The sequence below is a fragment of the Microbacterium sp. MF43 genome, assembly GCF_012847295.1.
In the GTDB taxonomy this organism is placed as follows: domain Bacteria; phylum Actinomycetota; class Actinomycetes; order Actinomycetales; family Microbacteriaceae; genus Microbacterium.
Map to the genome: position 1 here is coordinate 689,923 of NZ_JABBDY010000001.1, position 230,686 is coordinate 920,608.

The 230,686-nt window shown below is 71.1% G+C and carries 197 protein-coding genes and 4 tRNA genes (2 of these 201 running past the window's edge); 110 read left to right on the forward strand and 91 right to left on the reverse strand.

From position 1 onward, the window contains the following. The 3 genes from HF323_RS03105 to HF323_RS03115 form a co-directional block, all read left to right on the forward strand. On the forward strand, positions 1 to 142 hold the 3' end of the coding sequence (locus tag HF323_RS03105; RefSeq protein WP_169581074.1) for a metal-dependent transcriptional regulator. It extends 560 nt beyond the left edge of the window; 142 of the gene's 702 nt are visible here — the last part of the coding sequence; the start codon falls outside the window, past its left edge; its stop codon occupies positions 140 to 142. 256 nt (positions 143 to 398) lie between these two features. Further along, entirely contained in the window at positions 399 to 1,319 is a 921-nt protein-coding gene (locus tag HF323_RS03110) for a M23 family metallopeptidase (protein ID WP_169581075.1), read from the forward strand. A 350-nt stretch (positions 1,320 to 1,669) separates the two neighbouring features. Next, positions 1,670 to 2,167, forward strand: coding sequence for an HNH endonuclease (locus HF323_RS03115; RefSeq protein ID WP_169581076.1), 498 nt, complete (start codon positions 1,670 to 1,672; stop codon positions 2,165 to 2,167). 2 nt (positions 2,168 to 2,169) lie between these two features. On the opposite strand, the gene HF323_RS03120 is transcribed toward HF323_RS03115, so the two are convergent. Beyond that, positions 2,170 to 2,682 carry a MarR family transcriptional regulator gene (locus HF323_RS03120; protein WP_317450975.1) on the reverse strand — a complete coding sequence of 171 codons (513 nt, stop codon included), beginning with the start codon at positions 2,680 to 2,682 and terminating at the stop codon, positions 2,170 to 2,172. 40 nt (positions 2,683 to 2,722) lie between these two features. Between HF323_RS03120 and HF323_RS03125 the strand changes: the two genes are divergently transcribed. The 5 genes from HF323_RS03125 to HF323_RS03145 all read left to right on the forward strand — a co-directional run bounded on the left by HF323_RS03125 (position 2,723) and on the right by HF323_RS03145 (position 10,211). Beyond that, on the forward strand, positions 2,723 to 3,640 hold the full coding sequence (locus HF323_RS03125) for an EamA family transporter (RefSeq protein ID WP_211160187.1): 918 nt from the start codon (positions 2,723 to 2,725) through the stop codon (positions 3,638 to 3,640). Positions 3,641 to 3,754: 114 nt separating this feature from the next. After that, entirely contained in the window at positions 3,755 to 4,504 is a 750-nt protein-coding gene (locus HF323_RS03130; RefSeq protein ID WP_223169127.1) for a hypothetical protein, read from the forward strand. Position 4,505: 1 nt separating this feature from the next. Then, positions 4,506 to 6,146, forward strand: coding sequence for a DNA polymerase Y family protein (locus tag HF323_RS03135; protein WP_169581078.1), 1,641 nt, complete (start codon positions 4,506 to 4,508; stop codon positions 6,144 to 6,146). A 123-nt stretch (positions 6,147 to 6,269) separates the two neighbouring features. After that, positions 6,270 to 9,680, forward strand: coding sequence for an error-prone DNA polymerase (locus HF323_RS03140; RefSeq protein WP_169581079.1), 3,411 nt, complete (start codon positions 6,270 to 6,272; stop codon positions 9,678 to 9,680). Positions 9,681 to 9,815: 135 nt separating this feature from the next. Continuing rightward, the gene (locus HF323_RS03145; RefSeq protein ID WP_169581080.1) at positions 9,816 to 10,211 is read left to right on the forward strand and encodes a glucose-6-phosphate dehydrogenase; all 396 of its coding nucleotides are present in this window, start codon (positions 9,816 to 9,818) and stop codon (positions 10,209 to 10,211) included. A 97-nt stretch (positions 10,212 to 10,308) separates the two neighbouring features. Here HF323_RS03145 and corA read toward each other — a convergent pair whose 3' ends face one another. Then, positions 10,309 to 11,307: a magnesium/cobalt transporter CorA gene (gene corA / locus HF323_RS03150; protein WP_169581081.1), complete on the reverse strand. Its 999-nt coding sequence runs from the start codon at positions 11,305 to 11,307 to the stop codon at positions 10,309 to 10,311. A 579-nt stretch (positions 11,308 to 11,886) separates the two neighbouring features. On the opposite strand from corA, the gene HF323_RS03155 reads away from it, so the two are divergent. Next, the gene (locus HF323_RS03155) at positions 11,887 to 13,359 is read left to right on the forward strand and encodes a serine/threonine-protein kinase (RefSeq protein ID WP_223169182.1); all 1,473 of its coding nucleotides are present in this window, start codon (positions 11,887 to 11,889) and stop codon (positions 13,357 to 13,359) included. Between the two features lie 60 nt (positions 13,360 to 13,419). On the opposite strand, the gene HF323_RS03160 is transcribed toward HF323_RS03155, so the two are convergent. From HF323_RS03160 to HF323_RS03180, 5 genes are all read right to left on the reverse strand, one after another. Continuing rightward, positions 13,420 to 14,010, reverse strand: coding sequence for a fasciclin domain-containing protein (locus HF323_RS03160; protein WP_169581083.1), 591 nt, complete (start codon positions 14,008 to 14,010; stop codon positions 13,420 to 13,422). A gap of 107 nt (positions 14,011 to 14,117) precedes the next feature. Beyond that, positions 14,118 to 14,891, reverse strand: a complete 774-nt coding sequence (locus HF323_RS03165) for an anti-sigma factor (protein ID WP_169581084.1) — start codon at positions 14,889 to 14,891, stop codon at positions 14,118 to 14,120. Further along, positions 14,878 to 15,429: a sigma-70 family RNA polymerase sigma factor gene (locus HF323_RS03170; RefSeq protein WP_317450976.1), complete on the reverse strand. Its 552-nt coding sequence runs from the start codon at positions 15,427 to 15,429 to the stop codon at positions 14,878 to 14,880. Before HF323_RS03170 ends, HF323_RS03165 begins: the two co-directional genes overlap by 14 nt. A 445-nt stretch (positions 15,430 to 15,874) precedes the next feature. Beyond that, entirely contained in the window at positions 15,875 to 17,245 is a 1,371-nt protein-coding gene (locus HF323_RS03175) for a diguanylate cyclase (protein WP_169581086.1), read from the reverse strand. Further along, entirely contained in the window at positions 17,242 to 18,054 is an 813-nt protein-coding gene (locus tag HF323_RS03180) for an alpha/beta hydrolase (RefSeq protein ID WP_188241631.1), read from the reverse strand. The genes HF323_RS03175 and HF323_RS03180 overlap by 4 nt, the downstream gene beginning before the upstream one ends. A 121-nt stretch (positions 18,055 to 18,175) precedes the next feature. On the opposite strand from HF323_RS03180, the gene HF323_RS15690 reads away from it, so the two are divergent. Beyond that, the gene (locus HF323_RS15690) at positions 18,176 to 19,558 is read left to right on the forward strand and encodes a GGDEF domain-containing protein (RefSeq protein ID WP_169581087.1); all 1,383 of its coding nucleotides are present in this window, start codon (positions 18,176 to 18,178) and stop codon (positions 19,556 to 19,558) included. 42 nt (positions 19,559 to 19,600) lie between these two features. Continuing rightward, entirely contained in the window at positions 19,601 to 20,581 is a 981-nt protein-coding gene (locus HF323_RS03190; protein ID WP_169581088.1) for a phosphotransferase, read from the forward strand. Between the two features lie 88 nt (positions 20,582 to 20,669). On the opposite strand, the gene HF323_RS03195 is transcribed toward HF323_RS03190, so the two are convergent. Beyond that, a complete protein-coding gene (locus HF323_RS03195; RefSeq protein ID WP_169581358.1) occupies positions 20,670 to 20,873 on the reverse strand; it encodes a cold-shock protein in 204 nt (67 codons plus the stop codon). Positions 20,874 to 21,651: 778 nt separating this feature from the next. On the opposite strand from HF323_RS03195, the gene HF323_RS03200 reads away from it, so the two are divergent. Continuing rightward, complete coding sequence (locus HF323_RS03200) at positions 21,652 to 22,467, forward strand: hypothetical protein (protein ID WP_169581089.1); 816 nt, start codon at positions 21,652 to 21,654, stop codon at positions 22,465 to 22,467. A 66-nt stretch (positions 22,468 to 22,533) separates the two neighbouring features. Here HF323_RS03200 and HF323_RS03205 read toward each other — a convergent pair whose 3' ends face one another. Further along, entirely contained in the window at positions 22,534 to 22,698 is a 165-nt protein-coding gene (locus HF323_RS03205) for a hypothetical protein (protein ID WP_169581090.1), read from the reverse strand. 66 nt (positions 22,699 to 22,764) lie between these two features. Then, positions 22,765 to 22,839: transfer RNA gene (locus HF323_RS03210), tRNA-Arg, on the reverse strand. A 57-nt stretch (positions 22,840 to 22,896) separates the two neighbouring features. Between HF323_RS03210 and HF323_RS03215 the strand changes: the two genes are divergently transcribed. Beyond that, on the forward strand, positions 22,897 to 23,715 hold the full coding sequence (locus tag HF323_RS03215) for an endo alpha-1,4 polygalactosaminidase (protein ID WP_169581091.1): 819 nt from the start codon (positions 22,897 to 22,899) through the stop codon (positions 23,713 to 23,715). A 55-nt stretch (positions 23,716 to 23,770) separates the two neighbouring features. On the opposite strand, the gene HF323_RS03220 is transcribed toward HF323_RS03215, so the two are convergent. After that, the gene (locus HF323_RS03220; RefSeq protein ID WP_169581092.1) at positions 23,771 to 24,052 is read right to left on the reverse strand and encodes a Fe-S cluster assembly protein HesB; all 282 of its coding nucleotides are present in this window, start codon (positions 24,050 to 24,052) and stop codon (positions 23,771 to 23,773) included. Between the two features lie 152 nt (positions 24,053 to 24,204). Between HF323_RS03220 and HF323_RS03225 the strand changes: the two genes are divergently transcribed. The 3 genes from HF323_RS03225 to HF323_RS03235 all read left to right on the forward strand — a co-directional run bounded on the left by HF323_RS03225 (position 24,205) and on the right by HF323_RS03235 (position 30,271). Next, positions 24,205 to 25,752, forward strand: a complete 1,548-nt coding sequence (locus HF323_RS03225) for a Re/Si-specific NAD(P)(+) transhydrogenase subunit alpha (protein WP_169581093.1) — start codon at positions 24,205 to 24,207, stop codon at positions 25,750 to 25,752. Beyond that, the gene (gene pntB, locus HF323_RS03230; protein WP_169581094.1) at positions 25,749 to 27,164 is read left to right on the forward strand and encodes a Re/Si-specific NAD(P)(+) transhydrogenase subunit beta; all 1,416 of its coding nucleotides are present in this window, start codon (positions 25,749 to 25,751) and stop codon (positions 27,162 to 27,164) included. Before HF323_RS03225 ends, pntB begins: the two co-directional genes overlap by 4 nt. Before the next feature lie 170 nt (positions 27,165 to 27,334). Continuing rightward, positions 27,335 to 30,271: a polysaccharide lyase family 8 super-sandwich domain-containing protein gene (locus tag HF323_RS03235; protein WP_169581095.1), complete on the forward strand. Its 2,937-nt coding sequence runs from the start codon at positions 27,335 to 27,337 to the stop codon at positions 30,269 to 30,271. 21 nt (positions 30,272 to 30,292) lie between these two features. On the opposite strand, the gene HF323_RS03240 is transcribed toward HF323_RS03235, so the two are convergent. Both HF323_RS03240 and HF323_RS03245 read right to left on the reverse strand, forming a co-directional pair. After that, on the reverse strand, positions 30,293 to 30,655 hold the full coding sequence (locus tag HF323_RS03240) for an Lsr2 family protein (protein WP_169581096.1): 363 nt from the start codon (positions 30,653 to 30,655) through the stop codon (positions 30,293 to 30,295). Positions 30,656 to 30,750: 95 nt separating this feature from the next. Then, positions 30,751 to 31,623, reverse strand: a complete 873-nt coding sequence (locus HF323_RS03245; RefSeq protein WP_169581097.1) for a LuxR C-terminal-related transcriptional regulator — start codon at positions 31,621 to 31,623, stop codon at positions 30,751 to 30,753. A 141-nt stretch (positions 31,624 to 31,764) separates the two neighbouring features. Here HF323_RS03245 and HF323_RS03250 point away from each other — a divergent pair, with 141 nt between their 5' ends. Together HF323_RS03250 and HF323_RS03255 are read left to right on the forward strand one after the other, a co-directional pair. Then, positions 31,765 to 32,115 (forward strand): DUF485 domain-containing protein, encoded by a 351-nt coding sequence (locus tag HF323_RS03250; protein WP_169581098.1) that lies wholly within the window; start codon positions 31,765 to 31,767, stop codon positions 32,113 to 32,115. Beyond that, positions 32,112 to 33,725 (forward strand): sodium/solute symporter, encoded by a 1,614-nt coding sequence (locus HF323_RS03255; RefSeq protein ID WP_188241632.1) that lies wholly within the window; start codon positions 32,112 to 32,114, stop codon positions 33,723 to 33,725. The genes HF323_RS03250 and HF323_RS03255 overlap by 4 nt, the downstream gene beginning before the upstream one ends. Before the next feature lie 76 nt (positions 33,726 to 33,801). Here the strand turns inward: HF323_RS03255 and HF323_RS03260 are convergent, their stop codons facing one another. After that, positions 33,802 to 34,326, reverse strand: a complete 525-nt coding sequence (locus HF323_RS03260) for a methylated-DNA--[protein]-cysteine S-methyltransferase (RefSeq protein WP_169581099.1) — start codon at positions 34,324 to 34,326, stop codon at positions 33,802 to 33,804. A gap of 196 nt (positions 34,327 to 34,522) precedes the next feature. Here HF323_RS03260 and HF323_RS03265 point away from each other — a divergent pair, with 196 nt between their 5' ends. Both HF323_RS03265 and HF323_RS03270 read left to right on the forward strand, forming a co-directional pair. Continuing rightward, on the forward strand, positions 34,523 to 38,218 hold the full coding sequence (locus HF323_RS03265) for an AAA family ATPase (RefSeq protein ID WP_169581100.1): 3,696 nt from the start codon (positions 34,523 to 34,525) through the stop codon (positions 38,216 to 38,218). Continuing rightward, positions 38,208 to 38,399, forward strand: coding sequence for a hypothetical protein (locus HF323_RS03270; RefSeq protein WP_169581101.1), 192 nt, complete (start codon positions 38,208 to 38,210; stop codon positions 38,397 to 38,399). Before HF323_RS03265 ends, HF323_RS03270 begins: the two co-directional genes overlap by 11 nt. Positions 38,400 to 38,427: 28 nt before the next feature. On the opposite strand, the gene mscL is transcribed toward HF323_RS03270, so the two are convergent. Genes mscL through HF323_RS03285 form a run of 3 tightly spaced genes read right to left on the reverse strand, consistent with a single transcriptional unit; the run spans position 38,428 to position 39,771 of the window. Continuing rightward, positions 38,428 to 38,844: a large conductance mechanosensitive channel protein MscL gene (gene mscL / locus HF323_RS03275; protein ID WP_169581102.1), complete on the reverse strand. Its 417-nt coding sequence runs from the start codon at positions 38,842 to 38,844 to the stop codon at positions 38,428 to 38,430. 33 nt (positions 38,845 to 38,877) lie between these two features. Continuing rightward, entirely contained in the window at positions 38,878 to 39,159 is a 282-nt protein-coding gene (locus tag HF323_RS03280) for an FmdB family zinc ribbon protein (RefSeq protein WP_169581103.1), read from the reverse strand. 15 nt (positions 39,160 to 39,174) lie between these two features. Continuing rightward, on the reverse strand, positions 39,175 to 39,771 hold the full coding sequence (locus HF323_RS03285; protein WP_169581104.1) for a 5-formyltetrahydrofolate cyclo-ligase: 597 nt from the start codon (positions 39,769 to 39,771) through the stop codon (positions 39,175 to 39,177). Between the two features lie 115 nt (positions 39,772 to 39,886). On the opposite strand from HF323_RS03285, the gene galU reads away from it, so the two are divergent. The 3 genes from galU to HF323_RS03300 are packed head-to-tail and all read left to right on the forward strand — an operon-like array spanning position 39,887 to position 42,481. Next, a complete protein-coding gene (galU, locus tag HF323_RS03290) occupies positions 39,887 to 40,774 on the forward strand; it encodes a UTP--glucose-1-phosphate uridylyltransferase GalU (RefSeq protein WP_169581105.1) in 888 nt (295 codons plus the stop codon). A gap of 28 nt (positions 40,775 to 40,802) precedes the next feature. Next, positions 40,803 to 41,432, forward strand: coding sequence for a GNAT family protein (locus HF323_RS03295; protein ID WP_169581106.1), 630 nt, complete (start codon positions 40,803 to 40,805; stop codon positions 41,430 to 41,432). Positions 41,433 to 41,488: 56 nt separating this feature from the next. After that, positions 41,489 to 42,481 (forward strand): large exoprotein, encoded by a 993-nt coding sequence (locus tag HF323_RS03300; protein WP_169581107.1) that lies wholly within the window; start codon positions 41,489 to 41,491, stop codon positions 42,479 to 42,481. Positions 42,482 to 42,617: 136 nt separating this feature from the next. Here HF323_RS03300 and HF323_RS03305 read toward each other — a convergent pair whose 3' ends face one another. After that, positions 42,618 to 43,820 carry an amidohydrolase family protein gene (locus tag HF323_RS03305; RefSeq protein ID WP_169581108.1) on the reverse strand — a complete coding sequence of 401 codons (1,203 nt, stop codon included), beginning with the start codon at positions 43,818 to 43,820 and terminating at the stop codon, positions 42,618 to 42,620. A 218-nt stretch (positions 43,821 to 44,038) separates the two neighbouring features. Here HF323_RS03305 and HF323_RS03310 point away from each other — a divergent pair. After that, positions 44,039 to 44,111 (forward strand) — tRNA-Ala (locus HF323_RS03310). Positions 44,112 to 44,225: 114 nt separating this feature from the next. Here HF323_RS03310 and HF323_RS03315 read toward each other — a convergent pair. From HF323_RS03315 to hemE, 7 genes are all read right to left on the reverse strand, one after another. After that, the gene (locus HF323_RS03315; RefSeq protein WP_169581109.1) at positions 44,226 to 44,453 is read right to left on the reverse strand and encodes an RNA-binding S4 domain-containing protein; all 228 of its coding nucleotides are present in this window, start codon (positions 44,451 to 44,453) and stop codon (positions 44,226 to 44,228) included. Positions 44,454 to 44,639: 186 nt separating this feature from the next. Further along, positions 44,640 to 45,953: a glutamate-1-semialdehyde 2,1-aminomutase gene (gene hemL / locus HF323_RS03320; RefSeq protein WP_169581110.1), complete on the reverse strand. Its 1,314-nt coding sequence runs from the start codon at positions 45,951 to 45,953 to the stop codon at positions 44,640 to 44,642. Then, complete coding sequence (gene hemB / locus HF323_RS03325) at positions 45,950 to 46,966, reverse strand: porphobilinogen synthase (RefSeq protein ID WP_169581111.1); 1,017 nt, start codon at positions 46,964 to 46,966, stop codon at positions 45,950 to 45,952. The genes hemL and hemB overlap by 4 nt, the downstream gene beginning before the upstream one ends. Beyond that, positions 46,963 to 47,874: a hydroxymethylbilane synthase gene (hemC, locus tag HF323_RS03330; RefSeq protein ID WP_169581112.1), complete on the reverse strand. Its 912-nt coding sequence runs from the start codon at positions 47,872 to 47,874 to the stop codon at positions 46,963 to 46,965. Before hemC ends, hemB begins: the two co-directional genes overlap by 4 nt. Beyond that, positions 47,871 to 48,554 carry a hydrogen peroxide-dependent heme synthase gene (gene hemQ / locus HF323_RS03335; protein WP_188241633.1) on the reverse strand — a complete coding sequence of 228 codons (684 nt, stop codon included), beginning with the start codon at positions 48,552 to 48,554 and terminating at the stop codon, positions 47,871 to 47,873. The genes hemC and hemQ overlap by 4 nt, the downstream gene beginning before the upstream one ends. 139 nt (positions 48,555 to 48,693) lie before the next feature. Then, positions 48,694 to 49,893 (reverse strand): FAD-dependent oxidoreductase, encoded by a 1,200-nt coding sequence (locus HF323_RS03340; RefSeq protein ID WP_169581114.1) that lies wholly within the window; start codon positions 49,891 to 49,893, stop codon positions 48,694 to 48,696. Then, the gene (hemE, locus tag HF323_RS03345) at positions 49,886 to 50,944 is read right to left on the reverse strand and encodes a uroporphyrinogen decarboxylase (RefSeq protein ID WP_169581115.1); all 1,059 of its coding nucleotides are present in this window, start codon (positions 50,942 to 50,944) and stop codon (positions 49,886 to 49,888) included. Before hemE ends, HF323_RS03340 begins: the two co-directional genes overlap by 8 nt. A 59-nt stretch (positions 50,945 to 51,003) precedes the next feature. On the opposite strand from hemE, the gene HF323_RS03350 reads away from it, so the two are divergent. Both HF323_RS03350 and HF323_RS03355 read left to right on the forward strand, forming a co-directional pair. Beyond that, positions 51,004 to 52,254, forward strand: a complete 1,251-nt coding sequence (locus HF323_RS03350) for a glutamyl-tRNA reductase (protein WP_169581116.1) — start codon at positions 51,004 to 51,006, stop codon at positions 52,252 to 52,254. 207 nt (positions 52,255 to 52,461) lie between these two features. Further along, positions 52,462 to 53,880, forward strand: coding sequence for an HNH endonuclease signature motif containing protein (locus HF323_RS03355; RefSeq protein WP_223169129.1), 1,419 nt, complete (start codon positions 52,462 to 52,464; stop codon positions 53,878 to 53,880). A 141-nt stretch (positions 53,881 to 54,021) separates the two neighbouring features. Here HF323_RS03355 and HF323_RS03360 read toward each other — a convergent pair whose 3' ends face one another. Together HF323_RS03360 and HF323_RS03365 are read right to left on the reverse strand one after the other, a co-directional pair. Continuing rightward, the gene (locus HF323_RS03360; RefSeq protein WP_169581117.1) at positions 54,022 to 54,792 is read right to left on the reverse strand and encodes a ZIP family zinc transporter; all 771 of its coding nucleotides are present in this window, start codon (positions 54,790 to 54,792) and stop codon (positions 54,022 to 54,024) included. 71 nt (positions 54,793 to 54,863) lie between these two features. Beyond that, positions 54,864 to 55,940, reverse strand: a complete 1,077-nt coding sequence (locus tag HF323_RS03365; protein WP_169581118.1) for a Glu/Leu/Phe/Val dehydrogenase family protein — start codon at positions 55,938 to 55,940, stop codon at positions 54,864 to 54,866. A gap of 275 nt (positions 55,941 to 56,215) precedes the next feature. On the opposite strand from HF323_RS03365, the gene HF323_RS03370 reads away from it, so the two are divergent. Next, the gene (locus HF323_RS03370) at positions 56,216 to 56,692 is read left to right on the forward strand and encodes a YbaK/EbsC family protein (protein WP_169581119.1); all 477 of its coding nucleotides are present in this window, start codon (positions 56,216 to 56,218) and stop codon (positions 56,690 to 56,692) included. Between the two features lie 267 nt (positions 56,693 to 56,959). Here the strand turns inward: HF323_RS03370 and HF323_RS03375 are convergent, their stop codons facing one another. From HF323_RS03375 to HF323_RS03390, 4 genes are read right to left on the reverse strand one after another with little or no spacing between them, the layout of a single operon-like run. Further along, positions 56,960 to 58,882 (reverse strand): glycogen debranching N-terminal domain-containing protein, encoded by a 1,923-nt coding sequence (locus HF323_RS03375; RefSeq protein ID WP_169581120.1) that lies wholly within the window; start codon positions 58,880 to 58,882, stop codon positions 56,960 to 56,962. 45 nt (positions 58,883 to 58,927) lie between these two features. Next, the gene (locus tag HF323_RS03380) at positions 58,928 to 59,839 is read right to left on the reverse strand and encodes a carbohydrate ABC transporter permease (RefSeq protein WP_169581121.1); all 912 of its coding nucleotides are present in this window, start codon (positions 59,837 to 59,839) and stop codon (positions 58,928 to 58,930) included. Beyond that, positions 59,836 to 61,020 carry a sugar ABC transporter permease gene (locus tag HF323_RS03385; RefSeq protein ID WP_169581122.1) on the reverse strand — a complete coding sequence of 395 codons (1,185 nt, stop codon included), beginning with the start codon at positions 61,018 to 61,020 and terminating at the stop codon, positions 59,836 to 59,838. The genes HF323_RS03380 and HF323_RS03385 overlap by 4 nt, the downstream gene beginning before the upstream one ends. A gap of 4 nt (positions 61,021 to 61,024) precedes the next feature. After that, positions 61,025 to 62,299 carry an ABC transporter substrate-binding protein gene (locus tag HF323_RS03390; RefSeq protein WP_169581123.1) on the reverse strand — a complete coding sequence of 425 codons (1,275 nt, stop codon included), beginning with the start codon at positions 62,297 to 62,299 and terminating at the stop codon, positions 61,025 to 61,027. A 190-nt stretch (positions 62,300 to 62,489) separates the two neighbouring features. On the opposite strand from HF323_RS03390, the gene HF323_RS03395 reads away from it, so the two are divergent. Then, on the forward strand, positions 62,490 to 63,500 hold the full coding sequence (locus tag HF323_RS03395; protein WP_169581124.1) for a LacI family DNA-binding transcriptional regulator: 1,011 nt from the start codon (positions 62,490 to 62,492) through the stop codon (positions 63,498 to 63,500). Between the two features lie 15 nt (positions 63,501 to 63,515). Here the strand turns inward: HF323_RS03395 and HF323_RS03400 are convergent, their stop codons facing one another. Further along, positions 63,516 to 64,301, reverse strand: coding sequence for an IclR family transcriptional regulator (locus HF323_RS03400; protein ID WP_169581125.1), 786 nt, complete (start codon positions 64,299 to 64,301; stop codon positions 63,516 to 63,518). 61 nt (positions 64,302 to 64,362) lie between these two features. Between HF323_RS03400 and hutH the strand changes: the two genes are divergently transcribed. The 3 genes from hutH to hutI all read left to right on the forward strand — a co-directional run bounded on the left by hutH (position 64,363) and on the right by hutI (position 68,904). After that, positions 64,363 to 65,928, forward strand: coding sequence for a histidine ammonia-lyase (hutH, locus tag HF323_RS03405; protein ID WP_169581126.1), 1,566 nt, complete (start codon positions 64,363 to 64,365; stop codon positions 65,926 to 65,928). Positions 65,929 to 65,930: 2 nt separating this feature from the next. Further along, positions 65,931 to 67,610: a urocanate hydratase gene (gene hutU / locus HF323_RS03410; RefSeq protein WP_169581127.1), complete on the forward strand. Its 1,680-nt coding sequence runs from the start codon at positions 65,931 to 65,933 to the stop codon at positions 67,608 to 67,610. A gap of 118 nt (positions 67,611 to 67,728) precedes the next feature. After that, a complete protein-coding gene (gene hutI / locus HF323_RS03415; protein WP_169581128.1) occupies positions 67,729 to 68,904 on the forward strand; it encodes an imidazolonepropionase in 1,176 nt (391 codons plus the stop codon). A gap of 44 nt (positions 68,905 to 68,948) precedes the next feature. Here the strand turns inward: hutI and HF323_RS03420 are convergent, their stop codons facing one another. The 8 genes from HF323_RS03420 to HF323_RS03455 all read right to left on the reverse strand — a co-directional run bounded on the left by HF323_RS03420 (position 68,949) and on the right by HF323_RS03455 (position 75,791). Then, entirely contained in the window at positions 68,949 to 69,419 is a 471-nt protein-coding gene (locus HF323_RS03420) for a histidine phosphatase family protein (RefSeq protein WP_169581129.1), read from the reverse strand. Further along, on the reverse strand, positions 69,416 to 70,309 hold the full coding sequence (locus HF323_RS03425; RefSeq protein ID WP_169581130.1) for an agmatinase family protein: 894 nt from the start codon (positions 70,307 to 70,309) through the stop codon (positions 69,416 to 69,418). The genes HF323_RS03420 and HF323_RS03425 overlap by 4 nt, the downstream gene beginning before the upstream one ends. Before the next feature lie 51 nt (positions 70,310 to 70,360). Continuing rightward, positions 70,361 to 70,702, reverse strand: coding sequence for a gamma-glutamylcyclotransferase family protein (locus HF323_RS03430; protein WP_169581131.1), 342 nt, complete (start codon positions 70,700 to 70,702; stop codon positions 70,361 to 70,363). A 66-nt stretch (positions 70,703 to 70,768) separates the two neighbouring features. Beyond that, entirely contained in the window at positions 70,769 to 72,040 is a 1,272-nt protein-coding gene (locus HF323_RS03435) for a DUF445 domain-containing protein (RefSeq protein WP_169581132.1), read from the reverse strand. A 116-nt stretch (positions 72,041 to 72,156) separates the two neighbouring features. Continuing rightward, positions 72,157 to 73,479, reverse strand: a complete 1,323-nt coding sequence (locus HF323_RS03440; RefSeq protein ID WP_169581133.1) for a hypothetical protein — start codon at positions 73,477 to 73,479, stop codon at positions 72,157 to 72,159. 102 nt (positions 73,480 to 73,581) lie between these two features. Then, positions 73,582 to 74,754: an acyl-CoA dehydrogenase family protein gene (locus tag HF323_RS03445; RefSeq protein ID WP_169581134.1), complete on the reverse strand. Its 1,173-nt coding sequence runs from the start codon at positions 74,752 to 74,754 to the stop codon at positions 73,582 to 73,584. Beyond that, positions 74,751 to 75,518 carry an alpha/beta hydrolase gene (locus tag HF323_RS03450; protein ID WP_169581135.1) on the reverse strand — a complete coding sequence of 256 codons (768 nt, stop codon included), beginning with the start codon at positions 75,516 to 75,518 and terminating at the stop codon, positions 74,751 to 74,753. Before HF323_RS03450 ends, HF323_RS03445 begins: the two co-directional genes overlap by 4 nt. A gap of 9 nt (positions 75,519 to 75,527) precedes the next feature. Then, positions 75,528 to 75,791: a hypothetical protein gene (locus HF323_RS03455; protein WP_169581136.1), complete on the reverse strand. Its 264-nt coding sequence runs from the start codon at positions 75,789 to 75,791 to the stop codon at positions 75,528 to 75,530. Positions 75,792 to 75,969: 178 nt separating this feature from the next. Between HF323_RS03455 and HF323_RS03460 the strand changes: the two genes are divergently transcribed. Beyond that, a complete protein-coding gene (locus tag HF323_RS03460; protein WP_169581137.1) occupies positions 75,970 to 76,380 on the forward strand; it encodes a pilus assembly protein CpaE in 411 nt (136 codons plus the stop codon). A gap of 44 nt (positions 76,381 to 76,424) precedes the next feature. On the opposite strand, the gene HF323_RS03465 is transcribed toward HF323_RS03460, so the two are convergent. Beyond that, positions 76,425 to 77,630, reverse strand: a complete 1,206-nt coding sequence (locus tag HF323_RS03465; RefSeq protein ID WP_169581138.1) for an MFS transporter — start codon at positions 77,628 to 77,630, stop codon at positions 76,425 to 76,427. 413 nt (positions 77,631 to 78,043) lie between these two features. Here HF323_RS03465 and nrdH point away from each other — a divergent pair, with 413 nt between their 5' ends. Genes nrdH through nrdF form a run of 4 tightly spaced genes read left to right on the forward strand, consistent with a single transcriptional unit; the run spans position 78,044 to position 81,916 of the window. Further along, positions 78,044 to 78,277, forward strand: coding sequence for a glutaredoxin-like protein NrdH (gene nrdH / locus HF323_RS03470; RefSeq protein WP_055966648.1), 234 nt, complete (start codon positions 78,044 to 78,046; stop codon positions 78,275 to 78,277). Between the two features lie 4 nt (positions 78,278 to 78,281). After that, on the forward strand, positions 78,282 to 78,746 hold the full coding sequence (gene nrdI / locus HF323_RS03475; protein ID WP_169581139.1) for a class Ib ribonucleoside-diphosphate reductase assembly flavoprotein NrdI: 465 nt from the start codon (positions 78,282 to 78,284) through the stop codon (positions 78,744 to 78,746). Beyond that, on the forward strand, positions 78,728 to 80,884 hold the full coding sequence (gene nrdE / locus HF323_RS03480; protein WP_169581140.1) for a class 1b ribonucleoside-diphosphate reductase subunit alpha: 2,157 nt from the start codon (positions 78,728 to 78,730) through the stop codon (positions 80,882 to 80,884). The genes nrdI and nrdE overlap by 19 nt, the downstream gene beginning before the upstream one ends. Before the next feature lie 57 nt (positions 80,885 to 80,941). After that, positions 80,942 to 81,916, forward strand: coding sequence for a class 1b ribonucleoside-diphosphate reductase subunit beta (gene nrdF / locus HF323_RS03485; protein ID WP_169581141.1), 975 nt, complete (start codon positions 80,942 to 80,944; stop codon positions 81,914 to 81,916). A 142-nt stretch (positions 81,917 to 82,058) separates the two neighbouring features. Here the strand turns inward: nrdF and HF323_RS03490 are convergent, their stop codons facing one another. After that, complete coding sequence (locus tag HF323_RS03490) at positions 82,059 to 82,907, reverse strand: hypothetical protein (protein WP_223169130.1); 849 nt, start codon at positions 82,905 to 82,907, stop codon at positions 82,059 to 82,061. Positions 82,908 to 83,486: 579 nt separating this feature from the next. Here HF323_RS03490 and HF323_RS03495 point away from each other — a divergent pair. Next, positions 83,487 to 84,179 (forward strand): hypothetical protein, encoded by a 693-nt coding sequence (locus HF323_RS03495; protein ID WP_169581142.1) that lies wholly within the window; start codon positions 83,487 to 83,489, stop codon positions 84,177 to 84,179. 147 nt (positions 84,180 to 84,326) lie between these two features. After that, on the forward strand, positions 84,327 to 84,707 hold the full coding sequence (locus HF323_RS03500; RefSeq protein ID WP_169581143.1) for a hypothetical protein: 381 nt from the start codon (positions 84,327 to 84,329) through the stop codon (positions 84,705 to 84,707). A 6-nt stretch (positions 84,708 to 84,713) separates the two neighbouring features. On the opposite strand, the gene HF323_RS03505 is transcribed toward HF323_RS03500, so the two are convergent. The 3 genes from HF323_RS03505 to HF323_RS03515 form a co-directional block, all read right to left on the reverse strand. Next, the gene (locus tag HF323_RS03505) at positions 84,714 to 85,820 is read right to left on the reverse strand and encodes a class I SAM-dependent methyltransferase (RefSeq protein WP_169581144.1); all 1,107 of its coding nucleotides are present in this window, start codon (positions 85,818 to 85,820) and stop codon (positions 84,714 to 84,716) included. 36 nt (positions 85,821 to 85,856) lie between these two features. Beyond that, positions 85,857 to 86,945, reverse strand: coding sequence for a substrate-binding domain-containing protein (locus HF323_RS03510; protein ID WP_211160188.1), 1,089 nt, complete (start codon positions 86,943 to 86,945; stop codon positions 85,857 to 85,859). A 337-nt stretch (positions 86,946 to 87,282) separates the two neighbouring features. Beyond that, positions 87,283 to 87,966 carry a TetR/AcrR family transcriptional regulator C-terminal domain-containing protein gene (locus HF323_RS03515; protein WP_169581145.1) on the reverse strand — a complete coding sequence of 228 codons (684 nt, stop codon included), beginning with the start codon at positions 87,964 to 87,966 and terminating at the stop codon, positions 87,283 to 87,285. Positions 87,967 to 88,081: 115 nt separating this feature from the next. Between HF323_RS03515 and HF323_RS03520 the strand changes: the two genes are divergently transcribed. Then, the gene (locus HF323_RS03520) at positions 88,082 to 89,107 is read left to right on the forward strand and encodes an NAD(P)-dependent alcohol dehydrogenase (RefSeq protein WP_169581146.1); all 1,026 of its coding nucleotides are present in this window, start codon (positions 88,082 to 88,084) and stop codon (positions 89,105 to 89,107) included. 10 nt (positions 89,108 to 89,117) lie between these two features. On the opposite strand, the gene HF323_RS03525 is transcribed toward HF323_RS03520, so the two are convergent. Next, positions 89,118 to 92,054: an aminotransferase gene (locus tag HF323_RS03525; RefSeq protein WP_169581147.1), complete on the reverse strand. Its 2,937-nt coding sequence runs from the start codon at positions 92,052 to 92,054 to the stop codon at positions 89,118 to 89,120. A gap of 217 nt (positions 92,055 to 92,271) precedes the next feature. On the opposite strand from HF323_RS03525, the gene HF323_RS03530 reads away from it, so the two are divergent. The 3 genes from HF323_RS03530 (at position 92,272) to HF323_RS03540 (ending at position 96,671) form a co-directional block, all read left to right on the forward strand. Beyond that, the gene (locus HF323_RS03530) at positions 92,272 to 94,836 is read left to right on the forward strand and encodes an ATP-dependent Clp protease ATP-binding subunit (protein WP_169581148.1); all 2,565 of its coding nucleotides are present in this window, start codon (positions 92,272 to 92,274) and stop codon (positions 94,834 to 94,836) included. Between the two features lie 114 nt (positions 94,837 to 94,950). Next, on the forward strand, positions 94,951 to 95,829 hold the full coding sequence (locus HF323_RS03535; protein ID WP_169581149.1) for an LLM class flavin-dependent oxidoreductase: 879 nt from the start codon (positions 94,951 to 94,953) through the stop codon (positions 95,827 to 95,829). 68 nt (positions 95,830 to 95,897) lie between these two features. Continuing rightward, positions 95,898 to 96,671, forward strand: a complete 774-nt coding sequence (locus HF323_RS03540; protein WP_169581150.1) for an LLM class flavin-dependent oxidoreductase — start codon at positions 95,898 to 95,900, stop codon at positions 96,669 to 96,671. A gap of 42 nt (positions 96,672 to 96,713) precedes the next feature. Here HF323_RS03540 and HF323_RS03545 read toward each other — a convergent pair whose 3' ends face one another. After that, a complete protein-coding gene (locus HF323_RS03545; RefSeq protein ID WP_169581151.1) occupies positions 96,714 to 97,964 on the reverse strand; it encodes an endonuclease/exonuclease/phosphatase family protein in 1,251 nt (416 codons plus the stop codon). Between the two features lie 248 nt (positions 97,965 to 98,212). Here HF323_RS03545 and HF323_RS03550 point away from each other — a divergent pair, with 248 nt between their 5' ends. The 10 genes from HF323_RS03550 to HF323_RS03595 all read left to right on the forward strand — a co-directional run bounded on the left by HF323_RS03550 (position 98,213) and on the right by HF323_RS03595 (position 121,441). Beyond that, positions 98,213 to 100,894 (forward strand): FtsX-like permease family protein, encoded by a 2,682-nt coding sequence (locus HF323_RS03550; protein WP_169581152.1) that lies wholly within the window; start codon positions 98,213 to 98,215, stop codon positions 100,892 to 100,894. Continuing rightward, positions 100,891 to 103,614: an FtsX-like permease family protein gene (locus tag HF323_RS03555; protein WP_169581153.1), complete on the forward strand. Its 2,724-nt coding sequence runs from the start codon at positions 100,891 to 100,893 to the stop codon at positions 103,612 to 103,614. The genes HF323_RS03550 and HF323_RS03555 overlap by 4 nt, the downstream gene beginning before the upstream one ends. A gap of 1 nt (position 103,615) precedes the next feature. After that, positions 103,616 to 104,614, forward strand: a complete 999-nt coding sequence (locus tag HF323_RS03560) for an ABC transporter ATP-binding protein (RefSeq protein WP_169581154.1) — start codon at positions 103,616 to 103,618, stop codon at positions 104,612 to 104,614. Beyond that, positions 104,607 to 105,308, forward strand: coding sequence for an ABC transporter ATP-binding protein (locus tag HF323_RS03565; protein ID WP_169581155.1), 702 nt, complete (start codon positions 104,607 to 104,609; stop codon positions 105,306 to 105,308). Before HF323_RS03560 ends, HF323_RS03565 begins: the two co-directional genes overlap by 8 nt. 150 nt (positions 105,309 to 105,458) lie before the next feature. Continuing rightward, positions 105,459 to 110,969: an Ig-like domain-containing protein gene (locus tag HF323_RS15695; protein ID WP_317450978.1), complete on the forward strand. Its 5,511-nt coding sequence runs from the start codon at positions 105,459 to 105,461 to the stop codon at positions 110,967 to 110,969. Between the two features lie 65 nt (positions 110,970 to 111,034). Then, a complete protein-coding gene (locus HF323_RS03575) occupies positions 111,035 to 111,619 on the forward strand; it encodes a hypothetical protein (RefSeq protein WP_169581156.1) in 585 nt (194 codons plus the stop codon). A gap of 85 nt (positions 111,620 to 111,704) precedes the next feature. Beyond that, positions 111,705 to 115,151, forward strand: coding sequence for a family 43 glycosylhydrolase (locus HF323_RS03580; protein ID WP_211160189.1), 3,447 nt, complete (start codon positions 111,705 to 111,707; stop codon positions 115,149 to 115,151). 136 nt (positions 115,152 to 115,287) lie between these two features. After that, entirely contained in the window at positions 115,288 to 116,814 is a 1,527-nt protein-coding gene (locus HF323_RS03585; RefSeq protein WP_169581158.1) for an ATP-dependent DNA ligase, read from the forward strand. A gap of 138 nt (positions 116,815 to 116,952) precedes the next feature. Then, positions 116,953 to 120,669: an HYR domain-containing protein gene (locus HF323_RS03590; RefSeq protein ID WP_169581159.1), complete on the forward strand. Its 3,717-nt coding sequence runs from the start codon at positions 116,953 to 116,955 to the stop codon at positions 120,667 to 120,669. A 76-nt stretch (positions 120,670 to 120,745) separates the two neighbouring features. Continuing rightward, a complete protein-coding gene (locus HF323_RS03595; RefSeq protein ID WP_169581160.1) occupies positions 120,746 to 121,441 on the forward strand; it encodes an NAD-dependent deacylase in 696 nt (231 codons plus the stop codon). 175 nt (positions 121,442 to 121,616) lie between these two features. Here HF323_RS03595 and HF323_RS03600 read toward each other — a convergent pair whose 3' ends face one another. From HF323_RS03600 to HF323_RS03650, 11 genes are all read right to left on the reverse strand, one after another. Next, positions 121,617 to 122,888, reverse strand: coding sequence for an ABC transporter permease (locus tag HF323_RS03600; RefSeq protein WP_169581161.1), 1,272 nt, complete (start codon positions 122,886 to 122,888; stop codon positions 121,617 to 121,619). After that, a complete protein-coding gene (locus HF323_RS03605; RefSeq protein WP_169581162.1) occupies positions 122,885 to 123,694 on the reverse strand; it encodes an ATP-binding cassette domain-containing protein in 810 nt (269 codons plus the stop codon). Before HF323_RS03605 ends, HF323_RS03600 begins: the two co-directional genes overlap by 4 nt. Positions 123,695 to 123,777: 83 nt before the next feature. Then, complete coding sequence (locus tag HF323_RS03610; protein WP_223169131.1) at positions 123,778 to 124,866, reverse strand: substrate-binding domain-containing protein; 1,089 nt, start codon at positions 124,864 to 124,866, stop codon at positions 123,778 to 123,780. Positions 124,867 to 125,138: 272 nt separating this feature from the next. After that, positions 125,139 to 126,335, reverse strand: a complete 1,197-nt coding sequence (locus HF323_RS03615) for a sugar ABC transporter permease (protein ID WP_211160284.1) — start codon at positions 126,333 to 126,335, stop codon at positions 125,139 to 125,141. Positions 126,336 to 126,379: 44 nt separating this feature from the next. Beyond that, the gene (locus HF323_RS03620) at positions 126,380 to 127,339 is read right to left on the reverse strand and encodes an ATP-binding cassette domain-containing protein (protein ID WP_223169132.1); all 960 of its coding nucleotides are present in this window, start codon (positions 127,337 to 127,339) and stop codon (positions 126,380 to 126,382) included. Positions 127,340 to 127,371: 32 nt separating this feature from the next. Next, a complete protein-coding gene (locus HF323_RS03625; protein WP_169581164.1) occupies positions 127,372 to 128,463 on the reverse strand; it encodes a substrate-binding domain-containing protein in 1,092 nt (363 codons plus the stop codon). A gap of 9 nt (positions 128,464 to 128,472) precedes the next feature. Beyond that, entirely contained in the window at positions 128,473 to 129,660 is a 1,188-nt protein-coding gene (locus tag HF323_RS03630; RefSeq protein WP_317450979.1) for an ROK family transcriptional regulator, read from the reverse strand. Positions 129,661 to 129,775: 115 nt separating this feature from the next. Then, a complete protein-coding gene (locus HF323_RS03635; RefSeq protein ID WP_169581166.1) occupies positions 129,776 to 131,149 on the reverse strand; it encodes an MFS transporter in 1,374 nt (457 codons plus the stop codon). A gap of 223 nt (positions 131,150 to 131,372) precedes the next feature. Continuing rightward, positions 131,373 to 132,236, reverse strand: a complete 864-nt coding sequence (locus tag HF323_RS03640) for an NYN domain-containing protein (RefSeq protein ID WP_169581167.1) — start codon at positions 132,234 to 132,236, stop codon at positions 131,373 to 131,375. 1 nt (position 132,237) lies between these two features. Next, positions 132,238 to 133,236: a Gfo/Idh/MocA family oxidoreductase gene (locus tag HF323_RS03645; RefSeq protein ID WP_169581168.1), complete on the reverse strand. Its 999-nt coding sequence runs from the start codon at positions 133,234 to 133,236 to the stop codon at positions 132,238 to 132,240. Between the two features lie 141 nt (positions 133,237 to 133,377). Beyond that, complete coding sequence (locus HF323_RS03650) at positions 133,378 to 134,739, reverse strand: aminotransferase class V-fold PLP-dependent enzyme (protein ID WP_223169133.1); 1,362 nt, start codon at positions 134,737 to 134,739, stop codon at positions 133,378 to 133,380. Between the two features lie 82 nt (positions 134,740 to 134,821). On the opposite strand from HF323_RS03650, the gene HF323_RS03655 reads away from it, so the two are divergent. Continuing rightward, entirely contained in the window at positions 134,822 to 135,676 is an 855-nt protein-coding gene (locus HF323_RS03655; protein ID WP_169581170.1) for a sulfurtransferase, read from the forward strand. Between the two features lie 31 nt (positions 135,677 to 135,707). On the opposite strand, the gene HF323_RS03660 is transcribed toward HF323_RS03655, so the two are convergent. Together HF323_RS03660 and hrpA are read right to left on the reverse strand one after the other, a co-directional pair. Then, positions 135,708 to 136,649, reverse strand: coding sequence for an NADP-dependent oxidoreductase (locus tag HF323_RS03660; protein ID WP_169581171.1), 942 nt, complete (start codon positions 136,647 to 136,649; stop codon positions 135,708 to 135,710). 29 nt (positions 136,650 to 136,678) lie between these two features. Further along, positions 136,679 to 140,623 (reverse strand): ATP-dependent RNA helicase HrpA, encoded by a 3,945-nt coding sequence (gene hrpA / locus HF323_RS03665; protein ID WP_169581172.1) that lies wholly within the window; start codon positions 140,621 to 140,623, stop codon positions 136,679 to 136,681. Positions 140,624 to 140,703: 80 nt separating this feature from the next. On the opposite strand from hrpA, the gene HF323_RS03670 reads away from it, so the two are divergent. Together HF323_RS03670 and HF323_RS03675 are read left to right on the forward strand one after the other, a co-directional pair. Then, a complete protein-coding gene (locus HF323_RS03670; protein WP_169581173.1) occupies positions 140,704 to 141,543 on the forward strand; it encodes an aldo/keto reductase in 840 nt (279 codons plus the stop codon). Between the two features lie 7 nt (positions 141,544 to 141,550). Further along, the gene (locus tag HF323_RS03675) at positions 141,551 to 143,386 is read left to right on the forward strand and encodes a DUF255 domain-containing protein (protein WP_169581174.1); all 1,836 of its coding nucleotides are present in this window, start codon (positions 141,551 to 141,553) and stop codon (positions 143,384 to 143,386) included. A gap of 7 nt (positions 143,387 to 143,393) precedes the next feature. Here the strand turns inward: HF323_RS03675 and HF323_RS03680 are convergent, their stop codons facing one another. Beyond that, positions 143,394 to 145,013 carry a phospholipid carrier-dependent glycosyltransferase gene (locus HF323_RS03680; RefSeq protein ID WP_317450980.1) on the reverse strand — a complete coding sequence of 540 codons (1,620 nt, stop codon included), beginning with the start codon at positions 145,011 to 145,013 and terminating at the stop codon, positions 143,394 to 143,396. A gap of 83 nt (positions 145,014 to 145,096) precedes the next feature. On the opposite strand from HF323_RS03680, the gene HF323_RS03685 reads away from it, so the two are divergent. The 5 genes from HF323_RS03685 to HF323_RS03705 all read left to right on the forward strand — a co-directional run bounded on the left by HF323_RS03685 (position 145,097) and on the right by HF323_RS03705 (position 149,769). Further along, positions 145,097 to 145,627 (forward strand): MarR family transcriptional regulator, encoded by a 531-nt coding sequence (locus HF323_RS03685; RefSeq protein WP_317450981.1) that lies wholly within the window; start codon positions 145,097 to 145,099, stop codon positions 145,625 to 145,627. A gap of 9 nt (positions 145,628 to 145,636) precedes the next feature. Beyond that, the gene (gene rsmI, locus HF323_RS03690; RefSeq protein ID WP_169581176.1) at positions 145,637 to 146,455 is read left to right on the forward strand and encodes a 16S rRNA (cytidine(1402)-2'-O)-methyltransferase; all 819 of its coding nucleotides are present in this window, start codon (positions 145,637 to 145,639) and stop codon (positions 146,453 to 146,455) included. A gap of 127 nt (positions 146,456 to 146,582) precedes the next feature. Next, positions 146,583 to 148,160, forward strand: coding sequence for a methionine--tRNA ligase (gene metG / locus HF323_RS03695; RefSeq protein ID WP_169581177.1), 1,578 nt, complete (start codon positions 146,583 to 146,585; stop codon positions 148,158 to 148,160). 93 nt (positions 148,161 to 148,253) lie between these two features. After that, entirely contained in the window at positions 148,254 to 149,237 is a 984-nt protein-coding gene (locus tag HF323_RS03700; protein ID WP_169581178.1) for a TatD family hydrolase, read from the forward strand. Positions 149,238 to 149,241: 4 nt separating this feature from the next. After that, on the forward strand, positions 149,242 to 149,769 hold the full coding sequence (locus tag HF323_RS03705; protein ID WP_169581179.1) for an NUDIX domain-containing protein: 528 nt from the start codon (positions 149,242 to 149,244) through the stop codon (positions 149,767 to 149,769). A gap of 14 nt (positions 149,770 to 149,783) precedes the next feature. Here the strand turns inward: HF323_RS03705 and HF323_RS03710 are convergent, their stop codons facing one another. Beyond that, positions 149,784 to 151,088 carry an MFS transporter gene (locus tag HF323_RS03710; RefSeq protein ID WP_169581180.1) on the reverse strand — a complete coding sequence of 435 codons (1,305 nt, stop codon included), beginning with the start codon at positions 151,086 to 151,088 and terminating at the stop codon, positions 149,784 to 149,786. 52 nt (positions 151,089 to 151,140) lie between these two features. Between HF323_RS03710 and rsmA the strand changes: the two genes are divergently transcribed. Together rsmA and HF323_RS03720 are read left to right on the forward strand one after the other, a co-directional pair. Further along, positions 151,141 to 152,001 (forward strand): 16S rRNA (adenine(1518)-N(6)/adenine(1519)-N(6))-dimethyltransferase RsmA, encoded by an 861-nt coding sequence (rsmA, locus tag HF323_RS03715; protein WP_169581181.1) that lies wholly within the window; start codon positions 151,141 to 151,143, stop codon positions 151,999 to 152,001. Positions 152,002 to 152,088: 87 nt separating this feature from the next. After that, on the forward strand, positions 152,089 to 153,006 hold the full coding sequence (locus HF323_RS03720; RefSeq protein ID WP_169581182.1) for a phosphodiesterase: 918 nt from the start codon (positions 152,089 to 152,091) through the stop codon (positions 153,004 to 153,006). Here HF323_RS03720 and HF323_RS03725 read toward each other — a convergent pair. Continuing rightward, on the reverse strand, positions 152,954 to 154,585 hold the full coding sequence (locus HF323_RS03725; RefSeq protein WP_188241634.1) for a stealth conserved region 3 domain-containing protein: 1,632 nt from the start codon (positions 154,583 to 154,585) through the stop codon (positions 152,954 to 152,956). The two genes, HF323_RS03720 and HF323_RS03725, sit on opposite strands and share 53 nt — an antisense overlap. A 133-nt stretch (positions 154,586 to 154,718) precedes the next feature. On the opposite strand from HF323_RS03725, the gene HF323_RS03730 reads away from it, so the two are divergent. From HF323_RS03730 to HF323_RS03740, 3 genes are read left to right on the forward strand one after another with little or no spacing between them, the layout of a single operon-like run. Continuing rightward, positions 154,719 to 155,786 carry an aldo/keto reductase gene (locus tag HF323_RS03730; protein WP_169581183.1) on the forward strand — a complete coding sequence of 356 codons (1,068 nt, stop codon included), beginning with the start codon at positions 154,719 to 154,721 and terminating at the stop codon, positions 155,784 to 155,786. Beyond that, positions 155,783 to 156,709 (forward strand): 4-(cytidine 5'-diphospho)-2-C-methyl-D-erythritol kinase, encoded by a 927-nt coding sequence (locus tag HF323_RS03735; protein WP_169581184.1) that lies wholly within the window; start codon positions 155,783 to 155,785, stop codon positions 156,707 to 156,709. The genes HF323_RS03730 and HF323_RS03735 overlap by 4 nt, the downstream gene beginning before the upstream one ends. 40 nt (positions 156,710 to 156,749) lie before the next feature. Continuing rightward, complete coding sequence (locus HF323_RS03740; protein WP_169581185.1) at positions 156,750 to 158,090, forward strand: GNAT family N-acetyltransferase; 1,341 nt, start codon at positions 156,750 to 156,752, stop codon at positions 158,088 to 158,090. Positions 158,091 to 158,115: 25 nt separating this feature from the next. On the opposite strand, the gene HF323_RS03745 is transcribed toward HF323_RS03740, so the two are convergent. Genes HF323_RS03745 through HF323_RS03755 form a run of 3 tightly spaced genes read right to left on the reverse strand, consistent with a single transcriptional unit; the run spans position 158,116 to position 160,304 of the window. Further along, positions 158,116 to 158,274, reverse strand: coding sequence for a hypothetical protein (locus HF323_RS03745; protein WP_169581186.1), 159 nt, complete (start codon positions 158,272 to 158,274; stop codon positions 158,116 to 158,118). 60 nt (positions 158,275 to 158,334) lie between these two features. Continuing rightward, positions 158,335 to 158,625 (reverse strand): metal-sensitive transcriptional regulator, encoded by a 291-nt coding sequence (locus HF323_RS03750; protein ID WP_169581187.1) that lies wholly within the window; start codon positions 158,623 to 158,625, stop codon positions 158,335 to 158,337. Next, complete coding sequence (locus HF323_RS03755) at positions 158,622 to 160,304, reverse strand: FAD-dependent oxidoreductase (RefSeq protein ID WP_169581188.1); 1,683 nt, start codon at positions 160,302 to 160,304, stop codon at positions 158,622 to 158,624. Before HF323_RS03755 ends, HF323_RS03750 begins: the two co-directional genes overlap by 4 nt. A 124-nt stretch (positions 160,305 to 160,428) precedes the next feature. On the opposite strand from HF323_RS03755, the gene HF323_RS03760 reads away from it, so the two are divergent. Next, a complete protein-coding gene (locus HF323_RS03760; RefSeq protein WP_169581189.1) occupies positions 160,429 to 162,240 on the forward strand; it encodes an ABC-F family ATP-binding cassette domain-containing protein in 1,812 nt (603 codons plus the stop codon). A gap of 97 nt (positions 162,241 to 162,337) precedes the next feature. On the opposite strand, the gene HF323_RS03765 is transcribed toward HF323_RS03760, so the two are convergent. Continuing rightward, positions 162,338 to 162,835 (reverse strand): MarR family transcriptional regulator, encoded by a 498-nt coding sequence (locus HF323_RS03765; protein WP_169581190.1) that lies wholly within the window; start codon positions 162,833 to 162,835, stop codon positions 162,338 to 162,340. Positions 162,836 to 162,927: 92 nt separating this feature from the next. Here HF323_RS03765 and HF323_RS03770 point away from each other — a divergent pair. The 7 genes from HF323_RS03770 (at position 162,928) to HF323_RS03800 (ending at position 169,160) form a co-directional block, all read left to right on the forward strand. Continuing rightward, a tRNA-Gln gene (locus HF323_RS03770) sits at positions 162,928 to 162,999 on the forward strand. Between the two features lies 1 nt (position 163,000). Continuing rightward, complete coding sequence (glmU, locus tag HF323_RS03775) at positions 163,001 to 164,473, forward strand: bifunctional UDP-N-acetylglucosamine diphosphorylase/glucosamine-1-phosphate N-acetyltransferase GlmU (protein WP_169581191.1); 1,473 nt, start codon at positions 163,001 to 163,003, stop codon at positions 164,471 to 164,473. After that, positions 164,448 to 165,482, forward strand: coding sequence for a ribose-phosphate diphosphokinase (locus HF323_RS03780; RefSeq protein ID WP_169581192.1), 1,035 nt, complete (start codon positions 164,448 to 164,450; stop codon positions 165,480 to 165,482). The genes glmU and HF323_RS03780 overlap by 26 nt, the downstream gene beginning before the upstream one ends. A 173-nt stretch (positions 165,483 to 165,655) precedes the next feature. Beyond that, positions 165,656 to 166,135: a hypothetical protein gene (locus HF323_RS03785; RefSeq protein WP_169581193.1), complete on the forward strand. Its 480-nt coding sequence runs from the start codon at positions 165,656 to 165,658 to the stop codon at positions 166,133 to 166,135. Positions 166,136 to 166,139: 4 nt separating this feature from the next. Beyond that, complete coding sequence (locus HF323_RS03790; protein WP_169581194.1) at positions 166,140 to 167,042, forward strand: FAD:protein FMN transferase; 903 nt, start codon at positions 166,140 to 166,142, stop codon at positions 167,040 to 167,042. Further along, complete coding sequence (locus HF323_RS03795; protein ID WP_169581195.1) at positions 167,039 to 167,593, forward strand: MOSC domain-containing protein; 555 nt, start codon at positions 167,039 to 167,041, stop codon at positions 167,591 to 167,593. The genes HF323_RS03790 and HF323_RS03795 overlap by 4 nt, the downstream gene beginning before the upstream one ends. 61 nt (positions 167,594 to 167,654) lie before the next feature. Next, the gene (locus HF323_RS03800) at positions 167,655 to 169,160 is read left to right on the forward strand and encodes a flavodoxin reductase (protein ID WP_188241643.1); all 1,506 of its coding nucleotides are present in this window, start codon (positions 167,655 to 167,657) and stop codon (positions 169,158 to 169,160) included. Positions 169,161 to 169,199: 39 nt separating this feature from the next. On the opposite strand, the gene HF323_RS03805 is transcribed toward HF323_RS03800, so the two are convergent. Next, on the reverse strand, positions 169,200 to 170,735 hold the full coding sequence (locus HF323_RS03805) for an ATP-binding protein (protein WP_317450982.1): 1,536 nt from the start codon (positions 170,733 to 170,735) through the stop codon (positions 169,200 to 169,202). Further along, on the reverse strand, positions 170,732 to 171,457 hold the full coding sequence (locus HF323_RS03810) for a response regulator transcription factor (protein ID WP_169581197.1): 726 nt from the start codon (positions 171,455 to 171,457) through the stop codon (positions 170,732 to 170,734). The genes HF323_RS03805 and HF323_RS03810 overlap by 4 nt, the downstream gene beginning before the upstream one ends. 169 nt (positions 171,458 to 171,626) lie before the next feature. On the opposite strand from HF323_RS03810, the gene HF323_RS03815 reads away from it, so the two are divergent. Beyond that, entirely contained in the window at positions 171,627 to 173,087 is a 1,461-nt protein-coding gene (locus HF323_RS03815) for an ABC transporter permease (protein ID WP_169581198.1), read from the forward strand. A gap of 68 nt (positions 173,088 to 173,155) precedes the next feature. Further along, complete coding sequence (locus HF323_RS03820) at positions 173,156 to 173,881, forward strand: ABC transporter ATP-binding protein (RefSeq protein ID WP_169581199.1); 726 nt, start codon at positions 173,156 to 173,158, stop codon at positions 173,879 to 173,881. A gap of 11 nt (positions 173,882 to 173,892) precedes the next feature. Here the strand turns inward: HF323_RS03820 and HF323_RS03825 are convergent, their stop codons facing one another. Next, positions 173,893 to 174,888, reverse strand: coding sequence for an SDR family oxidoreductase (locus tag HF323_RS03825; protein ID WP_169581200.1), 996 nt, complete (start codon positions 174,886 to 174,888; stop codon positions 173,893 to 173,895). A gap of 104 nt (positions 174,889 to 174,992) precedes the next feature. Between HF323_RS03825 and HF323_RS03830 the strand changes: the two genes are divergently transcribed. Further along, a complete protein-coding gene (locus tag HF323_RS03830; protein WP_317450983.1) occupies positions 174,993 to 176,318 on the forward strand; it encodes an FAD-binding oxidoreductase in 1,326 nt (441 codons plus the stop codon). A 57-nt stretch (positions 176,319 to 176,375) separates the two neighbouring features. Here HF323_RS03830 and gndA read toward each other — a convergent pair whose 3' ends face one another. Together gndA and HF323_RS15570 are read right to left on the reverse strand one after the other, a co-directional pair. Beyond that, the gene (gndA, locus tag HF323_RS03835; RefSeq protein ID WP_317450995.1) at positions 176,376 to 177,803 is read right to left on the reverse strand and encodes an NADP-dependent phosphogluconate dehydrogenase; all 1,428 of its coding nucleotides are present in this window, start codon (positions 177,801 to 177,803) and stop codon (positions 176,376 to 176,378) included. 280 nt (positions 177,804 to 178,083) lie between these two features. Further along, a complete protein-coding gene (locus HF323_RS15570; RefSeq protein WP_262926858.1) occupies positions 178,084 to 178,206 on the reverse strand; it encodes a hypothetical protein in 123 nt (40 codons plus the stop codon). Positions 178,207 to 178,456: 250 nt separating this feature from the next. Between HF323_RS15570 and HF323_RS03840 the strand changes: the two genes are divergently transcribed. Beyond that, positions 178,457 to 179,107 carry a 50S ribosomal protein L25/general stress protein Ctc gene (locus tag HF323_RS03840; protein ID WP_169581203.1) on the forward strand — a complete coding sequence of 217 codons (651 nt, stop codon included), beginning with the start codon at positions 178,457 to 178,459 and terminating at the stop codon, positions 179,105 to 179,107. Positions 179,108 to 179,184: 77 nt separating this feature from the next. Then, complete coding sequence (gene pth, locus HF323_RS03845) at positions 179,185 to 179,769, forward strand: aminoacyl-tRNA hydrolase (RefSeq protein WP_169581204.1); 585 nt, start codon at positions 179,185 to 179,187, stop codon at positions 179,767 to 179,769. 4 nt (positions 179,770 to 179,773) lie between these two features. On the opposite strand, the gene HF323_RS03850 is transcribed toward pth, so the two are convergent. Continuing rightward, positions 179,774 to 180,526 (reverse strand): hypothetical protein, encoded by a 753-nt coding sequence (locus tag HF323_RS03850; RefSeq protein ID WP_211160190.1) that lies wholly within the window; start codon positions 180,524 to 180,526, stop codon positions 179,774 to 179,776. Between the two features lie 63 nt (positions 180,527 to 180,589). Between HF323_RS03850 and mfd the strand changes: the two genes are divergently transcribed. The 3 genes from mfd to HF323_RS03865 are packed head-to-tail and all read left to right on the forward strand — an operon-like array spanning position 180,590 to position 185,266. Beyond that, positions 180,590 to 184,204 carry a transcription-repair coupling factor gene (gene mfd, locus HF323_RS03855; protein WP_169581205.1) on the forward strand — a complete coding sequence of 1,205 codons (3,615 nt, stop codon included), beginning with the start codon at positions 180,590 to 180,592 and terminating at the stop codon, positions 184,202 to 184,204. A 52-nt stretch (positions 184,205 to 184,256) separates the two neighbouring features. After that, positions 184,257 to 184,628, forward strand: a complete 372-nt coding sequence (locus HF323_RS03860) for a VOC family protein (protein WP_169581206.1) — start codon at positions 184,257 to 184,259, stop codon at positions 184,626 to 184,628. A gap of 38 nt (positions 184,629 to 184,666) precedes the next feature. Continuing rightward, positions 184,667 to 185,266, forward strand: coding sequence for a gamma carbonic anhydrase family protein (locus HF323_RS03865; RefSeq protein WP_169581207.1), 600 nt, complete (start codon positions 184,667 to 184,669; stop codon positions 185,264 to 185,266). Between the two features lie 40 nt (positions 185,267 to 185,306). Here HF323_RS03865 and HF323_RS03870 read toward each other — a convergent pair whose 3' ends face one another. Continuing rightward, the gene (locus HF323_RS03870; RefSeq protein WP_169581208.1) at positions 185,307 to 185,477 is read right to left on the reverse strand and encodes a hypothetical protein; all 171 of its coding nucleotides are present in this window, start codon (positions 185,475 to 185,477) and stop codon (positions 185,307 to 185,309) included. Between the two features lie 49 nt (positions 185,478 to 185,526). After that, complete coding sequence (locus tag HF323_RS03875) at positions 185,527 to 188,199, reverse strand: phosphoenolpyruvate carboxylase (RefSeq protein WP_169581209.1); 2,673 nt, start codon at positions 188,197 to 188,199, stop codon at positions 185,527 to 185,529. A 150-nt stretch (positions 188,200 to 188,349) separates the two neighbouring features. On the opposite strand from HF323_RS03875, the gene nhaA reads away from it, so the two are divergent. The 3 genes from nhaA to HF323_RS03890 all read left to right on the forward strand — a co-directional run bounded on the left by nhaA (position 188,350) and on the right by HF323_RS03890 (position 191,527). Then, entirely contained in the window at positions 188,350 to 189,516 is a 1,167-nt protein-coding gene (gene nhaA, locus HF323_RS03880; RefSeq protein ID WP_169581210.1) for a Na+/H+ antiporter NhaA, read from the forward strand. Further along, positions 189,465 to 190,160: a MazG family protein gene (locus HF323_RS03885; protein WP_169581211.1), complete on the forward strand. Its 696-nt coding sequence runs from the start codon at positions 189,465 to 189,467 to the stop codon at positions 190,158 to 190,160. Before nhaA ends, HF323_RS03885 begins: the two co-directional genes overlap by 52 nt. 95 nt (positions 190,161 to 190,255) lie before the next feature. After that, positions 190,256 to 191,527 (forward strand): ATP phosphoribosyltransferase regulatory subunit, encoded by a 1,272-nt coding sequence (locus HF323_RS03890; RefSeq protein ID WP_223169192.1) that lies wholly within the window; start codon positions 190,256 to 190,258, stop codon positions 191,525 to 191,527. Here the strand turns inward: HF323_RS03890 and HF323_RS03895 are convergent. Next, positions 191,511 to 192,764, reverse strand: a complete 1,254-nt coding sequence (locus HF323_RS03895; RefSeq protein ID WP_169581213.1) for an amino acid permease — start codon at positions 192,762 to 192,764, stop codon at positions 191,511 to 191,513. The genes HF323_RS03890 and HF323_RS03895 overlap by 17 nt on opposite strands. 116 nt (positions 192,765 to 192,880) lie before the next feature. Here HF323_RS03895 and HF323_RS03900 point away from each other — a divergent pair, with 116 nt between their 5' ends. The 12 genes from HF323_RS03900 to HF323_RS03955 all read left to right on the forward strand — a co-directional run bounded on the left by HF323_RS03900 (position 192,881) and on the right by HF323_RS03955 (position 204,237). Further along, the gene (locus HF323_RS03900) at positions 192,881 to 193,549 is read left to right on the forward strand and encodes an O-methyltransferase (RefSeq protein ID WP_169581214.1); all 669 of its coding nucleotides are present in this window, start codon (positions 192,881 to 192,883) and stop codon (positions 193,547 to 193,549) included. Positions 193,550 to 193,698: 149 nt separating this feature from the next. Continuing rightward, a complete protein-coding gene (gene eno, locus HF323_RS03905) occupies positions 193,699 to 194,979 on the forward strand; it encodes a phosphopyruvate hydratase (protein WP_169581215.1) in 1,281 nt (426 codons plus the stop codon). A gap of 28 nt (positions 194,980 to 195,007) precedes the next feature. After that, complete coding sequence (locus HF323_RS03910) at positions 195,008 to 195,535, forward strand: septum formation initiator family protein (protein WP_317450984.1); 528 nt, start codon at positions 195,008 to 195,010, stop codon at positions 195,533 to 195,535. 61 nt (positions 195,536 to 195,596) lie between these two features. Beyond that, positions 195,597 to 196,115, forward strand: a complete 519-nt coding sequence (locus HF323_RS03915; protein WP_169581216.1) for a DUF501 domain-containing protein — start codon at positions 195,597 to 195,599, stop codon at positions 196,113 to 196,115. Continuing rightward, positions 196,112 to 197,431, forward strand: coding sequence for a S8 family serine peptidase (locus tag HF323_RS03920; RefSeq protein WP_223169134.1), 1,320 nt, complete (start codon positions 196,112 to 196,114; stop codon positions 197,429 to 197,431). The genes HF323_RS03915 and HF323_RS03920 overlap by 4 nt, the downstream gene beginning before the upstream one ends. Positions 197,432 to 197,464: 33 nt before the next feature. After that, positions 197,465 to 198,907: an FAD-dependent oxidoreductase gene (locus tag HF323_RS03925; protein ID WP_169581369.1), complete on the forward strand. Its 1,443-nt coding sequence runs from the start codon at positions 197,465 to 197,467 to the stop codon at positions 198,905 to 198,907. Positions 198,908 to 198,938: 31 nt separating this feature from the next. Beyond that, a tRNA-Leu gene (locus HF323_RS03930) sits at positions 198,939 to 199,012 on the forward strand. Position 199,013: 1 nt separating this feature from the next. Continuing rightward, complete coding sequence (locus HF323_RS03935) at positions 199,014 to 199,892, forward strand: serine hydrolase (RefSeq protein WP_169581218.1); 879 nt, start codon at positions 199,014 to 199,016, stop codon at positions 199,890 to 199,892. Positions 199,893 to 199,928: 36 nt separating this feature from the next. Continuing rightward, positions 199,929 to 201,158: an alanine racemase gene (locus tag HF323_RS03940; protein WP_169581219.1), complete on the forward strand. Its 1,230-nt coding sequence runs from the start codon at positions 199,929 to 199,931 to the stop codon at positions 201,156 to 201,158. Beyond that, complete coding sequence (locus HF323_RS03945; RefSeq protein WP_169581220.1) at positions 201,155 to 202,468, forward strand: D-arabinono-1,4-lactone oxidase; 1,314 nt, start codon at positions 201,155 to 201,157, stop codon at positions 202,466 to 202,468. Before HF323_RS03940 ends, HF323_RS03945 begins: the two co-directional genes overlap by 4 nt. Before the next feature lie 81 nt (positions 202,469 to 202,549). Continuing rightward, positions 202,550 to 203,119: a LemA family protein gene (locus HF323_RS03950; RefSeq protein ID WP_169581221.1), complete on the forward strand. Its 570-nt coding sequence runs from the start codon at positions 202,550 to 202,552 to the stop codon at positions 203,117 to 203,119. 23 nt (positions 203,120 to 203,142) lie between these two features. After that, a complete protein-coding gene (locus tag HF323_RS03955) occupies positions 203,143 to 204,237 on the forward strand; it encodes a crosslink repair DNA glycosylase YcaQ family protein (protein WP_169581222.1) in 1,095 nt (364 codons plus the stop codon). Here HF323_RS03955 and HF323_RS03960 read toward each other — a convergent pair whose 3' ends face one another. Both HF323_RS03960 and HF323_RS03965 read right to left on the reverse strand, forming a co-directional pair. Further along, the gene (locus HF323_RS03960) at positions 204,238 to 205,170 is read right to left on the reverse strand and encodes a hypothetical protein (protein ID WP_169581223.1); all 933 of its coding nucleotides are present in this window, start codon (positions 205,168 to 205,170) and stop codon (positions 204,238 to 204,240) included. It abuts the gene before it with no gap. 9 nt (positions 205,171 to 205,179) lie between these two features. Further along, the gene (locus HF323_RS03965) at positions 205,180 to 206,457 is read right to left on the reverse strand and encodes a crosslink repair DNA glycosylase YcaQ family protein (protein WP_169581224.1); all 1,278 of its coding nucleotides are present in this window, start codon (positions 206,455 to 206,457) and stop codon (positions 205,180 to 205,182) included. Between the two features lie 103 nt (positions 206,458 to 206,560). Here HF323_RS03965 and HF323_RS03970 point away from each other — a divergent pair, with 103 nt between their 5' ends. After that, on the forward strand, positions 206,561 to 207,751 hold the full coding sequence (locus HF323_RS03970; RefSeq protein ID WP_169581225.1) for an AI-2E family transporter: 1,191 nt from the start codon (positions 206,561 to 206,563) through the stop codon (positions 207,749 to 207,751). Next, positions 207,748 to 209,004, forward strand: coding sequence for a threonine ammonia-lyase (gene ilvA / locus HF323_RS03975; RefSeq protein ID WP_169581226.1), 1,257 nt, complete (start codon positions 207,748 to 207,750; stop codon positions 209,002 to 209,004). The genes HF323_RS03970 and ilvA overlap by 4 nt, the downstream gene beginning before the upstream one ends. 48 nt (positions 209,005 to 209,052) lie before the next feature. Here ilvA and greA read toward each other — a convergent pair whose 3' ends face one another. Continuing rightward, the gene (gene greA / locus HF323_RS03980) at positions 209,053 to 209,544 is read right to left on the reverse strand and encodes a transcription elongation factor GreA (protein WP_169581227.1); all 492 of its coding nucleotides are present in this window, start codon (positions 209,542 to 209,544) and stop codon (positions 209,053 to 209,055) included. Positions 209,545 to 209,633: 89 nt separating this feature from the next. Further along, positions 209,634 to 210,026, reverse strand: coding sequence for a DUF4307 domain-containing protein (locus tag HF323_RS03985; protein WP_169581228.1), 393 nt, complete (start codon positions 210,024 to 210,026; stop codon positions 209,634 to 209,636). Between the two features lie 103 nt (positions 210,027 to 210,129). Between HF323_RS03985 and HF323_RS03990 the strand changes: the two genes are divergently transcribed. Then, positions 210,130 to 210,447 (forward strand): hypothetical protein, encoded by a 318-nt coding sequence (locus HF323_RS03990; RefSeq protein WP_169581229.1) that lies wholly within the window; start codon positions 210,130 to 210,132, stop codon positions 210,445 to 210,447. A 43-nt stretch (positions 210,448 to 210,490) separates the two neighbouring features. On the opposite strand, the gene HF323_RS03995 is transcribed toward HF323_RS03990, so the two are convergent. Continuing rightward, complete coding sequence (locus HF323_RS03995) at positions 210,491 to 211,234, reverse strand: hemolysin III family protein (RefSeq protein WP_169581230.1); 744 nt, start codon at positions 211,232 to 211,234, stop codon at positions 210,491 to 210,493. A gap of 112 nt (positions 211,235 to 211,346) precedes the next feature. Here HF323_RS03995 and HF323_RS04000 point away from each other — a divergent pair, with 112 nt between their 5' ends. The 4 genes from HF323_RS04000 to HF323_RS04015 all read left to right on the forward strand — a co-directional run bounded on the left by HF323_RS04000 (position 211,347) and on the right by HF323_RS04015 (position 215,780). Further along, positions 211,347 to 212,132: an isoprenyl transferase gene (locus tag HF323_RS04000; protein WP_169581231.1), complete on the forward strand. Its 786-nt coding sequence runs from the start codon at positions 211,347 to 211,349 to the stop codon at positions 212,130 to 212,132. Positions 212,133 to 212,173: 41 nt separating this feature from the next. After that, positions 212,174 to 213,295: an aminotransferase class V-fold PLP-dependent enzyme gene (locus HF323_RS04005; protein WP_169581232.1), complete on the forward strand. Its 1,122-nt coding sequence runs from the start codon at positions 212,174 to 212,176 to the stop codon at positions 213,293 to 213,295. Between the two features lie 204 nt (positions 213,296 to 213,499). Further along, positions 213,500 to 214,855, forward strand: coding sequence for a PhoH family protein (locus HF323_RS04010; RefSeq protein ID WP_169581233.1), 1,356 nt, complete (start codon positions 213,500 to 213,502; stop codon positions 214,853 to 214,855). Positions 214,856 to 215,024: 169 nt separating this feature from the next. Continuing rightward, complete coding sequence (locus HF323_RS04015) at positions 215,025 to 215,780, forward strand: hypothetical protein (protein WP_169581234.1); 756 nt, start codon at positions 215,025 to 215,027, stop codon at positions 215,778 to 215,780. 76 nt (positions 215,781 to 215,856) lie between these two features. Here the strand turns inward: HF323_RS04015 and HF323_RS04020 are convergent, their stop codons facing one another. From HF323_RS04020 to xseA, 7 genes are all read right to left on the reverse strand, one after another. After that, entirely contained in the window at positions 215,857 to 216,513 is a 657-nt protein-coding gene (locus tag HF323_RS04020; RefSeq protein WP_169581235.1) for a response regulator transcription factor, read from the reverse strand. Further along, on the reverse strand, positions 216,510 to 218,003 hold the full coding sequence (locus tag HF323_RS15265; protein ID WP_317450985.1) for an ATP-binding protein: 1,494 nt from the start codon (positions 218,001 to 218,003) through the stop codon (positions 216,510 to 216,512). The genes HF323_RS04020 and HF323_RS15265 overlap by 4 nt, the downstream gene beginning before the upstream one ends. Positions 218,004 to 218,085: 82 nt before the next feature. Beyond that, the gene (locus HF323_RS04030) at positions 218,086 to 219,480 is read right to left on the reverse strand and encodes a class II fumarate hydratase (RefSeq protein ID WP_169581236.1); all 1,395 of its coding nucleotides are present in this window, start codon (positions 219,478 to 219,480) and stop codon (positions 218,086 to 218,088) included. A 31-nt stretch (positions 219,481 to 219,511) separates the two neighbouring features. Continuing rightward, positions 219,512 to 220,132 carry a carbonic anhydrase gene (locus HF323_RS04035; protein WP_169581371.1) on the reverse strand — a complete coding sequence of 207 codons (621 nt, stop codon included), beginning with the start codon at positions 220,130 to 220,132 and terminating at the stop codon, positions 219,512 to 219,514. Between the two features lie 35 nt (positions 220,133 to 220,167). Then, the gene (locus tag HF323_RS04040) at positions 220,168 to 220,803 is read right to left on the reverse strand and encodes a DUF4245 family protein (protein ID WP_169581237.1); all 636 of its coding nucleotides are present in this window, start codon (positions 220,801 to 220,803) and stop codon (positions 220,168 to 220,170) included. Continuing rightward, the gene (locus HF323_RS04045) at positions 220,803 to 221,045 is read right to left on the reverse strand and encodes an exodeoxyribonuclease VII small subunit (RefSeq protein ID WP_169581238.1); all 243 of its coding nucleotides are present in this window, start codon (positions 221,043 to 221,045) and stop codon (positions 220,803 to 220,805) included. The genes HF323_RS04040 and HF323_RS04045 overlap by 1 nt, the downstream gene beginning before the upstream one ends. A 9-nt stretch (positions 221,046 to 221,054) precedes the next feature. Beyond that, entirely contained in the window at positions 221,055 to 222,380 is a 1,326-nt protein-coding gene (gene xseA / locus HF323_RS04050) for an exodeoxyribonuclease VII large subunit (RefSeq protein WP_169581239.1), read from the reverse strand. A gap of 101 nt (positions 222,381 to 222,481) precedes the next feature. Between xseA and HF323_RS04055 the strand changes: the two genes are divergently transcribed. From HF323_RS04055 to HF323_RS04070, 4 genes are all read left to right on the forward strand, one after another. Further along, positions 222,482 to 223,522, forward strand: coding sequence for a 4-hydroxy-3-methylbut-2-enyl diphosphate reductase (locus HF323_RS04055; RefSeq protein WP_188241646.1), 1,041 nt, complete (start codon positions 222,482 to 222,484; stop codon positions 223,520 to 223,522). Beyond that, entirely contained in the window at positions 223,519 to 224,079 is a 561-nt protein-coding gene (locus tag HF323_RS04060) for a DUF6264 family protein (RefSeq protein WP_169581240.1), read from the forward strand. Before HF323_RS04055 ends, HF323_RS04060 begins: the two co-directional genes overlap by 4 nt. 99 nt (positions 224,080 to 224,178) lie before the next feature. Next, positions 224,179 to 224,685 carry a sigma-70 family RNA polymerase sigma factor gene (locus tag HF323_RS04065; RefSeq protein WP_169581241.1) on the forward strand — a complete coding sequence of 169 codons (507 nt, stop codon included), beginning with the start codon at positions 224,179 to 224,181 and terminating at the stop codon, positions 224,683 to 224,685. Beyond that, positions 224,682 to 225,407 (forward strand): zf-HC2 domain-containing protein, encoded by a 726-nt coding sequence (locus HF323_RS04070; RefSeq protein ID WP_169581242.1) that lies wholly within the window; start codon positions 224,682 to 224,684, stop codon positions 225,405 to 225,407. Before HF323_RS04065 ends, HF323_RS04070 begins: the two co-directional genes overlap by 4 nt. A gap of 84 nt (positions 225,408 to 225,491) precedes the next feature. Here HF323_RS04070 and fbaA read toward each other — a convergent pair whose 3' ends face one another. Next, entirely contained in the window at positions 225,492 to 226,523 is a 1,032-nt protein-coding gene (gene fbaA / locus HF323_RS04075; RefSeq protein WP_169581243.1) for a class II fructose-bisphosphate aldolase, read from the reverse strand. A 189-nt stretch (positions 226,524 to 226,712) separates the two neighbouring features. Here fbaA and glpX point away from each other — a divergent pair, with 189 nt between their 5' ends. After that, complete coding sequence (gene glpX, locus HF323_RS04080) at positions 226,713 to 227,702, forward strand: class II fructose-bisphosphatase (RefSeq protein ID WP_169581244.1); 990 nt, start codon at positions 226,713 to 226,715, stop codon at positions 227,700 to 227,702. 147 nt (positions 227,703 to 227,849) lie between these two features. Further along, positions 227,850 to 228,059, forward strand: a complete 210-nt coding sequence (locus HF323_RS04085) for a UDP-N-acetylmuramyl pentapeptide phosphotransferase (RefSeq protein ID WP_169581245.1) — start codon at positions 227,850 to 227,852, stop codon at positions 228,057 to 228,059. Here HF323_RS04085 and HF323_RS04090 read toward each other — a convergent pair. Next, positions 228,034 to 229,407: a DNA recombination protein RmuC gene (locus tag HF323_RS04090; RefSeq protein WP_169581246.1), complete on the reverse strand. Its 1,374-nt coding sequence runs from the start codon at positions 229,405 to 229,407 to the stop codon at positions 228,034 to 228,036. The genes HF323_RS04085 and HF323_RS04090 overlap by 26 nt on opposite strands. Positions 229,408 to 229,486: 79 nt before the next feature. Beyond that, the gene (locus HF323_RS04095; RefSeq protein WP_169581247.1) at positions 229,487 to 230,089 is read right to left on the reverse strand and encodes a 3'-5' exonuclease; all 603 of its coding nucleotides are present in this window, start codon (positions 230,087 to 230,089) and stop codon (positions 229,487 to 229,489) included. A gap of 87 nt (positions 230,090 to 230,176) precedes the next feature. Between HF323_RS04095 and HF323_RS04100 the strand changes: the two genes are divergently transcribed. Then, positions 230,177 to 230,686 carry the 5' portion of a class I SAM-dependent methyltransferase gene (locus HF323_RS04100; protein ID WP_169581248.1) on the forward strand. Its footprint extends 249 nt past the window's final position, so 510 of the gene's 759 nt are visible here — the first part of the coding sequence; it begins with the start codon at positions 230,177 to 230,179; its stop codon lies beyond the right edge, outside the window.

Here is a 230,686-nt window from a genome sequence, read left to right on the forward strand (position 1 = left end):
CGCCGGCGTCGTTCCGGGCGCGTCTGGCGATTACCGCTACAACGAGGGGTACGTCCTGGTGCAGATGGACGGCAGCGACGAGGGCCTCGAACTCCCGGTCGAGGTCGCCTCGCATATCTTCCTCGTCGACGACCGTCGCTGACCGGGTGCCGAGCAGGGCGGATGCCTCGCCCACCGCACCTACGACACACGCCCAGGCATCTGCCAGCCGCGGAGCGTGACATATTCGTTACCTTCGGGTAGCCTCGAAACGTCCAACAGGCGAGAAGCCCGCCGATCGGACCCCGCGCGGATTGCCTCCCTGGCTCGTCGTCCGCACGGTGAAGCCCGCATATCGTGCCCCGAACACCGAATGCCGACGAGCCAGCGCCCCCGGCGCCGAGGCGCCGGAGGACAGTTTGGCTGATAACAACGATTCGCTCGCGAGCGATCCCGTGACCGACGCGACGAGTCTGACCCGTCGCACGCGCGTGCGCCGCACACCGGCCGCTCGCCCGAAGGTGGCGAAGCCCGCGGTCCCGGTCGCGAAGAAGACGGCCGCCGTGGCGTCCGGATCCCAGATGACGGTCGGTGAGCGCGCCGCGAAGCAGCTCCGCAGCCTGGCGGTGCTGGGCATCGTCGGCGGTCTCGTCGGCGTCACCGCGCTCCCCGCCTTCGCCGGCGTGATCCAGCCGGGTGAGGCTCCCGTCACGCTCCAGCAGATGGCCGCCGAAGACGCGCAATCCGTCGTGGTCGCCTCCGACGCCACCGGCGCCGAACTGACGCGCGACAGCTACTCGGCCACGACCTCGGAAGAGATCCAGAAGAAGAAGGCCGCGGAAGCCGCGAAGAAGGCCGCCGCCGAGCGCGCCCGTCTCGCCGCACAGGCGTCCGCTGCGCAGACCGGGTACAACGTCGACCTGAGCATGGTCGCCCCCGGCTCCGGCGCCGTGCGCTGGCCCCTGGCCGACTTCACGCTCACCGACGGTTACGGCACGCGCGGTGGTGCGCACCGCGGCATCGACATGGTCGCCCCGGGCGGCACTCCGATCTACGCGGCGGCTGCGGGTGTCGTGAACGTGTCGTCCGAGGGCTACTACGACTACGGCGTGACGATCACGATCGACCACGTCATCAACGGCCAGAAGGTCACGACGCTCTACGCCCACCAGACCTACGGCAGCCGTCAGGTCGTCTCCGGCCAGCGTGTCGAGGTCGGCCAGCTGATCGGCCTCGTCGGCAGCACCGGCCGCTCGACGGCCAATCACCTGCATTTCGAGGTGTTCGTCAACGGGTCGAACGTCAACCCGCTGACCTGGCTGCAGGCCAACGCCGGCTGACCCCTCTTCCGCGAATCCCCTCGGAGCCCGGCTCCGAGGGGATTCGCCGTTCCCCGACACGCCACCCGCCGTTCACCGCCCCCCGCGGCCCTCATCGCTCGTGGGTGCGTTAGCCTGAACCCGACGCTGAGAGAAGCGGAGGGAGCCGATGGGCAGCATTCCTCGCATCCGAACCATGGATGCGCTCGGACGCCTCGTCCTCCGGCATTGCACGAGCGGATGCCGCGGCACTGCCGTGGCTCCAGGGCGCTGTCTGTAAGACAGCGCCTTTTTTCATGCCCCTGCGCAGATCGATCGTCGCGCAAGTCGAATAACCGAGAAGCCGTCCCGGCCATTCGAGAGGATGATCAATGCGCACTCTGGTGCTGAATGCGGGCTACGAACCGCTCGCCGTCGTGTCGTTCAAGCGGGCGCTCGTGCTCGTCATGAACGAGAAGGCCACCGTCATCGAGCACACCGATGGTGATCCGGTGTGGGGCACGAGACGTGCCTATGATCGCCCGGCGGTGATCATCCTGACCCGGTACGTGCGGGTCCCCGGAGGTCGCCGAGTGCCGGTCACCCGCCGTGGGGTGCTGCGACGCGACGCGCACCGGTGCGCCTACTGCGGCTCCTCCGCCTCGACGATCGACCACGTCCTTCCGCGTTCGCGGGGCGGTGGCGACTCGTGGGAGAACCTGGTGGCGTGCTGCCTGCGCTGCAACAACGTCAAGGGCGATCGCACTCCGCAGGAGATGAACTGGGAGCTGCGGTTCACGCCGCATCCTCCGCGCGGGGCGCAGTGGACGGTGCGCGGCACCGAGCGCACCGATCCGCGGTGGGAACCGTATCTCGCGCTCGCGGCGTGACGTCAGTGCCCCTCCAGAACGCGCAGCCACCGGATCAGGATCGGCTCGATCGCCGAGGCATCCGCTGATCCCAGCTCGTCGAGGAGCCGGTGCTCGTTCGCGAGGTGGGCGGTGAACGCGCGGTCGATGAGCTCTCGCCCGGCCGGTGTCAGCCGGACGAGGCGCCGGCGGGCATCGGATGCCTCGGCACGCCGCTCCACGAGACCACGCGCCTCGAGGCGGTCGACGCGCTTGGTGAGGCCGCCGGTGGTGACGAGCGTGTGGTCGGCGAGTTCGCCCGCCGCGTGCTCGTAGGGTTCGCCGGCGCGGCGGAGCGTCGCGAGGACGTCGAACTCGCCCTCGGTGAGGCCGAATTCCCGGTATACGGAGATGAGGCGCTCGGTGAGCTCGAGCGCCACGCGGTGCAGGCGCCCGATCACGCCTTGAGGCGACGGGTCGAGGTCGGGGCGCTCGCGCCGCCACGCCTGCTGGATCTCGGCGATGCGGTCGATCGGCTGTTCGGAGGAGGCATCCACGGGGGCCATCTTATCTTCCCGGTAAGGTAAAGTATCTTCCATGGAAGATAAAAGACTGCTGTGGATCGCCATCACGGCGATCGCGCCGATCGCGTGGGGCAGCACGTATGTCGTGACGCGCAACCTCCTGCCTCCCGAATCGCCACTGTGGGGCGGCGTGCTGCGGGCGCTGCCCGCGGGGCTGATCGTGCTGCTCGCTGCGCGCGTCCTGCCGCGTGGATCCTGGTGGTGGCGCTCGCTTCTGCTCGGCACGCTCAATGTCGGCGGTTTCTTCGTGCTCGTCTACGTCGCAGGCCAGCGCCTGCCCTCGGGCCTGGCTGCAACGCTCATGTCGACGTCGGCGGCGTGCATGCTGCTGTTCGCGTGGCTGCTGCTGCACAAGCGGCCGCGAGCGGCGGCCGTGGCCGGTGCGGCGATCGGACTGGCGGGTGTCGTGGTGATGGTGGGCGTCGACATCGGGGACGTCGACGCGTGGGGCGTCGCGGCGTCGCTCGGCGCGATGGCGGCCTCGTCGCTGGGGTTCGTGCTCACAGCCCGGTGGGGGAGCGATGTCCCGGCGCTGCCGATGACGGCATGGCAGCTGGTCGCCGGTTCGCTGGTGCTGCTCCCGGCCGCCGTCCTGGTCGAGGGTGCGCCGCCCGCGCTCGCGCCGCCGGCCGCGCTGGGCTTCGCCTACGTCACGCTCATCGCCACGGCGCTGGCGTACGCCGCCTGGTTCGCCGGTCTGCGTCACCTCGCGCCAGGCGTCGTGGGGGTGGTCGGGCTCCTCAATCCGGTGACGGGTGTCGCTCTCGGCGTGCTCGTCGCGGGAGAGGCGTTCGGGGTGCCTCAGGCGGTCGGTGTGGCGCTCGTGCTCGGCGGGATCACCCTGGGTGCGCTGCCCCCGCGCCGGCCGCGGCCGGATCGGACACCCGTGCCGGCCGGTGCGGAGGTGCGGGTGGTGCGGGCCGAGTCGTAGCGGGGCGGGTCGGGCGATGCATCGATCGCGCTGCGCGGTCGAGGTGTGTCGGAGGTACGAATTATCTTCGATCCCGGGATTGATTCATTAGAACAAAGATTCTAGGATGAGTGGATGACGGCAGTGCGTGATCGTGCCGGCGTGGCGGGAGACCTGGCCTCCCTTCGCGCACAGCTCGAGCGCGTGCAGGGCCGGCGGCTCGATGCGCCGGTGCTTCCCGTTCACCCGGCGCTCGCCGCTCTCCTGCCCGGTGGCGGGCTGCGTCCCGGCGCCGCTTACTCGCTCTCCCGTTCGACGTCGCTGCTGCTCGGACTCCTGGCGCAGCCGTCGCAGGCGGGTTCATGGTGCGGTGTCGTCGGCATGCCGCGGCTGGGTGCCGAGGCCGCCGAGCGTCTGGGGGTCGATCTGACTCGGCTCGTGCTCATCCCCGAACCCGGGCCGCGGTGGCTCGCCGTGACGGCGACGATCGCCGAGGTGCTGCCGGTGGTGGCAGTGCGTCCGGCCGGCCGCGCCCCCGATGCCGAGATCTCGCGGCTGGCGGCGCGACTGCGCGACCGAGGGGCGGTTCTGCTCGTGCAGGGCCCGTGGCCGCAAGCCGAAGCCGTGCTCGAGCTCGACGCGCCCGAGTGGAGCGGATTGGGGCGCGGTCACGGCTACCTCTCCGGCCGGGAGGTCACCATCACGGCATCGAGCCGTCGCTGGCCCCGCCCGCGGCGATCCCGCGTACTGCTTCCCGATGCCACCGGCACCATCGCGGCTGTCGGCGAGCCGGTGCCTACGCTCACCACCGTGCCGGAACCGGTCGAGCCACGCTGGGGTGCCGGCACCGCATACGCGTCCCTCGAGGCGAGGGCGGTCGGCTGACATGGCCGTGGAGTCTCCCGTCCGCAGCCTGGTGCTGTGGTTTCCCGACTGGCCCGTCACGGCGTTGCTGCAGGGCGCCGGAGCAGACGAGCTTCCTCCGCTCGATCACGTCCGGCCCGTCGCGGTGATCGAGCGCAACCTCGTCACCGCCTGCTCTGCCACCGCTCGCGCTGAGGGCGTGCGCCGAGGGCAGCGGCGTCGCGATGCTCAGGCGCGATGCCCCGGGCTCACGGTGGTCCCGGGCGACACCGCTCGAGACCACCGAGCGTTCGCCCCCGTCGTCTCGGCGATCGAGGAGCGGGCACCGGGCGTGCAGGTCGTGCGTCCTGGGCTGTGCGCTCTGCGAGCCAAAGGGCCGGCGCGCTACTACGGTGGCGAGGCCGCAGCGGCGCGCATGCTGATCGAGATGCTGAACGGGCGGGGGCTGGCCGGCGTGCGGGCCGGCATCGCCGACGGTCCTTTCACCGCCGAGCAGGCGGCGAAATCGGGGACGAGCGCGACCGACCCGGTATGCGTCGTGCCGGCCGGCGAGGCGGCAGGATTCCTCGCGCCGTTGTCGGTGGCGGTGCTCGAGGCGTCCTCGTTCGGCGCGGGAGCGGCGCCGTCAGCCTCCGACGACCTGGTCGGGCTGCTCGCCCGGCTGGGCGTGCAGACGCTCGCTGAGTTCGCGGCCATGACACCCGATCGCGTACGCGAGAGGTTCGGAGAGCGCGGCGTGCGCCTCCACGCGCTCGCGGGCGGGCAGGATTCCCGCCCGGTCGAGCCACGCGTCCCGCCACCCGAGCTCGCGCGTGAGATCGCGTTCGAGCCGCCGCTCGAGATCGCCGATCAGGTCGCGTTCGGCATGCGCGTCACCGCCGACGACTTCATCGCGGGCCTCGGAGCGATCGACCTCGTGTGCACCGAGCTGCGCGTCGAGCTCATCGGCGATCGGGGCGAGCGCAGCGAGCGGGTTTGGCTGCACCCCGGTTCCTTCGATGCCGCGGCGGTGGTCGACCGCGTGCGCTGGCAACTGTCCGAAGAGGTCGGCAAGCACGGCGGCGGAGACGAGCGAGAGGTCCTGCGCAGCGGGGTTTCGCTGGTGCGCATCTCTCCCGAGGCCGTGGACGCGGCATCCCACCACGCTCCCGCCATCTTCGGAGGCGGGCCCGAAGAGAAGGTGCACCACGCGCTGTCGCGCGTCCAGGCCATGCTCGGCCATCGAGGCGTGCTCACGCCGGAGATCGGCGGCGGGCGATGGCTCACGGAGCGGCAGGTGCTCGTGCCCTGGGGTGACCGCCATGCGACCGGATCCGACGGTCTCGCGGCGCAGCGAGCGCGCCCCTGGCCGGGCAGTCTTCCCGATCCCCTGCCGACGACGGTGTTCGCCGAACCCATACCCGTCGACGTGCGCGCGCTCGGGGGAGAGATCATCGACGTCGACGAGCGGGGCAGCGTCTCGGCGGTGCCGGCGACCTTCATCGAGAGCGGGCGGCGGCGGGCGATCGAAGCGTGGGCGGGGCCGTGGCCGGTGGTGGAGCGGGCGTGGGATCCGACGCGCTCTCGCCGCGCGCACCGATTCCAGGTCGTCGACGCCGACGGCGGCGCATGGCTGCTGGTATGCGAGGGCGACGCGTGGATGGCGGAGGCGCTCTATGACTGAGCGGCACCCCGTGCGGCGTTTCGTCTCGCTGCGCTCGCTCAACGACCGGAGAGATCCCCGGTCGTCGAGCGAGGAGCGCAGCGACGAGACGAAACGCGCCGAGCCGCCGAGGAGGGCCCGCTGATGGGCTTCAACAACCCCTCCGTGCCGTGGTCCGAGATGGAGCGGCTGCTGAGCGACCGCCGCCGCCCGACCGGTCGCCCGGTCGGAGCGGACGGCGGCGACAGCCCGGCGTGGTCGCACAAGCGCGGGCCGTACGTCGCACCGGGCATCCAGCGTCCCGCCGAGACGATCCCGTACGCCGAGCTGCACGCGCACTCGTCGTTCTCCTTTCTCGACGGCGCCTCGTCGCCAGAGGAGCTCGCCGAAGAGGCCGAGCGTCTCGGCCTGCACGCCCTCGCGATCACCGACCACGACGGCTTCTACGGCATCGTGCGCTTCGCCGAGGCGGCCGAGTCGCTCGAGCTCAAGACGGTGTTCGGCGCCGAGCTCTCGCTCCAGCTGCCGAAGCCGCAGAACGGCGAGCCCGATCCGGTCGGTGCGCACCTGCTCGTCCTCGCGCGCGGTGAAGAGGGCTACCACCGCCTCGCGGGGGCGCTCACGCACGCCCAGCTGCAGGGCGCCGAGAAGGGGCGCCCGGTCTACCGTCTCGACGAGCTCGCCGACCAGGGGCGCGATCACTGGGCCGTTCTCACCGGATGCCGCAAGGGCGCGGTGCGTCGGGCGCTGACGGAAAGAGGGACGGATGCCGCGGCTCGCGAGCTCGATCGTCTGATCGCCCTCTTCGGGTGCGACGCGGTGCATGTCGAGCTCATCGACCACGGCAACCCGCTCGACACACGCGACAATGACATCCTCGTCGGTCTCGCACGCGAGCGTCGCCTGCCACTGCTGGCCACCAACAACGTCCATTACTCCGTGCCGAAGCGGCAGCTGCTGGCCGCTGCCGTCGCGGCCGTCCGCGCCAACCGCGGCCTCGACGAGCTCGACGGCTGGCTGCCCGCACACGCCGGCGCCCACCTGCGATCGGGTGCCGAGATGGCCGAGCGGTTCGTGCGGCACCCCGACGCCGTCGCGCGCACCGTGACGCTCGCCGACGAGCTCGCCTTCCCGCTGCGACGTGCCAAGCCCGCCCTGCCGAAGCAGGAGGTGCCCGAGGGGCACACGCCGATGTCCTGGCTGCGGCATCTCGTCTGGGAGGCGGTGCCCCGCAAGTATCCCGGCCTGTCCGAGAAGGACCGCGTGCGCATCGAGAAGGAGCTCGGGGTCATCGAGATGAAGGACTTCCCCGGCTACTTCCTGATCGTGCACGGCATCGTGCAGGAGGCGCGGCGCCGAGGCATCCTGTGCCAGGGGCGCGGTTCCGCGGCCAACAGCGCGATCTGCTACCTGCTCGACATCACCGCGGTGGACGCGATCGCCTATGACCTGCCGTTCGAGCGCTTCCTGTCGAGCCTGCGTGACGAGGAGCCCGACATCGACGTCGACTTCGACTCCGATCGGCGTGAGGAGATCATCCAGTGGGTGTACGCGAGATACGGACGCGAACGGGCCGCCCAGGTGGCGAACGTCATCCAGTACCGCCCAAAGAACGCCGTGCGCGACATGGCGAAGGCGCTCGGGCATTCGCCGGGGCAGCAGGATGCCTGGTCCAAGCAGGTCGAAGGGTGGGGGGCGCATCTCGAGACCGGGCCCGGACACGACATCCCCGACCGCGTGCTCGAGTTCGCCGGAGAGCTGCTGAAGGCACCACGGCACCTCGGCATCCACTCCGGCGGCATGGTGCTCACCGACCGGCCGGTGGGAGAGGTCGTGCCGATCGAGCACGCCCGCATGGAGAACCGCACGGTCATCCAATGGGACAAGGACGACGCCGCGTGGATGGGATTGGTGAAGTTCGACCTGCTCGGGCTGGGCATGCTGGCGGCGCTGCAGTACTGCTTCGACATGATCCGCGCCTCGACGGGTGAGGACTGGGAGCTGTCGACCCTGCCCAAAGAAGAGAAGGCGGTCTACGACATGCTGTGCCGGGCCGATTCGATCGGGGTCTTCCAGGTCGAGTCGCGCGCGCAGATGGGCCTCCTGCCGCGTCTGCAGCCGCGGCGGTTCTACGACCTCGTGATCGAGATCGCCCTCATCCGTCCCGGGCCGATCCAGGGCGGGGCGGTGCATCCGTTCGTGCGGCGCAAGCTCGGCATGGAGCCGGTGACCTACGCACACCCGAAGCTCGTGCCCGTGCTCGAGCGCACGCTGGGCATCCCGGTGTTCCAGGAGCAGCTCATGCAGATGGGCATGGCGGTCGGAGGGCTCACGGGCGAGGACGCCGACCTGCTGCGGCGAGCGATGGGATCCAAGCGCGGGGTCGAGCGCATCGAGTCGCTGAAGGAGAAGCTCTACGCGGGCATGGCCGAGAACGGGCTCGTCGGCGAGGAAGCCGACGCGATCTACGCCAAGATCCAGGCGTTCGCCAATTTCGGGTTCGCCGAGTCGCACTCGCTGTCGTTCGCTCTGCTGGTCTACGCCAGCTCGTGGATCAAGCTGCACTACCCGGCGGCCTTCCTGGCCGGCCTGCTGCGCGCGCAGCCGATGGGGTTCTACTCTCCGGCATCGCTGGTGTCGGACGCGCGGCGCCATGGCGTCCATGTCCGCCGCCCCGACCTGCACCTGTCGGGTGTCGAGGCACTGCTCGAACCGGTGGCAGCGAACGAGGAGCACGGCGCTCCCGGCCCGACCGGCCTCGCCTCGTGTGCTCATCGCACGCAGCCGCCGGTGGGGCCGTTCGACATCGATGCGCCCGACGAATCCGCGGCGCACCGGCGTGACGGACGCTTCTCGGTGCGGTTGGGCCTCGCCGGAGTGAAAGGGATCGGCGCGAAGGTGGCCGAGCGCATCGTCGCCGCCCGGGAGGCCGAAGGGCCCTTCCACGACCTGCACGACCTCGTGCGCCGCACGAGCCTGACCGCCGTGCAGCTCGAGGCGCTCGCGACCGCGGGCGCCTTCGAAGGTCTGGGCATCACGCGGCGCGAGGCCATCTGGCTGGCGGGTTCCGCGGCCATGGACCGTCCGGAGTTCCTGCCCGACTCGCTCGTCGCGGTGCAGCCGCCGCTGTTCACAGACCAGACGAGTTACGAAAGGCTCGCGGCAGATCTCTGGGCGACGGGGGTTTCGACCGATGACCACCCGATGACCCACTACCGCTCCGGGCTCGACGCCCGCGGCGTGCTCACCTCATGTGAGCTGCGCAGCCACGAGACCGGCCGGCGCATCGAGGTGGCAGGACTCGTCACGCACCGGCAGCGGCCGGCGACAGCATCCGGCGTGACCTTCATCAACCTCGAGGACGAGCAGGGCCTCGTCAACATCATCTGCTCGGTGGGGGTGTGGAACCGCTACCGTCGCGTGGTGCGCGATTCGCCTGCGCTGATCGTCCGAGGCGTCCTCGAGCGATCGGCCGAGGGGGTCACGAACGTTCTCGCGGACCGGTTCGAGGATCTGCGTGTCGGCGTGCATCATCAGGCTCGCAACTTCCGCTGACCGGTGTGCCCCGCCCCCTTCCGTCACCGCCCGTTGACCGGGCGTACAGCGGGGCGGGGTAATCTCGAACGACTGCTCCGGTCGTGCGTAGACGAGGTTCACTCCTGCGGCACCGGATGCCGGAAAGGACACCTCATGTGGATCGTCGCGAGCTCGGACTGGCGCGACGGACTCCCGTTCGAGATCCCGGTGATCGTGGCCGAGGTCTCACCGGGAGAGGACACCCGCTGCTTCGTGTGCGGCGCCGACTCGACGCCGCTGCCGCGCACCGAGCTGTGGGCGGTCAAGCACCGGCATCCGAAGAATCACAGCGGCTACGTGCGGTTCTACTGCACCGAGCACCGTCCTGCGCCGCCCCGGCTCACACCGGTCGTCGATCCGCGCCGCGGTGCGGCGGCGCGCGGTGAACGCCGCGCGGCACCGCGCCGCACCACGCCCGCCGTGGAGCGACCGGCCGCGCTGTGCCCGAACTGCTTCGTCGAGGTGCCCGCGACCGGCGTATGCGGCATCTGCGGGACGACTGTCGGCTGACCCGTCCTCGCCCGCCCTGCCGGGACTGCCCCGCTGACCCTCGGCAGCGATCACCGCTGCGGACACGTGCGCTGCGACTGACGCGACCGCGGTGGCCTCAGAGCCAGCGGCGTCGCTTGAACACCACGTACAGCATGAGGCTCGTGGCCGCCATCAGGGCGATGGCCATCGGGTACCCGAGCACCCAGTCGAGCTCGGGCATGTACTCGAAGTTCATGCCGTACACGGTGCCCACGAGGGTGGGGCCGAAGAGGATCGCCGCCCAGGCGGAGATCTTCTTGACCTGCTCGTTCTGCGCCAGCGCGGTGTCTGTCTGCCGCTGCGTGACGAGAGTGGCATTGACCGTCAGGGCGTTCTCCAGGATCGCGCGGAACGCCGACGTGCGTTCGATGATGCGCAGGGCGTGATCGTGCACGTCGCGCAGGGCGCGCTGCAGCTCGATGTCGACGCGGTACTTGTCGGCACCGCGCAGCAGGCTGTCGAGCATCTCCGCGAGGGGCTGCGTCGCGCGCTGCAGGGCGAGCACCTCCCGCGAAAGCTCGTAGATGCGCTTGGAGAGCGCGGGATTCGTTCCGCCGAACAGGGCATCCTCGATCTCGTCGATGTCGTTCTCGACCCCCGCGACCACCGGGGCGTACTCGTCCACGACCTCGTCGAGGATCGCGTACAGGACGGCCTCCGGTCCGCGCGCCAGCAGTTCGGGCTGACTCTCCAGCCGCCGCCGCACGCGCGCGAGGTCGGGCGATTCCGCGTGCCGGATCGTGACGACGAAGTCCGGTCCGACGAAGACGTGCAGCTCGCCGAATTCGACCGTCTCGGTCGAATCGACATACCGGGCAGGGCGCAGCACGGTGAACAGGATGTCGCCGTACCGCTCGATCTTCGATCGCTGATGGCCTGTCAGCGCATCCTCCACGGAGAGCGGGTGCAACGAGAACTCCGACGAGACCTGCTGGATCTCCTCGGGTGTCGGGCGGACCATCCCGATCCACGCCATCCCGCCCCGGGATCGCATGTACTCGAAGGTGTCGTCGAGGCTCGCGGGGTTCTCGATGCGGCGCCCGGCGACGTACACACCGTTGTCGATGATCGGCATGACCTCATTCTCACCGGGCGACCGCGGCTGCCCGGGCGCACCGCCGACGGGTTCCCCGATGCAGATGCACCGGGTCTCGAGCGCTGGGGACACTCGAGACCCGGCTACCGTCAGCGACTCTTCGCACCCCCAAGGCCACGAACGCCGCCCGGTATTGCGGAGAGGTTGGGGACCCACTCCGCAGACAGGTGCTGGGGACACCTGCAAGGCCGACGTTAGCGCTTTCCGGGGCCGAATCCGAAGCACTTGACGCGCGGCGGGTGTTCGGGCGTGGCGCGACCGGCCCGGCCGCACCCCGTGCCGCGGCTGTCGATGACGGCCCGTTGACGGCCCGTTGACGACCCGGCGACGACCCGGCGACAGCCCGGACGGCTCAGTGACGACCCGGTGACGGCTCGCAGCGAGGGCAGGCGTGCTGCCACGGGGAGGACGATCGGTCGCCATGATGGAGACTCCGCGGGCCGGATGATAGCGCCTCCCGCCGCGATTTCAACCCCCAGTTTCCTGGGGGCTCGCGGGATAGCTTCCTACGTAGCGGCACGGCGCACCAGCCGTGCGGTTGGGGAGGACACCATCGTGATGCGCACGATCGACGAGGCGGGAACTGTCGCACTGCTCGACGGCCGCTATGAGCTCGTCGAATGCGTGGGGCAGGGCGGGATGGGCAAGGTCTATCGCGCCGTCGACACAGCCCTGGGCCGCACCGTCGCCGTCAAGCTTCTGCCCGCGTCTGCCGACGGCATGTCCGAGCCCGACCGTGCCCGCAACGAGGTGCGCGCGCTCGGATCGGTCCACCACCCCTCCCTGGTGAAGCTGCTCGACGCGAGAATCGCGCAGGGCCACCCCTCGTACCTCGTCATGGAGTACATCGACGGTCCGACCCTCTCCCGCCAGATCCGCGCCGGTGCGATGCCGCCGTCGGCCGTCGCGAAGCTCGCCGTCGACCTGGCGTCGGGTCTGCACGCCGTTCACGCCGCGGGGCTCGTGCACCGCGATGTCACTCCCGCGAACGTCCTTCTCGCGGCATCCGTTCTCCCGTCGGTCTCCTTCCACGCGAAGCTGACCGACTTCGGTGTCGCGCTGCTCACGGACAGCGTGCGCGTGACCACCCCCGGCATGGTGATCGGCACGGCGCACTATCTTGCTCCCGAGCAGGTGCGCGGCGCCGAGGCGACGCCCGCGGCCGACATCTACGCGCTCGGTCTCGTCCTGCGCGAGGCGCTCACGGGGGAGCGAGCCTACCCGCATGCGTCCGGCATCGGCGCGGTGATGGCGCGGCTCGTCGAGCCGCCGAGCATCCCCGACAGCGTCGGATCGGAGTGGGCCCACCTGCTGCGGTGCATGACCGACACCGACCCGGAGGCGCGTCCCTCCGCGCTCGAGGTCGCCGAGAAGGCCATGACGCTGCGCAGCGCGGACGCCACGGCGTTCGCTCCCGTCGGCATGACGCTTCCGCGCGAAGCGGCGGCATCGCCGTCCGGAGCGTTCGAGGCCACCGCGCCGATCGCTGCCCCGTCCGCGGCCGCTCTGCCCGAGCCGACGTCGGTCTTCGAGCTGTCGGCTGTCGCGTCGGCGCCGAGCCCGATGGCCGCGTCGCCGACACAGGGCGCGACGACCGCGGCCCCGCTGACCCGCCGCGCGCGGCGTCGCCGCCGCTCTCTCGCGTCGCGGGTGCTCGTCGGTTCTGCCGCCGCAGCGACCGTCATCGGCGTCTCGGCGGGGCTCCTCGCCGCGGCCGCCCCTCCTGCGTCGCCGGCGCCCTATGCGACGGTGCGCGAGGCCGTCGACTCGGGTGAGACGCTGCCGGCGGAGCCGGTGGCTGAAACGGATGCCTCGACCGATGTCGCCGTGGTGCCCGCGAGCACCCCCGCCGACGCACCGCAGGCTCCGGCCGACACGGCAGTGGATCAGAAGGATGCGGGGAAGTCCGGCGCCAAGGCGGAGAAGTCCGCCGCGAAGAGCACCGAGGCCGCGAGCGACAACGCCGCGCCGGAGTCGGCCGAGCCGCAGTCGCAGAACGGCAAGGGGCAGGGTAAGGGCAAGGACCGCTGAGCCCGCACATGACGATCCCGCCGGTGCGCGGGTGCGCCACCGGCGGGACCGACGGGGGTGTCACATCGCGGGAACGAGCACGCGGTCGATCGTGTGGATGACGCCGTTCGAGGCCTGGATGTTGATCGCCCACAGCACGATACGCGGGTCGCGGAGGCTCGTCGTCTCGTCACGCAGGTAGAGTCCACGCGGCTTCACGATGCCCCCGTTGGCCATCGTGAGCGAGCCGGAGGTGACCACCTTGACGGGTCCCAGCTTCTTGCCCGCCACGACGTGGTACAGCAGGATGTCGGAGATCTGGTCGAGGGAGTAGGCGGACGTGATCGTCGACAGGGCGGCCGCTTCACTGGCGGGCGCCGTTCCGGTCAGGTCGGTCACGAGGCGCAGGAAGGCGCGGTCGTTGGGAGCGAAGACCGTGTACTTCTGGCCGGTGTCGGCGAGGGCGCCGTCCAAGCCGGTCGCGAGCACGGCCTGCACGAGGATGTCGTAGTCGTACGGGTTGCTGTCGGGCGTCCCGCCACCCGATGCGGCGACAGCGACATCGACGATGGTGCCGCTGGGGGTGCCTCCTCCCGTCGCGTGAGCAGGGGTGGTCGTGAAGACCAGAGCGAGCGCGGCGACCGCGGCGACGGCGATGCGTGACTTCTTCATGGGTTCAGCTCCTTCGATGAGTGTTCGACCACCGCCCGTGGACGGCGCCGTGAAGGTATTCCGCGGGGTGGTCGATTCCGGATGCACCGGCACGTCCATCCCCGTGATCAGCTGAAGCCGAGCTCTCCGCGCACGATCGAGTCGCCCGAATGGGTCGGATCGCCGTCGAGAGGCTCCTGCGAGATGTCGACGAGGACGTAATCGCGCAGGTCCACATCGTCGGGCACCACGAACGTGCCTTCGTCGCCTTCGAGTTCGCCGAGGCTGACGATGGCGGTGGCGTCCGCCGTGATCAGCCACACCTCGCGGAAGCCGTCGCCCTCCTCCGACGCATCCAGCCGCACGGTCACCGTGCGCTCGCCGTCGGGATCCTCGGTCACGAAGGCCTGGCCCTCGGCACCCGGGTGCTCCGGGAATGCCGCGAGCGTGGCCGATGCGATCTCGATCGACTCCGGCGGGCGCAGCAGGTTCCACGCGCCGAACCCGACGAAGATCACGGCCATTCCGGCTGCGAGTGTGAGGAGAGTGCGCAGGAGCGGCCGCGGGCGGCGGCGGGACGAGGCATCCGTCTGCGTGCCTGCGGCGACCGGTGCGGTGGCGGCCGGGGTCCGGGTCGCGCTGTCCGCGGCGTCGTCCGGCGCGAGCTCTGCCACCGCTTCGCCGCCGCCGCGCACCTCGTGGAGGATGCGGTCCCACACCCGCTCGGGCGGGGCCTCGAGGTCGCCGAGGCTCACGGTCGATTTGCCGACCGCGACGGTGTGCTCCAGCTCGGCCAGGTCGAGCGTGCACACGTCGCAGGTCTCGAGGTGGTGCTCCTCGTCGGGAGCGACGGGTTCGCCGATCGCGACGAGCGCGAGGCGTTCGGGGTCAAGATGCGACATGGGGCACCTCCAATCGGCTGCGCAGGCGGGTGAGACTTCGTCGGATGTGGCTCTTCACGGTACCCAGCGGCATGTCCAGACGTTCGGAGATCTGCTGGTGCGTCAGGTCGTCGTAGAACGCGAGGCGCACCACTCGCTGCGCGTCGGGTTCGAGTCGATCGATCTCGTCGGCGAGCAGGAGGCGGTCGCCGAGGTCGAACTCGGTCGCGCGGTTCTCGTCGGGGACCGCGAAGCGCTGGAGCTGCTCCTGCAGCTCGCGCACCTTGCGGCGCGCTTCGAGGGTATCGGCGATGCGGCGGCGCGTGATGGCCACGATCCACGTCGAGAGGCGGCCCTTCGCGGGATCGTACGAGGCGCGCGACGTCCAGGCCGAGACGAAGGCCTTCTGCGTCACGTCCTCGGCATCCCCTCGATCTCCGAGGACGCGCAGCGCCAGGGTGAAGACGAGCGGGGACCAGCGCCGGTAGATCTCCTCCAGTGCGCGTTCGTCGCCCGCTCGGAAGCGGTCGATCTGCTCGCGCTCCTGCGCCTCGTCCACGCTCGCTCCTCTCCTGTCCGATGATGGCGTCGGCTCACGCGGCTGCCCGGGTCGCGGTGGTCCCCACGCTAGCGGGGCCGGGCCCGGTGCCGCGAGAGGCGGTGGTCGGGGCATCCGACGACCGCTTGGAGCGCGGGGACGGGACGACGGCCACCCGCACGGGCGGAACAGACCATCGCGCCGGTGTCGAGGTGGCCGTCGCGACCGGCGCCGCTGCGGCAGGCACAGGGCGGAACCCTGCCGGCGGCGCCGCGACTGACGGAGCGACCCTTGCAGTGCGGTCGCGACCGGTCAGCGCGTCGAGGCGTGGCGAGAGTGAGGTGCGCACGGTCGTCTCCCATCGGGCGACCCATCGCCGCCCTCGTGAAGTCCTTCCGCCGCGGGCGCCGATTTGGATGCACCCCGATCGGGCGCGTCGCGCGAGGGCTCGTCTTCCGCCGCGGCGTCAGGCCGCGGCGTCCATCGTGGCGCGGTTCTTGCCCGACCGCTTCGAGTCGTACATCGCCGCGTCGGCGCGCACGAGGAGCTGCTGAGCGCTCGGTCGTGCGTCGACGCCCGGACGGTACAGCGCGATGCCGACGCTGACCGATGCCGAGATGATGCCGTCATCGACCGCGATCGGAGCGCGGCAGATCTCCAGCACGCGTTCGGCGACGGTCGCCGCCTGGTTCGCGCCCGTGCTGGCGCAGATCGCGACGAACTCGTCGCCGCCCATTCGGCCGACGACATCGGAACCGCGCACGCTCTCGGTGAGGCGGTTCGCCAGCTCGACCAGGACCGCGTCGCCGGCGGCATGCCCGAAGGCGTCGTTGATGCTCTTGAAGTCGTCGATGTCGAGGAACAGCACCGACAGGGGCTCGTTCGTCGCGAGCGCGCCGGAGATCGCCTCGTCCAGCTGCATCTGCAGCAGCTGCCGGTTCCCCACACCGGTGAGCTGATCGTGCAGAGCGAGAAAGGCGAGCCGCCGCTGCAGGCGCACACGGGTGAGGGTCTGGGATGCCTGTCGTCCGAGGGCCTGCTGCAGGTCGATGTACTGCGCGTCGAAGTCGGTGCGACGGCCGAAGAAGCACACGAGCAGTCCGAGGCGCTGACCGTCGGCGATGAGGGGGGTGATCGTGATCGACGCGAGTCGCTCGGCCTGCATCGCGTCGGCGAGATGGGGGAACTCGTGACGCACCTCGTCCACGTCGACGATGGTGACGTCGGGGGTCGCGCGCAGTTCGGGGACAGGAGCGACCTTGCCTGCCAGGGGGTTGGTCCCGCCGGTGAGCACGAGATCGCCGTCCTCGCCGATGAGGAGCACCGCGGTCTCGCGGGCGCCGAATGCCTCGCGGGCGACTTCGGCGAACGACTGGGCGACGTCTTCGTCGGTCGCGCTCACCCCGAAGGTGCTCGACACCTCCTGGAGGATGCGCACGCGCTGCTCGGACGACTCCGCTTTGCGCCGCGCCTGCAGCAGATCGCGCTCGTAGCGCACGCGCTCGGTCGCGTTGAAGACGGCGATCCGGATGATCCCCGCTTCGGGATCGAGGACCGAGTTGATGAGCGCAGGCATGGGCTTGTCGTCGGCCATCACCAGCGTGACCGCGACCTCCTCCACGTTCCCGCGCAGGTGGAGCAGCTGCGTGTGGCGCGTGTCGAAGAAGAGGCGGCTGCCGGCATCGAGCAGCGACGCGAACGTCCTGCCGATGACATCCTCGCGCCGGTGACCGGTCCACGTCAGGAACATGTCGTTCGCCTCGAGGATGCGGCCGTCGGCGGATGCCGCGACCAGACCGCACGGCGCGTGATCGAACCAGCCGGTGTCGGACGTCATGCGAGGAACCCCCGGATCTCCCGGACGACCTCGTCGGCGGCCGACAGGATCGGCACGTGCCCGGTGGCCTCGAGCATCCGGAAGCTGCTGCCCGGGATGGCGGCGTGCACGAATGCCCCCACCTCGTCCGGCGCGATGGCGTCGGCCTGGCATTGCAGCACGAGCGTGGGCACCCTGACGAGGGGAAGGTCGGCGCGGTTGTCCGACAGGAATGTCACGCGAGCGAAGTGCCGGGCGATGTCGGGGTCGACGCTGCAGAAGCTGTCCGTCAGGCGCTGACCGAGCTCGGGGAGGTCGGGCCGTCCCATGATGACCGGGGCGAGTTCGCGCGCCCAGCCGAGGTAGTTGGCGTCGAGGGAGTCCAGGAGCGCATCGATGTCCCGCTGCTCGAAGCCCCCGTGGTATCCGGCGGCATTGGTGTAGCGGGGCGACGGTCCGACGAGCACGAGCGCGCGGAATCGCTCCGGCGCCCGGTTGGCGGCGAGGACGCCGATCATCGAGCTCACGGAGTGGCCGACGAAGACCACGTCGGACGCGTCGAGCGCTTCGAGGATCTCGATGACGTCGGTCGCATAGCCGTCGAGCGAGTCGTACTTGCCGCGGTCGTAGAACGACGCGTCCGATCTTCCCGCTCCGACGTGATCGAAGAGGATGACGCGGTGGTCGCGCGCGAACTGCGGGGCGACGAGGCCCCAGGTCTCCTGGCTGCACCCGAATCCGTGCGCCAGCATGATCGTCGGGCCGGTGAGGTCGCCGGTCACCGTCACGTTGTTGCGGCGCAGGACGTCGATCGTCTGGACGTCGGACATGGCGATCCCATCTCGGGCGGGGGAGCCCTTTACGCATCGTACGTGACGAGAACCCCATTTACTTCACTGAGTGAAATTCCGCTGCCGAATGCGGACAGGCCCTGCCGTCAGTGGATAGGGGGTGACGACGGCAGGGGGTGCGGGATATCGTTCGAGCAGCCGCCCCGACGGGCGCGCGAGGGAGGCATCGGTGAACGACGGCGGTGCGGCCGCGCTCCCGCTGGGCGCGGTGCGCGTGGGTGAGGGCGGTGCCATCACCGGCGTGAACACATGGTTCGCGGACTGGATCGGCTCGCCGGCGGACGAGTTCGTCGGCCATACGATCAGCGAGTACCTCATCCATCCCGACGAGGATCTGCTGCCCGCGATCGGGCCGGGGCCGTGGATGATGGTCAACGCGCGGAAGCGGAGCCGTGCGGCGATGGTGACCCGCGTTCACGAGCAGGGCGAGGAGGTCTTCCTGATCGCGGACGCCTCAGAGCGCTGGCGGGCGCTGGTCGAGCTGCGTCAGCAGTACTCGCTCGCCGAACGCACGCGGACGCGCCTGCAGCTCGTGATGGACTCCGCCGTCGCCTTCGCGACGGCTGCCACCGAGGAACAGCTCGCGGAGATCCTCGCGGACAGCACGGCGCGGGCGTACCGTGCGGAGCAGTCCACCGTTCTGCTCCATGAGCCCGACGGCCTGAGCATCGTCGCCGCTGGTGAGGATCCCTTCGGCGGGCGTGTGGACCCCGACACGCTGATCGGCCTCGTGAGCGCCCCTCGGCGGACCCTCAAGGTGACCGCACCGGCCCGGGCGGAGCGGTTGGCGCCGGGGCTCGGCGCCGCGATGGAGGCCGCCGGAATTCACGCGTTCATCGCCGCGCCCCTGCACCACGAGGAGATCGACTTCGGCGCGTTCGTGAGCTGGTTCCATCACGACCGGATGTTCGACGAAGAGGCCTCGCCGCTGGCCGAGGCGCTCGCGGGCCAGGCGGCCCAGGCCCTCGCGACTCTGCGACTGCAGGCTCGGCTCGCGCACGCCGCCACTCACGACGAGGTCACGGGGCTGCCCAACCGCCGTCATCTCGAGGCGGCGATGAGCCGGTTCATGGGCACCACCGGGTGCGCGGCGCTGTTCATCGATCTCGACGGCTTCAAGAGCGTGAACGATCGCCTCGGGCATCAGGCGGGGGATCGGATGCTGCGCGACGCGGGCCGTCGCCTGTTGAGCGCCGTGCGCGCCGACGATATCGTCGCGCGCTACGGCGGCGACGAGTTCGTGGTCGCGTGCGAGGTGCCCGACCCGACCGTCGCGATGGAGATCGCCGAGCGCATCCTCGAGGTGCTTCGCGGCGACCCCGCGCATCCGCTCACAGAGCAGCCGTTGAAAGCGAGCATCGGCGTCGCCCTCGCGCCACCGGGGAGCAAGCTGCTGTCGGAGCAGCTCATCCGCCGCGCCGACCTGGCGATGTACCGGGCCAAGACCGCCGGCGGCGACCGGATCGTGCTGGCCGACGCCTGACCGGCGCTTGCCCCGCGGCAGATCGTCGCCCACAGTGGACCGGTGGGCACGGTACGCGCGGAGATCGCGGCGCTTCGCACGCTGGCGCTCGCCGCGCTCCGTCGCTACCCGCTGCCCGACGGGCGGCTCACTTTCGTGACCCACGGCGAGAACACGACGTTCCGCCACGAGAGTGACGCGGGGAGGTTCCTGGTCCGGGTCCACCGGCCGCAGCGACACGGACGGAACTCCGATACGCGCGCATCCATCGAATCCGAGATCGCGTGGATGCGGGCGATCCGCGCCGACACCGATCTCGAGGTTCCCGAAGCGCTCGAGGCTCTCGACGGCGGCGTGGTCGTCGAGGCCTCCGTCGCCGGCCGCACGCGGGCGGTGTCGGTGCTGAGGTGGATGGAGGGGCGGATTCACGAGGCATCCGCTCGCCCTGTCCATCTGCGCCGGCTGGGCGGGGCGATGGCGGTGCTCCACGACCACGCTGACGGCTGGAGGCCGCCGCAGGGGTTCACGCGCATCCGCTGGGATCACGAGGCGTTCTTCGGCGATGTGATGGTGTACGGCGGCCTCAGGGCGGCGGAGTGCTGGCAGTTGCTGCCGCGGGAGCTGCGCGGCCGGTTCGACGCGGTGGGCGAGCGGATGGCCGGCATCATGACGCGCGACCAGGAGACCGGGCTCATCCACGCCGACCTGCACCTGGGGAACGCGGTCTTCGCCGACGGCCAGGTGAAGCTCATCGACTTCGACGACTGCGGCACCGGGCCGCGCCTGTACGACCTCGCCGTGGCCGTGTGGGAGCTTCGCGACGAACCGGAGTACGAAGGATGCCTCGCCGCCCTGCTCGACGGGTATCGCGAGGTCCGCGGGATCGACGCCACCCACCTCGACGACTACATCGCCCTGCGCCAGGTCGCTTTCGACCTCTGGTACACCGGCACGGCGCAGCAGAATCCACGCTTCGCCGCGAGACTCGACAAGGTCCACGCATGGTCGATCGACATTCTCGATCTCGTCGAGCGGCGGTCCTGACAGCCCGGTTGCCGGCGTCGGCATCCGCCGGGAAACGAATCGGCACCCGCCCCCGGAGGGGCGAGTGCCGATCGAGAACTGACGAGTGTCAGAGGGGGCGGATGTTCGCCGCCTGCATGCCCTTGGGGCCACGCTCAGCGTCGAATTCGACCTTCTGCTCCTCGCGGAGATCCTTGAAGCCGTCGCCGGCGATCGCGCTGAAGTGCGCGAAGAGATCAGCGGAGCCGTCGTCGGGTGCGATGAACCCGTAGCCCTTCTCCGAGTTGAACCATTTCACGGTGCCAGTGGCCATCGTGTCTTTCCTTCTGTTTTTCGGGCCGCCGGAGCGACCGGGGGTGCCGTACCGAGAACTCCGGTGCGGACGATGCAGGGGCGCGGGCCGCGTGGGCGGGGCCGAGCCGAGATGGGAGGTCTCCACCGCCGCGCGAGCGGCGAAAGAGGTGTCGTGCAGGCCGAGGTCGGCGCCCTGCGCGCTGTGCGCGTGGGAACCCTCGTGAGTTACCTCGATGAACCCGGCGAACTCGCCGAGCATGGTGGCCACGAAGACATCATCGTCGGCCTGTCGCCAGTCGAGCGAGAAGCCCGAGGTGGGGGAGTGCATGTGATCCAAGCTGTCGCCGAGAGACGGTCTCTCGTGCGTGTGAAGGGCGGGTGATCAGACACCGCCGGGTGCGGAACATCGCGAGCGTCGAAGTGCGGGGCTCTCCACGGTGAGGCCGAGAGGATGACGCGTCGTACCCGTGAACGGGCGGATGGAACTCGATTGAGTCACCCTCACGCTATCACCTCAACCTGTGCGTCGGGTCCGAGCGGTGCGAATCCGTTGCTCCGGAGCGCCGGCCCGGCCCCTGCTGCGAGCGTGCGGGTGCCGCCGTGCTCGCCCACGGCGGCACCCGTGCGAAGGATCCTAACCATGGTTGGACCAATCGGGGGAGGTGCAGGACGCAGACGGCCGGCGCAGTTCATATCGCGAACACCATGCGGTCTCGCCCTCGGTCGTCGAGCGAGCGAAGGGACGCGAAACGCGTCGCCCCCCGAACGCGCCCATCACGCGTGAGACGATGCATCGGATGGACAACAGCACCCTCGCCGAACTGCGTGCGCTTCAGGCGCGCGTGTACGGGCCCGAAGCCGACATCGCCGCAGATCCCGGAGCGCTCGAGCGTCTGGAAGAGCTGGAGGGCTTGCTCGGCGCACCGGCCGCCGCGCAGACGGCGAGCGAGACCCCTCCCGCTGTCGCCGATCCGCGTGTGGCGGTGGCGGCCGCTGCTGCACCCGTCCCGCGTGACGTACCTCTCGCGTCGGTCGCCCCTTCCAGTCCGCCTGAGCCTGTCGCGCACGAGCCGGCCCCGACCGAGAGCGCTCCGGTCGAACCGGCCCCGAGACAGCTCAGGTCGCGGTGGCTGAAGCTGTGGTGGGCCCTGTCGCTCGTGGCCGCTGCCGGCCTGGCCGCCGGTGCGACCTACGGGCTGATGCGCGTGGCCCCGATCTCGGTGTCGAACGGTGCCCCGCAGGTCGCGACGCTCGAGCCGGTCGCGTTGCCGGACATTCCCAGCGGCTGGTACGGGGTCGGCCCGAGTTCGACCGCGTGGGAGTTCTACGGCATGACGCTGTTCGAGACGAGCTTCGCGATGACCGGCACGGGTCAGGAGTGCTTCACGATCGTCCGGACCGATTCGCTTCCCGAGCCCGATGCCGATCCGAACAGCTGGTCGTACAACGGCCCGATGTACTCCGCGTGTCGCGTCGGCAGCTTCCCTGCAACTCTGGAGATGCCGGTCGATGCGAGCGCGCCCGCGGAGCTGACCGCGCAGTTCCCCAAGGGCGGCGCACTCCAATTCGTGCGCGACGGCGACCGCCTGGGAGTGTTCCACGACCGAGGGTGAGTCGCACGGTATCGATCAGGCGGACGGGAGCGCGGCGCCGAAGGCGGCCGGTTCGACCGGGGGCCGCTATTCCTTGGGACGGCGGGCGCGTTGCCGGATGAGTCCGAAGATGAGCGTGCCGACGAACAGCACGATCCCGATGAGCGCGAGCCACAACAGGCCCTCGAAAGCGAAACCCACGATCGACAGCACCACCCAGGCGACGAGCAAGATGATGAGGACTGTCCACATGCTGCTCACCGTACGCTCGTTCGCGGGCGAGGGACAGATCACGCTCCCGGCGAGGTGCGGAACCGGTGGCGCCCCTGGAGGGACTCGAACCCCCAACCGTTTCCTTAGGACGGAACTGCTCTTCCATTGAGCTACAGAGGCTGGCTCCGAAAGTCTACCCTCGCCGCGACGTGCCCTCGGAGGAGTAGCGTCGGCGTCATGGACCTTGGGAGGGGTGCGGCATCCGCCATCGTCGTGGTCGCGGCGGCGCTGGCCTTGACGGCGTGTGCGACGGGCGAGGCGGCGGTCACCCTGCCGCCTGAGGGCGCTGGCCCCGACTACCAGCTCGGCGAGTCGTATCCGCCGCCCGAGGGCGTCGGCATCGTCGTGCGCGATCGAACCTCGCCGCCGCCCGAGGATGTGTACTCGATCTGCTACATCAACGCGTTCCAGACGCAGCCCGGCGAGCTCCAGGACTGGCCGGACGAGCTGATCCTCGCCGGCGAGGACGGCGAGCCCGTCTTCGACCCCGAGTGGCCCGATGAGGCGCTGCTCGACACCTCCACCGACGACAGACGCGAGGCCATCGTCGAGATCGTCGCGCCCTGGATCCAGCAGTGCGCCGGTGCCGGGTTCGATGCCGTCGAGTTCGACAATCTCGACTCGTATGCTCGCAGCGACGGCGCGCTCACCCTCGACGGCAACATCGAACTCGCCGAGGAGCTCGTCGAGACAGCGCACGAGGCCGGCCTCGCGGCGGCACAGAAGAACGCCGCCGAAGATGCCGAGGTGCTCCACGATGAAGCCGAGTTCGACTTCGCCATCGTCGAGGAATGCGTGGCGTTCGATGAGTGCGACGCGTACGAAGAGGTCTACGACGACCGCGTCATCGCGATCGAGTACTCCGATGCGGCGGATTCGTCCTTCCAGGACGCGTGTCGCGAGGGTGGGATGCCTGAGTCCGCCGTGCTGCGCGACCGAGACCTCGGCGCGCCCGGCGACCCGGGCTATGTGTTCGAGCTGTGCCCCGACGACTGAGGGGCTGACGTGCCTCGGCCCCGGCGCCGGAGCGCCGGGGCGGGGCATCCGTCTCCTACTGCTGCAGGCCGATCGCGAAGCGCACGGAGCCGTCCTGCGCCAGCTCGGCGTCGAGCACGCGGTCGTCCAGGGCCGCGGCGGCCCCCTCGTCGAGGAATACCCGCGCGCCGTCGGTCACGACGATCGTGTCGCGCGGCTCGGGATCGGGGGCGACGCTGAGCTCGAGTCCCTGGTCGCTGCCGGTGTCTGCGATCCGCACGCCTCCATCCCCGGCCTCGGGAACTCGCGCGATGATCTGCTTGACCGCCTCTGCGGCGGTCTGGGTCATCGTCATCATGATCCTGCTCCTTCCGTAGCGGACTGGAACCGGCCACGATTCCGAGATCCGAGATCGATCTCAAGGAATGAGCGCCATTCGGAGGCGATTCCCACGTTCCGGGCCCGCTTCTGCCAGGGTGGAGGCGTCTCGCACCAGACCCAGAGGATCGCATGACCCGCATTGGCATCGTCGCCGAGAAGCCCGGAGAGAACCGGGTCTCCGCGACTCCTACGACCGTTCCCAAGCTGATCGCCCTCGGTTACGAGGTGGTGGTCGAATCCGGCGCCGGCGCCGCGTCGTCCTTTCCCGATTCCGCGTACCGGGCGGCCGGGGCATCCGTCGTCGACGGCGCCACCGCATGGGGCTCGCCCATCATCCTCAAGGTCAACGCGCCGACACCGGGCGAGATCGGCCGCCTCGCCGATGGCGCCACGGTCGTCGCGATGCTGAGCCCGGCACTTCGCCCCGACCTCGTCGAGGCGCTCGCGACCCGGGGGATCACCGCTATCGCGCTCGATGCCGTGCCGCGCATCTCGCGCGCGCAGTCGATGGACGTGCTCAGTTCGATGGCGAACATCTCGGGCTACCGCGCCGTCGTCGAGGCGGCGCATGAGTTCGGCCGCTTCTTCACGGGCCAGGTGACGGCGGCGGGCAAGGTGCCGCCGGCGAAGGTGCTCGTCGCGGGCGCCGGGGTCGCGGGTCTCGCCGCGATCGGCGCGGCGTCGAGCATGGGCGCGATCGTGCGCGCCACCGACCCTCGGCCCGAGGTCGCCGACCAGGTTGCGTCGATCGGGGGCGAGTATCTCGAGGTCGTGGTGCCTGACGAGCAGAAGCAGGTGTCGGCGGACGGCTATGCGAAGGCGACGAGCGAGGCGTACGACCGGCGTGCCGCGGAGATCTATTCGGAGCAGGCCGCCGACGTCGACATCATCATCACCACGGCGCTCATCCCGGGGCGCCCCGCTCCGCGCCTGATCACGGCAGCCGATGTCGCGAGCATGAAGCCCGGCAGCGTGATCGTCGACATGGCCGCGGCGCAGGGCGGGAATGTCGCGGGTTCGGTCGCGGGGGAGCGGGTCGTCACGGACAACGGGGTCGTCATCCTCGGCTACACGGACCTGCCCGGCCGGCTGCCTCAGCAGTCGTCCCAGCTCTTCGCGACGAACCTCGTCAACCTGCTCAAGCTCCTCACCCCCGGGAGGGACGGCGAGCTCGCGCTCGACTTCGATGACGTCGTGCAGCGCACCGTCACCGTCGTGCGCGACGGCGCGGTGACCTGGCCCCCGCCTCCCGTGCAGGTCTCGGCCGCGCCGGCGAAGGCCGAGGCATCCGCCCCCGTCGTCGCGCCCGAGAAGAGGGCGATGTCCCGCGGCGCCAAGACTGGGCTCATCGTCGCCGGCATCGCGGTGCTCTTCGCGGTGTGCGCCTTCGCGCCACCGCCGCTTCCGCAGCACTTCCTCGTGCTCACGCTCGCGATCGTCGTCGGCTTCTACGTCATCGGGCACGTCGCCCACGCCCTGCACACGCCGCTCATGAGCGTGACGAATGCGATCTCGGGAATCATCGTCGTGGGCGCCATGGTGCAGATCACCGTGCCCGATCTGACGGTGCAGATCCTGGCCGCGATCGCCGTGCTGCTGGCGAGCATCAACATCTTCGGCGGCTTCGCCGTGACGCGGCGAATGCTCGCGATGTTCCAGAAGGGTGAGCCTCGATGATCGCCGTCGCCGGCGCGGTCGCAGGCGCCGCCTACATCGTCGCCGCGCTGCTGTTCATCCTCAGCCTCGCGGGCCTCAGCAGACATGAGACCAGTCGCCGCGGCGTCACCTACGGCATCCTCGGCATGACGATCGCCCTCGCCGCCACGGTGTGGCTGGTCGCCGCCGATGCCTGGAGCGACCCGCTGGCCAGCAACGGCCTGATCTGGCTCGTCGCCGCCGTGCTGATCGGCGGCGCGATCGGCCTGTGGCGTGCGCGGATCGTGGAGATGACCGGCATGCCGGAGCTCATCGCCCTGCTGCATTCCTTCGTCGGCCTGGCGGCGGTGCTGGTCGGCTGGAACGGCGCGCTCTACGACACCGGGCTGGAGGGCGCGCTCGCCGACATCCACCATGCGGAGGTGTTCATCGGCGTCTTCATCGGCGGCGTGACCTTCACCGGGTCGATCGTGGCGTTCCTGAAGCTGTCCGCCCGCATCTCGTCGAAGCCGCTCATGCTGCCGGGCAAGAACGTCCTCAACCTGGGCGCGCTCGTCGTGTTCGTGGGTCTCACGGTCTGGTACGTCATCACTCCCGAGCTGTGGCTGCTCATCGCCGTCACCGCGCTCGCGCTCGCCCTCGGATGGCACCTCGTCGCCTCGATCGGCGGCGGAGACATGCCCGTCGTCGTCTCGATGCTCAACAGCTACTCGGGCTGGGCCGCCGCCGCTGCAGGCTTCCTGCTGAACAACGATCTCCTCATCGTCACCGGAGCGCTCGTCGGCTCGTCGGGTGCCTACCTGAGCTACATCATGTGCAGGGCCATGAACAGGTCGTTCCTCTCGGTCATCGCCGGCGGCTTCGGCATCGAGGCGCCGAGCGCGGCGGACGAGGAGTACGGCGAGCACCGTGAGGTCGACGCCGAGACCGCGGCCGACATGCTCTCGGGGGCGAGTTCCGTCGTCATCACGCCCGGCTACGGCATGGCGGTCGCGCAGGCGCAGCACGGCGTCGCCGACCTCGTGCTGAAGCTCCGTGAGCGAGGGGTGGACGTGCGCTTCGGCATCCACCCCGTCGCAGGTCGCCTGCCCGGTCACATGAACGTGCTGCTGGCCGAGGCGAAGGTGCCCTACGACATCGTGCTCGAGATGGACGAGATCAACGACGACCTCTCGCGGACCGATGTCGTGCTCGTGATCGGCGCGAACGACACCGTCAACCCCGCCGCCGCCGAAGACCCGTCGAGCCCGATCGCCGGCATGCCCGTTCTGCGCGTGTGGGAGGCGCGGAATGTCATCGTCTTCAAGCGCTCCATGGCATCCGGCTACGCGGGCGTGCAGAACCCGCTGTTCTACCGCGAGAACGCCCAGATGCTGTTCGGCGACGCCAAGGAGAGGGTCGACGACATTCTGGTTCACCTCTCACGGGTGTAGTCCACGGGTCTGACGGGTGTCGTCCCCGGCGGGCCGGCGCCGGCGCCTAGCTTCGATATCTTTCGAATTTCTGACTTGATGGATATCGTAAGAAATGGCAAAGTGACGGATGCGGGCGCGCGATGGAGCCGCCATCGTCCAGCGATCCCGCCACTCCACGGGGGTCTTCGATGATGCAGATCACGCGACGTTCACTGCTCCAAGGCGCCGGCGCCGCCGGCCTCGGCGTCGGCCTGGCCACGGTCGCGGCGCCGGCGACGCCGGCGCGCGCGCTGGTCGCCGACGAGTATGACGATCTGCGCCAGAGGTACGTTGAGCGCATCACCGTCGGTCCCGGGTTCGACCACACCATCGCACCGTTCAGCACCGAGCTGACAGCGATCGAGTCCGCCGTTCAAGGGCTCCAGGCGACGATGACCCCGGGCTCGACGACCGGGCTGTGGCCCGACATCCCCATCTCGAGCGGGACTCGCTCCGGCGCGGTCACGGCGGGGTATGGCCGCCTCTCGCAGATGGCCGTCGCGTGGGCCACGCCGCACTGCTCCTTCCATCAGGACCCGGCTCTGATCGCCGACATCATCGCCGGAATCGACTGGATGCATGCGCACGCCTTCAACTCGAGCGTCACCCAGTACGGCAACTGGTGGGACTGGCGCATCGGATCGCCCGCGACGCTGTTGAACATCCTGGCGATCGCGTACCCGCACCTGACGGCGACGCAGATCTCGGAGAACCTCGCAACGATCGACGCGCACTCGCCGGACTCCCACCTCGACACTCTGCTCGCGACGAAGCAGAGCACCGGCGCCAACCGCTCCGACCTCTCGCTCATCAGGGTTCTGCACGGAGTGGTGGGAAAGTCGTCTGCGAAGATCACGACCGGCGTGAACGGATTCTCGCCCCTGTTCGCGCCCGTGCGCAGCAACGACGGCTTCTACGAGGACGGGTCGTTCGTGCAGCACGAGAAGGTCCCGTATCTCGGAAACTACGGGCATGTGCTGATCTCGGGGTTGGCAAGTGCAATGGCATTGGTGAGCGGCTCGACGTGGCAATTCGACGACCCGAAGGTGTCCTTCATCTACGACATGTTCGAGCGCGGAGTCATCCCGTTCATGTTCAACGGTCTCGTCATGGACAATCAGTCCGGACGCCGCGTGGCGCGGGGCATCATCACCACCGACGCGCGCCCCTACGAGCAGAACGATCATCACCGCGGGCATGCCATGATCTCCGCGCTCCTGCAGCTGTCCGAGAGCGCGCCGACCGCGACGGCGGCGCGCATTCGGGCGGTCTGCAAGGGATGGCTGCAGCGCGAGTACTGGGGCCGCTACATGGAGGACCATACCCCCGGGCTCGCGAACCTCGCACGAGCGAAGGCGGTCATCGACGACTCCAGCGTCCTTCCCGAGCCGGAGCCGATCGGCAGCCGTGTCTTCGGCGCGACCGACCGAGCCGTGCACCGGCGGGCCGACTGGGCCCTGGCGATCTCGATGTGCTCATCCCGCACGACGTTCCTGACGTCGGTCAATCAGGAGAACCTCCGCGGCTGGCACGCGAACTCGGGGATGGTCTCTTGGTGGGGCAGGACATATGGGAACGGCCAGTATTCGGATGCCTTCTGGCCGACGGTCGACCCGTACCGGATGCCCGGCACCACGGTCTCGCGCAAACCCTTGGCCGACGGACAGGGCGGGTACAACCAGGCGGTCCCGAACGCCTGGGCCGGCGGGGCGACGGACGGCACGTACGCCGTTGTGGGTCAGGACACCCGGGGCCTCGCGTCGACCTTGCGGGCCAAGAAGTCCTGGTTCTGTCTCGCCGACCAGGTCGTCTGCCTCGGGGCCGGCATCGCGTCGACGGACGGGCACAAGGTCGAAACGACGATCGACAGCCGCAATCTCGGAGCCACCGGGAGCGCCGCCCTCACGGTGGACGGGGCGGTGCAGCCGGCGACGCTTCCCACCGAGACCTCGTTCGCCGCGGCGTCGTGGGCGGCGATCCAGGGCTTCGGAGGGTACGTCTTCCCCGGAGGCGGGTCGATCCGCGCACGACGCGAGGAGCGCACCGGCGCCTGGAGCGACATCAACAAGGGCGGAGTGGCTTCCACCGACCCGATCACCCGGCGCTACATCACGCTGTGGTTCGATCACGGCACGGATCCCACCGCCGGGGCCTACGCGTACATCCTGATGCCGGGCGCGTCACCGGCGACGACGGCCGCTCGTGCGGCGAGCCCCACGGTCACGATCCTCGCCAACACCGCGAGCGTGCAGGCCGTCAAGGACGCCGCGACGGGTGTCACCGCAGCCAACTTCTTCGCGGCGGGCACGGCTGGGCCGATCACCGTGTCGGCGCCGTGCTCCGTGCTCATCCGCGAGTCCGGTGGCACGCTGAGCGTGAGTGTCGCCGACCCATCGCAGAAGTCGTCCACGGTCGCGGTGACGATCGACCGTGCGGGGCTGTCGACGTTCTCGACGGCGACGTCGGCGCCCGAGATGTCGGTGACGCGGCATGATGCGAAGATCGAGCTGGTCGCCGAGGTCGGCGCCTGCCTCGGGGCATCCCGCACCATCACCTTCGGCACCGGGACCACTCTGAGCGACCGCACCCTCGTGAACGTCGCCGCGACGGCGGATGCGACGGTGCGCGACGGATCGTATGCGACGACGAACTACGGCAGCGACGCGGACCTCGTTGTGAAGAACAGCAGCGATGCGGGCTACAGCAGACGCGCCTATCTGAAGTTCGATGTGAGCGGCGTCACCGCGACCCCCCGCCGCGCGGTCCTGTGGGTCTATGGCAAGACCTCGGACTCCAACGGCAAGGAGGCTGTGCTCACCGCGAACCGCTGCTCGACGGACCAGTGGACCGAGACGGGCGTGAACTGGAGCACCAAGCCGCCCTTCTCGGGTGCCGTCGCCACCGCGCCGATCGGGGAGTACGAGAACTGGCTGGCGTTCGACGTGACGAACCTCGTGGTCTCCGACCACCCGGGGGACGGAGTCGTCACCATCGGGCTCTCGGGCACCGCAGGGGGCAACCTCGTCCAGCTCAACAGCCGCAGCAACGCCGCGAACAAGCCGTACCTGGAGGTGCTCACGGGCTGACGGGCTGCGAAGCGGGGTGCGTCAGTGCGCGGCCTCGTAGGCCTCGAGGACGGATGCCGGCACCCGCCCGCGCTCCGAGACCTTGTGGCCGTTCGCCTTCGCCCACTCGCGGATCGCCGCGTAGTCCTGCTGACCCGACCGGCGTCGCTTGACGCCCGACCCGGATGCAGAAGACCGGCCGCTGCCCGCGGCGCGCGACGAGACGCTGCGGCCGGCGTCGACGAAGGGGGCGAGCGCATCGCGCAATGCTGCCGCGTTGCCGGCACTCAGATCGATCTCGTAGGCGACGCCGTCGAGTGAGAAGAGAACGGTCTCCCCTTCTCCGACTTCAAGGACTGTTCCGTCGAGATCGTCGACGAGTTGATGCACGATTCTGCGAGCCATGAGGGCACATTACGCCGAATTCGCTTCGGCCGCGGGGTGATTTCCACGCCGGGGAAAACGAAAGGGAATTCTCGCGGCGATAACGCCGGTCGAATTCAGGGCAGCAGACCCGCGCGCCGGGCTTTCGCGACCGCGGCGTGGCGGGTCGAGGCATCCAGTTTCGCCATTGCGGATTGCAGATACGACTTGACCGTTCCCTCGCGCAGCGACAATGTCGCCGCGATCTCGGAATTCGTCGAGCCGAGTGCCGCGCACGCGAGCACGTCGATTTCGCGCGGCGAAAGTCGCACGTCCAGTTCGAGGGAGGGTTCGGTTTCGGACTGCGAAAGGGCAGCCAGGCGCTTCTCGACCCGCGCGAGCCTCTCGCGCAGCTGGGGGTCGTCGATCACTGCCGCGACGCTTCGAAGCTCCGCGTATGTCTCGCGCAGCTCCTCCCTCGCGGCAGGGGCGAGTGCGGATGCCTCGCCCGCCGGTGCCATCGACAGCCGACGCCGCACCTCCTCGCGGATCCGCAGCTCGGTCGAAAGCTCGTCGGCCACCGCGAAGGCCGGTCGCGCGACGACGTCGCCGACGGGTGATTCCGCCCACGAGCCGCAGTAGATGACGCCGCGGGCTCGCCCGGATACCAGCACCGGGACGGCGAACAGGGTGGCGATGCCCTCGCCCAGGACGGCGCGGTCATAGTCGTGCGTGATGCTGCGGGAGGAGCGGTAGTCGAGCGCGAGGCGGGGCCGCTTCTCGACCAGAGCGCGACCGCCCAGGCCGCGAGAGGCCCGGACGATGAGGCCGTCGAGACGGCGCGTGCGGGCGCCGACGATCGAGGTCACGTGGATCGCGTCGCCCTGTTCGAGCCCGCCGAAGGCGACGGGGAAGCGAGTGCGACGCGCGAGGTCGGTCACCGCGCGAGCGAGAACCTGCTCATCGCTCTCGCTGCCGGGGGTCTGCTCAGTGGTGGTCTGGCTGCCCACGCACTACCTACTTCCGGGGGTGACGGCGTCCTCGCCGATTTTCGTAGCGTCGACCCTACCACCCGGTTCGGGCGCTCGCTCCGCCGTCTCGGGATCCCCACCGGCGCAGTGATGCGCCTGTTCATGAGGCAAGGAGGCCACATGTCGGATCCTCGGATCGACACCGCCCCACCGGGCGGAATCGACTACATCGAGGTCGAGGAATCGCCCCGATTCGCAGAGCTGAAGCGCCGTCATCGGGGCTTCGTGTTCCCGATGGCGATCGCGTTCCTCGTCTGGTACTTCGCGTACGTGCTGCTCTCGTCGTTCGCGCCGGCGTTCATGGCGCAGCGCGTCTGGGGCGACATCACCGTAGGGCTGCTGTTCGGGCTCGGACAGTTCGTCACCACCTTCGCGATCACGATGACCTACGTCTGGTACGCCAACCGGAAGCTCGACCCGATCTCGTCGGAGATCCGCGATGAGCTCGAGCAGCGGGAGGTGTCGGCGTGAACGACATCATCAGCTCCATCGAAGCGGCGGTGACCACGGTCGAGAACAACCCGATCCTCAACATCTCGATCTTCGGCGCGTTCGTCGCGGTGACGCTGTTCATCGTGATCCGGGCAAGCCGAAACAACAAGACCGCGGCGGACTACTACGCCGCGGGTCGCTCCTTCACCGGTCCTCAGAACGGCTTCGCGATCTCGGGCGACTACCTCTCGGCGGCGTCGTTCCTCGGCATCTGCGGCGCGATCGCGATCAACGGCTACGACGGGTTCCTCTATTCGATCGGCTTCCTCGTCGCCTGGCTCGTCGCGTTGCTGCTCGTGGCCGAGCTCATGCGCAACACGGGCAAGTTCACCATGGCCGACGTGCTGTCTTTCCGCCTGAAGGAGCGGCCGGTGCGGATGGCGGCGGCGATCACGACGCTCGCGGTGTGCTTCTTCTATCTGCTCGCGCAGATGGCGGGCGCCGGCGGCCTCGTGTCGCTGCTGCTCGGCATCACCGAGGCTGTCGGACAGTCGATCGTCGTCGCCGTCGTCGGGATCCTCATGATCGTCTACGTGCTCGTCGGCGGCATGAAGGGCACGACCTGGGTGCAGATCGTGAAGGCGTTCCTCCTCATCGGCGGCGCGCTCGTCATGACGATCTGGGTGCTGGCGATCAACGGATTCAGCCTCAACACGCTGCTCGAGAACGCGGTGGCGGCGTCGCCGAAGGGCGAGGCGATCCTCGGACCGGGCCTGCAGTACGGAGCCAACCCTTGGGACTTCATCTCGCTGGCGATCGCGCTGGTGCTGGGCACCGCGGGTCTGCCGCACGTGCTCATGCGCTTCTACACGGTGCCGACCGCCAAGGAGGCGCGGCGCTCGGTCGTATGGGCGATCTGGCTGATCGGCCTGTTCTACCTCCTGACGCTCGTCCTCGGCTACGGTGCCGGTGCCCTCGTCGGGCCCGAGACGATCGCCGCGGCGCCCGGTGGTGTGAACTCGGCGGCACCGCTGCTCGCCCTCGCTCTCGGCGGCCCGGTCCTGCTGGGCTTCATCTCGGCGGTCGCCTTCGCGACGATCCTCGCGGTCGTCGCCGGCCTCACCATCACCGCCGCGGCATCCTTCGCGCACGACATCTACGCGAACGTCGTCAAGAAGGGCAACGTGCCGCCGGACGGCGAAGTCAAGGTCGCCCGTCGCACGGTGATCGTGATCGGCATCCTCGCGATCATCGGCGGCATCGGCGTGCAGGGCCAGAACGTGGCATTCCTCGTCGCGCTCGCCTTCGCGGTGGCCGCTTCGGCGAACCTGCCGACGATCCTGTACTCGCTGTTCTGGCGCCGGTTCACGACGCGCGGGGCGGTGTGGAGCATGTACGGCGGCCTGGCGGCCGCCGTGATCCTCATCTTCCTGTCGCCGGTGTTCTGGGGAACCGAGACCAGCGTGTTCAAGGTCGGCACCGCCATCTGGCCGCTGAACAATCCCGGCATCGTCTCGATCCCGCTCGGGTTCTTCCTCGGCTGGCTCGGATCGGTGACGTCTCGTCGTGCTGAGGACCGTGTCAAGGCCGCCGAGATGGAGGTGCGCTCACTGACCGGCTACGGAGCCGAGAAGGCCACGCACCACTGAAGCAGGTTCCCGTTCCGGGGACGCAAGTGCACGGCCCGGGCGGAACGCCGCCCGGGCCGTGCTGCGCGCGGACGGCCTACTCGCCCGCGGCGCGCTCGTGATCGACGAGCCACCGCTTCACCTCCGGGCGCCCGCCGTACTCGCCGAGGGAGCCGTCGGCCCGCACGACCCGATGCACCGGCACGACGATCGAAAACGGCGTGTTCGCGCACGCCGTCCCCACGGCTCGGGCCGCTCGGGGACTGCCGGCAGCGATCGCGACTTCCCCGTAGCCGGCGGTCTCGCCGTAGGGGATCTCGCACACCGCCTCGAGCGCGGCGCGCGTGAAGCCGCGCACGAGGCGCCAGTCCAGCGGAAGATCGAAGGCGCGACGGTCGCCCTCGAAGTACTCGTCGAGCTGCGTCGCGGCGGCGTCGGCCGAGGCATCCGACTCCGCCGGAACCGGCATCGCTCGCAGCGCGAGGCCGACCCGCTCGAGCTCGGCGCCGAGCGGGCCGTCGACCGGGTGGAGCGTCACGATCCCGGCATCGGTCGTCACGATCAGCACGTCGCCGACCGGGGAGGGGTGGACGAGGAAGCGGGACGGCTGCGGCGAGGTCATGCGACCATCCTGGCGCGGCGCTCGCGGACCGGACCGCACGGGGCCCGAAGTGGGAGACGCGGCCCTCGGCGGTCGGCTGGGGAGGAAGCGCTGGTCAATCGGCGTGTCCCAATACCGCGAAACTCGGCCTCGCTGCAAGAGGCGCACGACAACGGCGCTTAGTGTGGCTCGTGTGTGGCGAGCAGAAGGCAGCGTCGTGGCCGGCGCGAACGATGCCGTGTCCGACAGTGTCGTGACACCGGGCGATCTCGGCCTCGCCGAGCCCGGCGTCACCGTGGCGCATATCGCCGATCCGGAGCGCGAGCGACTGCGGCTGCAGTCGGGTGAGCTCGGGGGACGGTCGACGCTGCTCCACTTCACCGACAGCTACGACGACTCCATCGAGATCACCAAGGCCCACCCCGGCAGCCTGCCGCAGTTCATCACGGGCCGCTCGACGCTGCTGTCGAACCTGTTCCGCGACGAGGTGGCACTGCGCAACGCGCGGCTGGCCGCCGAACGCATCACGGCCAAGAACGTCGAGCTGCGCACCACGAGAGGACTCGAGGCCGTGCACCTGGCGGTCGGACTGGCGCAGTGGCGCATCGGGAGCCTCGACTGCAGCGCCCCGGTGCTGCTCCGTCCCCTTGCGATCCGCCGCCACCATTCCGACTTCGAGCTCAAGCTGCACGGCTCGATCTTCGTCAACCCCGAGCTCGTGCGGGCCATGCGCACGCACTTCGGCATCGAGCTCGACGGTGCCGGGCTCGCGGCGCTGGCCCACGACGGGGGCGTGTTCAAGCCGCAGCCGGTGATCGACCACCTTCGGGCGCTCACGTCGTGGATCGAGACCTACGTCGTCAAGCCGCGTCTGCTCGTCTCGAGCTTCGCCGACGTCGGCAGCGGCATGGCCCGCGACGCGGCCGACCTCGACCACCCGGTGCTCAATGCGCTCGCCGGGCACCCCGCCGACCGCGAGACCCTCACGCTGCGCCGCGAGGTGCCGCTGCCGGCGAGCCCGGACGAGCGCCCGCCGGCGTCGGACAATCTGCTCCTCGACGCGGACTCCGAGCAGGAGCGCGTGCTCGCGCGCATCGCGGCGGGGCAGTCCCTCGCCGTGCACACCCTTCCCGGCACGGGCGGCACCCAGACGGTGATCAACGCGGTCGGCGGGCTCGTGCGCGACGGCAAGCGCGTGCTCGTCGTCAGCGCCCGCAGTTCGACCCTCGACGGCATCCGTCATCGCCTCGCCGGGATCGGGCTGCCGGGCCTCGCCGTGTCGCCCCGGCATCTGCAGCGCGACCTCATCCGCGCGATCGGCCGCAACGAGAAGGCGGAGGCGCCGAAGGTCGCCGACATCGACGACGCCCTCGTGCGCCTGCGCGGGGTGCTGCGGGACTATCGCGGTGCCGTCACGGCCAAGCATCCGTCCCTCGACGTCTCGGTGCTCGAGATCCTGCGCGCCCTCGCGAACCTCAACGCGCGCGACGTGCCGCCGTCGACCGCGGCGCGCTTCGACGGCCGCACGCTCGAACGGCTCGCGCACGCGCGGGGAGAGGCGGCGGCGAAGCTCGCGACCGCTGCCCGTCTGGGCGAATTCCGGTTCGGACCCGACGACTCGCCCTGGTACGGCGTGTCGTTCGCGACGACCGAAGAGGCGCGCGCTGCGCACGCCCTCGCGGGCAAGCTGCAGCGCAGCGACGTCCCCAGCCTGCTCGAACGGGGCTACGAGCTCATCGGGCAGACCCGCATGCGCCCGTTCCAGACGATCTCGGAGCTGGGCAGTTACCTGCGCCTGCTCCAGGGCATCCGGGATTCCCTCGACCGCTTCAGCCTCACCGTGTTCGAGCGTCCGCTGGGTGAGCTCATCCAGGCGCACGCGCCGCGACGGGACGCCCCGAACATGAGCGGCCCGAACCGGCGCCGCCTGCGGCGGCTGTCGCGCGAGTACGTCCGCCCGGGCGTGCACGTGCCCGACATGTACGAGGCGCTCGTGCGCATCCAGCAGCAGCGGACCGAATGGCAGAAGTACGTCGAGGCAGGCGTCACTCCCGAGGTGCCGATCGGCCTGGCCGACGTCTACGTCGCGTGGCAGCGGGTCGACGCCGAACTGGCCGAGCTCGACGCCGTCCTCGACCGGACGGGTGCGGACCGGCTGTGCACGGTGCCCGTCGCCCAGCTCGTGCGGATCCTCGCCGGGCTGGCCGCCGATTCCGACGTCTTCGACAACCTCAAGGAGCGCGCGACGCTGCGCACCGAGCTCTCCGCCCTCGGACTGGGACAGCTGCTCGCCGAGCTCTCGGTGCGCCACGTTCCCGAGGACCGGGTCGCCGACGAGCTCGAATTCGCGTGGTGGCAGTCGGCGCTCGAGCTGCTGCTGCGCACCGACCGGGCCGTCCTCGGTGCGAACACCGCCGTCGTCGACCGACTGGAGCGGGACTTCCGCCTCGTCGACGAGGCGCATGCCGCGGCATCCGGTCCCCTTCTGGCCGCCCAGCTCGCGACGCAGTGGCGGATCGGGATCGTCGACCACGCCGACGAGGCCGACGCGCTCAAGCGCGCACTCAAGTCCGGTGCGGTCACCGCGTCCGAGTTCGTGCGCGTCGCCCCGCGGCTGGCGCGCACGCTCGCGCCGGTGTGGCTGGCGTCACCGTACGACGTGCCCGAGATCCCGGCATCGCCCGCCTTCGACGTGGTGGTGATCGCGGATGCCGCGGCTCTCTGCCTCGCTGAGGCGGCGCCTGCGTTGCGCCGGGCGCGGCAGGTCGTCGTCTTCGGCGACCCCGTGACGCAGAAGCCGACGCCGTTCCGTGTGGCGGCGGGTGTCGACGACGGGCGCGAGGCCGAGCAGCCGTTCGACACGACGAGCGTCTTCGAGCGCCTCGCCGAGCTGCTCCCCGTCGAGACCCTCACCCGCAGCTATCGCGCAGGCGGCGAGGACCTCGCCGAGCTGGTCAACGACGCGTTCTACGGGGGTGAGCTCGTCTCGCTGCCCTGGGCGGGCTCGTACCTCGGTCGCGGGAGCCTCGGCGTCGACTACGTCGAGGGCGGCACGGGCACGCCCGACCCGATCACCGGGGCGGTCGAGAGTCCCGACGCCGAGGTCGCGCGCGTCGTCACCCTCGTCGTCGAGCACGCCGTCAACCGCGGCAGCGAGTCGCTCATGGTGGTCACCGCGAGTCGCCGGCACGCCGAGCGCATCCGGGCCGCTGTCGACGCGGCCTTCGCCGGGCGCTCCGACGTCGCCGACTTCCTCTCTCGAGAGACCGCCGAGCCGTTCGCCGTGCTCACGCTCGAGGAGTCGGTCGCCGAGAGCCGCGACCGCGTGGTGTTCTCGCTCGGCTTCGGGCTCACCCGGCACGGCCGGGTCCTCAGCGACTTCGGCGACCTGTCCACGCCCGACGGGGAACGCCTGCTGACCGTGGGCATGACCCGTGCGCGCCGGTCGATGGTGATCGTGTCGTCGATCCGCCCGTCGGCCTTCGACGACGGGCGTCTCGAGCACGGCGCTGCCACCCTCATGTCGATCCTCGGCGGTATTGCCGGCAGGGCGCGCGACGCCCGGCTCGAGGATCTCGCCGACCCGCTCACGCGCGGCCTCGCGCGCGAGCTGCGGCGGCTCGGGCTGTCGGTCGACGTGCAGTACCGCGGACTCCTGCCGCTCGTCGCGCAGTACGCCGGCAAGGCCGTGGTGGTCGAGAGCGACCCCGAGACCATCGGGGAGTCGCTCCGCGAATCGCTGCGCCTGCGCCCGCAGATCCTGCGCCGCCTCGGCTGGCACTACGTGCGCGTGCACTCGTTCGACCTCTACAGCGACCCCGCCGGAGTGGCCCAGCGCATCGCGACGATGCTGGGCGTCCCGCCCGAGGCGCCGCGTGTCGACGCCGACACGCAGCCGTTCGATGTCGTCTGATGACCGTCAGCGCATCCAGCGCGTTCCCGGGTCGCGCCGCGTCAAGCTGACCCCTGCACCCGGCACCGGTGCCGAGCCCGTTGCGGGGGACGAGATTCCGGATGCCTCGGCCGAACGGGCATCCGGGTCCTCCGGCCCGAATGACGAGCGCCTCAAGCGCGACGTCCCGCCGCACTATTGACGCGAGTCGGGTCGATGCCGCGCAGCGCTCAGGCGCGCGGGCGCTCGGTGGCGAGCAGGTCGCGGATCTGAACGAGCAGCTCCTGCTCCGTGGGGAGGTCGGACGCCTCCTCCTCCGCGATGCCGGCCCGCGCCGCCGCGCGCTCCTTGAAGCGGTTCATCGGATAGACGAACACGAAGTACACCACGACGGCGACCGCGAGGAAGTTGATGATCGCGCCGAGGATCGACCCGAACGCGAAGAACACTTCGTCTCCATTGAGGTTCTCCACGGTCCAGCCGACCTTGTCGAGGCTGCTGGCGTTGAAGACCAGCGCGATGAGCGGGTTGATGAGCCCGGCGACGATCGCGTTGACGATCAGGGTGAACGCCGCGCCGATGACGACGGCGACGGCCAGGTCGATGACGTTTCCCCGCAGGATGAACTCCTTGAAGCCTTTGATCATGTGATGCTCCTCACTGTCGCCGGCTTCCGCCGGTCACGTCCCGGTCGAGGCAGGGGAAGACTTCGCCTCGGACTTCGATGATGTCGAAGATGACGAGGAGCCGCCAGCCGAGGCATCCGTCGACCCGCTCGAGCTCGACGCGCGCGAGTCGGTGCGATAGAAGCCGGAGCCGTTGAACGTCACGCCGATCGAGCCGTACTCCTTGCGCAGCGGTCCGCCGCACTCGGGGCATTCGGTGAGGGTGGGATCGGCGAAGGACTGCACGGCGTCGAAGCGGTGGCCGCACTGCTTGCAGGCATAGGCGTAGGTGGGCATGTCTCTCTCGGACGGTCAGCGCCGGACGGGCGCGAGGACAAGGGTCTGCGTGGGCGTCACGACACCGGTGACGGGCTGGTCGTGGAGGTCGCTGGGGACCTCGTCGACGATCTCGGAATCGAACACCACCGCATATACGGGAGGGCAGCCCTGCATCGAGCCGATCGTCTTGTCGTAGTAGCCGCGCCCCCAGCCGAGGCGCATGCCGTGGCGGTCGACCGCCGCGGCCGGGATCACGAGCAGGTCGACGTCGTTGACGGCGATGGGGCCGACCAGCTCGCCGACGGGCTCGGGAAGCCCGAACATCCCCTCGGCGATGTCGAGGTCGCGCGTGGCGACCGACCAGTCCAGCAGGCCGTCCGTGCGGGTGACGGGAAGCAGGACACGGATGCCCCGCTCCACCGCGCCGGCGACGAACTCCCGCGTTCCCGGCTCGGTGGTCGTCGACAGGAAGCACGACATCGACGTCACGCCGAGCTTCGCCACGAGCGCGTCGAGCTGTGCGCGGACGCCCTCGGCGGCCGCTTCGCGCGCCCGCGGGGTGATCAGCTGACGCCGTTCCCGCAGTTCGGCGCGGAGCGCTCGCTTCGCATCGGCGATCGCATCGGACATGCCTTCGATTCTAGGTGCCGCCCGGGCCGGCTCGCCGCGCGACGGCGCAGTGCTCCGCCCGGGCCGCTGTCAAGATGGCCGGTACGGGAAACATGGTGACCCTAGAATGCAGGGCATGCCCCATACCCCCATCAAGGCTGTCATTCCCGCCGCCGGTCTCGGCACGCGCTTCCTCCCCGCGACGAAGGCGATGCCCAAGGAGATGCTCCCGGTCGTCGACAAGCCGGCGATCCAGTACGTCGTCGAAGAGGCCGCGCAGGCCGGCATCGACGACATCCTCGTGATCATCGGGCGCAACAAGAATGCGATCTCGAACCACTTCGACTCGGTGCCCGAGCTCGAGGAGAAGCTGAAGGACAAGGGCGACGACGACCGCCTGCGGCGTGTGGTCGCCTCGAGCGACCTCGCCGACATCCACTTCGTGCGCCAGGGCGAGCCGAAGGGCCTCGGTCACGCGGTCCTGCGGGCCAAGGCGCACGTGGGCGACGCCTCCTTCGCCGTCATGCTCGGCGACGACCTCATCGACGAGCGCGACCCGCTGCTGACGACCATGATCGACGAGCACCGGCGCACGGGCGCCACCGTGATCGCCCTCATGGAGGTCGACCCGGCGCACATCCACATGTACGGCGCTGCTGCCGTCGAGGAGACCGGCACCGAGGGGATCGTCAAGGTCACGGGACTTGTCGAGAAGCCGAAGCGCGAGGACGCGCCGTCGAACCTCGCCGTGATCGGACGATACGTCCTCAGCCCGAACGTCTTCGAGATCCTCGAGCGCACCGAGCCGGGAAAGGGCGGCGAGATCCAGCTGACGGACGCGCTGCAGGAGCTTGCGGCCGACACCGAGGGTCCCGGCGTGTACGGCGTCGTTTTCCGGGGTCGCCGCTACGACACCGGCGATAGGCTGGACTACATCAAGGCCATCGTTCAGCTCGCCTCCGATCGCGACGACCTCGGTCCCGAGCTGCGACCCTGGCTGCAGGAGTTCGCGGCCGGCCTCTGACCCGCCGCCACCGACGGAGGGGGTCGACGTGGACCTGACGGCTCCCCGCAGGCACGGAGCGGTGTCGATCCGCCTCGTGCGCCAGCGCGACGCGCGAGTGCTGCAGAACGAGCTGCTGTCCAACCGCGACTGGCTGCGGCCCTGGGAGGCCACGAGCCCCGACGGGCCGGTCTCGTTCGACATGCGCCTCGGCGTGCGGCGCCTGCTGCAGCAATACCGCGACGGCAGCGGTGTTCCCTTCGTCATGGAGCACGACGGCGTCGTCGCCGGGCAGCTCAACGTGTGGGGGATCGCGCGCGGCTCCCTCGCCTCGGCGACGATCGGCTACTGGGTCAGCAAGCGGTTCGCCGGTCGCGGCATCACGCCGACGTCGGTGGCCCTCGCCACCGACGTGTGCTTCACCGAGCTGCGCCTGCACCGCATGGAGATCTGCATCCGTCCCGAGAACCGAGCGAGCCTGCGGGTCGTCGAGAAGCTCGGCTTCCGGTACGAGGGACTGCGTCGCCGCTACATCCACATCGACGGCGACTGGCGCGACCACTACGCCTTCGCACTCGTCCGCGAAGACGTGCCCGAGGGGGTCCTCCAGCGCTGGATAGACGGCCGGGCTCCCGCCGACGCCGCGACGGTTCCTCCCAGCGACCGGTTGCACGCTTAGAGCGACACGCGACCGGATGCCGCCGCCGGGGCATCCGCTCACTTACCGTTGTCGACATGGACGGGCAGGTGCTGGGCGGGGGCGTCATCATGCTCGTCGCCGTGCTCCTGTGGCTGGTCTATCTTCTTCCCACGTGGCACAGCCGGCGGCAGTTCGATGCCGCCGAGCGCAATGCGGTGCGGCTCAACCAGGCACTCCGGGTGCTGGCCGAGACGAGCGAGACGCCCGCCGAAGTGCGGCTCGAGCTGAATGCCCGCACCGCGATGGCGCAGCAGCGACTCGCGCGGCAGGCGCTCGCCGAGCGGGAGGCGGCGGCGCTCGTGCACGCGAAGGTGGAGCTCGAGCGCGCCCGCGCCGATCGCGCCGCCGGTGAGGCCGTCGCGCGCGTCGAGCTGGAACGCGCCCGGGGGGAACGTGCCGCTGCCGAAGCGGCCGCGCGGGCCGAGATCGAGGCTGCGCACGACGCGGCTCGCGTGCAGGTGCGCGCCGCGCGATCGACGCCGGCCGCGCGCCGGGCACGCGTGCGCCGCGGGTTCCGGCTCGTGGCTCTGGTGCTCGGGCTGGCCGGTCTCGCGCTGGCCGGCTGGGGTGCGTTCACCGTCGTGACGACGGGCGCGCAGACCTGGCTCTGGTCCGGGGTGACGGTGGTGGCGGCATCCGCCCTCGTGCTTCACCGGCTGTCTCGCGTGGCGAGTCGGGCCTCGGCGCGGGTTGCCGAGCCGGTCGTGCGCGCCGACGTCAGCCTGCAGGACGTCGAGCTCGAACAGACGACGCGGCAGTGGGCGCCGCGCGAGCTGCCTCGCCCGCTCACGGCCTCGGCGGGGTCGCGCGCGGCCGCGGTGCTCGAGGCCGAAGCGGCCCGCGAGGCGCTGCGCCAGGCGGCCCGCGAGGAGTCGATGCGCGAACGCGCCGAGGCGCAGCGTCCCCCGTCGATCGACGTCGCGCGTGCCGCCCGCGCCGCGGACTTCTCGCGCATGGGCTACGTCGACGACGCCGAGATCGAGGCCCACGTCCGCGACCTGCTCACACGCCGCGCCGCCGGAGCCTGAGCGCCCCACGTCGCGCGGCGGTGCGTCGGTCTTCACGAAGTTCGCAGAATCGCGCGAACGTCGCAGAATCCCGACGAACGGCTGCGACGGGGGCGCGATTCTGCGAGGACGCAGCTGCAGCGACGGATGCCCCGGCTCACGCCCGGTGCAGCACCCGGCCGCCTCCCAGCACGAGCTCGCGCGGAGGAGTCCGCACGAGGGCGTCCATCGCGTTCTCGGCGTCGAGGAGCATCAGGTCGGCGCGGTCACCCGCCGCGAGGCTGATGCGACCGGCGCCGGCGAACGGTCCGCCGTCGGTCGTCGCGATCTCGACGACCCGGCGAAGATCGTCGTCTCGCACCAGGCTCGACGAGCGTGCGTACTGCCACGCGATGCCGAGCAGATCGCCGGTGCCGTACGGGCTCCACAGGTCGCGGATGCCGTCGGTGCCGAACCCGAAGCGCACGCCGGCGGCGTCGAGCTCGTGGAGCGGGAGCTGGGGCAGTCGCAGCGGCGCGACGGTGGTGAGGGTGATGTCGAGCTCCGACATCGCGCGCAGCAGATCGCGACGGCGGGATGCCTCGACCTGCGCCAGCGCGAAGCCGTGAGCGATGTTCACCCGGCCGGTGAGCCCGAGGGCCTGGGTGCGGTCGATGATGAGGTCGAACTGGAACGCGCCGAGCTCCGCGGGATCGTGCAGGTGGATGTCGATCCCGGCGCCCGTCTCGTCGGCGACGGCGAAGATGGCGTCGAGCTGCCCGACCGGGTCACGGTCGATGCTCGCGGGGTCGAGTCCGCCGACATATTCGGCACCGGCCTCCGCCGCCTGGCGCAGCAGGTCGAGCACCCCGGGACGGCGCAGCACCCCGTCCTGCGGGAACGCGACGATCTCGGCCCTCAGGGCGCCGCCGTACTCGGCGACCGCCTCGCGGACCACGTCGATGCCGCGGAGCCCCACTCCGAGGTCGACGTCGACGTGCGTGCGGATCGCGGTGGTGCCGAAGCGCACGAACTCGGCCAGGACGCGCCGAGTGATGTCGAGGCCGGGGATGCCGAGCTCGTCGCGGCGCGCGCGCTCGTGCCGGATGCGTCCGTCGGTGCCGCCTTCGCCGCCGTACGACTGCCAGGGGTGTCCGATCCATGACTTGTCGACGTGGGCGTGCGCGTTGACCAGTCCGGGAAGGGCGAGAAGGCCGCGGCCGTCGATCTCGCCATGCTCGAACGGTCGGTCGCTCGCGGGCGGGGTGCCGGAGATGCGACCCTCCTCGTCGAGGACGATGTCGTGCGTGGTGAGTGAGTCCTCGTTCACGCCCAGACGGACATTGCGGACGGCGGACACTCGCTCGAGAGAGGACGGCATGCCCCTATCCTCTCCCGGCCGGGCAGTCGGCTCGGGTGGGGCGGTGCACGTGCTTCGCAGAATCGACGCCGCGTCGCAGCATCCGGCCGAGATTCTGCGAGATTCGCGCAATTCTGCGAGGTTCGTGCTGGCGAGTGGGCGGGGAGGCCGGTTCGCGGGGATGGTGGGGGACGTGCGCGGGAGCCCCCGGGGAGCGTGATAATCTAGCGGAGGTTCACGGGCCTGTGGCGCAGTTGGTAGCGCGCTTCGTTCGCAATGAAGAGGTCAGGGGTTCGAATCCCCTCAGGTCCACCGATCCACGAAGCCCCCGCGTGCCGGGGGCTTCGTGCATGTGTGCGTGATGCCTTCCGCGCGCTCGTCTGTCCGTGACCGACGTTCGCGCTCGCGGCGTCGAGCGCGTGCGCCTCACGGGCAGACGCGCACCTGGCGCCCTTCGAAGGCGATGACATCTCCGAGCTGCAGCTGGCGCCCGCGCCGGCGATCCACCTCGCCGTTCACGGTGACGTAGCCGTCGAGGATCGCCTCCTTGACGTCGCCGCCGGAGTCGAGGAGCCCGGCGAACTTCACGAACTGACCGAGCCGGATGGTGTCGCCGCCGATCGGCACGTCTTCGATCGCAGCCCGGCTCATCATCCTCGAATGCTAGCCGACCGGTCGGCGTCACCCTCCCCTCGTCGCCCGGTCAGCACTCCTCGGCGCAGATCGCCGGCCATCCGTTCCGCACGGGCACCGTGTGGCGTCCGGCCGCAGCGAAGGACAGGAACCGGTGCCGTCGCGGCCACGGGCGCGCAGTCACCCAGAGCGCGCCCTCGGGAGGGGTCAGACCGGCGTCGCCACCGCCGCCGCACGGGCCGCAGCAGGCAACGCGTCCACGATCTGCGAAACGGCGTCCTCGTCGTGGGCGGCCGAGACGAACCACGCCTCGAACACCGACGGCGGCAGCGAGACGCCCTGCTCGAGCATCGCGCGGAAGAACGGCGGGTACCGGAATGCTTCCTGCGCCTTCACGGTGGCGTAGTCGTGCGGCGCCGTGCCGGTGAACTGGATCGAGAACAGGTTGCCCGACCGCTGGACGACGTGCGTCACGCCGGCGTCGGAGAGGGCGGATGCCGCGGCATCCGCGATCCGCGACGCCGCCGCGTCGATCCGCGCGTACGCGGCCGCGTCGAGGTGCTCGAGCGTCGCGCGCCCCGCGGCGACGGCGAGCGGATTGCCGCTGAGCGTGCCCGCCTGGTACACCGGCCCGAGGGGCGCCAGCAGCTCCATGAGTGCGGTCGAGCCGCCGATCGCCGCGAGCGGCAGCCCGCCGCCGACCACCTTGCCGAACGTGATGAGGTCGGGTGCGAACGGCACCGGGTCGATGCCGTACCAGCCGGCAGGACCGACCCGGAAGCCTGTGAGCACCTCGTCGAGGATCAGCAGCGCGCCGTGCTCGTGCGCGAGGTCGGCGATCGCGGCGTTGAAGCCGTGCGCGGGCGGCACGATGCCCATATTGGCGGGAGCCGCTTCGACGATGATCGCGGCGATGTCGGCGCCTCGGGCGGCGAACACCTCGCGGAGGGCGTCGAGGTCGTTGTAGGGCACGACGAGCGTCTGCGCCGCGATCGGCGCGGGCACGCCCGCCGACCCCGGCATCGCGAGGGTCGCGACCCCGGACCCTGCTTCGGCGAGGAGACCGTCGGAGTGTCCGTGGTAGTGGCCGGCGAACTTCACGATCAGGTCGCGCCCGGTCGCGCCGCGCGCCAGGCGGATCGCGGTCATCGTGGCCTCGGTGCCCGTCGAGACGAGGCGCACGCGCTCCACCGGATGCGCACCGTCCCGGGTCACGCGAGCCTCGATCAGCTCGGCCAGCTGCGTCTCGCCGGGAGTCGATGCCCCGAAACCGAGGCCGTGGGCCGCGGCATCCTGAACCGCCTCGACCACCGCGGGGTGTGCGTGCCCCAGGATCGCGGGACCCCACGATCCCACCAGGTCGACGTACTCGCGACCCTCGACGTCGGTCACGCGCGGCCCCGACGCCGACACGAAGAAGCGCGGCGTCGTGCCGACCGACCCGAAGGCGCGCACGGGGGAGTTGACGCCGCCCGGCATCGCGCCGCGGGCGCGCTCGAATTCCTGCTCGTTCGTCGTCATCGGATCCATCCCGCAAGCTCCACGGCCCAGTACGTCAGCACGGCGTCTGCGCCAGCGCGGCGGATGCCCAGCACCGACTCCTCGATCGCGCGGCGCCGGTCGATCCAGCCGTGGGCGGCCGCGGCCTCGATCATCGCGTACTCGCCCGAGACCTGGTACGCCCAGACCGGGACGGGGCTGGATGCCGCGGCATCCGCCAGCACATCGAGGTAGCTCATGGCCGGCTTGACCATCACGATGTCGGCACCCTCAGCCACGTCGAGGTCGATCTCGAGTGCGCCCTCGCGACGGTTCGCGGGGTCGAGCTGGTAGGTGCGGCGGTCGCCCTGGAGCGAGGACTGCACGGCTTCGCGGAACGGACCGTAGAAGGCGGAGGCGTACTTCGCGGCGTAGCCGAGAAGCGGCACGCCGGCGTGGCCGGCACCGTCGAGTGCATCCCGGACCGCGGCGACCTGGCCGTCCATCATCCCGCTCAGTCCCAGCAGCTGCGATCCGGCCTCGGCCTGGGCGATGCCCATGTCGCGGTAGCGCTCGAGCGACGCATCGTTGTCGACGACCCCGTTCGCGTCGAGCACCCCGCAGTGCCCGTGGTCGGTGAACTCGTCGAGGCACAGGTCGGTCTGCACGACGAGCGCATCCCCGGCCTCCGCCACCGCGATCCGGGTGGCGACGTTGAGGATGCCGTCGGGGTCGGTCGCGCCGGAGCCCACCGCATCCTTGTGCTCGGGCACGCCGAACAGCATGATTCCGCCGATGCCGGCGGCCGCGGCATCCGTCACGGCCTTCTTGAGCGACTCGGTCGTGTGCTGCACGACTCCCGGCATCGACGAGATCGGCACCGGCGCCCCCGCACCCTCGCGCACGAACATCGGCAGGATCAGGTCGGCGGGGTGCAGGCGCGTCTCGGCGACGAGGCGCCGCAGGGCGGGCGTCGCGCGCAAACGGCGGGGGCGGACGGCGGGCCGGGGGAGGTCGAGCGGGCCGGCGGCCTCGGACGAGTCACGGGAGTTCATGGGCGTGCTCCGGTCAGGCCGGCGGCGCCGGCGTCGAGCAGCTCGCGAGCGGCGGCCTGAGCGACGTCGCGCGCGGCGTCGTCGTCGGGCCACTCGGCGGCGTGCGAGGCGGTGAGGACGGTCGCGCCGTCGAGGCTGTACACGCTGGCCGACAGCAGCAGCAGCCCGGCGTCGACGACGGCGCGCGCGCCGACGGGAGCCGAACAGCCCGCCTCGAGGAGCGCGAGGACGCCGCGCTCGGCCTCGACGGCGGCGCGCGTCTCGGCATGGTCGAGGGTGCTCACGAGGTCCTCGTCGCCACGGCGGACTTCGACCGCGAGAGCGCCCTGTCCCGGCGCCGTCGGCCATCTGTCGGCATCGAGGAGCTCGGTGATGACGTCGGCACGGCCGAGGCGGCGCAGCCCGGCGGCGGCGAGGATGACGGCGTCGAGGTCGCCCGAGGCGACGCGTCCGAGGCGCGTATCGACGTTGCCCCGGATGTCGACGACGTCGAGATCGCGGCGGCGACGGCGCAGCTGCGCCATGCGGCGCGGCGACCCCGTGCCGACGCGGGCACCGGCCGGGAGGGCGTCGAGCGTGAGGCCGTCCCGGGCGCACAGGGCGTCACGGGGGTCTTCACGAACGGGGATCGCGGCGACGACGAGACGATCGTGCGGCGCGGTCGGGAGGTCCTTCAGCGAGTGGACCACGAGATCGCAGCGGTCCTCCAGCAGCGCGTCGCGCAGGGCGCCGGTGAACAGGCCCATGCCGCCCGCGCGCGAGAGCGGCTCGTTCGAGCGGTCGCCCTCGGTCGAGATGGTGACGAGCTCGGTGTCGACCCCGGTGGCGTCGGTGAGGTCGGTGGCCACCATGCCGGTCTGCGTGAGGGCGAGCGCGCTGCCCCGCGTGCCGATGCGCAGCGTGATCACGCCAGCACCTCGGCGATCTCGTCCAGGCCGATCCGGCGGCCGGTGAAGAACGGGACCTCTTCACGGACGTGTCGGCGCGCCTCGGTCTGGCGCAGATGACGCATCAGGTCGACGAGATCGACGAGTTCGGGCGCCTCGAGGGCGAGGAGCCACTCGTAATCGCCGAGCGCGAACGAGGCCACGGTGTTGCTCAGCACCTGGCGGTACTCCGAGCCCTTGCGGCCGTGGTCGGCGAGCATCTGGCGCCGCTCGTCCTCGGGAAGGATGTACCAGTCGTACGAGCGCACGAACGGGTAGACCGTCAGCCAGGCCTCCGGGTCCTTGTCGCGCATGAAGGCCGGCAGATGGCTCGACGTGAACTCGGCGTCGCGGTGGACGCCCATCGCGTTCCACACCGGCACGAGGGAGGCGAGCGGCTCCGCCCGCCGCAGGGTGCGCAGCGCCGCCTGAAGCACCTCCGGCTCGGTGCCGTGAAGCCACACCATCAGGTCGGCGTCGGCGCGAAGGCCCGAGACGTCGTACCAGCCGCGGACGGTGATTCCGGATGCCTCGACCTCGGCGACGGCGGCCGAGAGGTCGGCCGCGGGGGCAGGGCGCTGGCGGTCTCGGCGGAACACGGCCCACAGGGTGTAGCCGAGTGCCTCGTTCTCGGACGTCGGGGCTGCCGAGTTCTCGCTCATGGCTTCCATTGTTTCATTCCCGCGGTGGGGCACCGGCCGGTGCGGCGCCGGGGTCGCTGTTCTTCGACGCGGGATCGCTCGGCAGCGGATGCGCGTCGCCTCGTCTCGGTCGATCGGCGCGCGCGAGGGTACGGCGAGGTCAGCGGGCGAGGAGGTCGGCGGCCGTGCGCTCGGCCTGGGCGACGATGCCCGCGAGGCCCGAGCCGGCCACGGTCTCCCCGACGACGACCGACCCGGAGGCCGCGGCGGCAGACGGCCGCGTCCACGTTACGTGGGCGGCGTCGATCACGACCGGCAGCTCGACGCCGAGCAGCGCCTCGGCGTCTGCTCGAGCGGTCGCGACGGGGTCCGCCGGAGCCTCGTCGTACGACAGGCGCAGGACGTGGCGTCCGTCCGCGGCCTCCCGCAGCCATTCCCATTTCGCCGTCGCGTGGGTCAGGGCGCGCGCGGCGACCGGCGCTCCGGCGGCGACGAGCAGCCCGCTGCCGCGCGGTGCCCCATCCAGCTCGGCCTGCTCCACGACGAGCGTGACGAGGTCGATGCGGCGACCGGGGGCGGCGGGCGTCGGCATGCCGGGGGCGGCGATCACCGCCGTTCCCCTGAGTGCTGCGGGGTCGTCGATGCGCACCCCGAGACGGATCTCGCCGCCGAGCCGCTCGAGGTCGTCGGCGAGGGCGGGCACGATCCGGTGGACGCCTCCCCGGATGCCGGCGACCGCCGATCCCGGGGGAGCGGCCTCTCGCAGTCGCGCGACCGCACCGCCGAGCGAGCCGGTCTCGGCGAGGGCGGCACGGAGCCCGGGGTGGGCGCGCTCGACCGGGAGGGCGTCGGGATGCATCGAGTGCACGCCGTGCACGACGGGTGCGACGAGCCGGTCGAGCATTGCGTCGCCGTAGCGCTCGCGCACGAGCGACCCGACCGAGAGGGGAATCGTGCCCATCGGCCGGGTGTCGAGTTCGCCAGCCGCGCGAGCAGCGGAGACGCTGACGACCCGCACCACGTCGTCGGCCAGCGGATCCGCCGGGATGCCGAGCAGCGCCGTCGCCGGCAGCGGCAGCGCGTCCCCCGAAGCCGGCTGCAGCCACGCGGGCCCAGGTCGGGGCTCGACGATGTCGCCGCCGAGTCCCAGTTCGCCGAGCAGGGCGACGACGACGCCGCCGCGGACCGCGAAGCTCTCGGCGCCGGCGTCGAGCGCGAGACCGCCGACCTCGTGCCGGGCGACGGTGCCGCCCAGGCGGTCGGTGGCCTCGTAGACCGTCACGGAGGCTCCGGATGCCGCGAGCCGCCGCGCGACGACGAGACCGGCGATCCCGCCCCCGACGACCGAGAAATCAGCCATGCGCGTGGACGAACTCCACGATGCGCGTCAGGACCGTCGGGTCCGTCTCGGGGGGAACGCCGTGGCCGAGGTTCACGACGTGCGCCCGCGCGGTACGACCGCGATCGAGCACCTCGCGCACGTGCGCCTCGAGCACGGGCCACGGAGCGGCGAGGAGCGCGGGGTCGATGTTCCCCTGCAGCGGCACATCGCCCCCGACGCGGCGCGAGGCTTCGTCGAGCGGGATCCGCCAGTCGACGCCCATCACGTCCACGCCGATGCCGTGCATCGCCGCGAGGAGCTCGCCCGTGCCGACGCCGAAGTGCACGAGTGGCACACCGAGCGCGCGGGCCCGCTCGAGGGCGCGCGACGAGTGCGGCGCGACGTGCCCGGTGTAGTCGGCGAGGCTCAGCGAGCCCGCCCACGAGTCGAACAGCTGCCCGGCCGAGGCGCCGGCTTCGAGCTGCGCCTCGAGGAAGGCGCCCGTGACGTCGGCGCACCAGGTCAGCAGAGCGCTCCACGTCTCGGGGTCCGAGTGCATGAGCGCCCGCGTCTTGAGCTGCTCCTTCGACGGGCCCCCCTCGACGAGATAGGACGCGAGCGTGTACGGCGCCCCGGCGAAGCCGATGAGCGGCGTCGTGCCGAGCTGTGCGACCGTCAGGCGCACCGCCTCGCGGATCGGCTCGAGCGCCGCCGGGTCGAGGGGCGGAAGGGCCGCGACCGCGGCGGCCGTACGCACCGGTTCCGCCAGAACCGGCCCCCGGCCGGGCACGATCCGCACGTCCACGCCTGCGAGCTTGACCGGGATGACGATGTCGCTGAAGAAGATGCCGGCGTCCACGCCGTGCCGGCGCACGGGCTGCAGCGTGATCTCGCTGGCGAGCTCCGGGTTCAGGCAGGCGTCGAGCATGTCGGTGCCGACGCGCAGCTCGCGGTATTCGGGGAGGGAGCGCCCCGCCTGCCGCATGAACCACACCGGGGTCGTCTCGGGGCGCTCGCCGCGGTAGGCGCGGATGAGCGGGGGAGCGACGTAGCCGTCGGCGCGGGTCGGGTGCGAATCTTCCAGGGGCACGGAGACAACCCTATGCGTCCGTTTCGACGTGCTCTCCGGGGGTGCCTTAACATGGGTGGGTGCTCCTCTGTCTCACCGCGAACCATCGGAACGCGAGTCTCGACGTCTTGGAGCGACTCTCCCAGGGTGCACCGTCTGCCACCCGCGCGCTCGTCGACGACGAGCTCTTCGTGAGCGGGGCCGTCGTCCTGGCGACCTGCAACCGCTTCGAGGCCTACCTCGACATCGATGAGCCGCTCACCGGTGGCGAGGCCGTCGCGGTCGAATCCATCGTCGAGGCGATGGCCGAGGCATCCGATCTTCCGGTCGACCTCCTCCGCTCGTCCGTCGCGGTGCACCAGGGGGCGGATGCCGCCGCCCACCTGTTCGCGGTGACCAGCGGTCTCGAGTCCGTGGTCGTCGGCGAAGACGAGATCTCGGGCCAGGTGCGCCGCGCACTCGACTCCGCCCGGGCCGAGGGCATGACCAGCAGCGAGCTGGAGCGCCTCTTCCAGAAGGCCACGCACACGAGCCGAGGCATCCGGAACCGCACCGGCCTTCGCGGCACCCATCGCTCCCTCGTGCGCTTCGCGCTCGAACTGGCGTCCTCTCGGATCGCCGACTGGTCGGCGGCCCGCGTGGTGATCGTCGGCACCGGGCGCTACGCCGCCCGCACCGTCGAGGCCGTCCGCGCGCGCGGCGCCGAGACCATCGAGGTGTTCTCGCCGTCCGGCCGGGCGAGCGCGTTCGCTGCGAAGCACGGACTCGCCCCCGTCGAGGATTTCGCCGCCGCCGCAGCCCGATCAGACGTCGTGATCACGTGCACGGCCGACGCCGTCGTCCACGCCGACGCCTTCACCGCCGGGCATCGTGTGCTCGTGATCGACTTGGGCCTTCCGCGCAACGTCGACCCCGAAGTCGGGCGTGTCGACGCCGTCGAGCTGCTCGATCTCGAGACCATTCGCCTGCACGCGCCGCTCGACGAGTTCAGCGCTCATTCCGACGCTCGCGCCATCGTCGGCGACGCCGCGACGGAGTTCGCCGCCGATCGCGCCGCAGGGCCTGCCATCACCGCGCTGCGCAGTGAGGTGCTCGCGATCGTCGAGTCCGAGATCGCCCGCGCCCGCGCGCGCGGCGCCGGCGACGAGACCGAGGCCGCCCTGCGTCACCTCGCGGGGGTGCTGCTGCACCAGCCCTCGGTGCGCATTCGCGAGCTCGCCGTCGAAGGTCGCCTCGACGAGGTGCGCGCGGCCCTCGAGACCCTGCACGGTCTCACCGTCGCCGACGCCACATCCGAGGCAGCCGTGCTGCCCTGGGCGGCTCGCGCCTGAGGTCGCTCTCGCGACGGCCCTGTGCTGTCGCGACGGGCCTGTGCTCTCGCGACGGCGGCGTCTGTCGTGATCGGTCGCCGCGTGGGCGGTTCGCGGTCGCCGTGCGGGCGCGTGACGCACGCCGCCGGGTGCTTTTAAGCTCACTATGTACGTTATCGAGATCGTGCGTACAACTCCAATGTCGTAGGTACGTTCTACATTGTGGGTATGACGATGAACGACCCCCCGGCCCGTGATGACGCGGTGTTCGCCGACGGGGTCGATCCGGCCGACTTCTTCGAGGGCCCGGACTCGGTCGATCTGGTGGTCGAGGTCGCCACGATGATGTCGGTCTTCGCTGGGCAGCGGCTGCGGCGGGTGGATGCGATGCGGCGCGAGGCCCTGGCCGATGCGGCGGCGCGCGGCTTCACTGCCGCCGATGTGGTCGAGCGCGGCGTGCGGCTGGAGTTGGCGGCGGCGCTGCTGATCACCGAGCACGTGGCCGACGCACTGCTGGCCCGCGCCGAGGCGCTGGTGCACCGGTATCCGCGGGTGCTGGAGGTGCTGGAGGGCGGGCGAACCACCGAAGCCCACGCCGACTCCTTCGTCGCCGCGATGGCTCCCGTCGAGCCGGAACTCCGGGAGCCGATCACCGAGCACGCGATCGCGCTCATGCAGACCGAGGCTCTCGGCACTTTCCGCCGTTCCCTGCGGCGGCTGATCGCGACCTCGCGGGCGCAGACGCTCGAAGAGCGGCACAGCGAGGCGCTGGCGCAGCGGCGGGTCGTCGTCGAGGAGGCCGACGACGGCATAGCCTGGCTCTCGGCGTTCCTTCCGGCAGTCGAAGCCCACGCGATCCACGGGCGGCTGACGGCCATGGCGAAGGTCATCGCCGCGGGTCCCGTCGCGCGTGTGGGCGGAGATCCGGATGCCACGGCCGCTGTCGCGGGCGCGGTTGCTGCCACGGCCACGGATGCCTCGTCCGTCGGGAGCGGGGCGACGGAAGCGTCGACGACCGCTCAGGACGCGTTCGCTCGCACGCTCGATCAGATCCGCGCCGACGTGTTCGCCGACCTCCTCATCGAGGGAGACACGCGGACTGCTCCGTCTGCCGCACGGGGCATCCGCGCGACGGTCGCGGTGACCGTTCCCGCATTGTCCTTGCTGGGCGGTGACGCTGCCGGCGACGGAGAGCCGGCACTCGTCGAGGGGATCGGTCCGATCCCGATGTCCCGCGCGCGGGAATTGTGCGGTGGAGACGGTCGCTGGATGCGGGTGCTCACGCATCCGGAGACCGGGGTCGTGCTCTCGGTGGGCCGTGATCAGTACAGTCCGCCTCCGGAACTCCGCAGACTGGTGAAGTGGCGCGCCGACCGATGTATGGCGCCCGGGTGCGGCATGCCGGCGTCACGGTGCGAGATCGATCACTCGATCGACTGGCAGCACGGAGGCACCACCTCGCTCTGGAACCTGGCGCCCCTGTGCAAGGGCCACCACATCGTCAAGCACCACAGCGGATGGATCGTTCGGCAGCTGGAGGGTGGCGCGCTCGAGTGGACCTCGCCCGCCGGTCGAAGATACGTCGTTCAGCCGCTGCGGCGGGTCCCGGTGTTCCGGCCGTCGGAGGGAGCCCCGGCGCCGTTCTGACGGGTCCGAGGCTGGGCGGGTGACCGCGAGCTCGCGTTGGCGGGTGCGACGGCGGGTGCGACGGCAGGTGCGATGGCAGGTGCGACGGCGGGTGCGACGGCGGGTGGCGATGTCAGGTGCGATGTCAGTGCCGGCGCCGCGCTACCCGGCGAGTTCGTGGAGCACGAACGCGGCCAGGAATCCGATGGTCGCCCACAGACCGGTCAGGATCTGCTGCTCGTCGAACGCCTCCGGGATCATCGTGTTGCACACCATCGCGAGAAGGCCGCCGGCCGCGATCGTCGTGATCACGGCGATCAAGCCGACGGGGGCCGACTCGAACGCGAGGAAGCCGACGACCGAGGCGACGACGGTGATCGCCGCGATGCTCGACCACAGGAGCGCGATCCGGCCGAAGCCCTCGCCCGACCGTTTGAGTTCAGCAGTCGATGCGAGGCCCTCCGGGATGTTGCTGATCGCCACCGCCGCCACGATCGGAATGCTCAGCCCTCCCACCTGAAGCACGGACAGACCCATCACGATCGACTCCGGGATGCCGTCGATGAGCGCGCCGAGGGCGATCGCCATCCCGCCGGCTCCGCCCACCACCGGCGCCGTCGCACGACGAGCGACGATATTCGGGCCGGGCTGGACGGGGCGGGGATGCCGCGGGCGGGAGACGAGCCAGTCCGCGACCGTATAAATGATCGCCCCGGCGAGGAATCCCACCGACGTCGGCACCAGCCCGCCGTCCTGAGCAGCCTCCTCGACGAGCTCGAAGGCCAGAGTCGAGATCAGCACTCCCGCACCGACAGCCATGATCGCTGCCACCACCGCTTTGGGGATGTCCACCACCCACGCGACCGCGGCACCCGCCAGCAGTGCGCCGCCGGCAATCAGACCGCTGAGAGCCGCGAGCCACACGCCATCCATGGCGTCAACATATCCTCCCGGAAACGGCGGATGCCTCGGCCACGCGGGCCGAGGCATCCGTCGTCTGAAACTCAGTGAGCCAGCGCGTGGCCGCGGTCGCCTGCGGCGAGGCGCTCGGCGGCGAGACCCTCGGCGGCCTCGAGCGGAGTGACCCCGCGCGACTCGGCCTCGTCGAAGATCGTGCGGATGGTGTCGCCGATGTGTGCGACACGCTCCATGATCTCGGTGCGCGTTCCGAGCTTCTTGGCCTCGAGGTCGAGGTAGATCACGCCGCCGGCGTTGACCACGAAATCGGGGGCGTAGAGGATGCCCCGGCCGGCCAGTCGATCGGCCCCGCTGCGCGCGGCGAGCGGGTTGTTCGCAGGCCCGCAGACAGCCTTGGCGTCCAGCGCATCGATCACGTCGTCGGTGAGCAGGCCGCCGATGCCGGCCGGCACGAAGACGTCCGCGGGCACCAGGTGCTCCTCGCCCGGCAACGCCCACTCGGCGCCCAGCTCGAGCGCAAGGTCGCGCTTGGCCGGGTTCACGTCGGTCACGGTCAGCACGGCGCCCTCGGCCGCGAGGCGCACCGCGAGGCGGCTTCCGACCTGACCGAGCCCCGAAACGGTGATGCGGCGACCGGTGAGCTCAGCCGACCCCGTCACGCGCTCGAGCGTGGCACGCAGCGACTCGTACACGCCGAGGCTCGTCGGGCCGGCGGGTTCGCCCGAGCCTCCGACCGCGTCGGGCAGCCCGACCACGTGCTCCGTGCGCTCGCTCACGACGAGCATGTCCTCGGTCGTCGAGCCGACGTCCTCCGCCGTGCGGTACAGGCCGTGCAGGGACTCGACCGCGTCACCGAGATCGAGGAACGCCGCGCGCCGGCGCTCCGCGTCGAGGACGGTGCCCTCGGGAAGCATGATGACCGACTTGCCGCCGCCGGCGTCGAGGCCGGCCGCCGCGTTCTTCAGCGTCATCGCCGCGGAGAGGCGCAGGGCGTCGCCGAGCGCGTCGCTCCAGTGCGGGTAGGTCCACAGCCGCGCACCGCCGAGAGCGGAGCCGAGCACGGAGGAGTGCAGCGCGACGGCGATGAAGAGGCCGCTGCGCCGCCCGGTGATCACCTCCACGCGCTCGTGCGTGAAATCGGGCAGGGGCAGGGTGTGCGTCATCGCGTTCTTCCTTCGGCGGGCCTTGTGGGCAGTGCGCTGGGGATGCCGCGGCGTTGCAGCATCCGACTCCATTGCACCACTGTCGCGCGATCTGTTCAACCGTGCGACGTGGCACGAAGCAGATTGAGCGCTGACGAGACCGGTTCGTCGGAATCCTGTACCAGGTTGCTCGCCGCAGACCGCCGCACCGTGCCCGGCGCGGACACCCGCCGACACCCCGAGAGCGTGCGCCGCGCGCGAGATCCTCGCCCGCGGCACCTCGTAGGCTGGGGCGCGTGACCGCGCACCTGCCCGCCCGAAGCCGCCTCGTCCACGACTCCCTGCGCTCCGCCGGCATCACCGGCGACATCGTCGTGCTCCCGGATGCCGCGTCCACCGCGGCCCTCGCCGCCGCCGCGCTCGGCATCGAGGTCGGGGCGATCGCCAACAGCCTCGTCTTCTGGTCCGACGGCGCCCCGCTGCTGGTCATGACGAGCGGCGCGCACCGCGTCGACACCACCGCCCTCGCCGAGCGCCTCGGTCGCGACAGCATCCGCCGTGCAACGCCCGAGCAGGTGCGCGAGGCGACGGGGCAGGCCATCGGGGGAGTGGCGCCCGCGGGGCATCCGGAACCGCTCGTCACCATCATCGACGAGGACCTCGCGGCCTTCGACGAGATCTGGGCGGCCGGCGGGACGCCGCACACCGTCTTCCCGCTGACCTTCGACGAGCTCGTCAGCCTCACCGGCGGCACGGTCGCGAAGGTCGACTGACCGCGCCGGGCCGGACCGGACCGCGCCGGGCCGGACCGCGCCGGGCCGGACCGCGCCGGGCCGGACCGCGCCGGAGCGCGCAGTGCCGGACCGCGCCGAGCCGGGCCGGACCGCGCCGAGCCGGGCCGGGCCGGACCGCGCAGTGCCGGACCGCGCAGTGCCGGACCGCGCCGGGCCGGGCCGGGCCGGACCGCGCAGTGCCGGACCGCGCCGGACCGCGCCGAGCCGGACCGCGCCGTGCCGGGCCGGGCCGACCGCGCTACCCGTTCACGATCCGAGGATCTCGAGGGCCACGACCGACGCCGCCGCCGACCACGCCTGCGGACGACACGCCGCAGGGTAGGGCGTCGGGATCGAGCTCTCGCTCGCCGGATCCCCGGCATGCAGCTCCGGCAGTCGGTAGGCGAACCCCTCCGCCGCCGCGAGCATGCCATCGGCGACCCGCGCGGCGTGCTCGTGCAGACCGGCACGATGCAGCCCGCGTGCGACGATCGCGGTGTCGTGCGCCCACACGCTCCCGCCGTGGTACGACAGCGGCCAGTAGCCGGCGGCGGCCGTCGACATCGTCCGGATGCCGAACCCCGACGACATCGAGTCGCCGAGCAGCAGGTCCGCGACCTCGCGCTCCTCCTCGGGGTCGAGGATCCCGGTTCCGAGCAGGTGCCCGATGTTGCTCGTCAGAGTGTCGACCCGCTGCTTGTCGCGATCCAGCGCGATCGCCGGGTAGTGACCCTCGGGGGTCGTCACCCAGTACGCCTCGCGGAAGCGCTCGCGCAGCGCCGCCGCCCACATCCGCAGCGCGGCGGGGGAGAGGTCGCCCTCGTCGGCCTCGCCGAACTCCGCGAGCAGATCCGCGCCGGAGCGAGCGGCCTCGTAGGCGTACCCCTGCACTTCGCACAGGGCGATCGGCCCGTCCGCGAGGCGGCCGTCACGCCACTGGATCGAGTCCCCGGAGTCCTTCCAGCCCTGGTTCGCGAGACCTCGCCCCGTCCGGTCGACGTAGTCGAGGAACCCGTCACCGTCGCTGTCGCCGTGCTCGATGATCCAGCGCAGCGCGCCGCGCAGCGCCGGCACGAGCGCACGCACCTCGTCGTCGGGCATCCCGGCGCGCCAGGCATCCGCCAGCAGGCACACCCAGAGGGGCGTCGAGTCCACGCTCCCGTAGTACAGCGGCGGCAGCACCAACCCCTCGCCCGGCATCTCGAGCGCCGACGAGCGCAGTTCGTGGAGGATCTTTCCCGGCTCCTGAGCGGTGTCCGGGTCGTCCTCGCTTCCCTGCAGGCCCGCCAGGACGCGGAGAGTGGATGCCGCGACCCGCGCGTCCAGCGGGAGCACCAGTCGCGCGGCCCACAGCGAATCGCGACCGAAGAGCGTGAAGAACCACGGTGCCCCCGCCGCGAAGAACTCGTCGGGGCTCTCGGCGGTCGTGAGCCGGAGCGCGTCGAGGTCGCCCAGTGCGACGTCGAGCCAGCGGTCCAATCGCGGGTGGCCTGTCGGCCGGCGCGTGCCGGTCGCCCCGTTCCACGATCCGGTCGCGCCGCGCACGACCATCGAGGTGTCCGTGAGATCGAGGGTGAAGGAGACCGAGGTCGATCCTCCGGGGGGCACCGACACGGGCCACTCGGCGACGAGGGCGCCGTCCTCGACGCGGACGCTCGCGCCCGTCGCCGTGAGCCGGAACGACGCATCGCCCGCAGCGACGGCGGCCGAGGCATCCGTCACCCTCACCTCGTGCTCGCTCGCAGAAGCCATCCCGGCCTTGACGTCGTGCAGGGAGGAGAACTCGGGCACGAGCCGCAGGGTCAGCACGGTCTCGATATCCGTCGCGAGGCGCGAGTCGATCGTCCACTCCTCGGTGAGCCGCCCGTCCGCGACGCGGCGTTCGCGCCGCAGGCGCACCTTCGGGTCGGGTGTCGGATCATCGAGTCCGCGCAGGAGTCCTCCGAACACGATGCGCGACGGACCACCGGACGCGACCGAGATCCACTCCACGTCCGAGTCCCGGCACGCGGCCGCGAGTGCCCGGATGTGCCGGAGGTCGCCGTGGTACACGCCGTCGATCGCGTTCTCGCCGAGGTCGCCCGTGCGGCCCGACCACACTTGCGTGGGCGCGCGCAGGACCAGCACGGCGTCGTTGAGAAGGGGCTGCAGCGGCTGCGTCGGCTGCGGGGCCTCGGTGGGGTCAGTCATGCGACGTCTGCTCCCGATGGCCGGCGGACATGGGCAGGGGTGAGGTCATCCCTTGACTGCTCCTTCGGAGGTGTTCATGATCTGGCGCTGGAAGATGAAGAACATCACCGCGACGGGAATGGTCATGATCGCCGCGGCGGCGAGCTTGATCGGATACTGCTGGCCCTGGCCGAGCTGGTTGGCCGCCAGCGACGCGACGCCCTTCGTCAGCGTGGTGAGCTCGGGGGACTGCGTCGACACGATGAAGTGCGTCAGCTCGTTCCACGATCCCTGGAAGGACAGGATCACGATCGTGATGAGGGCCGGCCGCGCCATCGGCAGGACGACGGACCAGAAGACGCGGAATGTGCCCGCCCCGTCGATGCGGGCCTGCTCCTCGACGGACACCGGGATGGACTCGAAGAAGTTCTTCATGATGAACACTCCCGCCGCGTCCACCAGCAGGGGGATGATCATGCCGGCGTACGAGTCGTACATGCCGAGCTGGTTGATCACGAGGAACTTCGGGATGAGCAGCACGACCCCGGGAACCGCCATGACGGCGATGACCGCGGCGAAGACGATCCCGCGGCCGCGGAAGTGCAGCCGAGCGAGCGCGTAGCCCGCGAGCGACACGAAGAACACCCTGCCCAGGGTCACGCAGATCGTCACGATCGCGGAGTTGGCGAACCACACCGGGTAGTCGCTGTTTCCGAACAGCCGCTCGTAGGCGGCGAACGTGATGGTCTGCGGGATCAGCGAGATGGGGTCGGCCGCGGCCTCCGCTTCCGTCTTGAACGACGTGGCCACCTGCACCAGGAACGGATAGATGTAGATCAGCGCCAGGATGATCAGGAGAACGTAGAGCAGGATCTGCCACACGACGCGCTTCGACAGGATGCGCTGACGCGTGGGCTTCTCACCCCGCGGCTTCTCCTGATTGAGCACGAGCGACTCGGACAGCGTCGTACCGGTCATCGTGGGCCCTCCTCATCGGTCTTGTCGGCGTGGTCCGGGACGGTGGGCACGCGGGCGGATGCCGCCACCGCCGGCGACGCGGTCGCGGGGCGCGTCGGCAGCTGGTACTGCCGGGCGCGGCGCTTGGAGACCGGGCGCTCGCGGAGCACCCAGCGCTGGAAGACGGTGAACACGACGATGATGGCGAACAGGATGAACGAGATCGCCGCGCCGATGCCCCAGTCCTGATCGAGGAACGCCGAGGTGTAGGAGAGGTACGCCGGGGTGATGGTGGTCTTGCCCGGCGTGCCCTGCGTGCCGGTGTAGATCTGCTCGTAGACCTGCCAGCAGCCGATGAGCCCGAGGGTGATCACCGTGAACAGGGTCGGCCGCAGCTGCGGCAGGGTGACCCGCCAGAAACGCTGCCAGCCGTTCGCGCCGTCCACCATCGCCGCCTCCTGGATCTCACCGCCGATGTTCTGAAGGGCCGCGATGAACAGGAGCATGAAGGTGCCGCTCGTCGTGAACACCGCCATGAAGATGAGCGCGGTCATCGCGACCGAGGGCCCGGCGAGCCACTGCCACCAGGAGAGCCCGAGGAAGTCGTTCTCGGTGAGCAGCGCCGGCCCCTCCGTGATGCCGATCGACGCGAGCGCATTGTGGATGATGCCATTGGGGTCGCTGAACCAGTTCGGTCCGTTGATGCCGATCCACGACAGGATCTCGTTGACGACGCCCGACGCTGAGAAGAGGAACAGCCACAGCACGGTGATCGCGACGGTGCTCGTCACCGACGGGAAGTAGAACGCCGTGCGGAAGAAGCCGCGGCCGCGCAGGATCGCGCGATTGACGAGGATCGCCAGGAACAGAGCGAGGGCGGTCTGCAGCGGCACCACGAGCAGCACGTACCACGCGTTGTTGCGCAGGGAGATGCCGAAGTCCCGGGTGGGCAGGCCGCCGTCGACCGTGACGGCGGCGTAGTTCTCGAGTCCGATGAAGTTCACGTCGCTGGAGAACGGGCTGCCGCGCCCGCTCCAGTCCGAGAGGCTGACCCACAGTGCCATGAGCACGGGGATCAGGAGGAACACGCCGAGGATGACGAGCACGGGACCCGTGAACAGCCATCCGGCGAGCGACTCCCCGCGCCGGAGCCCCTTGCGGGGGCTCCGGACGCGGGAAGGCGCCGTCGCGCTCGCGGTCATGGGGTCAGCCCACGACTGCTTCGGTGTTGGACTGCACCGTGTCGAGGATCTGCTGCGGGTCGCCGGTCTTCAGGCCTTCGAGCGAGGCGTTGAAGTCGGTGATGACCGCCGAGATCCCGTCGTTGGTGGGAACACCCTGGGCGTACTCCGCCCCCGCGAGGAAGGCCGCCAGCTCGGGGTTGTCGGCCGTCCACTGGTCAGCGGCGGACTGCACCGACGGCATCGGGCCGAACGCGGCCGAGAAGGCCAGCTGCTGCTCGGCGCTGGTCAGGTACTCGACCAGGTCGAGTGCGGCCTGCTGGTTCGGGCTGTCGGCGGCCATGCCCCAGCAGTTGGTGAACTGCATCGTGCCCTTCCCGCCGGGACCCTCCGGAAGCTCGGCGACGACGTACTCGACGTCGGGGTAGTCGTTCGACATCGCCCCGGTGATCCAGTTGCCCTCGATCGTCATCGCGGACTTCCCGGTGCCGAAGGCCTCGCCGCCCCAGCCCGCGCCCAGGTCGATCGTGGCGTATGCGAACGATCCGGCCTCCATCTGCTCCTGCACGTACGTGAGGGCCTCGACGTTCTCGGGGCTGTTGGCGACCGCCTCGGTGCCGTCGTCGCTCACGAGCTGGCCGCCCGCCTGCGCCATGAACGCGCCGAGACGCTGGTACTCGGCGCCGAACGCCAGGCCGGTGACGCCGTCGGTCGTGAGGGTGGCCGCGACGTCGGCGAGCTCATCCCACGTGGTCGGGATGTCGTCGTCGGTCAGGCCTGCGGCATCCCACAGTCCCTTGTTGATGATGAGCTGCAGCGTCGAGAAGTCCTTCGGGGCGCAGTAGAACTGGTCGTCGACCGTGAAGTTCTGCACCAGCGAGGGGTAGAAGTCGTCCTTGTTCTCGAGCAGGTCGCCGTAGGCGATGAGCGAGCCGTTGCCGGCGTACCCCGCCAGCGCTTCGGTCGCGAGGTAGAACAGGTCCGGCGGCGAGCCGGCCGCGAAGCCCTGCGAGAGCTGCTGGGGCAGATCGTTGGCGACCTGGACGGATGCCTCGACTCCCGACTCCTCCGACCAGGCGGCCACGGCTTCCTCGACGGCGGCGGTCTCGGCGTCGCCGGATGATCCGATGAGGATCGTCAGCGCGTCGTCGCTCGACGTCAATTCGCTCGCGTCGCCCGCAGGTCCGCCGGTGGAGCCGCCGTCGTCGTCGAAGCCCGAGCCGCATCCTGTGAGTGCCAGCGTGCCGGTCAGGAGCAGTGCTCCCGCGCCGAGCCACGTACGCGTGATGTGCCGTGTCATGAGTCTCTTCTCCTTCGATGAGCTGTGACGGGTCACTCTCGACCCATTGACCGCATCCGGATGACCGGATTTTGAACGATCAAAGTTTTCGTGCGTGAGTAACGGTAGGAACATCGGGCAGGTTCTGTCAAGGGGGTCGACGTCGCAATAGGATGGCCCGCGAACGGCGTACAGGCAGTCAGGGGGTGTGATGGCCAAGCTTCCGACCGTGGAAGACGTCGCGCTCGCCGCGGGCGTCTCCCGTCAGACGGTGTCGAACGTCATCAACACGCCGGGCATCGTGAAGGAGGCCACGCGCGAGCGCGTCCAGCGCGCGATCGCCGACCTCGGATATCGGCCGCACATGGCGGCGCGACGACTCCGCACGCAGCGCAGCTCGACGATCGGCATCCATCTCGACCCCTACGCGGGCGGGATCTCGGGCGTCGTCCTCGACCGGTTCGTGCACGCCCTGACCGAGCGCGCGAGCGAGCGAGGCATGCGCATCCAGCTCTACGCAGCGCGCAGCCCCGCCGAGGAGATCGTGCGGATGGGCGAGCTCACCGAAGGCGGGGAGATCGACGCGGTCGTGATCACGGGGACCTTCCACGGTGATCCGCGCACCCGCTGGCTGGTCGAGCGCGGCATCCCCTTCGTGGCCTTCGGCCGCCCGTGGGGAGACGACGACGTCGCGGCTCCGGCCCACCTGTGGGTCGACGTCGACGGCGCCGCCGGCACCCGCGCGGCCACCGAGCACCTGCTGGCGACGGCCGGGCCTCGGATCGCGTTCCTGGGCTGGCCGGCCGGCTCCGGCACAGGCGACGATCGCGAGCGGGGCTGGCGCGAGGCGATGGCCGCTGCCGGAGCGAGCGGGCGGCGACTGGAGTGCGAGGAGAGCGTCGCCCTCGCCCGCGCGCTCACGGCAGACCTCCTGTCACGCCCGGAGAGACCTGACGGCATCGTGTGCGCGAGCGACTCCCTCGCCATCGGGGCACACCTGGCCGCGGCGGCGGCGGGGATCCCCGACCTGCCGGTGATCGGATTCGACAACACGCCGGCCGTCGAGGCGATGGGGATCAGCAGCGTGGAGCAGCTCCCGGAAGAGGTCGCCGTCGGCGTGCTCGAGCTGCTCATGGGCGCGTCCGGACGCGTCGTCGCACCGCGCGAGACCGCGGCGGGCGAGGCTCACGTCCTGGTCGAGCCGCGCCTCGTGGTGCGCTGAGCCGACGGCCCGTCGTCAGCCCCGCCGGGTGCGGCCGATGCGGCGCTCGATCTCGGCCGCCGACGCCGTGGCCGCGCCGGCCAGCTCGCCCGGACCGCGGTCGGACTCAGCCGGCCAGGTCAGCGCGATGGCGGCGGCGGGCCAGCCGGCGTGGTCGCGGACGGCGACGCCCACCGACCGCAGGCCGAGCGTCACCTCGCCGTCCTCGGTCGCGTGGCCCCGTGCGCGGACCTCGCGCAGAACGTCGCGCAGCTCGCTCGGCCGGGACGGCCCCCGGCCCGTGCGGTCGGCGAACGCCGAGGCATCCGGATAGAGAGCCCGGACCTGCTCGCGGGGGAGAGCCGCGAGCATCGCCCGGCCCGTCGCCGTCAGGTGCGCGGGAAGGCGCACGCCCACCTCGGTGACGAGCGCGGGCCGGTGCGGAGCACGCTCCTCGACGATGTAGAGCACGTCGCGCCCGTGCATCACCGCGAGGTGGGCGCTCTCCCGCACGCGGTCGACCAGCTCGGCGAGCACCGGACGTCCGAGCCGGGCCAGCGGCTCCTGCCGGGCGTAGCCGCCGGCGAGCTCGAACGCGGCGATGCCGAGTCCCCAGCGGCGCTCCTCGGGCAGGTGGACGACGAACTGATGCTCCTGCAGGGTCGCCAGGAGGTGGTACACCGTCGACCGCGGCACGTCCAGGGCGGTGGCGATCGTGCGCGCGGGGACGGGCCCGCGCTGCCGCGTGAGGTAGGCGAGGATCCGCAGGGTCTGGTCGGCGGCGGGCACCTGGGGGCGTTCCCGTGCATCGTTGTCTGACATCCCAGACAGAGGATGTCACGAGGCGGTGCCGCGCGCCACCGCGCGGGTGTGGAATCGACCCATGACCACCGTCACCGACTCCCGCTCCGGCGTCGTCACGGTCGGCGCGGCACCCCTGCGCCCCGAGGACGTCGTCGCCGTCGCCCGCCACGACGCGGTCGTGGAGATCGCGCCCGAGGCCCTCGCCCGTGTCGCCCAGACCCGCGCCCTCGTCGAGGGACTCGCCGACGATCCCGAGCCGCACTACGGCATCTCGACGGGCTTCGGCGCCCTCGCGACGACCTTCATCGCGTCCGACCGCCGCAGGCAGCTGCAGGCGAGCCTCATCCGCAGTCACGCCGCGGGTACGGGGCCCGAGGTCGAGCGCGAGGTCGTCCGCGCCCTCCAGCTGCTCCGGCTGCAGACGCTCGCCACGGGCCACACGGGCGTCCGGCCCGTCGTGGTCGAGACCTACGCGGCGATGCTCAACGCGGGGATCACGCCCATCGTGCGCGAGTACGGCTCGCTCGGCTGCTCAGGGGATCTCGCCCCGCTGTCGCACGTCGCGCTCGCAGCGATGGGCGAGGGCCGTGTGCGCGACGCGCGCGGGGACGAGGTCGCTGCCGCCGACGCGCTCGCCGAGGCATCCATCGCCCCGCTCGTCCTGCGCGAGAAGGAGGGTCTCGCCCTCATCAACGGCACGGACGGGATGCTCGGGATGCTCCTGCTCGCCCTGACCGACCTGGCGGTGCTCTTCGACACCGCCGATGTCGCAGCCGCCATGTCGGTGGAGTCGCAGCTCGGCACCGACGCCGTCTTCGCCGCCGACCTCCAGGCGCTGCGTCCCCAGGCCGGTCAGGCGACCTCCGCCGCAAACCTGCGGAGAGTGCTCGCCGGTTCGCCCATCGTCGCCTCGCACCGCGACCCGTCGGTGTGCACACGGGTGCAGGACGCCTACTCGCTCCGCTGCACGCCCCAGGTGCACGGTGCCGCGCGCGACACCGCCGACCACGCGACCCTCGTCGCGACGCGCGAACTCGCCGCTGCCGTCGACAATCCCGTCATCACCGCCGACGGGCGCGTCGAATCCAACGGCAACTTCCACGGGGCTCCCATCGCGTACGTGCTCGACTTCCTCGCGATCGCCGTCGCCGACGTCGCCTCGATCTCGGAACGGCGCACCGATCGCGCGCTCGATCCGGCCCGCAGCCACGGACTGCCCCCCTTCCTCGCGCACGAGGTCGGGGTCGACTCGGGGCTGATGATCGCGCAGTATGCCGCCGCCGGCATCGTCTCGGAGCTCAAGCGCCTCGCCGTGCCCGCGTCGGTGGACTCCATTCCGTCGAGCGCGATGCAGGAGGACCACGCCTCGATGGGGTGGGCGGCCGCCCGAAAGCTGCGCCGCGCGATCGACGGCCTCGCCCGCGTCCTCGCGATCGAAGTGCTCACCTCGGCGCGAGCGCTCGACCTGCGCGCGCCGCTGGAGCCGTCCGACGCGACCGGCGCCGTGCGCGAGCTCGTGCGCAGCGCCGGCGTCGAGGGCCCCGGCCACGATCGATTCCTCTCGCCCGACATGGAGGCCGTGACCGAGCTGGTCGCCTCCGGCGCCGTCGCGCACGCCGCGTTCGAGAACACCACGAAGGAGTGACAATGACCACCACAGGGACGACCGCACGAAGCATCCGTGCCCCTCGCGGCGCGGAGAAGACGGCGAAGAGCTGGGGCGCCGAAGCCGCCAAGCGCATGCTCATGAACAACCTCGACCCCGAGGTCGCCGAGCACCCCGAATCCCTCGTCGTGTACGGCGGGACCGGCAAGGCCGCGCGCAGCTGGGAGGCGTTCGACGCCATCGTGCGCACCCTCGACGAGCTCGAGCCCGACGAGACCCTGCTCGTCCAGTCCGGAAAGCCCGTGGGCGTCTTCCGCACGCACGAATGGGCGCCGCGCGTGCTCATCGCCAACTCCAACCTCGTCGGCGACTGGGCGACGTGGCCCGAGTTCCGCAGGCTCGAAGAGCTCGGTCTCACGATGTACGGCCAGATGACCGCCGGATCGTGGATCTACATCGGCACGCAGGGCATCCTCCAGGGCACGTACGAGACGTTCGCGGCCGTCGCCCGGTCGCTCGGTCGCGACGACCTCACCGGCACGCTCACCCTGACCGGCGGCTGCGGCGGCATGGGCGGCGCGCAGCCCCTCGCGGTCACGCTCAACGGCGGCACGGTGCTCATCGTCGACGTCGACGAGTCGCGCCTGGCCCGGCGGGTCGAGCACGGCTACCTCGACGAGTACACGACCGACCTCGAGGCAGCCGTCGCGCGCGTCGTCGCGGCGAAGGCGGCGGGCGAGGCGCTCAGCGTCGGCGTCGTCGGCAATGCCGCAGAGGTGTTCGGCGACCTGCTGCTGCGTCACCGCGCGGGTGACATCGAGGTCGACATCGTCACCGACCAGACGAGCGCACACGACCCGCTGGCCTACCTGCCCGTGGGCATCCCGTTCGAGGACTGGCGCGCCGAGGCCGAACGCGACCCCGAAGGGTTCACCGCGCGGGCGCGGGGCAGCATGGCCAAGCACGTCGCGGCGATGGTGGGATTCCAGGATGCCGGGGCCGAGGTGTTCGACTACGGCAACTCCATCCGCGCCGAGGCTCAGCTCGGCGGGTTCGACCGCGCTTTCGCGTTCCCCGGGTTCGTGCCCGCGTACATCCGCCCGCAGTTCGCCGAGGGCCGCGGACCCTTCCGGTGGGTCGCACTCTCGGGTGATCCCGAAGACATCCGCAAGACCGACGAGGCCGTGAAGGCGCTGTTCCCCGACAACGCAGGCCTCGTGCGCTGGCTCGACAAGGCCGGCGACGCCGTGCACTTCGAGGGGCTGCCGGCCCGCATCTGCTGGCTGGGCTACAAGGAGCGTCATCTCGCGGGACGCAAGTTCAACGAGATGGTCGCCTCGGGTGAGCTCTCCGGCCCGATCGTCATCGGCCGCGACCACCTCGACTCCGGCTCGGTCGCGAGTCCGTATCGCGAGACCGAGGCGATGGCCGACGGCTCCGACGCGATCGCCGACTGGCCGTTGCTGAACGCGCTCCTCAACACCGCCTCGGGTGCGGCCTGGGTGTCGATCCACCACGGCGGCGGCGTCGGCATCGGACGGTCGATCCACGCCGGCCAGGTGACGGTCGCCGACGGCACCGCGCTCGCGGCCGAGAAGCTCGAGCGCGTGCTCACCAACGACCCCGGGACCGGCGTCATGCGGCATGTCGACGCGGGCTACGACCGCGCGAAGGAGGTCGCGCGCGAGCGGGGCCTCAACGTCCCGATGCTCGACGCGTGATCATGCCGAGAGCGGTCGTGTCCCGAACTTCGCCGCCGGGGACGCCTCCAGGCGAGACACTTCGGGACATGCAGCGGAAAGTTCGGGACATGGGCAGGGGAGACGGGGAGGGGATGCCGTGACGGCGACGCTCATCACCAACATCGGCGAGCTGACGACGAACGCCGGTGCAGGCGACGATCCCTGCGGGACGCTGCAGCGAGCCGCCGTCCTCGTCGAGGGAACCCGCATCTCGTGGGTGGGACCGGCGACGGATGCCCCGGCCTCGGTGCCCGACACCGTCGACGCGGCCGGACGAGCCGTGATCCCCGGGTTCGTCGACAGTCACACGCACCTGGTCTTCGGCGGCGACCGTGCCGACGAGTTCGAAGCGCGCATGACCGGCACCCCCTATGCCGCCGGAGGCATACGCCGCACGGTCGCGGCCACGCGGGCGGCCAGCGACGAGGAGCTGCGGGCCCGATTGGCCGGCTTCACGCGTGAGCTGCTCGTCCAGGGCACGACGACGTTCGAGGTCAAGACGGGATATGGGCTCACCGTCGCCGACGAAGCCCGGCTCGCGCGCCTCGCCGCCGAGGTCACGTCCGAGGTCACCTTCCTGGGTGCGCACATCGTGCCCGCCGAGTACGCCGATCGCCGAGACGAATACGTCGACCTCGTGATCGGGCCGATGCTCCGGGCGGTGCGGCCGCATGCCCGGTGGGTCGACGTCTTCTGCGAGCGGGGCGCGTTCACGGCCGAGGAGTCACGGCGCATCCTGACGGCGGGCGCGGCGCACGGCCTGCTGCCGCGGGTGCACGGCAACCAGCTCGGCCCCGGGGAGGGCGTGCGTCTCGCCGTCGCGATGGGCGCGGCATCCGTCGACCACTGCACCTATCTCGACGACGCCGATGTCGCCGCGCTCGCCGGCTCCGACACCGTCGCGACGCTCCTGCCGGGCGTCGAGTTCTCGACCAGGCAGCCGTACCCCGACGCACGGCGGCTGATCGACGCCGGGGTCACCGTCGCCCTCGCCAGCGACTGCAATCCCGGGTCGAGCTTCACCAGCTCCATGCCCCTCATGATCGCGCTCGCGGTGCGCGAGATGGGCATGACACCGGCCGAGGCGGTGTGGGCGGCGACCGCCGGCGGTGCGCGGGCGCTGCGGCGTGACGACGTCGGCCTGGTCGCGCCGGGAGCGCGCGCCGATCTCGTGCTCCTGGACGCCCCGACGCGCGTGCACCTCGCCTACCGGCCGGGCGTTCCGCTCGTCGCCGGCGTGTGGAAGGACGGCGCGCGGCTGAGCCCCGCCTGACGCTTCCGGCGCGCCGGCCCGGGAGCGGGGTACCCCACTCCGGGTCAGCGGGGCGTGTCGAAGGTCCAGTCGTCGGGATCGAGCGACGTCGCGACATCCCAGTCGTCGGCGTCCCACGTGAACGTGGCCACGGCGCAGGTCGTCATGTGCGCGATCCCGCCGCCGGACAGACGCCCGGCCAGCACGCTCATGCCGGGGTCGTGTGCGACCACTACGACCGATTCCTCCAGGGTGTCGGCCGCCGCCGCGAGCAGCGCGCCGGCGGGAGCGCCGTAGAGCTCCTCGCGGAGCTTGACGCGCACTCCCGTCGCGGAGCCGAACGCCTCGGCCGTCGTCCGCGCGCGCACCGCGGTGCTCGACAGGATCACGTCAGGGCGAAATCCCGTCTCGGCCAGCCGCGCCGCCATGACCGGGGCATCCCGCCGCCCCCGCTCGTTGAGCGGGCGGTCGTGGTCGTCGAGCATGGGGTCGCCCCAGTCCGACTTGGCGTGCCGCACGAGCACCAGGCGGATCATGCCTGAGCCGCCCTGCCGGCGAGCAGCTCGAGCACGCACAGGGCGGCCAGCCGCACCGTCCGCCCGTCCGGCGCGTCGGCGGTCGCATCGACCTCGACGATGTCGGCGCTGCGCACACGGGGATCCGACGCCGTCGCCCGCACGAGGGCCCGCAGCTCCCACGCGGCCAGGCCCCCCGGCACGGACGCGGGGCATCCCGGCGCCACCGAGCGGTCGCAGACGTCGACGTCGATGTCGAGATGCACGGGACCGCCGCCCGCGCCCGCGATCTCGAGCGCCTGCGCGACGACGTCGGCCGCGCCGCGGCGCCGCACCTCGTCGAGGCTGACGACGGTGATGCCGAGGTCGGCCGCCCGCTGCGCATAGGCGACGGAATTGGCGAAGTCCGCGATGCCGAGCTGGACGATCCGGCGCGGGTCCAGTCCGTCCTCGACGAGCCGTCGCACCGGCGAGCCGTTGGACACCCCGTCGCGCAGGTCGAAGTGCGCATCGACCGTGATCAGTCCCGTCGCGCCCGCCCCCTGTGCGACGGCGTAGGTCGCCGAGTTGTCGCCGCCCAGTGCGATGACCAGCCCGGTGTCGGCGGCCAGCTCGCCGACGGCGGCGCGGACGGATGCCTCGCCCTCGGGTCCGTCCGGCGACGCGACGTCACCCGCATCGGCGATCCGCAGGCTCTCGGCCAGGTCGACGGGCGGCGCACCGAGCAGCGTCGGGCTGAACCGGCGGAGCGCTTCCCGCACCGCGGCCGGAGTGGCGTGGGCTCCGGTCGGCGACAGCGACGTGCGCCAGGCGGGAACCCCGAGGAGCACGGCGTCCCACCCGCCGTCGCGGTCGTCGGGAGCGGGCCAGCCTCCGGCACGTGGCCACAGCGGATCGTGAGAGAGGGTCACGGGACCGACGCTACTCCGCGAACGGTCCCGCGCCGAGGCACCGCCCCGAACTCATGCCGACACGTACGCCCAGGCACCGCGGCCGCTCGCGAGCACCACCGGCACCCTCCGGTACAGGGCGACTTCGTACTCGTCGGAGGCGTCGAGCTCCTCCTCGGTCACCCACAGCACTCTGCCGACGACCTTGTCGAGGGCGTTGCCGGTCTCGCGCACCACCGGGTGCACCGAGAGGCCCGAGAGGTCGACGACCCGGGTGTCCTCGATCTCGGCGTAGTCGACGGTGTAGCCGGGCAGGACGTCGTCTTCGGAGACGAGCAGTCGCCCGAACGTGTCGAGCTGCACCTCGGGATGCTGGAGGGTCCCGTAGCTGAAGAGGAGCTGGTCGGCGGCCACGGGATCAGGCTAGCGCGCGCGATCGCCGGGCGCCTCTGTGCGACACCGGATCGCCGCAGGCCCGGATCAGCCCAGCAGCGCCTGCGCGATGGAGAAGATGGCGAGGCCGGCGAGCGCGCCGACGATCGTGCCGTTCAGCCGGATGTACTGCAGGTCGCGGCCGACCATGAGCTCGATCTTCTCGGTGGTCTCGGCGGGATCCCAGTGCTCGACGGTGTCGGTGATGATCGACGCGATGTCGTGGCGGTACCGGTCGACGAGGAACACGGCGGCGTCGGTGACCCACGAGTCCACGCGGGCCTGGAGCGAGGCATCCGTCGTCAACCGCTCGCCGATCTCGGCGAGCGCGACCGCTGCGCGCCGCCGCAGCCCGCTCTCGGGATCGGCGAGCGACGCGAGCAGTCCGGCCTTGGCGGTGTTCCAGGCCTCCGCGGCGAGTTCGCGCACGCGGGGGCTGTCGAACATGCTCGCCTTCGCGTCCTCGAGGCGGCCGATCGTGCCGGGGTCGCGCTGCAGGTTGTCGGCGAGGCGGTCGAGGTACCCGTCGATCGCACGCCGCGCCTGGTGATCGGGATCGGCCCGAACGGCGGCGATGAACTTCACAGCCTCGTTGTAGACGGTGTCGTCGACGAGCCGCTGCGCCATGGACGGCAGCCACGACGGCAGGCGCTGGGAGACGAGCCCGGTGAACGCCACCCGGTTCGCCTCGAGCCACGCGGCGACGGTGTCGACCGCCATGTCGACGGCGCCGTGATGCGCGCCCGATTCGACGATGCGGCCCAGCCATGCTCCGAGCGGCGGCCCCCACTCCGGGGTGATCAGGTGCTCACGGGCGAGGTCCTCGATGATGCCCTGCACTTCGTCGTCGCTGAGCGCCTGCAGCACGCCGGCGGCCATGATGGATGCCTCGGCCGCCACCCGTTCGGCGTGCGCGGGGTCGCTCAGCCATTCGCCGAGCTTGGCCGAGATCGGCGTCGCCTCGAGCTTCTGGCGCACCACGTCGCCGCGCAGGAACTCCGTCTCGACGAACTCGCCCAGCGTGCGGCCGATCTCGTCCTTGCGGTTGGGGATGATCGCCGTGTGGGGGATCGGGATGCCGAGCGGATGCCGGAACAGCGCCGTGACGGCGAACCAGTCCGCGAGCGCGCCGACCATGCCGCCCTCGGCCGCAGCCCGCACGTACGCGAGCGCCGGCACCTGCGTCTGGAACGCGAACGCGACCGCGAAGAGCACCGCCATGAAGACGAGCGCGCCGAGCGCGACCGCCTTCATGAGCCGCAGGCCCCGGCGTCGCTCCTGGTCGGCCGGGCTCAGCAGGACCGTCGGGGTGCGCGCCATTTCGTCATCCTCGCACGCGTGCGCCCGCGGTGGCGGGGGGCTTGCGGACCGCCGCCGAAGCACCCGATCGGGTCTGCGGGACGGAAGACGGCGCTCGTCCGCGCCCGCCGGATCGGCTACGACACGGTGGAGGTGACGGTCTCGCGGCGATCCCACACGCCGTCCGCGTCCAGGTCGTCCTCCTGCATCCACTGCACGAGGTAGCCGGCGTCGTCGTAGACGTACGTCGCGCGCGAGATGCTGTCGGCCACGCCGTCGCCGTCGCCGTCGTAGGTCTGCAGCGCCCGCACCAGCTGGTCTGCCGCGTCGTACGCGTACTCCCATCGCTGGGTCGAGTCGCTGTTGCCGTCGCCGTCGGCATCGTGTTCTTCGACCGTCTCGGCGAGGTTGCCCGCGGCGTCGAACAGGTTCGTCAGCACGAGGAGGCTCCGGCTCTCCTCCGCCGTGCCGATCCCGGTGATGGTCTCGGTCGTGGAGGAGAGAAGGCGGTCACCGTCCCAGACGTCGGCCTTCCGGATGGTGGTGTCGATCGTCCCGCTGCTGTCGAGGTCGATGCTCTCGAGCGAGCCGACCTGCCGTCGGTGAGAGTCGTAGGTCAGCTCCGTCGTCGATGTCGCGCCCCCCTCCTGCACGGTGGTCCAGCCGGTGAGCAGGCCGGAGTTCGCGTAGCGCCACACCATGTCGGTATCGGGCTCGTCCTGGCCGACCCCGACCGCGCTGCTCGTGAGGATCGCCCCTCGTGCGTTGAAGGTCCGGGTCACCTCCTGCCAGCTCTCGAAGGCGCCGTCCGAGTTGAGATCGTTGGTGATCCGTTCGAAGAGGGGATGCCCCCGCCGGTCGTACTCGGCGTACATCACGGTGGAGTCATCAGCCGCGCCGTCGCCGTCGAAGTCGCCGACGACGGTCGAGGTGCTGGTCGCCGGGTTCTTCGTCGCCGTGACCCGGGTGACGGTGGAGGTGTCGATCACGCCGTCCGCCTCGAAGTCCACGCTGAAAGTGGTCTGCACGAGGTCGCCGCGCTTGTCGTAGGCGAGTTGTTCCATGGTGCGATAGTCGGCGATCGGGTCGGCACCTTCGAAGCTCTCGGAGACGACCAGGGTCAGCCGCCCGTGCCTGTCGTACGTCGAGGTGTCGACCACCGTGAAGTCGATCGTGCCATCTGCGTCGGGGTCGTACTCCCAGCGCGAGGACAGCTCGTGCCCGGTGTTGTCGTAGGTGGTCGTGGACGTCACTCGCGAGTCGACCACCCCGTCCGCGTCGGCGTCGGCCTCGCGCACGTCGACGACGGTCACGCCCCGCAGATCCGGCGGATCGCCGAGTGGAGCAGCGACAGCGGCCGGCGAAGCCACCGCGCCCACGGTCACCGCGGCGGCCGCGGCGACCACCGCGGAGACCGCACGAACGATGCGCGCGGACGCGCGCCGAAGCATCGCTGACATAGACACTCGACTCCCATCGTCCCCACACGGGGGAGGTATGCCCCGACGGTCGTGCTGACCGGCTGGCCGGAGTCTAGCCTCGTGCCTCCGGCCGCAACAGGGTCAGTCCGCGACGGGTCCGAGCCACGCCGTCGCCACGGTCGAGTGCGCCGACTCCGGGTCGCTCGGATGGAACATCCCGGCGAGCACGTCGCGGTAGAGCCGGCTGAGCTCGTGGGAGGCGAAGTAGGACGACCCGCCGGCGACGAGCACCGCGTCGTCGACGATGCGCTTCGCGGCGACGACCGCGCGGTGCTTGAGTCCGGCCAGGAGCGAGAACCACCGCGCACCATGGTCGGCGAGCGCGTCGACATCACGTGCGACCGCATCGAGCTGGGCCGGCAGCGCGTCGTACGCCAGCGCCATGTCGGCGATGCGCCAGCGGATGTCGGGGTCCTGGCTGTAGGGCTTGCCGGTCTTCTTCGAGGTGCGTCGCCCGGCCGCATCGACGGCGAGATCGAGGGCGCGGCGGGCGATGCCGGTGTAGACCGACGCGAGGAGGATCTCGAAGACGCTGAAGATGCCGAACACGAGCGGATCGGCGTTCGGGCCGGGATCGAGGCGCCGGGCGACCCGATCCACCGGCGCCACCGCGCGATGGAGCTCGGTCGTACGCGACTGGGTGCCGCGCATGCCGAGCGTGTCCCAGTCGTCGCGCGTGACGATGCGACGCCCCGCCTCCTCCGAGCGCGGAACGAAGGCGTAGACCATCTTCGGACCGTCCGCCGACGTCGTGTCGAGGCCGTGCAGCCCCAGCTGCGTCCACACCGGCGCGAGCGAGGTGAAGATCTTCGTGCCGGTGAACGCGTAGCCGCCGTCGGCGAGGGGCGAGGCATCCGTCCCGCTTCCGAACAGCACGAGGTCGTTTCCCGCCTCCGAGATGCCGAACGCGAAGACCTCGCCGGCCACGGCGCCCTCCTGGACGAACCGCAGCGCATCGATGCCCCGGTCGGCCAGCACCTTGGCCACCCCCGTCCAGACGAGGTGCATGTTCACGGCCAGGGCGGTCGCCGGGGCGGCTCCCGCGAGACGCTGCTGGAGGACGGATGCCTCGGCCAGCCCCAGCCCGCCGCCGCCGAGTGCCGCCGGCGCGAGGATCGCCAGGTACCCGGCGTCGCGGAGGTCGGCGAGGTCGTCCTCGGGAAACGTGTTGTCGCGGTCGTGGGCCGCCGCCCGGGCGCGGATGCGCTCGAGCAGCTCGTCCGACAGGAACGCGGACGGGTCGAAGCCGCTCACACCCGCACCTCCAGCGCTGCGAGGAACTGCGCGATCGTGGCCTCCGGCTTGTCGCGATGCGGCGAGTGGCCCGCGCCTGCCACGACGGAGAGCGTGAGGAGCGGGTTGGCGGAGATGACGGACTCGGCGGGCTTGCCGCAGAAGATGCTGTAGACGCCGGGATCGGATCCGATCACGTGGGTGGGGACGGCGAGGGAGGCCGCGGCATCCGTCACGTCCCACACCGGGTTCTGGACGCTCGTCTGCTCGACCGCCCACCGGCTGGCCTGGCGCGCCGAGAGCGCCTTGAGCTCGATGTCGTGCTCGTGCCAGTGCGGATGCGCATCGCGCACGGCGCGCGCCGACGGGTCGGCGAACGACTGCTCCTGGCTCTCACGCACCACCTCCCGGTCGTGGTCGGTGAGCGAGATCGCGGGATCGACGAGCACGAGCCGCCGCGTCCAGCCGTGGTCGGCGGAGGCGGCGAGCGTCGACGCCGCGCCGCCCAGCGAATGGCCGACGACGAGGTCCCATGCCCCGCCGCCGGCGGGACGGGTCTCGGCCAGGTCGGCGGCGTACGCCTCGAGCGTGTAGTCGAGGGCGCGCGGCGCGGTGCCGTGGCCGCGGAGATCGAGGGCATCGGCGCGCCATCCGCCATCGGCGAGGGCGACGCCGTAGCGCCACATCAGCGGGCCGTTCGAGCCGAGTCCGTGCACGAGGAGTGCGTGGCGGTCAGCGTCTGCAGTGCCCCACGAGTGGCGGGGGAGGATCACGGGTGCAGGCATACCGCCATGCTACGGATGCCGCGTGCCCTCGGCGCTCGGCAGCGTCTGGTCGATCCGCTCGAGCACCGCCGTCCGTGCCGCCGCGAGATCCGGGTACTCTCCCACGTCGCGGCTGACGGCGTCCCGCGCGAGGTAACGGTCGGCCGCCTCGCGCTCGATCGTGCCCAGGAAGACGCCGTCGGTGCTTCCCACCCAGAAGCCGGTGTCCACCTCCGCCCACGTCGTGAAGCCGCGAAGTCCGGTCCGATCGGCGACATCGTCGATCATCGTCATGTTCTCTCAGCCCCTCGGGGTCGCGCGTCACGCGGTGTGACTGCTCCTGAATTACACCGCAGCGCCGAGGCCCGCCCGGTGGTCTTGACACGTTCGGATCCGTTGTGCAACCCGGCGGGTGACCCGGTCGGACGCCCCGTCCGGCCCGCCTCGCCCCCGCGGCGGCGAGAATGAACTCATGATCTCGACGGACCTCGCCCTCGCCCTCCGCGACGCGGGCCTGGTGTGGCATCCGCGGTCCGGGGATCGGTTCCAGCTCGACGAGCCGGAGTTCGAGGCCGACGTCTTCACGGTCAGCGACATGACGATCGAGCCGCGCGAGTACCCGACAGGGCGCATCCTCGCCTTCAACGGCACGACCGAGTGGGCGCTGGACTCCGTGGCACTCGAGGACGCCCTGTGGCTTCCGCACGAAGGGCAGCTCCGCGAGATGCTCGGGCGCTCCTTCCGGTCGCTGCGACGCCTTCCCGACACCTTCCAGGTCGAGGTCGAGGTCGAGCTCGGCGGTGGGCTTCGCGTGTTCGAGCACCCGGAGCCGGCCGACGCCTACGCGCTCGCCCTCCTCGAACTGCTGCGCCGTCTGTCCTGAGGCCGGACCCCGGCTGGTCGGATTCCGAGAGGGCTACGGCGTGATCAGGTGATCGTCTGCACCGGCTCGGTGTCGGGGATGGGGCTGGCATCGCGCCCGCGCAGGTCGGGGAAGCCGCGGACGAACGCGACGGCGACGAGGAGACCCGCCGCCGCGAAGGCGGTGGCCGCGATGTACGCGCCGGTCGGCCCGATGTCGTCGATGAGGAACCCTGCGATCGCTGAGCCCGCCGCCGCGCCGATGAGCTGCCCGGTGCCGACCCAGCCGAAGGCCTCGGCGGTGTCGCTGAACTTGACGCTCGCCGACGTCATGGCGAACAGCACGGCGAGCGCGGGGGCGATGCCGATGCCCGCGAGCACGAGCGTGCCGCCCAGCCAGAACACGTTCAGCGACACGATGGTGAGGGCCAGTCCGACGGTGACGATCGCCAGCCTGCGCGCCATCGCCCAGGGTCCGATCGGGATGTGGCCGAAGGCCAGGCCTCCTGCGAGGCTGCCGACCGAGAACAGCGCGAGGACGATGCCAGCCTCGAGTCCGCCGTGGTCGAACGTCGCGACGACTCCCGCCTCGACGGCCGCGCACGCGCCGATGAGCAGGAAGCCGACCACGGTCGCCAGCAGCACCGGGGTCTTGGCGAGCACCTTGCCGATGCTCCGGCGGCTGCGGGGGATGCGCACCCGCCCCACCTCGGGGGACAGGATGAACCACGCCCCGCCGCCGAGGAGGATGACGACGATGAGCAGGAGTGCCGGCACCGTGCCGACCTGGGTCGCCACGAGGGTGATCACGACGGGCGCGATGATCCAGATGATCTCCTGCAGCGAGGCGTCGAGCGAGAAGAGCGGTGTGAGCTGCTTCGCCGTGACCAGTTTCGGGTAGATCGTGCGGGCGGCGGACTGGATCGGCGGCGTCGAGAGGCCGCTCACGAACCCGAGCGCCATGTAGCCGGGCACCGGGAGGGTCAGCAGGGCGATGGCGGTGATCGAGAGGGCGCAGATCACGAGCGTCGCCGTGATGACGGGTCGCATGCCCCACCGGCCCATCCACCGGCTCGTGACCGGGCCGGCGATCGCCTGGCCGATGGATGCGGCCGCGAGCACGAGGCCGGCAGCTGCGTACGACCCGGTGACGAACTCGATGTGCAGCAGGATCGCCAGGCTCGTCATGCCGTTGGGGAATCGCGCGGTGAGCTGCGCGGCGATGATGCGACCGACCCCCGGAGTGCGCAGAAGATCCCGGTAGCCAGCCACCCGTCCACGTTAGCGCGGGCCTGAGACGCGTCCGACTCGCCCGCCGGCGCCGCACCCCGCAGGGCACACGCCGCACCTCGCAGACGACACGCCGCGACACGCCGAGAGGTCCCATCCACAGGCAGATCCGATGTCGGATGCCCCGCCTACCGTCGGATCTGTGGAGAGCCGTCGCCGAGGCATCCGAAAGGCGCGTGATTCAGGGTTTTTCCAGGTTCGGAATCCGTCGCCGTCCTGTGGATGAAACGGTGGAGAACCTGTGTTGTACATGGGGAGAGCGGTGGAAAATCACACTGATGTAACTACTAGCCCTTGTGGTGCTATCCAATGTCGGTACCCATATGTAGTATTGGTCTCCCGGCGGGGGGCCTGCCGGACAAACCAGCGGATGTGAGGGGAGAGACAGGGTCGACATGACGATCACCGTCTACACGAAGCCCGCGTGCGTGCAGTGCACCGCGACCTACCGAGCGCTCGATTCCAAGGGGATCGAGTACGAAATCCACGACCTTTCCGAGGACCCTTCGGCCCTCGAGCAGGTCAAGGCGCTGGGGTACCTCCAGGCGCCGGTCGTCATCACCGATGAAGACCACTGGTCGGGCTTCCGTCCCGACAAGATCGACGAGCTCGCTTCGCGGCTCGCGTGACGCCATGGCAACCGCGATCGCACAGCGAAACGCGGTTGCCGGGCGTCGGGCCGCGACTCCGCTCCTCGTCTACTTCTCGAGCGTCTCGGGCAACACCGCGCGCTTCATCGAGAAGCTCGGAGCGAGAGCGGTGCGGATCCCGCTTCACGGCGGCGAACCGCCCCTCGTGGTCGATGAGCCTTTCATCCTCGTCACCCCGACCTACGGCGGAGGCCAGGGCCGGGGGGAGGAGAAGGGCGCCGTTCCCAAGCAGGTGATCCGGTTCCTCAACGACGAGCGCAACCGGCGCCTGATTCGCGGGGTGATCTCCGCGGGCAACACCAACTTCGGCGAGCATTTCTGCATCGCCGGCGACATCATCAGCCGCAAGTGTCATGTGCCGCACTTGTACCGGCTCGAAGTATTCGGCACGCCCGAAGACGTGGATCGCGTGAGCGAGGGATTGGAACGATGGCAGACACCGCAGTGACCGAGAAGGACTTCAAGACAGAGGCGCGCTTCGAGGGCATGGACTATCACGCCCTCAACGCGATGCTCAACCTGTACGACGCCGACGGGAACATCCAGTTCGACGCCGACAAGCGCGCCGCGCGGGAGTACTTCCTGCAGCACGTCAACCAGAACACGGTGTTCTTCCACTCCCTCAAGGAGCGCCTCGACTACCTCGTCGAGAAGGAGTACTACGAGCCGACCGTGCTCGAGAAGTACTCGTTCGACTTCATCCAGAAGCTCAACGACTTCGCCTACGGCAAGAAGTTCCGGTTCGAGACGTTCCTTGGCGCGTTCAAGTACTACACGAGCTACACGCTGAAGACCTTCGACGGCAAGCGGTACCTCGAGCGCTTCGAGGACCGCGTCGTGATGACGGCCCTCGCCCTCGCCGACGGCGACGAGAAGCTCGCGACGAACCTCGTCGACGAGATCATCTCCGGCCGCTTCCAGCCGGCGACGCCGACGTTCCTCAATGCCGGAAAGGCGCAGCGCGGCGAACTCGTCTCCTGCTTCCTGCTGCGCATCGAAGACAACATGGAGTCGATCTCGCGCGGCATCAACTCGTCGCTCCAGCTCAGCAAGCGCGGCGGCGGTGTCGCGCTGCTGCTCTCGAACATCCGCGAGTCGGGCGCTCCGATCAAGCAGATCGAGAACCAGTCCTCGGGCATCATCCCTGTCATGAAGCTCCTCGAAGACAGCTTCAGCTACGCCAATCAGCTCGGTGCCCGCCAGGGGGCCGGTGCGGTGTACCTCAACGCGCACCACCCCGACATCATGCGGTTCCTCGACACCAAGCGCGAGAACGCCGACGAGAAGATCCGCATCAAGACGCTGTCGCTGGGCGTCGTGGTTCCCGACATCACGTTCGAGCTCGCCAAGAACGGCGAAGACATGTACCTGTTCTCGCCGTACGACGTCGAGAAGGTCTACGGCGTGCCGTTCGGTGACATCTCCGTCACCGAGAAGTACCGCGAGATGGTCGACGACCCGCGCATCAAGAAGACGAAGATCAACGCGCGCGAGTTCTTCCAGACCCTCGCCGAGATCCAGTTCGAGTCGGGCTACCCGTACATCATGTTCGAAGACACGGTGAACAAGGCCAACCCGATCAATGGCCGCATCAACATGTCGAACCTCTGCAGCGAGATCCTGCAGGTCAACACCCCGACCACCTACAACGAGGACCTCTCGTACAAGGAGATCGGCAAGGACATCTCCTGCAACCTGGGCTCGCTCAACATCGCCCTCGCGATGGACGGCGGCGACCTGGCGAAGACGGTGGACACCAGCATCCGTGCTCTCACCGCGGTCAGCGATCAGAGCCACATCACATCGGTGCGCTCGATCGAGGACGGCAACGACCGCTCGCACGCGATCGGCCTCGGGCAGATGAACCTGCACGGCTACCTCGCCCGCGAGCACGTGCACTACGGCTCGGAGGAGGGTGTCGACTTCACGAACATCTACTTCTACTCGGTGCTGTTCCACGCGCTGACCGCCTCGAACAAGATCGCCATCGAGCGCGGTGAGACCTTCGACGGGTTCGAGGACTCCACCTACGCGTCGGGGGAGTTCTTCGACAAGTACATCGACCAGGAGTGGGTGCCGGCGACCGAGAAGGTCGCGCAGATGTTCGCGGGCCACCACATCCCCACGCAGGACGACTGGCGCGCGCTGAAGGCCTCGATCCAGCAGCACGGCATCTACAACCAGAACCTGCAGGCGGTGCCGCCGACCGGCTCGATCTCGTACATCAACAACTCGACCTCGTCGATCCACCCGATCGCCGCGAAGATCGAGATCCGCAAGGAAGGCAAGCTCGGGCGCGTCTACTACCCGGCGGCGTTCATGACGAACGAGAACCTGGAGTACTACCAGGACGCCTACGAGATCGGCTACGAGAAGGTCATCGACACGTACGCCGCCGCGACGCAGCACGTCGACCAGGGCCTCTCGCTCACGCTGTTCTTCAAGGACACCGCGACGACGCGCGACATCAACAAGGCCCAGATCTACGCGTGGCGCAAGGGCATCAAGACGATCTACTACATCCGCCTCCGTCAGATGGCGCTCGAGGGCACGGACATGAGCGAGTGCGTCTCGTGCACGCTGTGATCCCCGGTCATTGAGCCAGCGCAACCAGGCGAAACGCGAAGAGAGAAGAACACAACCATGAGCGAGAAGCTCCAGCTCCTGGACCACGTCCAGGCCATCAACTGGAACCGCATCCAGGACGACAAGGACCTCGAGGTGTGGAACCGCGTCGTGAACAACTTCTGGCTGCCCGAGAAGGTGCCGCTGTCCAACGACATCCAGTCGTGGAACACGCTCACCCCCGAGGAGCAGACCCTCACGATGCGGGTCTTCACGGGCCTGACGCTGCTCGACACGATCCAGGGCACGGTCGGCGCCGTGTCGCTGATCCCCGACGCGCTCACGCCGCACGAGGAGGCCGTCTACACGAACATCGCGTTCATGGAGTCGGTGCACGCCAAGTCGTACTCGTCGATCTTCTCGACGCTGTGCTCGACGAAGGAGATCGACGAGGCGTTCCGCTGGTCTGTCGAGAACCCGAACCTTCAGAAGAAGGCTCAGATCGTCATGGAGTACTACCGCGGCGACGAGCCCCTCAAGCGCAAGGTCGCCTCGACCCTGCTCGAGTCGTTCCTCTTCTACTCGGGCTTCTACCTGCCGATGCACTGGTCGAGCCGTGCCAAGCTCACCAACACGGCCGACCTCATCCGCCTCATCATCCGTGACGAGGCCGTGCACGGCTACTACATCGGCTACAAGTTCCAGCGCGGACTCGAGAAGGTCGACGAGGCCACGCGCAACGACATCAAGGACTACACGTTCTCGCTGCTGTACGAGCTCTACGACAACGAGGTGCAGTACACGCAGGACCTCTACGACAGCGTCGGCCTGACCGAGGACGTCAAGAAGTTCCTGCACTACAACGCCAACAAGGCCCTCATGAACCTGGGCTACGAGGCGATGTTCCCCGCGACGGTCACGAACGTGAACCCCGCGATCCTCTCGGCGCTCTCGCCGAACGCCGACGAGAACCACGACTTCTTCTCGGGGTCGGGCTCGTCGTACGTCATCGGCAAGGCCGAGGCCACCGAAGACGAGGACTGGGACTTCTAGCAACCCCTCGATTCCGCTGTGCTGGGCGGGATCACGTCAGGACGAGGCCCCCGACCGGTCACCGCTCAGGTGATCGGTCGGGGGCCTCGGTCGCGTGCTGGAGGTCATCGGAGGCACGCAGGCGGGGTGCGGCCCGCCCTCGCTACTGGGTGGCGACGAACACCTTGTCGGCTAGCATGCCTGCGCGCACCGCGATGACGCCGTCCACCGGTGCGGGCACCTCGATGTACGTGTTGCCGGTCACCGAGGCGTCCGTGTACAGCGCGCTCATGGTGTCGATCTCATCTGGGCCGACGACGATGTTCTCCAGGCCGTCGACAGTGTTGCCGCTGGCTGTCACATACTCGACGCCGACCATGGCGGGCATCTGCCCATCAGCGTCATCACCGGTATAGGTCACGGTGTAGTTGATGCCGATGATGACCGAGCCGTCGGCGGGTGCCTCGTTGAAGTCATTCTCGGCGAGCACCGCTTCGGTCGCATCGAGGTTGACCGAGTTGATGACGACGGTCCAATCGTCCGACTCGATGGGGGCACCGAGCGGCGCGGGGTTCTCGCGGGTGCCGACCTCACCGCCAGCTTCGTCGCCGGAGCTGTCCTCCTCGACGACGGAGGACCCGTCACCGGTGCCGACCTCCACGTCCGTACCGCCGAATGCGTCGTTGAAGGACGCGGCCACGACAGCGAAGAAGACGATGACGCCGACGATGGTGCCGACGACCGACACGATGATGGCGGTGATGCCCTGCCACTTCTTCTTGCCCTTGAGGAAGAGGGAGACCAGGCCGAGGATGAAGGCGATGGGCAGCAGGATCCAGCCGACGATGAGAGCGCCGGGGACGCAGGCGAAGATGAAACCGACCGCGGCGGCGATGAGGGCGATGATGCCGAGGATGTTGCGCCCGCCCTTGTCGGCGGCTGGAGCCAGCTGCGGATAGGGCTGAGGCGCCTGGGGCTGCGGCGCGTAAGGGGGCTGCTGTGTATCTGTCATGGCTCTCTCCCGGAAGTGGTGCGGCGAACAAGAGCAGCACGGTCCGACCGACTCGTTGTGTGCCGTCCGGACGCGACGGCGCGGCACGACCGCGGACACTTCCCCCCGGAATCCCGCGCACAAAGTGCGCTCCGGTGCGACGCTACGCGGACGCGCACGCCGGAACGGGGACTTGAGCGTAGCCTGATGATTTCCTGAGTAAATGCCGAACGGATGCCGACAGGTCTGGGTCAGCGAACGGTGAGTTCGAAGCCGTGTCACGCGTACAGCTGGTAGTCGCGAAATCGCATCTGATCGCTGGTTCTCACTGATGGCCGGCTCGCTTCCGACGACTCCGGTGAGTTCCGCGGTGGCAACCTCCGCGGGCCGGTGGTGGCCGAACAGCACGTCGTCGCCCTCGGCGAGGATGTTCGAGCAGTCCGCCCTGACGACGATCGAGCCTGCACTCCGCCCCGGGCGCCCCGGATCATCCTCCCGGGGTGAGGCCGATGACGGGGGCCGGTTCCTACAGTGTGAGCGTCAGCCGCTCGATGCCGGGCCCCCACCGGCGAACTGGGGAGCGGTGGATTGGAGAGCGCCATGTCCGACGGCATCACGCCCGCGCCGACGCCCACGAGCCCGGCGGGAAGCCCTCCCGCACCGACTCCGATCACTCGCGGCACGCTCATCTGGTTCGGGCTCGCCGTCGTGGTGATCGCGTTCTTCGCGGCATTCCTCGGGTCGTGGCTCGCCCGGTCTGTCGACACGCAGCCGGCCGCCCAGGCGACCCCGGTGGCGGAGCAGACGGCCTCCGTCGAGGATTACGAGGCCGCGCTTGACGAGATCCTGCCCGCCGGTTCGGCCGTGCGGGCGGGATCCGGCGCCCCGGAAGCCGGCAAGGGCTCGGAGGGAGACCTCTACATCGACATCTCGGACGCCGACGTCTACCTCTTCGAGGACGGCGAGTGGACACTCGTCGGCAACATCCGCGAGTCCGCTGCGGCGAACCTCACCGGCGCCACGGGCGCGACGGGAGCGACGGGAGCCACCGGCGCGACCGGTTCCACAGGCGCGCAGGGCGCGCAGGGCGAGCAGGGCGCGCAGGGCGAGCAAGGCGAGCAGGGCGAACCCGGCACGCAGGTGACGCTCGGCGAGGGTGAACCGGCCGCCGGTGCGTGCACGGCGGACGACATCTACATCGACACCACTGCGCCGATGTTCTACCAGTGCTCCGGTGGGTCGTGGGTGGCGTTCGCCCCGCCGGCTCCAAACGCCCCGACGGCCGAGGACTGATCCGCCGGCTGGCCTCGTGTCAAGAGCGCCCGGACGCGCCCAGCGCCTGTCAGGGTGGACCCGACGATCACCCGCATCGAACGGAGCCCGCCCCATGACCTCTCCCTCTGGCGAAGGCGCCGCCCGCGCGACGTCGCGGAGCACTCGATGAGGGGCGTGGCGCGGTGGATCCTCGCCGCGGCCCTCGTGTTCGCCGGCGCCAGCCACCTGTTCTGGGGGCGCCGGGAGTTCCAGGCGCAGGTGCCCGACCTCGCGACGAAGGTCATGGACAAGGACGCGGTCGTGGTGGCATCCGGTGCCGTGGAGATCATGCTGGGCGCGGCTCTGGTGACCCTGCCTCGCTCGAGACGGCGCATCGGCATGATCCTCGCCGCCTTCTTCGTCGCGGTCTTCCCCGGCAACATCGAGCAGTACGCCAAGCGTCGTGACGGCTTCGGGCTCGACAGCGACGCCAAGCGCCTCGCGCGGCTGTTCTTCCAGCCTGCGCTCATCGCATGGGCGCTGTGGTCGACACGCGACGGCGAGTGAGCCCGATCAGCGCTTGATCGACGCCGTCACGGTGAACTTGGCGTTGCGGGCGACCTGACGGGTCGGCCCGACCAGCCGATCGAGTGCCGCGCGGTACTGCAGCGCCGAGTTCCACACGGCCCAGAGTTCGCCGCCCGTCCGCAGCACGCGAGCGGCGTCGGCGAAGAGCCGGGGTGCGACGCTCTCGGTGACCGCCGCGCCGATGTGGAAGGGCGGGTTGAGTGCGATGAACTCCTCGGAGGCGGCCGGCAGGGCACCCAGCATGTCGTCCCTCACCACCTCGATGCGATCACCCACGCCGTTCGCATCGGCGGTGGCGCGCGTCGACGCGACCGCGGCCGCAGACTGGTCGCACGCGTATACGCGCAGTTCCGGATGCCTCAGCGCCAGGCTCGTCGCGATGACACCCGTGCCGCACGCGAGGTCCACCGCACGGTCGAGGCGCGACAGATCGGGGAGGTGCTCCCGCAGGAATCGCGTGCCGATGTCGATCGACGGTCCCGCGAACGCTCCGCCGTACGCGCACACCGTGAGGCCGTCGTGCGTCTCGCAGCGTGCCTCGGGATCGCGGCCCGAGTGCGGACCTCGCGCGATCAGCACGCGCGATTTCTGGCGCGCATGCGACACGTCCACGCGGTCGAAGTGCTCGCGCAGCACGTCGTTCATCGTGAGCGCCATGTGCTTCACGCGTCCGCCGGCGAAGACGACGACGTCGGGGGCGGAATGCGCTGCGATGAGGCCGGCGATATCGCGCAGGGCATCGAGCGAACGGGGGAGGCGCAGGAGCACCACCCGCGCACCGCGGACGAGCGGCTCCGACAGCGGCAGCGACTCGAATGCCGAGGCGAGTCCGAACCGCTCGGCGTTCGCGGCGAGGGCGCGCTCGCCGGTGAGGGCGTCCTGGTGGACCCGGATGCCGCGTGCGCCGTCGGCCGCCGCGCCGAGCGTCAGCGCGCCGTAGCCGTCCCCGATCACGACCAGCGTTCCCGTGGGTGCGGTGCGTCGTGCGGCGGAGGATTCGTCGAGGATCAGGCGATCGGCGGCGTCGGAGGCTGCCAGATCGGGACCCTCGAGGTCCGGCCATCGCCGCAGCTCGGCGGGGGAGTAGTCCACCGTCCTACGGTAGACGGACCTGGGGTCGAATCCGCGTCATGGCCGGCTTCCCGAGGCCTCCCGCGCACCGCACGATTCGCGGATGACCAGCCGAGGAGCCAGCAGCAGGCGCCGCTCGGGTTCGTCGGAGCCGTCGAGCCGGTCGATGAGCATGTTGACCGCCGTCGCGCCGACGGCGTGCCGAGGCGGAGACACCGCCGTGAGAGGAACGTCTGCCAGGGAGGCCACCTCGTCGTCGTAGCTGACGACCGCCAGGTCTGCCGGCACCGAGATCCCGCGTGCGAGTGCCGTGCGCACGAGCGAGATCGCATTGCGGTCGTTGTGCACGAGGAGCGCGTCGACGCCCGCGGACGTGACGGTGTCGAGGTAGCGGGCCACCTGTGCGTCGACGGCATCCGTGTCGTGATCATCGCCGGCGGGCACGACGTGGACCGGGGCGGGTTCGAGACCGTGGTCCTGGATCGCCTGCTCGAAGCCTGCCAGGAGTCGCGGATGCGTCGGCGTCTGCTGGGACAGCAGACCGATCCGCCGGCGACCGAGCGAGGCGAGGTGGGCGACGGCCAGGTACGCGCCGCGCGCGTGATCCGACGCGACCTGCTCCGCTCGCGTGGCCAGCCCGGCGAGACGTTCGACGAGCACGACGGGAAGGTCGAGCTCGTTGATCCAGCGCTCGGTTTCGGGGGACGACGCAGGGTGGCTCGCCGGGCTGAGCATCACGCCGTCCACGCCGGCCTTCTGCAGCTGGGCGAGCTGGCCACGATCCTCATCGGCGTTCTCGCGCGAGAACGCGACAGCGATGCGCACCCCGCGCGCACGAGCCGCTTCCTGGGCTCCTCGGATGATGTCGGGGAAGTAGTAGGGAAGACGACTGGCGGGCACCAGCATGCCCAGTGCGTATCGCTCGCCCCCGCTCTCGTGGGGCGCCGGAGCCGGGCGGCTCCCGGCGTCGAGCGGGATGGCGCCGCCGTGCACGCGGCGCAGGAGACCCCGGCCGGCGAGTTCGCGCACGTCGTGGCGCAGCGTCACGGTCGAGACGCCGAGCTCCTGCGCCATCTCGGTGACCGAGACCGAGCCGTTGCGCTCGAGCTCACGCAGGATGAACTGGTGACGCTGTTCGACCAGCACGAAGGCTCCTCCCCGTGAACCGTCGTCCGCTCCACGTTGTTTCGGATTCTTTCAGTTACCGCCCCGAATGCTCAATCGGGCGCGCCGCTCGCGGCGAGAAGCTCACCTGACACCATTCCGATTCGTTTCATTCTTTCACTTGATTTCTTTCGACGGTGCTGGCAGAGTCAGGACATCGGCTCGGGTGCCAGAACCCCTCCCAGGATCCCCTCAGAGCACCGGCGCCGATCCCATCGGGGGTTCCCGCGGTCTCCGCGGGACGGCGCCGGCGCTCGACGGTTCGGTTAGGTTCGTCGACGCCGGCGCTCCGCTGCCGGCTCACCGATCTCCCGCTCGCTCAGCGCGCTGCGTGCCGCCGGGCGATGCCCTCGAGCAGGATGTCGAGACCGAACTCGAACTCTGTCTGGTCGTCGCACCAGCCGAGAGTCGAATCCGGATCGTCGTGCACGACGTCCTGCAGCATGGCGGCCAGATGCGGGACGAGCGCGGCCATCCGCTCGGCGTCCGCGCCGGTCGCCGATGGCGGGTCGTCGAGGGTCAGTTCCTGACTGAATCCGTACTGCCGACTGCCGAGCGCATGCATCGAGTGGTGGATGAGATCGTGTGAGAGGCCGCCGGCACGCATGAGGCCCACGTTCGCATCGATGTAGCGCGCCATGGTCGGGACCAGTGTCGATCGCGACTCCATCACGGCGGGAATCCACGGATGACGCAGCAGGACGCGCCGAGCTCCCAGGATCCGCGCGCGAAGCCGCGGCTGCCACGTGGCGGCCGACGCGTCGACGCCGAAGCCGCCGACCTCCTCTTCGATCTCGGCGAACGTGCGCTCGAGCAGGCCGTCGAGGATCGCCGCCTTGTTCGGGAAGTGGTGGTACAGCGACATCGCCTCTACGCCGAGGTCCTCAGCGAGGCGGCGCATCGTGAGGCCGTCCAATCCGACGGCATCGGCGATCTCCGTCGCGGCGGTGAGGACCCGGTCGCGGGTGAGCGACGGGCGCTCGATCGTGCTGCGCTGCGGCATCCGTCCACCTCCTCGCACTCACCGTACCGCGTCAGGTTCCCCGATCACCTCTGGACACGAGCGTGCCCGATGCGCTACCTTACACCGTAAGCCATACAGCGTAAGGGAGAACCTCATGGATCGACAGGCAGAGCGGCGCACCACCGCCGCGCACACCGTGCCCGCCTCGATGAGAGCGGCTGTCGCCGCCCGTTTCGGCGCTCCCGAGGTGGTGCAGCTGCGCGACGTGCCCACTCCGCAGCCGGGCCCGGATGAGGTGCTCGTCCGGGTGCACGCGACGACGGTCAGCATCGCCGACCACCGGCTCCGGGCAGCCGACCTGCCCCGCGGACTGGGGTTCCTGCGGATCGTGGCGCTGGGAGCCTTCCGGCCCCGCAAGCCCATCCTCGGGATGGAGGCGGCGGGCGAGGTCGTCCGCGTCGGCGCCCACGTCACGGGATTCGCCCCGGGTGACCGCGTCATGGTGATGCGAGGCGGGCGGATGGGGTGCCACGCTCAGTACGTCACGGCGCGCGCAGAGGGCGCGGTCGCCGCGATCCCCGGCTCGATGTCGTACGAGGATGCCGCCGCACTGGTGTTCGGCGGCTACACCGCGGTGTCCTTCCTCGATCGGGTCGATCTGAGTGAGGGCACCCGCGTGCTGGTCAACGGTGCGTCGGGCGCCGTCGGCACGGCCGTCGTGCAGCTCGCGTCGTCGGCCGGCGCCCATGTGACCGCGGTGACGAGCGCACGCAACGCCGACCTCGTGCGCGGGCTCGGCGCGGCGCAGGTCGTGGATTACGCGGCGGAGGACTTCGCCACGGGCGAGGACCGGTGGGACGTCATCGTCGAGTGCGTGGGCAATGCGCCGTTCTCCCGTGTCGAGCGCGTGCTCGCGCCGCGCGGAACCCTCCTGCTGGTGATCGCCGACGGTCCCTCGATGCTGCGGGAGCGGGCTCAGTCCCGCCGCTCGGGGAAGCTCGTGACGCACACCGGCTCCCTCTTCGGCACGGCGGCGATCGAGGCCGTCGCCGCCCACGCCGCCGCCGGTGACCTGCGACCCGTCGTCGACCGCACGTTCGACCTCGACGACATCGTTGCGGCGCATCGGTACGTCGACACCGGACGCAAACGCGGGGCGGTCGTGGTGAGGGTCCCCTGACGCCCGCGCCTCACCACCCCGTCGTCAGCACTCGATCGAGAGCGTCGACGAGGGCGTCCGCGCTCTCCTTCGTGAAGCACATCGGCGGCTTGATCTTCAGGATGTTCTGGTGGTCGCCCGTCGGCTGCGCGACCACCCCCAGCTCTCGCAGTCGCACGCAGATGGCCGCCGTCTCATCGGTGGCTGGCTCCCACGTATCGCGGTCGCGGACGAGCTCCGGTCCGAGATAGAAGCCCGACCCGTGCACGGCGGCGAGGATCGGATGCCTCGACCCGAGGTCCTCGAGCCGCTGCCGGAGGTACCCGCCGACGACGCGGGCGTTCTCCTGCAGCCGTTCGTCGCGGATGATGTCGAGCACCGTGAGCCCGACGATGCTCGAGACCGGACTGCCGCCGGCCGACGAGAAGAAGTACCCGCCCGCGCGGTAGCGCTCGGCGATCTCGCGGGTGGTGACGACCGCGCCGAGCGGGTGGCCGTTCCCCATCGCCTTCGCGACGGTGACGATGTCGGGGACGACGCCCTGCTGCTCGAACCCCCACAGCCACTCGCCGAGGCGGCCGTAGCCCACCTGCACCTCGTCGGCGATCGCCAGACCGCCGTGATCGCGGACGGCCCGGTACACGGCGTCGAGGTAGCCGTCGGGGAGGGCCACTCCGCCGCCGTTCCCGAAGAGGGGTTCGGCGATGAAGGCGCCGACGGGAGTGCCTGCCGCGGCCAGGCGGTCGACCTCGGCGACGGCATCGGCTGCGTAGCGGGGGGCGTCCGATCCCCGATGACGCCCCCGGAGCGGATTGGGCGCCGGCAGCGTGTGGACCCACGCCGGACGCGTCTGGAGCGCCGCGGGGTTGTCGGCGACCGACGTCGAGACGGCGTCGCTCAGGTACGTCCAGCCGTGGTAGGCCTCCTGCACCGCGAGCACGTCGGTGCGACCAGACCACGCCTGACCCAGGCGGAGCGCGAGGTCGACGGCTTCCGACCCGCTGTTGACGAGGAACACCGTGTCGAGGGGGTCGGGCAGGAGGGCGGCCAGGCGCTCCGAGAACTCCACGACCGCCGGGTAGTGGAAGCGCGAGTTGGTGTTCAGCAGCCGCCATTGCCCGGCGACCGCCTCGACGAGCCGCGGGTGGGCGTGACCGACCGACGTGACGTTGTTGAGGGTGTCGAGGTACACCCTGCCGTCCGCGTCGACGAGGTGCTCCTTCCAGCCGCGCACCATGAGCGGGGGCGCGTCGAAGTAGTGCTCCTGCACGTCGGCGAACACGGCGTCGCGCCGGGCGAGCAGGTCGCCGGCGTCGGCAACGGCGGCGGGTCCCGGATGCCCCGGCACGAGGCATCCGGGATCGGCGACAACGCTCGCCCATGCCGCTGCCAGCCGCCGTGGGGCGAAGTGCGGGGCCTCTGCGCCGCCGCGCACGACCTGGATCCAGAGGCGGTCCGCGGTCTCGCCGATGAGGTCGCCCGCGCCGACCTCATCGCCGTCGGAGAGCGCACTGCGCACGCCTTCCAGCACCAGGTCGGCGCCCTCGGCCTTCAGGCGCACGCCGTCCGGGCCGACGGCGAGCACGCCCGGCCACGGCGCCGCGACGGGCTGCGGCTCGGCGACGCGCAGTTCGAGTCCGAGGGCGACGTTGCGCGGTGCCCCCTGCGCATGCGGGCGCGAGCGGGTGAGGCGGGCCTCGCCGAACCGCATCAGGGCGGCGCGGGCGGAGCCGAGGCATCCGGCCGTGACGTCGTCTTCGGCGGATGCCGCGAGCCATCGCCCCTCGTGCAGCGCGGGGCTCGCCGGCGAGAGGTCGGCGATCGCGATGTCGGAGGCGGAGAGCCACGGCAGGAGCGCATGGCCCTCGGGGGTCGTGAACTCCCGCGGTGCGGCGCCGGCGGCGGTGGCGACCAGCGCGGAGGCGACCTCGAGCGGCACCGACGTGGCGGCATCGAAGATCGCCAGCTCGTGGTCGAGGTTGCCGGCGGCGTAGTCGTTGCCGGGATCGGTCGCGAGCACGTGGTGCGCGCTGGCCACGAGCGTCGCGGCCCGGACGACCGTGAGGGGCCACAGCGCTTCGAGCTCGGCGGCGGAGAGGCGGCGCACGCGGTGGTACGCCGCGACCGCGCGCATGGCGGCGGGCAGATCCACGCCGTCGTGGTGCAGCAGCGACGAGACGGTGATCGCGAGGTCGCCGACCGTCCACGTTCGGTTGAGGTCGCCGAGATCGATCACGCCGTCGGGGATGCGGGACACGGCGTCACCGGCGATGACGTTGTCGTCGGTGAGGTCGCCGTGCACGAACTGCGTGGGCAGGTCGGCGGCGATCCGGTCGATCACGACCCAGGCGGATGCCGCCGCATCCGTCAGCCGGGCGCGGAGCGCGTCGTCGCCGACGTACGGGAGCAGGGTGTCGAGGACGGCGGGCGCGTGGCGCAGGTCCCACTGGTGGATGCGCTCGGCGCCCGGGGCATCCAGGTCGGCGAGGGCCAGCGCGACACGAGCCGCGAGGTCTCCGAGCGCCGTGACGACGGTCGCCGGAAGGTGCCCCGACAGCGTCTCGCCCTCGAGGAACTCGAGCACGCGCGCGTGCATGACCTCGCCGGCGATCTCGAGGCGACGGGACGTCTCGGCGGCGGGCGCGCCGAGCGGAGCGACGGCGCGCGGCGCGCGGCACCCCGCCTCCCGGGCGATGAGCTCGGCAGCTGCGGACTGCGCCTCGAGTTGGGCGGCGGTCACGGAGGGGTTCGCGAGCTTCAGCAGCAGCGGGGCCGCGCCGTCGCGCTCGAGCAGGAAGTTGCGGTCCTGGTGGCTGCCGAGCGCCCGCGCCGTCGCCGCGATGCCCCAGTGCTCGAGGGCGATGGCCTCGGCGGCCGCCGTATCGATCTCGGGCGGCGCGGGCTGCACGGCGGCGCCGGTCGCGGCGGGTTGCGGGCCGGGAGGCTGGGCGCCGGGGGGCTGGGGCATGACGGGTCCTGTCGGTTCCAGTCGGGAGGACTGGGATCGAGGTTATCGGCCAGGTCAGGTCCGGGCACCCGACGGACCGTCACCCGATCGGCGGCCGCACGACGGACCGTCGGAGCCGTTCTCCGGGAATACACCCCGACCGATCCCGTTAACTTGATACGGCTGTACTCAAGTTCATAAACTTGACAGTCCTTCACTCAACTTCAGGAGAGACGGAATGCCCGAAGACTTCACCCCTTCCGCTGGTGCCGACGACGACAGCCGCTCGTTCGACGAGTTCCTCGCCCGGTACCTGGCGGGAGAGCGGGCGCGGGGCGAGCGGTCGATCGACCTCAGCCGCTTCCTCGGCGCACGCACCCAGGAACTGCTCCAGCGCGCCGGACGATTCGCCCTCGAGCGAGGTCAGCGCGAGCTCGACGCCCTCCACGTGCTGCGCGTCCTCGTCGACGAGGCGCCGGCGCGCGACGCCGTCGCCCACATCGGCGCCGACCCGCGCGCGATCCTGCGCGCCACCGACGAGCGCCTTCCCGCGGCGTCATCGCCCGCGAGCGTGGACGCGGCCGTGATCACTCCGTCCGTTCAGCGCGCGCTGTTCCAGGCCTTCCAGGTCGCCCGCTCGTCGGGCTCCACCTACGTCGACCCCGAGCATCTGTTCTTCGCGCTCGTGCTCGCCCAGGACACCCCGGCCGGCCAGGTGCTGGCGCGCGCCGGGGTGACCGCCGACGCGCTCGCGCAGGGACTTCGCGAGACGGTCGGCCCGGGCGCCGCCGGAGCGGACGAGGAGGAATCGGATGCCGCGGCATCCGACACCCTGATGCTCGACACCTACGGCACCGACCTGACCGCGCTCGCCGCCGACGGCGAGCTGGACCCGGTGATCGGTCGCGCCGACGAGATCGAGCAGACCGTCGAGATCCTCAGCCGCCGCACCAAGAACAACCCCGTGCTCGTGGGCGAGGCGGGCGTCGGCAAGACCGCGATCGTGGAGGGCCTGGCCCAGGCGATCGTCGACGGCGCGGTGCCCGAGCAGCTCCTGGGCAAGCGGGTGATCGCGCTCGACCTGCCCGCGATGCTCGCCGGCACGCGGTACCGCGGCGACTTCGAGGAGCGCCTCACCAAGACGATGGACGAGATCGCCGCCCACAAGGGAGACCTCGTGATCTTCATCGACGAGGTCCACACCGTGGTCGGCGCCGGCGGCGCCGGCGAGGGCGGCATGGACGCCGGCAACATCCTCAAGCCCCGCCTGGCGCGCGGTGACCTTCACCTCGTGGGCGCGACGACGCTCAAGGAGTACCGCGTGGTCGAGCGGGACCCGGCGCTGGAGCGCCGGTTCCAGCCGGTGCGCGTGGGGGAGCCGTCCACCGCTGACGCGGTGCTGATCCTGCAGGGCCTCAAGCCCGCGTACGAAGAGCACCACGGCATCGTCTACACCGACGACGCGATCCGCGCCGCCGTCGAGCTCAGCGACCGCTATGTCACCGAGCGCGTGCTGCCCGACAAGGCGATCGATCTCATCGACCAGGCCGGCGCGCGGCTGCGACTGCGGCTGGGGGCCAAGGTCGACGTGAGCGCGCTGCTCGAGCAGCTCGCCACGCTCGAGGCCGAGAAGAACGCGGCGGTGTCGGCGGAGCGGTACGAAGAGGCCTCGCGGGTGCGCGACCAGATCGCCGCCGTGAAGGCGCGCCTCGACGACGTCACCGCGGCCGGCGCCGCCTCGCGCGTCGACGCGGTCGTGGACGAGCCCGAGATCGCGGCGGTCATCAGCCGGGCCACCGGCATCCCCGTCAACCGCCTCACCGAGAGCGAGCGCGAGCGTCTCGCCCAGCTGGAGGACGAGCTGCACGATCGCGTGATCGGACAGGACGATGCGGTCGCCGCGGTCGCCAAGGCCGTGCGCCGCAGCCGCACCGGCATGGGCGACGCACGCCGGCCCGTCGGGTCGTTCCTCTTCCTCGGCCCCACCGGCGTGGGCAAGACCGAGCTCGCGAAGGCCCTCGCGGCGTCGCTGTTCGACGACGAGGGAGCGGTGATCCGCTTCGACATGAGCGAGTTCGGCGAGCGGCACACGGTGTCGCGCCTGGTCGGCGCCCCTCCCGGCTACGTCGGGTACGACGAGGCCGGGCAGCTGACGGAGAGGGTGCGGCGCAACCCGTACTCGATCGTGCTGTTCGACGAGATCGAGAAGGCCCACCCCGACGTCTTCAACCTGCTGCTGCAGGTGCTCGACGACGGACGCCTCACCGATGGTCAGGGGCGCACCGTCGACTTCCGCAACACCGTCGTCGTGATGACCTCGAACCTCGGCTCGGAGTTCCTCGCCTCGCGCGGCGGCGCGATCGGCTTCCTCGCCGATGGCGGCGGCGCGACCGGCTTCGGCTCGGAGAAGGACCTGCGCGACCGGGTGTTCGCCAAGCTGCGCGAGGCGATGCGGCCCGAGTTCCTCAACCGCATCGACGAGATCGTGCTGTTCCGCAAGCTCGACCAGGCGCAGTTGCGGGAGATCGTGAGCCTGCTCCTCCGGGCGACCGAGACGAGGCTGGGCACGCGCGAGATCGGTCTCGTCGTGACCGACGCCGCGATCGACTGGCTGGCCGAGCACGGGTACGAGCCCGAGTACGGCGCGCGCCCGCTGCGCCGCCTGATCCAGCGCGAAGTCGACGACCGCGTCGCCGACCTGCTCGTGACGGGTGCGCTCGTCGACGGCGGGACCGTGAGGGTGGATGCCTCGGCCGACGGGCTCTCGGTGCTCTCGGGAGCCGCGTTCGCCAGCGCCGCCTGACCCCGGAGACCCGTCCGTCGAACCGGCGCCCGCCGTCCCTGACGCGGGCGCCGGTTCGGCCGTGCGGGCGCGGCGGGGGAGCGGGATGTCGGTGCCCTCTGCCACCCTGGGCGCATGCCTTCCGCAGCGCGGCGCCTGGGCGCCATCTTCATCCCCGATCTTCCGCCGGAGCGGCTGCGCTCGTCGGTTCAGGCGGCTGAGGCCGCCGGGGTCGACGAACTGTGGCTGTGGGAGGACTGCTTCCGCGAGGCCGCGTTCTCGAGTGCCGGCGCGGCGCTGGCGTGGACGGAGCGCCTGCGGATCGGGATCGGCATCGCGCCGATGCCGCTGCGAAACGTGGCACTCACGGCCATGGAGATCGCGACCGTCGAGCGCATGTTCCCCGGCCGTCTCCTGCCGGGGGTCGGGCACGGCGTGCTCTCGTGGATGGGGCAGGTGGGCGCCCGCGTGGCCTCTCCCTTGACGCTCATGCGCGAGTACGTCCCCGCTCTGCGGGGGCTGCTGGCCGGCGAGAAGGTCTCGGCGCGGGGCCGCTACGTCCGCCTCGACGAGGTGGCGCTCGACTGGCCGCCGGCTTCCCCGCCGACGATCTACGCGGCAGGCGAGGGCCCCAAGACCCTGCGGCTGACGGGCGAGGTGGCCGACGGCACCGTGCTCACAGGCGGCACCTCGGCCGACCAGGTGGCGTCGGCGCGCGATCTCATCGCCGCGGGCCGTGACGAGGCCGGGCGTCCAGGCCATCACGCCATCGCCGTGTACGTGGCGGTCGCCTTCGGCGACGGCTCCGGGGCGCGCGCGACCGCTCAGCTCGAGCGCTGGAACCTGGCGGACCAGCCCGAGCGCATCCTCTCGGGCGACGCCGGCCGCGTCGCCCGCCGCGTCGAGGAGTACTACGACGCCGGCGCCCACGCGGTGATCCTCCAGCCCCTGCCCGACGAGACCGAGCTCGACGGATTCCTGCGCGGAGTCGCCGACGTGGCTTCGCGGATCTGACCACGCGGATCTGACACCGACGCCCGCGATCGCGGCCGCCGTCCCTTCGCGTGCGGCATGCTCGGGGGATGACCCCACCGCCCGCCGTCCTGTCGATCGGCATCGCCGCTGCGGTCGGACCCGAGACCGCGGCCGGCCTCGCACCCGCCGTGGAAGCAGCGGGGTTCCACGCGCTCTGGGTGAACGACACCCCCGGTCACGACGCGCTCGAGGTGCTCGCTGCCGTCGCGCGCGTGACGGAACGGCTCGGGCTCGCGACGGGCGTGCTTCCGGTCGATCGCCGCTCGCCGGCCGAGATCCTCGAGCGTGTCGAGGCTCTGTCGCTGCCCCCGGGGCGCCTGGTCCTGGGCATCGGCTCGGGCGCGCGGTCCGTCGGCGCGCTGGGCCTGGTGACGGATGCCGCGGCCGCCCTCCGCGCGGGAACGACCGCTCGCGTCGTCGTCGGCGCCCTCGGGCCCCGCATGCGCCGGACCGGGGTCGAGGCATCCGACGGCCTGCTGCTCAGCTGGCTCACGCCGGAACTGGCCGCGCGGCAGGCAGTCGAGGCGCACGCCGCACACCCTGGGGCGCATGTCGCCCTCTCTGTGCGCGCGGCGTCCGACCCGGCCGCGCGAGACCGGTTGACCGACGAGACGCGCCGGTACGCCGGGTACCGCGCGTACGCCGCCAACTTCGCCCGGTTGGGGATCGACGCCGACGAGACGACGCTGGGCCCAGACGGAGCGAAGGCGCGTCTCGGAGAATACCTGGACGCGGTCGACGAGGTCGTGCTGCGCGCCATCGTCGCGGAAGAGACGGTCGAGGAGTACGAGCGGTTCGTCACCGGCATCCCACGGGGATGAAGCGGTGCGGGACGACCCTCCGGCCGCCCCGCACCCCCGTCGTCATCGGCTGCTGCGCGGCACCCTCACGTCGACCCACACCGGCCGGTGGTCGCTGGTCGGGAACGGGAACACGCCCGTGAGCGCCGACAGCGGATCGGCCTGCACCGGCCAGAAGACGCCGGCGTCGACCGGCTTGAGCTTGCGCGAGAGCAGCACGTAGTCGGCGCGCAGGTTGCCCGGCGCCGTGTCGGCGAAGTCGGCGGTGTCGTACGCCGGGTCGCCCCGATGCGTCGCGTTGGCCAGTCCCTGCAGAGCCGCCGCCTCGACGGCGCCCTCCGAGGTGGGCTTCGGGTCCACGATCCAGCGGCTGTCGAGCAGCTGGTCGATGGCTGCGTCGACGGAGTCGCCGTCGAGCGGGTCGGCGTTCTGGTCGCCGAGGATCACGAACGACGACCCGGCGTTCAGTCCGCCGCGGCCGCCCTCGTCGTCGTAGATGTAGCGGCCCTGTCCGGGGGTGACGTAGTCGGCCCAGAACCGGATCTCGTCGTGGTTGCGTCGGCCGTTGCGATCCTCGACGCCGTCGAACGTCGGCGGGGTCGGGTGCGACGCGAGGATGTGGACGGTGTGCCCGCCGACCTCGACCGGGACGTCCCAGTGCGACTTGCTCGAGAGGCGGAACACCTCGAGCTCCTCGGCCGAGTACCAGTCCGCCGGAGCGGCCGTCGCGGGGTCGTCGGGCAGGAGCGCGCCCGGCATGTCCTTCCACAGGAAGTGCTGGAACGTGCGCACGTCGTCGGTGGCGATCGGATGCTTCGACAGCACGACCATGCCGTACTGGCCAGGGAACACGCCGAAGCCGAACGCGTCGTCGCCGCCGCTGACGACGCCGTTGTTGTTCAGGTCGAAGCCGCTGGGCACGCCCGTGTTGGACGGCGCGACGAACGCGTAGGGATAGTCGATCGGGGAGGCGCCGTTCTGACCGACCTCGAGGTAGTTGTCGCGGAAGAGGTCGACCGCGACACCGCCCTCGACGTAGTCGAACTCGTTCAGCAGGACGATGTCGGGAGCCGTGCGCTGGATCACCTCGGCGACCTTGCGCGCCTGGGTGTTCGCCCCCGTCGAGAGGTCGCTCACCAGCTGGCCGGCGGCGTTGCGGTTGAGCGACAGGTTGTAGGTCGCCACGCGCACCGACTCGTCCTGGTACGCCGCGTCGGGGAGCGCGTGCGCGGCGGGGGCGGTCGCGAGTGCGCCGGCGCACACGAGGCCGGCGGTGGTCAGGGCGCCGAGAGCGCCGCGGAACCTGGGGGACATGGTTCTCCTTCGAACAGGACGCCGTCTCGTGGACGGCGCAAGCGGGCGGTGCTGCCACGATCGCGTGAATCGTTGCGGCGCCCTCCACCGTAAGCGCCCGACGTGACGATCGGAAGAACGCCGGGTGACGACCGCCCGCGGCCGGAGCGCCGGTGCCGTCGCGGGCAGGCGTTCTCCACGGGGCATCCGGGGTGAAACGAGGTCCCGCAGGCCCTGAGTTAGAGTGCCAGAGTGCAAAGGACGGCCGCGTGATCGGAGGAATCCGCTTCGCGCTGGCCCGGGCCCGCGCCGCCGCTGCTCCGCTGGCCACCCTCGCGATCGTGGCCGCTCTCGCGGCACTGCTCATCGTCGGCGTGGCAGGAGTGGTGGCCTCCGCCGAGACGCGTGAGGCCCGCGCCGCGCTGGCCGCGGCGACGGGGGACCGCGCGCAGGCGGTGCTCACTCTCGACGAGTCGGTGTCGCCGGATGCCGCGGCGGCCGCTGCCTCGCGGACGCTCACCGCCCTCGGCACCGCAGAGGCACTCCTCGTCTCCGCAGAGGGCGGCGACGTCGTCCTCCGTCCCGACCTCAGCCGGATCACGGCCGTCGACGCGCTCACGCTCGCCGATGCCCTCCCGGGTGTGCGCGATGGCGTCGAAGAGGCGACCGGCGAGCGGCCGCAGCTCTCGGGCGGTCTGCAGGACACCTTCGGCGAGGTGCGCGCCGGCATCGAGGTCCGCCGCGGGCCGACTGCCGTCGCGCTCGGGCTTCTCGCCCTGCTCACCGCCGTCGTCGTCGGCGCGGTCGCCCTCGAACCCGTGCGTGCGCGAGAGACCGAGACGCGGCTGATGCGAGCCCGCGGCGCCCGGCTCCGTGACGTGATCTGGCTCTCCCTTCTGGAGGCGTTCGTCGTCGCCCTGGCCGGCGCGGCAGCCGGCGCGGCTCTGGGCGCGCTGGCGGTCGTGGCGTTCACGTCCGCTGTCGTGAGCCTCGCCGTGGGTGTGGCCGCTGTGGCCGGGGTCGCCGTCGCGGCGGCGATCGTCGCGGCGACGGGAACGGCGCGCGGGATCGACCGTGGAGGGTCGCGAGCCCGCGCGGTCGCCGACGTCGGGGCGATCGTGCTGCTCGCCGTGGTCACGGGCCTCGCGGTCTGGCAGTTCCTGCAGGCGGGCACACCGGTGGTCGCGCGCAGCGACGGCGGCGCGATCCTCGACCCGCTCGTCGCCCTCGCGCCCGCCCTCGCCCTGGGCCTGGCGGCACTCCTCGCCGTGGCCCTGGCCACCCCGCTGGCTCGCGTGATCGCCGCGGCGCTGCGACCCTCCCGCGGCGTCTCGCCCGTGACACCGCTGCGCCTGGCATCACGGCGGCCGGGGCGGCACGCTCTGTCGATCACAGTGGTCGCCTTCGCGATCGGCTCGATCACGGTGACGGCTGCCTACGCATCGAGCCTGGTGGCTCTCGGCGACGCCCCCGAGGCGCTCCGGGTCGGTGCCGACGTGAAGGTCGGCACGATCCCCGACGACGTCGAAGCCGCCGACGTCGCAGCGGCGGCGTCGCCCGAGGCGGCGATGCTCGCGCGCCCCCTGAGCGCGCAGGGCGCCGAGGGGCGCATCCCGATCCTCGCGGTCGAGTCCGCGCGGCTGGGCGAGGTCATGCTCGACGCCGAGGGCACGATCGACCCGGCGGCGATGTCCGCGGCGCTCAGACTTCCCGCCCCGCAGCGGGTGCTCCCCGGGGACACGCTCGCGATGTCGCTCCTGGCTCCCGCGGCCCCGCCGATGGAGCACAACGGCGAGGTCTTCGAGCCGGGAGTGCCGGCGTTCCAGGTGCGCGTGACGGTCGCCGGGGCATCCGGAGCGCTCGACACGTTCTTCTTTAGCAACGCCGATTTCGTCGAGGTCGAGGACGACGAAGGCAACACGTACACCGAACCTGATGTGCGTGCCGAGGAGACGGTGGTGTTCGACCTGCCTCCCGGCGACGAGTGGGCGCTCGCCGGGATCGCGGTCGCGTACCACCCGCTGAGCTACGCGCCCGGAACCGCCGAGATCACCGCGGTGACCAGCGGGGGGGAGCAGGTCGACCTCTCCGGCTTCCGCCCTGCCCCAGGCACAGCCGGAGACGTCGAGGTGTCCGAAAGCGCGCTGCTGTTCGCGCCTGAGGCCGCCGCAGGGCAGCCTTCCACCCGGGTGGTCTCTTCCGCCGTCCCCGCGACCGTGCCCGCCGTGATCACCGCGGAGCTCGCGGCGTCGATGAGCCTCGCGGTCGGCGATACCATCGCGCTCGAGCTGATCAAGCCCGAGGTCGAGGCGGACTTCGAGATCGTCGAGGTCGTGCCCGTGCTTCCGGGCACGGCGAGCGGCGAGGGCATGCTGGTCGACCTCGCAGCCCTCACGCTCGCGAGTCCCTTCGAGATCACGCCCAGTCAGGCCTGGCTGTCGACCGGCGACCCGGGAGCAGCCGCCGCTGCGGTGGCCGCGGCGTTCCCGCAGACGGCGGTGACGGTGGCCGACCCGCGGTCGGCGCAGAACGCAGCGGGGACGGCGTGGGCGTTCCTCCTCGCCGCCGCCGGCGCGGTGGTCCTCGCGATCGCCGTGCTGATCCTGCGGCGCACGCGCAGCAGAGCGGACTCGCGAGAGCTGGCGCTGCTGGCGGTCATGGGCCTCGGACGCCGCCGCGCGTCGCGTCTTCGTGCGCAGGAGGACCTCTTCGCCGTCGCGATGGGCGTGCTCGGCGGGATCGCCGCAGGCGCGGTCACCGCCTGGCTGGTCGTGGCGCCTCTCGTGCGCGCGGCGTACGGCAACGTGCCGGAGGCCTACCCCGTGCCGCTGCGGGTGGACCCGCTCACGCTGACCGCCGCGGTTCTGATCGCCGTCGCCGTGTTCTGCCTCATCGTCTCGAGCGTGCGGGCCCCCAGCCGGCTCGCCGGGCTCCTGCGGGAGGACGAATGACCAGGACTCCCGGCCTCTTCGCCCTCACCCGCCGCCGGTTCGCCACGCCGCGCAGCGCAGCCATCGTCATCGTGGCGCTGATCGCCTTCGCGGCGTTCGTGATCGCCGCCGCGCCGCGTGCACTGGTCGGAGTCGTCCGCGCCGAGGTCGCGCATCAGATCTCCGACATGCCGGCCATCTCGCGCGACCTGTCGGCCAGCCTGATCGGCCTGCCCGGCTTCGGCCCGGCGACCGACCCCGACGTCACCGCGGGCTGGGACGAGGGCGCCGGCGACGTGTTCGGGGCGCTCGGACAGCTGCTCGCCCAGAACCGCGACGACCTCGAGTCCGCACTGGAGCCGCTGGTGTCGCCCGCGCGATTCGCGGCGTTCGGCGAGCCGGTCGTCTTCGTGCCGGAGGACCTTGCGCCCGACGCGCCGTTCGGGGAGGTGCAGCTGCTCGCCGATCCCGAGCAGCAGCAGCACCTGCGGCTCGTCGAGGGGGAGTGGCCCCAGGCGTGGGACGGCACCGGAACCGTGCCGGTCGTCCTCAGCGCGGCAGCCGCCGAGACGATGCAGTGGGCCGTCGGCCAGCTCCGCGGCATCCCCGGCGCCGACGCCACGCCGACGACCAGTGGCTGGCAGCCCGGTGCGCCGGTGCTCGAGCTCGTGGGGACGGTCGAGGCGACCGATCCCGAGGACGACCGCTGGACGCATCTGCCGACATCTCTGACGGCGACCGTGTTCGACGACGGCAACCGTCGCCCGCGGGCCACCTCGGTCGCGTGGGTCGCGCCGCAGACGCGCGCCGCCCTCGGCGAATTCGATCGGCCGGGAATGGTCCTGTGGTACCCCGTCGACGGGAGCGGTGCGCTCGGCGCAGAGCCCGTCCAGCTCCTCGCCGCCCTGCGCGCGGCGACCTCGACGAGCGTTCCCGTCGACGAGGCCGGACAGGTGCGCGTGCGATTCGAGAGCGAGATCGTGGGCGTCCTGTCGACCGCACTCTCGCGGGCGAACTCGGCGAGCGCGATCCTCGCGGTCGCCGCCGTGGGTCCGCTCGCGGTCAGCGTGGCGCTCGTCGTGCTGGCGGCGGCGCTCATCATCCGCCGGCGGCGCTCCGATCTCGCACTCCTGTCGGCGCGCGGCGCGCCGCTGGCGCGACTGCGCAGGCTGCTGCTCGGAGAGGGCCTCATCCTGGGGCTTCCCGCGGCCGCGGTCGCCGCGGCCGTCGCGGTCGCGGTCACGCCGAACGACGCCGGACCGCTCCCGACCGTCGTGGCCGTCGCCGTGGGCATCGTCCCCGGCCTCGCTCTCGCGCTCACCCTCCGCCCCGCGGTGCTCGAGCGCACGCGAGCCGACCTCGACGCCCCCGTGCGCAGCAAGGCCGTCCGCCTCGTCGAAGCGGTCGTCGTCCTGCTCGCGATCGTCGCCGTCGTGCAGCTCTTCCTGCGCGGAATCGGTCCCGCGACCGAGGGGATCGACCCGCTCGTCGTCGCCGCGCCGCTACTGGCGACCGTGGCCGTGGCCCTCATCGTGGTGCGGCTGCACCCGATCCCGATCGCCGCCGCGCTGCGCGTCGCTCGCCGGGGTCGCGGGGTCGTCGGCCTCGTCGGCGCCGCGCGCACCCTGCGGGACTCCTCCGCCGGCACGACGGCCGTCCTCGCGATGCTCGTGGCGGTGGCGATCGCCGTCTTCTCGTCGCTCGTGCTGGCGACCGTCGACCGCGGCGCCGTCGTCGCGGCGCAGCGGGACGTCGGCGGAGACATCCGCCTTGCCGGTCCCTATTTCGATGCCGACATGATCGACCGGATGCGCGCCGTCGAGGGTGTCGACGACGTCGTCGGCGTGCTCCGCGGCGACTACGTCAGCGTGACGGGCCCGAACGGTCGCGAGAGCGTCCAGGTGATCGTGACCCAGACCGACCGGCTCGCCGAGGTGCAGCGGGGGATGGTCGGAGCGCTCCCACCCGGGCTGATCGCGCCCGCCTCCCAGCCGCCCCAGATCGTCGAGTCGACGGCGGTCGCGACCGACCTCGGCGAGGTGGGGGCCACGGTCGTCCAGCAGCCGGTCGAGGTCGTCGGCACGCTCGAGCGCGTCCTCGGCATCCAGGGCTCCGAGAAGTTCGTGCTCATGGACGAAGCCGACTACGCCGCGCTCACCGGCTTCGGGTTCTTCCCGCGCAACGCCATGGTCGACATCGCGGACGGAGCGGATGCCCCGGCCATCGCCGACGAGCTGGGGGAGGTGGTCGCCTCGGCGCATTCGGTGCGCATCCTCGAGGAGTCGACGGCCGAGATCCAGGCGTCGCCGGCCGTGTCGGCCCTTCGCTTCGTGCTCTTCGCGGCGCTCGGGATCGCGGTCGCGCTGTCGGTCGTCGCGCTCCTTCTCGTCGCGGGGGTGTCACGCGACGCCCGGTCACGGGTCATCGCCCTCATGCGGAGCATGGGCCTGGATCGCCGGCGTGCGCGCGGCGTCGTGGCGTGGGAGTTCGCGCCGCTCGGCATCACCGCCCTCATCGGCGGCGTCGTGCTGGGTGCCGTGCTTCCGACGCTCGTGGTGACCTCGATCGACCTTCGCCCGTTCACCGGCGGCGGCGGGCAGCCGAGCGTCGCCGTCGACCCCGTGCTCAGCGGGGCGCTCATCGCCGTGGTCGTCGTGGCTCTGGCCCTCGCCGTCGTCGGCGGCGTGGTCAGCGCGCGCACGACGTCCATGGCGACCGTGCTCCGGACCGAGGAGGACTGACATGACCGAACCCGACATCGTGTGCGAGGGCCTGGTGCGGATCTTCGCCGTCGCCGATATCGAGGTGCAGGCGCTCCAGGGGCTCGACCTGGTCGTCGAGCAGGGCGAGCTCGTGGCGCTGGTCGGGGCATCCGGCTCCGGAAAATCCACCCTGCTGTCGATCCTGTCCGCGCTCGACACGCCCACGGCGGGCTCCGCGCGCGTGGCCGGACGCGACCTGCCCTCGCTGTCGTCCCGCGACCGCGTGACCTACCGGCGCCAGGTGGTCGGGTTCGTGTGGCAGCAGACCGCCCGCAACCTCCTGCCGTACCTGTCGGCACGCGAAAACGTGCAGCTCGCCCGCGCGATCGGCGGCGACCGCCGCGATCCTGCACGCGCGGGAGAACTTCTCGAGCTCGCCGGGGTCGCCGACGTCGCCGACCGCCGGCCGGCCGAGCTCTCCGGCGGCCAGCAGCAGCGCGTCGCGATCGCCGTGGCGCTGGCGAACGATCCGCGCGTGCTCCTCGCCGACGAGCCCACGGGCGACCTCGACGAGCACGCGTCCGCCGAGGTGCTGGCGACGTTCGAGACCGTCAACCGCGAACTGGGCACGACGGCGCTCATCGTCACGCACGACGCCGCCGTGTCGGAGCACGTGCAGCGCACCGTGCAGATCCGTGACGGGCGCACCTCGACCGAAGTGCTGCGGTGGACGCACACCGACGACGAAGGGCGCGAGCACGACATGGCCGAGGAGTTCGTCGTGCTCGACAAGGTGGGGCGCCTCCAGCTGCCGACGGAGTACATGCACCAGCTGTCGCTGCACGAGCGGGTGAGGCTCAAGCTCAACCCCGACCACGTCGGCGTCTGGCCCGGCGACGGGCGTCAGACCCCCGCCGCCGCGCCCGCCCCGGAGACCACGGAACCGGCGCAGACGACGGAGACCTCGCACGCGGGGGACGGATCCGACACGCGCCGCCGCAGGCGCGCCGCGCAGGAAGGAGACGGCTCGCATGAGTGAACCCGTGCTCGAGGCATCCGGATTGTCCGTCGTCCACCGCACCCCCGCCGGTGAGGTGCACGCGCTGTCGGATGCCTCGCTGGAGCTCCATGCCGGGGAGCTGGTGGTGCTGGTGGGCCCGTCGGGTGCGGGCAAGACCACGCTCCTGCACGTTCTCGGAGGCATCCAGCCTCCGACGACGGGCCGCGTCCGGGTCGGCGACGTCGTGATCACGGATGCGCCGGAGCGCGATGTCGACGCCGTGCGCCGAGATGACATCGGCTATGTCTTCCAGTCCTTCGGCCTCATCGGCGCACTGTCGGCCGAGGAGAACGTCGAGCTCCCGCTGCGCATCCGCGGCACCGAACCCGCCGAGCGCGCGCAGCGCGTCAGCCGGCTGCTCGAACGCGTCGGCCTCGCCGACCACGCCACGCAGCGCCCGGGAGAGCTCTCGGGCGGCCAGCAGCAGCGAGTCGGCATCGCGCGTGCGCTCGCCGGATCACCGCGCATCGTGCTCGCGGACGAGCCGACCGGTCAGCTCGACTCCCACACCGCGGCGGCGATGATCGATCTCATCGCGTCGATCGCTCACGACGACGGCGTGGCGGTGCTCCTGTCGACCCATGATCCGTCGATCGTGCTCCGCGCGGACCGCGTCCTGGAGCTCCACGACGGCGTTCTGAGGCCTGCGCAGGAGCCCGCCGCCGTCTCGTAAACGGTTTCCGCCGGAGGGCGCTCGCCGAGGCATCCGACGGGACCGTTTCGAAATCTCCGAAAAGGATTGCGGGTCGTGCTTGATACCGCTAACGTCCGAATCACGTGTGACGCCGCTCGCCGACGAGCGGTGCGTGAGAGGACAGACGACGTGGACTGGACAACCACCCGAAAGCCGGCCCGAGCGGCCATAGCGGCCATCGCCGCGACGGCAGTGGTCGGCGGATGCCTGCTGGTGTCGCCGGCGGCGAACGCCGAGCCGAACGCCGACATCGGCTACCCGACCTTCACCGGAAGCCCGAACCCGGTGCCCGCCACCGGCGTGACCTATACGCCGGGAAACCAGCTGCAGGCGATCCTGGACGGCGACATCGCCGACGGTGCCGGCGTCTCACCCGAAAAGGATTTCTGGATCGACGAGATGCTGGCCCGCTACGGGACCGCCGGCAGCTTCGACGACACCAACCAGTGGCTCTTCTCTCGCGGGCGCGCCGCGTTCATGAAGACCCACACGCCCGGAACACTCGGCTTCCAGGGCCAGCTGGCGTACTGGGAGTCGATCGACAACCGCGGCGGCTACACGATCGCGACCCAGGTGAACGGCGCGAACGTGACGCTCACCGAGGACACCGCGCAGCGCAAGCAGACGCCCAGCTACTGGCGCAGCGTCCATCGCAACGCGGCGACCGGTCTGGAGATCGTGCAGACGAAGTTCATCACCGACGCCAACGTGCTCGTGACGAACCTCGAGGTCAAGGCGACCGGAGCCGCCCAGACCGTCACACTGCGAGCGGCTTCGCCCTATGCCACCGTCGCGGCCGGCCAGGAACTGACCGGCACCGTCGCGGCGCTCAACAACCTCACCACGATCTTCCCCCGCTTCTCGGGCGACGGCTTCGCCCCCGATGGCACGGCGCTGGTGCGCACCGTCGCGGTCCCCGCCGGCGGCAGCACGAGCGTCAAGCTGCAGCTCGGGCTCGTCACGAACGAGATCCCCGCCTCGCGCACCGATTACGACGCGTTCCGCGCGGCCACGCCCGCCGCCGCCTTCGCGACGCACGTGCGCGCCTACAACCAGTGGTGGGCCGACAACATCCCGTACCTCGACACGCCCGAAGACAACATCGACAAGACGCTGTTCTACCGCTGGTGGCTGATGCGGTTCAACTTCCTCGATGCCGACATCCCGGGCAACGACTACCAGTTCCCGACGTCGATGGAGGGCGTGCTCGGCTACAACAACGCCATCGTCCTGACGACGGGCATGTTCATCGACGACCTGAAGTACTTCCGCGACCCGATCTACTCCTATGGGCCGTGGGTCTCGGCGGGGGAGACCTCGAAGAGCTACAAGTTCGTCGACAACCCCGGCGACCCGGCGAACTGGTCCAACAGCTACACGCAGTACATCTCGGAGGCGGCGTGGCGCTCGTACCAGCTCCACGGCGGGCCCACGGCGATCGCCGAGAACCTCGCGGAGTACGCCGAGTACGACGTCGAGGGGCTCATCGACGCCTACGACTTCAACGACAACGGCCTCATCGAGTACAACTGGGGCGCCATGACCGGCAACGACGCCGACGCGGTGTCGTTCGACTGGCGTCCGGGCTACATGGACCGTGCCGAGAACGCCTATCTGTACTCCAACGCGCGGGCCGCCGCCGACGCCTACCGCGTCGCCGGCAACGACGCCAAGGCGGACGAGATGGACGCGTTCGCGCAGAACGTCAAGGAGCAGATCCTCGACGTGCTGTGGAACCCCGACAGCAACCTCCTCGAGCACGCGATGGCCGACAACGGCGAGCACGTGCCGTGGAAGGAGATCAACAACTACTACCCGTTCACCGTCGGACTGATGCCGAAGCCGGGCGACCCCGACTACGCCGACGACTACGTCGACGCCCTGCGCCTGTGGGCGGACGACAAGGAGTACCCGATCTTCCCCTTCTACACCGCGAACCAGGCCGACAAGGCCGAGGCCGCGGCCGAAGGCGACCCGGGCAGCAACAACTTCTCGATCATCAACTCGACGGTGACGTTCCGCATGCTCTCGCGCGTGCTGCGCGACTATCCGACCGATGCGATCGACGAGGAGTGGTACAAGAAGCTCCTCTACTGGAACGCGTGGGCGCACTACCAGAACGGCGGCGACAACCGCCTGCCCGATCAGAACGAGTTCTGGTCGGACGGCTCGGCAGACCCGCAGCGCATCGGCTACCGCTCGTGGATCCATCACACGATCCTCGGCACCACGAACTTCACGATGATCGAAGACGCGATGGGACTGCGTCCGCGCAGCGACGCGAAGATCGAGCTCGACCCCATCGACATCGACTGGGATCACTTCACGGCCAACAACATCCGATACCGCGACAAGGACCTGACGGTCACGTGGGACGCGCCGGGCGGCGAGCGCCACTACGGCGATGCGGTGCCCGAGGGGTACTCCGTCTTCCTCGACGGCGAGCTCGCGTTCACGGTGGACGGCCTGGGCAAGGTCGTCTACGACCCGGCGACCGGTGAGGTCGACGCTGCCGAGGGGCTGACCGTGACCGCGGCGAACACCGCTTCGGTGAAGGCGCCGCAGGAGGTGCGCTTCGGCAACGACGCGCGCGTCGTGGACCTGTTCGCCAAAGCGGGCGCGGATGCCTCGGACCAGAGCTCCGGCTCGCCGAACCTCGCAGCCGGCAAGGCGGCGACGGCGACGTTCTCGGCCACCGGGCGTGCTCCGGCGGCTGCGGTCAACGGCACGACGATCAACGAGCCGTTCTGGGGCACGGCCGGATCGCCGAACGCGAAGGACACGATCACGATCGACCTCGGCTCGGCCCAGACCTTCGACGACGCGCGCGTGTACTTCTACAACACGTCGTCGTCCGCGACGGTCGCCGGGTACTCCGAGCCCTCGATGTACGCCGTCGAGTATCGCTCGGGGGGCCAGTGGCACCCGGTTCCCGCACAGGCGCGGACGCCGGTGTACCCGCAGGCGAACTTCAACCACATCCAGTTCCCGGAGGTGACCGGTGACGCCCTGCGCGTGACCGTGACGCACGCCGCGGGATCGAAGACCGGCATCAAGGAGGTGCAGCTCCTCCACACCGGCGTCGAGGCGCCGGTGAGCACCAACCAGGCGCCGCTCGTCGAGGCGTGGGTCAAGCCCGGCGTCGCGATCCCCGGTCAGGCCGACCTCGTCGGCACGGCGAAGGACGACGGCCTGCCGGCCGGGACGCTCTCGTCGCAGTGGTCGGTGGTCTCCGCCCCCGCCGGTGGCCTGGCGCTGTTCGACGCGCCGACCTCGCCGTCGACGATCGCCCGGTTCACCGCGGCCGGCACGTACGTGCTGCGTCTCACGTCGACGGACGGCGAGTGGTCGAGCTCGGTCGATGTGACGGTCCAGGGCTCGGTCGCCACGCAGGGCACGAACGTCGCGCCGTCGGGAACGCCGACGGCCGAGTACACGGCCGGCTGGAACAACGTCAACGCGGTCAACGACGGTCGCGTTCTGCACTCGGGCGGTCAGCAGACCGACCTGTGGGGCACGTGGTCGGGCTCGCGGCCGGCGACGCGCTGGATCCAGTACACGTGGCAGACTCCCGTGCGCATCGACAGCACCGAAGTGGCCTTCTGGTCGGACCAGACCAACGTCAGCTCGGGAGCAGGCGTCAACGTGCCCAAGGCCTGGAAGGCGCAGTACTGGAACGGCACCGGGTGGGTCGACGTGACGGGAGCCGACCAGTACGGCGTCGCGCGCACCGCGACCAACCTGACCGCATTCGATGCCGTGACCACCACGCGCCTGCGCCTCGTGCTCAGTGCCGCCGGTCCCGGGACGGGCGCCGACCCGTACGCGGCCGTCGGCGTCAGCGAGTGGCGCGTGTTCGCCGAGGCGCCGTCGGCGATCGAGCCGATCGACGTCCGGACATCGGTGGGCGACATCCCCGAGCTTCCCGAGAAGGTCGACGCGATCTATGCCGACGGCAGCCGCTCGGCCGAGGCCGTGGCATGGGGTCCGATCACCGAGGACCAGGTCGCGTCCGAAGGCACCTTCGACGTCGTCGGCATCGTCGCGGGCTCGCCCGTACCGGCCAGGGCGTCCATCTGGGTGCGGGCCACGGCGCCGGGTCAGATCAACTCGGTGGACGCCGTGCAGGTGAAGACAGCGGCCGGAGTGGCGCCGCAGCTTCCTGCGACGGTCGGCGTGCTCTACAACGACGGCAGCCGTGAGGACCTGCCCGTGCAGTGGGAGGCGGTCGACCCGGCCGACTACGCCACGGACGGCACCTTCACCGTGGCCGGCACCGTGCAGTCGGCGATCGCGGGCACCAAGGCCGCGACGGCGACCGTGACGGTCGGCGAGGGCGGCGGCGAGGGCCCCGACACGACGGCTCCCGTCGCGACGGTGTCGTTCTCCCCGCAGGCTCCGGCCGGCGGCTGGCACACCGGCGCGGTGAACGTCACCGCCTCGGCGACCGACAACCGCGACACGTCGCCCTCGCTCGAGGTGCAGGTCGACGGCGGAGCGTGGACGGCCTACACCGCGGCGGTCTCCGTCACGGCGGACGGCGCCCATACCGTGCGGGCGCGTGCGACCGACGACGCGGGCAACGTCTCGCCCGTCGTGGAGACGACCTTCCGCATCGACACCACCGCGCCGACGCTCACCCCGGCCGCCGACGCGACCGCGCGCACCGTCAAGGCGACGGCCGCCGATGCCGGCTCCGGCGTGGACGCCCTCGAGTACCGCATCGACGACGACGAGGAGTGGATCGCATACACCGGCACGATCCTCGTCGGGCTCGAGGCGACGGTGGTGCACCTGCGGGCGACCGATGAGGCGGGCAACGTCTCGGCCGTCACGGACGTCGAGGTGCCCGAGTCGGATGGCACGCACCGCCGCAACGTGGCGCTGCTCGCCACGCCGACCGCGTCGTACACGGCGGGCTGGAACACGGTGGACGGGCTCAACGACGATGTCGCCCCGACCTCGTCCGGAGACGTCAACCCGAACGACAACGCGTTCGTGTGGGGTGCGTGGCCGCAGATCACCGACCAGTGGGTCCAGTACGAGTGGGCCGAGCCGGTGACGGTCGACGAGCTCGGCGTCTACTTCATCCAGAACCTCGACGCCGGCGGAGCCGGCATCGCGGTCCCCGAGGAGTGGACGGCGCAGTACCTCGACGAGAACGGCGAGTGGGTCGACGTCACGGCGACGTCGGAGTACGGGGTCGAGATCGACGAGTTCAACGTCGTCACCTTCGAACCCGTCACGACGACCGGCCTGCGCCTCGTCCTGGACGCACAGGGCACCACCGAGGGTCAGGGCAGCCTGGGCATCAAGGAGTGGCAGGTCTTCGAGGTGGCCGGCGCGCCCGACCCCTTCGACGTCGAGGTGGTCCTCACCAGCCGATGCGTCGCCGGAAAGGTCGTGCTCGTCGCGACCGCCGCCAACCATGGCGACGAGACCGTCAAGGTCGCGCTCACGACGGCATACGGCGCCAAGACGTTCGCCGCCGTCGCACCCGGCGCCAAGGCGTCGCAGGCCTTCACCACGCGCCTGAAGGACGTGCCGGCGGGCACGGTCGAGGCCGTGGTGACGGGGGTCGTCGACGACGAGACGGTCACGCAGGAGTACGCCGTCTCGCACGATCCCTTCGGCTGCTGATCCACGCCAGGGTGCCCGCGCCGAGCGGGCACCCCTGGCGGCATCCGAGTCCCGAGAGGAACGTCATGAACCGCACCTTCCGCACCCGCCCACCCGCCCGTCGCGCCCTGCTCGCCGCGGCGGTCGCCCTCGGCGCCCTGTCGGTCGCGCTGACGACACCCGCCGCGTACGCGGGGGTGGCGGCATCCGCGCCCGCTGTCACGGTGGCGACGGATGCCTCGGCGCAGCCCGTACTCCACGTCGGGGTGCGCCAGGCCGGGGCGGGCGACCCCATCCCGGTCACGATCGTCGGCGCGTCGGCCGGTGAGGTCTGGCAGGTCGTGCTGGCCGCCCCCCAGACGACGCTCGGAACGCTCACGATCGGTCAGGACGGCACCGGGACGACGCTCGTGTCCCTGCCCGTCGAGAGCGATCCGGGGTCCGTCGACATCGTGGCCCGCACCGACGGCGAGGAGATCTCGACCGCACTCAGCAGCACCGGAGACCGGGAGGCCGCGGCATCCGTCCCCGTCGAGTCCGCCCCCGACCGGACGGCACCGGCGCCGTCCGCTCTTCCCGTACCCGTCCTGATCGCCGGAGGCGCGGCCGCCGCAGTCGCCGTCGCCACGACCTTCGTGATCGTCGCGCGACGGCGACGTACGTCCCGCTGACCCACCACCCGCACCGCTTTCCCACCACCCACGCCCGCTTTTCCCCCGCACCGCCGTCCGCGGTGCCCGACGAATGAGAGACAGAGTGGTTTTTCGAACCAAGAGAACGGGGAGCGCGCTCGCCGTCGGAGTGGTCGCGGCGCTGATCGCGTCGCTCGCCCCGGCGTCGGCGAGCCTCGCCGCGACCGAGAACCCCATCATCGGCGACGGGTCGGTCTACTCGGCCGACCCCAGCCTGCTGGCCGACGGCGACACGCTGTACATCCACGCCGGTCGCGACGAGGCCGGCGCCACCACCAACGACTTCATCATGAACGAGTGGCAGGCGTTCTCGACCACCGACGTCGACGGCGGCGACTGGCAGCACCACCCTTCGCTCATGCGTCCCGAGACGGTGTTCGACTGGGCGACGCCCGGGCGCGCCTACGCCGGGCAGGTCGTCAAGGGCATCGACGGCCGGTTCTACTGGTACGTGCCGGTGCACGAGGCGGCCAGCACGTCATCCGACAAGTTCGGCATCGGCGTCGCCGTGTCGAACACGCCGCTCGGACCGTGGACCGATCACGCCGGCGGGCCGATCGTGTCGCAGTCGATCCTGGGCAACGACGCCCACAACATCGACCCCACCGTGCTCGTCGACGACGGCCGCGTGTGGATGTACTGGGGCAGCTTCAGCCGCCTCATGGCGATCGAGCTGCAGAGCGACATGAAGACGCGCATCGGCACGCCGAGCAGCATCACGAGCGGCGTGACCGGCTTCTTCGAGGCGGCGTGGCTGTTCAAGCGCGGTGCCACCTACTACCTCGCCTACGCGGCGAACAACGCCGGCCCGACGAGCACGTGCACGCCCGCGAACTACCACGCGTGCATCGCGTACTCGACGGCGTCCAGCCCGCTCGGCCCGTGGACCTTCCGCGGTCGCATCCTCGCCCCGGTGTCGTCGACGACGAGCCACCCCGCGATCGCGGAGTTCCAGGGCGAGTGGTACATGGCCTACCACACCGCCGATGCCGTGGGCGGCAACCACTTCCGCCGCTCGGTCGCGATCGACCACCTCGAGTGGGACGACACCCAGACGCCCGCGCGCATCGTGCCCGTCACGCCGACGCCGGTGAAGGGACCGAATCTGACGCCGCGCTCGAACGTGGCGCCGTGGGCGACCGCGTCGGCCTCGAACGAGCCGATTCCGACGCAGTACTGGATCAAGGCGCTCAACGACGAGATCATCCGCCCCAACCCGCTCCCGCCGGACATGTGGGGCAGCTGGACGGCGAACCGTCCCGCGCAGCAGTGGATCCAGTACGACTGGGACACCCCGGTCCGCGTCGACCGCGCGCGCATCAAGTTCTGGCGCGATGTCGCTCCGGGAACGGGCAACGGCGTGTCCAACCCGTCGTCGTGGGTGCTGCAGTACTGGGATGCCGGCGCGTGGAAGGACGTGCCCACGCCCAGCGGATACCCGACGAGCACCACGGCGGTGCACGAGGTGACCTTCGGCGCCGTGACCACGTCGCGCCTGCGCGCCGTCATCAACGCGTCGCCGAACGCCGCCAACCCGCCGTCGTACTCGGCCGTCGCGGTCGAGGAGTGGGAGGTCCACGCCGACCAGCCCGACGCCGTCGCCCCCGTCGAGGTGCAGACGGTCGTCGGCACGGCGCCCGAGCTCCCCGAGACCGTGGATCTCGCCTTCGGCGACGACACGCTCGCGGCGCCGGTGCGCTGGAACGCCGTCGATCCGGCGGACGTGTCGGCGGCGGGACAGTTCACCGTGCAGGGGTTCGTCGAGGGCTACGCCGCCGGCCTCGTGTCGGCGTCCGTGACGGTGCTCGGTGAGAGCCCCTGGCGCGCCGACCTCGCCCTCACCGGCACTCCCGAGGCCGAGGCGGCGGGAGCGGTCGAGGCTCTCAACGACGAGGCGATCGCGTACACCGGCGCCACCCACCCGGTGTGGTCGGCGGGCGGATCGAGCTGGGCCGGCTACGCGTGGGCCGAACCGGTCCGCGTGGACGGCGTCACCGCGCACTTCTGGACCGGTGACGGCGTCGCCGCACCCGAGTCGTGGAACGTGCAGGTGAAGGTCGACGGGCAGTGGCAGGACGTGACCGGTGCCGACGGCTTCCCGATCGCGGCCGGAGCGGGCAGCACCGCCTCATTCGACGCCGTCACGGCGAGCGGCGTGCGCGTCGCCCTCACAGCGGCGGGCTCGTCGGGTGTCGCGCTCTCCGAGCTCGAGGTGCACGGCGAGACGCTCGACGCCGAGGCTCCCACGGTCGCGCTCACCGCGGCCGGCGTCGAAGGGGCGAACGGCTGGTACCTGTCACCCGTGACGGTGCGTGCCACCGCCGAGGACGACCGCGACGTGCGCACGCGCATCGAGATCGCGGTCGACGCCGGCGCCTGGCAGGCGAGCGAGAACGTGCGCTACGCCGAGGCCTCCGTGACCGGAGACGGCACCCACGCGGTGAAGGCGCGGGCGACGGATGCCGCGGCGAACGTGTCGGACGAGGCATCCCTCTCCGTCAAGATCGACGCGACCAGGCCGACCGTGACCGGGACCCTCGACATCGCCGCGCGCACCGTGCGCGCGACCGCCGCCGATACCGGATCGGGCGCCGCGGGGATCGAGTACGCGATCGACGCGCCGACGGGCTGGCAGGCCTACGGGGGGCCGGTGGCCGTCGACGAGCAGCGGCACGTCGTGTACCTGCGGTCGAAGGACGCCGCCGGGAACGTCTCGGCGCTCGCATCGGTGTCGGTGCCGCTGTCGCCAGACGCGCCGCTCGAGGGCAACATCGCCCCGATCGCGACCGCGACCGCGTCGTACACGTCGTCGTGGAACTCGGTGACCGCCGTGAACGACGGGGCGCTCACGGGCGCATCGTGGGGCACGTGGCCGAACGTCGGCGAGCAGTGGGTGCAGCTCGAATGGGATCGCGTCGTGACCGTCGACAAGGCGGGAGTGCTGTTCTTCCGCGACTCCGCCGACACCGCGAATGCGGGCATGATCCCGCCGCGCGAGTGGAAGCTGCAGTACGTCGATCTCGCGACCGGGCAGTGGAAGGATGTCGTCGCCGCCGGCGCGTACGGCCGATCGTCGACCGCGATCAACGAGGTGACCTTCGCTCCCGTGACGACGACGAAGCTGCGCGCCGTCATGCAGGCGTGGGGCTCGGCGAGCGCGGGCGGGTCCAGCGGCATCCTCGAGTTCGAGGCGTGGGCGGCCGCCGCGGTCGCGCCGGCGGTGGACGTCGAGCTGTCCGTCGCGACCCGGTGCGTCGCCGGGAAGTCCGTGCTGACGACGACCGCGCGCAACAGCGATGAGGTGCCGGCGGTCGTGGCCGTGTCGACGCCTTACGGCGCGAAGACGCTGACCGTCGCGCCCGGCGCGTCCGCCTCAGCGGCGTTCTCGACCCGCCTGGCCGCCATGCCGGCGGGCGAGGTGACGGCCGAGGTGACCGCGACGGTCGACGGCGAGGACATCTCGCAGGACGAGTCGGCGAGCTACGCCGCCCGCACGTGCGGAGCAGGCTGACGGGTACGGCCCGCAGCTGAGACGGGCGGGGTCGTGCGGATGACGGGTCCACCGCACGACCCCGCTGTCTGTGCCTGCTGATGGCGGCACGACGCAAGCCTCCCGCGGTGTCGCCGGGCGGTGGGAGACTTCAGGGATGCTGCTCTCGTCCGTCGTGGATGCCGCCGAGACCGTCGGCGCGACCTCGTCCCGGCTCGCCAAGGTGACGGCGCTCGCCGAGCTGCTGCGGGGCCTGGCACCCGACGAGGTCGCACCGGCGATCGGGTTCCTCGTCGCGAGCCCACGGCAGGGCAGGATCGGCGTCGGCTGGCGCAGTCTCCAGGCGGTCGATACGACGCACGCGTCCGCGCCGAGCCTCACGATCGCCGAGGTCGATGCCGCGCTCGCTTCTCTCGCCACGGCGGACGGCGCGGGCTCGGTGGCGTCCCGGCGCACACAGCTCGAGGCGCTCGCCTCGCGGGCCACGCCGGGGGAGTGGGACTTCCTCGCCCGCGTGATCCTGGGTGAGCTGCGCACCGGCGCCCTCGAGGGGGTGCTCCTCGACGCGGTCGCCAAGGCAGCGGGGGCGGATGCCTCGGCCGTCCGCCGCGCGGCCATGCTGTCGGGCGACCTGGGTGAGACCGCCCTTCTCGCACTGCACGGCGCGCCGGGCGAGCTGGAAGCCGTCGGACTCGTCGTCGGACGGCCGGTGATGCCGATGCTCGCCTCCACGGCCGGCTCGACCAGCGAGGCACTCGAGAGCATCGGCGGTCTCGCCTCCGTCGAGTACAAGCTCGATGGTGCGCGCATCCAGGTGCACCGGCACGGCGATGATGTGCGCGTCTACACCCGCAACCTGGCCGACATCACCCATCGCGTTCCCGAGATCGTCGACGCGGTGCGCGAGCTTCCCGCCGACGAGGTGATCCTCGACGGTGAGACGCTGTCGCTCGACGAAGAGGGCGCTCCCCGGCCGTTCCAGGACACGATGGCCCGCTTCGGGACGGAGGGCGAGGCATCCGTTCTCCTGCGACCCTGGTTCTTCGACATCCTGCACCTCGACGGCCGCGACCTGATCGACGAGCCGCTCTCGACGCGCCTCGAGGCGCTCGACCGGGTGGCCGGACCGTCGCGCATCCCGGGTGTCGTCACCGACGACCCCGCTCGGGCCGAACAGTTCTCGCGGGAGGCGCTCGCCGCCGGCCACGAGGGGGTCATGGTGAAGGGTGTCGCGTCGGCGTACGCGGCGGGTCGCCGGGGGAAGAGCTGGCTCAAGGTGAAGCCCGTGCTGACGTTCGACCTCGTGGTGCTCGCCGTTGAATGGGGCTCGGGGCGGCGGACGGGGATGCTGTCGAATCTGCACCTCGGTGCGCTCGATCGCGACGGCGCCTTCGGCGACCCCGGCGGCTTCGTGATGGTCGGCAAGACCTTCAAGGGACTGACCGATGAGCTGCTGCGGTGGCAGACGGAGCACTTCCCGGCCATCGAGACCCATCGCTCGTCGTCCGCCGTGCACGTTCGCCCAGAGACCGTCGTCGAGATCGCCATCGACGGCGTGCAGCGGTCCACGCGCTATCCCGGGGGCGTCGCCCTGCGCTTCGCCCGCGTCAAGGGATACCGGCCCGACAAGACTCCGCACGACGCCGACACCATCGATTCCCTCCGCGCGCTGCTGAAGGGCTGAGCCGGTCCTGAGCAAGGCCTGAGCGGAGGCTGAGGTCGCAGACGTATCGCCGCCTGCAAGCGGCGTGCGACGATGTGGGCTGGGACTGGGCCCGCGTCGAGGACGACGCGCGCTCGGTGGGGAGAATGGGGATTCACCATGGCGCTTTCTCGTGCGCTCAAAAATGGGGTCGCGCTCGCTGTGGCGGCACTTCTGGTGGTCGGAGGCGGCTCTGTCGCCTTCGCGGACCAGGTCTGGATCGACGGCGACAATCTGATACCCGTCGACCAGAACGCGGCTCAGGTGGCCGCCTGTACGGACAAGCCCGTGGACTTCGCCGTGCTCGTCGGCGCGCGACGCCAGGGCAACGCGAACAACAACCAGACGAACAACGTCTTCGCCGGGAACTCCGACGTGACCCTCTCCGGGGTGGTCGCGTCCGCCGGCATGACGACGTCGTGGCCGGGAGGAGACAGCGTCATCCGGGTCGCCACGGGGTGGCAGGGTTTCGCGACAGGCACGATCAGCAGCGAGACACTCCCGCTCGCAGTGACGCTGCCGGCCAAGGCAGCGGGCGGCACCGGCAGCATCTCCCTGACCTACGCCGGCACGAACAACGCCGGTCAGCCCGTGACGGGGACGGCCTCGGTCACCGTCACCTGGACGACCAAGAAGTGCATCCTCGACTCCACCGCCCCGGCGCTCGCTCTCCCGGCGAACCAGACCGTCGAAGCGACGAGCGCCGCGGGTGCCACGGTGACCTACGCGGCAACCGCCGCAGATGAAACCGATCCGATCCCGCCGACCGTGGGCTGCACGCCGGCGTCGGGTTCGGTCTTCCCGCTCGGCACCACCCCCGTCTCGTGCTCGGCCACCGACGCCGCCGGCAATACCGCGACCGGCTCCTTCAACGTCATCGTGCGGGACACCACCGCACCCGCCGTCGGCGCGATGTCGAACGTCGCGATGGAGGCGACCGGTTCCGGCACCGTCGTGACCTGGACGAACCCGACCGCCACCGACGCGGTCGCCGGCTCACCTGCGGTCACGTGCTCGCCCGCCTCCGCCACCGCTTTCGCCGTCGGATCGACCACGGTGACGTGCTCGGCGACCGACACCGCGGGCAACACCGGGTCGTCGACCTTCTCGGTCGTGATCTCCGACACCACGCAGCCGAGCCTCGTGGTTCCGGCCGAGTTCTCCGTACAGGCGACCGGTCCGGACGGTGCCGAGGTCACCTTCGCGACGTCGGCGACCGACCTCGTCGACGGCGCCGTCCCCGTCGTGTGCGAACCCGCCTCCGGCTCCCTTCTCGCCCTCGGCGACACCACCGTCGAGTGCGCCGCGGCAGACGCCGAGGGCAACACGGCGAACGCGTCGTTCACCGTGCACGTGATCGATCAGGTCGCCCCTGTCGTCACGGTGCCCACGCCCATCGTGCTGGAGGCGACCGGCCCGAGCGGGGCGGTCGCGACGTTCGCGACATCGGCCGACGACGCCGTCAGCGGTGTGCGTGCGACGACGTGCGTGCCGGCATCCGGCTCGACGTTCGCCCTCGGCAGCACGACCGTCGAGTGCACGGCCACCGACGCCGCGGGCAACCTCGGCGCGGCGTCGTTCAGCGTGACGGTGCAGGACACGACGCTCCCCGTGCTCACGCTTCCCGCGACCACCACCGCGGAAGCGACCGGCCCCGATGGCGCCGCGGTCTCGTACACGGCGACGGCGAGCGACCTCGTGAGCGGCTCGCTCACGCCGTCGTGCGTGCTCGCGTCGGGCGCCACGTTCGGGCTCGGATCCCACCAGGTGAACTGCGAGGTCACGGACGGCGCCGGGAACACGGCGACCGGCTCCTTCGCGATCACCGTGCTCGACACCACCGGCCCGGCGATCACGGTGCCCTCGACGATCACCGAAGAGGCGACCGGGCCCGCGGGTGCCGTCGTCACCTACGACGTGACAGCCGACGACCTCGTGAGCGGCGCCGCGACCGCGGACTGCGCGCCGGCGTCCGGTGGGACCTTCCCGCTCGGGAAGACCGTCGTCGAGTGCTCGGCGACCGACGCCGAAGGCAACGAGTCGAACGCCTCCTTCGAGATCGTCGTCGTGGACACGACCGACCCGGTGGTCGACGTGCCGGACGACATCGTCGAGGAGGCCACCGGCCCGGGTGGCGCGACCGTGGACTTCACCGCCTCGGCTTCCGACACCGTGAGCGGCGCTCTGGTGCCGACGTGCGCTCCGCCGGCCGGGACCGTCTTCGGGCTGGGAACCACCGCGGTGGAATGCACCGCCGTGGACGGCGCGGCCAACGAGGGCTCGGCGTCGTTCGACGTGACGGTCCGCGACACGACCGAGCCGATCATCCACGTCCCGGCAGACAAGACGGTCGAGGCGACCGGCCCCGAGGGCGCCACCGTGACCTTCGACGCTCCGGCGACGGACATCGTCGACCAGGACATCACGACGGCATGCTCGCCCGCGTCGGGCTCGGTCTTCGCGCTCGGCTCGACGCTGGTCACGTGCTCCGGATCCGACGACTCCGGCAACGAGGGGACGGCCACGTTCCACGTCGTGGTCCAGGACACCACCACGCCCATCGTGCACGTTCCGGACACGATCGTGCGCGAGGCGACCGGGCCTTCCGGCGCCGTCGTGGGGTACGACGTGACCGCGACGGACACCGTGGACCAGGACGTCACGCCGGTGTGCTCGCCCGAGGCGGGCTCGGTCTTCGCGATCGGCACCCACGTCGTGGGCTGCACGGCCGCGGACTTCTCGGGCAACGTCGGCGAGGGCTCGTTCGAGGTCATCGTTCAGGACACGACCCCGCCCGCCCTGACCGTTCCCGGCGACCTCACCGCGGAAGCGACCGGCCCCGACGGGGCACCGGTCACCTATGCGGCGACGGCCACCGACATCGTGGCGGGTTCGGTCACCCCCGCCTGCACCCCCGCGTCGGGCAGCACGTTCGCGCTCGGCGAGACGACGGTCACGTGCGTCGCCACCGACGACGACGAGAACTCCACGACGGACACCTTCATCGTGACGGTGCAGGACACGACTGCTCCGGCGATCACCGTCCCCGTTCTCGCGCCGGTGGAGGCCACAAGCGCGGCCGGTGCGACCGTCGCCTACACGGCCACGGCGAGCGACCTGGTCGACGGGCCGGTCACGCCCGCCTGCACCCCCGCGTCGGGCAGCACCTTCGCGCTCGGCACCACCACCGTGACCTGTGTCGCGGAGGACGCGCGCGGCAACGCGGACAGCGAGACCTTCACGGTCAGCGTGATCGACACGACCAAGCCTGTCATCTCCTGGGCCGGCGGGCCGGCCGACGGCAGCTCGCACGTGTTCGGCGCGGTGCCGGCGGCGGCCACCTGCACCGCGACGGACATCGTCTCGGGCTCCGTCGCGTGCCAGGTCACCGGTCACGGCACGACGGTGGGCTCGCACACGATGACCGCGACGGCCACCGACGGCGCGGGCAACACCGCGACCGCCAGCCGGTCGTACTCGGTGTCGGCGTGGCGGCTCAGCGGGTTCTTCCAGCCGGTCGACATGGGCAGCGTGATGAACACCGTGAAGGGCGGATCGACGGTTCCTCTGAAGTTCGAGGTGTTCGCCGGCTCGACGGAGCTCACGGCGACGTCGGCGATCCTGTCGTTCGTGCAGAAGAAGGTCACGTGCGGCACGACCGTCGGAACGGACGACATCGAGTTCACGACGACCGGCGGCACGGCGCTGCGCTACGACACGACCGGCGGCCAGTACATCCAGAACTGGCAGACGCCGAAGCTGCCGGGCGCGTGCTACATCGTCACCATGACGACGCAGGACGGCTCGACGATCTCGGCGAGCTTCAAGCTGAAGTAGTCCGCATCACCGCAGGGAGGCCCGGGCCGCACACGCGGTCCGGGCCTCCGCCCTGTCGAGCGGGCACACTGGACTCATGCGGATCGTCGTCCTCACCGGAGCCGGCATCTCGGCGGAGAGCGGCGTTCCGACGTTCCGCGACGCCGACGGGCTCTGGGAGGGCCACCTCGTCGAGGACGTCGCGACCCCGGAAGGTTTCGAGCGCGACCCCGGCCTCGTGCAGCGGTTCTACGACGAGCGGCGGCGGGCCGTGGCATCCGTCGCCCCCAACGCCGCGCACCGGGCGCTCGCCCGGCTCGAAGGGGCGGTCGGAGAGGATCTGCTGGTCGTCACGCAGAACGTGGACGACCTGCACGAGCGCGCCGGGTCGAGTCGCGTCGTGCACATGCACGGCGAACTGCGGCGGGCGCTCTGCCGCGCGTGCGGCGCCCGCCCGGCGTGGGACGAGGACCTCGAACCGCGCCCGCCCTGCCCGGCGTGCGGGGAGCGGATGCTTCGCCCCGACGTCGTCTGGTTCGGCGAGATGCCCTACGAGCTCGACCGCATCGAGGCGGCCGTCATCGCGTGCGACGTCTTCGTGTCGATCGGCACGTCCGGCGCGGTGTACCCGGCGGCCGGCTACGTGGCGCTCGCGGCTGCGTTCGGCGCCCGGACGGTGGAGCTCAACCTCGAGCCCAGCGACGCTCTCGTGCCGTTCCACGACGCGCGCGTCGGGCGCGCGGGAGAGCTCGTTCCCGCGTGGGTGGAGGAGATCCTCGCGGTCGCGGGCTGAAGGCCACCCGGAGACCCCCGCTCCCGCCCGATGCGCCAGATTCAGGAAATGCGGCCGCTCACTCGGACCGCGCGAGGGTCCGTTCGGCGTGTTGCCTGCGTCCGGCCCGGCGACGCCGGGAAGCGCGAGGGGCGCCGGACGGATGCTCCGCCCGACGCCCCTCGACGACCAGCCGCTAGGTTCGCACACCGCTGCCGCGCAGGCGCGACAGGGCGTCGACGGTGGCGGCGAGGATCAGCACGCCGCCGGTGACGAGCAGGTTGACGCCGGCCGGCAGGTTGAGCAGTCCGAGGCCATTCGTGATGGTCGCGATCACGAGCGCGCCGATCGCGGCGTGCATGAGGCGTCCCTTGCCGCCGAAGAGGCTGACGCCGCCGACGACGGCCGCCGCCACGCCCGACAGGACGATGTCACGTCCGACGGTCGCATCGACGGTGCCGACGCGCGACACGCTGAGCAGCGCCGAGAACACGGCCAGGCTCGAACAGATCACGAACGCCCACCATTTGATCCAGCGCACCTTGACGCCCGAGCGACGGGCGGCCTCGGCGTTGCCGCCGATCGCGTAGATGTAGCGGCCGAACTTGGTGCGGTCGAGCACGAACGTCCCGATCCAGAGGATCACCAGCACGATCGGCACGACGTTGGGCACGCCCTGCACCGCGTTGACCGACTGGCCGCGGTCCTGGTTGAGGATGAAGACCACCGCTCCGCCGACGACGGCGATGACGGCGAGCTTGATCCACACGAGCGAGATCGCCCGGTTCGGCACGCCTGCCCGGGTGCGCCGCGAGCGATCCCAGAAGGACGTGCCCGCCGAGATGGCCAGCATGACGGCGAGCATGACCCAGCCCGCCCAGACCGGAAGATTGCCGTTCTGCAGCGCGATGAGCTCGGGCACCTCGACGCGGAACAGTCCGCCCGGTCCGATGATGACGAGCGCCAGGCCCTGCAGGCCGAGGAACAGACCCAGCGTCACGACGAACGATGGAATCCCGACCCTCGCGACGAAGAAGCCGATGAACGCGCCGATGAGGAACCCGAAGCCGAAGCCGATGAGCAGGGCGAGCGGCCACGGTACGTCGAACTGCGAGTTCAGCACCACGAACAGCGCCATGCCCACACCGCCGGTCACACCCGCCGACAGGTCGATCTCGCCCAGGAGCAGCACGAACACCAGCGCCATGCCGAGCACCACGAGGGTGGCGGCCTGGTTGAGGAGGTTGGCGAAGTTGCGCTCGGTGAGGAAGAACGGGCTCAGCGCGGTGAACAGGATGCCGAGCACGACGAGTCCGCCGATGGCGGGGAGTGCCCCCATGTCTCCACCGCGCACGCGCTGCCACCAGGCGCGCGCCTGGTCGGCCACGCCGCCCTCGACGCCGCTGCCGATCAGGTCGCTCGCAAGCGGATCGGGCGCGGCTTCCGTGCGAGTCGCATTGCTGCTCATAGCGCCCCCTCCTCGGTGCGAAGCGTGGACGTGTCGACGATGCTGACGCCGCCCAGGGTCTTGGTTCCGGTGATGTACCCCACGACGTCGTCACGGGTGGTCTCGGCCGTCGGGATCTGTGCGACCATCTGACCGAGATAGAGCACGGCGATGTCGTCGGCCACCTCGAACACGTCTGCGAGGTTGTGGCTGATGAGGATCACCGCCACACCCTGGTCGCTCAGGCGCTTGACCAGGTTGAGCACCTGCTCCGTCTGCGCGACGCCCAGGGCCGCCGTCGGCTCGTCGAGGATCACTACGCGCGCCTTCTTCAGCACCGCGCGCGCGATCGCGACGGTCTGACGCTGACCGCCCGACAGGCTCGACACCTTCTGCCGCACCGACTTGACGGTGCGCACCGAGAGGGACCGCAGCGTGTCGGACGCGTCCTTCTCCATGCGTCCCTCGTCGAACGTTCCGACCGAGGTCTCCTCGCGGCCCAGGAACATGTTCTGGACGATGTCGAGGTTGTCGCACAGGGCGAGGTCCTGGTACACCACCTCGATGCCCAGGCCCGAGGCATCCCTCGGCGTGTGCAGATCGCGATGCTCGCCGTCGATGCGGACTTCGCCCTCGTCGTAGGGCTGCACGCCCGCGAGACCCTTGATGAGCGTGGACTTGCCGGCACCGTTGTCGCCGACGAGGGCGGTCACCTTGCCGGGGTACACCTTGAGGTCGACGCCCTTGAGGACGCTGACCGGACCGAACGATTTCTTGACGCCGACCAATTCGATGATCGGCTCTGTGGCTGTGATCGTCTGAGACATACTCGCTTCCTTGCCGAGTGCCGGTAGCGCGCGAGGGCGCCGCGCCTCGACGACGCGACGCCCTCGCGGCTTTGACGGATAACTTACTCGGTGACCCCGTACTCTTCGCAGGCCGCCATGACCTCGGGGGTGCACACGTCGTCGTACGACGCGTCACCCGCGGCGATGACGTCCTTGACCTGCTCCGGCCCGACGAGGATCGGCGTGACCTGGATGTACGGCGTGCCGTCCTCCAGCTCTGCCTCGGTCTCGACCTCTTCACCGCTGAGCAGGGCGATGGCGGTCTCGACGGCCGCGGTCGCCTCGTCCTTCACCGGCTTGTAGACCGTGGCGGTCTGCCAGCCGAGGAGGATGTTCTGCAGACCCGCGACGTTGGCGTCCTGGCCCGAGACGGCGACACCCTTCAGGTTGTTGTCCTGCAGCACCTTGATGACGCCGGCGGCGTTCGTGTCATTGGCGACCCACACGCCGTCGACCTTTCCGCCGAGCGAGGTGAGGGCCTGCTCGAAGTTGGTCTGCGACTTGGCCTGGTCCCACACGCCCGGGGGCTCGGCGGCCGGGGTGATTCCGGCGGCCTCCATGACCTCGACCGCTCCGGACTTGAACATCGCGGCGTTGCCGTCGGTCGGGTCGCCGCCCATGTAGACCACGGTCGCCTCGGCCGGGTCGACGCCGGCGGCCTCGAGACCGTCGAGGACCGTCTGGCCCTGCATGCGGCCGACCTCGGTGTTGTCGAACGACACGTAGTAGTCGGCACCGGCGAAGGGGCGGTCGTATGCGATGACCGGGATGCCCTCGGCCTTGGCCTTCGTGGCTACGGCCTCGGCGGCGCCCTGGTAGTCAACGAGCAGCATCACGCCGCAGCCCTGTGCGAGCTGCTGGTCGGCGATCGTCGAGTACTTGTTGACGTCACCGAGGGCGTTCTGGATGTCGGTCTCGAAACCGGCCTCCTCCAGGCCCTCCTGCAGGTACTTCGCGTCGAAGTTCTCCCAGCGCGGCGACGAGGCCGCGTCGGGCAGGATCACACATGCACGACCGCCGGTGGCCTCGCCACCGTTGCCGCCGTCGCTCTCGCTCGGGGTGCCGCCGGTGTTGCCGGCACAGCCCGCGAGCATCACCGCTGCAGCACCCGTGAGGGCCGCGACGGCGAGGAGTGAAGACTTCTTCATCATTCGCCTTTCGTCATTGAAGTGCGCGAACCCCAGGATCGTCCCTGCTGCACTTCGCGCTTGATGAGATCATTTCCGTGATCGGTTCTTGGCGTCAAGTCTTGAACGTAACGCTTTGGCAACGCCGGGCGCACATGGAGTCCGCAACGTCGGCGCGGGGAGGGCGTGCGAAAGTTTCGGTGCACAATGGCTCCGAACTTTCCCGAAGGCGTGCAGAATGCGCAGTCCATACGCCGACGTCAGCCGTGCGTGTTTGTCGAATGAATGCAGGCGACTCAGGCTCTGCCGGTGGCGGCACGCGTCCGACGCGAGATCGAGTCGACGATCACAGCGAGCACGAGCACGGCGCCCGTGATCATGAACTGCACGGAGGAGTCGAGGTTGAGCAGGGTCAGTCCCGACGAGATGGACTGGATCACGAAGATCCCGAGCAGTGCCGAGAACGCCGTTCCGCGCCCGCCGAAGAGACTGGCGCCGCCGATCACCGCTGCCGCGATCGCATTGAGGTTCGTGTCGCCGGTCCCCGAGCTCTGGCTCGCGGACGCGAGCCGGGCGGCCGCCAGGATGCCGCCGACCGCGGCGAAGGTCGAGCACATCGCGAAGACTGACAGGTAGATGCGGTCGACCCGGATGCCCGCGCGCCGCGCCGCCTCCACCGAGCCGCCCACGGCGTAGACCGCGCGACCCCAGCGCGTGCGCGTGAGGACGAGGTTCATCACGACGATGAGCGCGAGGAAGAAGACGAACATCACGCCGACGCCCCGGTAGAGGTTCAGATACCACGTCGCGGCGAGGAGGAAGAGGAGGAGGGTCCCGCACCGCAGGCCGATCTCCAGGTTGCCCTGGCTGACCAGGTTGGCCGCTGCGCGGCGCCGTGCGCGGCGCAGCAGCACCCACGCGTACGCGCCGACCGACGCGACGACGAGTCCGTACGCCGCCCACGGTGGCAGATACATGTCCTGAGCGAACTCGACGATCCAGGAGTCGAACGGCAGGCCGATCGTGCCGGTGTCGCCGAGCACCCACAGCTGCAGTCCGAGGAACCCGAGCAGGCCCGCCAGCGTGATGACGAAGCTCGGCAGCCCGAACCGCGTGTAGAGGAACCCGTACAGCAGCCCGACGAGGCACCCGGCGGCGACGGCCGCCACGAGCGCGAGAACCAGCGGCCAGTGCAGCTGCACGAACGTCACCGCCAGCACCGCCGCCGCGAGGCCCGACACCGACCCGACGGAGAGATCGATCTCGCCGAGCAGCAGGACGAGCACGACGCCGAGGGCGATCGTGCCGATCGCGGCGGACTGCATCGTCAGGTTGCTCAGGTTCTCGCTGGAGAGGAACACCGGGTTCAGCAGCTGGAAGATCAGCCAGATGACGGCGAGGCCGACCACGATGGGCGCGGCGCCCAGGTCGCCCCCTCGGATGCGGCTGAAGAGCGCGTCGACGGCGCTGCGGACGCCGGCGACGCTCAGCAGACGCTCGTCCTCAGGTGCATCGGCGAGGACGCGCTCGTCGCGGCTCACGGGCGACCGCCCTTCGGGTCGGTCGCCGGGCGCGACCGGCCCCGCGGCATGCGGATGATCTCGGCGTCGTGCTGCTCGGCCGGCGCGTCTTCGCCGGCGGCGGCCGAGGCATCCGTCGCCCCCGCCACTGCCGACGGGGCGGGCTGGGCGGGCGAACGCGGTGCCGGGCGCTCGGCCGCCCGGCGGGACGCGCTGTTGTCGGCGGCTCCCGTGATCGCCGCGATGAGCGTCTCGCTGGTGACGTCCGCGACGTTGTACACGCCGTTGTTGCGGCCCAGCCGCAGCACGACCACCCTGTCGGCGACCGCCATCACGTCGGCCATGTTGTGACTGATCAGGATCACTCCGTGCCCGCGCTCGCGCAGGCGCTCGATGAGGTTGAGCACTTCGGCCGTCTGGGCGACGCCGAGCGCGGCGGTGGGCTCGTCGAGGATGACCACGCGGGGGTCGCCGATCAGCGACCGCGCGATCGCGACGGTCTGGCGCTGGCCGCCGGAGAGCGAAGCGACCGGCACGCGCACGGAGGGGATCTTGGCGGAGAGCTCGCGCAGGAGCGTCCAGGTGCGCTGCTCCATGTCGACCTCGTCGAGCCCCATGCCGTCGCGCAGCTCGCGGCCGAGCCACAGGTTCGCCACGACATCGAGGTTGTCGCACAGGGCGAGGTCCTGGAACACGGTCGCGATCCCGAGCTCCTGGGCATCGGCAGGGCTCGGGATCACCACGACGTCGCCGTCGAACTCGATCGTGCCCGCATCGGGCTCGTGGACGCCCGCGAGCACCTTCACCAGCGTCGACTTGCCGGCGCCGTTGTCACCGACCAGGGCCACGACCTCGCCTTCGTTGACCCAGAAGTCGACGTCGGTGAGCGCCTTGACGGCGCCGAAGTGCTTGCCGATCCCGCGCATGGTGAGCACCCGTTCGCGCGATCGCCCCGCCCGTGGCTGTGTCATCGACATCCGGTCATGCCCTCCTGCCCAAGCTCAGGACCCTACTCGATGCCCGCCGCCGCGCACGCATCGGCGTACTGGGGCGTGCAGATGTCGTCGACCGTCCAGAAGCCGTCGGCGACGACGGTCTCGACGATGTTGTCGACGGTCACGGTGACGGGCTCGAGAAGCGTGGTCGGAACGCCGTCGATCTTCATCGGGGCGGTCACCTCCTCGCCGTGCAGGAGCGCGACGGCGACCTCGGCCGCCAGTTCTGCCTGCGGCTTGATGGCCTTGTAGACCGTCATGTGCTGGTCGCCCGTGACGATCCGCTGCAGCGCCGTCAGCTCGGCATCCTGGCCCGTCACGATGGGGAAGGGGTCGACGTCCGCCGTCTTCAGCGCCGCGACCGCGCCTCCTGCCGTGCCGTCGTTGGCCGCGTAGACCCCCGCGATCTCGTCGCCGTACTGCGCGATCTGGCCGGCCACCCAGTCCTGGGCCTTGTCGGGGCTCCAGTCGGGAGTGTCGTACTCGGCGAGCACCTGCAGGCCGCTCTCGTCGATGACCGAGTGGGCACCCCGGCGGAAGAGCGCCGCGTTGCTGTCGGTGGGGGAGCCGTTCACCATGAGGATGCCGGTGCCTTCACCCGCTGCCTCGACGGCCTCGACGAACGCCGTCGCCTGCAGCACCCCGACCTTCTCGTTGTCGAACGAGATGTAGTACGCCAGGTCGCCCCCGGCGATGAGGCGGTCGTACGACACCACCGGCACGCCCTTGGCGTTGGCCGACCGGACGATGCTCACCGCCGCGTTCGCGTCCACGGGGTCGAGCACGAGCACCCCGGCTCCGGCGGCGAGTGCCGACTCGGCCTGCTGCTGCTGCTTCGCGGCATCCTGGTCGGCGTTGGCGTAGAGCACGTCGTAATCGCCCAGCTCGGCCACGCGCGCTTCGAAGAACGGCCGGTCGAACGTCTCGTACCGCGCCGTCTTCGCCTCGGGGAGGAGGAGCGCGATCGCTCCCGATCCATCGCTCACCGACGGACTCGGAGCGGGCGAGGTGCAGCCGGCGGCCGATCCGGCCACCACCACGGCGAGGACCGCGGCCGCCGCGCGCCCGAGCGCCTTCCTCAGAACCTCGCGTCCTGATCTCGACATCGCCATGGGCTACGCCGTGTGGGGGAGTGCTTGCGCGTCCACCGTCACATGGTCGAGCGCGATCGCGATCGCCCCGCGCGTCTCGGCCCATTCGCCGAAGGACGCGCCGACGATCTCGGGCAGCCCGCCCGCCGACGGGAGCGCGCTGCGCTCGAGCGAGTGCCGCATCGGCGCCATCAGGATCTCGCCCGCCTGCGCCAGGTCGCCTCCGACGACGATGAGCTCCGGGTCGAAGAGGTTGCACAGGCTCGCCGCCGCGATGCCGATGTGGCGGCCGGCGTCGGCGATCACGCGGCGGGAGCTGCCGTCGCCGGCTTCGGCGGCCTGGAGCAGATCGCCGAGCCGCTGCATCCCCTCGCTCGGCGGGAAGAGGGACAGCAGCGCCGGTCCGCCTGCGTAGGTCTCGAGACATCCGCGGTTGCTGCACCGGCAGATCGGCCCGTTCTCGTCGATCGTGACGTGCCCGATCTGTCCGGCCTTGCCGTTGACACCGCGGAACAGGTCGCCGCCGACGATCAGGCCCGCGCTGATGGTGTGGCCGACGCGGATGAACACCGACGACGACGCCTCGCGTCCGCTGCCCTCACGCGCCTCGGCGAGTCCGCCGAGATTGGCCTCGCTGTCGACGTAGACGGGACGCCCGATGCGCGCGGCCAGGCTCTCGGCGACGTCGACGCCCTCCCAGCCGCGCAGCAGGCCCGGCGTCGACACCATGCCCGTGCGCGGGTCGATCGGGGCGGGCAGGGCGAGGCCCACGGCGAGGAGGTCCGACAGCGACCCGCCGAGCGACTCCATCATGTCGCCGAGCAGCAGGCTCAGCCGGTCGAGCTCGGCATCGTGGCGGTGGTCGAGCGCCAGCGGAAGCGACGACTGCGTCACCACGGCGCGCGCCGTGTCGGCGATCGCGATGTGCAGCTGGCGTGAGCTGAAGTGCACGCCCGCGACGAGACCGAGCTGGCGCGCGAGCGAGACGAGCGTGGCGCGGCGGCCGCTGCGCGACGTGAACGAGGTGTGCAGGATGCCCGAGGCGGTGAGCTCCTTGACGATGTTCGACACCGTCGCGGGGGACAGTCCCGTGCTCCCGGCCAGCTCGACCTGCGTGAGGCGGCCGTGGCGCTTCAGGGAGTCGACGAGGCGCGCACGATTGGCCTCGCGAAGCGAGGTCTGAGAACCCGGCGGGGGGTTACGGCGTGCCACGCTCACACTGTACCGGACGAGCGATTTCCCAGATGGGGAGCGGCTTCGCGGGTGCTGGGAAAGGGCAGGGCGGATGCCGCGGCCCGGCGTCGGGTCGCAGCATCCGCCCTCATGATCACGCGGTGGCGCGGACAGTGCCGACCTGGGCCGCGAGTCGCTCCTCGTCGACCCGATCCAGGTCGTGCAGCGACGATCCCTTGGTCTCGCGCATCGAGATCACCGCGATGAGGGTGATGGCGGCGGCGATGGCGAGGTAGATCGCCACCGGGATCCACGTGCCGTACTCCCGCAGCAGTGCCGTGGCGATGATGGGTGCGAGCGAGCCGGCCACGATGGAGGTCACCTGGTAGCCGAGCGAGACGCCTGAATAGCGCATGCGCGTCGGGAACATCTCCGACATGATCGCCGGCTGCGGCGCGTACATGAACGCGTGGATGAACAGACCGAGCGAGATCGCCAGGATGATGATGCCCGGCTCGCGGGTGTCGAACATCGGGAAGGCGATGAAGCCCCACACCGCCGCGAGCACCGTGCCGATGAAGTACACCGGCTTGCGTCCGACGCGGTCGGCGAGCCCGCCGATGAGCGGGATGACGATCATGTGCACGATGTGCGCGACCACGAGCCACGACAGGATCGCGGCGGTGTCCATCTCGAGCGCCGTGCTCAGGTAGACGATCGAGAAGGTCACCACGAGGTAGTACATGATGTTCTCGGCGAAGCGGAGGCCCATCGCCGTGACGACGCCGCGCGGGTAGCGCTTGATGACCTCGAGCACGCCGTAGCGCATGTGCTCCTGCGCCTCGACCTGCTTCTGAGCTTCGATGAAGATCGGCGCGTCGGTGACGCGGGTGCGCACGTAGTAGCCGATCGCCACGATGACGACCGACAGCCAGAAGGCGACGCGCCAGCCCCACGAGAGGAACGCCTCGTCCGAGAGCGTCGTACGCAGGACGAGCAGCACGACCGTCGCGATGAGGTTGCCGATCGGCACGGCGGCCTGGGGGAACGATGCCCAGAAGCCGCGGCGGGCGTCGGGAGAGTGCTCCGCCACGAGGAGCACGCCTCCGCCCCACTCGCCGCCGACCGCGAAGCCCTGCGCGAAGCGCAGGAGGACGAGCAGGATGGGCGCCAGGTAGCCGATCTGGTCGAAGGTCGGCAGGCATCCCATCAGGAACGTGGCCACGCCGACGAGGATGATCGCGACCTGGAGCAGCTTCTTGCGGCCGTACTTGTCGCCGAAGTGGCCGAAGACGATGCCGCCCAGGGGACGCGCGACGAAGCCGACCGCGTACGTCACGAAGGCTGCGATGATCGGCGCCAGCGGATCCTCCGACGGCGGGAACATGATCAGGTTGAACACCAGGGTCGCCGCGGTGGCGTAGAGGAAGAACTCGTACCATTCCACGACCGTGCCGGCCATCGAGGCCGTGACGACCCGGCGGAGGGTCGACTGCTGCTGGGAACCGGATGCTGAGGCTGACGCCATGCGCTGATACCTCCTCGTAGAGCGCGGGGAAGCGACGGATCTGTCGCTCCGACGCACGTTACCTGACGGGGGATTCAGGTTTCAAGCCGAGGGGGTGAGAATCCCTTCACGTGCGATGAGCATCGGAGCGATCTCGCTCGAGCGCATGACCGTGCCGTCGACGCGTGCTTCGCGCGGCGCATCCCCGACGCCGGCGAGGGCCCCTCGCCGGCGCGGACACGGTTCAGCGCCGATCGGCGGCGAGCCGGATGAGCACGATGTTGCCCGACTCATCGACCTCGGCGACGGTGGGGTGCGCCTTGACGAACTCCGAGAAGCTCTTGTGCCCGAGCGCCTTCTCGGAGAACGACGGGTCGAGCCGCTTGATGAGGCTCTTCACTGCCGACGCGTGCTGCCACTCGACGTCCTCTTTGTCGCTCTCGAGGCGCAGCGCGCGGTCGAGGAGCGCTTCGGCGGGGTCGGCGGCCGCGTTCTTCGCGCGCCGCCGCGTGGGCGCCGTCTCTTTGCGGGCCTCGACCGTGGCGGCGACGCCGGGAAGCGCGTCGTACGAGTCGAACTGATCGCAGGCCGCCGCCAGCGACTTGGCGGTGGAGCCGGCCACCCCCACCCCCACGACGAAGCGGCCGAGGCGCTTGCAGCGCTGCGCGAGCGGCACGTAGTCGGAGTCGCCGGCGACGATCACCACGTGGGTCAGGTCGGGCAGGCGGAACATGTCCTCGACCGCGTCGACGGCGAGGCGGATGTCGGCGCCGTTCTTGGCGTACGCCGCCGCGGGGAAGAGCTGCACGAGGTCGACGGCACGGGCGACGAGCTGCGAGCGGTACACCGCGTTCACCGGAGACGACCAGTCGGCGTAGGCGCGGGTGAGCACGAGCGTGCCGAACGAGGCGGCGTAGTCGATGATCGCGCCGACATCGATCGTGGCCGCGGTGAGGCGGTCGGCGATCTCGGGATCCGACGGGTCGGCGATGATCTTCTGCCGATCGCGGGAGTACGAGTTCTTGCCATGGACGCGGTCGTACCAGGACATGACGATGTTGTCGAAGTCCAGGTACACCGCGACGCGCGAGTTCTGCAGGTCGGCCACCTCACTCCTCCCCGGGGTAGCGCACGCCGATGAGCTGGCGGATCTCGTCCATCGTCTCCATGATCGCCACCGTCTCGTCGATCGGCAGCAGCTCGCTGTCGGTGCGGCCCGCCGCCACGTACTGCTCGGCCGCCAGCGCCTGGAACTGCATGCCCCGGCCCTGGATGTCGGACGCGTACTTCTCGAGCACCGTGCCGTCGGCGGTCACCACGCGCAGCGACGAGGCGTTGTACCAGACGCGGTCGATGTCGATCCTCGCGTCGGTTCCGATGACGTGCGCCGTATTCGGTCCCGCCGCGCGCGAGGCGGAGAGCGAGGTCGACAGGGCGCCCGACGCGTGCGACATCACCGTGGCGATCTCGGTGTCGGCGCCGGTCTCGCCCAGACGGGCCGAGGCGGTGATCGCGAGCGGCTCGCCGAGGATGTCCCACGCGAACGAGATCGGGTAGATGCCGAGGTCGAGCAGGGCGCCGCCTCCGAGCTCGAGGGCGTTGAGCCGGTGCGCCGGGTCGGATGAGATGAGCTGGGTGTGGTCGGCCATGAGCGCCCGGATCTCCCCGAGCGTGCCGGCCTCCACGATCTCGCGGACCCGCGCCATGTGCGGCAGGTAGCGGGTCCACATGGCCTCCATCGCGAGGAGCCCGCGCTCGGCGGCGACATCGCGGACGCGCGCCGCCTCGGCGCCGGTGAGGGTGAAGGGCTTCTCGACGAGGACGTGCTTGCCGTGCTCGAGCGCCAGGACCGCCTGCTCGGCGTGGAACGGATGCGGCGTCGCGATGTAGACGATGTCGACCCCGGGGTCGGACACGAGCTGCTCGTACGACCCGTGGGGCCGCGCGACGTCGAACTCGGCGGCGAACGCCGACGCAGACTCGCTGCTGCGCGAACCGACGGCGACGATGTCGAGGCCGGCGATGCGCAGATCGCGCGCGAAGGCGCGGGCGATCCCGCCCGGACCGAGGATGCCCCAGCGCAGGCCGGGCGAGGAAGGAGGGGTCATGTCCCCGAGCGTACCGAGCGGGGCCCCGCGCCGCGCGCCCGGCAGCAGATCGGGCCCCGTTCCGAGATCGGGCTCGCGTCAGCGCGCGCCGGCCTCGGCCAACTCGGGCTCCGCGGGCGCCGTTCCGAGATCGGGCTCGCGTCAGCGCGCGCCGGCCTCGGCCAACTCGGGCTCCGCGGGCGCCGCAGGCGTCGCGACGTCGGCGAGCGCCCGGTCGAGGTCGGCGATCACGTCGGCGGAGTCTTCGAGGCCGATCGACAGCCGGATGGTCGTCGACGAGATGCCCGCCTCGGCCAGCTGGCGCGGGCTCAGGTGGCTGTGCGTCATGGACGCGGGGTGGGCCACGAGACTGCGGGCGTCGCCGATGTTGGCGACGAGCCTGACCACCCGCAGCCGCGAGATCAGGTCCTCGACGACTCGGAAGTCGGCCTCGGCGTCGCCCGTGGAACGGAGGTCGAACGCGAAGACGGAGCTCGCGCCGCGCGGCAGGTACTCTCGCGCGCGCTCGTGCCAGGGGCTCGAGGGCAGGCCGGGGTGGTGCACGCGGGCGACCGCCGGGTGGGCCTCGAGGAACTGCGCCACCTGCAGCGCGCTCGCGGAGTGCCGAGCGATCCGCAGGTCGAGCGTCTCGATGCCCTGCAGCAGCTGGAAGGCGTTGAACGCCGACAGCGACGGACCCAGATCGTGCACGTACTTCGTCTTGACGAGGGAGATGTACGGTGAGCCGGTTCGGCCGAAGCGCTCGACGAGGCTGCCGTCGGGCACGCGCGGGTAGGTCTCGGTCAGCTGCGGCCAGCGCTCCGGCTCCGCCGTGAAGTCGAAGGTGCCGAGGTCGACGATGACGCCGCCGAGCGACGTGCCGTGCCCGCCGAGGAACTTCGTGGCCGAGTGCACGGTGATGTCGGCACCGAGATCGCGCACGCGCTGCAGGTACGGCGTCGCGACGGTGCTGTCGATCACGAGCGGGACGCCGGCGCGGTGGGCGATGTCGGCCACCGCGCGCACGTCGAGCACCTGGGCGATCGGGTTGGTGATGGACTCCGCGAAGAAGGCGCGCGTCTGGGGCCGGACCGCGGCGGTCCAGGCATCCGTGTCGTCCTGATCGACGAACGTGACCTCGATGCCCCAATCGGCGAACGTGTCCTGCAGAAGATCGACGGTGCCGCCGTACAGCTGGCGGGCGGCGACGATGTGCTCGCCCTGCTTCGCCAGGGCGAGCAGCGCCAGCGCGACGGCAGCCTGGCCCGACGCGACGCCCGCGGCGGCGACCCCGCCCTCTAGCTCGGCGACGCGCTTCTCGAACACGAGCACCGTCGGGTTGGCCGCGCGGCTGTAGATGTTGCCGTCGCGGCGCAGCGCGAACAGATCGCGGGCCTCGCTCAGCGAGCGGAACTCGAAGGCGTTGGACTGGTGGATCGAGGGCACGGCGGTGTTCTCGGCGACGCCCGCATCGAACCCCGCCTGCACCTGTGCGGTCGCGAACGAGCGCGGGGCTTCAGACATGCGTCCCATTGTCGAGGCGGGATGCCTCGGCCCGCGCGCCGTGTGTCGAACTGTTGCACGCCGCGGGAGGCAGGATGGGAGGATGCCGCTCCTCGTCACGCCCGCCGATCTGGCCGGCCTCGTCCGTTCCTCCGCGCGGGTGCGGATCCTCGACGTGCGGTGGCGGCTCGACCGACCCGACGGCCGTGAGGACCACCTCGACGGTCACATCCCGGGGGCGGTCTTCGTGGACCTCGAGCGGGAGCTCGCCCGGCCCGGGCGGCCCGACGAGGGCCGGCATCCGCTCCCCGCGACCGCCGACCTGCAGGAGGCGGCCCGCCGCTGGGGTCTCGACGACGGCGACGTCGTCGTGGTCTACGACGACGGGAACTCCGTCTCGGCGGCGCGCGGCTGGTGGCTGCTGCGTGCCAGCGGGGTCGCCGACGTGCGCGTGCTCGACGGCGGACTGTCCGCGTGGGTCGAGGCGGGATTCCCGCTCGAAGGCGGCGAGGTGGTCCCCGAGCGCGGCCACGTGACGCTCACCGGACCGACCGCCGGGATCCTCTCCGCCGACGACGCGGCCGCGTGGCCCGAGAACGGGGTGCTGCTCGACGCACGCGCGCCGGAGCGGTACCGCGGTGAGGTGGAGCCGATCGACCCGGTGGCCGGGCACATCCCGGGCGCCCGCAATCTACCCGCCGAGGTCCTGCTCGACGGCAGCCGGTTCCGCGACCCGGCGGCGCTCGCCGCGGCGTTCGGCGCCGTCGGGGCGGACGGCACGGCGCCGGTCGCCGCGTACTGCGGCTCGGGGGTCACGGCGGCGCACACGGCGCTCGCCGGAGCCCTCGCGGGGATCGACGTGTCGGTGTTCCCCGGTTCGTGGAGCGCGTGGGCGAACACGCCCGGGCGCCCGATCGCGACGGGCGCCGAACCGTCCGACGTGACCGGGGTCGTGTGAGCAACGGACCCGCCGGCCGGAGCCAGTCCGGTTACGGGACGAGCGTCACCTTGCCGTCGACGCCCGCCTCGACCACGCGGTGCGCCTCGGCCGCGTCGCTCAGGGCGAAGGAGGGTCCGATCTCGACCGTGAACCGGTCTGCGGCGAGCAAGGCGAGAGCGATCGGCACCGCTTCGGCGCGCCAAGCCTGCTGCTGCGCCGTGAGGGGCTGGGGGGAACCGCCCGAGAACGCCCGGATTCCGAACGATGCGGCATCCCGCCCCCGCACCAGCGTCGCGATGCGCGTCCTGTCGGCGACGAGCTCGAGCGAGGTCTGGATCGCTTCGTCGGTGCCGGCCGCGTCGATGGCGACCGAGATGCCTCCGGGTGCGAGCGTACGCACGCGGTCGGCGAGTCCGTCGCCGTAGGCGACCGGGATCGCGCCGAGCGCGCGCACCGTCTCGGCGCGCCGGTCGGAGGTCGTGGCGATCACCGTCGCTCCCCACAGCACCGCGAGCTGGATCGCCGCCTGTCCGACGGCGCCCGAGCCGGCATGCAGGAGCAGCGTGTCGCCGGGTCCGACCGACAGCGAGCGCAGCGTCTGGTACGCCGTCCCGACCGGGACGCCGAGGGCGGCGCCCTGCGCGGCGCTCACCTGCGCGGGCCGCGCGTGCACCCGTGCGGCGTCGAGGACCACGTCGCTGGCGTAGGAGCCGTTCGCGCCGAAGAACGCCACGGCATCGCCTGGGCGGAAGCCGTCGACATCCTCGCCGACCGCCGTCACGACGCCGGCGCCGTCGGAGCCGACCCGGCGCGGCTCGACGATCTCGGGGGAGGGACGCAGGCCCGATCGCAGCTTCCACTCGATCGGGTTCACACCGGCCGCCTCGACCCGCACGGCGAGCTCGCCACGACCCGGCGCGGCGGCCGGAAGGTCGATCGCGTGCAGGACCTCGGGTCCGCCGAGCTCGGTGTAGACGATCGCAGTGGTCATGTCGGACGAAACCTCTTCCTCATCCGCCGCTATTCCCGCAGCGCATTCTGGATCCGCTGCAGCGAAACGGGCTCGGCCGTGCCGAGCTGCTGCGCGAACAGGCTGACACGGTACTCCTCGAGCAGCCAGCGGGCGCGCTCCAGTGCCGCGGGGGCGTCGGGGAGAAGCGGGATGGCGCCGCCGGCGTCGGCGAAGACCGTCGCGGCGCGCTCGAACTCGGTCATGCGCTGGCGATCGCGGCCCGGGTTGTCGGGGAGGGTGCGCACCCGCTCCAGGGCGCCGCGGAGGTAACGCGGGAGGTGGGCGAGCCGGGCCGTACCCGTGCGCGAGACGAAGTCCGGATGCACGAGTCCCGCGACCTGTCCCTTGACGTCGTTGAGGGTGCCCAGCAGCGTCAGCGAGTTCTGGTCGCGCACGGCGCGCTCGACGTCGCGGGCTCCTGTCAGGATGCGGGCGACCAGCGACACGGTCTGGAACAGCTCGTCGACGACGACGCCCGACATCGTGTCGCGGACCGTCTCGAACCCCGCACGCGTGCGCACGATGCCCCCTTCGACGGTCCGGGCGACCACGGCGTCGGCGACCGCCACGCGCGCGTCCTCGATGAGGGCCTTGGCCGACGGGTAGGGCGATGCTGCGAGGGCCAGCTTCTCCGGCGACGTGAGGTGGTCGAGCACGTACGCGGAGGGGGACGGGACCGCGAGGAGGAGCAGACGCCGCGCACCCGCCCGTGTCAGCCGGGCAGCCGCTTCCGGTGTGGCCTGGATGCGCAGCGCCACCGACGAGCCCTCGTCGACGATCGCCGGGTACCCGCGCACGACCCCGCCCGCCACCTTCGTGTCGACGACGTCGGGCAGGTCGCCGAACGACCACTCGGTCAATCCGGTGCGTTCGGTGAAGGATGAGCCGAGGGCCCCCGGACCGGGCGCCGCACTGCCTGCGGGGGCGGGGCGCCGGGCCCCCGGCTTCTCGCTGAGGGACCGGGCGACCGACGCGCGCGCCTTGCCCGAAAGCCGCTCCTGGAGTGCGGCGAGGTCGCGGTCCGAGCCGACCGCACGGCCGCGCTCGTCCACCGCGCGGAACGACACCTGCAGGTGCGGCGGCACGCGCTCCATCTCGAAGTCCGCCGCGGTGACGGGCTGGCTCGCGACGCGCTGGATACGGGCGGCGAGGGCCTCGCGCAGGCCGGTGGGCGGAAGACCCGCGTGCGATTCCGGCCCTTGGCCGGAAAGCTCGCCCGAGAAGGTCGCCGCCCAGTCGGCGGCGGGAACGACGTGCCGGCGGATCGCCTTGGGCAGCGACCGGAGCAGCGCCGTGATGAGCTCGTCGCGCATGCCGGGCACCTGCCAGTCGAACCCGTCGGAGCGAAGCTGGGCCAGCAGCGCGAGGGGGACGACGGCGGTCACGCCGTCGTCGGGCGCCCCGGGTTCGAAGCGGTAGGCCAGCGACAGGACCTGGTCGCCCTGCTGCCACCGGGCGGGGAAGTCGCGCTCGTCGCCGCGAGAGGCTTCGTCGACGAGGTCGGCCTCGGTCATGTCGAGCAGCTTGGGCGTCCGGGCGGAGGCGTCGCGCCACCACGCCTCGAACGAGCGGACGTCGAAGACGTCCCGCGGGATGCGGGCGTCGTAGAAGCGGTACACGGCCTCGTCGCCCACGAGGATGTCGCGGCGCCGTTCGCGCTCCTCGATCTTCTCGAGCCGCCGGCGCAGCTCCAGGTTGCGCCGCTCGAACGCCGTGAGCCGCTTGTCGAGGGCCGAGGCATCCCACTCGCCCTCCACCAGCGCGTGCCGCACGAACAGCTCGCGGGCGAACGGCCGGTCGAAGCGGGCCAGCTGCACGCGGCGGCGCGGGATGATCTCGACCCCGAACAGGGTGACCTTCTCGTAGGCGGATGCCGCGCCCGCCGCCTTCGACCAGTGCGGCTCGCTCAGCTGGCGCTTGGCGAGGTCGCCCGCGAGCGCCTCGGCCCAGGCCGGGTCGATCGCCGCCACGGTCCGGGCGAAGAGGCGGGAGGTCTCGACGACCTCGGCCGCCATGACGGCGCCCGGACGCTGCTTCCTGAGCCCCGATCCGGGGAAGATCGCGAACCGCGTGCCGCGCGCGCCGAGGTACTCGGCGGAGCGCCGCGGGTCGGCCCGGCCTCCCCGGTCGCCACGCTGGGCCGGCTTGGCCGTCGAACGCTCGTCGAGGATGCCGATCTGCGAGAGCAGACCCGACAGGATCGCGCGGTGGATGTCGTCCGGGTCCGCCGTCTCGCCCGTCCCCTTCGCGCGGGGTGCGCCGAGGAGCGCGCTCAGCTGACGGTGCACGTCGGCCCACTCCCGCACGCGCACGTAGTTGAGGTGCTCCTGGCGGCACAGTCGCCGGAACGCGCTGGAACCGAGCTCCGACTGCTTCTCCTGCAGGTGGTTCCACAGATTGAGGAGGCTGAGGAAGTCGCTCGACGGGTCGGCGAACCGCGCGTGGAGGCGGTCGGCTTCCTCCCTGCGCTCCTCAGGGCGCTCGCGGACGTCCTGGATCGACAGCCCGGCGACGATCGCCAGCACGTCGCGCAGGACGCCCGCCCGGCGCGCCTCGATCAGCATGCGGGCGAACCGCGGGTCGATCGGCAGGCGCGAGATCTCACGGCCGAGGTCGGTGAGAGAAGGGGATGCCTCGCCGTCGCGACCCTTCGAGGTCGCCGCACGCACCGCGCCGAGCTCGATCAGCAGGTCGAACGCGGCCTTCACGCCGCGCGAGTCCGGCGGCGTCAGGAACGGGAACGAGGAGATGTCGCCGAAACCGAGGGCGAGCATCTGAAGGATGACGGACGCGAGGCTCGTGCGCAGGATCTCGGGCTCGGTGAACTCGTCGCGGGTCTGGAAGTCCTCCTCCGAGTAGAGGCGGATGGCGACACCCGGACTCGTGCGGCCGGCGCGGCCCGATCGCTGTTGCGCAGACGCCTGCGAGATGGCCTCGATCGGCAGGCGCTGGATCTTGCTGCGGTTGCTGTACCGCGAGATGCGGGCGGTGCCGGTGTCGACGACGTAGCGGATGCCGGGCACCGTGAGGCTCGTCTCGGCGACGTTCGTCGCCAGGATGACGCGGCGGCGCACACCGGCGACGGTCGACCGCTCGAAGACCCGGTGCTGCTCGGCCGCGCTGAGGCGTCCGTACAGCGGGAGCACTTCGGTGGGTGAGGCGTCCTTGGCGTACATTCCGCGCACGGCGTCCGTCGCGTCGCGGATCTCCGCCTCGCCGGGAAGGAACACCAGCACATCGCCGGCCGGCTCGCGGTCCAGCTCGCGCAGCGCGGCGGTGATGCCGTCGACATCGTCGCCGTCGGGCTGCTCCGCCCCGTTGCCGTCGCCGGACTTCGTCGATCCGGCCGTGGGCCGGTAGCGGACCTCCACGGGATACGTGCGTCCCGAGACCTCGATGATGGGAGCAGGCGTGCCGTCGCGACCGGCGAAGTGCTTCGCGAAGCTCTCGGGGTCGATCGTGGCGCTCGTGATCACGACCTTGAGGTCGGGGCGCCTCGGCAGGATCCGCGTGAGATAGCCGATGAGGAAGTCGACGTTGAGCGACCGCTCGTGCGCCTCGTCGACGATGATCGTGTCGTAGCGGCGCAGCAGACGATCGCGATGGATCTCGTTGAGCAGGATGCCGTCGGTCATGAGCGCGACGCGCGTGTCGTCGGACACCTTGTCGGTGAAGCGCACCTTGTAGCCCACGGTGGAGCCGAGCGGCACCTGCAGCTCTTCGGCGACGCGCTCGGCGATCGTGCGCGCCGCGATGCGGCGCGGCTGCGTATGGGCGATGCGCGAGCGCCCGAGCTCGAGACAGATCTTCGGCAGCTGCGTCGTCTTGCCCGAGCCGGTCGCGCCGGCCACGATGACGACCTGATGGTCTCGGATCGCGCGGGCGATCTCCTCCCGCGCGGCGCTGACCGGCAGCTCCGGGGGATAGGCGATCACAGGCGCGGGCGCGGACATAGCCTTCGATCGTATCCCGGACCGCCGCCGATCGGCTTCTCGCGGTGCCCGGCCCCGGCCGGCGCTCCTAGGCTGGACGCATGGCAACCATCCCCACCGTGAAGCTCAACGACGGCCACGAGATCCCGCAGCTCGGCTATGGCGTGTTCAAGGTGCCCCCGGCCGACACGCAGCGCGCCGTCGGCGAGGCCCTCGAGGTCGGCTACCGCCACATCGACACCGCCGCCATCTACGGCAACGAGGCCGGCGTCGGCGCCGCGATCGCCGCGAGCGGGATCCCGCGCGACGAGCTGTTCATCACGACGAAGCTCTGGAACGACCGGCACGACGGCGACGAGCCGAACGCGGCCATCGCCGAGAGCCTCGACAAGCTCGGCATCGAGCAGGTCGACCTCTACCTCGTGCACTGGCCGACGCCCGTCCATGACAACTACGTGCACGCGTGGGCGAAGCTCGTCGAGCTCCGCGACCAGGGTCTGACCCGCAGCATCGGCGTCTCCAACCACCTGGTGCCGCACCTCGAGCGGATCGTCGCCGCGACCGGCGTCGTCCCGGCGGTCAACCAGATCGAGCTGCACCCGGCGTACCAGCAGCGCCCGATCACCGAGTGGGCGGCGGCGAACGACGTCCGCATCGAGTCGTGGGGCCCGCTCGGCCAGGGCAAGTACGACCTGTTCGGAGCCGACCCGGTCGTCGCCGCCGCGGAGGCCCACGGGAAGACCCCCGCGCAGGCGGTGCTGCGCTGGCATCTCGAGAAGGGGTTCATCGTCTTCCCGAAGTCGGTCCGCCGCGAGCGGCTCGAGGAGAACCTCGACGTGTTCGACTTCGAGCTCACCGACTCCGAGGTCGCGGCGATCGACGCCATGGAGAAGCCCGACGGGTCGGGGCGCGTCAGCGCCCACCCCGACGAAGTGAACTGAGCACGCCGTGAACCGTCGCCTCGCGGAGGCCTCGAGTCCGTATCTCCGCGCTCACGCGGGGAACCCGGTCCCGTGGTTTCCGTGGGGCGACGAGGCGTTCGCGCAGGCCCGCGCCCGGGATGTGCCGGTCATGGTCTCGATCGGCTACTCCACCTGCCACTGGTGTCACGTGATGGCGCGCGAGTCTTTCGAGGACCCGGCCACCGCCGCCGACCTCGATGCGGGCTTCGTGTCGATCAAGGTCGACCGCGAGGAGCATCCGGAGGTCGACGCGGCCTACATGGCGGCCGCGGCGGCGTTCTCTCCGCACCTCGGCTGGCCGCTCACCGTGTTCACCACGCCCGAGGGGCGCCCGTTCTACGCCGGCACCTACTTCCCGCCGCAGCCGAGGGCCGGGATGCCCGCGTTCCGGCAGGTGCTGGCGGCCGTGCGGGAGGCGTGGGAGCAGCGCCGCGACCAGATCGACGGCACGGCGAGCGCGATCGTCGAGGCGCTGGCGGATGTGCGCGCACAGGCGGCGGGCGAGGCATCCGCTCTCCCCGCCGTCGCCGAACTGGCGGCCGCCGCCGCCTCGCTGGCCCACCGGGAGGATCGGGCATTCGGCGGGTTCGGCGGGGGAGAGGCCCCGAAGTTCCCCGTGGCGACGGCGCTGCGCTTCCTGCAGCATCCGCTCGTGCGCGAGCACGCCGGCGACGCCGCGGCCGTCGCGGATCGCGCGCTCGCCGCCATGGCGGCCTCGCCCCTGCGCGACGCGGTGGAGGGCGGGTTCTTCCGCTACGCGACCCGCCGCGACTGGTCGGTGCCGCACTTCGAGCGCATGCTCACCGACAACGCGCAACTGCTCGACGTCGCGCTCGACGCGGGCGACACCGAGACCGCGGCCGGCATCGCGCGGTTCCTCCTCGACGTGCTCCAGCAGCCGTCGGGCGGATTCGGCGCGGCGCAGGACTCCGAGTCCTGGATCGACGGCGAGCGCAGCGAGGGCGGGTACTACGACAGGGATGCCTCGGCGCGCGCCGGGCTCGAGCGGCCCGCCGTCGACGGCAAGGTCGTCACCGGCTGGAACGGCCTCGCGATCGGCGCGCTCGCCCGGGCGGGCAGCCGCCTCGGCGAGCCCGCGTGGATCGAGGCCGCGCGCTGGGCCGCCGACGCCGTCCTCGAGACCAACGCGATCGGCGACGGGCGGCTGGTGCGGGCGTCGCTCGACGAGATCCCCTCGCACGCCTCGGCGACCCTCGCCGACTACGGCCAGCTCGCGGGCGGGCTCGCCGCCCTCGCCGCCGCGACGGGGGAGCCCGCCTACGCCGTCCGCGCACGCGAGCTCGTCGAGGCCTGCGTCGCCTCGGACGGCGGACTGGCGGTGCCGGGAGGCGGAGACCCCGTGCTCGCTGCGCAGGGGATCGCCGCTCCGGATGCCTCGTCGGACGGCGACGAACCGTCGGGCCCGGCGGCGCTCGCGGCAGCGGCCCTCGATCTGTGGGTGCTGGGCGCGGACGAGCGTCTGCGCGCGATCGCGGAGCGCGTCGTGGCGGCGCACGCGGCGACGGGGACGGCGCAGCCGCTCGCCCACGGCGCGCTGCTGCGGGTCGCGGCACGCCTGGTGTCGGCGCCGCGGCAGGTGGTCGTCGTCGGCGGGGGACACGACGGCCCGCTCGCCCGCGCGGCGCAGTCCATGGCCGCGGACGTCGTCACGATCGTCACACCCGATCAGGCCGGCGCGTTCGCGGCGGCGGGGTTCGGGCTGTTCCAGGACAAGGCGACGCGCGACGGGAAGCAGACGGCGTACGACTGCCGCGACTTCTCGTGCCGCCTGCCTGTCACCGATCCCGAGGCGCTGACCTGACGGGGGATCACACCCAGGTCGGCAGCCAGTTGTGCAGTCGCCAGAAGTCGTACGGCACCGGCATCGCCGAGACGACCGGATACCAGAAGGCCGACAGCAGCACGGCGACGCCGAGGAAGACCAGGACGAGGCGCTGACCGGTATGCCGCCGGTACGCGTCGGCATGGCGCGGTCCGGCGATGTCGCGCAGGGCGAACGTCAGCGCGAGCAGCAGGAACGGCAGCACGAGCACCGTATAGAACTGGAAGATCGTGCGCTCCGGGAAGAAGAGCCACGGCACGTAGGTGACGCCGATCCCGCTGAGGACCAGCCCGTGCCGCCAGTCGCGCGCGACCACGAACCGATACGCGAGGTAGAGCACCGCCGCGACCCCGGCGTACCAGACGAGCGGATTGGGGATGCTCGCGATCGCCGCGGAGCACCCGTTCACCGCGGTGCAGCCGTCGACGCCGAATCCGTCGTGGTGGTAGTACATGCCGGTCGGGCGGATGAGGAGCGGCCACTGCCACGCGGGACTGGCGTAGGTGTGCCCCGATGTGATGCCCGAGGCGGCGTTGAGCATCGTGACGTGGTCGATCCACAGGCTCTGCAGCGGCAGCGGCACCCACGCCCACACTCCGGTCGCCGGATTCGCGTCGGCCGCCTGCCGGCCGTAGCCGCCGTCCGTGACGAGCCACCCCGTCCACGAGGCCAGGTACACCGCGACGGCCACCGGCACGAGCAGCACGAAGGTGGCCACGCCCTGGCGGAGGGCGTCGGCCGGCCAGAACAGCACGCCCGCGCGCCGGCGGGCGAGGGCATCCGTCACCACCAGATAGATGCCGAGGCCGGCCAGCACCCACGCGCCCGACCACTTGACCGCCGACGCCGCCCCCAGCGCGACGCCCGCCGCCAGGACCCAGGGACGGTTCCACAGGATCGGGCCCCACGCCGGCGGTTCATCGCCGTCGTACCGCGCGGCGACCGTCAGAGCGATGCGCGCCATCGTGCGCTCCCGATCGAGCAGCACGAACAGAAAGGCCAGCAGCACGAAGAACGTCAGCGGCGTATCGAGGAGCGCGACGCGGCTCATCGAGATCGCGAGGCCGTCGACGGCCATGAGGAGGCCCGCGACGACCGCGAACGTCGTCGAGCGCGTGAGGCGCTGGGCGATGAGCATGAGGACGAGTACCGCCGCCGTGCCGAGGAGCGCCGTCGTGAGCCGCCAGCCCCAGCCGTTCTCGGGCCCGACGACCATCATGCCGAGGGCGATGATCCATTTGCCGAGCGGCGGGTGGATGACGAACGCGGGGTCGGTCGAGAAGATGTTCACGTCGCCCGCGAGGAACCGGTCGTTGGCGTCCGCGGGCCACGCCGCCTCGTAGCCGAGCTGCGACAGCGTCCAGGCGTCCTTGACGTAGTACGTCTCGTCGAACTGGTTCATCAGGTCGTGCGCGGCGGCGAGGTTCCACAGCCGGAGCACGGCGGCCAGCGCGACGACGATCGCCGGCCCGAGCCACGCGTACAGGCGCTGCGCGGCGTCATCTCGCGCGAGCCGCTCCGTGAAGCGGTCGTACAGGCTGGGACGCACCGGCGGCAGCAGCGGCTCGGCGGGCGGGTCGGCGTCCAACCGGGGGGCGTGCGTCACGGTGCCAGTGTAGGTTGCGTCGCCTGAGCGCCCCGTGCGCGCGCTCCGCCGGGACGGGCCCCGCGCTCCGTATGATTCGTCTCGTGGTGGACGGCAGCGGCTACTGGTACGGCGAGGACGCCGATTCGGCGCGTCGGCGCGCCGTCGAGCTGCTCCAGGCGTTCCGCCTCTACCGCGCGGCCGAGGTGGCGATGCGCCGGCGCACGCGCGACTCGATGGCGATGGGTGAGAACGACCTGCTCACGCTGCGCTACCTGATCAGGGCCGAGCGCGAGGGGCGCCAGGTGGCGCCGGCCGAGCTCGCCCGGTACCTCGGCGTCTCGACGGCCTCGACGACGGCGATCATCGATCGCCTCGAGCGCTCGAACCACGTGCAACGCGGGCCGCATCCGCGTGACCGCCGGATGATCGTGGTGACGCCCACGGTCCAGACCGATGACGAGGTGCGCCGCACCCTCGGTGCGATGCACACCCGCATGCTCGAGGCCGTGATCGATATGACGCCCGAACAGACGCGGGTCGTGATGGACTGCCTGGCCCGCCTGCGGGCCGCCGTCGACCTCGTCGAGCCGGCGGCGGACGACCCGGGCGAGGGCGGCGCCTCTCGCGCCTAGGCTGAAGCGGTGATCATCCTCGCGGCGACCCCGATCGGCAACCTGGGCGACGCCTCGCGCCGCCTGGTCGAGGCGCTCGAGAGCGCGACGGTGATCGCCGCCGAGGACACCCGCACCACGCAGCGCCTGCTCGCGGCGCTCGGCGTGGAGAATCGCCCGCGCCTCATCGCCCTCCACGACCACAACGAGAAGGACCGCGCCCCGGACCTGGTCGAGCTCGCCCGCGACCAGGACGTGCTCGTCCTGAGCGACGCCGGCATGCCGACGGTCAGCGACCCGGGGTACGGCCTCGTGGCGGCCGCCGCCGCCGCGGGCGTCGCGGTCACCGCGATCCCGGGGCCGAGCGCCGTCCTCACCGCCCTGGCGGTGGCGGGGCTGCCCACCGACCGCTTCACCTTCGAGGGCTTCGTGCCCCGCAAGCCCGGGGAGAGGGCGTCGGCGCTGCGGGCGCTCGCCGCCGAGCCGCGCACCATGGTGTTCTTCGAGGCGCCCACCCGCACCGCGGCGACGCTCGCCGACATGGCCGTGGCCTTCGGTGAGGATCGTCGGGCGGCGGTGTGCCGCGAGCTGACGAAGCTGCACGAGGAGGTCGCGCGCGGGACGCTCGCCGAGCTGACTTCCTGGGCCGCGGAAGGCGTGCGCGGCGAGGTCGTCGTCGTCGTCGCGGGAGCCGCCCCGCGCGGGGTCGCCTTCCCCGACGCGGTGACGCAGGTGCTCGAGCTGGTCCGGTCGGGCACCCGCTTGAAGGATGCCGCGGGCGAGGTCTCGGCGCACACCGGCCACTCCTCGCGCGAGCTCTACCAGGCGGCGCTCGCCGTTCGAGGGTAGAACCCGCGGGTGGCGGTGCCGAGGCATCCGTCGCCCGAACATGACGAACGGGCCCTCCCGGCGCCGGCGGGAGCGGCCGCCCGTCACACCGGCCGGTCACCCGATCCCGCCCGACTAGAATCCTCGGGTGACTTCCGGGCGATCCTTCTACATCACGACGCCGATCTACTATCCGAGCGACGTGCCTCACATCGGCCACGGCTACACGACCGTGGCGGTCGACACGCTCGCGCGCTGGCACCGCCAGGCCGGTGACGACACCTGGATGCTCACCGGCACCGACGAGCACGGTCAGAAGATGATGCGCGCCGCCGCTGCGAACGGCGCGACCCCCCAGGAGTGGGTCGACCGGCTCGTGGGCGAATCGTGGTTCCCGCTGCTGACGACCCTCGACGTCGCCAACGACGACTTCATCCGCACGACGCAGGAGCGTCACGAGGAGCGCGTCAAGGCGTTCGTCCAGGCGATCTACGACCGCGGCTACATCTACGCCGGCGAGTTCGAGGCGCTCTACTGCGTGGGCTGCGAGGAGTTCAAGACCGAGTCCGAGATCGTCGACGGCGAGGGGCCGTTCGAGGGTCTCAAGGTGTGTGCGATCCACTCGAAGCCGCTCGAGCTGCTGCAGGAGAAGAACTACTTCTTCAAGCTCAGCGAGTTCCAGGACCGCCTCCTCGAGCTGTACGCGTCCCAGCCCGACTTCATCCGTCCCGAGTCCGCGCGCAACGAGGTCGTCTCGTTCGTGAAGAACGGGCTCAAGGACCTCTCGATCTCGCGCTCCACGTTCGACTGGGGCATCAAGGTGCCGTGGGACGACTCCCACGTCATCTATGTATGGGTCGATGCGCTCCTCAACTACGCCACCGCGGTCGGCTACGGCGAGGACCCCGAGGAGTTCGCGCGCCGCTGGCCCGCCTACCACGTCGTCGGCAAGGACATCCTGCGCTTCCACGCCGTCATCTGGCCGGCCATGCTGATGGCGGCCGGCGTCGACGTGCCCCAGGGGGTGTTCGCGCACGGCTGGCTGCTCGTCGGCGGCGAGAAGATGTCGAAGTCGAAGCTCACCGGCATCGCCCCGACCGAGATCACCGACGTGTTCGGGTCGGACGCCTACCGCTTCTACTTCCTGTCCGCCATCGCGTTCGGGCAGGACGGCTCGTTCTCGTGGGAGGATCTGTCGGCCCGCTACCAGGCCGAGCTCGCCAACGGCTTCGGGAACCTCGCGTCGCGGACCACCGCGATGATCGAGCGGTACTTCGAGGGCATCGTGCCGCCCGCGAGCGCCTACACCGATGGCGACCTCGCGATCCAGAGGACGGTGGCGGATGCCGCCACCGCCGCCGACGCGGCGATCGAGCGGTTCCGCATCGACGAGGCGATCGCCTCGATCTGGACGATCGTGGACGCCCTCAACCTCTACATCACCGAGAACGAGCCGTGGGCGCTTGCGAAGGACGAGGCGCAGCGCGAGCGCCTGGGCACCGTGCTGTACACGGCGGCGGAGGGCCTGCGCGCGCTCGCCGTGCTGCTCTCGCCGGTGATGCCGGTGGCGACGGAGAAGCTGTGGATCGCGCTCGGCGCCGCCGAGTCGCTGGGCCGGCTGCAGGAGCAGCCGATCCGCGAGGCCGGTTCGTGGGGTGTGCTCGCACCCGGCACCTCGGTAAACGGCCTCGCGCCGCTGTTCCCGAGGGTCGAGCAGACCGTCTGACCGCCCCTTTCCCGCCCGTGTCCCGAAATTTGCCCTTCATGTCCCCGAATGCGCCGCTTGAAGGTGCCCCAGCTGAGCGAAAGTGGGACATGCATGACGGATAGGACGGAAGAGCCGGCGGGGACGGTGGGGACGGACAGGACGGAGGGGACGGTGGGGACCGACCCCAGTAGCCCGACTGCTCCCAGCAGCCAGACCGACCCCAGCAACTACGTGCGGGAGCGGCACAACGACGGCAAGCGCGATGTGCGCTGGCCGGCCGCCCCCGAGCCGCTCGCAGTCGCGGTGTACGACAACCACGCGCACCTCGAGATCGCCGACGGCGACGAGCCGCTGTCGCTCGAGGAGCAGCTCGACCGCGCCGCCGAGGTGGGCGTCGTCGGTGTCGTCCAGGCGGGCGGCGACATCGACTCCAGCCGCTGGTCGGCGTGGGCGGCGGCGTGCCACCCCCGCGTCCTCGCGGCCGTGGCGATCCACCCCAACGAGGCTCCGGCCTACGCCGCCGCGGGGCGCCTCGACGAAGCCATCGCCGTGATCGACGAGCTCGCCGCCCAGCCGCGGGTGCGCGCGATCGGCGAGACCGGGCTGGACTTCTTCCGCACCGACGAGGACGGGCTGCCGGCGCAGTTCGAGAGCTTCGAGGCCCACATCGCCCTCGCGAAGAAGCACGGCATCGCGATGCAGATCCATGATCGCGACGCGCACGATGCCGTGCTCGAGACGCTGGAGCGGGTCGGCGCCCCCGAGCGGACGGTCTTCCACTGCTTCTCGGGCGACGACGCGATGGCCCGCATCGCGGCGGAGCGCGGCTACTACCTGTCGTTCGCGGGGAACGTGACGTTCAAGAACGCCCAGAACCTCCGCGATGCGCTCGCCGTCACGCCGCGCGATCGGATCCTGGTGGAGACGGATGCCCCGTTCCTCACCCCCACGCCGCACCGCGGTCGCCCGAACGCGCCGTACCTCATCCCCGTGACGGTGCGCTACCTGGCCGACGAGCTCGGCGCCGACCTCGACGAGCTCTGCGCGCAGATCGCCGCCAACACGCTCGCGGCGTACGGCTCGTTCGAGGACTGAGCGGGTGGCCGGCGACGAGCTGTGGGACCTGACGGATGCCGAGGGCATCCCGGTCGGCCGGACGCATCGTCGCGCGGATCCCGCCTTCCCCGCCGGTCTGTTCCACGTCGTCGCATCGGTGTGCGTCGTGCGCGACGACGGTCGTGTGCTCGTCACGCAGCGCGCCGCGGGCAAGGATCACCCGCTCGCCTGGGAGTTCCCCGCAGGCAGCGCGCTCGCGGGGGAGACGAGCCGGCAGGCGGCGGCTCGCGAGCTCGCCGAGGAGGCGGGGGTGCGGGCGGATGCCGCGGCGCTCGAGCTCGTCGTCAGGATTGTGGAGCAGCAGGCGCTCTTCGACCTGTACGTCGCGCGTGCCGCCGAGGATCCGCCCCTCGCACTAGACCCCGACGAGGTCGTCGACGCGGCGTGGGTGCGGCTCGACGAGGTGTGGCGGCGCTGCGAGGACGGCCGCATGGCCCAGCCGTGGATTCGGCGGCTCGCGGTCCACGGCGAAGCCCTCGCCGAGGCCGTCGAGCGCCCGAGCCGCCCCTAGCCCCTGGCGACGCCTCAGTCGGGGAGGGGCATGCCGCCGGCGCCCGGCTCGTCCTCCTCGGAGAGGCGATCGGAGTCGCCGGCGTCGATCACCGGCTTGGCGGCGGCGATGTGGGAGATGGGGCGCCACACGAGCGCGAGCGTGATCGCCGATCCGGCGAACGCGAACCACCACGGGGCGGTGAGGCCGAACAGCTGGGCGAGCACGCCGCCGATGAACTGGCCGATGACGAGTCCGCCGAAGACGCCGACCATGTTCACCGACGCGATGCGGCCCTGCAGCTCCATCGGCACGAGCCGCTGACGCACGGTGGTGGAGATCGTGCCCCACACGAACGCGTAGAGCCCGAAGCCGAACATGATCGCGTAGGCGACGATCGCCGAGGTCGTCAGGGCGAAGCCGAGGTGCATCAGCACCTCGCACGTGAGGCACACGCGCATCAGCGTCGAGAACGACACCCGCTTCTCGAGCCAGCCGAAGCCGAAGACGGCGATGAAACCGCCGATCGCGGACGCGGTCGTGAGCGCGCCGTATCCGACCGGGCCCATGCCGAGGTGCTCGGTCGCGTACAGCACGAGCACGCCCCACGGGGCGGCCCACGTGACGTTGAACACGAGGATGATGATCACGAGCGTGCGCACCGGCGCGTTGTGGCGGAGCCACTGGAGCCCTTCGCGGATCGCGTGCGCCTTCGATCCCCGCGCGTCCTCGACCTGCTCGGGCACCGGGGTGCGCGCGATGCGCGAGATGAGCAGCACGGCCAGCGCGACGCACAGCACCTGCAGGACGAACGGCCAGAACGAGCCGACCGCGAACAGGAACGCGCCGAGCGGCGGTCCCGCGAGCTGATTGGCCACGAGGTAGCCCCCCTGCATGCGGGCGTTGCCGATCCCCAGGTCCGCCGGCTTCACGAGCATCGGCAGCAGGGTGCTGCCGGCCGAGTCGGCGAACACCTCGGCGGTGCCGTAGAGGAACGCGGTGATGAGCACCAGCCACACCGTCGCCTGCCCGGTCACGAGGAACCCGATGAGGACCAGCACGACCACGGCGCGCAGGCCGTTCGCGAGCATCACGAGCCGGCGGCGGTCGTGGTGGTCGGCGACCGCGCCGGCGAGGAGGCCGAACAGCAGCCACGGCAGGAACTGCATCATCGCGCCCGCCGCGACGAGCACGGGCGACGACGTGAGCGAGGCGATGAGCAGCGGCGCGGCGGCGAGCGCGATCCCATCGCCCAGGTTGCTCGTCCACGAGGCCGCGAGGAGCCAGCGGAAATCCCGCCCCATCCGGCGGGGTGCGATCAGGTCGCCGAGCGAAGGCATCCCGCCATCCTAAGCGGGCGGTCGGACGCGCATGACTGGGTAGGGTGAACGCATGCCCGTGTCCCTGCTCGGAGCCGCAGAGATCCGCGCGCTCGCCGCCGAACTCGACGTCACTCCGACCAAGAAGCTCGGCCAGAACTTCGTCGTCGACGCCAACACCGTCCGCAAGATCGTGCACGTCGCCGACGTCCGTCCCGGCGACCGCGTCGTCGAGGTGGGCCCCGGCCTCGGATCCCTCACGCTGGCGATCCTCGAAGCCGAGGCATCCGTCACCGCCGTGGAGATCGACCACCGCCTGGCCTCTCGGCTCCCCGAGACCGCCGCCGCACACGGCGTGGCCGCGGGCGCGCTCACCGTCGTCGATGCCGATGCGCTCCGCGTGACCGACCTGCCCGGCGACCCGACCGTGCTCGTGGCGAACCTGCCGTACAACGTGAGCGTCCCGGTGCTCCTGCACTTCCTCGAGACCTTCCCAGGACTCGAGCGCGGAGTCGTCATGGTGCAGGCCGAGGTCGGCGAGCGGCTCGCCGCACCGCCGGGAACGAAGGTCTACGGAGCGCCGAGCGTCAAGGCGGCGTGGTACGGGCCCTGGCGGCTGGCCGGGACGGTCTCTCGCCAGGTCTTCTGGCCGGTCCCGAACGTCGACAGCGTGCTCGTCGGGTTCCGCCGCGACCCCGAGCCGCGCGGCGACGACGACGAACGCCGTCGCGTGTTCGCGATCGTCGACGCCGCATTCCAGCAGCGCCGCAAGATGCTCCGCCAGGCGCTGGCCGGTGTGCTCGGAGGCACGGCGGCCGAGGCATCCGCCGTCCTCGAACGGGCCGGCGTGGCACCCACCGCGCGCGGCGAGGAGCTCTCGATCGACGACTTCGTGCGGATCGCGCGCGCAATCCGACCCCTAGCATTCCCTTAGCGTTCACCGCGTTTCGCCCGGGAGCGCAGCGCAGCGCGCGTAGCATTCCGGCAAGTCCCGTCTCGACCGCGGGGCGCGGAGACAATGATGCTGAGCGCCGAATACCCGAACGCAGACAGGATCCTGCTGCACATCAGCGACACGCACCTGCGTGCCCGCGGCTCACGCCTCTTCGACCTCGTCGACGCCTCCGACCGCCTGCGCCGCGCCCTCGCGGTGTTCGAGGCGAGCGGGGTGCGGCCGGATGCGGTCGTCTTCACGGGCGACCTCGCCGACCTCGGGGAGCCCGCCGCCTACACGGAGCTTCGCGCGCTGGTCGAGCCGTTCGCCCGACGCATCGAGGCGCGCGTGTTCTGGGTGATGGGCAACCACGACGACCGCGCGAGCTTCCGCACCGCGCTGCTGGACGAGGTCGGTCACACCGGTCCGGTCGACGGTGTCGCCGAGCTCGACGGGCTCCGCGTGATCACGCTCGACTCCACGGTTCCCGGTCGCCACCACGGCGAGCTGAGCGACGCGCAGCTCGCGTGGCTGCAGAATGTGCTGGCGACCCCGGCGCCGCTCGGCACGATCCTGGCGATGCACCACCCGCCCGTTCCGAGCGTGCTGCCGCTCGCGTCGAGCGTCGAGCTGCGCGACCAGCGTCGACTCGCCGGCGTGCTCCGCGGCACCGACGTGCGCGCGATCATCGCCGGGCACCTGCACTACTCGACATTCGCGACGTTCGCCGGAATCCCGGTCTCGGTCGCCTCATCGACCTGCTACGCGCAGGACCTCACGGTGCCCACCGGCGGCACGCGCCCGCAGGACGGCGCGCAGGCGTTCAACCTCGTGCACCTCTACGACGAGACCGTGGTGCATTCGGTCGTGCCGGTGGATGCGCCACGCGTGCTCGAGCACATCGACGCCGCCGAGGCGCAGCGTCGCCTCGCGCTCGCGGGTGTGGAGCCGTTCAGCGCCGCGCGGAAGGATGCGCCGACCGAGCCGATCGCTCTGCCGCGCTGAGCTCCTCGCGCTCCCAGGGCGCGCGCACCGGGAACATGCGCTCGAGGCTCTCGCGCACCACGCGCGTGCGCAGCATCTCGGGGACCTCGGTCTCGCCGCCGTCGTTCAGGCAGAACATGTCGACGTCGGTGCGCTCCGCGAGCCGCTCCATCCGGCGCAGCGACGCCGCCAGCGTCGTCTGCACGTACCGCGTGCGCGGCTGCCGGGTGGCGACCGCGCGGCCGGTCATGAGCGCGTAGTAGTGGTAGAGGCTGTTGGTGACGGAGATGTCGGTGGCGGAGCGGAACCGGGATGCCGCCGTCCGTGCGAAGTCGTCGGGGAACGCCTCCTCGAGCTCGGCCATGACGCTCCGCCGCAGCGGCGTCGCGCAGTGCTCGAGGTCTCGCACGATGGTGCGGCCGAATCGGTCCGCGAGGAGCGCGCGGTTCACGCGCAGGCCGTTGTCGTGCCCGCTGCGGTGCGCCGCCGGCCTTCCGGCGCCGATGCGCACCTCGCACTCGACGAACTTGGTGATTCCGCCCGGCGTGAAGAACAGCTCGGGCTCGACCATCCGGCCGAAGAACATGTCGTCGTTCGAGTAGAGGAAGTGCTCGGCGAGGCCCGGGATCCGGTGCAGCTGCGCCTCGACCGCGTGGGAGTTGTGGGTCGGCAGCACCGACGGGTCGGCGAAGAACTCCTCGCTGCGCACGATCGTCACCTTCGGGTGATCGATCAGCCACTCCGGTGCGGGGGAGTCGGTCGCGATGAAGATCCGGCGCACCCACGGGGCGTACATGTTCACGCTGCGCAGGGCGTAGCGCAGCTCGTCGACGTGGCGGTAGCGTGCGGGACCGTCGTCGCCCTCGCCGACGACGTACTCCTGCAGCCGCGCGGCCCGCTGACGCTGGAAGTCGCTCGAGGATCCGTCCACCCAGGAGAAGACCAGGTCGACGTCGCCGGCGAACTCGTGCGGCTGCAGGTCGAACATGCCGTCGATCGTCTGCCACAGTCGCCCGTGCCGCTCGACGGTGGCCCGCTCGAGGTCGGCGACGGGCGTGAGCCGGCGGGTGAGCGCGTTGTCGTGCGGTGCCTCGACGATCTCTTCGCCGAATCGCCAGAACTCCAGGCGAGCGCCGAGGGATGCCCCGTATCGCAGTCCTCCCGAACGCGCGATGCGCGGCCGGAACAGCCGCAGGGCCGACGGTGCATCGCCGGGAACGGGGGCCTCGGTCGCGCGCGTGGCCGGGCGGCCCTTCGCCTTGACGTAGAGCGGCTCATCTTCCCCGGCCGCCGCCAGCGCCGCCATCGCATCCTCGCGGCGCCGGAGGTCGACGGCCAGAGCGGGGATCGAGCGCTCGTGGCGCAGCAGCAGCACGTCGATGCCCGCCTCCTCGAGCGCTCCGGCGACGAACAGCAGATCCGAGATGCGCGCTTCTTCGGGCGTGACCGTGTCATGGACGAGGTGGAGCTGACCGGCCTCGAGCGCGATGTCGTGGCGCTGCAAGAGCGACGACCAGCTCTCCTGCGGGTTCGGTACGACCGAAAGTGCGGGCAACGGATCCTCCTTCACGGTGAGCGGCCCCGGGGGCGGGCGCGTCATCCCGGGGGTCTCACCCTAAGCACTCTCCATTACGACGACGTTTCGGCCGATGCCCTTGACATGACGCGGTGCCGTGTGCCGGAGGGTACGGCGAGGCCTGCGGCGGCGGCGTGATCGCGGCTAGCCTGGACCGGTGACCGACGAGCCCCGCAACCGCGCCCGCGGAGGAGACCTCCTCCGCCCGTACACCGCCGCCGATGACCGCTACGACCTCGCCGAGTACCGCCGGGTCGGCACCTCGGGTCTTCAGCTCCCACCCGTGTCGCTGGGCCTGTGGTGGAACTTCGGAGACAACATCCCCTTCGACAACCAGCGGGCCCTCCTGCGCCACGCGTTCGACAGCGGGATCACCCACTTCGATCTGGCCAACAACTACGGCCCGCCCTACGGGTCGGCCGAGACGAACTTCGGCCGCATGATGAGGGAGGACTTCGCGCCCTACCGCGACGAGCTCATCATCTCGTCGAAGGCGGGCTACGACATGTGGCACGGTCCGTACGGCAACGGCGGCTCGCGCAAGTACCTGATCGCCAGCGCCGAGCAGTCCCTGAAGCGCATGAGCGTCGACTACGTCGACATCTTCTACTCCCACCGCGTCGATCCCGACGTGCCGATCGAGGAGACCGTCGGGGCCCTGGACACCCTGGTGCGCCAGGGGAAGGCGCTGTACGTCGGCATCTCGTCGTACAGTGCCGAGCGCACGGCGGTCGCGGCATCCGTCGCCCGCTCCCTCGGGACTCCGCTGGTGATCCACCAGCCCGCGTACTCGATCCTCAACCGCTGGATCGAGGACGGCCTGACGGGCGTGCTGACGCAGGAGGGGATGGGGGCCATCGCGTTCACGCCGCTCGCGCAGGGGCTGCTCACCGACAAGTACCTCGCCGGTGGCGACGCCGACCGCGCACAGCAGCGCGGATCGCTGCCGAGCGGTCCGCTCAGCGATCGTGGGCTCGCGACACTCCGGGGCCTCGACGTCATCGCGAAGGAGCGCGGTCAGTCGCTCGCGCAGATGGCGATCCAGTGGGTGCTGCGCCACCCCGTGGTGGCCTCCGCGCTCATCGGCGCATCGCGTCCGTCCCAGCTGGACGAGAACCTGGCAGCGCTGCGGGGACCGGCGTTCACGACCGAGGAGATCGAGCAGATCGACGCCCTCTCGGACGGCATCGACGTCGACCTGTGGGCGGACTCGGCCACCTCGTGAGCGAGGCTTTCGTCGAAGGCCGCGTCCACGTGCGGGCGCCGGGCAAGCTGAATCTCTTCTTCGAGGTCGGCGGCGTCCAGGACGACGGCTATCACGACGTCGCGTCGGCTTACCAGGCGGTGTCGCTCTACGAGAACGTGTGGGCCACCCACTCGGACGACTTCACCGTCACCGTCTCGGGGACGGTCGACGTCGCAGGCGTGCCCGCCGACGATCGCAACCTCGCGGTGCGTGCGGCCCGGATGGTCGCCCAGCGCATCGGCCATCGCGACGGGGTGCACCTCGACATCGTCAAGAACGTCCCGGTCGCGGGGGGAATGGGGGGCGGGTCGGCGGATGCCGCGGCCGCCCTCATCGCGTGCGACGCCCTGTGGGGAGCCGACCTCGGCACCTCCGAACTCCACAAGCTCGCTGCGCGCCTGGGCGCCGACGTCCCGTTCGCCCTCATGGGCGGCACCGCGATCGGCGTCGGGCGGGGCGACCAGCTGAGCCCGGCACTGGCGAAGGGTCGTTTCGACTGGGTCGTCGTGCCCGCGGGCGTCGGACTCTCGACCCCCGAGGTCTATGCGCATCTGGATGCGCTGCGCAGCGAGAATCACCTGACCACTGCTCATGTGCCCGAGGTCGACCCGTCCGTGCTGCACGCGCTGCGCGCCGGCGACCCGGTCGCGCTCGCGACGCACACGCGCAATGACCTCCAGGCGGCGGCGCTGTCGCTGCGTCCTGCGTTGCGGGACGCGCTCGAGCTGGGTGAGAGATCCGGTGCGCTGGCGGGCATGGTGTCGGGGTCGGGGCCTACGCTGGCATTCCTCGCCGAGGATCCCGAATCGGCCCTCGAGCTGCAGGTGACGCTCTCGGCCGCCGGATTCGAGGCGTTGCACGTGCACGGCCCGGTGGCCGGCGCGCGCGTCATCGGCACGTGACCCTGATCGCACGACGACCACCACCTCAGGAGGAATCGACATGACGACGTCCGAAAGCGCGGCCCCGGAGTCCGACCGCTCGAGGTTCCGCGCCGGCCCGGTCGACGAGGCGTCGCGCGCCCGGCTGGCCGGGCAGGGGCTGGACTACCGGCGCACGAGCGTCGAGGGCGACGACTTCGCGCCCTGGCTCCAGTCGGTCGCCCGGGGGTTCCAGGACGGGGAGCGCAGCGACGAGCAGATCGCCGCCTCGCGCGAGCGCTCGGGGTACCGCCGGCTCACCGGCGTGTACGACCCCGGTGCACCGGTCTCCGACGCGCCGGTCGCGACGATCGCTTCGTGGCTGGGAGAGCTCACGGTCCCCGGCGACGCTGCCGTGCCGTCCTGCGCGATCTCGGCCGTGACGGTGGCGCCGACGCATCGGCGACGCGGGATCGCCCGCGCCATGCTCGAGGGCGAGCTGCGTGCGGCGGCCGACGCCGGCGTGCCGGTCGCGATGCTGACGGTGAGCGAGTCGCCGCTGTACGGCCGCTACGGGTTCGCGCCGGCGGCCGCCTCGGCGTCCTGGCGGATCGAGACGAAGCGCGCCGCGTGGATCGGACCTCGGCCCGAGGGGCGGGTCGATTTCATCTCCCGCGAGACGCTGCGCGGGCTCATCCCGGCGCTCCATGAGCGTGTGCGACTGCGCGCGCCGGGCGAGATCGATGTGCCGGGCGGACACTGGGACGGCTTCGCCGGCACCAGCCCGGCGGCCGAGAAGGCGGGCGAGAAGCGGGCGATCCAGTACACCGACCCCGCGGGTCGGGTGCGGGGACTCGCACTGTACTCCGTGCGCGAGAATCACGACGACTTCACGAAGGCGACGGTGCGCGTCACCTACCTCGTGGCCGACGGCGACGACGCGTACGCCGCGCTCTGGCGGTTCCTCCTCGAACTCGACCTCGTCGGGGAGGTGCACGCCGACGAGCTGTCCGTCGCCGAGCCCCTGCTGTGGATGATCGCCGACCAGCGCGCGGCCAGGATCACGGTGCGCGATCACCAGTACGTGCGCATCCTCGACGTGCCTGCGGCACTCGAGCGGCGCCGATACGACGCGGCGGGCGTCGTCGCGCTGGACGTGGCCGACGCGCTCGAGCACGCTGCGGGCCGCTATCTCCTGGAGGTGGATGCCGACGGCCGGGGCCGGGTCTCGCCGTGGGAGGGCGAGCCTCCCGCCGGGGCGGTGACGCTGTCGCTCGGGATCGCCGAGCTCTCGGCCCTGTACCTCGGGGGCGTGTCGCCGCTGACCCTCCAGGCCGCCGGCCGCCTGCGCACCTCCGATGCCGCGGCGGTCACGCGGGTGTTCTCGTGGCACATCGCACCTCGGCTCAGCATCTGGTACTGACCCGGGCGGAGCGGCTCGCAGGCGCTCATCCGAACAGCGCGGCGAACAGGCCCTTCTTGGGTTCTTGGTCGTGGCCAGGGCAGCGCTGGGCCTGGGGAACGCCCGCCAGGGCGGTCTCGACGTGCTGGCCGCAGCCGGTCCAGGTGGCCTTGCCGCAGGTACGGCATGTGATCTGCTGACACATATCGCGAATGCTCCTCGGATTCGAGTGGTCGGTGGTATTCGGTCGGGAGGGTGACGGGGGTCAGGCGAGGGAGAGGAAGAGCTTCTCGAGCTCCTCCGGGGTGAGCCCCTCCGCCTCGACGGCGGCATCCGGGTCGACGACGCACACCTGCATCGCCGACGAGATGATCGCGAATCCGGCGCGATCGAGGGCGCTGGTCACCGCAGCCAGCTGCGTGACCACGTCGCGACACGTCGCGCCGCTCTCGACCGCGTTGACGACCGCGGTGAGCTGCCCCTGTGCGCGACGGAGACGATTGAGGATCCGCTTGCGTGCGGCGGCCTGCTCCTCGGCGGTTCCTGCGGCGATCATGAGAGAGCTCCTTCTTCGATGACGATGCGGTCGGTGCCGGCCCCGTACCACTGACGGAGTGTCTGCATTCCGCCCGAGAGCGAGGCCGCGTCGAATCCGTGGTTCGCAAGGATCCGGTAGGCGATGTTGGAGCGGACTCCGGCGGCGCACAGCACCCGGATCGAGCGGCCCGCCGCCCATGCGCGCACCTCCTCGAGGCGATCGCGCAGCTCGGTGTGGGGGATGTTCAGCGCACCGGCGACGTGGCCCGCTTCGAACTCGGCGACGGTGCGCACATCGAGCACGGGAGCGTTCGTGTCGTCGTCGAGTTCGTCGGCGTACCACAGCCGGAGACGCCCGGCGAGCAGGTTCTCGGCGACCATGCCCACAAGGTTCACAGCATCCTTCGCCTGACCGTATGGCGGCGCGTAGGCGAGGTCCAGATCGATCAGGTCGGGCGCCGACAGCCCCGCCCGCATCGCCGTTGCCAGGATGTCGATGCGCTTGTCGATACCGTCGGTTCCGACAGCCTGCGCGCCGAGCAGGGAGCCGTCGTCGCCGATGTGAACGACAAGGTGCACGGGTGCCGCTCCCGGAAAATAGCCCGCGTGCTGGTTCGGGTGCAGATGCAGGGTGCGGAACCGGATGCCTGCAGCGCGGAGCGCGGCGCGGTTGGCGCCCGTCATCGCCGCGGTGAGGGATCCCACCCGGACGATCGCCGTGCCCAGCGGTGCGGGGATGGCGCGGCGTCCTCCACCGGAGCCGAAGATGTCGTCGGCGATCAGGCGCCCGGCGCGGTTCGCGGGCCCGGCGAGGGGAACCGGCCGGACGACGCCCGTCACGGCGTCGACGCTCGCGACCGCGTCGCCTGCCGCCCACACGCGCGGGGCCGACGTTCGCCCGTGGCCATCGACGAGGATCGCGCCGCGCTCGGTGCGAATCCCGGCAGCCTCGGCGAACGCGGTGTCCGGACGCACGCCGACCGAAAGCAGCACGATGTCGGCGTCGAGCCGCGTGCCGTCGGCGAGGATGACGACGTCCTGGCGGTCGCCGCGCTCGATGCGCTCGGCGGCGACTCCGTCGTGGATACGCACGCCGAGGCGCGCCAGCTCCTCGGTGATGAGGGTCGCGAGTTCGCGTTCGATCGGGGGCAGGACGTGAGGGGCGAGTTCGACCAGATCGACCTCGAGCCCCTGGTGGCGCAGCGCCTCGGCGGCCTCGAGCCCGATGAACCCTGCGCCGAGCACGACGGCGCGGCGCGCGCCGTCATCCACCGTGTCGCGCAGGACGACGGCGTCGGCGACCGTGCGCAGAGTGTGAACCCGGGGCGATTCGAGCCCGGGCAGCGCCGGTCGCACCGCGGCTGCGCCGGGTCCGAGGATGAGCGCGTCGTACGCCAGCTCGTCGAAGCCCGCTTCGGACGACACCGTGACGACCTGCCGTCCCGTATCGATCGCGACGACCTCGTGGCCGACGCGCACGTCGAGGTTGAGGGCCGCGCGGAGGGTCGCCGGAGTGTGGAGCAGCAGCGATTCGGCGTCGTCGATCTCGCCGCCCACGTGGTAGGGGAGCCCGCAGTTCGCGAACGAGACCTCCGGCCCGCGCTCCAGAACGATGATCTCGGCCGCCTCGTCATGGCGCCGCGCGCGCGCCGCAGCGCTCATTCCGGCAGCCACTCCGCCCACGACCACGATTCGCACGGCACATCTCCTCCCGATACCCCGTGGGGTATATACGTCGATGATGCGACTATACCCCGGGGGGTATCTTGCCGCAACTCGGGCGAACGCGGACGGGGTCGTCCTCGCCTAGCCTGGAGAGGACATGGCACATCTTCTGGGGGCCGAGGCCCTCCACCTGGAGTTCCCGACCAAGGTCGTCTTCGACGGCGTCTCGCTCGGTGTCGACGAGGGCGACCGCATCGGCATCGTCGGCCGCAACGGGGACGGCAAGTCGAGCCTCCTCGCGATGCTCGCCGGCCGGCTCGCGCCCGACGCAGGGCGGGTGACCGTGCGCAGCGGCGTGCGCGTCGGCGTTCTCGACCAGGCCGACACCCTCGACGACCGCCTCACGATCGCGCAGACCGTCGTCGGCGACCGGCCCGAGCACGAGTGGGCGGGCGATCCACGCGTGCGCGACGTCATCGCGGGGCTGCTCGACGGCCTCGACTGGGACGGGCCCGTCACCGGCCTTTCCGGCGGGCAGCGCCGCCGCGTCGCTCTCGCCGCGCTGCTGACGGGCGGCCACGACGTCATCTTCCTCGACGAGCCCACCAACCACCTCGACGTCGAGGCGATCGCGTGGCTCGCCGAGCACATGAAGCGCCGGTGGCCGGCGAACCAGGGCGGACTGCTCGTCGTCACGCACGACCGCTGGTTCCTCGACGAGGTGTGCACTCGCACGTGGGAGGTGCACGACCGCGTCGTCGAGCCCTTCGAGGGCGGCTATGCGGCCTACATCCTGCAGCGGGTCGAACGCGATCGCCAGGCGGCGGCGATCGAGGCGCGACGTCAGAACCTCGCTCGCAAAGAGCTGGCGTGGCTGCGACGCGGCGCGCCCGCGCGCACCTCGAAGCCGAAGTTCCGCATCGACGCCGCCAATGCGCTCATCGCGGACGTTCCCGAGATCCGGGACCGGACCGAGCTGCAGTCCCTCGCCGTCTCCCGACTCGGCAAAGACGTGGTCGACCTGCTCGACACGGCGGTGGCCTACCCGTCTCCCGACGGGCCGCGCGAGGTGCTCCATCCCTTCGAGTGGCGCATCGCCCCCGGAGAGCGCACCGGTATCCTGGGTGTCAACGGGGCGGGCAAGTCGACGCTGCTCGGGCTCGTGTCGGGCGACGTCGAGCCGACGTCGGGCCGCGTCAAGCGCGGCAAGACGGTGCGGGTCGCGACCCTTACGCAGCGACTGGACGAACTCGACGATCACCTCGACGACCCGGTGCGCGTCGTGATCGCCCGGCTGCGGACCACCTACACGTTCGGGTCGGGATCGAAGGCGCAGGAGCTCACGCCCGGTCAGCTGCTCGAACGCATGGGATTCGCCAGCGCCCAGCTGTCGACGCCGGTGAAGGATCTCTCCGGTGGCCAGAAGCGCCGGCTCCAGCTCCTGCTGATCCTGCTCGAGCAGCCGAACGTCCTGATCCTCGACGAGCCGACGAACGATCTCGACACCGACATGCTCGCGGCGATGGAGGATCTCCTGGACACCTGGCCGGGCACCCTGCTCGTGGTCTCCCACGACCGCTACTTCCTCGAACGCGTGACCGACCAGCAGTACGCCATCCTGGGCGGCCACCTTCGCCACCTCCCCGGCGGTGTGGACGAGTACCTGCGCCTGCGTGAGCGGGAGCGGTCGGCGGCGACGCCGGCGACGGATGCCGCGGCATCCGTCGCCCAGAGCTCGCCGGGCCTCTCCGGGGCCGATCTCCGTGCCGCGCAGAAGGAAGTGGCGGCCCTCGAGCGCCGGCTCGAGAAGCTCGAGGCGCAGATCGCGTCCGCCCGCACCGCGCTGGCCGATCACGACCAGGCCGACTACGTGGGGCTCGGCGCCGAGATGGCGAGGATCGGCGAGCTCGAGTCCGAGCGCGACGGCGTCGAGGAGCGCTGGTTCGACCTCACCGAGCGCATGGGCTGAGCGCAGCAGCCGGGAACTCGCAGAATCGCGCCGGCCTCGCAGGATCCGGGTGAGATTCTGCGAATCTCGCGCAGATCTGCGAAGGCGATGCGGTCGGTCAGGCGTCGAAACCGAGACTGAGCTTGCGCAGCAGGCCGGCGAGACGGTCGCGGTCGCTGCGCGACAGCGTGGACAGGAGCACGGCCTCGGCATCGACGAGCCGCGTGATCGCGGCGTCCACCCTGATCTTCCCGTCGACGGTGAGCGTGACGAGGATGCTGCGCCCGTCGTCGGGGTCGGCTTCGCGGTGCACCAGGCCCCGGCCGACGAGGCGGTCGATGCGATTGGTCATCGTGCCGCTGGACACGAGCGTCTGCTGCAGCAGCTGCTTGGGGCTCAGCTGGAACGGCTCGCCTGCGCGACGCAGCGCGGACAGCACATCCCATTCCCAGGGCTCGAGTTCGCTACGGCGGAAGGCGTCGCGGCGCGCGCGGTCGAGATGACGCGAGAGCCGGTCGACGCGCGAGAGCACGCCGAGCGGCGAGAAGTCGAGGTCGGGTCGCTGCGCCGTCCACGCTTCGACGATGCGATCGACCTCGTCGCTCTGGCCTGCCATGTCCCCATTATCGAGGTCGCGAGGGTGGTCACCGGCATACCGGGGGACGCGGTCGGCCGTGGCAGACTTGACGGCGGCCGCTCGCGCGGCGATCCGCCGTGGTGTAACGGCAGCACGACAGCCTTTGGAGCTGTGAGGCCCAGGTTCGAATCCTGGCGGCGGAGCATGACCCACCACACCGAAGACTCCCGTCTCGCCGTGATCGTGCTGGCCGCCGGCCAGGGGACCCGCATGAAGTCGACGCTGCCCAAGGTGCTGCACCGCATCGGCGGACGCCCGCTGGTCGGGCACGTGATCGACACCGCGTTGGCCCTCTCGCCGGAGCGCATCGCGGTCGTGGTCCGCCACGAGCGCGACCTCGTCGCGGGCGCCGTCGCCGATGCGGCTCCGGGGGCCGTCGTCGTCGACCAGGACGACGTACCGGGCACGGGGCGAGCCGTCGAACTGGCTCTCGACGCGCTCGAGGACTTCGACGGAGATGTGCTCGTCCTCAGCGGCGACGTTCCGCTCCTCGAGGCGGACACGCTCGCCGACCTCGTCGCCGCGCACCGCGCCGGCGCCGCGGCGGCCACCGTGCTCAGCGCGGTGCTGGACGACGCGACCGGCTACGGCCGCGTCATCCGCGACGCCGACGGAACGGTCGCGCGCATCGTCGAGCAGAAGGATGCGACGGCGGAGGAGGCATCCGTCACCGAGATCAACGCGGGCGTGTACGTCTTCCAGGCGCCCGCCCTGCGCACCCACCTGGCGCTCGTCGGCACCGCGAACGCCCAGGGCGAGAAATACCTCACCGACGTGGTCGGCCTCTTGCGCGAGGCGAGCCTCCCGGTGGCGGCGGCGAGCGCTCCGGATGCCGCGGCCGCCCTGGGCGTGAACGACCGCGTCCAGCTCTCCGAGGCCGCGCGCCTGCTCAACGCGCGCACGGTGCGGCGCTGGCAGCTCGAGGGGGCGACGATCCTCGATCCCGCCACGACGTGGATCGACGTCACGGCGAGCCTCGCGCCCGACGTGACCGTGCTTCCCAACACGCACATCCTCCGCTCGACGTCGGTCGGCGCGGGCGCGACCGTCGGTCCCGACACGAGCCTGGTCGACTGCGAGGTCGGCGAGAACGCCGTGGTCACGCGCACCGATGCGACCCTCGCCGTGATCGGCGCCGGCGCGAACGTCGGGCCGTTCGCGTACCTGCGCCCGGGCACCTACCTCGGCGACAAGGGCAAGATCGGCACGTTCGTCGAGACGAAGAACTCCACGATCGGCGAGCGCAGCAAGGTCCCGCACCTGTCGTACATCGGCGACACCACGATCGGACGCGGTGTCAACCTCGGCGCCGGGGCGATCACCGCCAACTACGACGACCTCGCCAAGCACCGCACCGAGATCGGCGACGAGGTGCACACCGGCTCGCACAACGTCTTCGTCGCGCCCGTTAGGATCGGAGACGGCGCCAAGACCGGGGCCGGAGCGGTCGTCCGCAAGGATGTCCCCGCCGGAGCTCTCGCTCTCAGCGTCGCCCCTCAGCGCAACGTCGAGGGGTGGGTCGAGAAGAACAGACCGGGAACCGGCGCCGCGGAGGTCGCGGCCAAGGCTCGGTCCGCACAGAAGGCGGACGATGGGGCGCAAGAAGAAGACCGTTGAGCTCGACCGCGAGAACGACATCGCGCCCGGACTGGTCGCCAAGACCAAGAAGCGGCTCGTCATCGCGCGGGGGAGCTCGCACCCCGGCCTCGCCCACGATGTCGCGACGCAGCTGGGCACCGAGCTCGTCCCCACCGAGTACCGCACCTTCGCCTCCGGCGAGATCCTGACGCGCTTCGAGGTCTCGATCCGCGGCTGCGACTTCTTCCTCATCCAGAGCTTCGGGCCGCCCGTGAACGAGTGGCTCATGGAGACGCTCATCATGCTGGACGCGGCCAAGCGCGCGTCGGCCAAGCGCATCACCGTCGTCGCCCCGTACTACCCGTACTCGCGGCAGGACAAGAAGGGCCGCGGTCGCGAGCCCATCAGTGCCCGGCTCGTCGCCGACCTGCTCAAGACAGCCGGTGCCGACCGGGTCATGAGCGTCGACCTGCATGCCGCGCAGATCCAGGGCTTCTTCGACGGGCCCGTCGACCACCTCTTCGCCAAGCCGGTGCTGCTGGAGTACTTCCAGAACACCCTGACCGCCGACGACCGCGAGAAGCTCACCGTCGTCTCGCCCGACACCGGTCGCGTGCGCGTGGCCGACACATGGTCCGACAGCCTGGGCGCGCCACTGGCGATCATCCACAAGCGCCGCGACCCGAATGTCGCCAACCAGGTGACGGTCAACGAGATCGTCGGCGCGGTCGACGGCCGCGTCTGCCTCCTCGTGGACGACATGATCGACACCGGCGGCACGATCGTGAAGGCGGCGGAGGCGCTCAAGGCGAACGGCGCCGTCAAGGTGATCGTCGCGGCGACCCACCCGATCTTCAGCGACCCGGCCGCCCAGCGCCTGCAGAGCGAGGCCATCGACGAGGTCGTCGTCACCGACACGATCCCCGTGCCCGAGGAGAAGCGGTTCCCGAGCCTGACCATCCTGCCGATCGCCCCGCTGCTCGCGCGCGCGATCCACGAGGTCTTCGAGGACGGCTCGGTCACGAGCATGTTCGACGGGGCCGCCTGACCGGAGTCGAGGCATCCGTCGATCGGCCTTCACCCGTCGGCGGGCGCACCCGGCCAGAGCGGCGCGGACCGGGACAGATCTGAACCATCCCGTCCACCGGATCGTGACGTCCTTCATAGGGCGCTCAAAGATCGCGCTGCCAGGATGACCGAAACGACCCCAGGAGGACCCTCATGATCCGCGCCGCCGTCGCCACCCGTCCCGTCCGCGCAGGCGCTGCAGCCGCAGCCGTCGCCGGCGTCGTCCTGCTCGCCGGATGCACCCCGGCCGCCGGTGACGCGGGAGACGACACCGCGAACGACTCCGGCTCGTCGGGCGGATCGACCTCGGGCGACGGCGGCTCGTCGGGCTCGGGGTCCTATGCGGACGGCACCTACACCGCGGACGGCTCGTACAACACTCCGGAGTCCGTCGAGACCATCACCGTCACCGTCACGCTCGAGAGCGATGTCGTCACCGCCGTCGAGGTGACGGGCGATCCGCAGAAGAGCGAGTCCGAGCAGTATCAGGGCCAGTTCATCGGCGGCATCTCCGATGTCGTCGTCGGCCAGGACATCGACGACATCTCGGTGAGCCGCGTCGCCGGCTCGTCGCTCACGAGCGGCGGCTTCAACCAGGCCATCGAGGCGATCAAGGCCGAGGCGGCCGCCTAGGCCGATGTCCGCCGTGACCGCATCCTCGCGCGGCGGGGCGTCGTGGCGCTTCGACGCCATCGGAACGCGGTGGGAGATCGCGACCGGCGCGCCGCTCGGCGAGGCTGACCGGGCGCGCGTCGTCGAGGTGATCGACCGCTTCGATGCCGAATGGTCGCGGTTCCGCGCGGACTCGGTCGTCACGCGGCTCGGACTCCGCGGCGGCGCCGTCCCCGCGCCGCCCGATGCGGCCGCGATGCTCGAGGTGTACGCGCGGCTGTCGGATGCGACGGGCGGGGCCGTCAATCCGCTCGTCGGGGCCTCTCTCGAGCGGCTCGGCTACGACGCCGCTTACTCCCTCACGGGCGGCGAGGCGCTCGCCGCGCCCGCGGACTGGGAGACGCGGCTGACGTGCCGCAGCGGCGTCCTCGCGCTCAACGGTTCCGCGGTCATCGACGTCGGCGCGATCGGCAAGGGCCGCCTCGTCGACCTCGTCGCCGCGGCGCTCACGGAGACGGCAGCCGAAGTCGTGGTCGATGCGGGAGGCGACCTCGCCGTCCGCGGCGCGCCGCAGCGCATCGGGCTGGAGCATCCATTCGATCCGCGTCGCGCGATCGGGGTGTGGGAGGTGACGGATGCCTCGCTGTGCGCCTCAGCCGTGAACCGGCGGGCCTGGGGAGACGGCTTGCACCACGTGCTGGACGCTCGCACCGGAGCCCCCGTCCGCACGATCGCCGCGACGTGGGCGGTGGCACCCGAGGCCATGCGCGCCGACGCGATCGCCACCGCGCTGTTCTTCGAGGGCGGCCCGCGCCTGGCGTTCGAGTCGGGCGTCGAATGGGTGCGCATGACCACCGACGGCCGCGTCGAATGGTCGCCGGGATGCCGCGCCGAGCTGTTCACGCAAGCCGCTAGCGTGGAATCGTGACCGAGTCCCAGACCGGACGGGTCGTCGCCGTGGCCCGCGACGACGCACACCGCTTCAGCAAGCCCACGCGCGAGAGCATCACCCTGATCGCCGGCCACGGCGTCGAGGGCGACGCGCACGCCGGAGCGACGGTGAAGCATCGCTCACGCGTCGCCCGCGATGCCACCTCGCCCAACCTGCGGCAGGTGCACCTGATGCACGAGGAGCTGTTCGCGCAGATGGCCGAGCGCGGGCACGGCATCGAGCCGGGTGCCCTCGGTGAGAACATCACGACGTCCGGGATCGATCTGCTCGCGCTGCCGCGCGGCGCGCGCCTGGCGATCGGCGACGACGCGGTGGTCGAGATCACCGGGCTGCGCAACCCGTGCTCGCAGATCAACGGCCTCTCGAAGGGACTCATGAAGGAACTCGTGTTCGTGGACGATCAGGGCGACACCGTGCGCCTGGCCGGCGTCATGTCGGTCGTGCTGGCCGGCGGCCGGGTGCGCGCGGGCGACGGCATCCGCGTCATCCTCCCTGCCGGCGTTCACGAGCCCCTGCGGGCGGTGTGACGTGCTGACCAGTCTGACCACGGTGTGGAACCGCGTCTTCGCGCTGCTCGGCCGCGTGTCGATGTACCGCGTCGTCTACGTCTCGCTCGCCGCTCTCGCCGTCATCGCGCTCGTCCTGTCGCTGTTCGACCTCGTGGGGCCCGACCCGCTCGAGCTCGTCGTCACCCTCGCCGTGCTGGCGGCGGTGTGCGTCGGGGTGGATGCCGCGGCGCAGCGCGTCCTGAACCTCCCGTGGCGCCTGGAGTCATCGCTCATCACGGCCCACATCCTGCTGTTCGTGCTCAGTCCGACGCTGGATCTCATCGGGCTCGCGGGCATCGCCGTCGCGGGGGCGGCGGCATCCGCCTCGAAGTACCTGCTGGCGTGGCGCGGGCGCCACGTCTTCAACCCCGCCGCCGTCGGCGCGACGATCCTCACGATCCTGAGCATTCCGTGGCCCGCGCTCGGCTCGTCGGCGTGGTGGGTCGGCACCCCCGCACTCGCCGCGCCGGTGATGGTGCTGGGACTCGCGGTGCTGTGGCGCACCGAGAAGATCCGTGTCGTCGCGGTGTTCCTCGTGATCGCCGTGGCGGTGTTCGTGCTCCGCTCGTCGGCGCAGCTGTCGGCGCTCGGCGCCCCCGTGGAACTGGGCGCGCTGCTCACGCAGGCGGTGTTCAGCTCCCCGTACCTGTTCCTGGGCGCGTTCATGCTGTCGGAGCCGCTGACGCTCCCGCCCCGGCGCTGGCAGCAGTTCACCGTCGCCGGGATCGTCGGCTTCCTCGCCGGCTGGCCGATCCCCGTCGGCGACATGAGCCTCGGTCAGGAGCGCGCGCTCCTCATCGGCAACGCGGTCGCCTTCGCCTTCGCGCTGCGCACGGCCGTGCGCCTCACGCTCGCGTCTCGCGCCGCGCCGACCCCCACCGTGCAGGAGCTGACGTTCCGCGTGCAGGACCGGCTGTCGTTCGTGCCCGGCCAGTACCTCGAGCTCGAGGTGCCGCACCCCCATCCCGACGCCCGCGGCACGCGCCGGGAGTTCAGCATCGCGTCGGCTCCCGAGGATCTGCCGCTGCTGCGCGTCGCCTTCAAGGACGGCACGAGCGCGAAACCCCAGAGCTCCTTCAAGAAGGCGCTCGCAGCCGTCGGCGAGGGGGAGCGCCTGGCGATCACCGGCGTGTGGGGCGACTTCGTGCTGCCCAAACGCGACGCGGCGCCGATCCTCATGGTGGCGGCGGGCATCGGAGTGACGCCGTTCGTCTCGCAGCTGCGCCACCTCCGGGCCACCGGCGAGGACCGTGACATCGTGCTCGTGTACGTCGCGTCCGACGCGTCGGAGCTCGCCTACCGCGCCGACATCGAGGCATCCGGGGTGCCCGTGCTCGTGTTCACGCGGGATCGGCCCGCCGACCTCCCGCCGCACTGGACGTGGGCGCGAGGCGTGCGTCTGGACGCCGAGGGACTCGTGCGCATCGTGCCCGACATCGCGTCCCGTCATGCGTACATCTCGGGGCCGGCGGGCCTGATCGCCGACCTCGCGCCGGCGCTCGAGCGCGCCCGGTCGATCACGACCGACGCCTTCAGCGGGTACTGACTCCCACGGGCGCGAGCCGGGGCGAGCGGATGCCTCGGCTCAGGCGCTGCCGGGATCGCGGGGGCGGGCGGGAAGGCGCACCTCGAACGTGGTGTCGCCCGGCACGCTGCGCACCGAGATCGTGCCCCCGTGGGCATCGACGATGGCGCGGGCGATCGACAGCCCGAGGCCGGTGCCGCCGGTCTGGCGCGCCCGTGAGCGGTCGCCCCGTGAGAAGCGCTCGAACAGCTCGTCGCGCAGGGCCGGGTCGATGCCGGGTCCGTCGTCATGGACGCGCAGCACTGCCGCACCGTCCTCGCGGCTCACACCGACCGTGACGGTCGTGCCTTCGGGAGTGTGGGTGCGGGCGTTGGCGAGCAGGTTGGCGATCACCTGATGCAGCCGTCCCGCGTCGCCGGCGATCTGCACCGGCTCGTCGCCGATCTCCAGCACCCATGTGTGTCCCGGACCCGCGGGGCGGGCGTCGCCGACGGCCTCGACGGCGAGACGGGTGAGATCCACGGTGCCGTACACGAGCTCCTGGCCCTCGTCGAGCCGCGCGAGCAGCAGCAGGTCCTCGACGAGGGTCGTCATGCGCAGCGACTGCGCCTGGATGCGCTCCAGCGATGCCTCGGCGGTCTCGATCGTCGCCGGCGCCTGGTTCTGCGAGAGGGCTCGCAGCGAGAGCTCCGAGTATCCGCGGATCGAGGCGAGCGGGGTGCGCAGCTCGTGGCTCGCGTCGGCGACGAACGTGCGCATGCGCTCCTCGTTTCGCTGACGCGCCGCGAGCGATTCGCCGACGTGGTCGAGGAGGGTGTTGAGCGCCTCGCCCACGCGGCCCACCTCGGTGCGCGGGTCGGCCTGGGCCGACGGCACGCGCTCGACGATCGAGACCTCGCCGCGGTCGAGCGGCAGCTTCGACACGCGTTCCGCGGTGTCGGCGACCGCGCGCAGCGGCGCGAGTCCCGCGCGGATCGTCCAGGCCGTCGCCAGGGCGAGCAGGATCAGCCCGCCGGCGGTGAGGAGGCCGATCGTCGTGAGCATGCGGGCGATGTTCGCGGCCACCTCGTCGCGCGAGATCCCTACGACGACGATGCCCTGCGGCGACGGCTGTCCCTCCACGCGGAAGGTCCCCACCTCGTCGATCGAGACCACGAGCGGCGTCTCTCCGCCGAGGCCTTCCGCGAGCTGTGAGATCTGGTCGTCGCTGAGCGCGGTGACGGAGGCGTCCTCCTCCACGACGGCGCCGGTCGGCTCGCCGAGCGGCGTCTGCACTGCGAGGAGGAATCCCGGCTGCTGCGGCTGCTCGGTGAGGATCTGCTCGGCGGTGAGCCCGGCGGCGAGCTGGCGCTGAATGGTCGCGGCCGTCCGCTCCGCCGCGTTCCTCACCTCGGTGTTGAGGCCGTCCTCGAGCACGCCACCGAGGATCGCACTGGTGGCGACGCCCACGAGAACCAGGATGAACGAGGTGATCCCGACGACCGTGATGATGAGCCTGCGCTGCAGAGTCCAGGGCCGGCCGGCGGATGCCTCGTCCGGCGCGGGGGTCGGGGCATCCGTCTCCCGCGACTCCACGGGCGCGACGGTCTCGGTCACTGCGGGGCCTTGATCATGTAGCCCACGCCGCGCACGGTGTGGATGAGGGGCTCGCGGCCCTGGTCGATCTTCTTCCGCAGATACGAGATGTACAGCTCGACGACGCTGGAGCGCCCGCCGAAGTCGTAGTTCCAGACGCGGTCCAGGATCTGCGCCTTCGACACCACGCGGCGCTGGTTGCGCATGAGATAGCGCAGCAGCTCGAACTCCGTCGCGGTGAGCTCGATCTGCTCGCCGGAGCGCTCGACCTCGTGGCTGTCCTCGTTGAGGGTCAGGTCGGCCACGCGCAGGATCGGCTCGGCGCCCGCGGCGTGGGCGGTACCGGCCCGGCGCATGAGGCCGCGCAGACGGGCGACGACCTCTTCGAGGCTGAACGGCTTGGTGACGTAGTCGTCGCCGCCCGCGGTCAGTCCGGCGATGCGGTCGCTCACGGCATCCTTCGCGGTGAGGAAGAGCACGGGCACGTCGTCGCCCGACTGCCGCAGGCGCTGCAGCACCGACATGCCGTCGAGGTCGGGCATCATGATGTCGAGCACCATGGCGTCGGGCGTGAATTCCCGTGCGGACTGGAGGGCTTCGAAGCCCGAGCCGGCGGTGCGCACCTCCCACCCCTCCATGCGCAGCGCCATCGAGAGCAGGTCGGTGAGCATCTGTTCGTCGTCGACGACGAGCACGCGCAGGGGAGAGCCGTCGGGGCGCAGCAGGGCGGGGGCGTTCGTCATGCGCCCATTCTGCTCGCCTTCCTATGCGCTTCCTATGGAGCCGCCTATGCGCTGGCTGTGAGTCGCGGGAGCCGTCCATACGGCATCCATAGCGGGCGCTGAACCCGCGCATCGGCGATCTCCCTAGCGTCGCCTCGACGGCCGGCACCTCGCCGCCGGGAGGAGACCCATGTACGGAACGTATCTGCGGCGGGAGCTGGCCGGCCGCAAGAAGCAGACGATCATCGTCGCGTCCGGGCTCGCGATCGCGATCGCCCTGGTGATGGTCGTGAACGCGCTCGCCGCCGGCGTGCGCGACGCGCAGGCCGACGCACTCCAATCGGTCTACGGCGTCGGCACCGACCTCACCGTGACGGGCGCGATGGCCGAACCCGGACAGGCGCGCGGGCAGGCGTTCGAGTTCGGCGCCGGCGGCGGCGAGACGGCGGAGGACGGCACCACCGAGCTCAGCCAGTCGCGCCTGGTCTCGGAGCCGATGCGATCGACGCTCGACGCCGAGGTGCTCGACACGGTGGCGTCGACGGACGGCGTCGCCGAGGCATCCGCCGCCCTGAGCCTCACCAACATGACCTTCTCCGGCGAGCTGCCCGAACCGCCCGCCGACGGCGGGGACTCGGGCGCCGTCGAGCAGGCACCCGCGCGGGGCGGCGGGGGGTTCGGCGGCGGGTCGTTCGACGTCGATTCGTTCAGCGTGCTGGGGATCGATCCGGCCGCGTCGTCGGTGGGCCCGCTCTCGGCCGTGAGGCTCGGCGACGGTCGCGCGCTGGGCGCCGAGGACGAGGGGGAGCGTGTGGCCGTCCTCGACGAGACGTACGCTTCGACGGCCGACCTCGCCGTGGGAGACGCCATCGACGTGGGAGGCGAGGAGTTCGAGGTCGTCGGCATCGTCGCCTCGACCTCGAGCGAGGCCGACACGGCGGCCGATGTCTACATCCCCCTCGGCGTGGCGCAGACGCTCTCGGCGGTCGGCGACGCGGTGTCGACGGTCTACGTGCGAGCAGACTCCTCCGACGCGATCGCGAGCGTGCAGGAGGGTCTCGAAGCGGCGCTCCCCGACGCGACGGTGAGCTCGCAGACCGACCTCGCTGCGAGCGTCTCCGGCTCCCTCTCGAGCGCCTCGGTGCTCATCACCGGCCTGGGCACGTGGCTGTCGCTCATCGTCCTGGCCGTCGCGCTCGCGCTGGCCGTGCTGTTCACGATCTCGGGCGTCTCACGCCGGACGCGGGAGTTCGGCACGCTCAAGGCGATCGGATGGTCCAACGGCCGCGTCGTCGGCCAGGTCGCGGGGGAGTCGGTCGTGCAGGGACTCATCGGCGGGGCCGCCGGCCTCGCGCTGGGCTTCGGCGCCATCGCGGTGATCAATCTCGTCTCGCCGACGATCTCCACGGCGCCATCCGTCGGCCCGGTCGCCGACGGCGGCCCGAGCGGCGACACCATGGTGCGTCCGCTCGGCGGTCCCGGCGCCCTCGCGCAGCAGACGGCGGAGATCGCGCTCCAGGCGCCGGTCACGCTGTGGGTCGTGCTCGTCGCCCTCGGACTCGCCCTGCTCGGAGGCCTCGTCGCCGGCGCCTGCGGCGGCTGGAGGGCCGCACGCCTGAGCCCCGCCGAAGCGCTGCGATCGGTGGGGTGAGCAATCCGATGCCCCCCGTCACCGGCGCCCCCGCACCCGTTCCCCCCACCCCGACAGGAGGTCGCACCATGACCATGATCGACACCCAGACGCACGAGGGGGCGGATGCCTCGCCCCCCGTGCTCTACCGACTCGCCGGCGTCACCCGCACCTACCGCCAGAAGGACCGTGTCGTGAAGGCGCTCGCGGGCGTCGACCTCGACATCGCGCAGGGCGACTTCGTCACGATCCAGGGACCGACCGGCGGCGGCAAGTCCACGCTGCTGCAGCTGCTCGGCGCCCTGGACCGGCCGACCGGCGGCTCGGTCCTGCTCGGGGACGTCGACCTCGCGACGGCGTCCCACGCCGAGCTCGGACGCGTGCGCGCGCGAGAGATCGGCTTCGTGTTCCAGGGATTCAACCTCATCCCGACGCTCACGGCGGCCGAGAACGTCGAGATGGCGCTGGAGCCCCTGAGTCTCACGAGAGCCGAGCGCGCGGAGAGGGTGGTCGAGGCGCTGGCGCATGTCGGGCTCGGCGACCGGGCCGACCACCTCCCTGGTGAGCTCTCGGGAGGTCAGCAGCAGCGCGTCGCGATCGCGCGCGCGATCGTGAAGCGGCCGCGCGTGCTCCTCGCCGACGAGCCGACCGGCAACCTGGACGAGTCGATGCGCGACGAGATCCTGGCGGTGCTCGAGGGGCTGTGCGCGGACGGGCCGACGCTCATCGTCGTGACGCACGACACCGCCGTCGCACGGCGGGCCCGCAGGCGCCTGCGGCTCGAGCGCGGGACCGTGCGCGACATCACGCGCTGAGGGCCGCCCGGTCAGCGCGCGCTTCGAGCGTGAGCCGCGATGCGATCGAACAGCGCATCGCGGCTCTCGTCGCCGCCCTGCAGCTCGGGGTGCGCGTCGTAGTGCGCGACGAGACGGCGCGCGCCCTCGTCGAAGGTGATCGTGGTGCGGAACTCCGGCACGAGCGCGGTGACCTTGGCGTTGTCGAAGAGCATCGAGTGCGCCTTGTCGCCGACCAGACCCGGGCCGAGGTCGGGTGCGAACGCGGCGATCGTCTCGGACGCCACGTGCACGAAGTCCGGCTCGTCCACCCCGGCAGCCGCGGCGAGCCAGCCGTAGATCTGATTCCAGGTCGGCGCGTGAGAGCCGGTGATCGTGAACGCGTCGCCGATCGCCTCCGGGTTCGCCAGCAGCCCCGCGAACGCCACGGCGAAGTCGTCGCTGTGCGTGATGGTCCACAGGCTGGTGCCGTCGCCATGGATGACGACCGGGCGGCCGGCGCGCATCCGGGTGATGTCGGTCCAGCCGCCGAGCGTCGGCATCAGCGCCTCGTCGTACGTGTGCGACGGGCGGATGATCGTCACGGGCAGTCCCCGCTCGCGGTGCGCGGCGACGAGCACGTCCTCGCACGCGATCTTGTCGCGCGAGTACTGCCAGTACGGGTTGCGCAGCGGAGTGGACTCCGTCACCGGAAGCCGCCGAGGCGGCTTCTCGTAGGCCGAGGCGGAGCTGATGAACACGTACTGGCCGGTTCGGCCCTCGAACCGGTCGAGCGCCGCCTGCACGTGCGCGGGAGTGAACGAGAGGAAGTCGGCGACGACGTCGAACTCCGCGTCGCCGACCGCGTCGCGCAGGGAGTCGGGATCGCGGACGTCGGCGACCAGCTCGCGCACGCCCTCGGGGAGGGGGCGCCGTGACGATCCGCGGTTGAGGACAGTCACCTCGTCGCCCGCCCCGACGCTGCGGTGCACGCACGCTGCGCTGATGGTCCCGGTTCCGCCGATGAAGAGCACGCGCTTGGTCGTCACTCCTCGACCCTAGCCGCGGCGAGCGGCTGACTGGCGGGAATCCGGCGCCTCGCGGCGGCGCGGCCCCTAGCGGGATGTCGGCGGCGACCGTTACCGTGGCGCGGGTGACTGACACCTCCCTCTCAGACCTCGCCCCCGGCGCCCTCGTGCGTCCGGGCGACGAAGGGTGGGACGCCGCGCGCGCGTTCCACTCCGGCATCGGCGAGCCCACCGTGATCGTCCGCGCCGCGACCGTCGACGACGTGCGGGCAGCCCTCCGCTACGCGGCCTCGGAACGCCTCGACGTGATGGTCCGCGGCGGCGGTCACAGCGCGTGGGGCGCGATCCCCGGTGGCCTCACGCTCGATCTCGCCGCACTCGACGGTGTTCGCATCGACGGTGACGTGGTCCACGTCGGCGGCGGGGCGACGTGGGGTGCGGTGGCGCGCACGCTCTCCGCACACGGCCTGGGGATCAGCTCCGGAGACACCGCGTCGGTCGGCGTCGGCGGACTCACCCTCGGCGGCGGCATCGGGTGGATGGTGCGCGCGTGGGGCCTGGCCGCAGACCAGCTGGTGGGCGCCCAGCTCGTGACGGCGCGCGGCGAGGTGCTCGAGGCGAACGAGCAGTCGCACGCCGACCTGCTGTGGGCCCTGCGCGGGGGAGGCGGCAACTTCGGCGTCGTGACCCGCTTCGACTTCCGCGCGCACCCGCTAACCGCCGTCGTCTTCGCGACCCTCGGTGTCGAGGGAGACGCCCGCCCCGTGCTCCAGACCCTGCGCGACACGATGGCCGACGCACCGCGCGACCTGACGGTGACCTACATGGACATCCCCGCGATGGATCCGAACGCCCCGGCGGGGGCCACGATCACCGCGGCGTGGATCGGAGACGACGAGGACGCCGCGCGCGCCGCGCTGGCGCCGCTCCTCGCCCTCGAGGGCATCACCGAGACCGAGCTGGGTGTGCGCGCCTATCCCGACATCCTCATGGACATGCCCGCCGCCGATCCTGACCAGCCGATGCCCGGATTCCTGGGCGGCAACACGCTCCTGCGCGAACTCGGCGACGATGCGATCGACCGCCTCGTCGCTTTCCGCGAGGCCAACGCCGCGTCGGTCCTCTTCCTCCGCTCGCTCGGCGGGGCCTACGGCGATGTGCCGCAGGAGGCGACGGCGTTCCCCGGTCGCAGCGCCACCTGGTTCGCCATGGCGGGAGCCTTCGACGTCCCCGGCCTCGTGCACGACGGGAACCGGCCGCTCATCCAGGCGGAGTGGGACGCGATCGAGGCTCTCGGCGAAGGGCTCTACGGCAACTTCACCCCGTCGACGGATCCCGGCCTCGTGAGCCGCATGTACTCGGCCGACACCATGGCGCGGCTCGCGCAGATCAAGCGGCAGTACGACCCGCTCAACCTCTTCTGCCGCAATCACAACGTCGTCCCGGCCTGAACGCACGAGGAAGGCCCCCGCCCGGTAGGGCGAGGGCCTTACGGTGTCGCGACGCGCTCAGTGCGTGTCTTCGGCCTCGATCTCGGTGCGGTCGCCCGACCACAGCGTGTGGAAGGTGCCCGGCTTGTCGATCCGCTGGTAGGTGTGGGCACCGAAGAAGTCGCGCTGACCCTGCACGAGGGCCGCGGGCAGGCGCTCGGCGCGCAGACCGTCGTAGTAGGCCAGCGACGAAGCGAAAGCCGGGGCCGGGATGCCGGCGCCCGCCGCCGACTGCACGATGCGGCGCCACGCCGCCTGCGCGCGGCCGAGGGCCTCGACGAAGTACGGGGCCGTGAGCAGCACGGGAAGCTCCGGGGTCTCGGCGTAGGCGTCGGCGATGCGGTTGAGGAACTGTGCGCGGATGATGCAGCCGCCGCGCCAGATCTTCGACACGGCGCCGAGGTCGATCGACCAGTCGTACTCCGCCGCGCCGGCGCGGATCTCGTCGAAGCCCTGCGAGTACGCGACGATCTTCGATGCGTACAGCGCGAGGCGCACGTCTTCGATGAAGGCGTCGGCGTCGTCGACCGAGAGGCCCTCGGCGGGACCGGGAAGATCGCGCGAGACGGCGCGCTGCTCGGGGTGGCTGGACAGCGAACGGGCGAAGACGGCCTCGGCGATGCCCGACACCGGGACGCCCAGGTCGAGCGCGGTCTGCACGGTCCAGGCGCCGGTGCCCTTGGCCCCGGCCTGGTCCAGGACCACGTCGACGAGGGGCGCACCGGTCTCGGCGTCGACCTGGCGGAGCACCTCGGCGGTGATCTCGATCAGGTACGACTCGAGCTCGCCGCGGTTCCACTCGGCGAACACCTCGGCGATCTCGGCGGGGGACTTGCCGGTGCCGCGACGGATCAGGTCGTAGGCCTCGGCGATCAGCTGCATGTCGGCATACTCGATGCCGTTGTGCACCATCTTGACGAAGTGGCCTGCGCCGTCGTGGCCGACGTGGGTGACGCACGGCTCGCCCTCGGCGATCGCCGCGATGGACTTCAGGATCGGTCCGAGGGTCACCCACGACTCGTCCGAGCCGCCCGGCATGATCGACGGGCCGTTGAGCGCGCCCTCCTCGCCGCCGGAGATGCCGGCGCCCACGAAGTTGATGCCCGTCTCGCGCACCGCCTTCTCCCGGCGGATCGTGTCGGTGAACAGCGCGTTGCCGCCGTCGACGATGATGTCACCCGGCTCGAAGACGTTCACGAGCGCGTCGATCACGGCATCCGTCCCGCGACCGGCCTTGACCATGATGATCGCGGTGCGGGGCTTCTGCAGCGACGCCGCGAACTCCTCGTACGAGAACGCCGGGACGAACTCGGCCTCGGGGTGCTCGGCCAGCAGCGTGTCGGTCTTCTCGTGGCTGCGGTTGTAGATCGCCACGGTGTTGCCCTCGCGGCTGGCGAGGTTGCGGGCGAGGTTCGAGCCCATCACCGCCAGGCCCACCACCCCGATGTTCGCGCTGGGGGCGGCGACACGGTCGGGCCCGGTGGCCTCGGGCGCAGGGCGCGAGACGTCTTCGGGGCGGGGAGCCCCCTCGTGCTCGCGGGCAGAGCCCGGCTGGTCGTCGCGATCGGTCGAGATGTTCGTCTGCGCCGAGGGCTCGTTCGAAGACACACGCACTCCTGGGTGTTCGGGGAGGGGAGGGTTCCAGCCTAGAGTCTGGCCTGCCCGTGTTACGCGCTGTTGGCGTGCGTCTCACCGCCCGGGAGGGCGGGATGTGAGGCGGGAGTGCTCAGTCCTTGCGGTAGGAAGCGCGGCCCATCGACCAGAAGGCGGCGACGGTGAGCACTGCGCCGACGGCGGCCATGGCGCCGATCAGCCACAGCAGGGCGTGGGACAGAAAGCCGTAATCCATCGAGGTCCTCCGTGGGTCGACCGGGTGCGTTCTTCATCGTACCGGGCTGGTAGACTCGACCCCGAACTTCGGCGAGGGATGCCTCGCGCGCGCCGGCTCGGCGGGCTGCGGCATCCGTGATCGACGCGGTGGAGCAGGCCCATGGCTTTCCTCACGCGTGTGCGTTCGAGTCGAGAAAACCCCACATACCTGGGCCCGCCACCCGCGCGGACCCGCGATCAGAACGGGCTCACGCCCGCGAGGAGCAATCATGGTCACCGAGACCGACACCAAGGTCCACGCCGAGCTTCGCGAGAACTTCGGCAAGGGCTTCGCCCGCCGCCTGCGCGCCGCCGGCAAGATCCCCGCCGTCATCTACGGCCACGGCACCGACCCGGTGCACGTCGCCCTTCCCGGCCACCAGGTCGCGCTGCTCGTCCGCCGCGCCAACGTCGTGCTCGAGCTCGACGTCAACGGCAAGCACGAGCTCACGCTCGTCAAGGACGTCCAGAAGGACCCGGTGCACCAGATCATCGAGCACATCGATCTCCTCGTCGTGAAGAAGGGCGAGAAGGTCCAGGTCGACGTTCCCGTCGTCGTCCTCGGTGAGCCCGCCGCCGGCACGATCGCGAACCTCGACGCCGTGTCGATCGCGCTCGAGGTCGAGGCCACCCACATCCCGCAGAACGTCGAGGTCGATGTCGAGGGTCTCGAGGACGGCACGCACATCACCGCGGGCGACCTGAAGCTCCCCAAGGGTGCCGTGCTCGCCGCCGATCCGGAGGTGCTCGTCGTGGCCATCTCGGTCCCCGCCGCGACCCTCGCGGCCGAAGAGGAGATCGCCGAGGCGGACGCCGAAGTCGCCGCCGAGCAGGCCGAGGCGTCGGAAGAGGCCAAGGAGTCGGAGACCGAGTCCGAGTAACGACTCTTCGCAGCATCCGTCGAAGCCCGTCCCCGATACTTGTGGGACGGGCTTCGTCGTCGGAAGGAGCAGACCTCATGTCGGACGCGTGGCTGATCGTGGGCCTCGGGAACCCAGGGCCGCGATACGAGCTGACCCGGCACAACGTCGGGCAGCTCGTCGTCGACGAACTCGCCGCGCGACGCAGGGAGTCGTTCAAGGCGCACAAGGCGAACGCGCGCGTCGCCGAGACGTGGCTGCGCCCCGGCGGCCCGAAGCTCGTCCTCGCGAAGCCCAACACGTTCATGAACGTCTCGGGCGGACCCGTCGCAGGGCTCGCGAAGTTCTACGGCATCGAGCCGGAGCACGTCGTCGTCATCCACGACGAACTCGACATCCCGTTCGACACGATCAAGCTCAAGACGGGCGGAGGACACGGCGGGCACAACGGCGTGCGCGACGTCGCCAAGGCGCTCGGGTCGGGTGAGTTCGCTCGCGTGCGCGTCGGGATCGGCCGTCCCCCGGGTCGGCAGGACCCCGCGGACTGGGTGCTCGACCCGTTCGGCAGGGCCGAGCGCGACAATCTGCCGATCCTGCTCGGCGACGCCGCCGACGCCGTCGAGCAGCTCGTGGGCGAGGGCCTCCTCGCGGCGCAGCAGAAGCACCACGCTCCGCGCGCCTAGGGGTTCAGCCGCCGATGCCGCTGCCCGCGCCGAAGCCGGCGGTGAGGAAGCCCTGCAGGACGACGAAGAAGACGACAGGGCCGAGGGCGGCGATGATGACGGCGGCGATCGCCCAGCCGCGGCCGCGGCCCTTGACGAGGGCGACGATGCCCTGCACGAGCGCCCACACACCGAGCGCCGTGCCGATCCAGAACGCGGTCTCGGCGAGCAGCACCCAGTCGCGCACGCCGGTGAGGACCGCCCAGTCGAAGTCGGCGCTGAGGGGGCGCGATGCGAGCTCCTTGCCCGCCCCCAGCCCGATCCCGAAGGCTGCGGGCGCGACGGCGATCGCAGCGCCGACGGTGGCGATGAGCGACAGGACGAGTGCCACGATTCCCAGTGTCCGGCCGCCGCGCGCGGATTCCGCCGACGCGCCGAAGATCGGGGCAGTGCCCGACCCGGGCCCCCCGTACCCCGCCGGGGCGGCGTACCCCTGCGGAGGCGCGTAGCCGATGGGCGGCGCGTATCCGGTCGGCGGTGCGTAGCCGGGCGCCCCGGTCGGCGGTGCGTAGCCGGGCGCTCCGGCCGGCGGTGCGGAACCGGCGGGCGGTCCGAACGGAAGGGCGCCGGGAGCGGCCCACGCCGCGTGCGGGGCCACAGGCCCTGCGGGCGGGGCGAGCTCGCCGGGTCGCGGTACCGTGTGCGTCTCGGCGCTCGCGGACTCCGGCGCGCTCGGTGACGGCGTCTGCGGGGGCGTCGGGCCGGCGGGGTCGCTCACCCGCTCATCCTACGAGGTGCCTCGGCGGGGAGCCGTGTCCGCTGTGCCGAATAGACTGTTCCGGTGACAGTTCCCGGGATCGTGCGCGCCCTCGAACAGGCCGAGTCGTTCCGGGATGCGGTGGCTGCGGCATCCGTCGACGGCGATTTCTCTCTCGTCGAAGGCCTCGATGCGCCCCTGCTCGCCGCGATGATCGAGCGTCGCCGCGCCGCCGGCAAGCCGCCCGCGATCCTCCTGATCACCCCGACCGGCCGCCGTGCCGAGTCCATCGGGCCGGCGCTGGGCGCTCTGCTGCCCGGTGCCGAGGTCATGCACTTCCCGGCGTGGGAGACGCTGCCGCACGAGCGGCTCAGCCCGAGTGCCGAGATCGTCGGCAATCGGCTCGAGGTTCTCGCGCGCGTCGGTCGCTGGACGGGCGACACCCCGCTCGTCGTCACCGCGTCGGTGCGTGGCGCGATCCAGCCGCTCGCCGCCGGCCTCACCGACGTCCCCGCCGTCGAGCTGGTCGTCGGCGGCCGCGGTCACGAGCTGGGCGAGGTCGCGCTGCGACTGGTCGAACTGGCCTACCATCGCGTCGACATGGTCTCGCGCCGCGGCGAGTTCGCGGTGCGCGGCGGCATCCTCGACGTCTTCCCCCCGACCGCGCCGCACCCGTACCGCGTGGAGTTCTTCGGCGACGAGGTCGACCAGATCCGTGCGTTCTCGGTCGCAGATCAGCGATCGCTCCCTGGCGAGGTGCCCGGCATCACGCTGCTGGCGAGCCGTGAGCTGCTGCTGACCGAGGCGGTCCGCGACCGCGCGCGCCAGCTGAAAGGCGAGTTCCCAGGCCTCGCGGGCATGCTCGAGAAGATGTCGGAGGGCATCCCGGTCGAGGGCATGGAGTCCCTCCTTCCCGCCGTGGTCGACCGGCTCGTCACCCTCGTCGACTACCTGCCCGAGGCATCCGCCGTCGCCCTCGTCGATCCCGAGCGCGCCGTGACGCGCGCGATCACCCTCGGCGAGACCAATCGCGAGTTCCTCGAGGCCGCGTGGAGCGCCGCCACCGCCGGCGCCGAGACGCCCATCGACCTCGGCGCAGGCGACTTCCTCACCCTGCCCGCGCTGCGAGAGGCCGCCCGAGCGCGCGGCGACGTGTGGTGGTCGCTGAGCGCGTTCGATTCGGGCCAGGCGGACGCCTCGGCCGAGGGCCTGCTCGACGTCGACGCGGCGCTCGAGGCGGCCGCCGTCGTGCGCGTGCCCGGCGCGGGCGTGCCGTCGTTCCACGGCAACGTCGACGGAGCCACCGAGCACGTCCGTTCCCTTCTCGCCGACGGGTGGCGCGTCGTCGTCTCGGCATCGGGCGCGGGACTCGTCGAGCGTGCGCGCGATGTGCTGGCCGAGCGCGGCATCGCCGCCCGCAGGGTCGATGACGTGCATGGCGTCCCCGAACCGGGAGTCGCGCACGTCGTGATGTCCGTGCTCGAGCGAGGGTTCGAATCCGCCGACGCCCAGCTGGCGGTGCTGACCGAGACCGAGTTCTACGGGCGCACGATCGGCGGCGACCAGCGCGTCGTGAAGAAGCTGGCCTCGCGACGCAAGAACGTGGTCGACCCGCTCCAGCTCAAGACGGGGGACTACGTCGTGCACGCGACGCACGGCATCGGCCGGTTCGTCGAGCTCACACAGCGCGAGTTCTCCAGCGGCGGACGCAACGCGGTCAAGAGCGTGCGCGAGTACCTCGTGCTCGAGTACGCGCCGTCCAAGCGCGGGTACCCGGGAGACAAGCTGTACGTCCCGACCGACCAGCTCGACCTGCTGTCGAAGTACGTCGGCGGCGAGGCGCCGACCCTGTCCAAGATGGGCGGCAGCGACTGGGCCGCCGCGAAGGGCCGCGCCCGCAAGGCGGTGCGCGACATCGCGGTCGAGCTGGTCAAGCTCTACTCGGCGCGGATGGCGGCGAAGGGACACGCGTTCGGGCCCGACACCCCGTGGCAGCGCGAGCTCGAAGAGGCATTCCCGTTCGCCGAGACACCGGATCAGCTGCAGACGATCGACGAGATCAAGGCCGACATGGAGAAGCCGATCCCGATGGATCGGCTGCTGTCGGGCGACGTCGGCTTCGGCAAGACCGAGGTCGCGGTGCGGGCCGCCTTCAAGGCGATCCAGGACGGCAAGCAGGTCGCGATGCTCGTGCCGACCACGCTGCTGGTGAAGCAGCACTTCGAGACGTTCACCGAGCGCTTCGCCGGGTTCCCGGTCAAGGTCAAGGCGCTGTCGCGCTTCCAGACAGACAAGCAGGCGCGCGAGATCGTCGACGGTCTGGCCGACGGCACCGTCGACATGGTGATCGGCACGCACCGCATCCTCACCGAGAAGGTGCTGTTCAAAGACCTGGGCCTGCTCATCGTCGACGAGGAGCAGCGGTTCGGCGTCGAGCACAAGGACGCCCTCAAGAAGCTCAAGACGAACGTCGACATCCTCGCGATGAGCGCGACCCCCATCCCGCGGACGCTCGAGATGGCGGTGACCGGCATCCGCGAGATGTCGACGCTGCAGACGCCGCCCGAGGACCGGCATCCGATCCTGTCGTTCGTCGGACCCCGCAATGACAAGCAGATCGCCGCCGCGATCCGCCGCGAGCTGCTGCGCGAGGGGCAGGTCTTCTATGTCCACAACCGCGTGCAGTCAATCCAGCGCGTCGCCGCCGAGCTGGCCGAGCTCGTGCCCGAGGCCCGGATCGCCGTCGCCCACGGACAGATGGGGGAGCACGCGCTCGAAGAGGTCGTCGACGCCTTCTGGGAGCGCCGGTTCGACGTGCTCGTGTGCACGACGATCGTCGAGACCGGCCTCGACATCTCCAACGCCAACACGATCGTGATCGATCGTGCCGACAAGTACGGTCTGTCGCAGCTGCACCAGCTGCGCGGGCGCGTCGGCCGGGCGCGCGAGCGGGCCTATGCGTACTTCCTCTACGACGACCAGAAGCCGCTCAGCGAGACGGCCGCCGACCGCCTCGAGACGATCGCGGTCAACAACGATCTCGGCAGCGGCATGCAGGTGGCGCTGAAAGACCTCGAGATCCGTGGCGCCGGCAACCTCCTGGGCGCGGAGCAGGCCGGTCACATCGCCGGCGTCGGCTTCGACCTGTATCTGCGGATGATCGGCGAGGCGGTCGCCGCTTTCCGGGGAGACGAGACCGAGGGGCCGGCCGAGCTCCGGCTGGAGCTGCCCGTGCAGGCCCGCATCCCCGAGGCCTACATCGACAGCGAGCGGCTGCGGCTAGAGGCGTACCAGAAGCTGTCGGCGGCGGCATCGGTCACCGCCAAGGACGACGCGATCGACCTCGTCATCGAGGAACTCACCGACCGCTACGGCGACCTTCCGTCCGAGGCCGAGGGACTCCTCGCCGTCGCGAGGCTGCGCCGCCGGGCCGCTCAAGCGGGGCTCGCCGACGTCGTCGCGATGGGCCCGAACCTGCGCATCGCGCCGGCGAACCTGCCCGATTCGATGCGCGTGCGGCTGCAGCGCCTCTACCCGAAGGCGAAGCTCCTTCAGGGCGGCGAAGCGGTCGTCGTGCCGCTGCCGACCGCGGGGGGCGAACGCGTCTCGGACGCCGACCTCATCGCGTGGGTCGGGCAGCTGCTCGACCAGCTCTGGCCCGCGCCGAAGGCGGATGCCGAGGCATCCGTCTCCGTCTGATCCTCGGCGTCGCCTCGTCGTACGGCGGCGCCGAATGATCCAGAGTGGACGCATGACTGCTGCGCTGCGCATAGAGATCTTCCCCGACGACCTCGACGAGGCGGTGGACTTCTACACGCGTGTGCTCGGATTCGCGCTCACCCGCGACGAACGGCTGGAGGAGTCCGCGTACGTCGCCCTCCAGCTCGGGGATGTGCTCGTCGGCGCGGCCCGCCGCGCCCCGGTCGACGTCGCCGCGCGCCGTCCGCCCACGGGTGTGGAGCTCGTGCTCGAGGTCGATGATCTCGATGGCGCCCGCCGGCGCGTGCTCGAGGCCGCCTGGCCGATCGATGAAGACCTCCAGGAGCGTCCGTGGGGCCTGCGGGACTTCCGGCTCGTCGATCCGTGCGGCCACTACTGGCGACTCACCGAGCACTCCGGCTGACGGCGCGGCCGGGACTACGCTGGCACCGAGGAGGAACGATGCGGTTCGAGCACCTCGGGGCCCAGCCCCGCATCCATCCCGACGCGGTCATCGCACCGACGGCGGTGATCAGCGGCGACGTCGAGATCGGCGCCGACTGCCAGGTCCTGCACGGCGCCGTCATCACGGCCGAGGGCGGTCCGATCACACTCGCGGAGAACGTCATCGTGATGGAGAACGCACTGATCCGGGCGACCTCCACGAATCCGGTGCACATCGGCGCGCACGTGCTCGTCGGTCCCATGGCGAGCGTGTCGGGGGCGGTCGTCGAGGACGAGGTGTTCCTCGCCACGGGTACGCGCATCTTCAACGGCGCGCGCATCGGCGCCCGCAGCGAGGTGCGCATCAACGCCGTGGTGCACCTGCGCACGACGCTGCCTGCCGAGACGGTGGTGCCCATCGGCTGGGTGGCCGTCGGCGACCCCGTGCAGATCCTTCCGCCCGACCGCCACGAAGAGATCTGGGCCGCCCAGCGCGAACTCGACTTCCCCGGCTACGTGTTCGGTCTGGATCGCGAGACGCCGGATCTCATGGTGCAGCTGACCGAGCGCTACGGGCGGAGTCTCGCCCGGCACACGGACGACCGACGCGTCGACTGACCGGGATGCCGCCAGTCGCGGCATCCGATTCCCTCCGGTGTCATTCCCAGACGCCGCCGCAGTCGCGGCACTCGAACACGAGCCGGTCGACCCAGCCCTCGTCGAGTTCGCCCCGACGCTCGAGAGCGACGTGGAACCAGCGCGGCTCGGTCGCCCGGACGTCGAGCGATCGGCATTCGGGACACACTTCGGCGACGATGATCCGTGCCATGCCGACACGGTAACCCCGCGGGACGGATGCCTCGGCAGCGACGCGCGTGTCAGCCGGTGTTCTGCAGACCCGCCGCCACGCCGCTCACCGACAGGAGCAGCAGGCGCTGCTGGTCGGGGTCGACCGGGGCGCCCTCCGGCGCATCGCGGAGCGCCCGCAGCGCGCGCAGCTGCAGCAGCGACAGCGCGTCGACGTAGGGGCTGCGCATCTTGACGGCCCGCTGGAGGACCGGCTTGTTGGCGAGCAGCTCGGTGCCGCCGGTCACGCGGATCACCCACGACCGCGTGAGGGCCATCTCGTCGCGCACGAGCGCCGCCAGGTCGTCGCGATCGCCGAGCTCCAGGTAGTGCTGCGCGATGCGGTCGTCCGCCTTCGCCAGGCTCATGCCGACATTGTCGATGAGCGTGCGGAAGAGCGGCCACTCGTCGTACGCGCGCTGGAGCAGCGCCTCATCGCCGACGGCCTCGAGCGCCGATCCGAGGCCGAACCACCCGGCGAGGTTGATGCGAGCCTGCGTCCACGCGAACACCCACGGGATCGCGCGAAGGTCCTCGAGCGATTCGACGGACAGGCCGCGGCGCGCTGGCCGGGAGCCGAGCGCGAGCAGGCCGATCTCCTCCATCGGCGTCACGCGTGCGAACCACGGCGCGAAGCCGGGAGCCTTCACGAGCGAGAAGAAGCGGGCGCGGGATGCCTCGTCCATCGTCGCGGCGACGTCGGCGTAGCGGTCGGCCGCCGCGCGGTTGCGCTCCTCGTTCGAGGGCGACGAGGCCAGGAGGATCGCCGCGGCGACCTGATCGATGTGCCGCATCGCGATGGCCGGATCGCCGTAGCGGGCGAAGATCACCTCACCCTGCTCGGTGAGCTTGAACCGGCCGTCGACGGAGTGCGGCGGCTGGGCGAGGATCGCGGAGTTCGCGGGGCCCCCGCCGCGCCCGAGCGCGCCGCCGCGGCCGTGGAAGAGCGTCAGCTCGATGCCGTTCTCGCGCGCCCACGCCGCGATGGCGGCCTGCGCCTCGTAGAGGGCGAGGTTCGCGGCGACCGGGCCGACGTCCTTGGACGAGTCGGAGTAGCCGAGCATGACCTCCAGCCGGCGACCGGTGGCTTCCAGGCGCGCGGCGAACTCGGGGTGCTCGACGATCTCTGCGAGGATGCGCGGCGCCGCCTGGAGATCGGCGAACGTCTCGAACAGCGGGATGACGTCGAGCACGGGGAGCGCGCCCCCGGGCCCGGCGGCGAGGCGGGCCAGCTCGTGCACAGCGGCCAGGTCGCCTGCGGACTGCGTGAACGACACGATGTAGCGCCCGGCCGCACGAGGTCCGTAGCGCTCCTGCAGGAACGCGATCGAGCGGAAGACGTCGAGCACTTCCTGCGCCTGCTCCGAGGGCGCACCGCCGGCCGCGAGCTCGGCGAGCACCTTGGCGTGGACCGCCGAGTGCTGGCGCACCTCGAGCTCGGTCAGGTGGAAGCCGTAGGTCTCCACCTGCCAGAGGAGCTGCTGCAGGTGGCCGTAGGCCTGGCGCGGCGCGCCGGCCTGCACGAGGGAATCCTGCACGACCCGGAGGTCGGCGAGGAAGTGCTCCGGATCGCGGTAGGCGAGGTCGGCATTGCGCTCGCGTGTGGCGGCGAGCTTGCGTGCCAGGAGCAGCAGGATGCGGCGGTGCGGCTCGTTGGGGGAGCGCTGCGCGATCTCCGCCGCAGCGTCCTCGTCGGCGGCCGACAGACGCTGCCACAGTGCCGAGAGCGCCACGCTGGGCGGCGTTGTCGTGGCGTCGAGGGTGAGGGTTCGTCCGACGCGGCTCGTGGTGCGCTCGAGACCGAGGAGCACGTGTTCGCTGGCGATCTTCGCGGCCTGGCGGGTGACGGATGCCGTCACGAACGGGTTCCCGTCACGGTCGCCGCCCACCCACGACCCGACGCGGACGAAAGGACGCACGACGGGCGCGCGTCCGCCGGCGGCAGGTCCTTGCAGCGCGTCGTCGACGCGACGGTACACGTGCGGCACGGCGGTGTAGAGCGTCTCGTCGAAGACCGCCATCACCGCGCGCACCTCGTCGGTGGGCGAGGGCTTCTCGGGGCGCAGCGGCGCGGTCCGCCACAGGGTGTCGACCTCCTCGAGCATGCGGCGCTCGGCGCGGCGCTGGTCGGCGCCGTTGCGCAGCGAGGCGTCGTGCTCCTCGAGCAGGGCGGCCAGCCGACGGATGCTCGACGACACCGCCCGCCGGCGGGCCTCGGTGGGGTGCGCTGTGAAGACGGGGTGGAATCGGAGCGCCTGCAGGCGCTCGAGTGCGGTGTCGTCGCCCACCTCGGCCGCCAGGCGCATGAAGGCCGCCGCCACGGAATCCGTCGCATGCTCCCGGTCGGGCCGTCCATCGCGTTCCCGGAGGATGCGCACCCGCTGGTGCTCCTCGGCGAGGTTGACGAGGTGGAAGTACGCCGTGAACGCACGGGCCACCTCGTCGGCGCGGGCGACGGTGAAGGAGTCGGCGATCGCGGCGGCGCGCGCGAACGCCTCGGGCGTCTCGTCGGTGTACGCCTGGATCGTCGCGATGCGCAGCCGCTCGACATCCTCGTAGAGGCCGGCCGAGCCGCTCTCGCGCAGCACCTGCCCGAGAAGCGAGCCCAGCATGCGCACGTCGGCCCGCATCTGCTCGGGGATCTCCTGCTCGGCCTCGAATCGCCCGACGAGATCGATCGCTTCGGTCCGGGTGAGTTCGTGCATGGTTCCACGGTAGCCGGGGCGCGGGGCACGCTCGTCACAGGCGACATCGTGTGACAGGCGGCCGTCGCTAGACTTCCCGAAGGAGTGCCGGGAAGTCTGGTCGGCGAGACGGCGGCGACCCTCGCCCCGTCTCGAGGGAAAGGATCCCGGATGTCATTGTTACGCTCTGCCCGTTTCCCGGCGATCGTCCTCCTGATCGCCGCCGCGGCGGGTCTCGCCGTCGCCAACACCCCGGCAGGCGGCCCCGTCGACGATTTCCTGCACACGTACGTGGGCATCCCGGGCGTGCTCGAGCTGACGCTCGATCACTGGATCGCCGACGGGCTCCTGGCGATCTTCTTCTTCGTGGTCGCCGTCGAGCTCCAGTACGAACTCACCTCCGGTCAGCTCAACTCGGCGCGCAAGGCGCTTCAGCCTGCGATCGCCGCGGCAGGAGGCGTCATCGTGCCCATCGCGGTGTATCTCGCCTTCGCATGGGGGAGCGACGCGGTCTCGGGCTGGCCCATCCCGACGGCCACCGACATCGCCTTCGCCCTCGGCGTGCTGGCGGTCTTCGGCAAGGGGCTCCCGGCGGCGCTGCGGGTCTTCCTCCTGGCGCTGGCGATCCTCGACGACATCGTCGGCATCATCTTCATCGCCGTGCTCTTCACGACGGACGTGGACTTCGCGATGCTCGGGCTCGCGGCCGTCGCGGTCGTGGCATTCGGGATCCTCAGCCGCCTGCTCGACACCCGGGCACGCGTGCCGATCGCCCTGCTGCTCGTCGTGCTCGCGGTGCTCACGTGGGTGTTCGTGTACAAGTCGGGAGTCCACGCGACGATCGCCGGCGTCGCGCTGGGTCTGGCCATGGCGCAGCGTCCGGCGCTCCGCGTGCGTCATGAGCTCGAACCGTGGGTCAACGTCATCGTGCTGCCGCTTTTCGCCTTCAACGCCGCGCTGGTCCCCATCCCGTCGGTGGCCGCCGGCGATCTGTCACCCGCTTTCTGGGGTGTCTTGGTGGCCCTCCCGGTGGGCAAGATCCTCGGCATCTCCCTGTTCGGCTGGGTGTCGCTGCGGATCGGCGACCGCTCTGCCGCTCCGCCGCTGCGGTTCGGCGACCTGCTGGCGGCGGGGGCGCTCGGCGGGATCGGCTTCACGGTCTCGCTGCTGCTGTCCGAACTGGCCTTCGGCGACACCCCGGAGATCCGCGATCAGGCGATCCTCGGTGTGCTCGCGGGATCGGTCATCTCGCTCATCGCCTCCGGGTTCCTCGTATCGTGGCGGGCATGGCATTACAGGCGGCAGGCGGCGACCACCCCGGAGCCCGCGACGGTGTGACTGGGGTCGACCCCTTGCGGGAGGCGGCCGACACCATGCGCGCGGTGCGCGACCGGTGCGTGTGGACCCAGCAGATCGATCACCGGGCACTCGTTCCCTATCTCGTCGAGGAGAGCGCCGAGCTCATCGACGCGGTCGAGACCGACAACCGCCCCGAACTCCGCGAGGAACTCGGCGACCTGCTGTGGCAGGTGCTCTTCCACGCCGAGATCGCCTCCCGCGACGCCGAGGACCCGTTCGACATCGATGACGTGGCGCGGGGCCTCACCGACAAGATGGTGCGCCGGCATCCGCACGTCTTCGGCGACGCCGTCGCGAACACGCCGGAAGAGGTGCTCGTGCACTGGAACGCGGCGAAGGCCGCCGAGAAGAGCAGCCGCACGAGCGTGCTCGACGGCGTCAGCGACCGCATGCCCAGTCTCGCGCTCGCCCAGAAGCTGCTCAGCAAGGCCTCCGCGGTGGGCGTCACCCCTGAGGCCGCGATGGGACCGCGGTCGGAAGCCGAACTCGGCGATGCGCTCCTCGCACTCGTGGCCGCCGCGCGCGCGAGCGGATGGGACGCCGAGCGCGCCCTCCGCGAGCGCCTGCGCACGCTGTCGGCCGACGTCCGCGCCGCCGAGGCCGAGGCGCACCCCGGTCGTTGAGCGAGGGAGCTCGTGCAACGACCGGCGGCCGTCGAGGGGGCGCCGCGTCGACCTGGAAGAATGACCCCGTGGCATCCGTGAACCCGCCGCGCGGCATGCGCGACTTCCTCCCCGCCGACAAGGGCCGTCGTGAGCGCGTGCTCGCCGTCATCCGCGAGCGCTACCGCGCGCACGGCTTCGACGAGATCGAGACCCCGGTCATGGAGGAGTACGCGCGCCTCCACGCCGGCATCGGCGGAGACAACGAGAAGCTCGCGTACAACGTGCTCAAGCGGGGCCTGGACGCGGACGCGATCGTCGCCGCTGCCGCCGATCCGTCGCAGCTGACCGATCTCGGACTGCGCTACGACCTCACCGTTCCGCTCGCGCGCTTCTACGCGACCAACCGCGGGCAGCTCCCGACCGTGTTCCGCTCGATTCAGATCGCGCCGGTGTGGCGGGCTGAGCGGCCGCAGAAGGGGCGATACCGCCAGTTCGTGCAGTGCGACATCGACATCATCGGGGATGCCTCGGCCCGCGCCGAGTCGGAGCTCATCGTCGCGACCCTCGACACCCTCGACGCGCTGGGGCTGGAAGGCGGGAGCGTGCGGATCAACGACCGGCGCGTCCTCGACTGGATGCTCGACACGTTCGGCTTCGCACCGGCCGAGCGCCCGGGCGTGCTGATCACGATCGACAAGCTCGACAAGCTCGGCCCCGCCGGTGTCGCGGCCGAGCTGCGCGAGCGGGGCGCCACGGCGTCCGCGGTCGATGCGTTCGAGGCCTTCCTCACCCGACCGATGACGATGGAGCACCACCCGTACGGGGAGCGTCAGATCCGGAAGTTCCTGCCGGCGGATGCCCCGGCCGACGTGGTCGGCCACCTGGTCGGCATCGGCGAGGCGGTCGCGGCGGCGCGAGGCGGCGGCGAGGGCGACCCCATCGACATCCCGCTGGTCTTCGACCCGTTCCTCGTGCGGGGCATGGGCTACTACACCGGGACGATCTTCGAGCTCGCCCACCCGTCGGTCGATTACTCCCTCGGCGGCGGAGGCCGCTACGACGGCATGATCGGCCGCTTCCTCGGCCAGGAGGTGCCCGCGGTCGGCTTCTCGATCGGCTTCGAGCGGATCGTCGACCTGGTGCCGGCGGCCGAGGGTGACGCGGCGTCGGCGGTGGTGCTCGTGCACGATCGCGACGTTCCCGACGGCGAGCTGCTGGCGCACAAGGCCGCCCTGGTCGCGCGGGGCTCCCGCGTGCGGCTCGAGCACCGCACGAAGAACCTCAAGGCCCTGCTGGAGCGCGCCGCCGCCGACGGCTACACGTCGTTCGCGACGCTGTCCGCCGGCACCCCGGTGGGGGAGCTCGACCTCAAGCCGCTCGGGTGAGCCGGAGCCGGAGCATCCGGTATCCCACGCCCGCGAGGGCGACGACGACACCCGCGAGGACGCTCTGCCACGGCAGCGTGAGGCCCAGGATCACGCACCCCGCGGCCCCGATCGTCTGGAGCGCGCGCGGGAAGCGACGCGCGTCGGCATGCTGGCGGAAGGCCGCGATGTTGGCGACGAGGTAGTACAGCAGCACCCCGAACGACGAGAAGCCGATCGCACCCCGCAGGTCGACCACCGCCACGAGGAGCACGACGACCGCCGCGACGGCGACCTCTGCCCGATGGGGCACGTGCCAGCGCGGATGCACCCCGGCGAGCGCGCGCGGGAGGTCTCCCTCGCGCGCCATCGCGAACGTCGTCCGGCCGATGCCGGCGATGAGCGCGAGCAGTGCCCCGAGCGATGCGGCGGCGGCTCCGACGCGGACGACCGGCTCCGCCCACCGCCACCCCGAGGCCGCGGTCGCCGCGGCGACCGGGTCGGTCGACGCCGCGGTGGCGTCGGGACCGAGTGCCGACAGCACCGTCACCGCGACGAGTGCGTAGACGACGAGCGCCCCCGTGAAGGCGAGCACGATCGCTCGCGGGATGGTGCGACCCGGGTCCCGCACCTCCTCGCCCATCGTGGCGATCCGCGCGTAGCCCGCGAACGCGAAGAAGAGCAGCCCCGCCGACTGCAGGATCCCGTACCAGCCGCCGGCCCACATCGCGCTGGGCGTCAGCCAGCCTTGCGCGTCGGGAGCGGCGGCTCCTGCCGCCACTGCGACGGCGAGCGTCAGCAGCACGACGACGACGATGAGGCGGGTGAGCTGCGCCGTGCGGGTGATTCCGAACCAGTTCACCGCCGCGAGACCCACGACCGCGGCGACGGCGACAGGACGCTCCCAGCCGGCGGGGGCGGCGTACGCGGCGAACGTGAGCGCCATCGCCGCGCAGCTGGCGATCTTGCCGATCACGAAGCCCCAGCCGGCGATGAATCCCCACCACGGGCCGAGTTCGGCACGTCCGTACGCGTAGGTCCCGCCCGACGTGGGATGCCGCGCTGCGAGCTGCGCCGTGGAGGTGGCGTTCCCGAAGGCGACGATCGCCGCGACGGCGAGTCCGATCAGCAGACCGCTCCCCGCGGAGACCGCAGCAGGTCCCCACGCGGAGAAGACGCCGGCGCCGATCATCGAGCCCAGGCCGATGAAGACGGCGTCGCCGAGGCCGAGCCGCCGCTGCAGGGACGGAGAAGTCACGAGCGAACTTTAGCCGCGTCGGGGTGCGGGTCGACAGGCGGATGCCGCGGCCTTCGATGTCCTCCGGTGCCGTCGAAGCCTTGACGCGCCGGGCGTATCGCTTGTTGGGTGTACCCATGAGCGATCCGACCCCCGACCTGTGGCGTCGCGTCGACGCCTACCTCACCGATACCCTCGTCGGTCACGACCCGGCTCTCGAGAGCGCGGTCGCAGACCAGAGCGCCGCGGGTCTGCCGGCGATCGAGGTCGCACCCGTCAACGGCAAGTTCCTGCACCTCCTGACGCGCATCAGCGGCGCACGCCGCGTGCTCGAAGTCGGCACGCTGGGGGCGTACTCGACGATCTGGATGGCGCGAGCGATCCCCGACGACGGCCGGGTGGTGACCATCGAAGCGGAACCCCGCATCGCCGAGGTCGCCCGCGCGAACCTCGAACGAGCCGGGGTCTCCGAGAAGGTCGACATCAAGCTCGGCCGCGCCGCGGACGTGCTGCCCACGCTCGACGGCTCCGAGCCGTTCGATCTCGTGTTCATCGACGCCGACAAGGAGTCGAACACGATCTACCTCGACTGGGCGGCACGACTCGGGCGGCCGGGGACTGTCGTCATCGTCGACAACACCGTGCGCGGGGGAGAGGTGGCCAATCCGGCCACCGAGAACCCGCAGGTCATCGGCGTGCAGCGCGGGCTCGAGATGCTCGGGCGCGATCCTCGCTTCGACGCCACCGCCCTGCAGACCCTCGACCTCAAGGGCTGGGACGGGGTGGCGATCGCGATCGTCCTCTGACCTCCCGCGCGAGCGGTCAGAGGGGAGCGCCTGCGCACCGGCGACCGCGCGTGACGCGCTCGCCTGTGCCGAGGCATCCCGATCACTAGACTCGGACGCGGACCGACGACGCTCCGACGAACCACCCTCCACAAGCAAGGAGTCCCCCTGTGGCACTTATCGAGGCTGTAGGCGCGCGCGAGATCCTCGACTCGCGCGGAAACCCGACCGTCGAAGTGGAGGTGCTGCTCGACGACGGGATCGTCCAGCGTGCGGCCGTCCCCTCGGGCGCGTCGACCGGCGCCTTCGAGGCGTACGAGCTGCGCGACGGCGACAAGAGCCGCTACGGGGGCAAGGGCGTGCAGAAGGCCGTCGCCGCCGTCATCGACGAGCTCGGCCCCGCGATCGAGGGCGTGGATGCCAGCGAGCAGCGCATCATCGACGAGATCCTCATCGAGGTCGACGGCACCGACAACAAGAAGCGCGTGGGCGCCAACGCCATCCTCGGCGTCTCGCTCGCGGTCGCCAAGGCCGCCGCCGACTCCGCCGACCTGCCGCTGTTCCGCTACCTGGGCGGTCCCAACGCGCACATCCTGCCCGTGCCGCTCTTCAACGTCATCAACGGCGGCGAGCACGCCGACAACGGCATCGACATGCAGGAGTTCTTCCTCGCGCCGATCGGCGCCGAGACGTTCTCGGAGTCGCTGCGCTGGGGCACGGAGGTCTACCACGTCCTCAAGGGCGAGCTGAAGGCCGCCGGCTTCGCGACCGGTCTGGGCGACGAGGGCGGCTTCGCCCCCGACCTGCCGAGCAACCGCGAAGGCCTGGACTTCCTCGTCAAGGCCATCGAGAAGGCCGGCTTCACGCCCGGCTCCGACATCGCGCTCGGTCTGGATGTCGCGGCGACCGAGTTCTTCAACGACGGCGTGTACCGCCTCGACAACAAGGACTGGACCGCCGCCGAGCTCACCGAGTACTACGTGGGACTGGTCAACGAATACCCGATCGTCACGATCGAGGACGCGCTGGCCGAGGACGACTGGGACAACTGGAAGGCTCTCACCGACGCGCTCGGCGCCAGGACGCAGCTCGTCGGCGACGACCTCTTCGTGACCAACCCGACCCGCCTGGCCGACGGCATCGCCCGCGGCGTGGCGAACTCGCTGCTGGTGAAGGTGAACCAGATCGGCACGCTGTCCGAGACCCTCGACGCGGTCGACATGGCCCACCGCGCCGGTTACACGGCGATGCTGTCGCACCGCTCGGGTGAGACCGAGGACACCACGATCGCCGACCTGGTGGTCGCCACAGGCGCCGGTCAGATCAAGAGCGGCGCGCCCGCCCGCAGCGAGCGGGTCGCGAAATACAATCAGCTTCTGCGCATCGAGGAGGAGCTCGGCGACGCGGCGACGTTCATCGGCCGCGCAGCCTTCCCGCGCTTCAAGGGCTGATTCAGCGAGCAGGACGAGAGGGGGAGCCGTGCCGAACACGACGGCTCCCCCTTCCCGTGCCCGCCGGGAGCGCACGCCCGTCGACGTGCGCACCTGGCTCGGAGGCATCCGCCTGTCCGGCTTCATGGTGATCATGCTGGGACTGGTCGTCCTCGCCGCGTTCGTGCTTGTGCCCACGATCGGCACCTACCTCGACCAGCGCCAGCAGATCGCCGCGCTCGAGGCCGCGGTGGAGCTCAGCCGCGAAGAGGTCGCCGAGCTCGAGGCGCAGCGCGAGCGCTGGACCGACCCGGCCTACATCACGACGCAGGCACGCGAACGGCTGTACTTCGTGCGGCCGGGCGAGGTCGTCTACCTCGTCGACGACGACCTTCCGCCCGAACTCGCGCCGCAGGAGGCGGAGCCGGTGAGCGAGGACGTCGAGCAGACCCGCACCGACTGGATGTCGCAGCTCGTGCGGTCCGTGACGGCGGCCGGGCTCTCCCAGACGGTGAAGGTGCCGACCATCGGCGTTCCCGAAGAGCAGCCGACCCCGTCGTCGACCCCATCGGGCTGACGGCGCCACGAGCCGTCACGTTCCAGCCGCATCACAGGCGAGCACCGGTAGCCTTGCCGACGTGACGAGCAAGCCCTTCCCCCCTGCGAGCGAGGCCGACCTCGCCGTGCTGCGCGAGCAGCTCGGCCGACCCGCCCGGGGAGTCGTGGGCATCGCCGCTCGCTGCGTGTGCGGGAACCCCACGGTCGTCGCCACCGCGCCCCGGCTTCCCGACGGCACGCCGTTCCCCACGTTCTACTACCTCACCCACCCCGCCGCCACGGCCGCGATGTCTGTGCTCGAAGCCGACCTCGTCATGCGCGAGCTGAACGACGAGCTCGCCGCCGACGAGGACCTCCAGGCCGCCTACGCGCGGGCCCACGAGGCGTACCTCGCCGATCGGGCGGCGTACGGCGAGGTCGAGGAGATCGCCGGCATCTCGGCGGGAGGCATGCCGACCCGCGTCAAGTGCCTGCACGCGCTCGCCGGTCATGCCCTCGCCGCGGGGCCGGGCGTGAATCCCATCGGCGACCGTGCGCTCGAGCGCTCGACGTGGTCGCCGCAGCGATGCGTGTGCACGCAGCCCGGGACGGGCGGATGAGCCGCAGGCTGCGGGCCGGGATCGCGGCATCGGCGGTCGCGCTGACACTGGTCGGCGCGGCGCCTGCGGCAGCGGCTGCGAACGTTCCTGCCGCAGCGATCGCTGCGGCGACCGCGGCGCCGGACGCCCCGCAGAAGGACCCGGTGCGCGAGGCGGAGTACTGGCTCACCGAGTACGGCATCGAGGAGGCCTGGAAGACGACCCGCGGCGAGGGCGTGCGCATCGCCGTCATCGACACCGGGATCGGCAAGGGTCCCGTCGAGTTCGAGGGCGCTGTCGTGGGCGGCACCGATGTGTCCGGGGTCGGCACGCCCGACGGCCGCACGCCGGTGGGCGCCGTCGACGCGAACCACGGAAGCTGGGTCGCCTCCCTCGCAGCCGGGCGCGGGACGGGTCCGGATGCCGGGATGATCGGCGTCGCGCCGGCGGCGGAGCTGCTCTCGGTCTCGGTCGGCTTCGGGTCGGCGGCGACGACGAGCTTCACCGAGCAGATCGCCGAGGCGATCCGCTGGTCGGTCGACAACGGCGCCGACGTGATCAACATGTCGCTCACCACGAACGTGCCCGACTGGGACGAGAGCTGGGACGAAGCATTCCTGTACGCGTTCGAGAACGACGTGGTGGTGGTCGTCGCGGCCGGCAACCGGGGGAGCGGCACGACGCGCGTGGGGGCTCCGGCGACGATCCCGGGCGTCCTGACCGTCGCGGGAGTGGACCCGAACGGGAACGCCAGCGTCGAGGCATCGACCCAGGGCATCACGATCGGCGTCTCGGCCCCCAGCGAGAACCTCGTCGGCGTCTCGGCGGACGGCAAGCTCGTGCTGTGGAACGGCACGAGCGGCGCCGCCCCGATCGTGGCCGGCATCGCGGCGCTGGTGCGGTCGGCTCATCCCGAGCTCGACGCCGACAACGTGATCAACCGGATCATCCAGACCGCGCGCCCCGCCGCCGGTGCGCAGTCCGTTCCCGATCCGCTGTACGGATACGGACTGGTGGATGCCGCCGCCGCCGTCACCGCCGCTGTTCCGGCGGTCACGGCGAACCCGATGGGCAGCCTCGAAGAGTGGATCCGCCTGTACCGGCGTGCGCAGAGCGATCCGGTTCCGTCGCGCCCCGCGGAGCCGGTGGAGGTCCCGCCGCTGCCGCCGGCCGAGACATTCCAGCGCGCGAACTCTCCGCTCCTGCCTTCCCGAGACACCGTCCTGTACGGGACGCTGCCGCTCTCGGTGGTCACGGCGACGGCTATACTGGTGGCGCTCGGCGTCACCGCAGCTGTCCGACGCATCCGATTGGCGTCCCGCGCGCCGAGCCGCTGACACAGGAGGAGCCTCCAAACCGTGACCAACACCGTGCCCAAGATCCTCATCGTCGGTGGCGGATACGCAGGCTTCTACACGGCCTGGAAACTCGAGAAGCACCTGCGCAAGGGCGAGGCCGACGTCACCATCGTCGACCCCCTGCCGTACATGACGTACCAACCGTTCCTCCCCGAGGTCGCCGCCGGCTCGATCGAGGCCCGTCATTCCGTGGTCGCGCTGCGCCGCCACCTCAAGCGCACGCACGTCGTGGCCGCGAAGGTCACCGGCATCAATCACGCGAACAAGGTCGCGACGATCACCCCCATCGCGGGTGAGCCCTACGAGTTCGAGTACGACCAGATCGTCGTGACCGCCGGTGCCGTCTCGCGCACCTTCCCGATCCCCGGCATCGCCGACAACGCGATCGGCCTCAAGACGATCGAAGAGGCCGTCGCCATCCGCGATCGCCTGATGTCGAACTTCGACAAGGCGTCGACCCTGCCTCCCGGGCCCGAGCGCGACCGCCTCCTCACGGTCGTGGTCGTCGGGGGCGGCTTCGCGGGCATCGAGGTCTTCGCCGAGCTCCGCTCGCTGGCCTCCTCGCTCGTGAAGAGCTATCCGCAGCTCACGTTCGACGACACCCACTTCCACCTCATCGAGGCGATGGGCCGCATCATGCCCGAGGTCTCGCTCAAGACGAGCGAGTGGGTGCTCAAGAACCTCGCCCACCGCGGCGCGTCCGTGCACCTCGACACGCAGGTCACCGGTGCGGTCGACGGCAACATCGAGCTCTCGACGGGCGAGACCATCCCGAGCGACCTCATCATCTGGACCGCCGGTGTCATGGCCAACCCGACCGTCGTGCGCGGCGGCGACCTGCCCGTCGAGGAGCGCGGCCGCATCCGCACGCGCGCCGACCTGCGCGTGGGCTCCGACGATGAGATCGTCGAGGGCGCCTGGGCTGCGGGCGACGTCTCGGCGGTTCCCGACCTCACCGGCGGCGGTGTCGGCGGCTACTGCGTGCCCAACGCGCAGCACGCGGTGCGTCAGGCGAAGCTGCTCGCCAAGAACCTGGTCGCGGTGCTGCGCGGCGAGGTGCCGCGCGAGTACTACCACAAGAACCTCGGCGCGGTCGCGGGCCTCGGCCTGTGGGTCGGCGTCTTCCAGTCCGGAAAGCTCGCCCTCAAGGGACCGATCGCGTGGCTCGCCCACCGCGGCTACCACGGCCTGGCCATGCCGTCGTGGGAGCGCAAGTGGCGCGTGCTGTGGGGCTGGTGGAACAACTTCTGGCTCGGTCGCGACATGGTCAACCTGTCGACCGTGCAGAACCCGCGCTACGTGTTCGAGGAGTTCGCTGCGCGCCCGCGCCCCGTGGCGCCCGCGATCACCCCGCCGGCTGAGCCGCGCGAGCAGGGCAAGATCGCCGATCAGCCCGAGAAGGTCGAGGCCGACAAGGCCGCGGCCAAGAAGGCCACCGCGAACGCCGGTCGCTGACCGCTAACGTGGAGGCGTTCGCTGCGGCGGCGCCCCCGTAGCCCAATCGGCAGAGGCAGGCGACTTAAAATCGCTTCAGTCTGGGTTCGAGTCCCAGCGGGGGTACGTGTTCGAGGCGCTCGTCGACGACCCCGGTGTCGGACTGCGATGGTCGGCGTGCGCGGTGGACGCGGCATCCGGTCACGTGCTCGCCTCCCGTGAGCCGGACCGCGTGCTGGCCACGGCGAGCGTGGGCAAGGTGCTTCTGCTCGTCGAGCTCGCGCGCCGCTTCGCCGACGGTCGGCTCGCTCGTCACGCCCCCATGGAGCGCGGGACCGAAACGGTCGCCGACTCCGGGCTGTGGCAGGTGATGGATGCCTCGTCCCTCACTGCCGCCGACGCCGCACTTCTCGTCGGAGCGGTGAGCGACAACCTCGCCACCAACGTGCTTCTGGACGCCGTCGGGCTCCACGCCGTCGACCGCACCGGGGCGGAAATCGGGCTGGCGCACACCGCCCTCCTCGACCGGGTGCGCGACGTGCGGGGCCCGGATCATCCTCCCGTCCTCTCCCGGGGAAGTGCCGTCGAGCTCGCGTCGCTCGTCGCGAGGCTCGACCGCGGCGAGGTCTTCGGTCCCGCCGTGAGCTCCGAGGTCGTGGGCTGGCTGTCGCTGGGAACCGACCTGTCGATGGCCGCGGCGGCCTTCGGACTTGATCCGCTCGCGCACCGCGCCCCGGACCGCGGTCTTCGCCTGTGGAACAAGACCGGGACCGATGCGGGGGTGCGCGCCGATGTCGGCGTCGTGCGGTCCGGCGGCACCGCGATCGCGTACGCCGTGCTCGCCCAGTGGGAGCCGGATGCCCGCGACGTCGCGCGCGATGGAGTGCTCGCCGCGATGGGGGCGGCGGGCCGCGGCATCCGGTCCGTCCTCGCCGCCGCCGGTGAAGCCGAGATCCGGCACGACACCTCCCGCGCCGCGTCGGGGCCCGCCGGCCCCGGGCTCTAGGCTGATGCTCATGCGCGCGCACCCGAGGCGGGTCGGATGAGCCTCGACCTGCTGTCCTCCTCCACGACGACGGAGCCGTGGAAGGACCCTGCGGGCTATTGGGCTGCCACGACCTCCGCCGTGTCGCACCTCTCCGGACCGGTCGCGACGCTCTCGCTCCCGGCGCTCCGCTACAACGCCCTCGACATGCTCGTCCGCGCCGGGGGGGTCCCCATCCGCGTGGCGAGCAAGTCGGTGAGGGTGCGCGAGGCGATCGACGCGACGCTCGCGATGGCGGGGTACCGCGGCATCCTGGCGTTCACGCTTCCCGAGGCGCTGTGGCTGGCCGAGACGCACGACGATGTCGTGCTCGGCTATCCGACAGCCGACCGAGCCGCCCTCGCCGCCCTCGTGGCCGACGAGCGCGCCGCCGCGCGGGTCACGCTCATGGTGGACGATGTCGCCCAGCTCGACCTCGTCGATGCCGTGTCCGCGCCCGGTTCGCGCCCCGAACTGCGGGTCGCGATCGACGCGGACGCGTCGTGGCGCACGCCCGGGCTCGGCCACATCGGCGTCCACCGGTCACCGGTGCACGAGCCCGGCGACGTGGCGACGCTCGGCCGGGCGATCGCGGCGCGCGCGGGCTTCCGGCTCGTCGGGCTGATGATGTACGAGGCCCAGATCGCGGGTCAGGGCGACGCCACCGGATCGGGGGACGGCGTGATCCGGTGGATGCAGCGGCGATCCTCACAGGAGCTGCTCGAGCGCCGCGCCGCGATCGTCGCGGCGCTTCGCGAGGTCGCGTCGCTCGAGTTCGTCAACGGGGGCGGCACCGGGTCGCTCGAGTACACCGCCTCCGATCAGTCCGTCACCGAACTGACGGCGGGAAGCGGACTGTTCGCGGGGCACCTGTTCGACGGATACCGCGCCTTCGACCCCGCGCCCGCCGCCGCCTTCTCGCTGGAGGTCGTCCGCAAGCCCGCTGCCGACATCGCCACGGTCCTCGGCGGCGGATGGATCGCATCCGGCCCCGCCGCCGCATCGCGGCAGCCGCTGCCGGTCTGGCCGGCGGGCCTGCGAACACTGTCCCGGGAGGGCGCGGGCGAGGTGCAGACCCCGCTCAAGGGCGAGGCCGCGCGGGCCCTGCGGGTCGGCGATCGGGTCTGGTTCCGGCATTCGAAGAGCGGCGAGCTCGCCGAGCGCGTCGATCGGTATCACGTCGTGGACGGGGACCGCCTCATCGGCGAGGTGCCCACGTACCGCGGCGAGGGAAAGGCGTTCCTGTGACTCGACTCGGCGGCACCTGGCAGAACTGGGGACGCTCCGAGGCCGTGCGTCCGCGGCGCGTGGAGTTACCCCGCTCCGCCGAGGCGGTACAGCGCGCCGTGGCCGCGGCCGCCCGGCAGGCCATCCCGGTCAAGCCGGTCGGCGCGGGTCACAGCTTCTCGGGGATCGCGGTCGCGCACGGTGTGCTGCTCGACCTGTCCGACCTCACCGGTCTCGTGGCGGTCGACGTCGAGCGCTCGCGCGCGACCTTCCGCGCGGGCACGCGCCTGCACCAGATCCCGACCCTCCTCGCGCCGTACGGCCTGGCGATGGAGAATCTCGGTGACATCGATCGCCAGTCGATCTCGGGTGCCATCTCGACGGGTACCCACGGGACCGGTGCGCGGTTCGGCGGGATCTCGACGCAGATCGTGGGCGCGACGCTCGTGACCGCGTCCGGGGACCAGCTCGTCGTGGGCGAGACCGAGAACCCGCAGCTCCTGCCCGCCGTCGCTCTCGGCCTGGGCGCGCTCGGGGTGCTCGTCGATGTCACCGTGCAGTGCGTGCCGGCGTTCGTGCTGCACGCCGTCGAGCGTCCCGAGGACCTCGGGGCCGTTCTCGATGCGCTCGACGAGAGGGCGGCAGGCGCCGACCATTTCGAGTTCTACTGGTTCCCGCACACCGACCGCGCCATGACGAAGACCAACACGCGCCTGCCGGAGAGCGCGCCGAGGCATCCGCTCCCGCGTGTCGGGAAGTGGATCGACGACACGCTCGTCGGGAACGGCCTGCACCAGGTCGCATGCTCCGTGGCCCGGACCATTCCCGCGACGATCCCGTTCATCAATCGTCTGTCGGTGCGGCTGTGGGGCGATCGGGAGTTCACGGATGCCTCGAACCGCGTGTTCGCGACGTCGAGAGGCGTCCGCTTCCGCGAGATGGAGTACGCGCTTCCGGTCGAGGAGCTGCGCGCCGCATTCGATGAGCTGCGCGCGCTCATCGACGAGAGGGGGTGGCGCATCTCGTTCCCCGTCGAGGTGCGGTTCGCCGCCTCCGACGACCTGTGGCTCTCGACCGCGCACGGCCGGCAGACGGCATACATCGCGGTCCATCGCTACTGGCGCGAAGACCCCACCGAGTACTTCGAGGCCGTGGAGGCGATCATGCTCCGCCACGGCGGGCGACCGCACTGGGGCAAGATGCACACGCTCGACGCCGCGGCCCTGCGAGAGCGCTATCCCCGATTCGACGACTTCATCGCCCTGCGCGATCGCCTCGATCCGGAGCGCCTGTTCGCAAACGCTTACCTCGAGCGTGTGCTCGGTGGGTAACGGCTGAGAGTCGTCGTCACCCGCACATGCGGGCGGGGCCCCCGTCGCTAGGATGAGGGAAACCTCGAACGGAGTCACGGCATGTGGGAATGGCTGATCCCGGTGGTGATCGTGGTGGCGCTCGTCGTCATCGCGGGCATCTACCTGTGGGCGACCTACAACTCTCTCGTGCAGCTGAACGTGCGTGTCGATGAGGCCTGGAGCGACATCACCGTCCAGCTGAAACGCCGTGCCGACCTGCTGCCGAACCTCATCGAAGCGGTGAAAGGCTATGCCGCGCATGAGAAGGCCGTCTTCGAGAATGTGACCCGGGCCCGTGCAGAGACACTGAACGCCTCGGGCCCCGCCGATGCGGGCGTCGCCGAGGGGCACATGCAGCAGGCGCTGCGGTCGCTGTTCGCCGTGGCCGAGGCGTATCCCCAGCTGCAGGCCAGCCAGAACTTCCTGCAGCTGCAGCAGTCGATCGTCGACACCGAAGACAAGATCCAGGCGTCGCGCCGCTTCTACAACGGCGGCGTGCGGGAACTGAACACCAAGATCAAGGTCTTCCCGAACAACCTCTTCGCGCGGAACCTGGGATTCCACGAGCGCGAGTTCTTCGAGGTCATCGACGGCGCAGCGATCTCCGAGCCGCCCCGCGTGCAGTTCTGACGCGGGCCGGCTGAGCCTGCGCCATGTCCCGGTTGACGCGAGCGCAAGCCCGACGCATCGCGGTGCGCGCGCAGCTGCTCACCGCGGATCGTCCCGCCGGGATCGTCGAGACGATCGACGCTCTGACGGTCGTGAACATCGAGCCGACCGCCGCCGTCGCGCCCAGCGCGGACCTGATCCTGTGGTCGCGCCTGGGATGGCCCTACCAGCCGGCCGACCTCACGCGGCTGGTCGAGGAGGATCGCGCGATCTTCGAGTGGGGCGGGTTCTATCGGACGATGGCCGACCTGCCGCTCGTGCGACCCGAGATGGCGCAGCGTCCGCAGTCGCGCGAAGCGCGGGAGTGGCTGGCGGCCAACGCCGTATTCCGCGCCGAGGTGCTCGGTCGTCTGCGCGATGACGGCCCGCTGCGACCGAGCGACATCCCCGACACCGCGCAGGTGTCGTGGCGCTCTTCGGGGTGGACCAACAACCGCAACACGCTGCAGATGCTCGAGATGCTGGTGCTGTGCGGAGACGTCGCGATCTCGGCACGCGACTCCGGCGGACGTCTGTTCGACCTCGCGGAGAGGGTGTACCCCGCCGACCTGCCGTCGCTCGGGGCAGAGGATGCCGCGCGGGAGCGTGCCGAGCGACGTCTGTCGTCGTTCGGGATCGCGCGCGCGAAAGGTCTCGCGCAGCCGATCGAGCCCATCGACGTGGGAACGGTCGGGGAAGAGGTCGAGGTTGAGGACGTTCCCGGCACCTGGCGTGCCGACCCGGCCGCTCTCGACGACCTCGACACCTTCGCACCGCGCACCGCACTTCTGTCGCCGTTCGATCGGCTGGTGTTCGACCGACGCCGTCTCGAGGAGCTGTTCGGCTACGAGTACCTGCTCGAGATGTACAAGCCCGCAGCGGCGCGGAGATGGGGGTACTTCGCGCTCCCGATCCTCCACGGGGACCGCTTCGTCGGGAAGCTCGACGCCAAGGCCGATCGCAAGGCGGGTGTTCTGCGAGTGAACGCCGTCCACGAGGACGAGCCCTTCGACGTGGCGACGACCCGCGCCGTCCACGATGAGATCCGTGATCTCGCCCGCTGGCTGACGCTCGAGGTGCAGGGGCTGCCGGAGGTCTGATCAGCGCACCGACAGGACCATCTCGTCGCCGGTGAATTCGACCGAGCCGCGCACGGCCCAGTCGTCCGCGCGATACGTGAAGGTCCCGTCGCCGCCCGCGCGGGCCGCGCCGGTCGCGGTGGCGACGATCACGCCTCCGGTCGCGTCGAAGGTCGAGGCATCCGCCGACAGTGCGAGCACCGGCCGCTCGTCGATCCGGAAGGCGATCCGCTCCAGCGACGTCAGGTCGGCGGCCCACGGCACCCTCAGGCCGCAGTGGTCGGGCACTTCGGGAGCCGGCTCGGCGCAGGCGTCGAGGTACACGTCGAGCTGCGTCTGCGCGATGGATGCGGCATCCGGCGACAGCGCCGCGTCGAGCTCCACCGTCACCGCCGCGCCCGGTCCGACCCCGATCGTCTCGGACCCGGTGAGGATGCCCCGCGGCGCCGCGGCCACCTCGTACTCCGCGGGAAGGAGCGCCACCTTCGACGCGGAGGGCGCCAGCGCGTCGCCGATCCACACCGCGTCGCCGACCGGCGTGCCGGCGAGCACGGTCGTCGCGCGCACGGATCCGAGATCGCCGTCCACGACGCGCCAGCCCTCGTCGGTGGACTCGAGGGTCAGCCGCAGGTCGACTCGTTCCCCCGCGATCTCTGCCTCGGCCTGCACCGCGGCGGACTCGCCCTGCGCGCTCGCCCGCGCGACGCGAGGGTCGGTCAGGTAGGCGGATGCCCCGGCGAACGCCTCGGCGGTCAGTGCATCGAGCGGCTCTGCGCGAAGCGCGTCGACGGCCTCGCCATCGCCCGCCGCCAGCGCGTCGAGGTATGCCCGGGCGGTGCCCTCCGGGCTGTCGGGCCCACCGGCCGGCCCCCAGGCGACCAGCGCGATCGTCACGGCGGTGACGATGGCGACCGCGGCCGCGATCGCCAGGCCGATGGCCGTTCGCCGCTTCACCCCTCCACGCTAGCTGTCGGGCTCATCGTCGGCGAGCGCGACGGGCTCGGCTGCGCGGACGTCGTGCCGGGCCGCCTCGGGGAGCACATCGGCGAGGTCGTCGACCGCGTCACCCCAGCGGGACACCGAGATCGAGTCGAGCGACTGCCAGCCTGCCGCGGCGCGGAGTTCGTCGGCGACGCGAGCCGCGGCATCCGCCGGCCGGCCGTGTTCCCACCACGCCGACTGCACGAGCAGCGTCGACGCAGCGCGATCAGCCTTCAGGTCGACGCGGCCCACCACGTCGTCGCCGACGAGCACCGGAAGCGAGTAGTACCCGTATCTGCGCTTGGCCGCGGGGGTGTAGATCTCGATGCGGTACTCGAAGCCGAACAGGCGCTCCGCCCGATCGCGGAACCACACCACCGGGTCGAACGGCGTCAGGAGAGCGGCGGCGTCGACGCGCCGCGGGATGTGGGCATCCCGGTGCAGCCACGCCTTCGCGGGCCGGCCGCCGCTCGTCCATCCCTCGACGGTCACCGGATGCAGTTCGCCGGCATCGACGAGTTCGCCGATCGCCGCGAGAACCGCCCTGCGGTCGGCGATGCGCCAGTAGTCCGCCAGGTCGGCCGCCGTCGCCACGCCGTATGCCGCCGCGGCCCGTCGAACGAGCTCGCGGATGGCGTCGTCGCGAGGGACGGGGGCCGCCAGCACCTCGGCCGGGATGACCTGGTCGGCGAGGCCGTAGCGCCGCTCGAATCCCCGCCTGCCGGCGATCGCCACCTCTCCGAAGAACCACAGATACTCGAGGGCGTGCTTGACGTCGTCCCAGTCCCACCACGGGCCGCGGGTTCCGCGTCGCGCGTCGCGCTCGATCTGCGCCGGCCGCAGCGGACCGCGGTCGGCGAGCTCGGCTCGCACCCAGTCCACCGTGTCGCGGTGCGTGTCGAACCAGCCTCCCGGCTTGGCCCCGTACTTCTCGCGCATGTCGTCCATGCGGAATCGGAACAGCGACCAATCGGCGGCTGGGATGAAGGCGGCCACGTGCGCCCAGTACTCGACGTACGGCGGCCGGTGCGCGAACAGCAGCCGGTCGAGGGCGGCGGTGTCGTACGGACCCAGACGCGAGAACAGCGGCATGTAGTGCGAGCGCGCGAAGACGTTGACCGAGTCGATCTGGAGCGTCGCGAGACGACCGAGCGCGAGGTTGAGCTGCCGGGTGCCCGTGGCGGCCGGACGGCGGCGGGCGAAGCCTTGAGCGGCCAGACCGATGCGGCGGGCCTCGGCCGCACTGAGGGTCGACTTCACGCGCGTCAGCCTAGCGATCGCCTCCGACAGGGCGGCCGATGGGCCGGCGTGCGCACCGCCGTCGCATGACCGGCGCGGCATGCGACGCGCCTAGACTGGCGGGATGAGCGGCTCCGACGAAAAGCCTCGCGGCTCGTTCTTCGACGCCCTCCGCGACCGCAACCGCGTCGTCACCACCGAGCTGTCGGCGAGCATTCCCAGGGGGCTGCGGATCGCGACGGCCTACTCGTGGCGCTTCCTCGTGGTCGCCGCCGCCATCGGCGTGGCGATCTGGCTCGTCATCCAGCTCAAGCTCCTCGTCATCCCCCTGCTGATCGCCATCCTGGTGACCGCGCTGCTGTGGCCGGTGTTCACCTGGATGATCCGCCACCGCGTCCCGCGGTGGCTCGCGATCGTCCTCTCGGTCACCGGCACGATCGCCATCGTGACCGGCCTGCTGTGGCTGGTGGCCTGGCAGATCACCCGGCAGTGGTCGTCGGTCCAGGCATCCACCGTGGAAGCGGTCGAGCGCTTCCGGCGGTACCTGATCGACGGACCGCTCCACCTCACCTCCGACCAGATCGACGATCTGCTCGCCCAGGGCTGGGGCTTCGTGCAGGAGCAGGCCGAGCTCCTGTGGTCGGGTGCCCTCGCGCTCGGCTCCACCCTCGGTCACGTCCTGACCGGCGGCATCCTGGCGTTCTTCATCCTGCTGTGCCTGCTCGCCGACGGCGCGGGAATCTGGCGTTGGACCCTGCGGCTGTTCCCGAAGCGCGCACGGCCCGCCGCCGACGGCGCCGGGCGGGCGGGATGGGTGACCGTCGTCAACTACGCGCGGACGCAGCTGCTCGTCGCGACGATCGACGCGGTGGGCATCGGGCTCGGCGCCTTCTTCCTCGGCGTTCCGCTGGCCATCCCTGTCGCGGTGCTGGTGTTCCTCGGCGCGTTCGTCCCGATCGTGGGTGCCGTCGTCACCGGAGCCGTCGCCGTCTTCCTCGCCCTGGTCTACAACGGCCCGTGGATCGCTCTGTGGATGCTGGTCGTGGTGCTCGGCGTGCAGCAGCTCGAGGGTCACGTCCTGCAGCCCCTCCTCATGGGGTCTGCCGTCAAGGTGCACCCCCTGGCCGTCGTGCTCGTGGTCGCCGGCGGCGCGATGATCGCCGGCATCCCGGGCGCGCTCTTCGCCGTTCCGCTGGCCGCGTTCGTGAACGTCGTCGCCGTCTACATCGGTCAGCGGTCGTGGGAGACCGGCGAGAGACCCGTCGGCGATCTCATCTGGAGCACCGTCCCGCGTCCGAGGAGGACACCTTCGTGAGCACGACCTCGTCTCCGGCGCAGCACCTCGCCGCGCCCACTCTCGCCGACTTCGAGGATGCCGCCGCGACCCTCGAGGGAGTGATCGCGCGCACGCCGCTCGACGAGTCCCTCCACCTGTCCGAGGTGCTGGGCGTCCCCGTCCACCTCAAGCTCGAGAACCTCCAGCGCACCGGCTCCTTCAAGATCCGCGGGGCGACCTACCGCCTCTCGCGCCTGACCGCCGAGGAGCGCGCGCGAGGCGTCGTCGCGGCGTCGGCGGGCAACCACGCCCAGGGCGTCGCGCTCGCGGCGAAGTCGCTCGGCATCCCCGCGACGATCTTCATGCCGTTGGGCGTTCCGGTCCCCAAGCTCCTCGCGACGCGGGGCTATGGAGCCGACGTCATCCTGGAGGGCGCGACGGTCGAGACACCGCTGCGCCTCGCCGCCGAGTTCGCCGCGCGCACCGGCGCGGTCTTCATCCACCCGTTCGACCACCCCGATGTGATCGCCGGCCAGGGCACCCTCGGACTCGAGCTCATGGATGAGCTGCCCGAGCTCGACACCGTCGTGCTCGGGATCGGCGGGGGAGGCCTCATCGCCGGTGTCGCCGCGGCCGTCAAGGCGCGCGCCGCGGCCGCAGGCAGAACCGTCCGGGTCATCGGCGTGCAGGCCGAGAACTCGGCCGCCTACCCGTCGTCGCTCGAGGCGGGTCGTCCCCTCGAAGTCGCGACCCGGCCGACGATCGCCGACGGCATCGCGGTGGCCCGTCCCGGCGACCTGCCGTTCGCGATCATCCGCGAGCTCGTCGACGAGGTCGTCACGGTGACTGAGGACGACATCGCCCGTGCGCTCCTCGTGCTGCTCGAGCGCGCGAAGCAGGTGGTCGAGCCGGCGGGCGCCGTCGGCGTCGCGGCGATCCTCGCCGGCAAGATCCGCGCCACGGGCCCGACCGTCACCGTGCTGTCGGGCGGCAACATCGACCCGCTGCTCCTGCAGCGCGTGGTCGCGCACGGCCTGGCGGCATCCGGTCGCTACATGACGCTGCAGATCCCGCTGCCCGACCGGCCCGGCCAGCTCGCGCGCGTGTCCGAGCTCCTGGCTCAGGCCGGAGCCAACGTCATCGAGGTGCTGCACACGCGTCACGGCCAGGGTCTGCAGATCAGCGAGGTGATCCTGCAGCTGAGCGTCGAGACGCGCGGCGAGGAGCACCGTGCGCATGTGATCGCCGTGCTCGAGGCGGCCGGCTACGTGCCGACGGTCATGCCGGATTAGCGCGCGCGGGATCAGACGAGCGCGGGCCGGATGCCTCCGGCCGCGGTCCTACTGACCGTTGTAGGTCTCGACCTTGACGATCTCGACGGCGATCTCGCGACCGTTCGGAGCGGTGTAGGAGGTCTTCTCGCCCTCCTTGCGGCCGAGGATGGCTGCGCCCAGGGGAGAGGCTTCGCTGTAGACGTCGAGCTCGGAGCCCGCAGCGATCTCGCGGTTGCCGAGCAGGAAGACCTCTTCGCCGCCCGCGATCACCGCCGTGACGACCGTGCCCGGCTCGACGACGCCGGTGCTCTCGGGGGCCTCGCCGACCTTGGCGGTCTTGAGGAGGTGCTGGAGAGTGCGGATGCGCGCCTCCTGCTTGCCCTGCTCGTCCTTCGCAGCGTGGTAGCCGCCGTTCTCCTTGAGGTCGCCCTCTTCGCGTGCTGCCTCGATGCGCTTGGCGATCTCCTCGCGACCCGTGGTCGAGAGGTGCTCGAGCTCGGCGGCGAGGCGGTCGTAGGCATCCTGGGTGAGGAAGGTCTCGGGGGCGTCGTTCGACACGGCTGACTCCTTCGGTCGGGGAGGGACGGTCGATAAACCGAACGCCCCGGCTCTCGGCCAGGGCGTCTATCGACTGCGGTCGGCCCAGACTACGTCACCCAGCAGGAGTTGACAAAACCGGTCGTCGCCAGCGCCGTGGTGGGAATGACCTCCCGGAAGGCGCGGGAGTGGTCGTCGGATGCCTCGAACTCGACCACGCGCCAGCCGACGACCCCGTGCTCTTCGTCCTGCGCCTCGATCGCGCACGCGAGGCCTCGCCCCGCCGGCACCGAGGCCTGGAACGAGAGCGTCACGGAGTGCTCGTCGACCACCTCGAACCCGGTCGTGTCGACGTCGACGGAGTCGAGCGAATTCGACACGGTCGCCCATGCGAGGTACCCGACGAGGGCGGCGGCGACCACGACGAGCGCCGTCACGACCGCGCGCCGGCGCGGCGAGCGCACGCGGCCGTAGCGGTCGTCGAGCATGTCCTGGGTCGTCATGGCGGCATCCGTCGGAAGATTAGGCTGGGACTTCCAGGCTATGCGCTCCGGAGCGCCGCCGACGCCACTGCGCGCGACCTTCCGGAGCAGAACGAGGACTCACATGCACGATGCGCTCGCCGCTCTCGCGCGCGCCGCGGGAACCGCCACGCCGACGCCGACGCCGTCCACGGTCGACCCCGAGCTCGTGACTCCGGGGGCCGAGGGCTTCGTGATCACCGCTGTCGTCGCGGTCGTGACGATCCTCCTGGTGTGGGACATGATCCGCCGCATCCGGCGGGGCCGCGTGCGGGCCGACATCAACGAGGAGCTCGACGCCCAGTTCGAAGCGGAGGAGCAGGCCGCCCGGGCAAGGGAGGCGACCGAGACGGACGGCCAGGACATCGACCCCGAGTCACCCGACGCGCCCACGCGGGGCTGATCGAGGCATCCGGCCCGAACGCCGTCGCGGCGGCGTCAGCGGATCAGCCGGGCGCGCCGAGCGAGGGCACGAACGGCTCGAGCGCGATGAGAAGGCACGCAGTCCAGTGGCACAGGAACGCCAGGACGGTGCACACGTGGAAGATCTCGTGGAAGCCGAAGTGGCCCGGCCACGGATTCGGGCGCTTGAGTGCGTAGACGACGGCGCCGCCGGTGTAGAGCAGACCGCCCGCGGCGATCAGGAGCATCATGGCGACGCTCGCGCGCAGCAGATCGGGGAGGTACATCACCGCCGCCCATCCGAGGGCGAGGTAGAGGGCGACGTAGAGCCAGCGGGGGGCGTGGATCCAGAAGACGCGGAAGAGGATGCCCAGGACTGCGCCCGACCAGACCACGGTGAGCAGGAGGGCTCCCTGCTGCGGGGGCAGGGCGAGCACCGCCACGGGCGTGTAGGTGCCGGCGATCAGGAGCAGGATGTTGGCATGGTCGATGCGCTTGAGCAGGATCCTCGTCCGCGGGCCCCACTTGAACCGGTGATAGACCGCCGAGTTGCCGAACAGCAGCAGCGACGTCGCCATGAACACGGCGCACGCCCACTTCGCGGCACCGCCCTGCGCGACCACGATCAGCACGACTCCCGCGACGATGGCCACGGGGAAGGTGGCGGCGTGGATCCAGCCCCGCCATGTCGGCTTCACCTCCGGCGCGGCCGCGTCGACGGCGGCGGCGTCCATCAGGGGCAGCACCGGCACGTCGGGACCGTTGCGGAGTCTGCTGCGGCGGATCATCCACCAAGCGTAGTTGTCCCCGCATGCCGTAGGCGTTACATACTCAGTTCCACCTAAAGAGAGACTGAGTGCCACGCTAGGGCCGTCCTCGTGCAGCGGGTAGCGTAGGCGTGTGGCGCGCGCAGGGTCGAACGAGGGCAGAGGCCCCCTTTACCGGCTCTACATCAGCCGCCTGAGACGACAGCTCGAGCCGGGTGCCGTTCCCCGCCATGTCGCGATGATGATCGACGGCAACCGGCGGTGGGCCAAGCAGCTGGGCTACGACTCCGCGGCCCACGGTCACCGTGCCGGCGCGGCCAAGATGAGGCAGTTCCTCGAGTGGTGCGACGACGTCGGCGTCGGCGTGGTCTCGCTCTATCTGCTGTCCACCGACAACCTCCGCAAGCGTGACTCCCGCGAGCTCTCCGACCTCATCGAGATCATCGCCGAACTCGCGCACGAGCTGTCGACGGACCGCGATTGGCGGGTCCAGCACGTGGGCCGGGCGGACCTCCTGCCGCCGGAGCTCGCGCGCGTGCTGCGCGAGGCCGAGGACCGCACGAAGGACCACACCGGACTCCACGTGAACCTGGCGGTCGGCTACGGCGGTCGCAGCGAGATCGTCGACGCCGTGCGGAGCATCATCGCCAAGCATGACGGGGACGGCGGGTCCCTCGAGGAGCTGGCGGCCAGCCTCACGCCCGAGCAGATCGGCGAGCACCTGTACACCGGAGGCCAGCCCGATCCCGATCTCGTCATCCGCACCTCGGGCGAGCAGAGGCTGAGCGACTTCCTGCTGTGGCAGTCGGCGCATTCGGAGTTCTATTTCGTCGAGGCGCTGGGGCCGGACCTTCGCGAAGTGGACTTCCTTCGCGCGATCCGAGATTTCGCCTCGCGCGACCGCCGCTACGGCAGCTGAGAGCGGACAGGGGCGCCGCGGCGCCGTGCCAGAATGTGTCCGTGACCGATCTGGATTCCTATCTGGAGTCGTTCGACGGCGAACCCGGATATCTGGACTGGGCAGCGTTCGGACCGCTCTCGCCCGCGGTGCGCGCCGAGGCGCAGGCTGACACCGAGCTCCTCGGGTCCGGCAGACGCACGAGCATCGAGCTCGTCGCCGAGCACAGCCGGGAAGCCCGCGAGCTCCTCGCGGTGCTCCTGGGGACGGATGCCTCGCACGTCGTACTCCAGCCGTCGACCACGTACGGGCTCATGCACGCGATCTACGGGCTCGCCGGCGGACTCATGCTCGGCCGGGGCGAGTTCCCGAGCCTGACCGTCGCGGCCACGCGCGCCGCCGACGCCCTGGGATCGATCGAGCCGCAGTGGCTTGAGCCCGTGGACGGCATGATCACCCCCGACGTCGTGCGCGCGGCCCTCACCGACGACACGCGGGCGCTCGCCGTGAGCCTCGTCGACTTCCGCACCGGGTACCGCGCCGACCTGACGGCGCTGCGAGACGTGATCGGCGACCGCCTGCTCATCGTCGACGCCATCCAGGGCTTCGGCACGGTCGACGCCGACTACGCCGCCGCCGACGTCGTGTGCGGCAACGGGTACAAGTGGCTGCGCGCGGGGCGTGGAACGGGCTTCGCGTTCTTCGGCGACCGCGCGCTCGAGCAGATCGCCCCCGTGCTGTCGGGGTTCGCCGGCGTGGACGGCGGACTGCCCCTCGACGCGGTGCCCGCCCCCGCCTCCTCGGCGCAGGCGTTCGCGGTGAGCGGCATCGACAGCCTCGCCGCGGCACGCCTGGCCACCTCGCTCCGCGAGATCGTCGACGTCGGCATCGCGGCGATCGAGACCGAGCTCGCCGCGCGCACCGGCGACGTGATGTACTTCGCCGATCGCTACGAGGTCCCCGTCGTGACCCCGCGGGAGCCGGAGCGCCGCGCGGGCATCGTGACGCTCGCTCCCGAGCCGCAGGACGCGGCGCCGCTGGCAGCGTCGCTGGCCAACCACGGGCTCACCGTGACCGTCCGCTCCGGCCTCGTGCGCGTCGCCCCGCACGTGGGCACCGGCGCCAACACCCTGCGGCTGTTCGGCGACGCTCTGGCGGCGTTCTCGTCGGCGCGCGTCTGGTGATCCGGATGCCTCGCGCGAGGCATCCGGAACAATTCACCTGGACGACACGATCCCGGGCGTGTCGTGCGCACGGGATGTCGCAGGGCGGCCGTACGTTCATCACATCGGGCAAGGCGCCCGGTCGGGTCGGCCTCTCGGATCGCGACTCGTGACCAATGGTCGACTCGTGACTGCCGGGTTCTCCACCCGGGGCGGGAGTGGGTTGTGACCACACGAGCACCACACAAGCAGCGCAGTCAGCACGTCGAGCAGCCGGACGACCTCGAGCAGGATCTCCGCACCTACGTGCTCGACACCTCGGTGCTGCTGAGCGATCCGCGGGCGTTCTTCCGCTTCGCCGAGCACAACGTCGTGATCCCCGTCGTGGTGATCACCGAGCTCGAGGGCAAGCGGCACGACCCCGAGATCGGGTACTTCGCGCGGCAGGCGCTGCGCCATCTCGACGAGCTGCGCGTGGAGCACGGACGCTTGGACTTCCCTGTTCCCGTGGGCGAGGGCGGCACGCTGCGCGTGGAGCTCAACAACACCGACGCCTCCGTCCTCCCGTCCGGCATGCGACTGGGTGACAACGACAGCCGCATCCTCGCCGTCGCGATGCACCTCGCCTCGGAGGGGCAGGAGGTGACCGTCGTGTCGAAGGACCTGCCCATGCGCGTGAAGGCCGCGTCGCTCGGCGTCATCGCCGAGGAGTACCTCGCCGAGCAGGCCGTCGACTCCGGGTGGACCGGCATCGCCACCATCGACGTCTCCGGCGACGACATCTCCGACCTCTACGAGAGCGAAGTCGCCTCGAGCGACGACGTCAAGGGGCTCCCGGTCAACACCGGACTGATCATCCACTCCGAGCGGGGATCGGCCCTTGGGCGCGTCACCTCCGACGGCTCCTTCAAGCTCGTGCGCGGCGACCGGGAGGTGTTCGGTCTGCACGGCCGTTCGGCCGAGCAGCGCATCGCGATCGATCTGCTGCTCGACCCCGAGGTCGGCATCGTCTCGCTCGGCGGACGTGCCGGCACCGGCAAGTCCGCCCTCGCGCTGTGCGCCGGCCTCGAGGCGGTCCTCGAGCGCCAGCAGCAGCGCAAGATCATCGTGTTCCGGCCGCTGTTCGCCGTCGGCGGGCAGGAGCTCGGATACCTGCCGGGCGACCAGCAGGAGAAGATGAACCCGTGGGGTCAGGCGGTGTTCGACACCCTCGGGTCGGTCGTCTCGTCGAACGTGCTCGAAGAGGTCGTCGAGCGAGGACTCCTCGAGGTCATGCCGCTCACGCACATCCGCGGCCGATCGCTGCACGATGCGTTCGTGATCGTCGATGAGGCGCAGTCGCTCGAACGCAACGTCCTGCTCACCGTGCTGAGCCGGATGGGCCAGAACTCCCGAGTGGTGCTCACCCACGATGTCGGGCAGCGCGACAACCTGCGCGTCGGTCGCCACGACGGCGTCGCGTCGGTGATCGAGACCCTCAAGGGGCACGGACTCTTCGGGCACGTCACGCTCACACGGTCGGAGCGGTCGGCCATCGCCGCGCTCGTGACCGATCTGCTGGAGGCCGGCGAACTGGCCTGAACGACCGCGAAAGGGCCGGGACGCTGCCTCCCGGCCCTTTCGCCTGTCCCGCGCGTCGGTAAGAGGGCATCCCGCATGAGGAAAGTCTCATGCCGTCCGCCGCTTCGGCGACCCCACGTCTGCGACGATGGAAGAGGCGTTTCTCGTGCATTCTGGGGAAGGAGCGAGCGTGGACGGTCGTACGCGTCTGGCAGTCGGTGGCATGGCCACCGTCGCTGCGAGCGTCGCCGTCATCTGCGCCGTCGCGCTCACCAATTCCGTCTCGCTCTCCGAGGCCGAGGGTGTATCCATCGGCAGCGGAGCGGTCGTGGTCCCTGTCACCGTCGAAGGCGACGAGGCCCAGCCCACCGCCACCCCCACGCCGCGCGTCACCCCGACACCCGTCCCGACTCCACGAACGGCCGAGCCGCAGCAGCCGGTCGGCCCCCCGGCGGCCGAGGTCGTGCCGGCGCCGGAAGCCGAGGTCGTCGCGGCGCCCGCACAGCCCTCGCACGTCGCCCAGACGCCCGCCTCCCCGTCGCCGAGCGCACCCGGGAAGGACGAGGCGATCGCGGATGCCGAGGCATCCGGATCCTGGGAACCGGTCCGCCGGTGGGCGGCGAGCCTCGGGTGGTCCCAAGGCCGCATCGACGCCTACATCGCGCGCCTCGAGAAGGCCCGCGGATCTCTGCCCGATGGCGGCGACCGCCTCGTGGGCGGCACGGACGCCGGCCGGGGGAGCGGCGGCAGCGGCGGCGACCCGTCGGACTCCCAGCGGCGCGTGTCGAGTGGCAGCACCGCCTCCACCCCCGAGGTGCCGGTCGACGCCGACACCAAGAAAGAGCGCCCCGCGAACGCGGGTGCCCCCGCCGGTGACCGGTCGACGAAGCCCGGTCTCGGCGAGAAGAAGGATCGATCGCGCAACTCCCCAGAAAAGCGCGATTGATGCGGCCGGTTTCCCCCTTCCGGCCCTTCCTAGCCCCCGGCGTCCCCCAGCGCCGGGGGCTTCTTCGCAGGCGAGGTCACTCCCAGCGGTAGCCGGCGCCCCGCACGGTCACGATGTGATCCGGCCCGAGCTTGCCTCGGAGGTAGCGCACGTACACGTCCACGACGTTCGAGCCCGGGTCGAAGTCGAGGCCCCACACTCGGCTGAGGAGCTGCTCGCGGCTGAGCACCCGGCCGGGGTTGCGCAGGAACTGCTCGGCGAGGGCGAACTCACGCGCAGAGAGGTCGATCTCGCGGCCGCCGACCATCGCGCGGCGGGCGAGGATGTCGAGCATCACGTCGCCGTGCGACACTGCCACGCCGACCTGCGGGGTGGTCTCCCGCAGGCGCGAGCGCACGCGCGCGAGCAGCTCTTCGAACGTGAAGGGCTTGGGCACGTAGTCGTTCGCGCCCGCGTCGAGTCCCTCGACCGTGTCGCGTGTGCTCGAACGCGCGGTCAGCATGATGACGGGCACCGCCGATCCCCGCGCCCGAAGCTCGCGGAGCACCTCGAAGCCGTCCATCGTCGGAAGCCCCACGTCCAGGAGCATCAGGTCGGCGTCTCCGCGCAGCGCGATCGCGAGCGCCTCCGCGCCGTCCTCCTCGAGGATGGTCTCGTACCCGGCGGCCTCGAGGCCGCGGCTCACGAAGGACGCGATCCGGGGCTCGTCCTCGACGATGAGGATCCTCGTCATGCCGATACCTCCCGCTGAAGGACGTCGCCCGCCCGGACCGGCGCCGGAAGCTCGGCGGCGGCGGGAGGCAGATGAATCGTGAAGGTCGCGCCGCCGCCGGGGGTGTCGGTGACGGTGCAGGTGCCGGAGTGCCCCTTCATGATCGCATCGACGATCGCGAGGCCGAGGCCCGACCCGCCGACCGTTCGCTTGCCGGAGGCCCGGTCGAAGCGGTTGAAGATGCGGCGGCGCGCCGCGGCGGGAATCCCGGGACCGTGGTCACGGACCCACAGGCGTGCGCCATCGGCCTCGAACGAGCTGCCGATCTCGATCGGAGACCCCGGCGGGGTGTACTTGGCGGCGTTGTCGGCGAGCTGGAGCCAGGCCTGGAGGAGGCGGTCGGCGTCGCCGTGGGCGACGCCGGTGGCCGTCGACTCGACGCTCCAGGTGTGGCCGGGGATCACGGCGACCAGTTCGCCCACGCGCGCCGTCAGGGCCGAGAGGTCGACGTCGCCCATGATGTACGAGTCGCCCTCGGCGGCGGCCAGCAGGTCGATGTCCTCCACCAGACGGGCGAGGCGGTCGAGTTCGGCGATGCCGATCTCGCGGGCGGATGCCGCGTCCCCGGCGTCGCCGGGGTCCATGAGCTCGAGGTGCCCGCGCACGATCGTGATGGGGGTCTTCAACTCGTGGCGCACGTCGTCGAGGAGCTGTCGCTGCACATCGACGGATCCTTCGAGACGGTCGAGCATGGAGTTGACGGTGCGGGAGAGATCGGAGATGTCGTCGTTGCCCTGCTCCGGCAGCCGCGGCGAGAGGTCGGCGATCGTGATGGCATCGGCCGTCTCGCGAAGGTGACGGATGGGCGACAGGAGCCTGCCGGTGACGAACCATCCCACCACGCCGATCGCGACGAGCACGACGAGTGCGGCGATCATGTAGGTCGCCATCGCGACGGTGACCGGCTCGAGCTCGGCGCCGAGATTCACTGCTCGGATGTAGACGCCCGAACGCTGGTCGCCCTCCACCGTCACCGGGACCGAGATGTACCGCAGCGAGCCGTCCTCCGTGCTCACCGTTCCCAGCAGGCTCTCCCCGCCTTCGGCATCGGCCACCGCGCGGTCGATGATGGCGGAGTTCTGAGAGATGTCGAACCCGGAGATCGTGCCGGGCTTGTATCGCGCGACGCCGTCGATGACCGCGAGAGAGGCCTCGTTGCGGGCGGGCACGAAGCTCGTGACGGCCTCGCGCAGATAATCCTCCAGCGAGTCGAAGTCGCGGATGTCGAGGATCTCGCTCGCGGTCGCCGCGCCATCGCCGGCGTCGGCCGTGCCGGGGTTCTCTCCCGGCTCGTCCTGCGGATCGGCGAGCGTCTGGAGCCCCGACACTTGAGCCTTGAGACGGTTGTCGATCTCGTTGATCACCCGCTCGCGCTGAACCAGGAACGTGACACTGCCGACGATCGCCAGACCCACGCACGCCACGGCGAGGATCGCGGCGAGGATTCGCACGCGTGCAGGGATCGGCCGGGGTGCCGGGCGTTTCACCCCCTGATTATCGCGCGGCGCCGCCTGCTGCGACACGGACGGATGTTCAGCCCGGGTGCGTCATCGACAGCAGATCGAGCTTCTCGTCGAGCTGCTCCAGCGTCAGCTCGCCTCGCTCGACGTAGCCGAGGTCGATGACGGCCTCGCGGACGGTGATGCCCTTCGCGACCGAATGCTTGGCGATCTTCGCCGCAGCCTCGTACCCGATGAGCTTGTTGAGGGGCGTCACGATCGAGGGTGACATGCCCGCGTAGGCGGCTGCGCGCTCGACGTTGGCCTCGAGCCCGTCGATCGTCTTGTCCGCCAGGAGCCGGGCGGCGTTGGCGAGCAGGCTGATCGACTCGAGAACGGCGGTTCCCATGACCGGGATGGCCACGTTGAGCTCGAACGACCCGGAAGCACCTGCCCATGCCACGGTGGCGTCGTTGCCGATCACCCGCGCACACACCATCAGCGTGGCCTCGGGGACGACCGGGTTGACCTTGCCGGGCATGATCGACGACCCGGGCTGCAGGTCGGGGATGTGCAGCTCGCCGAGGCCGGTGTTGGGGCCGGAGCCCATCCAGCGGATGTCGTTGTTGATCTTGGTGAGCGAGACGGCGATGGTGCGCAGGGCGCCGGATGCCTCGACCAGCCCGTCCCGGTTCGCCTGGGCCTCGAAGTGGTCCTTGGCCTCGGTGATGGGCAGCTCGGTGTCGTCGACGATCAGCTCGATGACCTTCTGCGGGAACCCGAGCGGGGTGTTGATGCCGGTGCCGACGGCGGTGCCGCCCAGGGGGACCTCCGCCACGCGGGGGAGGACGGACTGGACGCGCTCGATGCCCAGACGCAGCTGGCGCGCGTAACCGCCGAACTCCTGGCCGAGGGTGACGGGGGTCGCGTCCATCAGGTGGGTGCGACCGGATTTCACCACGGTCTTCCAGGCCTCCGCCTTCGCTTCGAGGGCGACGGCGAGGTGGTCGAGAGCGGGGATGAGGTCGTCGATGAGCTCCTGCGTCACGGCGATGTGCACGGAGGTCGGGAAGACGTCGTTCGAGGACTGCGAGGCATTGACGTGGTCGTTCGGGTGGATCGCCGAGCCGAGATCCTGGGATGCGAGGGTCGCGAGCACCTCGTTCATGTTCATGTTCGACGAGGTGCCGCTGCCGGTCTGGTACACGTCGATCGGGAACTGGTCGGCGAACTCGCCCGCGATGATGCGGTCGGCGGCGCGCGCGATGGCATCGGCGATCGTCGCGTCCAGCGTGCCCAGCTCCTTGTTGGCCAGCGCCGCCGCCTTCTTGATGCGCGCGAGGGCCACGATCTGGGCGGGCTCGAGAGGGTCGCCCGAGATGGGGAAGTTCTCCACGGCGCGCTGGGTCTGCGCGGCGTACAGGGCGTTCTTGGGAACCCGCACCTCACCCATGGTGTCGTGCTCGATGCGGTATTCGATGTCGGTCACTTCGTCGTTCCTCCGTTGGTGGCGAGTGTCTTCACGCAGCGTCGTCGTCGCCCACGTCGCCGACGATGACGTCGGGGACCGCGGTTCCTTCGGCGAGACGGTAGTTGGCGCCCACGATCGCGAGACGGCCCTCGGCCACGGCCTCGCTGATCAGCTCCGACGAGTGCAGCAGTTCGCCGACGGTGTCGCGCAGATGCTCGCGCAGCACCTTCTCCTGATCGATCGTCCCCGGCGTCACACCGTCGACGGTGTCGGCGCGAACGACGCGGCGCACAGCCGGGACGATCGGCGCGATCTGCTTCCAGATGTGGGCGGGAAGAGCCGGGGCATCCGCGCTCGTGCTCTCGATCGCCGCGGCCACGGCGCCGCACGCGTCGTGGCCGAGCACGATGATGAGCGGGACCTCCAGGACGGCGACGGCGTACTCGAGGCTGCCGATGACGGAGTCCGAGATGACCTGACCCGCGTTGCGCACGACGAACAGGTCGCCGAGACCCTTGTCGAAGATGATCTCTGCGGCCAGGCGCGAGTCGGAGCACCCGAACAGCGCGGCACGCGGGCGCTGGCCTGCAGCGAGATCATGGCGGCGCTCGACGTCCTGCCGGGGGTGGCGGGGCTCACCGGCGACGAAGCGGGCATTGCCGCGCTGCATCTCCTGCCACACCTTCCCAGGGGTCGCGTTCTCGCTCACTCGGCCTCCTCGCGCAGTCGTTCGACCTCGGGGGCGACGGCAGCGGCAGCCCGCTCCAGCGTCTCCTCGTCGGCCGTGCCGTAGATCAGGATCGTGTCGTCCCCCGCCTGCGTGGCGAGTGCGACCGACACGTTGCCGGCCCGGGACGGATCGGGGATGTCGTAGCGGTCCCACGTGACGCCCTCGACGGTGATCGTGCCGTCGACGCTCGCGCCGGAGAGCTCGCGCGTCGGCCACGCGGCATCGGCGTCGAAGCCCTGCGCGACGCGCAGGAACCACGTCTCGTCGGCGTAGACGATGGTCCACGCGCGGACGCCGTCGCCCTCGATGTCGGCGACGTTGACGGTCCAGGATGCCGGTGCATCGGGGGCGATGATCGGACGCTCCTCGGCGGCCGACACCCGCTCGGCCACGGCCGACACGTCGATCGGCTCGCGCTCGGGGGGCGTGCCGCGGGGCACCGCGAGGATGATCACGACCACGACGGCCATCGTCACGATGAGCGCGGCGATGAGGTTGCGGGTGTTCTGGCTCTGCCGGTGGACCCGGGAGGACTCGGCCTTGCGCGCGGCGGTCTCTTCCGGCGTCTCAGGACGCCCGAGCTCGGCGACGATGCGCGGAGTCTGGGCCATCACGCACTCTCCGCGGCGGAGGGGTCGACGGCTGAGCGTGCCGCGTCGAGGCGGCGCTTGGCGCCGAGAAGCCACTCGTCGCAGCGAGCGGCGAGGGCCTCGCCACGCTCCCACAGCGCGAGGGAGTGCTCGAGCGTCGGGGCTCCCTGCTCGAGTTCGGCGACGACGCGCACGAGCTCGTCCCGTGCCTGCTCGAAGGAGAGGGACGCGACGTCGGGCGCGGCTCCGCTCGATTCGGTCATGCTCCCATCCTAGTTCGGCTCCGGAGTGCCCTCCGCGGGCGCGGACCCGGTCGGGGGTGCGGCCGTCTCGGGGATCTCCCCCTCGGATCGGGCGGCGAACGAGCCCCGTCCGACGGACACGACGACCGGGGTCGACGCCGGCGCCTGCGCGGCATCGCGGACGATCACGCCGTCGGTCAGGTGCGCGATCGCGTACCCGCGGGCGAGGGTCGACGCGGGGGAGAGCGCCCTCAGGGTGGCTCGCAGCTCGGCGGCGCGCTGCGTCTGCGTGTCCACGACGCGGTCGACCCGTGAGCGCCCCCGCCCGACGAGGAGTTCGATCTCCTGTGCGCGGTGGGCGATCATCGTCTCGGGGGCGCGCAGTGCCGGGCGCGAGCGGAGCTGGTCCAGCTGCGCGATGTCGTGGCTGACGCGCTGCGTGAGGCGCGAGGTCAGCCGGGACCGCAGCTGTGCGACGAGGGCGCGCTGCTCCGCGACATCCGGAACCACGCGCTTGGCGGCGTCGGTCGGGGTCGACGCGCGCAGGTCGGCGACGTCGTCGAGGAGCGGGTGGTCGTTCTCATGGCCGATCGCGCTGACGACAGGGGTGGATGCCGCCGCCACCGCCCTCACGAGCCGCTCGTCGCTGAAGCCGAGGAGCGTCTGCGGGTCACCGCCGCCACGGGCGATGATGATCACGTCGACGTCAGGGGCGGCGTCGAGCGCCTTGAGGGCGGCGATCGTCTCGGGCACGCACCGCTCGCCCTGCACGGCGGCGTACTTCGTGCGGAAGCGAACCTGGGGCCAGCGCAGCTCGGCGTTGCGGTGGACGTCCTTCTCGGCGTCGGAGTTCTCGCCAGTGATCAGGCCGATCGTGTGGGGCAGGAACGGCAGGCGCTTCTTGCGGGCCGGGTCGAACAGCCCCTCGGCGCGCAGCTGGGTGCGCAGGCGCTCGAGCCGCTCGAGCTGATCGCCGAGGCCGACATGGCGCATCGCCGAGACGCCGAAGCTGAAGTCGCCGGTCTTGACGAAGAAGTCGGCCTTGACGCACGCGACGACGTGGTCGCCGACCTTGAGGTCAGCCGGCAGCCGCTCGCGTGTCGAGGACCAGATGCGGAAGGCGATCGTCGCGTCGGTCACATTGTCTTTCAGACGGCCGAAGACGTTGCCGCCGCGCTGGTTCCACGACGTGATCTCGCCCTCGACCCACACCGAGCCCCAGGTCTGGATGAACCCGCGAATGGTCTCGTTCAGGCGCGACACCGAGGTGGGAGCCTGCGGTGTGGAGTCCTTGGGCCGCACCGAATCCGCGGGCGGGGCCTGGCCGGGGATCTGCTCCGGCTGGAAGGTCGTCATGGATTCCTCTCGCGGCCGGGGTCTCGCTCGGCCGGCGCACAGGGCGCCGCCCGTAGAATCATGGGGTGAGCAGCAGCACCGTGGGGAACAGACCTGTGAGCATGCCCGTTCCGCGCGTCCCGCGTCGGCGCGAACGCCTCCAGGATATCCCGGCCCAGGGACAGAAGCGGGTCCTGCTCGCCTCGCCGCGCGGCTACTGCGCGGGCGTCGACCGCGCCGTCATCGCCGTCGAGAAGGCGCTCGAGCGGTACGGCGCGCCCGTGTACGTGCGCAAGCAGATCGTCCACAACATCCACGTCGTGACCGAGCTGGAGGCCAAGGGAGCGATCTTCGTCGAAGAGGTCGACGAGGTGCCCGAAGGCGCGCACGTCGTGTTCAGCGCCCACGGCGTGTCGCCTGCAGTGGTCAGCGCGGCATCCGATCGGCGCCTCCGCGCCATCGACGCGACGTGCCCCCTCGTCACCAAGGTGCACCGCGAGGCCGTGCGGTTCGCCCGCGACGACTTCGAGATCCTGCTGATCGGCCACATCGGGCACGAAGAGGTCGAGGGCACCGCCGGCGAAGCACCCGATCACGTCACGATCGTGAACTCGCCCGACGAGGCCGACACCATCGAGGTGCGCGACCCGTCGAAGGTCGTGTGGCTGTCGCAGACCACCCTCTCGGTCGACGAGACGATGGAGACCGTGCGCCGCCTGCGCACCCGGTTCCCTCACCTGCAGGATCCTCCCTCCGACGACATCTGCTACGCGACGCAGAACCGTCAGGTCGCGATCAAGAAGGTCGCCAAGGACGCCGACCTCGTGATCGTCGTCGGGTCGGCGAACTCGTCCAACAGCGTGCGGCTGGTCGAGGTCGCCCTCGAGTACGGCGCGAAGGCGGCCTACCGCGTGGACTACGCCGACGAGATCGAACAGGCGTGGCTCGAGGGCGTCGAGACCGTCGGCGTGACCAGCGGCGCCTCGGTGCCGGAGGTTCTCGTGCAGGAAGTGCTCGCCGACCTCGCCGGAGCCGGCTATCGCGATGTCGAAGAGGTGCGCACCGCCGAGGAGGACCTGCAGTTCTCGCTGCCCAAGGAGCTGCGCACCGACGGTGCAGGCAAGCGCGACGCGCGGGCACTCGGCGGCCGGAGCCGCGCGTGAGCGAGCCCGGCGCCGAGTCCCGCCCCCGCCCCCAGTACGGCGAGTACGCCACGCCCGAGGAGCAGCGCGCGCGCATCAAGCAGCCCGACGCGGCGCTCCTCTACGAGCCCGCGCCGGTCGTCGAGACGTCCGCCGTCGTGGAGCCCGCGCCGGCGCCCGCGGCGGAGGCGCCCGCCGAGGCGCGGTCCCGGCCGGTGGATCGCATCGTGACCTTCGCGCTCCTGGCCTACGGGCTGGTGAACGTGATCTCGTCGTTTCCGGCCCTGGTCGACTTCGCCGCGTACGCCGACACGATGTTCGGCCTGCTCGGGGTCGACGCCGAGCTGAGCGACCCCGCGGCAGGAAAGCCGTGGGGGGTCGCCGCGGCCCTCGTTCTGGCGGTCGGCTGGATCATCACCGCGGCATTCTCCTGGCTGCGCCTGCGCCGCGGACGCATCTCGTGGTGGATCCCGCTCGCGGGCGGAGTCGTGTTCACGTTCATCGCGGCGGCGCTCATGCTGGTGCCGATCATGAACGACCCCGCGGTGTGGGAAGCGCTCGTCGGCAGCGTCCGCTGAGCCGGCGCGCCGCGCACGCGCCATACTCGGGAACGAGGGTTCGCCGATTCGCATGAACCGGCGCAGGCCCCGCTTCGTGTCTCCTTCGGGAGGTGGAGGATGGCCCGGGACGACGCCGCACGGCTCGCTGCGCTCTTCGACGCGCACGCCGGTCCGGTGTGGCGGTACGTCGTGCACCTCACCGGGGACCGCGCGGGGGCCGACGACGTCGTGCAGGAGACGCTGCTGCGCGCGTGGCGCACCCCGCGCATCCTCGAGCAGGATCCGGCGACGACGCGCTCTTGGATGTTCACCGTCGCGAGACACCTCGTCGTCGACGATGTGCGCAGCGCCCGGCGGCGCCGTGAGATCGGCGTCGCCGACGTCCCCGAGCGGGCGGCGGCGGACGCGACCGATGCACTGTTCGAGGCGATCCTCATCGAAGAGGTGCTCGCCGCTCTCACCGCCGATCATCGCGCCGTCGTGATCCGTGCGTACTTCCGCGGGCTCACCGTGGCCGAGATGGCGTCGGAGCTCGAGATCCCCCCGGGCACGGTGAAGTCCCGTCTGCACTACGGCCTGCGCGCGCTGCGGCTCGCGCTCCAGGAGAAGGGGGTGACCCGATGAATCCCGATCACGCCGCATACGCGGACTGGGACGCCGCCTACGTCCTCGGCGCGCTCAGCCCGTCGGATCGCCGTGCGTACGAAGAACACCTCCAGCGGTGCGAGCTCTGCCGTGCCGCGATCTCCGAGATCGCCCCGACGCTGGGGCTCATGGCGCGCGTGGCCCCGGAGCGAGCGGAGTCGATGCTCGCCTCCGGGCCGGACAGGAGCGCCGGTTCGCCAGAAGCAGGGGAGGGTCCGGATGCCTCGTCCCGTGCCCGCCTGGTCGAGCTCGGCGAACGGCGGGCTCGCCGCCGGCGGGCCTGGTGGATCGGGGGACTGAGTGCCGCGGCCGCGGTGGTCGTCGCCGTCGTGCTCACCGTGTCGGCCCTGCTCCCGGTCGGCGAGCCGGCCGAGGTCGTCGCCCTCGAACCGGTGATCGACGCGCCGATCACGGCCACCGTCGAGCTGGAGGAAGTCGCCTGGGGAACCCGCATCGACATGACCTGCACCTACGGCGACACCGGCGGCGAGGAGGGCGAGGGCTGGCCGTATGCGCTGGTGATCGAGGCCGCCGATGGAACGGTGAGCGAGGTGTCGAGCTGGCAGGCGCTTCCAGGATCGACCGCGCGGCTGAGCGCCGGGACGGCCCTCTCGCCGGACGAGATCGCGGCCGTCGAGGTGCGTTCTGTCGGCTCAGGCGCCGTGCTGATGCGGGGCGAGGTGCGCGCAGACGGCGACTAGGAAGACGGATGCCCCGGCACCCGTCCCCTCAGAGGGGCGGTGCCGGGGCATCCGGAGTCCTGATCGCTCAGGCGCGGGGCGATGTCAGGCCGCGAGGCTCTTGCCGTGCGAGCCGAGCTGCTGCGTCGCCTCGACCACGCGCGCGGCCATCGCCGACTCGGCGACCTTGCCCCAGGCGCGGGGGTCGTAGGCCTTCTTGTTGCCCACCTCGCCGTCGACCTTGAGCACGCCGTCGTAGTTCTGGAACATGAAACCTGCGATCGAGCGCGTGAACGCGTACTGGGTGTCCGTGTCGATGTTCATCTTGACGACGCCGTTGGCGACCGCGAGGGCGATCTCCTCGTCGGTCGAGCCGCTGCCGCCGTGGAAGACGAGGTCGAGCGGCTTGGGGCCGGTGCCGAAGCGCGAGGCGATGCCCTCCTGGATCTCGCCGAGCAGCTCGGGGCGGAGCTTGACGTTGCCGGGCTTGTAGACGCCGTGCACGTTGCCGAAGGTGAGCGCCGAGATGTATCGGCCGTGCTCGCCCAGTCCGAGCGACTCGACGGCCTTGGTGACGTCGGCGACCGTCGTGTAGAGCGCCTCATTCGAGCCCTCGTGCTTGACGCCGTCCTCTTCGCCGCCGACGACGCCGATCTCGACCTCGAGGATCGCGTTGATGTTCTTCATGCGCGGGAGGAGGTCCTTGGCGATCTGGATGTTCTCGTCGAGGGGGACCGCCGAGCCGTCCCACATGTGGGATTGGAAGATCGGGTTGCGGCCGGCCTTGACCTCTTCCTCCGACGCCTCGATGAGGGGGAGCACGAAGCCCGGGAGGGCGTCCTTCGGGCAGTGGTCGGTGTGCAGGGCCACGGTGATCGGGTAGTTCTTGGCGACCTCGGTGGCGAACTTCGCGAACGCGAGTGCACCGGCGGCGCGCGCCTTGACGGTGTGGCCGGCGAAGTAGTCGGCGCCGCCGGTCGTGACCTGGAGGATGCCGTCGGAACCGGCCTCCGTCAGGCCCTGCAGGACGGCGTTGATGGTCTGCGAGCTCGAGACGTTGATGGCGGGATACGCGAAGCCACCGGCCTTCGCGCGGTCCAGCATGTCGGCGTACTGCTCCGGGGTGGCGACGGGCATGGGTGCTCCTTGGTCGTGAGGGGGCTTCACCACGACTCTAGCGAAGGGGGCATCAGCCGACAGGACGCGCCATCGCCGAACGGCCCCGGTTGCACTCCGATCTGCTCCTCGCGAAAGAATCGGCGTTCCTTCACTCGATCCGCGCGCAAATCGGACGATTCCGGAGACGAGGATGGTTAGCCTGGCGTCATGGTGAGTCTGACCGCTGACATGAGCCCCCTCCACCCCGACCGCAACCTCGCACTCGAGCTGGTGCGCGCGACCGAGGCGGCCGCGATCCGCGCCGTGCCGTTCATCGGCCGGGGAGCGAAGGAGGAGGCCGACGGTGCGGCCGTCGACGCGATGCGCGCGTTCTTCACCACGGTCAACTTCGACGGCACGATCGTCATCGGAGAGGGCGAGAAGGACGAGGCCCCCATGCTCTTCAACGGCGAGCGGGTCGGCAGCGGCCGCGGCCCGCGGTGCGACGTCGCCGTGGACCCGATCGACGGCACATCGCTCACCGCCGCGGGCCGCAACAATGCGCTGTCGGTGATCGCGGTCTCGGACCACGGGACGATGCTCGACGCTTCGAGCGTCTTCTACATGGACAAGCTCGTCACCGGCCCGGCCGGAGTGGGCGTGGTCGACATCCGCCTGCCGATCGGCGAGAACATCCGCCTCCTGTCGAAGGCGCTCGGAAAGCCGGTCGATGAGATCGTGGTGTCGGTGCTGCACCGTCCGCGGCACGAGGAGCTCATCGACGAGATCCGTGCGGCCGGGGCAGGGACGCGACTGATGAGCGACGGCGACGTCGCCGGTGGGATCAACGCCGCGCGGCACAACGCGCGCACCGACATGTGCGTCGGCATCGGCGGCAGCCCCGAGGGGATCGTGACGGCCTGCGCGATCAAGGCTCTCGGCGGCCACATCCAGGGCCGCCTGTGGCCGCGCGACGACGACGAGAAGCAGAAGGGCATCGACGCCGGGCTGAAGCTCGACGACCACGTGTACGAGGCCGATGACCTGGTGAAGGGCAGCAACACGATCTTCGTCGCGACCGGTGTCACCGACGGCCAGCTCGTGGCCGGCGTGCGTCGCGAAGGCGGCTACATCTACACGGAGAGCGTGGTCCTGCGCGGCGCCTCGGGCACGCTTCGTCGCATCTCCTCCGAGCACCTGACGTCGAAGTGGCTCTGACCCGCCATCTCTGAGCACGCGGGGCTGGTGTGGCCCGTGTGACGCGGGTGGTCGTTGTGATCGTGTCGTGACTTCAGCGCGGCCGATGTCTGGCAGAATCGATGCGGTCGACGACGACGCACGTGTTTCCGATGCGAGGGAGTCTCAATGTCCGGACAGGTGGGCGGATCGTCGCCCCAGACCGGTGCGCACGCGGTCGTGGCCAACGCCGTCGACCCGGCGCGTCGTCCCGACGTGCTCCTGCGGGTGCGCCGCGACGAGGGCCACGAGATCAGCGCGTGGTGGATGATCGGCGCCTTCCTGGGCGTCTCCGCTCTCGTGATCGGCCTGCTCAGCTTCGTTCCGGGCGGCGCGTGAGCGACTGAGCCGGCTCCTCATCCGCCGAAGGAGTCAGCCGCTCGCGCAGTTCGCCCAGATCGGCGGAAGCCGCGGGGTCTTCGACGACGCGTCCTGACGCCGCACGCGGCTCGTCGAGTGCGAGCGTCGCGTCGAGCAGTTCCGGCGCGGTGAGCCGACGCGGCGCCTTCTCGATGGTGGCGGGCCCGGCGACGGCGTCGAGCTTGGTCGCATCGATTCCCGGGAACTTGCGCGCGGTCACCAGGACGCGCGACTCGAGCGAACCGGCGAAGCGGTTGTAACTGTCGACGGTGCGCTCGATCGCGCGGCGCAGGTCGTCGGCGTGCCCGGCGAGCGAGCCGAGCCGCTCGTACAGCTGGTTGCCGAGGTCGAACAGCGTGCGCGCTTCGGCCGAGACATCCTGCTGCGTCCACGTGTACGCCACGGTCTTGAGCACGGCCCAGAGATTGACGGGTGACGCGAGGGCGACCCGCTTGCCGAAGGCGTGGTCGAGCAGCGCCGGGTCTTCCTCGAGGGCTGCCGCGAGAAGAGACTCGCTGGGCACGAAGCACACCACGAATTCGGGGCTGGACGACAGGCCCGACCAGTAGGCCTTCTTCGCGAGGGCGTCGATGTGCGCGCGGACGGCCTTGACGTGCTTGTCGAGGAGGGTGCGCCGGCGGGAGGCATCCGCGCCTTGCGCCGTGAACGGGATCGCGCTCGCCTCGAGGTACGCGTCGAGCGGGACCTTCGCATCGACCGCGATCGCCTTGTCGCCGGGGAGGCGGATCACCATGTCGGGACGCCCGGCGCCGGCGTCGGAGGTGATCGACGCCTGCAGGTCGAAGTCGACGTAGCGCGTGAGTCCGGCGGCTTCGACGACGCGGCGGAGCTGCGTCTCGCCCCACACGCCCCGTGTCGAGCCGGAGCGCAGTGCGCTCGCGAGAGACTCCGTCGTGGCGCGCAGCGCCTCATCGGACTCATGCGCCCGGCGCAGCTGCTCGGCCAGCGTTCCGAACTGGGTGTGGCGGTCGCGCTCGAGCTCGCCCACCTTCGCCTGCATGGCGGTCAGGGTCTCGTGCACCGGTGCCAGGGCGCGCAGCACGGACTGCTCGCGCCGCTCGCGCTCTTCGCGCGACGCCTGGTCGTGGCGCGCCTGCGCGGCCAGCTCGCGGTAGAGCACCTGCTGATGGTCGAGCTGCGCCTGAACGCCCTGCCGCGCGGCTTCGGCGCCGGCGAGGCGCGCGCGGAGGTCGGCGTGCTCGCCGGCGGCGCGAGCGGCGGCGCGCGCGAGCCCGGCGGTCCAGCCGGCCAGTGCGCCGAGCAGCAGTGTCGCCACGGCGATCATCGAGACGAGCAGTGCGTCCATGCCCTCATGGTGGGGGATGCCCCCGACATCGGCGGCACGGCGGGCCGGGGCATCCGCCATCCCGCGCAGCGGGGGATGCTCAGGCGACGGCGAACGACACAGCTGGGGCCGCAGCCACGGCGATCTGCGACACGCGCACGCCGCAGTACTCCGCGAGCAGATCGATGTCGTCGGCAGCCACGCGCCGCGCGGCATCGATCATCACGTGCGCGCACGCCAGGGCGTCGGCGGTGGCGTTGTGATGGGCGAAGTCCCCGAACCCGGCTTCGGCGGCGACGAACGGCAGGCGGTACGACTCCAGCTGGTACACCTTGCGCGCGACCTGCAGGCTGCACGCATAGCGGTACGGCGGGCACTCGTCGCCCGTCGCCTCGCACGCCCGCTTGATCACGGCCATGTCGAAGCCGGCGTTGTGGGCGACGAGGACGTCGTCACCCACGAAGGAGGCGAGGTCGCGCAGCTGGGCCGTCCAGGTCGGCGCGCCGACGACGTCAGCAGCGGTGATCCCGTGGATCCGGGTGTTCAGCTCGAAGAAGACATCGTGGCCGGCGGGCGGCTGGATGAGCCATCCGGCCTGATCGACGACGAGACCGCCGCGCACCCGCACGAGTCCGACCGCGCACGCCGACGCATTGGAGGAGTTCGCCGTCTCGAAGTCGATCGCGGTGAAGTCCAATGCCACGTGCCCAGACTCGCCCGCGCGACCGCGCCCCCGTCGGAGGCGCGCCGCCCGCGCCGCCGAGTCGCTCCCCGCTTTAGGCTCGGGAGCATGGCCACTCGAGATGAGATGTCCCGGTCGTTCGGCGTCGCCGCGAGCGCCTACGAGTCCGGGAGGCCCGAATATCCCCGCGCGGCCGTCGACTGGATGATCCAGCCCGTGCAGCACGAGGGACGCGCGCTGCGCGTGGCCGATGTCGGCGCCGGAACCGGCAAGCTCACCCGCACGATCGTGGAGGCGGGCGCCGACGTCGTGGCGATCGACCCCGACCCCGACATGCTGGCGGCGTTGCGCGGGAACGTCCACGGCGTTCCCACGTTCGCCGGGACGGCAGAGCGGATGCCCCTTCCCGACCACTCCGTCGACGCCCTGCTGCTCGGGCAGGCGTGGCACTGGGTCGATGCCGCGGCGGCCGCGGTCGAATGCGGCCGCGTGCTGCGCTCCGGCGGCGTGCTCGGCCTGATCTGGAACGTGAGGGACGAGTCCGACCCGTTCGTCCGCGGCCTCACGGCGATCATGCACGCGAGCAGCGCCGAACGCATGATCGCCGACGGCGGACCC

Coding starts and splice junctions, on each gene's coding strand:
- HF323_RS03660 (WP_169581171.1), bottom strand. CDS start 136,649: ATGACCACTGCGATCGTCTACACCGAGCTCGGCGGACCCGAGGTCCTG.
- hemQ (WP_188241633.1), bottom strand. CDS start 48,554: ATGAGCGAGAACTCGGCAGCCCCGACGTCCGAGAACGAGGCACTCGGC.
- HF323_RS03145 (WP_169581080.1), top strand. CDS start 9,816: ATGTGGATCGTCGCGAGCTCGGACTGGCGCGACGGACTCCCGTTCGAG.
- HF323_RS03985 (WP_169581228.1), bottom strand. CDS start 210,026: ATGACGACCCAGGACATGCTCGACGACCGCTACGGCCGCGTGCGCTCG.
- HF323_RS03655 (WP_169581170.1), top strand. CDS start 134,822: ATGCCGCTCCTCGTCACGCCCGCCGATCTGGCCGGCCTCGTCCGTTCC.
- HF323_RS03250 (WP_169581098.1), top strand. CDS start 31,765: ATGTCGGATCCTCGGATCGACACCGCCCCACCGGGCGGAATCGACTAC.
- HF323_RS03605 (WP_169581162.1), bottom strand. CDS start 123,694: ATGTCTCAGACGATCACAGCCACAGAGCCGATCATCGAATTGGTCGGC.
- galU (WP_169581105.1), top strand. CDS start 39,887: ATGCCCCATACCCCCATCAAGGCTGTCATTCCCGCCGCCGGTCTCGGC.
- HF323_RS03535 (WP_169581149.1), top strand. CDS start 94,951: ATGCCTTCCGCAGCGCGGCGCCTGGGCGCCATCTTCATCCCCGATCTT.
- nhaA (WP_169581210.1), top strand. CDS start 188,350: ATGTCATTGTTACGCTCTGCCCGTTTCCCGGCGATCGTCCTCCTGATC.
- HF323_RS03800 (WP_188241643.1), top strand. CDS start 167,655: ATGTACCGCGTCGTCTACGTCTCGCTCGCCGCTCTCGCCGTCATCGCG.
- HF323_RS03260 (WP_169581099.1), bottom strand. CDS start 34,326: ATGACCTCGCCGCAGCCGTCCCGCTTCCTCGTCCACCCCTCCCCGGTC.
- HF323_RS03860 (WP_169581206.1), top strand. CDS start 184,257: ATGACTGCTGCGCTGCGCATAGAGATCTTCCCCGACGACCTCGACGAG.
- HF323_RS03205 (WP_169581090.1), bottom strand. CDS start 22,698: ATGTGGACAGTCCTCATCATCTTGCTCGTCGCCTGGGTGGTGCTGTCG.
- HF323_RS03495 (WP_169581142.1), top strand. CDS start 83,487: ATGTCCGACGGCATCACGCCCGCGCCGACGCCCACGAGCCCGGCGGGA.
- HF323_RS03995 (WP_169581230.1), bottom strand. CDS start 211,234: ATGATCCGCCGCAGCAGACTCCGCAACGGTCCCGACGTGCCGGTGCTG.
- HF323_RS03750 (WP_169581187.1), bottom strand. CDS start 158,625: ATGATCGCCGCAGGAACCGCCGAGGAGCAGGCCGCCGCACGCAAGCGG.
- HF323_RS03515 (WP_169581145.1), bottom strand. CDS start 87,966: ATGCCGCAGCGCAGCACGATCGAGCGCCCGTCGCTCACCCGCGACCGG.
- HF323_RS03435 (WP_169581132.1), bottom strand. CDS start 72,040: ATGGCGCGCACCCCGACGGTCCTGCTGAGCCCGGCCGACCAGGAGCGA.
- HF323_RS04090 (WP_169581246.1), bottom strand. CDS start 229,407: ATGGACGCACTGCTCGTCTCGATGATCGCCGTGGCGACACTGCTGCTC.
- HF323_RS03525 (WP_169581147.1), bottom strand. CDS start 92,054: ATGCCCCAGCCCCCCGGCGCCCAGCCTCCCGGCCCGCAACCCGCCGCG.
- HF323_RS03200 (WP_169581089.1), top strand. CDS start 21,652: ATGGACAACAGCACCCTCGCCGAACTGCGTGCGCTTCAGGCGCGCGTG.
- HF323_RS03235 (WP_169581095.1), top strand. CDS start 27,335: ATGATGCAGATCACGCGACGTTCACTGCTCCAAGGCGCCGGCGCCGCC.
- xseA (WP_169581239.1), bottom strand. CDS start 222,380: ATGACGACCTTCCAGCCGGAGCAGATCCCCGGCCAGGCCCCGCCCGCG.
- hemB (WP_169581111.1), bottom strand. CDS start 46,966: ATGAACTCCCGTGACTCGTCCGAGGCCGCCGGCCCGCTCGACCTCCCC.
- HF323_RS03700 (WP_169581178.1), top strand. CDS start 148,254: ATGACGGATAGGACGGAAGAGCCGGCGGGGACGGTGGGGACGGACAGG.
- HF323_RS03595 (WP_169581160.1), top strand. CDS start 120,746: ATGCGGATCGTCGTCCTCACCGGAGCCGGCATCTCGGCGGAGAGCGGC.
- nrdI (WP_169581139.1), top strand. CDS start 78,282: ATGGCAACCGCGATCGCACAGCGAAACGCGGTTGCCGGGCGTCGGGCC.
- HF323_RS03180 (WP_188241631.1), bottom strand. CDS start 18,054: ATGTCCGACGTCCAGACGATCGACGTCCTGCGCCGCAACAACGTGACG.
- HF323_RS03195 (WP_169581358.1), bottom strand. CDS start 20,873: ATGGCCACTGGCACCGTGAAATGGTTCAACTCGGAGAAGGGCTACGGG.
- HF323_RS03165 (WP_169581084.1), bottom strand. CDS start 14,891: ATGTCGCATCTTGACCCCGAACGCCTCGCGCTCGTCGCGATCGGCGAA.
- HF323_RS03400 (WP_169581125.1), bottom strand. CDS start 64,301: ATGTCAGACAACGATGCACGGGAACGCCCCCAGGTGCCCGCCGCCGAC.
- HF323_RS03450 (WP_169581135.1), bottom strand. CDS start 75,518: ATGCCTGCACCCGTGATCCTCCCCCGCCACTCGTGGGGCACTGCAGAC.
- HF323_RS03220 (WP_169581092.1), bottom strand. CDS start 24,052: ATGATGACGATGACCCAGACCGCCGCAGAGGCGGTCAAGCAGATCATC.
- HF323_RS03600 (WP_169581161.1), bottom strand. CDS start 122,888: ATGAGCAGCAATGCGACTCGCACGGAAGCCGCGCCCGATCCGCTTGCG.
- HF323_RS03555 (WP_169581153.1), top strand. CDS start 100,891: ATGACCAGGACTCCCGGCCTCTTCGCCCTCACCCGCCGCCGGTTCGCC.
- hemL (WP_169581110.1), bottom strand. CDS start 45,953: ATGACGACGAACGAGCAGGAATTCGAGCGCGCCCGCGGCGCGATGCCG.
- hrpA (WP_169581172.1), bottom strand. CDS start 140,623: ATGTCCGCGCCCGCGCCTGTGATCGCCTATCCCCCGGAGCTGCCGGTC.
- HF323_RS03500 (WP_169581143.1), top strand. CDS start 84,327: ATGAGGGGCGTGGCGCGGTGGATCCTCGCCGCGGCCCTCGTGTTCGCC.
- HF323_RS03225 (WP_169581093.1), top strand. CDS start 24,205: ATGACCCGCATTGGCATCGTCGCCGAGAAGCCCGGAGAGAACCGGGTC.
- HF323_RS03650 (WP_223169133.1), bottom strand. CDS start 134,739: ATGTCTGAAGCCCCGCGCTCGTTCGCGACCGCACAGGTGCAGGCGGGG.
- HF323_RS03970 (WP_169581225.1), top strand. CDS start 206,561: ATGAGCGGCTCCGACGAAAAGCCTCGCGGCTCGTTCTTCGACGCCCTC.
- HF323_RS03815 (WP_169581198.1), top strand. CDS start 171,627: ATGTACGGAACGTATCTGCGGCGGGAGCTGGCCGGCCGCAAGAAGCAG.
- HF323_RS03870 (WP_169581208.1), bottom strand. CDS start 185,477: ATGGCACGGATCATCGTCGCCGAAGTGTGTCCCGAATGCCGATCGCTC.
- HF323_RS03365 (WP_169581118.1), bottom strand. CDS start 55,940: ATGACGCACACCCTGCCCCTGCCCGATTTCACGCACGAGCGCGTGGAG.
- HF323_RS03865 (WP_169581207.1), top strand. CDS start 184,667: ATGCGGTTCGAGCACCTCGGGGCCCAGCCCCGCATCCATCCCGACGCG.
- HF323_RS03740 (WP_169581185.1), top strand. CDS start 156,750: ATGACGACGTCCGAAAGCGCGGCCCCGGAGTCCGACCGCTCGAGGTTC.
- HF323_RS03710 (WP_169581180.1), bottom strand. CDS start 151,088: ATGCCTTCGCTCGGCGACCTGATCGCACCCCGCCGGATGGGGCGGGAT.
- HF323_RS03300 (WP_169581107.1), top strand. CDS start 41,489: ATGGACGGGCAGGTGCTGGGCGGGGGCGTCATCATGCTCGTCGCCGTG.
- nrdH (WP_055966648.1), top strand. CDS start 78,044: ATGACGATCACCGTCTACACGAAGCCCGCGTGCGTGCAGTGCACCGCG.
- HF323_RS03890 (WP_223169192.1), top strand. CDS start 190,256: ATGCGCGACTTCCTCCCCGCCGACAAGGGCCGTCGTGAGCGCGTGCTC.
- HF323_RS03175 (WP_169581086.1), bottom strand. CDS start 17,245: ATGACGTCCGACACCGGCTGGTTCGATCACGCGCCGTGCGGTCTGGTC.
- HF323_RS03625 (WP_169581164.1), bottom strand. CDS start 128,463: ATGTCGAGATCAGGACGCGAGGTTCTGAGGAAGGCGCTCGGGCGCGCG.
- HF323_RS03455 (WP_169581136.1), bottom strand. CDS start 75,791: ATGACGATGATCGACGATGTCGCCGATCGGACCGGACTTCGCGGCTTC.
- HF323_RS03765 (WP_169581190.1), bottom strand. CDS start 162,835: ATGGCAGGCCAGAGCGACGAGGTCGATCGCATCGTCGAAGCGTGGACG.
- HF323_RS03340 (WP_169581114.1), bottom strand. CDS start 49,893: ATGGCTGATTTCTCGGTCGTCGGGGGCGGGATCGCCGGTCTCGTCGTC.
- HF323_RS04035 (WP_169581371.1), bottom strand. CDS start 220,132: ATGCAGCGCGGCAATGCCCGCTTCGTCGCCGGTGAGCCCCGCCACCCC.
- mscL (WP_169581102.1), bottom strand. CDS start 38,844: ATGATCAAAGGCTTCAAGGAGTTCATCCTGCGGGGAAACGTCATCGAC.
- HF323_RS03575 (WP_169581156.1), top strand. CDS start 111,035: ATGAACCGCACCTTCCGCACCCGCCCACCCGCCCGTCGCGCCCTGCTC.
- HF323_RS03280 (WP_169581103.1), bottom strand. CDS start 39,159: ATGCCCACCTACGCCTATGCCTGCAAGCAGTGCGGCCACCGCTTCGAC.
- HF323_RS03115 (WP_169581076.1), top strand. CDS start 1,670: ATGCGCACTCTGGTGCTGAATGCGGGCTACGAACCGCTCGCCGTCGTG.
- HF323_RS03355 (WP_223169129.1), top strand. CDS start 52,462: ATGACGATGAACGACCCCCCGGCCCGTGATGACGCGGTGTTCGCCGAC.
- HF323_RS03885 (WP_169581211.1), top strand. CDS start 189,465: ATGGCATTACAGGCGGCAGGCGGCGACCACCCCGGAGCCCGCGACGGT.
- HF323_RS03940 (WP_169581219.1), top strand. CDS start 199,929: ATGAGCCTCGACCTGCTGTCCTCCTCCACGACGACGGAGCCGTGGAAG.
- HF323_RS03790 (WP_169581194.1), top strand. CDS start 166,140: ATGTCCGCCGTGACCGCATCCTCGCGCGGCGGGGCGTCGTGGCGCTTC.
- HF323_RS03610 (WP_223169131.1), bottom strand. CDS start 124,866: ATGATGAAGAAGTCTTCACTCCTCGCCGTCGCGGCCCTCACGGGTGCT.
- nrdE (WP_169581140.1), top strand. CDS start 78,728: ATGGCAGACACCGCAGTGACCGAGAAGGACTTCAAGACAGAGGCGCGC.
- hutH (WP_169581126.1), top strand. CDS start 64,363: ATGACCACCGTCACCGACTCCCGCTCCGGCGTCGTCACGGTCGGCGCG.
- HF323_RS04070 (WP_169581242.1), top strand. CDS start 224,682: ATGAATCCCGATCACGCCGCATACGCGGACTGGGACGCCGCCTACGTC.
- HF323_RS03840 (WP_169581203.1), top strand. CDS start 178,457: ATGGTCACCGAGACCGACACCAAGGTCCACGCCGAGCTTCGCGAGAAC.
- HF323_RS03390 (WP_169581123.1), bottom strand. CDS start 62,299: ATGACACGGCACATCACGCGTACGTGGCTCGGCGCGGGAGCACTGCTC.
- HF323_RS03780 (WP_169581192.1), top strand. CDS start 164,448: ATGGGGCGCAAGAAGAAGACCGTTGAGCTCGACCGCGAGAACGACATC.
- HF323_RS03990 (WP_169581229.1), top strand. CDS start 210,130: ATGCACGATGCGCTCGCCGCTCTCGCGCGCGCCGCGGGAACCGCCACG.
- glmU (WP_169581191.1), top strand. CDS start 163,001: ATGACCCACCACACCGAAGACTCCCGTCTCGCCGTGATCGTGCTGGCC.
- HF323_RS03560 (WP_169581154.1), top strand. CDS start 103,616: ATGACCGAACCCGACATCGTGTGCGAGGGCCTGGTGCGGATCTTCGCC.
- HF323_RS03540 (WP_169581150.1), top strand. CDS start 95,898: ATGACCCCACCGCCCGCCGTCCTGTCGATCGGCATCGCCGCTGCGGTC.
- HF323_RS03810 (WP_169581197.1), bottom strand. CDS start 171,457: ATGACGAACGCCCCCGCCCTGCTGCGCCCCGACGGCTCTCCCCTGCGC.
- pth (WP_169581204.1), top strand. CDS start 179,185: ATGTCGGACGCGTGGCTGATCGTGGGCCTCGGGAACCCAGGGCCGCGA.
- HF323_RS03760 (WP_169581189.1), top strand. CDS start 160,429: ATGGCACATCTTCTGGGGGCCGAGGCCCTCCACCTGGAGTTCCCGACC.
- HF323_RS03160 (WP_169581083.1), bottom strand. CDS start 14,010: ATGAAGAAGTCACGCATCGCCGTCGCCGCGGTCGCCGCGCTCGCTCTG.
- HF323_RS03635 (WP_169581166.1), bottom strand. CDS start 131,149: ATGGCGTCAGCCTCAGCATCCGGTTCCCAGCAGCAGTCGACCCTCCGC.
- hutU (WP_169581127.1), top strand. CDS start 65,931: ATGACCACCACAGGGACGACCGCACGAAGCATCCGTGCCCCTCGCGGC.
- HF323_RS03125 (WP_211160187.1), top strand. CDS start 2,723: ATGGAAGATAAAAGACTGCTGTGGATCGCCATCACGGCGATCGCGCCG.
- HF323_RS03785 (WP_169581193.1), top strand. CDS start 165,656: ATGATCCGCGCCGCCGTCGCCACCCGTCCCGTCCGCGCAGGCGCTGCA.
- HF323_RS03545 (WP_169581151.1), bottom strand. CDS start 97,964: ATGTCCCCCAGGTTCCGCGGCGCTCTCGGCGCCCTGACCACCGCCGGC.
- HF323_RS03720 (WP_169581182.1), top strand. CDS start 152,089: ATGCTGAGCGCCGAATACCCGAACGCAGACAGGATCCTGCTGCACATC.
- HF323_RS03135 (WP_169581078.1), top strand. CDS start 4,506: ATGGCCGTGGAGTCTCCCGTCCGCAGCCTGGTGCTGTGGTTTCCCGAC.
- HF323_RS03670 (WP_169581173.1), top strand. CDS start 140,704: ATGGCAACCATCCCCACCGTGAAGCTCAACGACGGCCACGAGATCCCG.
- HF323_RS03155 (WP_223169182.1), top strand. CDS start 11,887: ATGCGCACGATCGACGAGGCGGGAACTGTCGCACTGCTCGACGGCCGC.
- HF323_RS03585 (WP_169581158.1), top strand. CDS start 115,288: ATGCTGCTCTCGTCCGTCGTGGATGCCGCCGAGACCGTCGGCGCGACC.
- HF323_RS03620 (WP_223169132.1), bottom strand. CDS start 127,339: ATGTCGATGACACAGCCACGGGCGGGGCGATCGCGCGAACGGGTGCTC.
- fbaA (WP_169581243.1), bottom strand. CDS start 226,523: ATGCCCGTCGCCACCCCGGAGCAGTACGCCGACATGCTGGACCGCGCG.
- HF323_RS03270 (WP_169581101.1), top strand. CDS start 38,208: ATGTCGTCTGATGACCGTCAGCGCATCCAGCGCGTTCCCGGGTCGCGC.
- HF323_RS03530 (WP_169581148.1), top strand. CDS start 92,272: ATGCCCGAAGACTTCACCCCTTCCGCTGGTGCCGACGACGACAGCCGC.
- HF323_RS03380 (WP_169581121.1), bottom strand. CDS start 59,839: ATGACCGGTACGACGCTGTCCGAGTCGCTCGTGCTCAATCAGGAGAAG.
- HF323_RS04020 (WP_169581235.1), bottom strand. CDS start 216,513: ATGACGAGGATCCTCATCGTCGAGGACGAGCCCCGGATCGCGTCCTTC.
- HF323_RS03950 (WP_169581221.1), top strand. CDS start 202,550: ATGTGGGAATGGCTGATCCCGGTGGTGATCGTGGTGGCGCTCGTCGTC.
- glpX (WP_169581244.1), top strand. CDS start 226,713: ATGGTGAGTCTGACCGCTGACATGAGCCCCCTCCACCCCGACCGCAAC.
- nrdF (WP_169581141.1), top strand. CDS start 80,942: ATGAGCGAGAAGCTCCAGCTCCTGGACCACGTCCAGGCCATCAACTGG.
- HF323_RS03395 (WP_169581124.1), top strand. CDS start 62,490: ATGGCCAAGCTTCCGACCGTGGAAGACGTCGCGCTCGCCGCGGGCGTC.
- HF323_RS03520 (WP_169581146.1), top strand. CDS start 88,082: ATGGATCGACAGGCAGAGCGGCGCACCACCGCCGCGCACACCGTGCCC.
- HF323_RS03900 (WP_169581214.1), top strand. CDS start 192,881: ATGAGCGATCCGACCCCCGACCTGTGGCGTCGCGTCGACGCCTACCTC.
- HF323_RS04055 (WP_188241646.1), top strand. CDS start 222,482: ATGCCCGTTCCGCGCGTCCCGCGTCGGCGCGAACGCCTCCAGGATATC.
- pntB (WP_169581094.1), top strand. CDS start 25,749: ATGATCGCCGTCGCCGGCGCGGTCGCAGGCGCCGCCTACATCGTCGCC.
- HF323_RS03875 (WP_169581209.1), bottom strand. CDS start 188,199: ATGCACGAACTCACCCGGACCGAAGCGATCGATCTCGTCGGGCGATTC.
- HF323_RS03420 (WP_169581129.1), bottom strand. CDS start 69,419: ATGATCCGCCTGGTGCTCGTGCGGCACGCCAAGTCGGACTGGGGCGAC.
- rsmA (WP_169581181.1), top strand. CDS start 151,141: ATGCCCGTGTCCCTGCTCGGAGCCGCAGAGATCCGCGCGCTCGCCGCC.
- HF323_RS03745 (WP_169581186.1), bottom strand. CDS start 158,274: ATGTGTCAGCAGATCACATGCCGTACCTGCGGCAAGGCCACCTGGACC.
- HF323_RS04045 (WP_169581238.1), bottom strand. CDS start 221,045: ATGACCGAATCGAGCGGAGCCGCGCCCGACGTCGCGTCCCTCTCCTTC.
- HF323_RS03130 (WP_223169127.1), top strand. CDS start 3,755: ATGACGGCAGTGCGTGATCGTGCCGGCGTGGCGGGAGACCTGGCCTCC.
- HF323_RS03645 (WP_169581168.1), bottom strand. CDS start 133,236: ATGACCCCTCCTTCCTCGCCCGGCCTGCGCTGGGGCATCCTCGGTCCG.
- HF323_RS03460 (WP_169581137.1), top strand. CDS start 75,970: ATGATCTCGACGGACCTCGCCCTCGCCCTCCGCGACGCGGGCCTGGTG.
- HF323_RS03820 (WP_169581199.1), top strand. CDS start 173,156: ATGACCATGATCGACACCCAGACGCACGAGGGGGCGGATGCCTCGCCC.
- HF323_RS03315 (WP_169581109.1), bottom strand. CDS start 44,453: ATGATGAGCCGGGCTGCGATCGAAGACGTGCCGATCGGCGGCGACACC.
- HF323_RS03140 (WP_169581079.1), top strand. CDS start 6,270: ATGGGCTTCAACAACCCCTCCGTGCCGTGGTCCGAGATGGAGCGGCTG.
- HF323_RS03955 (WP_169581222.1), top strand. CDS start 203,143: ATGTCCCGGTTGACGCGAGCGCAAGCCCGACGCATCGCGGTGCGCGCG.
- HF323_RS03285 (WP_169581104.1), bottom strand. CDS start 39,771: ATGTCCGATGCGATCGCCGATGCGAAGCGAGCGCTCCGCGCCGAACTG.
- HF323_RS03920 (WP_223169134.1), top strand. CDS start 196,112: ATGAGCCGCAGGCTGCGGGCCGGGATCGCGGCATCGGCGGTCGCGCTG.
- HF323_RS03305 (WP_169581108.1), bottom strand. CDS start 43,820: ATGCCGTCCTCTCTCGAGCGAGTGTCCGCCGTCCGCAATGTCCGTCTG.
- corA (WP_169581081.1), bottom strand. CDS start 11,307: ATGCCGATCATCGACAACGGTGTGTACGTCGCCGGGCGCCGCATCGAG.
- HF323_RS03385 (WP_169581122.1), bottom strand. CDS start 61,020: ATGACCGCGAGCGCGACGGCGCCTTCCCGCGTCCGGAGCCCCCGCAAG.
- HF323_RS03240 (WP_169581096.1), bottom strand. CDS start 30,655: ATGGCTCGCAGAATCGTGCATCAACTCGTCGACGATCTCGACGGAACA.
- HF323_RS03725 (WP_188241634.1), bottom strand. CDS start 154,585: ATGACGCGCCCGCCCCCGGGGCCGCTCACCGTGAAGGAGGATCCGTTG.
- HF323_RS04065 (WP_169581241.1), top strand. CDS start 224,179: ATGGCCCGGGACGACGCCGCACGGCTCGCTGCGCTCTTCGACGCGCAC.
- HF323_RS03375 (WP_169581120.1), bottom strand. CDS start 58,882: ATGACTGACCCCACCGAGGCCCCGCAGCCGACGCAGCCGCTGCAGCCC.
- HF323_RS03440 (WP_169581133.1), bottom strand. CDS start 73,479: ATGTCAGCGATGCTTCGGCGCGCGTCCGCGCGCATCGTTCGTGCGGTC.
- HF323_RS03360 (WP_169581117.1), bottom strand. CDS start 54,792: ATGGATGGCGTGTGGCTCGCGGCTCTCAGCGGTCTGATTGCCGGCGGC.
- HF323_RS03590 (WP_169581159.1), top strand. CDS start 116,953: ATGGCGCTTTCTCGTGCGCTCAAAAATGGGGTCGCGCTCGCTGTGGCG.
- HF323_RS04085 (WP_169581245.1), top strand. CDS start 227,850: ATGTCCGGACAGGTGGGCGGATCGTCGCCCCAGACCGGTGCGCACGCG.
- HF323_RS03215 (WP_169581091.1), top strand. CDS start 22,897: ATGGACCTTGGGAGGGGTGCGGCATCCGCCATCGTCGTGGTCGCGGCG.
- HF323_RS03490 (WP_223169130.1), bottom strand. CDS start 82,907: ATGACAGATACACAGCAGCCCCCTTACGCGCCGCAGCCCCAGGCGCCT.
- HF323_RS15570 (WP_262926858.1), bottom strand. CDS start 178,206: ATGGATTACGGCTTTCTGTCCCACGCCCTGCTGTGGCTGATCGGCGCC.
- HF323_RS03565 (WP_169581155.1), top strand. CDS start 104,607: ATGAGTGAACCCGTGCTCGAGGCATCCGGATTGTCCGTCGTCCACCGC.
- HF323_RS04040 (WP_169581237.1), bottom strand. CDS start 220,803: ATGGCCCAGACTCCGCGCATCGTCGCCGAGCTCGGGCGTCCTGAGACG.